Annotated in this window: 212 protein-coding genes, 4 tRNA genes and 1 riboswitch (1 of these 217 running past the window's edge); of the genes, 100 read left to right on the forward strand and 116 right to left on the reverse strand. The window is 72.4% G+C overall.

Translation table 11 applies throughout. From position 1 onward, the window contains the following. Positions 1-175: 175 nt before the first annotated feature. The 6 genes from pyrE to ACFYT9_RS03445 form a co-directional block, all read right to left on the reverse strand. Positions 176-715: an orotate phosphoribosyltransferase gene (gene pyrE, locus ACFYT9_RS03420; protein WP_389160667.1), complete on the reverse strand. Its 540-nt coding sequence runs from the start codon at positions 713-715 to the stop codon at positions 176-178. A 9-nt stretch (positions 716-724) separates the two neighbouring features. After that, positions 725-1,516 (reverse strand): aldose 1-epimerase, encoded by a 792-nt coding sequence (locus ACFYT9_RS03425; protein ID WP_389160668.1) that lies wholly within the window; start codon positions 1,514-1,516, stop codon positions 725-727. A gap of 93 nt (positions 1,517-1,609) precedes the next feature. Then, a complete protein-coding gene (locus tag ACFYT9_RS03430; RefSeq protein WP_389160670.1) occupies positions 1,610-2,398 on the reverse strand; it encodes an SRPBCC family protein in 789 nt (262 codons plus the stop codon). 71 nt (positions 2,399-2,469) lie between these two features. Further along, positions 2,470-4,155 (reverse strand): polyamine aminopropyltransferase, encoded by a 1,686-nt coding sequence (locus tag ACFYT9_RS03435; RefSeq protein WP_389160672.1) that lies wholly within the window; start codon positions 4,153-4,155, stop codon positions 2,470-2,472. A 74-nt stretch (positions 4,156-4,229) separates the two neighbouring features. Further along, positions 4,230-4,748: a DUF2617 family protein gene (locus tag ACFYT9_RS03440; RefSeq protein WP_376601179.1), complete on the reverse strand. Its 519-nt coding sequence runs from the start codon at positions 4,746-4,748 to the stop codon at positions 4,230-4,232. A gap of 358 nt (positions 4,749-5,106) precedes the next feature. After that, a complete protein-coding gene (locus ACFYT9_RS03445) occupies positions 5,107-5,286 on the reverse strand; it encodes a hypothetical protein (RefSeq protein WP_376601177.1) in 180 nt (59 codons plus the stop codon). Between the two features lie 107 nt (positions 5,287-5,393). On the opposite strand from ACFYT9_RS03445, the gene ACFYT9_RS03450 reads away from it, so the two are divergent. After that, positions 5,394-6,596 carry a pyridoxal phosphate-dependent aminotransferase gene (locus tag ACFYT9_RS03450; RefSeq protein WP_389160673.1) on the forward strand — a complete coding sequence of 401 codons (1,203 nt, stop codon included), beginning with the start codon at positions 5,394-5,396 and terminating at the stop codon, positions 6,594-6,596. Positions 6,597-6,660: 64 nt separating this feature from the next. Here the strand turns inward: ACFYT9_RS03450 and ACFYT9_RS03455 are convergent, their stop codons facing one another. Both ACFYT9_RS03455 and clpB read right to left on the reverse strand, forming a co-directional pair. Then, positions 6,661-7,194, reverse strand: coding sequence for a YbjN domain-containing protein (locus tag ACFYT9_RS03455; RefSeq protein WP_376601174.1), 534 nt, complete (start codon positions 7,192-7,194; stop codon positions 6,661-6,663). Between the two features lie 109 nt (positions 7,195-7,303). Continuing rightward, complete coding sequence (gene clpB / locus ACFYT9_RS03460; RefSeq protein ID WP_389160674.1) at positions 7,304-9,889, reverse strand: ATP-dependent chaperone ClpB; 2,586 nt, start codon at positions 9,887-9,889, stop codon at positions 7,304-7,306. A 128-nt stretch (positions 9,890-10,017) separates the two neighbouring features. Here clpB and ACFYT9_RS03465 point away from each other — a divergent pair, with 128 nt between their 5' ends. Further along, positions 10,018-10,422: a pyridoxamine 5'-phosphate oxidase family protein gene (locus ACFYT9_RS03465; protein WP_376601170.1), complete on the forward strand. Its 405-nt coding sequence runs from the start codon at positions 10,018-10,020 to the stop codon at positions 10,420-10,422. A gap of 106 nt (positions 10,423-10,528) precedes the next feature. Here ACFYT9_RS03465 and ACFYT9_RS03470 read toward each other — a convergent pair whose 3' ends face one another. Next, positions 10,529-10,849: a (2Fe-2S)-binding protein gene (locus ACFYT9_RS03470; protein WP_376601168.1), complete on the reverse strand. Its 321-nt coding sequence runs from the start codon at positions 10,847-10,849 to the stop codon at positions 10,529-10,531. Further along, positions 10,846-11,148, reverse strand: coding sequence for a hypothetical protein (locus ACFYT9_RS03475; RefSeq protein WP_376601167.1), 303 nt, complete (start codon positions 11,146-11,148; stop codon positions 10,846-10,848). Before ACFYT9_RS03475 ends, ACFYT9_RS03470 begins: the two co-directional genes overlap by 4 nt. Positions 11,149-11,294: 146 nt before the next feature. Here ACFYT9_RS03475 and ACFYT9_RS03480 point away from each other — a divergent pair, with 146 nt between their 5' ends. Further along, complete coding sequence (locus tag ACFYT9_RS03480) at positions 11,295-12,257, forward strand: helix-turn-helix transcriptional regulator (protein WP_389160676.1); 963 nt, start codon at positions 11,295-11,297, stop codon at positions 12,255-12,257. 5 nt (positions 12,258-12,262) lie between these two features. Next, positions 12,263-12,733 (forward strand): hypothetical protein, encoded by a 471-nt coding sequence (locus ACFYT9_RS03485; RefSeq protein ID WP_387275081.1) that lies wholly within the window; start codon positions 12,263-12,265, stop codon positions 12,731-12,733. A 52-nt stretch (positions 12,734-12,785) separates the two neighbouring features. Here the strand turns inward: ACFYT9_RS03485 and ACFYT9_RS03490 are convergent, their stop codons facing one another. The 4 genes from ACFYT9_RS03490 to dnaK are packed head-to-tail and all read right to left on the reverse strand — an operon-like array spanning position 12,786 to position 16,922. Continuing rightward, positions 12,786-13,235 carry a heat shock protein transcriptional repressor HspR gene (locus tag ACFYT9_RS03490; protein ID WP_376605791.1) on the reverse strand — a complete coding sequence of 150 codons (450 nt, stop codon included), beginning with the start codon at positions 13,233-13,235 and terminating at the stop codon, positions 12,786-12,788. Between the two features lie 4 nt (positions 13,236-13,239). Next, the gene (dnaJ, locus tag ACFYT9_RS03495; RefSeq protein ID WP_389160679.1) at positions 13,240-14,424 is read right to left on the reverse strand and encodes a molecular chaperone DnaJ; all 1,185 of its coding nucleotides are present in this window, start codon (positions 14,422-14,424) and stop codon (positions 13,240-13,242) included. A gap of 33 nt (positions 14,425-14,457) precedes the next feature. Then, entirely contained in the window at positions 14,458-15,090 is a 633-nt protein-coding gene (gene grpE, locus ACFYT9_RS03500) for a nucleotide exchange factor GrpE (RefSeq protein WP_387273552.1), read from the reverse strand. Next, a complete protein-coding gene (dnaK, locus tag ACFYT9_RS03505) occupies positions 15,087-16,922 on the reverse strand; it encodes a molecular chaperone DnaK (protein ID WP_376604322.1) in 1,836 nt (611 codons plus the stop codon). Before dnaK ends, grpE begins: the two co-directional genes overlap by 4 nt. 246 nt (positions 16,923-17,168) lie before the next feature. Between dnaK and ACFYT9_RS03510 the strand changes: the two genes are divergently transcribed. Continuing rightward, entirely contained in the window at positions 17,169-17,750 is a 582-nt protein-coding gene (locus ACFYT9_RS03510) for a sugar transferase (RefSeq protein WP_389160681.1), read from the forward strand. A gap of 162 nt (positions 17,751-17,912) precedes the next feature. Next, a complete protein-coding gene (locus tag ACFYT9_RS03515; RefSeq protein WP_387273556.1) occupies positions 17,913-20,174 on the forward strand; it encodes a (Fe-S)-binding protein in 2,262 nt (753 codons plus the stop codon). Positions 20,175-20,258: 84 nt separating this feature from the next. Here ACFYT9_RS03515 and ACFYT9_RS03520 read toward each other — a convergent pair whose 3' ends face one another. Further along, positions 20,259-21,023, reverse strand: a complete 765-nt coding sequence (locus tag ACFYT9_RS03520) for a hypothetical protein (protein ID WP_389160683.1) — start codon at positions 21,021-21,023, stop codon at positions 20,259-20,261. A gap of 174 nt (positions 21,024-21,197) precedes the next feature. Here ACFYT9_RS03520 and ACFYT9_RS03525 point away from each other — a divergent pair, with 174 nt between their 5' ends. After that, positions 21,198-22,031, forward strand: a complete 834-nt coding sequence (locus ACFYT9_RS03525; protein WP_376605994.1) for a Yip1 family protein — start codon at positions 21,198-21,200, stop codon at positions 22,029-22,031. Between the two features lie 90 nt (positions 22,032-22,121). Here ACFYT9_RS03525 and ACFYT9_RS03530 read toward each other — a convergent pair whose 3' ends face one another. Beyond that, positions 22,122-22,619: a phosphoribosyltransferase gene (locus ACFYT9_RS03530; protein ID WP_024755952.1), complete on the reverse strand. Its 498-nt coding sequence runs from the start codon at positions 22,617-22,619 to the stop codon at positions 22,122-22,124. A gap of 13 nt (positions 22,620-22,632) precedes the next feature. Then, entirely contained in the window at positions 22,633-23,208 is a 576-nt protein-coding gene (dcd, locus tag ACFYT9_RS03535) for a dCTP deaminase (RefSeq protein WP_362104232.1), read from the reverse strand. Between the two features lie 409 nt (positions 23,209-23,617). On the opposite strand from dcd, the gene ACFYT9_RS03540 reads away from it, so the two are divergent. Beyond that, positions 23,618-23,688, forward strand: a tRNA-Gly gene (locus ACFYT9_RS03540). Positions 23,689-23,785: 97 nt separating this feature from the next. Here the strand turns inward: ACFYT9_RS03540 and ACFYT9_RS03545 are convergent. Further along, the gene (locus ACFYT9_RS03545) at positions 23,786-24,457 is read right to left on the reverse strand and encodes an SAM-dependent methyltransferase (protein WP_389160685.1); all 672 of its coding nucleotides are present in this window, start codon (positions 24,455-24,457) and stop codon (positions 23,786-23,788) included. Between the two features lie 145 nt (positions 24,458-24,602). Beyond that, positions 24,603-26,438, reverse strand: coding sequence for a solute carrier family 23 protein (locus tag ACFYT9_RS03550; RefSeq protein WP_389160687.1), 1,836 nt, complete (start codon positions 26,436-26,438; stop codon positions 24,603-24,605). A gap of 436 nt (positions 26,439-26,874) precedes the next feature. Here ACFYT9_RS03550 and ACFYT9_RS03555 point away from each other — a divergent pair, with 436 nt between their 5' ends. Both ACFYT9_RS03555 and ACFYT9_RS03560 read left to right on the forward strand, forming a co-directional pair. Then, entirely contained in the window at positions 26,875-27,591 is a 717-nt protein-coding gene (locus ACFYT9_RS03555; RefSeq protein ID WP_389160689.1) for a helix-turn-helix domain-containing protein, read from the forward strand. A gap of 319 nt (positions 27,592-27,910) precedes the next feature. Then, positions 27,911-29,341: a nucleobase:cation symporter-2 family protein gene (locus tag ACFYT9_RS03560; protein ID WP_389160691.1), complete on the forward strand. Its 1,431-nt coding sequence runs from the start codon at positions 27,911-27,913 to the stop codon at positions 29,339-29,341. 186 nt (positions 29,342-29,527) lie between these two features. Here ACFYT9_RS03560 and ACFYT9_RS03565 read toward each other — a convergent pair whose 3' ends face one another. The 5 genes from ACFYT9_RS03565 to ACFYT9_RS03585 form a co-directional block, all read right to left on the reverse strand. Further along, the gene (locus ACFYT9_RS03565) at positions 29,528-31,087 is read right to left on the reverse strand and encodes a class I adenylate-forming enzyme family protein (protein ID WP_389160693.1); all 1,560 of its coding nucleotides are present in this window, start codon (positions 31,085-31,087) and stop codon (positions 29,528-29,530) included. A gap of 85 nt (positions 31,088-31,172) precedes the next feature. Then, positions 31,173-32,066: an alpha/beta fold hydrolase gene (locus ACFYT9_RS03570; RefSeq protein ID WP_389160695.1), complete on the reverse strand. Its 894-nt coding sequence runs from the start codon at positions 32,064-32,066 to the stop codon at positions 31,173-31,175. Positions 32,067-32,202: 136 nt separating this feature from the next. Beyond that, positions 32,203-33,594, reverse strand: a complete 1,392-nt coding sequence (locus tag ACFYT9_RS03575) for a DHA2 family efflux MFS transporter permease subunit (protein WP_389160697.1) — start codon at positions 33,592-33,594, stop codon at positions 32,203-32,205. A 317-nt stretch (positions 33,595-33,911) separates the two neighbouring features. Then, positions 33,912-34,127, reverse strand: coding sequence for a DUF6243 family protein (locus ACFYT9_RS03580; RefSeq protein ID WP_376595311.1), 216 nt, complete (start codon positions 34,125-34,127; stop codon positions 33,912-33,914). 76 nt (positions 34,128-34,203) lie between these two features. After that, complete coding sequence (locus ACFYT9_RS03585) at positions 34,204-35,268, reverse strand: alpha/beta hydrolase family protein (protein ID WP_389160699.1); 1,065 nt, start codon at positions 35,266-35,268, stop codon at positions 34,204-34,206. Positions 35,269-35,402: 134 nt separating this feature from the next. Here ACFYT9_RS03585 and ACFYT9_RS03590 point away from each other — a divergent pair, with 134 nt between their 5' ends. The 3 genes from ACFYT9_RS03590 to ACFYT9_RS03600 all read left to right on the forward strand — a co-directional run bounded on the left by ACFYT9_RS03590 (position 35,403) and on the right by ACFYT9_RS03600 (position 38,071). Beyond that, entirely contained in the window at positions 35,403-36,053 is a 651-nt protein-coding gene (locus tag ACFYT9_RS03590; protein WP_389160701.1) for a GNAT family N-acetyltransferase, read from the forward strand. Then, a complete protein-coding gene (locus ACFYT9_RS03595) occupies positions 36,050-37,084 on the forward strand; it encodes a PaaX family transcriptional regulator C-terminal domain-containing protein (protein ID WP_389160702.1) in 1,035 nt (344 codons plus the stop codon). Before ACFYT9_RS03590 ends, ACFYT9_RS03595 begins: the two co-directional genes overlap by 4 nt. Positions 37,085-37,174: 90 nt before the next feature. After that, the gene (locus ACFYT9_RS03600; protein ID WP_376595315.1) at positions 37,175-38,071 is read left to right on the forward strand and encodes an NAD-dependent epimerase/dehydratase family protein; all 897 of its coding nucleotides are present in this window, start codon (positions 37,175-37,177) and stop codon (positions 38,069-38,071) included. A gap of 33 nt (positions 38,072-38,104) precedes the next feature. Here the strand turns inward: ACFYT9_RS03600 and ACFYT9_RS03605 are convergent, their stop codons facing one another. The 4 genes from ACFYT9_RS03605 to ACFYT9_RS03620 form a co-directional block, all read right to left on the reverse strand. Further along, positions 38,105-38,497 (reverse strand): iron chaperone, encoded by a 393-nt coding sequence (locus tag ACFYT9_RS03605; protein WP_389161088.1) that lies wholly within the window; start codon positions 38,495-38,497, stop codon positions 38,105-38,107. A 296-nt stretch (positions 38,498-38,793) separates the two neighbouring features. Further along, positions 38,794-39,039 (reverse strand): hypothetical protein, encoded by a 246-nt coding sequence (locus ACFYT9_RS03610; RefSeq protein ID WP_389160703.1) that lies wholly within the window; start codon positions 39,037-39,039, stop codon positions 38,794-38,796. An 18-nt stretch (positions 39,040-39,057) separates the two neighbouring features. Then, a complete protein-coding gene (locus tag ACFYT9_RS03615) occupies positions 39,058-39,468 on the reverse strand; it encodes a VOC family protein (RefSeq protein WP_389160705.1) in 411 nt (136 codons plus the stop codon). Between the two features lie 193 nt (positions 39,469-39,661). Beyond that, positions 39,662-40,189 (reverse strand): hypothetical protein, encoded by a 528-nt coding sequence (locus tag ACFYT9_RS03620; RefSeq protein WP_389160707.1) that lies wholly within the window; start codon positions 40,187-40,189, stop codon positions 39,662-39,664. Between the two features lie 164 nt (positions 40,190-40,353). Here ACFYT9_RS03620 and ACFYT9_RS03625 point away from each other — a divergent pair, with 164 nt between their 5' ends. Beyond that, the gene (locus ACFYT9_RS03625; protein WP_389160709.1) at positions 40,354-41,031 is read left to right on the forward strand and encodes a TetR/AcrR family transcriptional regulator; all 678 of its coding nucleotides are present in this window, start codon (positions 40,354-40,356) and stop codon (positions 41,029-41,031) included. A gap of 44 nt (positions 41,032-41,075) precedes the next feature. Here the strand turns inward: ACFYT9_RS03625 and ACFYT9_RS03630 are convergent, their stop codons facing one another. Next, on the reverse strand, positions 41,076-42,419 hold the full coding sequence (locus ACFYT9_RS03630) for a hypothetical protein (RefSeq protein ID WP_389160711.1): 1,344 nt from the start codon (positions 42,417-42,419) through the stop codon (positions 41,076-41,078). Positions 42,420-42,590: 171 nt separating this feature from the next. On the opposite strand from ACFYT9_RS03630, the gene ACFYT9_RS03635 reads away from it, so the two are divergent. Next, entirely contained in the window at positions 42,591-43,595 is a 1,005-nt protein-coding gene (locus tag ACFYT9_RS03635) for a D-2-hydroxyacid dehydrogenase family protein (protein WP_389160713.1), read from the forward strand. Between the two features lie 131 nt (positions 43,596-43,726). Here the strand turns inward: ACFYT9_RS03635 and ACFYT9_RS03640 are convergent, their stop codons facing one another. Together ACFYT9_RS03640 and ACFYT9_RS03645 are read right to left on the reverse strand one after the other, a co-directional pair. Continuing rightward, entirely contained in the window at positions 43,727-44,083 is a 357-nt protein-coding gene (locus ACFYT9_RS03640; protein ID WP_376595322.1) for a GntR family transcriptional regulator, read from the reverse strand. Between the two features lie 2 nt (positions 44,084-44,085). After that, complete coding sequence (locus ACFYT9_RS03645) at positions 44,086-45,054, reverse strand: DUF1648 domain-containing protein (protein ID WP_389160715.1); 969 nt, start codon at positions 45,052-45,054, stop codon at positions 44,086-44,088. A gap of 277 nt (positions 45,055-45,331) precedes the next feature. Between ACFYT9_RS03645 and ACFYT9_RS03650 the strand changes: the two genes are divergently transcribed. Beyond that, positions 45,332-46,312 carry a S8 family peptidase gene (locus tag ACFYT9_RS03650; protein WP_389160717.1) on the forward strand — a complete coding sequence of 327 codons (981 nt, stop codon included), beginning with the start codon at positions 45,332-45,334 and terminating at the stop codon, positions 46,310-46,312. A gap of 102 nt (positions 46,313-46,414) precedes the next feature. Here the strand turns inward: ACFYT9_RS03650 and ACFYT9_RS03655 are convergent, their stop codons facing one another. After that, entirely contained in the window at positions 46,415-46,855 is a 441-nt protein-coding gene (locus tag ACFYT9_RS03655) for a MarR family winged helix-turn-helix transcriptional regulator (protein WP_387273609.1), read from the reverse strand. 92 nt (positions 46,856-46,947) lie between these two features. On the opposite strand from ACFYT9_RS03655, the gene ACFYT9_RS03660 reads away from it, so the two are divergent. Together ACFYT9_RS03660 and abc-f are read left to right on the forward strand one after the other, a co-directional pair. Then, a complete protein-coding gene (locus ACFYT9_RS03660) occupies positions 46,948-47,295 on the forward strand; it encodes a DoxX family protein (protein ID WP_389160718.1) in 348 nt (115 codons plus the stop codon). Positions 47,296-47,437: 142 nt separating this feature from the next. Further along, on the forward strand, positions 47,438-49,039 hold the full coding sequence (gene abc-f / locus ACFYT9_RS03665; protein WP_389160720.1) for a ribosomal protection-like ABC-F family protein: 1,602 nt from the start codon (positions 47,438-47,440) through the stop codon (positions 49,037-49,039). A gap of 48 nt (positions 49,040-49,087) precedes the next feature. Here abc-f and cobN read toward each other — a convergent pair whose 3' ends face one another. Then, positions 49,088-52,711, reverse strand: a complete 3,624-nt coding sequence (gene cobN, locus ACFYT9_RS03670; protein ID WP_389160722.1) for a cobaltochelatase subunit CobN — start codon at positions 52,709-52,711, stop codon at positions 49,088-49,090. Positions 52,712-52,752: 41 nt separating this feature from the next. After that, positions 52,753-52,888, reverse strand: a riboswitch (cobalamin riboswitch). A gap of 79 nt (positions 52,889-52,967) precedes the next feature. Here cobN and ACFYT9_RS03675 point away from each other — a divergent pair. Genes ACFYT9_RS03675 through ACFYT9_RS03685 form a run of 3 tightly spaced genes read left to right on the forward strand, consistent with a single transcriptional unit; the run spans position 52,968 to position 56,346 of the window. Beyond that, positions 52,968-54,218, forward strand: a complete 1,251-nt coding sequence (locus tag ACFYT9_RS03675; protein ID WP_389161090.1) for a cobalamin biosynthesis protein CobG — start codon at positions 52,968-52,970, stop codon at positions 54,216-54,218. 2 nt (positions 54,219-54,220) lie between these two features. Then, positions 54,221-54,856 (forward strand): precorrin-8X methylmutase, encoded by a 636-nt coding sequence (locus tag ACFYT9_RS03680; RefSeq protein WP_376595329.1) that lies wholly within the window; start codon positions 54,221-54,223, stop codon positions 54,854-54,856. Between the two features lie 5 nt (positions 54,857-54,861). Beyond that, positions 54,862-56,346: a precorrin-2 C(20)-methyltransferase gene (locus ACFYT9_RS03685; RefSeq protein WP_389161092.1), complete on the forward strand. Its 1,485-nt coding sequence runs from the start codon at positions 54,862-54,864 to the stop codon at positions 56,344-56,346. A gap of 127 nt (positions 56,347-56,473) precedes the next feature. Here the strand turns inward: ACFYT9_RS03685 and ACFYT9_RS03690 are convergent, their stop codons facing one another. Beyond that, positions 56,474-58,030, reverse strand: coding sequence for a serine hydrolase (locus ACFYT9_RS03690; protein ID WP_389160724.1), 1,557 nt, complete (start codon positions 58,028-58,030; stop codon positions 56,474-56,476). A gap of 82 nt (positions 58,031-58,112) precedes the next feature. Then, positions 58,113-58,844 carry a cobalt-precorrin-6A reductase gene (locus ACFYT9_RS03695; RefSeq protein WP_389160726.1) on the reverse strand — a complete coding sequence of 244 codons (732 nt, stop codon included), beginning with the start codon at positions 58,842-58,844 and terminating at the stop codon, positions 58,113-58,115. Between the two features lie 12 nt (positions 58,845-58,856). On the opposite strand from ACFYT9_RS03695, the gene ACFYT9_RS03700 reads away from it, so the two are divergent. Further along, positions 58,857-59,981, forward strand: coding sequence for a cobalt-precorrin-5B (C(1))-methyltransferase (locus ACFYT9_RS03700; RefSeq protein WP_389160728.1), 1,125 nt, complete (start codon positions 58,857-58,859; stop codon positions 59,979-59,981). Between the two features lie 40 nt (positions 59,982-60,021). Then, positions 60,022-60,576, forward strand: a complete 555-nt coding sequence (locus ACFYT9_RS03705) for a GNAT family N-acetyltransferase (RefSeq protein ID WP_389160729.1) — start codon at positions 60,022-60,024, stop codon at positions 60,574-60,576. Between the two features lie 105 nt (positions 60,577-60,681). Here the strand turns inward: ACFYT9_RS03705 and ACFYT9_RS03710 are convergent, their stop codons facing one another. The 3 genes from ACFYT9_RS03710 to ACFYT9_RS03720 form a co-directional block, all read right to left on the reverse strand. Next, on the reverse strand, positions 60,682-61,356 hold the full coding sequence (locus tag ACFYT9_RS03710) for a nucleotidyl transferase AbiEii/AbiGii toxin family protein (protein WP_376595334.1): 675 nt from the start codon (positions 61,354-61,356) through the stop codon (positions 60,682-60,684). Further along, positions 61,353-61,709: a hypothetical protein gene (locus ACFYT9_RS03715; RefSeq protein WP_043227430.1), complete on the reverse strand. Its 357-nt coding sequence runs from the start codon at positions 61,707-61,709 to the stop codon at positions 61,353-61,355. The genes ACFYT9_RS03710 and ACFYT9_RS03715 overlap by 4 nt, the downstream gene beginning before the upstream one ends. 71 nt (positions 61,710-61,780) lie before the next feature. After that, the gene (locus ACFYT9_RS03720) at positions 61,781-62,464 is read right to left on the reverse strand and encodes a hypothetical protein (protein WP_389160731.1); all 684 of its coding nucleotides are present in this window, start codon (positions 62,462-62,464) and stop codon (positions 61,781-61,783) included. Positions 62,465-62,555: 91 nt separating this feature from the next. On the opposite strand from ACFYT9_RS03720, the gene ACFYT9_RS03725 reads away from it, so the two are divergent. Next, on the forward strand, positions 62,556-62,630 hold the full coding sequence (locus ACFYT9_RS03725; protein WP_099895366.1) for a 50S ribosomal protein bL37: 75 nt from the start codon (positions 62,556-62,558) through the stop codon (positions 62,628-62,630). A 107-nt stretch (positions 62,631-62,737) separates the two neighbouring features. Here ACFYT9_RS03725 and cobM read toward each other — a convergent pair whose 3' ends face one another. From cobM to ACFYT9_RS03740, 3 genes are all read right to left on the reverse strand, one after another. After that, complete coding sequence (cobM, locus tag ACFYT9_RS03730) at positions 62,738-63,487, reverse strand: precorrin-4 C(11)-methyltransferase (RefSeq protein ID WP_389160733.1); 750 nt, start codon at positions 63,485-63,487, stop codon at positions 62,738-62,740. Beyond that, positions 63,484-64,749, reverse strand: coding sequence for a precorrin-6y C5,15-methyltransferase (decarboxylating) subunit CbiE (cbiE, locus tag ACFYT9_RS03735; protein WP_387273629.1), 1,266 nt, complete (start codon positions 64,747-64,749; stop codon positions 63,484-63,486). Before cbiE ends, cobM begins: the two co-directional genes overlap by 4 nt. A 115-nt stretch (positions 64,750-64,864) precedes the next feature. Beyond that, positions 64,865-65,005, reverse strand: a complete 141-nt coding sequence (locus ACFYT9_RS03740) for a DUF6126 family protein (protein WP_376595337.1) — start codon at positions 65,003-65,005, stop codon at positions 64,865-64,867. Between the two features lie 200 nt (positions 65,006-65,205). Here ACFYT9_RS03740 and ACFYT9_RS03745 point away from each other — a divergent pair, with 200 nt between their 5' ends. The 4 genes from ACFYT9_RS03745 to ACFYT9_RS03760 all read left to right on the forward strand — a co-directional run bounded on the left by ACFYT9_RS03745 (position 65,206) and on the right by ACFYT9_RS03760 (position 68,031). After that, complete coding sequence (locus ACFYT9_RS03745) at positions 65,206-66,285, forward strand: LLM class flavin-dependent oxidoreductase (RefSeq protein ID WP_387273655.1); 1,080 nt, start codon at positions 65,206-65,208, stop codon at positions 66,283-66,285. A gap of 5 nt (positions 66,286-66,290) precedes the next feature. Further along, the gene (locus ACFYT9_RS03750; RefSeq protein ID WP_389161094.1) at positions 66,291-66,920 is read left to right on the forward strand and encodes an FMN reductase; all 630 of its coding nucleotides are present in this window, start codon (positions 66,291-66,293) and stop codon (positions 66,918-66,920) included. A 52-nt stretch (positions 66,921-66,972) separates the two neighbouring features. Further along, complete coding sequence (locus ACFYT9_RS03755) at positions 66,973-67,410, forward strand: universal stress protein (protein WP_376595339.1); 438 nt, start codon at positions 66,973-66,975, stop codon at positions 67,408-67,410. Between the two features lie 249 nt (positions 67,411-67,659). Next, the gene (locus tag ACFYT9_RS03760) at positions 67,660-68,031 is read left to right on the forward strand and encodes a VOC family protein (RefSeq protein ID WP_387273657.1); all 372 of its coding nucleotides are present in this window, start codon (positions 67,660-67,662) and stop codon (positions 68,029-68,031) included. 41 nt (positions 68,032-68,072) lie between these two features. Here ACFYT9_RS03760 and ACFYT9_RS03765 read toward each other — a convergent pair whose 3' ends face one another. From ACFYT9_RS03765 to ACFYT9_RS03790, 6 genes are all read right to left on the reverse strand, one after another. Continuing rightward, positions 68,073-68,528 carry a hypothetical protein gene (locus ACFYT9_RS03765; protein WP_389160735.1) on the reverse strand — a complete coding sequence of 152 codons (456 nt, stop codon included), beginning with the start codon at positions 68,526-68,528 and terminating at the stop codon, positions 68,073-68,075. Between the two features lie 100 nt (positions 68,529-68,628). Continuing rightward, on the reverse strand, positions 68,629-69,525 hold the full coding sequence (locus tag ACFYT9_RS03770) for an ABC transporter permease (protein ID WP_389160737.1): 897 nt from the start codon (positions 69,523-69,525) through the stop codon (positions 68,629-68,631). Continuing rightward, complete coding sequence (locus tag ACFYT9_RS03775) at positions 69,522-70,493, reverse strand: ATP-binding cassette domain-containing protein (protein WP_376595342.1); 972 nt, start codon at positions 70,491-70,493, stop codon at positions 69,522-69,524. Before ACFYT9_RS03775 ends, ACFYT9_RS03770 begins: the two co-directional genes overlap by 4 nt. Positions 70,494-70,652: 159 nt before the next feature. Continuing rightward, positions 70,653-71,057, reverse strand: a complete 405-nt coding sequence (locus ACFYT9_RS03780; RefSeq protein ID WP_389160739.1) for a hypothetical protein — start codon at positions 71,055-71,057, stop codon at positions 70,653-70,655. 74 nt (positions 71,058-71,131) lie between these two features. After that, on the reverse strand, positions 71,132-71,539 hold the full coding sequence (locus tag ACFYT9_RS03785; RefSeq protein ID WP_389160741.1) for a RidA family protein: 408 nt from the start codon (positions 71,537-71,539) through the stop codon (positions 71,132-71,134). A 104-nt stretch (positions 71,540-71,643) separates the two neighbouring features. Beyond that, entirely contained in the window at positions 71,644-72,120 is a 477-nt protein-coding gene (locus ACFYT9_RS03790; protein WP_389160743.1) for an RrF2 family transcriptional regulator, read from the reverse strand. Positions 72,121-72,232: 112 nt separating this feature from the next. Between ACFYT9_RS03790 and ACFYT9_RS03795 the strand changes: the two genes are divergently transcribed. The 7 genes from ACFYT9_RS03795 (at position 72,233) to ACFYT9_RS03825 (ending at position 79,359) form a co-directional block, all read left to right on the forward strand. Then, positions 72,233-72,694 (forward strand): hypothetical protein, encoded by a 462-nt coding sequence (locus ACFYT9_RS03795; RefSeq protein ID WP_376595346.1) that lies wholly within the window; start codon positions 72,233-72,235, stop codon positions 72,692-72,694. Between the two features lie 6 nt (positions 72,695-72,700). After that, positions 72,701-73,192: a hypothetical protein gene (locus ACFYT9_RS03800; protein ID WP_389160745.1), complete on the forward strand. Its 492-nt coding sequence runs from the start codon at positions 72,701-72,703 to the stop codon at positions 73,190-73,192. Positions 73,193-73,196: 4 nt separating this feature from the next. After that, positions 73,197-74,255 (forward strand): endonuclease/exonuclease/phosphatase family protein, encoded by a 1,059-nt coding sequence (locus ACFYT9_RS03805; protein ID WP_389160747.1) that lies wholly within the window; start codon positions 73,197-73,199, stop codon positions 74,253-74,255. Positions 74,256-74,272: 17 nt separating this feature from the next. Then, positions 74,273-74,509, forward strand: coding sequence for a DUF2630 family protein (locus ACFYT9_RS03810; protein WP_376595349.1), 237 nt, complete (start codon positions 74,273-74,275; stop codon positions 74,507-74,509). Between the two features lie 29 nt (positions 74,510-74,538). Next, positions 74,539-76,488, forward strand: a complete 1,950-nt coding sequence (locus ACFYT9_RS03815; protein ID WP_387273645.1) for an FUSC family protein — start codon at positions 74,539-74,541, stop codon at positions 76,486-76,488. 354 nt (positions 76,489-76,842) lie between these two features. After that, on the forward strand, positions 76,843-78,312 hold the full coding sequence (locus tag ACFYT9_RS03820; RefSeq protein ID WP_389160750.1) for an APC family permease: 1,470 nt from the start codon (positions 76,843-76,845) through the stop codon (positions 78,310-78,312). A gap of 57 nt (positions 78,313-78,369) precedes the next feature. Further along, on the forward strand, positions 78,370-79,359 hold the full coding sequence (locus tag ACFYT9_RS03825) for a hypothetical protein (RefSeq protein ID WP_389160751.1): 990 nt from the start codon (positions 78,370-78,372) through the stop codon (positions 79,357-79,359). A gap of 79 nt (positions 79,360-79,438) precedes the next feature. Here the strand turns inward: ACFYT9_RS03825 and ACFYT9_RS03830 are convergent, their stop codons facing one another. Then, entirely contained in the window at positions 79,439-81,508 is a 2,070-nt protein-coding gene (locus tag ACFYT9_RS03830; RefSeq protein ID WP_389160752.1) for a PhoX family protein, read from the reverse strand. Positions 81,509-81,745: 237 nt separating this feature from the next. On the opposite strand from ACFYT9_RS03830, the gene ACFYT9_RS03835 reads away from it, so the two are divergent. Then, positions 81,746-83,806, forward strand: a complete 2,061-nt coding sequence (locus ACFYT9_RS03835) for a VWA domain-containing protein (protein WP_389160754.1) — start codon at positions 81,746-81,748, stop codon at positions 83,804-83,806. Between the two features lie 84 nt (positions 83,807-83,890). After that, entirely contained in the window at positions 83,891-85,498 is a 1,608-nt protein-coding gene (metG, locus tag ACFYT9_RS03840; RefSeq protein ID WP_389160756.1) for a methionine--tRNA ligase, read from the forward strand. Between the two features lie 102 nt (positions 85,499-85,600). On the opposite strand, the gene ACFYT9_RS03845 is transcribed toward metG, so the two are convergent. The 5 genes from ACFYT9_RS03845 to ACFYT9_RS03865 form a co-directional block, all read right to left on the reverse strand. Next, on the reverse strand, positions 85,601-87,274 hold the full coding sequence (locus ACFYT9_RS03845; RefSeq protein WP_389160757.1) for an FG-GAP-like repeat-containing protein: 1,674 nt from the start codon (positions 87,272-87,274) through the stop codon (positions 85,601-85,603). 40 nt (positions 87,275-87,314) lie between these two features. After that, on the reverse strand, positions 87,315-88,469 hold the full coding sequence (locus ACFYT9_RS03850; RefSeq protein WP_389160759.1) for a transglycosylase family protein: 1,155 nt from the start codon (positions 88,467-88,469) through the stop codon (positions 87,315-87,317). A 139-nt stretch (positions 88,470-88,608) separates the two neighbouring features. Beyond that, positions 88,609-89,952: an FG-GAP-like repeat-containing protein gene (locus ACFYT9_RS03855; RefSeq protein WP_389160761.1), complete on the reverse strand. Its 1,344-nt coding sequence runs from the start codon at positions 89,950-89,952 to the stop codon at positions 88,609-88,611. A 179-nt stretch (positions 89,953-90,131) separates the two neighbouring features. Next, positions 90,132-90,404, reverse strand: a complete 273-nt coding sequence (locus ACFYT9_RS03860; protein WP_387278964.1) for a hypothetical protein — start codon at positions 90,402-90,404, stop codon at positions 90,132-90,134. Positions 90,405-90,469: 65 nt separating this feature from the next. Next, entirely contained in the window at positions 90,470-90,673 is a 204-nt protein-coding gene (locus ACFYT9_RS03865; RefSeq protein ID WP_389160763.1) for a hypothetical protein, read from the reverse strand. Positions 90,674-91,004: 331 nt separating this feature from the next. Between ACFYT9_RS03865 and ACFYT9_RS03870 the strand changes: the two genes are divergently transcribed. Next, positions 91,005-92,024, forward strand: a complete 1,020-nt coding sequence (locus tag ACFYT9_RS03870; RefSeq protein ID WP_389160765.1) for a LuxR C-terminal-related transcriptional regulator — start codon at positions 91,005-91,007, stop codon at positions 92,022-92,024. 75 nt (positions 92,025-92,099) lie between these two features. Here ACFYT9_RS03870 and ACFYT9_RS03875 read toward each other — a convergent pair whose 3' ends face one another. Then, complete coding sequence (locus ACFYT9_RS03875; protein WP_389160767.1) at positions 92,100-92,441, reverse strand: DoxX family protein; 342 nt, start codon at positions 92,439-92,441, stop codon at positions 92,100-92,102. Positions 92,442-92,594: 153 nt separating this feature from the next. Between ACFYT9_RS03875 and ACFYT9_RS03880 the strand changes: the two genes are divergently transcribed. Continuing rightward, positions 92,595-93,098, forward strand: coding sequence for a hypothetical protein (locus ACFYT9_RS03880; RefSeq protein ID WP_389160769.1), 504 nt, complete (start codon positions 92,595-92,597; stop codon positions 93,096-93,098). Positions 93,099-93,116: 18 nt separating this feature from the next. Here the strand turns inward: ACFYT9_RS03880 and ACFYT9_RS03885 are convergent, their stop codons facing one another. Together ACFYT9_RS03885 and ACFYT9_RS03890 are read right to left on the reverse strand one after the other, a co-directional pair. Then, positions 93,117-93,329 carry a DUF397 domain-containing protein gene (locus ACFYT9_RS03885; protein ID WP_389160771.1) on the reverse strand — a complete coding sequence of 71 codons (213 nt, stop codon included), beginning with the start codon at positions 93,327-93,329 and terminating at the stop codon, positions 93,117-93,119. After that, positions 93,326-94,168 carry a helix-turn-helix domain-containing protein gene (locus tag ACFYT9_RS03890; protein WP_389160773.1) on the reverse strand — a complete coding sequence of 281 codons (843 nt, stop codon included), beginning with the start codon at positions 94,166-94,168 and terminating at the stop codon, positions 93,326-93,328. The genes ACFYT9_RS03885 and ACFYT9_RS03890 overlap by 4 nt, the downstream gene beginning before the upstream one ends. Before the next feature lie 154 nt (positions 94,169-94,322). Between ACFYT9_RS03890 and ACFYT9_RS03895 the strand changes: the two genes are divergently transcribed. From ACFYT9_RS03895 to ACFYT9_RS03940, 10 genes are all read left to right on the forward strand, one after another. Next, a complete protein-coding gene (locus ACFYT9_RS03895) occupies positions 94,323-94,742 on the forward strand; it encodes an ATP-binding protein (RefSeq protein ID WP_389160775.1) in 420 nt (139 codons plus the stop codon). 381 nt (positions 94,743-95,123) lie between these two features. Further along, positions 95,124-96,005, forward strand: coding sequence for a helix-turn-helix domain-containing protein (locus tag ACFYT9_RS03900; protein ID WP_389160777.1), 882 nt, complete (start codon positions 95,124-95,126; stop codon positions 96,003-96,005). Positions 96,006-96,034: 29 nt separating this feature from the next. Then, complete coding sequence (locus ACFYT9_RS03905) at positions 96,035-96,646, forward strand: SseB family protein (RefSeq protein ID WP_389160778.1); 612 nt, start codon at positions 96,035-96,037, stop codon at positions 96,644-96,646. Beyond that, positions 96,627-97,274, forward strand: coding sequence for a hypothetical protein (locus tag ACFYT9_RS03910; RefSeq protein WP_389160779.1), 648 nt, complete (start codon positions 96,627-96,629; stop codon positions 97,272-97,274). The genes ACFYT9_RS03905 and ACFYT9_RS03910 overlap by 20 nt, the downstream gene beginning before the upstream one ends. Further along, on the forward strand, positions 97,274-102,016 hold the full coding sequence (locus tag ACFYT9_RS03915; protein WP_389160781.1) for a putative T7SS-secreted protein: 4,743 nt from the start codon (positions 97,274-97,276) through the stop codon (positions 102,014-102,016). Before ACFYT9_RS03910 ends, ACFYT9_RS03915 begins: the two co-directional genes overlap by 1 nt. A 47-nt stretch (positions 102,017-102,063) precedes the next feature. Continuing rightward, entirely contained in the window at positions 102,064-102,597 is a 534-nt protein-coding gene (locus ACFYT9_RS03920) for an SMI1/KNR4 family protein (protein ID WP_389160783.1), read from the forward strand. 295 nt (positions 102,598-102,892) lie between these two features. Beyond that, positions 102,893-103,444, forward strand: a complete 552-nt coding sequence (locus ACFYT9_RS03925) for a GNAT family N-acetyltransferase (protein ID WP_389160785.1) — start codon at positions 102,893-102,895, stop codon at positions 103,442-103,444. 14 nt (positions 103,445-103,458) lie between these two features. After that, a complete protein-coding gene (locus ACFYT9_RS03930; protein WP_389160787.1) occupies positions 103,459-103,875 on the forward strand; it encodes an SMI1/KNR4 family protein in 417 nt (138 codons plus the stop codon). 177 nt (positions 103,876-104,052) lie between these two features. Next, positions 104,053-104,298 carry a ribbon-helix-helix protein, CopG family gene (locus ACFYT9_RS03935; protein WP_376602007.1) on the forward strand — a complete coding sequence of 82 codons (246 nt, stop codon included), beginning with the start codon at positions 104,053-104,055 and terminating at the stop codon, positions 104,296-104,298. Next, the gene (locus ACFYT9_RS03940; RefSeq protein ID WP_376602006.1) at positions 104,295-104,729 is read left to right on the forward strand and encodes a PIN domain-containing protein; all 435 of its coding nucleotides are present in this window, start codon (positions 104,295-104,297) and stop codon (positions 104,727-104,729) included. The genes ACFYT9_RS03935 and ACFYT9_RS03940 overlap by 4 nt, the downstream gene beginning before the upstream one ends. Before the next feature lie 126 nt (positions 104,730-104,855). Here the strand turns inward: ACFYT9_RS03940 and aspS are convergent, their stop codons facing one another. Beyond that, on the reverse strand, positions 104,856-106,679 hold the full coding sequence (gene aspS, locus ACFYT9_RS03945) for an aspartate--tRNA ligase (RefSeq protein ID WP_389160789.1): 1,824 nt from the start codon (positions 106,677-106,679) through the stop codon (positions 104,856-104,858). 171 nt (positions 106,680-106,850) lie between these two features. Between aspS and ACFYT9_RS03950 the strand changes: the two genes are divergently transcribed. Then, on the forward strand, positions 106,851-109,001 hold the full coding sequence (locus ACFYT9_RS03950) for a SpoIIE family protein phosphatase (RefSeq protein ID WP_389160791.1): 2,151 nt from the start codon (positions 106,851-106,853) through the stop codon (positions 108,999-109,001). 151 nt (positions 109,002-109,152) lie between these two features. Continuing rightward, entirely contained in the window at positions 109,153-109,965 is an 813-nt protein-coding gene (locus tag ACFYT9_RS03955) for an MBL fold metallo-hydrolase (RefSeq protein WP_389160793.1), read from the forward strand. Here the strand turns inward: ACFYT9_RS03955 and ACFYT9_RS03960 are convergent. Both ACFYT9_RS03960 and ACFYT9_RS03965 read right to left on the reverse strand, forming a co-directional pair. Beyond that, positions 109,962-111,029, reverse strand: coding sequence for an AI-2E family transporter (locus tag ACFYT9_RS03960; RefSeq protein WP_376603558.1), 1,068 nt, complete (start codon positions 111,027-111,029; stop codon positions 109,962-109,964). The genes ACFYT9_RS03955 and ACFYT9_RS03960 overlap by 4 nt on opposite strands. 130 nt (positions 111,030-111,159) lie before the next feature. Beyond that, positions 111,160-112,122, reverse strand: coding sequence for a pirin family protein (locus tag ACFYT9_RS03965; protein ID WP_376606078.1), 963 nt, complete (start codon positions 112,120-112,122; stop codon positions 111,160-111,162). Positions 112,123-112,366: 244 nt separating this feature from the next. Between ACFYT9_RS03965 and gcvH the strand changes: the two genes are divergently transcribed. Beyond that, positions 112,367-112,756, forward strand: a complete 390-nt coding sequence (gene gcvH, locus ACFYT9_RS03970) for a glycine cleavage system protein GcvH (RefSeq protein WP_387278933.1) — start codon at positions 112,367-112,369, stop codon at positions 112,754-112,756. Positions 112,757-112,939: 183 nt separating this feature from the next. On the opposite strand, the gene ACFYT9_RS03975 is transcribed toward gcvH, so the two are convergent. Next, entirely contained in the window at positions 112,940-113,440 is a 501-nt protein-coding gene (locus tag ACFYT9_RS03975; protein WP_376605389.1) for an SseB family protein, read from the reverse strand. A gap of 82 nt (positions 113,441-113,522) precedes the next feature. Between ACFYT9_RS03975 and ACFYT9_RS03980 the strand changes: the two genes are divergently transcribed. From ACFYT9_RS03980 to ACFYT9_RS03990, 3 genes are all read left to right on the forward strand, one after another. Next, entirely contained in the window at positions 113,523-114,182 is a 660-nt protein-coding gene (locus ACFYT9_RS03980) for a hypothetical protein (RefSeq protein WP_389160795.1), read from the forward strand. Between the two features lie 141 nt (positions 114,183-114,323). After that, positions 114,324-116,153, forward strand: coding sequence for an acyl-CoA dehydrogenase (locus tag ACFYT9_RS03985; RefSeq protein WP_387277472.1), 1,830 nt, complete (start codon positions 114,324-114,326; stop codon positions 116,151-116,153). A 288-nt stretch (positions 116,154-116,441) separates the two neighbouring features. Then, positions 116,442-117,749 (forward strand): M18 family aminopeptidase, encoded by a 1,308-nt coding sequence (locus tag ACFYT9_RS03990; RefSeq protein ID WP_389160797.1) that lies wholly within the window; start codon positions 116,442-116,444, stop codon positions 117,747-117,749. Positions 117,750-117,811: 62 nt separating this feature from the next. Here ACFYT9_RS03990 and ACFYT9_RS03995 read toward each other — a convergent pair whose 3' ends face one another. Continuing rightward, positions 117,812-119,623 (reverse strand): NHL domain-containing thioredoxin family protein, encoded by a 1,812-nt coding sequence (locus ACFYT9_RS03995; RefSeq protein ID WP_389160798.1) that lies wholly within the window; start codon positions 119,621-119,623, stop codon positions 117,812-117,814. A 180-nt stretch (positions 119,624-119,803) separates the two neighbouring features. Here ACFYT9_RS03995 and ACFYT9_RS04000 point away from each other — a divergent pair, with 180 nt between their 5' ends. The 3 genes from ACFYT9_RS04000 (at position 119,804) to ACFYT9_RS04010 (ending at position 122,712) form a co-directional block, all read left to right on the forward strand. Beyond that, the gene (locus ACFYT9_RS04000; protein WP_389160799.1) at positions 119,804-121,411 is read left to right on the forward strand and encodes a hypothetical protein; all 1,608 of its coding nucleotides are present in this window, start codon (positions 119,804-119,806) and stop codon (positions 121,409-121,411) included. A gap of 3 nt (positions 121,412-121,414) precedes the next feature. Beyond that, the gene (locus ACFYT9_RS04005; protein WP_387277480.1) at positions 121,415-122,164 is read left to right on the forward strand and encodes a hypothetical protein; all 750 of its coding nucleotides are present in this window, start codon (positions 121,415-121,417) and stop codon (positions 122,162-122,164) included. A 62-nt stretch (positions 122,165-122,226) separates the two neighbouring features. Further along, complete coding sequence (locus tag ACFYT9_RS04010) at positions 122,227-122,712, forward strand: LURP-one-related/scramblase family protein (RefSeq protein ID WP_389160800.1); 486 nt, start codon at positions 122,227-122,229, stop codon at positions 122,710-122,712. 7 nt (positions 122,713-122,719) lie between these two features. On the opposite strand, the gene ACFYT9_RS04015 is transcribed toward ACFYT9_RS04010, so the two are convergent. Continuing rightward, complete coding sequence (locus tag ACFYT9_RS04015; protein ID WP_389160802.1) at positions 122,720-123,931, reverse strand: trans-sulfuration enzyme family protein; 1,212 nt, start codon at positions 123,929-123,931, stop codon at positions 122,720-122,722. Between the two features lie 251 nt (positions 123,932-124,182). Between ACFYT9_RS04015 and ACFYT9_RS04020 the strand changes: the two genes are divergently transcribed. Next, positions 124,183-124,791: a hypothetical protein gene (locus tag ACFYT9_RS04020; RefSeq protein WP_389160804.1), complete on the forward strand. Its 609-nt coding sequence runs from the start codon at positions 124,183-124,185 to the stop codon at positions 124,789-124,791. A 226-nt stretch (positions 124,792-125,017) separates the two neighbouring features. Here the strand turns inward: ACFYT9_RS04020 and ACFYT9_RS04025 are convergent, their stop codons facing one another. Beyond that, entirely contained in the window at positions 125,018-125,821 is an 804-nt protein-coding gene (locus ACFYT9_RS04025; RefSeq protein ID WP_389160805.1) for a carbon-nitrogen family hydrolase, read from the reverse strand. Positions 125,822-125,984: 163 nt separating this feature from the next. On the opposite strand from ACFYT9_RS04025, the gene ACFYT9_RS04030 reads away from it, so the two are divergent. Beyond that, positions 125,985-126,812 carry a maleylpyruvate isomerase family mycothiol-dependent enzyme gene (locus ACFYT9_RS04030; protein WP_389160807.1) on the forward strand — a complete coding sequence of 276 codons (828 nt, stop codon included), beginning with the start codon at positions 125,985-125,987 and terminating at the stop codon, positions 126,810-126,812. A gap of 30 nt (positions 126,813-126,842) precedes the next feature. Here ACFYT9_RS04030 and ACFYT9_RS04035 read toward each other — a convergent pair whose 3' ends face one another. From ACFYT9_RS04035 to pdhA (ACFYT9_RS04060), 6 genes are all read right to left on the reverse strand, one after another. Beyond that, the gene (locus ACFYT9_RS04035) at positions 126,843-128,159 is read right to left on the reverse strand and encodes a nitrate/nitrite transporter (protein WP_376596676.1); all 1,317 of its coding nucleotides are present in this window, start codon (positions 128,157-128,159) and stop codon (positions 126,843-126,845) included. Continuing rightward, entirely contained in the window at positions 128,156-128,830 is a 675-nt protein-coding gene (locus ACFYT9_RS04040; RefSeq protein ID WP_376596678.1) for a GntR family transcriptional regulator, read from the reverse strand. Before ACFYT9_RS04040 ends, ACFYT9_RS04035 begins: the two co-directional genes overlap by 4 nt. A gap of 69 nt (positions 128,831-128,899) precedes the next feature. Beyond that, entirely contained in the window at positions 128,900-129,367 is a 468-nt protein-coding gene (locus ACFYT9_RS04045; protein WP_376596679.1) for a hypothetical protein, read from the reverse strand. A 75-nt stretch (positions 129,368-129,442) separates the two neighbouring features. Beyond that, complete coding sequence (locus tag ACFYT9_RS04050; RefSeq protein ID WP_389160809.1) at positions 129,443-130,849, reverse strand: dihydrolipoamide acetyltransferase family protein; 1,407 nt, start codon at positions 130,847-130,849, stop codon at positions 129,443-129,445. Between the two features lie 10 nt (positions 130,850-130,859). Then, entirely contained in the window at positions 130,860-131,840 is a 981-nt protein-coding gene (locus tag ACFYT9_RS04055) for an alpha-ketoacid dehydrogenase subunit beta (protein WP_376596683.1), read from the reverse strand. Positions 131,841-131,842: 2 nt separating this feature from the next. Beyond that, positions 131,843-133,024 carry a pyruvate dehydrogenase (acetyl-transferring) E1 component subunit alpha gene (gene pdhA, locus ACFYT9_RS04060; RefSeq protein WP_389160811.1) on the reverse strand — a complete coding sequence of 394 codons (1,182 nt, stop codon included), beginning with the start codon at positions 133,022-133,024 and terminating at the stop codon, positions 131,843-131,845. 342 nt (positions 133,025-133,366) lie between these two features. Here pdhA (ACFYT9_RS04060) and ACFYT9_RS04065 point away from each other — a divergent pair, with 342 nt between their 5' ends. The 3 genes from ACFYT9_RS04065 to ACFYT9_RS04075 all read left to right on the forward strand — a co-directional run bounded on the left by ACFYT9_RS04065 (position 133,367) and on the right by ACFYT9_RS04075 (position 135,644). Continuing rightward, positions 133,367-134,026 (forward strand): response regulator transcription factor, encoded by a 660-nt coding sequence (locus ACFYT9_RS04065; RefSeq protein WP_351844912.1) that lies wholly within the window; start codon positions 133,367-133,369, stop codon positions 134,024-134,026. A gap of 154 nt (positions 134,027-134,180) precedes the next feature. Then, positions 134,181-134,612 (forward strand): pyridoxamine 5'-phosphate oxidase family protein, encoded by a 432-nt coding sequence (locus ACFYT9_RS04070; RefSeq protein ID WP_387277499.1) that lies wholly within the window; start codon positions 134,181-134,183, stop codon positions 134,610-134,612. 15 nt (positions 134,613-134,627) lie between these two features. Beyond that, complete coding sequence (locus tag ACFYT9_RS04075) at positions 134,628-135,644, forward strand: phosphotransferase (protein WP_376596688.1); 1,017 nt, start codon at positions 134,628-134,630, stop codon at positions 135,642-135,644. 16 nt (positions 135,645-135,660) lie between these two features. Here the strand turns inward: ACFYT9_RS04075 and ACFYT9_RS04080 are convergent, their stop codons facing one another. Continuing rightward, positions 135,661-137,367, reverse strand: coding sequence for a protein kinase (locus ACFYT9_RS04080; protein ID WP_389160814.1), 1,707 nt, complete (start codon positions 137,365-137,367; stop codon positions 135,661-135,663). Between the two features lie 289 nt (positions 137,368-137,656). Between ACFYT9_RS04080 and ACFYT9_RS04085 the strand changes: the two genes are divergently transcribed. The 6 genes from ACFYT9_RS04085 to ACFYT9_RS04110 all read left to right on the forward strand — a co-directional run bounded on the left by ACFYT9_RS04085 (position 137,657) and on the right by ACFYT9_RS04110 (position 145,615). Beyond that, positions 137,657-139,294, forward strand: coding sequence for a protein kinase (locus ACFYT9_RS04085; protein WP_389160816.1), 1,638 nt, complete (start codon positions 137,657-137,659; stop codon positions 139,292-139,294). 79 nt (positions 139,295-139,373) lie between these two features. After that, positions 139,374-140,381 (forward strand): hypothetical protein, encoded by a 1,008-nt coding sequence (locus tag ACFYT9_RS04090; RefSeq protein ID WP_389160818.1) that lies wholly within the window; start codon positions 139,374-139,376, stop codon positions 140,379-140,381. A gap of 99 nt (positions 140,382-140,480) precedes the next feature. Next, positions 140,481-141,209: a PadR family transcriptional regulator gene (locus ACFYT9_RS04095; RefSeq protein WP_389160820.1), complete on the forward strand. Its 729-nt coding sequence runs from the start codon at positions 140,481-140,483 to the stop codon at positions 141,207-141,209. A 145-nt stretch (positions 141,210-141,354) separates the two neighbouring features. After that, the gene (locus ACFYT9_RS04100) at positions 141,355-142,098 is read left to right on the forward strand and encodes an ABC transporter ATP-binding protein (protein WP_376596697.1); all 744 of its coding nucleotides are present in this window, start codon (positions 141,355-141,357) and stop codon (positions 142,096-142,098) included. Next, entirely contained in the window at positions 142,095-144,962 is a 2,868-nt protein-coding gene (locus ACFYT9_RS04105) for an ABC transporter permease (protein WP_389160821.1), read from the forward strand. The genes ACFYT9_RS04100 and ACFYT9_RS04105 overlap by 4 nt, the downstream gene beginning before the upstream one ends. A 98-nt stretch (positions 144,963-145,060) precedes the next feature. Then, positions 145,061-145,615, forward strand: coding sequence for a bacterial proteasome activator family protein (locus ACFYT9_RS04110; protein WP_376596701.1), 555 nt, complete (start codon positions 145,061-145,063; stop codon positions 145,613-145,615). Between the two features lie 232 nt (positions 145,616-145,847). Here the strand turns inward: ACFYT9_RS04110 and ACFYT9_RS04115 are convergent, their stop codons facing one another. From ACFYT9_RS04115 to pdhA (ACFYT9_RS04145), 7 genes are all read right to left on the reverse strand, one after another. Beyond that, a complete protein-coding gene (locus tag ACFYT9_RS04115; RefSeq protein ID WP_389160823.1) occupies positions 145,848-146,828 on the reverse strand; it encodes an NAD(P)H-quinone oxidoreductase in 981 nt (326 codons plus the stop codon). Positions 146,829-146,901: 73 nt separating this feature from the next. Next, positions 146,902-147,993 (reverse strand): potassium channel family protein, encoded by a 1,092-nt coding sequence (locus ACFYT9_RS04120; protein WP_389160825.1) that lies wholly within the window; start codon positions 147,991-147,993, stop codon positions 146,902-146,904. After that, the gene (locus ACFYT9_RS04125) at positions 147,981-149,360 is read right to left on the reverse strand and encodes a molybdopterin molybdotransferase MoeA (protein ID WP_389160827.1); all 1,380 of its coding nucleotides are present in this window, start codon (positions 149,358-149,360) and stop codon (positions 147,981-147,983) included. Before ACFYT9_RS04125 ends, ACFYT9_RS04120 begins: the two co-directional genes overlap by 13 nt. Then, on the reverse strand, positions 149,330-150,406 hold the full coding sequence (locus ACFYT9_RS04130; protein ID WP_389160829.1) for a DUF6457 domain-containing protein: 1,077 nt from the start codon (positions 150,404-150,406) through the stop codon (positions 149,330-149,332). Before ACFYT9_RS04130 ends, ACFYT9_RS04125 begins: the two co-directional genes overlap by 31 nt. 93 nt (positions 150,407-150,499) lie before the next feature. Further along, complete coding sequence (locus tag ACFYT9_RS04135) at positions 150,500-151,900, reverse strand: dihydrolipoamide acetyltransferase family protein (protein WP_389160831.1); 1,401 nt, start codon at positions 151,898-151,900, stop codon at positions 150,500-150,502. Further along, positions 151,900-152,937: an alpha-ketoacid dehydrogenase subunit beta gene (locus ACFYT9_RS04140; RefSeq protein ID WP_376602987.1), complete on the reverse strand. Its 1,038-nt coding sequence runs from the start codon at positions 152,935-152,937 to the stop codon at positions 151,900-151,902. The genes ACFYT9_RS04135 and ACFYT9_RS04140 overlap by 1 nt, the downstream gene beginning before the upstream one ends. Further along, on the reverse strand, positions 152,934-154,085 hold the full coding sequence (gene pdhA, locus ACFYT9_RS04145) for a pyruvate dehydrogenase (acetyl-transferring) E1 component subunit alpha (RefSeq protein WP_389160833.1): 1,152 nt from the start codon (positions 154,083-154,085) through the stop codon (positions 152,934-152,936). The genes ACFYT9_RS04140 and pdhA (ACFYT9_RS04145) overlap by 4 nt, the downstream gene beginning before the upstream one ends. A 186-nt stretch (positions 154,086-154,271) precedes the next feature. Here pdhA (ACFYT9_RS04145) and ACFYT9_RS04150 point away from each other — a divergent pair, with 186 nt between their 5' ends. Beyond that, on the forward strand, positions 154,272-154,838 hold the full coding sequence (locus ACFYT9_RS04150) for an Lrp/AsnC family transcriptional regulator (RefSeq protein WP_389160835.1): 567 nt from the start codon (positions 154,272-154,274) through the stop codon (positions 154,836-154,838). A 258-nt stretch (positions 154,839-155,096) separates the two neighbouring features. On the opposite strand, the gene ACFYT9_RS04155 is transcribed toward ACFYT9_RS04150, so the two are convergent. Continuing rightward, positions 155,097-155,687 carry a TetR/AcrR family transcriptional regulator gene (locus ACFYT9_RS04155; RefSeq protein ID WP_389160836.1) on the reverse strand — a complete coding sequence of 197 codons (591 nt, stop codon included), beginning with the start codon at positions 155,685-155,687 and terminating at the stop codon, positions 155,097-155,099. Next, complete coding sequence (locus ACFYT9_RS04160; protein WP_389161097.1) at positions 155,684-157,216, reverse strand: 3-hydroxyacyl-CoA dehydrogenase; 1,533 nt, start codon at positions 157,214-157,216, stop codon at positions 155,684-155,686. The genes ACFYT9_RS04155 and ACFYT9_RS04160 overlap by 4 nt, the downstream gene beginning before the upstream one ends. A gap of 211 nt (positions 157,217-157,427) precedes the next feature. Between ACFYT9_RS04160 and paaN the strand changes: the two genes are divergently transcribed. Further along, positions 157,428-159,125 (forward strand): phenylacetic acid degradation protein PaaN, encoded by a 1,698-nt coding sequence (paaN, locus tag ACFYT9_RS04165; RefSeq protein WP_389160838.1) that lies wholly within the window; start codon positions 157,428-157,430, stop codon positions 159,123-159,125. 152 nt (positions 159,126-159,277) lie between these two features. Here paaN and ACFYT9_RS04170 read toward each other — a convergent pair whose 3' ends face one another. The 3 genes from ACFYT9_RS04170 to ACFYT9_RS04180 are packed head-to-tail and all read right to left on the reverse strand — an operon-like array spanning position 159,278 to position 161,939. After that, positions 159,278-159,955, reverse strand: a complete 678-nt coding sequence (locus ACFYT9_RS04170) for a TrmH family RNA methyltransferase (RefSeq protein WP_389160840.1) — start codon at positions 159,953-159,955, stop codon at positions 159,278-159,280. Next, a complete protein-coding gene (locus ACFYT9_RS04175) occupies positions 159,952-161,247 on the reverse strand; it encodes an HTTM domain-containing protein (RefSeq protein ID WP_387278236.1) in 1,296 nt (431 codons plus the stop codon). Before ACFYT9_RS04175 ends, ACFYT9_RS04170 begins: the two co-directional genes overlap by 4 nt. Beyond that, entirely contained in the window at positions 161,244-161,939 is a 696-nt protein-coding gene (locus ACFYT9_RS04180; protein ID WP_389160842.1) for a DUF5819 family protein, read from the reverse strand. The genes ACFYT9_RS04175 and ACFYT9_RS04180 overlap by 4 nt, the downstream gene beginning before the upstream one ends. 162 nt (positions 161,940-162,101) lie before the next feature. Here ACFYT9_RS04180 and paaA point away from each other — a divergent pair, with 162 nt between their 5' ends. The 6 genes from paaA to ACFYT9_RS04210 all read left to right on the forward strand — a co-directional run bounded on the left by paaA (position 162,102) and on the right by ACFYT9_RS04210 (position 166,992). Continuing rightward, positions 162,102-163,115: a 1,2-phenylacetyl-CoA epoxidase subunit PaaA gene (gene paaA, locus ACFYT9_RS04185; RefSeq protein WP_389160844.1), complete on the forward strand. Its 1,014-nt coding sequence runs from the start codon at positions 162,102-162,104 to the stop codon at positions 163,113-163,115. Then, positions 163,112-163,399: a 1,2-phenylacetyl-CoA epoxidase subunit PaaB gene (gene paaB / locus ACFYT9_RS04190; protein WP_030493720.1), complete on the forward strand. Its 288-nt coding sequence runs from the start codon at positions 163,112-163,114 to the stop codon at positions 163,397-163,399. Before paaA ends, paaB begins: the two co-directional genes overlap by 4 nt. Further along, a complete protein-coding gene (gene paaC, locus ACFYT9_RS04195; protein WP_389160846.1) occupies positions 163,396-164,193 on the forward strand; it encodes a 1,2-phenylacetyl-CoA epoxidase subunit PaaC in 798 nt (265 codons plus the stop codon). The genes paaB and paaC overlap by 4 nt, the downstream gene beginning before the upstream one ends. Then, positions 164,187-164,690, forward strand: a complete 504-nt coding sequence (gene paaD, locus ACFYT9_RS04200) for a 1,2-phenylacetyl-CoA epoxidase subunit PaaD (protein WP_376599866.1) — start codon at positions 164,187-164,189, stop codon at positions 164,688-164,690. The genes paaC and paaD overlap by 7 nt, the downstream gene beginning before the upstream one ends. Next, on the forward strand, positions 164,691-165,752 hold the full coding sequence (locus ACFYT9_RS04205) for a 2Fe-2S iron-sulfur cluster-binding protein (RefSeq protein WP_376599868.1): 1,062 nt from the start codon (positions 164,691-164,693) through the stop codon (positions 165,750-165,752). It begins immediately after the preceding gene. 106 nt (positions 165,753-165,858) lie between these two features. Continuing rightward, positions 165,859-166,992, forward strand: a complete 1,134-nt coding sequence (locus ACFYT9_RS04210; RefSeq protein WP_376599870.1) for an acyl-CoA dehydrogenase family protein — start codon at positions 165,859-165,861, stop codon at positions 166,990-166,992. Positions 166,993-167,052: 60 nt separating this feature from the next. On the opposite strand, the gene ACFYT9_RS04215 is transcribed toward ACFYT9_RS04210, so the two are convergent. The 4 genes from ACFYT9_RS04215 to ACFYT9_RS04230 form a co-directional block, all read right to left on the reverse strand. Continuing rightward, positions 167,053-167,394: a rhodanese-like domain-containing protein gene (locus ACFYT9_RS04215; protein WP_376599872.1), complete on the reverse strand. Its 342-nt coding sequence runs from the start codon at positions 167,392-167,394 to the stop codon at positions 167,053-167,055. 50 nt (positions 167,395-167,444) lie between these two features. Further along, positions 167,445-168,335, reverse strand: a complete 891-nt coding sequence (locus ACFYT9_RS04220) for a hypothetical protein (protein ID WP_389160848.1) — start codon at positions 168,333-168,335, stop codon at positions 167,445-167,447. A gap of 46 nt (positions 168,336-168,381) precedes the next feature. Continuing rightward, positions 168,382-169,827, reverse strand: coding sequence for a DUF2252 domain-containing protein (locus ACFYT9_RS04225; protein ID WP_389160850.1), 1,446 nt, complete (start codon positions 169,825-169,827; stop codon positions 168,382-168,384). 125 nt (positions 169,828-169,952) lie between these two features. Continuing rightward, positions 169,953-171,074 (reverse strand): hypothetical protein, encoded by a 1,122-nt coding sequence (locus ACFYT9_RS04230; RefSeq protein WP_389160852.1) that lies wholly within the window; start codon positions 171,072-171,074, stop codon positions 169,953-169,955. A gap of 109 nt (positions 171,075-171,183) precedes the next feature. Here ACFYT9_RS04230 and ACFYT9_RS04235 point away from each other — a divergent pair, with 109 nt between their 5' ends. Then, entirely contained in the window at positions 171,184-171,771 is a 588-nt protein-coding gene (locus ACFYT9_RS04235) for a MarR family winged helix-turn-helix transcriptional regulator (protein ID WP_389160853.1), read from the forward strand. Positions 171,772-171,801: 30 nt separating this feature from the next. On the opposite strand, the gene ACFYT9_RS04240 is transcribed toward ACFYT9_RS04235, so the two are convergent. The 3 genes from ACFYT9_RS04240 to ACFYT9_RS04250 all read right to left on the reverse strand — a co-directional run bounded on the left by ACFYT9_RS04240 (position 171,802) and on the right by ACFYT9_RS04250 (position 174,562). Further along, positions 171,802-172,479: a response regulator gene (locus ACFYT9_RS04240; protein ID WP_387278251.1), complete on the reverse strand. Its 678-nt coding sequence runs from the start codon at positions 172,477-172,479 to the stop codon at positions 171,802-171,804. 43 nt (positions 172,480-172,522) lie between these two features. Next, complete coding sequence (locus ACFYT9_RS04245; RefSeq protein WP_389160855.1) at positions 172,523-174,229, reverse strand: sensor histidine kinase; 1,707 nt, start codon at positions 174,227-174,229, stop codon at positions 172,523-172,525. A 246-nt stretch (positions 174,230-174,475) separates the two neighbouring features. Beyond that, positions 174,476-174,562 (reverse strand) — tRNA-Leu (locus tag ACFYT9_RS04250). Between the two features lie 625 nt (positions 174,563-175,187). Here ACFYT9_RS04250 and ACFYT9_RS04255 point away from each other — a divergent pair. The 6 genes from ACFYT9_RS04255 to pknB all read left to right on the forward strand — a co-directional run bounded on the left by ACFYT9_RS04255 (position 175,188) and on the right by pknB (position 183,339). Continuing rightward, positions 175,188-176,030 carry an FhaA domain-containing protein gene (locus ACFYT9_RS04255; protein ID WP_376602529.1) on the forward strand — a complete coding sequence of 281 codons (843 nt, stop codon included), beginning with the start codon at positions 175,188-175,190 and terminating at the stop codon, positions 176,028-176,030. A 10-nt stretch (positions 176,031-176,040) separates the two neighbouring features. Beyond that, entirely contained in the window at positions 176,041-176,565 is a 525-nt protein-coding gene (locus tag ACFYT9_RS04260; RefSeq protein ID WP_376602530.1) for an FHA domain-containing protein, read from the forward strand. A 96-nt stretch (positions 176,566-176,661) separates the two neighbouring features. After that, positions 176,662-178,164 (forward strand): Stp1/IreP family PP2C-type Ser/Thr phosphatase, encoded by a 1,503-nt coding sequence (locus tag ACFYT9_RS04265; protein WP_387278256.1) that lies wholly within the window; start codon positions 176,662-176,664, stop codon positions 178,162-178,164. A 26-nt stretch (positions 178,165-178,190) separates the two neighbouring features. Further along, the gene (locus tag ACFYT9_RS04270; protein ID WP_389160857.1) at positions 178,191-179,633 is read left to right on the forward strand and encodes an FtsW/RodA/SpoVE family cell cycle protein; all 1,443 of its coding nucleotides are present in this window, start codon (positions 178,191-178,193) and stop codon (positions 179,631-179,633) included. After that, positions 179,630-181,096 (forward strand): peptidoglycan D,D-transpeptidase FtsI family protein, encoded by a 1,467-nt coding sequence (locus ACFYT9_RS04275; RefSeq protein WP_389160858.1) that lies wholly within the window; start codon positions 179,630-179,632, stop codon positions 181,094-181,096. The genes ACFYT9_RS04270 and ACFYT9_RS04275 overlap by 4 nt, the downstream gene beginning before the upstream one ends. 158 nt (positions 181,097-181,254) lie before the next feature. Continuing rightward, complete coding sequence (gene pknB / locus ACFYT9_RS04280; protein ID WP_387278262.1) at positions 181,255-183,339, forward strand: Stk1 family PASTA domain-containing Ser/Thr kinase; 2,085 nt, start codon at positions 181,255-181,257, stop codon at positions 183,337-183,339. Between the two features lie 123 nt (positions 183,340-183,462). Here pknB and ACFYT9_RS04285 read toward each other — a convergent pair whose 3' ends face one another. The 5 genes from ACFYT9_RS04285 to ACFYT9_RS04305 form a co-directional block, all read right to left on the reverse strand. Further along, positions 183,463-184,140 (reverse strand): class E sortase, encoded by a 678-nt coding sequence (locus ACFYT9_RS04285; RefSeq protein ID WP_389160860.1) that lies wholly within the window; start codon positions 184,138-184,140, stop codon positions 183,463-183,465. Positions 184,141-184,176: 36 nt separating this feature from the next. Beyond that, on the reverse strand, positions 184,177-185,442 hold the full coding sequence (locus ACFYT9_RS04290; protein WP_389160861.1) for a class E sortase: 1,266 nt from the start codon (positions 185,440-185,442) through the stop codon (positions 184,177-184,179). After that, positions 185,439-186,077: an aminodeoxychorismate/anthranilate synthase component II gene (locus tag ACFYT9_RS04295; RefSeq protein WP_376601054.1), complete on the reverse strand. Its 639-nt coding sequence runs from the start codon at positions 186,075-186,077 to the stop codon at positions 185,439-185,441. The genes ACFYT9_RS04290 and ACFYT9_RS04295 overlap by 4 nt, the downstream gene beginning before the upstream one ends. After that, the gene (locus tag ACFYT9_RS04300; protein WP_043222767.1) at positions 186,074-186,235 is read right to left on the reverse strand and encodes a hypothetical protein; all 162 of its coding nucleotides are present in this window, start codon (positions 186,233-186,235) and stop codon (positions 186,074-186,076) included. The genes ACFYT9_RS04295 and ACFYT9_RS04300 overlap by 4 nt, the downstream gene beginning before the upstream one ends. 132 nt (positions 186,236-186,367) lie before the next feature. Continuing rightward, the gene (locus ACFYT9_RS04305; protein ID WP_387277623.1) at positions 186,368-187,147 is read right to left on the reverse strand and encodes a DUF881 domain-containing protein; all 780 of its coding nucleotides are present in this window, start codon (positions 187,145-187,147) and stop codon (positions 186,368-186,370) included. A gap of 140 nt (positions 187,148-187,287) precedes the next feature. Here ACFYT9_RS04305 and crgA point away from each other — a divergent pair, with 140 nt between their 5' ends. Further along, positions 187,288-187,542, forward strand: a complete 255-nt coding sequence (crgA, locus tag ACFYT9_RS04310; RefSeq protein WP_376601051.1) for a cell division protein CrgA — start codon at positions 187,288-187,290, stop codon at positions 187,540-187,542. A 305-nt stretch (positions 187,543-187,847) separates the two neighbouring features. On the opposite strand, the gene ACFYT9_RS04315 is transcribed toward crgA, so the two are convergent. Beyond that, a complete protein-coding gene (locus tag ACFYT9_RS04315; RefSeq protein ID WP_387277621.1) occupies positions 187,848-188,714 on the reverse strand; it encodes a rhomboid family intramembrane serine protease in 867 nt (288 codons plus the stop codon). Between the two features lie 23 nt (positions 188,715-188,737). Further along, positions 188,738-189,256: a peptidylprolyl isomerase gene (locus ACFYT9_RS04320; RefSeq protein WP_376601056.1), complete on the reverse strand. Its 519-nt coding sequence runs from the start codon at positions 189,254-189,256 to the stop codon at positions 188,738-188,740. Between the two features lie 296 nt (positions 189,257-189,552). Here ACFYT9_RS04320 and ACFYT9_RS04325 point away from each other — a divergent pair, with 296 nt between their 5' ends. Next, positions 189,553-190,302: a DUF5324 family protein gene (locus tag ACFYT9_RS04325; protein ID WP_389160864.1), complete on the forward strand. Its 750-nt coding sequence runs from the start codon at positions 189,553-189,555 to the stop codon at positions 190,300-190,302. A gap of 237 nt (positions 190,303-190,539) precedes the next feature. On the opposite strand, the gene ACFYT9_RS04330 is transcribed toward ACFYT9_RS04325, so the two are convergent. Further along, positions 190,540-190,902, reverse strand: coding sequence for a DUF6344 domain-containing protein (locus ACFYT9_RS04330; protein WP_389160865.1), 363 nt, complete (start codon positions 190,900-190,902; stop codon positions 190,540-190,542). A 268-nt stretch (positions 190,903-191,170) separates the two neighbouring features. Here ACFYT9_RS04330 and ACFYT9_RS04335 point away from each other — a divergent pair, with 268 nt between their 5' ends. The 3 genes from ACFYT9_RS04335 to ACFYT9_RS04345 are packed head-to-tail and all read left to right on the forward strand — an operon-like array spanning position 191,171 to position 193,932. Next, a complete protein-coding gene (locus ACFYT9_RS04335; protein WP_387277617.1) occupies positions 191,171-192,370 on the forward strand; it encodes an NAD(P)/FAD-dependent oxidoreductase in 1,200 nt (399 codons plus the stop codon). Positions 192,371-192,411: 41 nt separating this feature from the next. Beyond that, positions 192,412-193,452, forward strand: coding sequence for an RNA polymerase sigma-70 factor (locus ACFYT9_RS04340; protein WP_389160868.1), 1,041 nt, complete (start codon positions 192,412-192,414; stop codon positions 193,450-193,452). Positions 193,453-193,482: 30 nt separating this feature from the next. Continuing rightward, positions 193,483-193,932: a hypothetical protein gene (locus ACFYT9_RS04345; protein WP_389160870.1), complete on the forward strand. Its 450-nt coding sequence runs from the start codon at positions 193,483-193,485 to the stop codon at positions 193,930-193,932. A 63-nt stretch (positions 193,933-193,995) separates the two neighbouring features. Here ACFYT9_RS04345 and ACFYT9_RS04350 read toward each other — a convergent pair whose 3' ends face one another. Continuing rightward, positions 193,996-195,276, reverse strand: coding sequence for an MFS transporter (locus tag ACFYT9_RS04350; protein WP_389160872.1), 1,281 nt, complete (start codon positions 195,274-195,276; stop codon positions 193,996-193,998). Positions 195,277-195,467: 191 nt separating this feature from the next. Continuing rightward, positions 195,468-195,540, reverse strand: a tRNA-Ala gene (locus ACFYT9_RS04355). Between the two features lie 128 nt (positions 195,541-195,668). Between ACFYT9_RS04355 and ACFYT9_RS04360 the strand changes: the two genes are divergently transcribed. Both ACFYT9_RS04360 and ACFYT9_RS04365 read left to right on the forward strand, forming a co-directional pair. After that, positions 195,669-196,220: a helix-turn-helix domain-containing protein gene (locus ACFYT9_RS04360; protein ID WP_376601036.1), complete on the forward strand. Its 552-nt coding sequence runs from the start codon at positions 195,669-195,671 to the stop codon at positions 196,218-196,220. A 58-nt stretch (positions 196,221-196,278) separates the two neighbouring features. Then, entirely contained in the window at positions 196,279-197,595 is a 1,317-nt protein-coding gene (locus ACFYT9_RS04365; protein WP_389160874.1) for a serine/threonine-protein kinase, read from the forward strand. Positions 197,596-197,622: 27 nt separating this feature from the next. Here ACFYT9_RS04365 and ACFYT9_RS04370 read toward each other — a convergent pair whose 3' ends face one another. The 11 genes from ACFYT9_RS04370 to dnaA all read right to left on the reverse strand — a co-directional run bounded on the left by ACFYT9_RS04370 (position 197,623) and on the right by dnaA (position 212,168). Then, positions 197,623-198,951 carry a hypothetical protein gene (locus ACFYT9_RS04370; protein WP_389160876.1) on the reverse strand — a complete coding sequence of 443 codons (1,329 nt, stop codon included), beginning with the start codon at positions 198,949-198,951 and terminating at the stop codon, positions 197,623-197,625. Positions 198,952-199,210: 259 nt separating this feature from the next. Then, positions 199,211-199,345 (reverse strand): DLW-39 family protein, encoded by a 135-nt coding sequence (locus ACFYT9_RS04375; RefSeq protein ID WP_208809277.1) that lies wholly within the window; start codon positions 199,343-199,345, stop codon positions 199,211-199,213. 147 nt (positions 199,346-199,492) lie between these two features. Next, positions 199,493-199,566: transfer RNA gene (locus ACFYT9_RS04380), tRNA-Ile, on the reverse strand. Between the two features lie 123 nt (positions 199,567-199,689). Continuing rightward, positions 199,690-200,259, reverse strand: coding sequence for a DUF3566 domain-containing protein (locus tag ACFYT9_RS04385; RefSeq protein ID WP_376597710.1), 570 nt, complete (start codon positions 200,257-200,259; stop codon positions 199,690-199,692). 105 nt (positions 200,260-200,364) lie between these two features. Continuing rightward, on the reverse strand, positions 200,365-202,959 hold the full coding sequence (gene gyrA / locus ACFYT9_RS04390; RefSeq protein ID WP_389160878.1) for a DNA gyrase subunit A: 2,595 nt from the start codon (positions 202,957-202,959) through the stop codon (positions 200,365-200,367). Positions 202,960-203,000: 41 nt separating this feature from the next. Then, complete coding sequence (gene gyrB / locus ACFYT9_RS04395; protein WP_376597708.1) at positions 203,001-205,031, reverse strand: DNA topoisomerase (ATP-hydrolyzing) subunit B; 2,031 nt, start codon at positions 205,029-205,031, stop codon at positions 203,001-203,003. Between the two features lie 418 nt (positions 205,032-205,449). Further along, the gene (locus ACFYT9_RS04400) at positions 205,450-206,007 is read right to left on the reverse strand and encodes a DUF721 domain-containing protein (protein WP_389160881.1); all 558 of its coding nucleotides are present in this window, start codon (positions 206,005-206,007) and stop codon (positions 205,450-205,452) included. Continuing rightward, positions 206,004-207,125, reverse strand: coding sequence for a DNA replication/repair protein RecF (gene recF / locus ACFYT9_RS04405; RefSeq protein ID WP_376597704.1), 1,122 nt, complete (start codon positions 207,123-207,125; stop codon positions 206,004-206,006). The genes ACFYT9_RS04400 and recF overlap by 4 nt, the downstream gene beginning before the upstream one ends. A 59-nt stretch (positions 207,126-207,184) precedes the next feature. Further along, positions 207,185-208,060 carry a phosphogluconate dehydrogenase (NAD(+)-dependent, decarboxylating) gene (gene gnd / locus ACFYT9_RS04410; RefSeq protein ID WP_200424989.1) on the reverse strand — a complete coding sequence of 292 codons (876 nt, stop codon included), beginning with the start codon at positions 208,058-208,060 and terminating at the stop codon, positions 207,185-207,187. 181 nt (positions 208,061-208,241) lie between these two features. Next, the gene (dnaN, locus tag ACFYT9_RS04415; protein ID WP_031003097.1) at positions 208,242-209,372 is read right to left on the reverse strand and encodes a DNA polymerase III subunit beta; all 1,131 of its coding nucleotides are present in this window, start codon (positions 209,370-209,372) and stop codon (positions 208,242-208,244) included. A 960-nt stretch (positions 209,373-210,332) separates the two neighbouring features. Next, positions 210,333-212,168 (reverse strand): chromosomal replication initiator protein DnaA, encoded by a 1,836-nt coding sequence (dnaA, locus tag ACFYT9_RS04420; protein ID WP_389160882.1) that lies wholly within the window; start codon positions 212,166-212,168, stop codon positions 210,333-210,335. A gap of 365 nt (positions 212,169-212,533) precedes the next feature. On the opposite strand from dnaA, the gene rpmH reads away from it, so the two are divergent. The 9 genes from rpmH to ACFYT9_RS04465 all read left to right on the forward strand — a co-directional run bounded on the left by rpmH (position 212,534) and on the right by ACFYT9_RS04465 (position 219,257). After that, complete coding sequence (gene rpmH / locus ACFYT9_RS04425; protein ID WP_015659252.1) at positions 212,534-212,671, forward strand: 50S ribosomal protein L34; 138 nt, start codon at positions 212,534-212,536, stop codon at positions 212,669-212,671. A gap of 21 nt (positions 212,672-212,692) precedes the next feature. Then, positions 212,693-213,064 (forward strand): ribonuclease P protein component, encoded by a 372-nt coding sequence (gene rnpA, locus ACFYT9_RS04430; protein ID WP_376597701.1) that lies wholly within the window; start codon positions 212,693-212,695, stop codon positions 213,062-213,064. Further along, positions 213,061-213,387 carry a membrane protein insertion efficiency factor YidD gene (yidD, locus tag ACFYT9_RS04435; protein WP_389160883.1) on the forward strand — a complete coding sequence of 109 codons (327 nt, stop codon included), beginning with the start codon at positions 213,061-213,063 and terminating at the stop codon, positions 213,385-213,387. Before rnpA ends, yidD begins: the two co-directional genes overlap by 4 nt. Positions 213,388-213,390: 3 nt before the next feature. Further along, positions 213,391-214,683 carry a membrane protein insertase YidC gene (gene yidC / locus ACFYT9_RS04440; RefSeq protein ID WP_376597700.1) on the forward strand — a complete coding sequence of 431 codons (1,293 nt, stop codon included), beginning with the start codon at positions 213,391-213,393 and terminating at the stop codon, positions 214,681-214,683. A 31-nt stretch (positions 214,684-214,714) separates the two neighbouring features. Further along, on the forward strand, positions 214,715-215,224 hold the full coding sequence (locus ACFYT9_RS04445; RefSeq protein ID WP_282695015.1) for a R3H domain-containing nucleic acid-binding protein: 510 nt from the start codon (positions 214,715-214,717) through the stop codon (positions 215,222-215,224). 126 nt (positions 215,225-215,350) lie between these two features. Further along, complete coding sequence (gene rsmG, locus ACFYT9_RS04450; RefSeq protein WP_387277595.1) at positions 215,351-216,067, forward strand: 16S rRNA (guanine(527)-N(7))-methyltransferase RsmG; 717 nt, start codon at positions 215,351-215,353, stop codon at positions 216,065-216,067. Between the two features lie 238 nt (positions 216,068-216,305). Continuing rightward, entirely contained in the window at positions 216,306-217,385 is a 1,080-nt protein-coding gene (locus ACFYT9_RS04455) for a ParA family protein (protein WP_387277593.1), read from the forward strand. Beyond that, positions 217,382-218,446 carry a ParB/RepB/Spo0J family partition protein gene (locus ACFYT9_RS04460; protein WP_389160885.1) on the forward strand — a complete coding sequence of 355 codons (1,065 nt, stop codon included), beginning with the start codon at positions 217,382-217,384 and terminating at the stop codon, positions 218,444-218,446. The genes ACFYT9_RS04455 and ACFYT9_RS04460 overlap by 4 nt, the downstream gene beginning before the upstream one ends. 193 nt (positions 218,447-218,639) lie before the next feature. Continuing rightward, a complete protein-coding gene (locus ACFYT9_RS04465; protein WP_376597693.1) occupies positions 218,640-219,257 on the forward strand; it encodes a GNAT family N-acetyltransferase in 618 nt (205 codons plus the stop codon). A 65-nt stretch (positions 219,258-219,322) separates the two neighbouring features. Here the strand turns inward: ACFYT9_RS04465 and trxA are convergent, their stop codons facing one another. From trxA to murJ, 6 genes are all read right to left on the reverse strand, one after another. After that, a complete protein-coding gene (gene trxA / locus ACFYT9_RS04470; protein WP_387270155.1) occupies positions 219,323-219,655 on the reverse strand; it encodes a thioredoxin in 333 nt (110 codons plus the stop codon). A 46-nt stretch (positions 219,656-219,701) separates the two neighbouring features. After that, entirely contained in the window at positions 219,702-220,667 is a 966-nt protein-coding gene (gene trxB / locus ACFYT9_RS04475) for a thioredoxin-disulfide reductase (RefSeq protein ID WP_387270156.1), read from the reverse strand. 171 nt (positions 220,668-220,838) lie between these two features. Next, a complete protein-coding gene (locus tag ACFYT9_RS04480; RefSeq protein ID WP_389160888.1) occupies positions 220,839-221,810 on the reverse strand; it encodes a hypothetical protein in 972 nt (323 codons plus the stop codon). Then, entirely contained in the window at positions 221,807-222,508 is a 702-nt protein-coding gene (gene sigM, locus ACFYT9_RS04485; protein WP_389160889.1) for an RNA polymerase sigma factor SigM, read from the reverse strand. Before sigM ends, ACFYT9_RS04480 begins: the two co-directional genes overlap by 4 nt. A 25-nt stretch (positions 222,509-222,533) precedes the next feature. Next, positions 222,534-224,228 carry a discoidin domain-containing protein gene (locus ACFYT9_RS04490; protein ID WP_389160891.1) on the reverse strand — a complete coding sequence of 565 codons (1,695 nt, stop codon included), beginning with the start codon at positions 224,226-224,228 and terminating at the stop codon, positions 222,534-222,536. Positions 224,229-224,345: 117 nt separating this feature from the next. Then, positions 224,346-225,059, reverse strand: the 3' portion of a protein-coding gene (gene murJ, locus ACFYT9_RS04495) for a murein biosynthesis integral membrane protein MurJ (protein ID WP_389160893.1). The gene runs 1,716 nt beyond the window's last position; the window shows 714 of its 2,430 coding nt (coding positions 1,717-2,430); the start codon falls outside the window, past its right edge; the stop codon is at positions 224,346-224,348.

The following is a 225,059-nucleotide window of genomic DNA, read 5'->3' on the forward strand; positions in this document are numbered from 1 at the left end:
GAAGGGCGGGGTGTTTCACGTGAAACACCCCGCCCTTGGGTAAAAGCGCAGGTCAGAACCGCATACGCCGGGGTCCGGGACCTAAGTCACGACTTCGCGGCGGTTACGCCGGTCCTCGGGCCCGGTCATCAGGCCCCGGTCACCGGGCCCGGTCATCGGGCCCCGGCCTCGGTCCTCAGGCGAGTCCGAGGTCCGAGAGCTGGTAGCCGGTGAGGTACGAGAGCCCCGCGCCGGAGATCGCGCCGGCCGCGCCCCGGTCCACGATCGTGGCGACGGCGACGACCTCGCCGCCGGCCTCGCGGACGGCCTCAACGGCCGTCAGCGGGGAACCGCCGGTGGTTGAGGTGTCCTCGACCACCAGGCAGCGGCGGCCCTTCACGTCGGTGCCCTCGATCCGGCGCTGCATGCCGTGCGCCTTCTGCGCCTTGCGCACGACGAAGGCGTCGAGGCGCTGACCGCGCGCGGCGGAGGCGTGCAGCATCGAGGTGGCGACCGGGTCGGCGCCGAGGGTGAGGCCGCCGACGCAGTCGAAGTCCAGGTCACGGGTCAGGTCGAGCATGACCTGGCCGACCAGCGGCGCGGCCTCGCCGTCCAGCGTGATCCGGCGAAGGTCGATGTAGTAGTCGGCTTCCAGACCCGAGGAGAGGGTCACCTTGCCGTGCACCACGGCCTTGTCCTTGATCTGCTGGAGCAGTTCAGCGCGTACGTCAGTCATGCCCCGAGCTTAAAGCCGCCGCCACGCCCAGACGCTCTCGACCTCCAGGGGGTCGATGGGGGTGACCAGGCGCGGGTGGGTGTTGAGGCCGTTCGGGGGGCCGGACTGGGGCTCGACGCAGACGGCGTCCTCGGGCTCGTCGTAGATCACGACCCACTCGGCGCGGCTGGTGACCCTGAGCTCCAGCTCGCCCGGCCAGGTGAGGGCGACGTCGACGCCGTCGGGCATGCCGAAGCAGTCGTCCCAAGGGCCGGGGGTGGGGCCGATGCGGCGGCCGGTGGGCAGGTGGTCGTCGCCGCGCTCCTCCTGCCAGTCGGGCGTGAAGCCGACGCGGACGTCCTCGCCGCCCTGTCCGAGGTTCCGCAGGAACCAGGGGTGCCAGCCGGCCTGCGCGGGGAAGGAGTCGTCGTACGCCTCCACCCCGAACCTCAGGGTCAGCCGGTCGTCGGCCAGTTCGAGGACCTGGGTGACCCGGCCCTTGTACGGCCAGGGGTCGCCGAGCTCGCAGGTGAGGACGGCCTCGGTCGCGGTGACGCGGGCCACCGTCCAGGGCTGGTCGCGGACGGTGCCGTGGATGGCGTGCGGGGCCGCGTTGAGGGGCAGTCGGTGGGTGGTGGCCCCGTCGCGGAAGAGGCCGTCCCTGGTCCGGCCGCACCAGGGCACCATCGGGAAGCTGCCGTAGCGCTCGCCCTGCTTGAGGACCTCGGTGCCGGCGATGCGCAGGCTCTCGATCCGGCCGCCGTGCTCGGGGTTGATGGTCAGCTCGGCGTCGCCCGCCGTCAGTCGCGTCAGGTTGCTCACGCCCGAACCCTAATTCCTGGGGCCCGGATCATGGGACCGTTCCCACGCCCTCCTGGCGGCGGCGGGTATCCCCGGACAGGCCTCGGACAGGCCCTAGCGGCGGCGGCGCAGTGCGCGGCCGACGATGACGGCGGAGGCGAGGGCGAGCGCGGCGGCGGGGGCGACCCAGCGGAGGGTGGCGCCGGCGCCGCTCGGCTCGGGCGCGGGCATCGGGGCGTACCGGCCGCGCGGCGGCGCGTGGTCCACCTCCTCGGCGCTCCGGCCGATCATGGTCCTGCGGGCGTGGGCGGCCTCGGCCGCGGGTGCGGCGGGGATGTCCACCGGGGCGGCCGGGAGCGGTTCGCGGAGGTCCGCGGGGGCGAGGTCCTCGTCGAGGGCGGGGCCGCCGTCGAAGGCGCCGGTGCCGAAGGCGGTGTCCCCGTCGGGCGCCTCGTCGGCGGTCTCGGCCGCGAGCGCGGCGGCGGCCTCCACGAAGGCGTCCAGGAGCCGGGCGCGGGCGGCCTCCCGGGCCTCCTCGGGCTCCTCGGCGAGCCGGCCGGTGGCGGTGAGCGCGCCGGTGAAGCTGAGTCCGGTGCCTTCGGCCGCCGGGGTGAGGACGACGGTGAGGGAGACCTCGGCGACGCCCTTGCCGCGGGCCTCGGCGCCCTCGCCCTCGTAGGTGATGGCGCCGTCCCGTTCGACGATCCGCAGACCGCCGCGGTAGGTGATGGTGTGGCCGCCGACCCGGAGCCGGAGCCGGCCGACGAGGTCCTCGCCCGCTCCGGCGGCCTCCTCGGAGGCGTCGCTCTGGAAGCCGGGGACGCACCGCGCGACCCGGGCCGGGTCGGTGAGGACGGCCCGCAGGGCCTCGGCCGGGACCGGGACGAACACCTCATGCTCCATGGGATCCGAGCCTACTCAGCGGGGCGCCCGGCGTCGCCCGTTCGTCCCGGGAGCCGCGCCCGGGGTGCCGCTCAGTCGATGTAGCGGGGGTGGACGAGGGTGGACGGCGGGAGTCCGGTGATCCGGGTCCGCTCGGCGCGGCGGGCGGCGGCGGCCAGGTCGCGGGGGGCGAGGGAGCGGAGCGGGGGCGCGTCGGCGGCGAGCCCGAGGGCGGGCGGCCGGGTGCCGCGGACGGCGAGCAGGAAGCCCCAGTCGTCGGGCTCGTGGCGGGTGCCGCTGTCCCGGTCGGCGCGGTCGGGGCCGGCGGCGAAGCCGGGGGTGCCGCCCTCGGCGCTGTACGGCCGGGTGGCGTAACCGGCGGCGCGGAGGGTGGCGTCGGCGGTCCAGTAGGTGCGGGGCCGGTCGGTGGCGGGGCCGGCGTGCACGACGAGCCGGCCGCCGTCGGCGAGGACTCCGGCGGCGAGGCCGTAGAACTCCTGGGCGTACAGCTTGGTGCTGCGGGTGATCCCGGGGTCGGGCAGATCGGAGATCAGCACGTCGTACCGTTCCTGCACATGCCCGGCGGTGGCCCTGAGCCAGTTGAAGGCGTCGGCGTGGACCACCCGCACCCGCGGGTCGCGGAAGGCCCGTCCGTTGAGCGCGGCGAGCGCGGGGTCGGTGCGGGCGAGCCGGACGAGGCCGGGGTCGAGTTCGACCACGGTGACGGAGCGGACGCCGGGGTGGCGGAGCACCTCGCGGGCGGCGAGCCCGTCGCCGCCGCCGACGATGAGGACGCGTCCGTGCGGGCCGTTCATCGCGGGGTGGACCAGCGCCTCGTGGAAGCGGTGCTCGTCCGCGCCGGAGACCCGCAGCCGTCCGTCGAGGTAGAGGTCGGGCAGGTCCCCGGGGCCGCCGGTGACGACGACCTCCTGGAGGTCGGTGTGGACGGCGACGCGGACCCGCTCCCCGTACACGGCCCGGCGGGCGGCCTCCTCGAAGTCGTCGACGAGGACGGTCGCGGTGGCGAGCACGCCGAGGACGGCGAGGTTGACGCCGACGACGAGCGCGCGGGTGCGGGCCGTGAGGTCGCGGCGGAAGAACCAGAGCACCAGGACGGCGCCCGCGACCGCGTTGACCGCGCCGGTGACGAGCGCGCCGGTGAGCTGTCCCAGCCAGGGCAGCAGCAGGAACGGGAAGGCGAGGCCGCCGACGAGCGCGCCCACGTAGTCGGCGGCGAAGAGGTCGGCGACCGTGCCGGCCGCGTCGTCGGGGTCGCCGGGCGCCGCGGGCCGCCCGGCCCGGCCCGCCCGGCCGGTGGAGACGGGCCGCTGCGGCGCTCTCTGGATGAGCGACATCAGCAGCGGGATCTCGGCGCCGATGAGCACCCCGATGGCCAGGGAGAAGGCCACCAGGACCCAGCGCGACTCGCCGAGCCAGGCGAAACAGGCGTACAGCACCAGGGCCGAGGTGCCGCCGATGAGCGCGAGCGCGCCCTCCAGCAGGCCGAAGCCGACGGCGGCACGGCAGCGCAGCCGCTTGGCGAGGAGCGAGCCCAGGCCCATCGCGAAGACCATCACGGAGAGCACGACGGACGCCTGGGTGACCGAGTCGCCGATCAGGTACGAGGCGAGGGCGACGAGTTCGAGTTCGTAGACGAGACCGCAGGCGGCGCAGACGAAGACGACGACGAGGACCGGCCACCGCACCGGGGCGCGCGGCCGCGGCGGCGGTCGGCGTCGCACCCTCGTGGGTGGCAGGGTCACGGTCGGCTCGATCATGCTCGTAACGCTACGTCACGACCCCTCCACCCCTTGTCACCCACACGAGTGCATCTGGGGCCGCACGGGTGTATTCAGAGCGCGGCGGGCATACGGGCGCCGATCCGGGTGCGGGTGACCACGAGCTGGCCTTCCTGCGGGTAGGCGTGCCAGGTCCGCCAGCGCACCTGGCCCTCGTGACGCTGCGCCAGCATCGCGGTGAAGGCGTGCGGCGAACCGGGGAACGTCCCGGCCAGCCCGTGGGGATGGTCGGCGACCAGCGCCAGCAGCTCCTGCGCCCGGCCCGCGAAGGAGCCCTGCGTCAGCGTCTCGACGCGGGCCGCGAATTCGTACTCCCATTCGCCGATCCGCTTGGAGACGCCGAGCGGCAGCGGGGTGCTGCTGCCCGGCATGCAGGCGACGGTCTCGGAGCAGCTGCGGCCCTCCTCCTCCAGAAGGACCTGGTGGGAGGCGCCCAGCAATCTCAACTGGAGCTTGGCGCCGGAGAGTTCGAGGTCGAGCACGGCGAGCGCGGGCAGCGGCTCGCGGCCCAGCGCCCAGGCCAGGTCGGCCGCGCGCGTGTCGGTGTAGGAGGTCTTCAGGGTGGTGAGCATGGGTCGGCTCCGCAACCACGGTTCGACGGGTGGGCCGGGGACGCCCCGGAGAGGGCTTCCACGCGATGGGGGGATTCGCCGGCTCGGGTCCACACAGGGTCCGAGGGCTGTCTCTGACAGGAGCGAGAGAACCACGTGGGCCGGACGACTCGCAGCGTTTTTACCCAACTTGCCGTGGTTTCCATCCTCTTCGGGGACCCCACAGTGCAATTGTTCAAACGGGCCCGGTCGCCGGGCGGGCGCCAGAAGCGCGCGGCACACCCCTCCCGCCCCGTCCGGCGACCGTCGCCCCACGGGCCCCGCAAGTCACCACGGGCCCCTTCGATCACCGAAGCCCCCGTCAGTCACCACGGCCCCGTCAGTCGCCACCGCCCCCGCCGCAGCCGCCACCGCTCCCGCAGCTCGAACCGCCGCAGGAGCTGCCGCCGTCGGACCATCCGCCGCGCCGGTTCCTACGGCCGCCGCTCCCCCGCCCACCGCCCCGGAGGACCAGCACGAAGAACAGCACCACCACGAACATGATGAAGAGGAACTCCATCGTCGTCTCCCCCGTGTCCGGCGGCTCGCTGCCGCCTGTGCACCGGGGATTCCCGCCCCGCGCGCACCCCAAAGCGCACTTGAGCAAGTCCAGAGCTTCGGCCCAGGATGACCGGCATGACAAGGCCACTGCTGAACCGCCGGCTCGCGGAGTTCGGAACCACGATCTTCGCCGAGATGTCCGCACTCGCCGCCTCGACCGGGTCGATCAACCTCGGCCAGGGCTTCCCCGACACCGACGGCCCCGAGGAGGTGCGCGAGGCGGCCGTCCGGGCCCTGCGCGACGGCCACGGCAACCAGTACCCGCCCGGCCCCGGCGTCCCCGAGCTGCGCGCCGCGATCGCCGACCACCAGCGCGCCCGCTACGGCCTGGAGTACGACCCCGACCGGGAGGTCCTGGTCACCGCGGGCGCCACCGAGGCGATCGCGGCGGCGCTGCTGGCCCTGGTCGAGCCCGGCGACGAGGTCATCGCCCTGGAGCCGTACTACGACTCGTACGCGGCCTGCGTGGCGATGGCCGGCGGCACCCGCGTCCCGGTCACCCTCCGCCCCCAGGAGGGGCCCCGCGGCGGGGCCGCCGGCGGACGCTTCGTCCTCGACCTCGACGAGCTGCGGGCCGCCGTCACTCCCCGCACCCGCCTGATCCTCCTCAACACCCCGCACAACCCCACGGGCACCGTCCTCACCCCCGCCGAGCTCACCGCGATCGCCGAGCTCGCCGTCGAACGGGACCTCCTCGTCGTCACCGACGAGGTCTACGAGCACCTGGTCTTCGACGGCGCCGCCCACCTGCCGATCGCGACCCTCCCCGGGATGCGGGACCGCACCGTCACCATCGGCTCGGCCGGCAAGACGTACTCCTTCACCGGCTGGAAGGTCGGCTGGACCACCGCGAGCCCGGAGCTGACGGCGGCCGTCCGCTCGGCCAAGCAGTTCCTCACCTACGTCTCCTCCGGCCCCTTCCAGTACGCCGTCGCCGAGGCCCTGCGCCTCCCCGACGCCTACTACGACGGGCTGCGCGCCGACCTCCGGGCCAAGCGGGACCTGCTGAGCGACGGGCTCGCCGAGGCCGGGTTCGCGGTGTACCGCCCTCAGGGCACGTACTTCGTCACCACCGACATCCGTCCCCTCGGCTCCGACGACGGCTTCGCCTTCTGCCGCTCGCTGCCGGAGCGGGCCGGTGTCGTCGCCATCCCGAACGCCGTCTTCTACGACCACCGCGAGGCCGGCGCGCCCTTCGTCCGCTTCGCCTTCTGCAAGCGGACCGAGGTCCTCCAGGAGGCGGTGGACCGGCTCAAGCGGCTCGCCTGAGACGCCGGGAGCCGGACCCCCGTGCGGGGACCCGGCTCCTGTGCGGTCGGTGGCGGCGGGGCCGTCAGCCCTCTTCGCCGCCCTCGGCCTTCTCCTCCGGGGAGGCGAGGCCGAACTGCTCGACGATCCACTTGTCGAACTCGATGGAGGCGCGGACCCAGCTCACCGTGGAGGACACGAAGTGCTCCAGGGCGACGCCGGTGCCGATCAGCATCTGCGCCTCACCGATGAGGCGGAGGGTGGCGGAGCCGTCCTCCTCCTCGTGCAGGTGGGTGTAGACCTTGGGCCACAGGGTGCGGCGGTTCCAGTCGTCGATCGCGTCGAGGATCCTGGACCGGTCGTCGGCCGCGTGCGGGCGGTCGTAGAACGTGCGCACCGAGAACACCTGCTGCTCGTTCTCGCCGCGGAACATGAAGTACGTGCGGAAGTCCTCCCACGGCGCCGCGAGGTCACCCTCGTCGTCGACGACGTACTTCAGCTCCATCTGCTCCAGGAGCTGCTTCACCAGATCCTGGTCGGGGACGACGGGGCCCGCCGGTCCTGCCTGGGGCTGGGGCTGTCCCCCGAAATTCGGAATCGAGGACGGGTCGATGCTCACCGTGTATTTCCCTTCGTACGGTTGTTGCCATCCTCCCCCATCCCAGCCCGTCCGTGGCAAGCCCCGCCGGGGGAGATCCGCTGCGGGCTGACTCGATCCGTGCCCCGGCCTACCGCGCCGCGCCGACGATCAGGCCGTCCTCGAAGCGGTCCACGCGGACGGTGTCGCCGTCGCGGACCTCGCCGGCCAGGATCTCCCTGGCGAGCCGGTCGCCGATGGCCGTCTGGATGAGGCGGCGCAGCGGGCGGGCGCCGTACGCGGGGTCGTTCCCCTCCTCCGCCAGCCACTCCAGGGCCTCCGGGGTGACCTCCAGGGTGAGCCGGCGGTCGGCGAGCCGCCTGGCGAGCCGGTCGATCTGGAGGCGCGCGATGCGGCCCAGCTCGGCGCGGTCGAGCGCGGAGAAGACCACGAGGTCGTCGAGGCGGTTCAGGAACTCGGGCTTGAAGCTGGCCCGGACGACCTCCAGGACCCGGTCCCGCTTCTCCGCCTCGGAGGTGTGCGGATCGACCAGGTACGGGCTGCCCAGGTTCGAGGTCAGGATCAGGATCGTGTTGCGGAAGTCGACCGTGCGGCCCTGGCCGTCGGTGAGCCGGCCGTCGTCGAGGACCTGGAGCAGGACGTCGAAGACCTCCGGGTGCGCCTTCTCGACCTCGTCGAGGAGCACGACGCTGTACGGGCGGCGGCGGACGGCCTCGGTGAGCTGGCCGCCCTCCTCGTAGCCGACGTAGCCGGGGGGCGCGCCGACCAGACGGGCGACGGAGTGCTTCTCGCCGTACTCCGACATGTCGATGCGGACCATGGCCCGCTCGTCGTCGAAGAGGAAGTCGGCGAGCGCCTTCGCCAGCTCGGTCTTGCCGACGCCGGTGGGGCCGAGGAAGAGGAAGGAGCCGGTGGGGCGGTCGGGGTCGGCGATCCCGGCGCGGGTGCGGCGCACCGCGTCGGAGACGGCCCGGACGGCCTCGCTCTGGCCGATGAGGCGGCGGCCCAGCTCGTCCTCCATGCGGAGCAGCTTCTGCGTCTCGCCCTCCAGGAGGCGGCCGGCGGGGATGCCGGTCCAGGCGCCGACGACGTCGGCGATGTCGTCCGGTCCGACCTCCTCCTTGACCATGGTGTCCTTCTGGACCTCGCGCTCGGCCTCGGTGGCCTCGGCCAGCTCGCGCTCCAGGGTGGGGATCTCGCCGTAGAGCAGCTTGGAGGCGGTGTCGAAGTCGCCGTCGCGCTGGGCGCGCTCGGCGCGGCCGCGGGCCTCGTCGAGGCCTTCCTTCAGCTCGCCGACCCGGTTGAGGGACTGCTTCTCCTTCTCCCAGCGGGCGGTGAGGCCGCGCAGCTCCTCCTCGCGGTCGGCGAGGTCGCGGCGGAGCTTCTCCAGGCGCTGGACGCTGGCCGGGTCGGTCTCCTTGGCGAGGGCCAGCTCCTCCATGCGGAGCCGGTCGACGGAGCGCTGGAGCTCGTCGATCTCGACCGGGGAGGAGTCGATCTCCATGCGGAGCCGGGAGGCGGCCTCGTCGACGAGGTCGATGGCCTTGTCGGGGAGGAAGCGGGAGGTGATGTACCGGTCGGAGAGGGTCGCGGCGGCCACCAGCGCGGAGTCGTTGATCTGCACCTTGTGGTGGGCCTCGTAGCGTCCCTTGAGGCCGCGGAGGATGGCGACGGTGTCCTCGACGGACGGCTCCGCGACGAGGACCTGCTGGAAGCGGCGCTCCAGGGCGGGGTCCTTCTCGATGCGCTCGCGGTACTCGTCGAGGGTGGTGGCGCCGACCATGCGGAGCTCGCCGCGGGCCAGCATGGGCTTGAGCATGTTGCCGGCGTCCATGGCGGAGTCGCCGCCCGCGCCCGCGCCGACGACGGTGTGCAGCTCGTCGATGAAGGTGATGATCTGCCCGTCGCTCTCCTTGATCTCGGAGAGGACGGTCTTCAGCCGCTCCTCGAACTCGCCGCGGTACTTGGCGCCGGCGACCATCGCGCCGAGGTCGAGGGAGACCAGGCGCTTGTTCCGCAGGGACTCGGGGACGTCGCCCTTCACGATCCGCTGGGCGAGGCCCTCGACGACGGCGGTCTTACCGACGCCGGGCTCGCCGATGAGGACCGGGTTGTTCTTGGTGCGCCGGGAGAGCACCTGCACCACGCGGCGGATCTCGTGGTCGCGGCCGATCACCGGGTCGAGCTTGCCCTCGCGGGCGGCGGCGGTGAAGTCGGTGCCGAACTTCTCCAGGGCCTTGTACGAGCCCTCCGGGTCGGCGGTGGTCACGCGGCGGCCTCCCCGGGCCTTCTCGAAGGCGTCCTGGAGCCTGCGGGCGGTCGCGCCCTGCTGGTCCAGGACCTGGCCGGCCTGCCCGCCCTTGGCGGCGAGGCCGATGAGCAGGTGCTCCGTGGACAGGAACTCGTCGCCGAGCTTCTTGGCGCGGTCGGCGGCGTCGGCGATGACGGCGAGCAGCTCGCGGTTGGGCTGCGGGGGCGCGACGGTCGCGCCGGTCACGCTGGGCAGGGCGGCGAGCAGCCGCTCCGCGCCGGCGCGGACGACGGCCTGGTCGGCCTCGACGGCGGCGAGGAGGTCGACGATGTTCTCGTTGTCCTGACCTGTCAGCAGGGCCAGCAGAAGGTGCGACGGGGTCAGGTCGGCGTGCCCCTGGGACACGGCGCGGCTGCTGGCCGCGTTCAGCGCGTCCCGGCTCCTGTTGGTCAGTTCTGCGTCCACGTGCGGGTTCTCCTCCTGGGCGGTGGTCCTCTGGGTCCTCGTCTGTACTGACTCATACAGCGTACATAAAGTTGAGTCTATTCCGCTCAAGGTATCGGAGGCAGGTGCGACGGCGGTAGTTTCCGGGCATGGCGACTGACCCGAGGAACCCCACGGACTCGTATCTCAGCTTCTGGCGCGAGTACCACATGAGCACGCTGACCACCCCGCGCCCGGACGGCACCCCGCACGTGGTGGCCGTCGGCGTCACGTACGACCCCGAGAACGGGCTGGCCCGGGTCATCACCAACAAGCACAGCCGGAAGGTCGCGAACGTGCTCGCGGCCGGCCCGGAGGGGGCGCGGGTCGCGGTCTGCCAGGTCGACAAGGGGCGCTGGGCCACCCTGGAGGGCGTCGCCCGCATCCGTACGGAGGCGGACACGGTCGCCGACGCGGTGGCCCGCTACGCGGACCGCTACGGCCGTACGCCGGCGCCCAACCCGGACCGGGTCGTCATCGAGATCGCCCTCACCCGGGCGATGGGCCGCGCCTGAGAGCACCGCACCGGGACAGCACAACGGCGCCATCGCGTTTCAGGTCCGCGATGGCGCCGTTGTGTGGGGGAAGCACCTGAGCGATCTAGAACGACGGGGGCATCGCTCAGGCACTGCGGGGGGTGGCGGTGAGGGTCTCGGGCTCGATCAGCTGGTGGTCCCGCTGGTCGAGATTGACGAAGATCATGCCGTACCGGACGGCGCAGCGGATGGGCTGCGGCGCGCCCCTCGGGCGCCTGAGGCACCGGTAGGCCCTGACGTCCTCGTCCTGCTCCCGTGCGACGACCACAGGTTCTCCGAACAGGGTGACCTTCAGCGAGTCGCCACGGTGGGGGATGGCCGTGACGAGATCGACGAAGTGCCAGCCGGACCGGTAGGCCGAAGCCATCTCCCTGCGGAAGACCCGGTCGTCCGGAGGGACGGTCATGCGCCGAGGTCCAGCGGCGCCGAGTCCCATGTGGGCTCCCGCTCGCCGGCCGGGGCGACGTCCCACGTGGGCTCGCCGAGGGCGAAGTCCCACGTCGGCTCGGTCTCACCGACCGGGGCGGCGTCCCACGTGGGCTCCCGCCCACCGAGCGGAGCGAAGTCCCACGTCGGCTCGCCCGAAGCCGCGGCGATGTGCGCGGGCGGAGCGTCCCACGTCGGTTCGCCGTTGAGGGCGAAGACACCGACAGCAGCCGCGGCAGCGAAAGCTATGGCGCCAAGTGCACGAACCATCCTGGTCATGGCCGATCTCCACCTCTTTTAATCACTACCTCCCCCGCCTTTAAGACGATGACTCACACCGATCCCTTCTGCCACCACCGCCAGGCATCATGTTCCTGTAATTCAAGACCCTGAGGGGGGTTCACATGGTGTCAATGCGGGAGGAAATGGCCACCGACCATCCCCCGGGGGAGCCGTGCGATGCCGGAAAAGCCCGGTACGCCGCCGCTCTCCGCGCAGGCCGAATAGCCCGCGAGGACCTCGCCGGCGATCCGTGCCTGATCGAACTGGCCCTCGTCCGCACGGATCCCGACGATGTGCGCTGGCTCCGCCCGGTGCCCCCGTCGGTCGCGCTGAACAAGCTGGTCCACCCCATCGAGCAGGAGATCCAGCAACAGCGGCAGCGGGCACTGTCGTTGGCCGACGCGTTCGAGCCGTTCATGTCGATCAGCACTCCCGACCCCTCCGCCGTCCAGGCCATCACCGTCCTGGAGGGGCTCGACGCCATCAACGACACCCTCGACCGCGTCCTGGACGAGTGCAGCGAGGAACTCCTCACCATCCAGCCCGGCAGCGGCCGCAAGCCCGAGGTCGTCCAGGACGGACTGCGCCGGGTGGAACCCCTGCTGGAGCGCGGCATCCGGATGCGCACCCTCTACCAGCACACCGCGCGGCACCACTCCGCCACCATGGGGTACGTCGAGCGGATCGGCCCCTACGGCCTGGAGGTCCGCACGCTGGAAGAGATCATCGACCGGCTGATCGTCGTGGACCGCAAGGTCGCCTTCGTGCCCGCCAGGACCGACCGCCGGGTCGCCCTGGAGCTCCGCCACGAAGGGCTCGTCCGCTATCTCGTCGGCGTCTTCGACCAGTTCTGGCTCTACGGCGTCCCCTGGGAGGCCGAGGTCCCCTACACCCTCTCCGTGGAAGGAGTCACCGGCATCCAGCTCTCCATCGCCAAGCTCCTCGTCGAGGGCCACGTCGACGAGGCCATCGCCCGCCGCCTCGGGATGAACGTGCGGACCTGCCGGGCGCACATCGCCAAGCTCGCGGCCACGCTGGGGAGCGGGAGCCGGGCGCAGCTCGGCTACCTGATCGCCCGGTCCGGCATTCTCGAACGGGACAACTGACCACCGTGCACGCACACATCACACTCGACGGCCCCGCCGGCACCCTGACGGTCTCCGGCGACGGGCTGCCCGTCGTGGAGCTCGTCCGGGCGGCCGGGACACCGGCCGACGAGCACACGCCGATCGGCACCCGGAAGGCCGGCCTGCTGACGCTCACCGTCGACGGCGCCCCGGCGTCGATCCGCCCGGCCCGGGGCCGGCTGCTGCGGCGCTCGTACCGGGTGGACGTCCGCGCCGGTGGCCGGCGGTACCGGCTCGTGCCCTGCTCGTACGGGGAGAGCCGGCTCAGCCGGGACGGGAAGCCGCTCGGCCTGATGAGCTCCAGCGGTGACGGGCGGGTGATCGACGAGTGGGAGGAGGGCGTCGAGCCCACCCCGCTCGACCTCGCCGTCGGCACCGCGCTGGCCGCCGCGTTCGGCACCGGCGCCTCGCCCTGGTGGGAGACGCTCGGGGACATCATCGGCGAGCTGATCTGAACACGGAGCGAGGGCCCCTCCCCGTCCGGGGAGGGGCCCTCGCTCCTGTGCGCTATTCGCCGCGCTTCGGCGCCGGGCGCCAGACCACCAGCGCGCTCGCCTGCTGCACGTCGGTGTACGGGACCAGATCGCGCCGGTAGGAGGCGTGCACCTGGGCCTCGCGCTGCCGCATCGCGGCGGCCGCGCCCTCGACGGCGGTCGAGAGCTCGGCGATCCGGGCCTGGAGCGCCGCGACCTGGTTCTCCAGCTCGATGATGCGCTTGATCCCGGCCAGATTGATGCCCTCGTCCTGCGACAACTGCTGCACCTGGCGGAGCAGTTCGATGTCGCGGGCCGAGTAGCGGCGGCCGCGGCCGGCCGTACGGTCCGGTGAGACGAGACCCAGGCGGTCGTACTGGCGCAGGGTCTGCGGATGCAGCCCCGACAGCTGGGCCGCCACCGAGATGACGTACACCGGGGTCTCGTCGGTCAGTTCGTACGGATTGCGTCTGCGTCCGTCCACCGCGTCACGCTCCCTTCGCCGCCTGGAACAGCTCCGCCCTGGGGTCCGCGTCGGCGGTCGCCGTCCGGTACTGCTCCAGGGCCTCGCGGGCCTTGTCGTCCAGCTCCCTGGGCACCGCGACCTCCACCGTCACCAGCAGGTCGCCGCGGGTGCCGTCCTTGCGGACCGCGCCCTTGCCGCGGGCGCGCATGGTCCGGCCGTTCGGCGTGCCGGCGGGCAGCTTGAGGGTGACCGCGGGACCGCCGAGGGTCGGCACCTTGATGTCACCGCCGAGCGCCGCCTCCGGGTAGGAGACCGGCACGGTGATGGTGAGGTTGTCGTCCTTGCGGCCGAAGACCGGGTGGGCGTCGACGTGCACGACGACGAACAGGTCGCCGTGGGGCCCGCCGCGCTCGCCCGGGGCGCCCTTGCCGCGCAGCCGGATCTTCTGGCCGTCGGAGACGCCCGCCGGGATGCGGACCTGCATGGTCCGCGAGGACTTGGCCCGGCCGGAGCCCTTGCAGATCTCGCAGGGGTTCTCGGCGATCAGGCCGCGGCCCTTGCAGTCCACGCACGGGTCGGTCAGCGAGAAGCCGCCGCCGCTGCCGCGCGAGACCTGGCCGGTGCCGACGCAGGTCGGGCACACCCGGGGGGTGCCGTTCGTGTCGCCGGTGCCCGAACAGGCCGTGCACGGCTGCTGGCTGGACATGCGCAGCGGCACCGTGGCGCCCTCGATGGCCTCGGTGAAGCTGAGCGTCACCTCGGACTCGATGTCCTGTCCGCGGCGGGGCTGGGTGCGGGCACCCGTACCGCCGCCGCGGTTGAACAGACCGCCGAAGACGTCCCCGATTCCGCCCCCGCCGCCGCCGGCGAAGCCGCCGGCGCCGCCCTGTGCACCGCCGCCGAAGAGGTCCCCCAGGTCGAAGTTGAACGAGCCGCCGCCCCCGGGACCGCCGGCCCTGAGGCCGCCGTTCCCGAAGAGGGCGCGCGCCTCGTCGTACTCCTTGCGCTTCTTGGGGTCACCGAGGACGTCGTTCGCCTCGGAGATCTCCTTGAAGCGCTCCTCCGCCTTGGTGTCGCCCTTGTTGGCGTCCGGATGGTTCTCCCGGGCGAGCTTCCGGTAGGCCTTCTTGATCTCGGCCTCGGTGGCGTCCTTGGGGACGCCGAGGACCTTGTAGTAGTCCTTCTCGACGAAGTCCTTCGTGCTCATCGACGTCCCTCCTCCCGCGCGCGGGTACGGCTGTTACTCGCTGTCCTGCTCCGAGGAGTCGTCCGACTCCTCGGCCTTGCCCTGCGCCCCGGGCTGGGGCTCGGCGACGGCCACGCGGGCGGGCCGGATGGTCCGCTCCCCGATCCGGTACCCCGGCTGCAGGATCGCGACGCAGGTCGTCTCGGTGACGTCCGGCGCGTACGAGTGCATCAGGGCCTCGTGGATCGTCGGGTCGAAGGGCTCGCCCTCCTTGCCGAACTGCTGGAGCCCCATCTTGGCGACGACGGTCTCCAGCGATTCGGCGACCGACTTGAAGCCGCCGAGGAGCTCGCCGTGGTCCCGGGCCCGGCCGACGTCGTCGAGGACCGGGAGCAGGTCGGACAGGAGGCTCGCCACGGCGATCTCCTTGACCGTGACCCGGTCCCGCTCGACCCGTCGCCGGTAGTTCTGGTACTCGGCCTGGAGCCGCTGGAGGTCCGCGGTGCGCTCGGAGAGCGAGGCGCGGGCCTGGTCCAGGGCGGCGGTGAGGCCGGCGTCGGCCGCCGGCGTGCTGTTCGCGTCCCCGGCCGGGGCCGCCGTGTCCTCGGTGGACTCGGCGGCCTCGGCGGCGGCGTCGCCGGAGGGGACGTCGGGCTTCTCCTCGAAGCCCGGGGTCTCCTCGCTCACGCCTGACCGTCCTTCTTGGGCTCGTCGTCGACGATCTCGGCGTCGACCACGTCGTCGTCGGCCTTGGCCTCACCGGCGGGGGCGCCGGCCTGGGCGGCCTGGGCGTCCGCGTACATCGCCTGGCCGAGCTTCTGCGAGACGGCGGCGACCTTCTCGGTGGCGGTGCGGATCTCGGCGGCGTCCTCGCCCTTGAGCTTCTCCTTCAGCTCGACGAGAGCGGCCTCGACCTCGGACTTCACGTCGCCCGGGACCTTGTCCTCGTTGTCCTTGAGGAACTTCTCGGTCTGGTAGACGAGCTGCTCGCCCTGGTTGCGGGACTCGGCGGCCTCGCGGCGGCGGTGGTCCTCGTCCGCGTACTGCTCGGCCTCCTGGCGCATCCGGTCGACCTCGTCCTTCGGCAGCGAGGAGCCGCCGGTGACGGTCATCTTCTGCTCCTTGCCCGTGCCCAGGTCCTTCGCGGTCACGTGCATGATGCCGTTGGCGTCGATGTCGAAGGCGACCTCGATCTGCGGGACGCCGCGCGGGGCCGGCGGGAGGCCGGTCAGCTCGAACATGCCGAGCTTCTTGTTGTACGCCGCGATCTCGCGCTCGCCCTGGTAGACCTGGATCTGCACGGACGGCTGGTTGTCCTCGGCCGTCGTGAAGATCTCGGACCGCTTGGTCGGGATCGTGGTGTTGCGCTCGATGAGCTTGGTCATGATGCCGCCCTTGGTCTCGATGCCGAGGGACAGCGGGGTGACGTCGAGGAGCAGGACGTCCTTGACCTCGCCCTTGAGGACACCGGCCTGGAGCGCGGCGCCGATGGCGACGACCTCGTCCGGGTTCACGCCCTTGTTGGCCTCGTTGCCACCGGTCAGCTCCTTGACGAGCTCGGCGACGGCGGGCATGCGGGTCGAGCCGCCGACCAGGACCACGTGGTCGATCTCGGAGAGGGCGATGCCCGCGTCCTTGATGACGTTGTGGAACGGGACCTTGCAGCGCTCCAGCAGGTCCGAGGTGAGCTGCTGGAACTGGGCGCGCGTGAGCTTCTCGTCCAGGTGCAGCGGGCCCTCGGCGGAGGCCGTGATGTAGGGCAGGTTGATGGAGGTCTCGGTCGAGGAGGAGAGCTCGATCTTGGCCTTCTCGGCGGCCTCGCGGAGGCGCTGGAGGGCCATCTTGTCGAGCGCCAGGTCGACGCCGTGACCGTTCTTGAACTGGGTCACCAGGTAGTCGACGACGCGCTGGTCCCAGTCGTCGCCACCGAGGTGGTTGTCGCCGTTGGTGGCCTTCACCTCGACGACGCCGTCGCCGATCTCCAGGAGGGACACGTCGAAGGTGCCGCCACCGAGGTCGAAGACGAGGATCGTCTGGTCGTCCTTGTCGAGGCCGTAGGCCAGGGCGGCCGCGGTCGGCTCGTTGACGATGCGCAGGACGTTGAGGCCCGCGATCTCACCGGCCTCCTTGGTGGCCTGGCGCTCGGAGTCGTTGAAGTACGCCGGGACGGTGATGACCGCGTCGACGACCTTCTCGCCCAGGTACGCCTCGGCGTCGCGCTTCAGCTTCTGCAGGATGAAGGCGCTCATCTGCTGCGGGTTGAAGCTCTTGCCGTCGATCTCGATCTTCCAGTCGGTGCCCATGTGGCGCTTGACCGACCGGATGGTCCTGTCGACGTTGGTGACGGCCTGGCGCTTGGCCACCTCGCCGACGAGCACCTCGCCGTTCTTCGCGAAGGCGACGACGGACGGCGTGGTCCTGGCGCCCTCCGCGTTCGTGATGACGGTGGGCTCGCCGCCTTCCAGAACGCTGACGACGGAGTTAGTCGTGCCCAGGTCGATGCCGACCGCACGTGCCATTTCGATTCCTCCAGCTGACTGACTTGAGTGGAACTGACTCAAGGATGCACGACGGGATGGCCGACGTCAACAGACCTGAGTCGAGGTGACTCAACTCTTCGTCGGCCCGATCACTCAAAGAGACGCGAGAAGCGCGTCGCTCCCTGACGCGGGAGGCGGGAAATGGGAGAGTCCTGATGCCCCGTGTCGGGCAAAGCGGGCATATTCCACGAACATCCCATGATCTCAGCCGGAGGGGTCCGGGGCATGACGGCGAACCGTACGCAGCACACCCAGCACAGCCGCCCACACGTCACCCGCCCTCCGCGCCGCGGGACGGGCCTCAAGCGCGCCTTCGACCTGCTGGGGGGCGCGGCCCTGCTGCTGGCACTCTCGCCGCTGCTCGCCGCCGTCGCCCTCACGCTCACCCTGGCGGCCCCGCCCCCGGGCGGCGCCCCGCTGCTGCGCCGCCGCACGGTGGCGGGCCTGGACGGCCGCCCCTTCACCATGCTGACCTTCCGCACCCGCAGTCCGCTGGCCGCGCTGCCGCTGCTGCTGCACGTCGTCCGGGGCGAGATGTCGCTCGTCGGCCCCTGCCCGCTCTCCCCCACCCACCGGGAGTGCGCCGGCGAGACCCGCCGCCGGCTCTCCGTACGCCCGGGACTGACCGGACCCTGGCAGATCAGCGACCGCTCCGACCTGCCCTGGGAGGAGCGCGAGCTGCTCGACCTCCACTATGTGGACCACCACTGGCTCGGCATGGACCTGGCCGTTCTGGCGCGTACGCTTCCAGCAGTCCGCCGACGTCGCCTGCGGCGCGCCTCCGCCCGTCCGGCAAGGCTTGCCTGAGCGACACAGATCACCGCGAGGGCCGCTACAAGTGGGGCGCCCGGACCGGTAATCTCAGCACGGACTAATTAAGTTACCGCTTAGTAGGCTCAAGGCGAGAGTGAGGGTACGGCGAGCACCGGCCGCCCCCGCCGCGCCCCAGGCCCGCCCGAGGAGCCCGTCATGCAACTCGCCGCGATCATCGTGTCGCTGACGCTGACCGTGGTCGGCGTTGCCCTGCTCGCTCGCGCCATCGGCCAGTTCGTCGCGTACTTCAAGCTGGGCCAGCCGGTCCCGGCCGGTACCCGTACGGACAACCCCTACCAGCGCAGCGTCACCCTGGTCCGGGAGTTCCTGGGCCACACCCGGATGAACCGCTGGGGCATCGTCGGCTTCGCGCACTGGTTCGTCGCGGTCGGCTTCCTGACCCTCCCGCCGACCCTCGCGCAGGCCTTCGGCCAGCTCTTCCAGGCCGACTGGACCCTGCCGGTCATCGGCGGCTTCCTGCCGTTCGAGCTCTACATCGAGTTCATCGGCGTCATGACGATCCTCGGCATCGCCGCCCTGATCGTGATCCGCCTGCTGAGCCTCCCCGGCCGGGCCGGCCGCAAGTCCCGCTTCGCCGGCTCCAAGGCCGGCCAGGCGTACTTCGTCGAGTACGTGATCCTCACCATCGGCCTCGCGATCTACGTGCTCCGCGGCCTGGAGGGCGCGATCCACCACGTCGAGCACTACGAGGCCGCGTACTTCGCCTCGTACCCGCTCGTCCTGCTCTTCAAGGGCCTCTCCCTCTCCACCCTCCAGACGCTCATCTACTTCACCGCCATGGTGAAGATCAGCACCTCGTTCATCTGGATGATCGTGGTCTCGCTGAACACCAACATGGGCGTCGCCTGGCACCGCTTCCTCGGCTTCCCGAACATCTGGTTCAAGCGCAACGCCACCGGCGAGACCGCGCTCGGCGCGCTCCAGCCGATGACGACCGGCGGCAAGCCGATCGACTTCGAGGACCCGGGCGAGGACGACGTCTACGGCGTCTCCCAGGTCGAGCAGTTCTCCTGGAAGGGCCTCCTCGACTTCTCCACCTGCACCGAGTGCGGCCGCTGCCAGTCGCAGTGCCCCGCCTGGAACACCGGCAAGCCGCTCTCCCCCAAGCTCCTCATCATGTCGCTGCGCGACCACGCGCACGCCAAGGCGCCGTACCTGCTCGCGGGCGGCGGCAAGGACATGGAGGGCAACGAGAAGGCGTCGGCCGAGGCCCTGAAGGACGTGCCCGCCTCGGCCCTCGCCGAGGCCGAGCGCCCCCTCATCGGCACCGCCGAGGAGAACGGCGTCATCGACCCCGACGTCCTGTGGTCCTGCACCACCTGCGGCGCCTGCGTCGAGCAGTGCCCGGTCGACATCGAGCACATCGACCACATCGTCGACATGCGCCGCTACCAGGTGATGATCGAGTCCGCCTTCCCGTCGGAGGCCGGCACGATGCTGAAGAACCTGGAGAAGAAGGGCAACCCCTGGGGTCTCGCCAAGAAGGCGCGCGTCGAGTGGACCAAGGAGGTCGACTTCGAGGTCCCGATCGTCGGCAAGGACATCGAGGACCTCTCCGAGGTCGACTACCTCTACTGGGTCGGCTGCGCCGGCGCCCTGGAGGACCGCGCCAAGAAGACCACCAGGGCCTTCGCCGAGCTGCTGCACATCGCGGGCGTCAAGTTCGCGATCATGGGCGGCGACGAGAAGTGCACCGGTGACTCCCCGCGCCGCCTGGGCAACGAGCCGCTCTTCCAGCAGCTCGGCCAGGAGAACGTCGCGATGCTGAACATGGCGTTCGGCGAGGACGACGACGACCCGGAGACGAAGAAGCCGAAGTCGGCGAAGAAGATCGTCTCGACCTGCCCGCACTGCTTCAACACCATCGCCAACGAGTACCCGCAGCTCGGCGGCGAGTACGAGGTCATCCACCACACCCAGCTGCTCCAGCACCTCATCGACGAGGGCAGGCTGATCCCGGTGACCCCGGTCGACGGCCTGATCACCTACCACGACCCGTGCTACCTGGGCCGCCACAACAAGGTCTACACGCCCCCGCGCGAGATCATGTCGGCCGTCCCCGGCCTGCGTCAGCAGGAGATGCACCGCCACAAGGAGCGCGGCTTCTGCTGCGGCGCCGGCGGCGCGCGGATGTGGATGGAGGAGCGGATCGGCAAGCGCATCAACACCGAGCGCGTCGACGAGGCCCTGTCCCTCAACCCGGACATCGTCTCCACCGCCTGCCCGTTCTGCCTCGTCATGCTCACGGACTCCGTGAACGGCAAGAAGAACGACGGCAAGGCGAAGGAGAGCCTCCAGGTCGTGGACGTGGCCCAGCTGCTGCTCGAATCGGTGAAGACGCCGGTCGACCCGGAGCCGGAGCCCGCGGACGAGCCGGAGCCCGAGCCGGCCGCGTAAGGCGCGACGCGTGACGGAAGGGCCGCACCACCGGGAACGGTGGGGCGGCCCTTTCTCGCGTGCTCTCGCGTGCTCTCGCGTGCTCTACCGCTTCACGGGCTTCTGGGCGTGGTGAGTGGCGACGAGCCCGCCCTTCAGGTCGTAGACCCAGCTGTTGCCGCCCCGCTTCGGGGTGTCCACGACGACGAAGCGGTACTGGTGCTTGCCGGGCTGCACGGCGAGCTTGTAGGTCCAGCCGCGGTGCTGGACGGTGAGGTGCTTCGGGTCGACGGTGGCGACGCGCTTGCCGTCGGGGCGCGCGACCTGGACGCGGGGCCCGTTCGGGGCGTGCGCGATGAAGGTGGCGACGGTGCCGTCGGCGAGCCTGGCCTGCGCCTTCCGGTGCTGCGGGGCGGGCTTGGGAGCCGGCTTGGGCGCGGGCTTGGGGTGGGGGGCCGGCTTCGGCTTCGGCTCGGGCTTCGGCTTCGGCTTCGGGGTGGGGACGGGCGCGGGGACGTCCTCCCTCCAGCTGCTCACGGTCCCGTCGGGCTGGAGCACGATGTGGAGCCCGTTGTTCTCCGCGTACGCGGGCTGCCCTCCCGTACTGGTCAGGCTGCCGATCAGCACCCCGTCCCGGCCCACGATGTCGGCGCTGTACGAGCCCTCGCCGGTCTGCCGCACCAGGGCGGTGGACCCGTCGGCCAGCGGCCAGTCGGAGACGGAGCCGTACTCCTCCTGTCCCGCGACCGGCTGCGGCGCGTCCTCGGCGAAGGCGGCGGCGGCCGGGAGGAGGAGGGCGACCGAGGTGCCGGTGGCGACGGCGGCGGTGCGGAGGAGGTGGGTACGGCGGGTACGACGGTTGAGAAGCATGGAGAACTCCATCAGGGGTTTCGCTGCTGACCTCACCGAAGCTACGGACTACATATTGAGGTGATACGTCCGTTTTGTAACAACGGCCGCGCGATCGGACGGCGACCCCTAGGGGATGTCACAGCTCGGCACCGAAGGAGCGGGTCCGCCGCTCGAACGGGTACGTTCAATGACGTGGCTGGATTCAGGAACGGACGCGGCCGGGACAACCGCCCCCCGCAACAGCATCGACCGCAGCAGGCGCCGCACGGGTACAACGCGACGCCTCCGCAGGCGTACCCGCAGCAGCAGTGGCAGCAACAGCCGCCACAGCAGCAGCCGTACGGGGAGCCCGAGTACTTCGGCGACCCGCACGCGCAGCACCCCCACGCGGCGACGGCGAACAACCCGGGCCACACCCAGATGTTCAGCGTCGACGACCCCTACGGCCCGCAGGGCGGCTACCAGGCTCCCCCGGCCCCCGTCGGCCCGCGCCTCCGCTGGAAGCCCCTGCTGAGCGGCATCGTGCTGCGCCCGGCGGACACCTTCCTCCGCATGCGCGACCACGCGGTCTGGGGCCCGGCGCTGATCGTCACCTTCCTCTACGGCCTGCTGGCGATCTTCGGCTTCGACCGGGCCCGCGAGGAGGTGCTGAACGCGACGCTGTCCACCACGATCCCGTACGTCCTGATGACCGGCGTCGGCTTCGTCCTCGGCGGCCTGATCCTGGGCGCGGTCACCCACACCCTCGCCCGCCAGCTCGGCGGCGACGGCGCGTGGCAGCCGACGGTCGGCCTCTCCATGCTGATCATGTCCCTCACGGACGCCCCCCGTCTCCTCTTCGCCCTCTTCCTGGGCGGCGAGAACGGCCTGGTCCAGGTCATCGGCTGGGCCACCTGGCTCGCCGCCGGCGCCCTCTTCACCCTGATGGTCAGCCGCTCGCACGACCTCCCCTGGCCCAAGGCCCTCGGCGCCTCGGCGATCCAGCTGGCGGCCCTCCTGAGCCTGATCAAGCTGGGCACCCTGTAAGAACCCCGATAGCCCTGATACGCGAAGGAGCCCCCTCCCGGAGGGGGCTCCTTCGCGTATCAGGGGCTGTCGGGGTCGGCGCTCAGGCGCTCAGGCGTCGAGGACCTGACCCTCGCGCTTCACGACGGGCGGCTCGACCGACCAGGGGAAGTTGATCCACTCGTCCGTCTTCTTCCAGACGTACTCGCACTTCACGAGGGAGTGGGACTTCTCGTAGATGACGGCGGAGCGGACCTCGGCGACGTGGTCGACGCAGAAGTCGTGGACGAGCTTGAGCGTCTTGCCGGTGTCGGCGACGTCGTCCGTGATCAGGACCTTCTTGTCGGAGAAGTCGATCGCGTCCGGGACGGGCGCCAGCATGACCGGCATCTCCAGCGTGGTCCCCACACCCGTGTAGAACTCCACGTTCACGAGGTGGATGTTCTTGCAGTCGAGCGCGTAGGCCAGACCGCCGGCGACGAAGACGCCGCCGCGGGCGATGGAGAGGACGATGTCGGGCTCGTAGCCGTCGTCGGCGATGGTCTGCGCCAGCTCGCGGACGGCGGTCCCGAAGCCCTCGTACGTCAGGTTCTCGCGTACTTCACTCATGTCCGCTACCGCCTCACACCTGGGTCCGATGGAAGTTCATGTACGAGCGGGAGGCCGTCGGCCCGCGCTGCCCCTGGTACCGGGAGCCGTACCGCTCGCTGCCGTACGGGAACTCGGCGGGCGAGCTCAGCCGGAACATGCACAGCTGCCCGATCTTCATCCCCGGCCACAGCTTGATGGGGAGGGTCGCGAGGTTCGACAGCTCCAGCGTCACGTGCCCCGAGAAGCCCGGGTCGATGAACCCGGCCGTCGAGTGCGTGACGAGCCCGAGCCGCCCGAGGGAGCTCTTCCCCTCCAGGCGCGACGCGATGTCGTCCGGCAGGGTGATGACCTCGTAGGTCGAGGCGAGCACGAACTCGCCCGGGTGGAGGATGAACGCCTCGTCGCCCTCCGGCTCCACCTCGCGCGTCAGATCGAGCTGCTCGGTGGCGGGGTCGATGTGCGGGTAGCGGTGGTTCTCGAACACCCGGAAGAAGCGGTCGAGACGCACGTCGATGCTGGACGGCTGCACCATGGATTCGTCGTACGGGTCGATGCGAACCCGCCCGGCATCGATCTCGGCCCGGATGTCCTTGTCTGAGAGAAGCACGCCCCCACGATACGCAGAGGGCGCGGACCTCCCCAATCGGGACCGGCCCACGCCCCGCCCACCTGCCCAGGTCAGCGCTGCTGAGCCTCCACCGGCACCGCGTGCCTCAACCGCGCGCACCGGGGACACCGGACGAGCCGCCCGGGCCCGATCCGCCCGGCACCGAGCTGCTGAAGCGGGAACGAGGCGGTACTGAACACGTGCCCTTCGGCACAGCGGACGACGGTGCGCTCCACGGAACCCATCAAGTCCCTTCCCCTACACACATGCTGGACGAGACAGCCACATTAGGGGATCAACAGGACACCCTCCACGCGGCACTCCGACGCACGGAAGAGAGGCGAAGTACGCCACCAGTGGCGCATGGGGTACAGTGTGCAACGATGCGACCGGCTCATTCGGCCGCAATGCGGATGTAGTTTAATGGTAGAACATGAGCTTCCCAAGCTTATAGCGCGGGTTCGATTCCCGTCATCCGCTCTTCTTACGAAGCCCCAGGTCAGCGGCCTGGGGCTTCGTAGTTGTCCAAGCCTCTGTGTCCGCGTGAGCGTCGGCTGACCGAAGGGGCCGGGGAACGTCAGGGGGTGGCGCGGACTACCACCAGTGATCCCTCGTAGACGGGGCGGCCGCGGAGGTGGCCGAAGCGCTCGTCCCACTCGCCCGAGCGGAGTTCGCTGCGCAGGTTCGTGTCGAACTCCTCGCGGACGCGGTCGTCGACGAAGCTCCAGGCCGACCCCGCTTGGCGGGCCGCCGGGTCCAGGAGCTTCTCGGGTCGTCCGTAGTACGCCTCGTCGAAGGTGTCGGTGCAGTCGAGGGGGATGGGGACGCTCCGTGTCTCTGCGGATCCCCCGAGGGCTGTGGTCAGGTCGGCGATCGGCGGGTGGCGGCGGGCCTCGACGGCCAGGACCTCGGGGGCGTAGCGGTTCAGCCAGAAGCCGCGGACGCGTGCGGGGTCGGTGGCGAGGAGCACGACGGGGCCCCGGGTCACGCGGCGCAGTTCGCGGAGCCGGGAGAGGGTGTCGGAGACGCGGCGGGCGTTGCAGAGCATCATCGCCGCGTCGAACGTCCCGTCGCCGAAGGGGAGTCGGCTGGTACCGGGGCCGGGCAGCGAGTCCGAGTCGAGCACCGTCCGGGCGGGTCCGAGAGCCTCGGCCACGACCTGGGCGATTCTCTCGTCGGGGCCGGGGCGGGACGTGCCGCCGCCGGGGGAGCCGTGCAGGTGGTGGCGGGCGGCGGAAACGGTGGTCATCGGGTCTACCTCGTCTTGTCGCCGGGGAATCGGTGGGTGCGGGTTACCCGGTGGCGATTCCCGCGGTGTTCCGGTGGGCCGGCGTCGCCTCTCCGCCGGGCCCGTGCGATGTCAGGCCCTGCGGGGAGGCGGGGAGAGGTCGTCTCTAGTGACTGGCGCCGGGCGCGGAGGGGGGCTGCGGGTGCTGCCAGGGGTCGGCCTCCGCACCGCGCTGGTCCCGGGGGTGATCGGGGCCGGTGTGCCGTGGGTGGAGAGGGTGGAGCGGGCCGGGGAAGACCGCGTTCTCGGCGACGGCGGGCTGGGGCGAGCCTCCGTGAGCGGCCGGGGGGTGGGGCGGGGCCGGGACCTCGTGCTGCGGGAGGGGTGGGGCCGGGACCTCGTGCGGTCCGTGGGGCGGGGTCGGGACCTCTGCCGGCCGGTGCCGGCCGGGGTCGGTGGCGGACGGGGAGCCGGTCATGTAGGGCCAGGCCGGGGCGGGCTGTGCCGTGGCGCCGGGGCCGCGGCCGTGGTCTGGGGTGCCGGGCGGGCGGGTGGAGGGCTGGAAGGGCGTCCAGCCGGCGGAGGGTCTCGCCCCGAGGACGGTGTCCGCGGTGTCGAGGGCCGTGACCTGTTCCGCGGAGATCGCGTCGGGGTCGGCCTCGGTGCCGCGGCCCAGGTGGTTCAGGAGGTAGTTGAGGAGGACCGCGACCAGGCAGCCGGCGGTGATCCCCGAGCCGAGCACGGTCGCCACCGGGGCGGGGAGGCGGGCGTAGAAGTCGGGGTCGAGGACGGGGAAGAGACCGAAGGCGAGGGTGACGGAGACGATCAGGGCGTTGTGGCCGGTGCCGAGGGCCGCCTTGGTGAGGGTACGGATGCCCGTGACGGCGACGGAGCCGAAGAAGACCACGGCCGCGCCGCCGAGGACGGGCAGCGGGACGAGGGCGACCAGTGAGCCCAGGACGGGCACGAAGCCCATCAGGACGAGGATGGCGCCGCAGAGCGTGACGACGTAGCGGCTGCGGATCCTGCTGAGGGAGACCAGGCCGACGTTCTGCGCGTACGACGTGGTGGTGAACGAGCCGAGGACGCCGCCAAGGACCGTGGCGAGGCCGAGGGCGCGGAGGCTGCCGGCGATGGTCCGGTCCTGGACCGGCCGTTCGGCGACCGCGCCCAGCGCCAGCAGCGCGGCCGTGGACTCCATCATCGACACGATCATCACCACCGCGGCGGTGGCGATCACGGTCGGAACGAACTGCGGAGCGCCGAAGCCGAAGGGCGTGGGCAGGGCGAACAGGGGTGCGTGGGCGAGGGGTTCGAGGTCGACCTTGCCCAGCGGGACGGCGATCAGGGTGCCCGCGAGCATGCCGATGAGGATGGCGACCCGTCCGAGGAAGCGGCCCGAGAGCATGCGGTGCACAGTCAGGGTGATGACGAGGGTCACCGCCGCCAGTGCCAGGTTCGCGGGCGAGCCGAAGCCGGCGGCCTCGGCGTCTCCGCCCCGGGCCCAGGTGCCGGCGACCGGCAGCAGGGAGACGCCGACCAGGGTGATGACGCAGCCGCTGACGACCGGTGGGAAGAACCTGACCAGCCGGCAGAAGACGGGAGCGAGCAGGAGGCAGAGGACTCCGGCCACGAGGGTGGCCCCGAAGATCGCCGGCAGTGCGCTGTCACGCCCCTGGGTGGCGGCGGCGGCGAGCGCCGGTGACACGACGGCGAACGAGACGCCGTTGACCAGGGGCAGCCCGGCGCCGACGCCGTAGACACCGAGGGTCTGGGCGATCGTGCCGAGCCCGGCGATCAGCAGCGCCGCGGCCAGGAGGGCGGAGAGTTGGGCCGGGGTCAGCCCCAGGGCGCTGCCGATGATCAGCGGTGGTGCGGTCAGGCCGGCGTACATGCTCGCCACGTGTTGGAGGGCGGCGGGCAGCATGCGGCGGGCGGGAAGGATCTCGTCGACCGGATGGGGTGGGGTCGGCGACGTGTGGTCAGTGGCGCGGGGCAGCAAGGCAGGTCCTTGAGACACCGCCCGCGGGCAGCGGGCTGCCGAGGGCGTGTGGGCAGAGTGACCGGTGCCGGGGGACGGCCCGAACCGGGAGCATGACCGATGGGGCGAGTCGCAAGGGGTGGGCGACTGTCACCACAGGTTTCGCATGACGGAAGAAGTTTTCCGTTCTGGACGGACGGGACTTTATGGCCCGGCCCGAACCTCGTCAACTCCCCCAACAGAGGCCGCCAGTTCCCGTCGAATTCTGGAGGAACAGACAGTCGCCACAGCGCTCCTTCCCCTTCGCCGCCCCGACCTCTCCCATAAAAGGCCAGGTCAGCGATGGTCCACTCGCTCAGGAGATCCGACGAAGGAGCCGGACGGCGGCCACCGGGGCCGACATTCGGAGCGTTCCGGCCCTTGGCCGCGAACGGCATGGTCCCTACGGTGTCCCGCTATGCCACCCGCAGACGATCAGTACGCCCTGCCCCGCTTCGATCCCGCCCGCGCCTCCGCCGTCCGCGCCCAGCTCGGCCTGACGCTCGGCCAGGTCGCCTGGGCCGTCACGGCCTACTGCGGTTCACCCGTGCACCCCGACCTCGTCGAGGCCTGGGAAGCCGGCACCGCCACCCCCGAGAGCACCCAGGTGAAGGCCCTCGCGGCGGCGCTCTGGTGCTCCCCGGTCGACCTCGTCGCCGAGCCCGCCACCCTCGCCCAGTGCCGTACCGTCGCCGGACTCACCGTCAGCGAGACCGCGACGGAGCTCGGTCTCACCCGCGGACAGTGGGAGGACGCCGAACGCCGGAACCGCTGGCAGGGCACCCCCGCCCAGACGGACGCGCTCCTGAGGGTCCTCTGCCCGCCACCGGCCTGTTTCGTCGCCGCCTGCGGCAGGACCGGCCAGCTCCGCGTCCTGCTCAGGGAGGCAGCCACCACCTGGTGGCCCCCTTACGTGGGTGCCCTCACCCGCATCGTGCCGCTCGACCCCGCGGTGCTCGGCCACGCCCTCGAACGCCTCCACCTCGCCTACCAGCAGTGGGAGGGCGCGGCCGGCGGCTCGCCCCGTCAGGCCGCCCGCGCGGAGGCCCGTGCGGCGGACTTCCTCGAACACATCGACCTGCACCTCTGGCACCACGTCCGCGAGGCCATGAACCAGGCCCGGCCCGCCTCTTGACACCCACGCCGCACCGTGAGGAACTGTTCCGACTTCGCCGGACGGAGTGGCACCACCCGCATCACGGACAGATGCGCGGAAGCCGGCCGGGGAACCGCGGGACCACGGGACACGAATCCCTCCCGCCCGTTCTCCGGCGACCCACTCCCCGCTCTCCGGCCGCGTCACCCAGGCACGACGGCCTCTCGGCCGCACGCCCGGTGCCGCATCCTCCGCATCCCGTCATCACCCGCATCCGCAGAGCCGTGCGTCGCCGACGCCTGCTCTCCCGTAGGGCTGCCCGCGCTCCCACGAGACCGCCGCGGCCAGGAGACACGCCATGCCGGAATCCCACTCCGCCCCGGAACCGACGAAGACCGAGTCCGGGACCGATGCCCGCCCCGACACACCCGCGAGACCGGACGACACGCATCCGGTCGACCAGATGCTGCCCCCGCTGAAGCTGTTCAGCGCCGGACTGCAGCACGTCGCCGCCATGTACGCCGGCGTCGTCGCGCCTCCGCTGGTCGTCGGCATCGGCGTCGGCCTGTCGACCGCCGACATCGCGTTCCTCATGAGCGCGAGCCTGTTCACCTCCGGCATCGCCACGCTCCTGCAGACGCTCGGGTTCTGGAAGGTCGGGGCGCGGCTCCCGTTCGTCAACGGCGTCTCCTTCGCCGGTGTCGCGCCGATGCTCGCGATAGCGAAGGCCGAGGGCCCCGAGGACGCGCTGCCCGTCATCTACGGAGCCGTGATCGTCGCCGGCGTCTTCGGGTTCCTCCTCGCCCCCTTCTTCTGCAAGCTGATCCGCTTCTTCCCGCCCGTGGTCACGGGCACGGTCATCACCCTCATCGGTGTCTCCCTGCTGCCCGTCGCGTTCAACTGGGCGCAGGGCGGCAACGCGCAGGCACCGGACTACGGCAGCCTCAAGTACATCGGCCTCGCCACCGCCACCCTGCTGATCACCGTGGTCCTGCGGCGCGTCCTGACGGGGTTCCTCAAGCAGATCTCCATCCTGCTGGGCCTCGTCGCCGGCACGCTGATCTCCCTGCCGCTGGGTGTCGCCGACTTCAGCTCCGTGGGCGACGCCGACATCATCGGACTCCCCACCCCGTTCCACTTCGGCGCACCGCAGTTCGCGGCCGCGGCGATCATCTCCATGTGCATCGTGATGCTCGTGTCGATGACCGAGTCCACCGCGGACGTCCTCGCCCTCGGTGAGATCGTCGAGCGGCCCGCCGACGAGAAGACCCTCGCCGCCGCGCTCCGCGCCGACGGCCTCGGCACCGCCCTCAGCCCGCTGTTCAACGGCTTCGCGGCCAGCGCCTTCGCCCAGAACGTCGGTCTCGTGGCGATCACCAAGGTCCGCAGCCGCTTCGTCGTCGCCGCGGCCGGCGGCATCCTCCTCCTGCTCGGCCTCTGCCCCCTCCTCGCCTCCGTCGTCGCGCTCATCCCCCAGCCCGTCCTCGGCGGAGTCGGCATCGCCCTCTTCGGCACCGTCGCCGCCAGCGGCATCCAGACCCTCGCCGGGGCGGCCCTCGAACGCGGCGACAACGTCCTCATCGTCGCCATCTCCCTGGGCGCCGGCATCATCCCCATCGCGGCCCCGGACTTCTACCACTCCTTCCCCGAGGGCGCCCGCATCGTCCTCGACTCCGGCATCAGCACGGGCTGTGTCGTCGCCGTCCTCCTCAACCTCGCCTTCAACCACCTCGGCGGGAAGAGCGACCCCGCTCCGGAGGCGCTGCCCGCGCCCGCCGCACACCACTGACACCCGCCCGCCCCGAGCCCTCACGGGCGCCCGCCTCACCGACCCCCGGACCCGGTGAGGCGGGCGTCCGCGCTCTGTTGGCGTGTGATCCCGCCGGTGTGGTGATGTCGCCCGGGCGGGGCCGGTGCCGACCACGGCCTGATGACGCCCGCTCTCCCCCGTCTCGCATCTGCTTGTCTGTGCCGGTCAGGAGAGTGCGCGGCGGAGTGCGTGCTTGTCGGGCTTGCCGACGGTGCTGAGCGGGATGGCCTTCAGGACGTGGAACGCGTGGGGGACGGGGAGACCGCGGGCGGCGACGAGGCGGCGCAGCTCGTCGAGGTCGGTGCGGTGACCCGGGGCGGGCACGACGGCGGCGTGGACGTGCTCGGAGGTGTCGTCGTGACGCGTCCCGAAGACCGCGCACTGGACCACGGCGGGGTGGGCCGTCAGCACCTCCTCGATCTCGCCGGGACAGATCCGTGTGCCGTCGACGGTGATCATGTCGTGGCCCCGGTCGGCAAGGAAGAGATAGCCGTCGTCGTCGAGGTAGCCGATGTCGCCGGTGCGCACCCAGCCGTCGTGGAGTACGCGGGCGGTCAGTGCGGGCTGCTTCCAGTAGCCGCTCATCGCGCTGTGGGCGCGCGCGTGGATCTCGCCCTCGCCGCCGTTCGGGAGGGCGTCGCCGTGCCGGTCGACGACGCGGAGTTCGACGCCGGGCATGGCGCGGCCGACGGTGATCTGTCCGTGGCGGCCGACGCGGTCGTGTTCCTCGGGGCCCACCTCGGTGAGCCCGAGCGTCTCGTTCTGTCCGTACCAGCTGTGCAGCACCTTGCCGAAGACGCCTTCGGCCTGCCGCAGCCTGGACGTCGACGCGGGGCTGCCGCCGTAGGTGAGCTGCCGGACGCTGGAGGTGTCGGTCGCGGGCAGCGCGGGATGGTCGAGGAGCTGGTGCAGGAGTGGCGGCAGGAGGAACAGGCGGGTGACCCGGTCGCGCTCGATCGCCGCGAGGACCTCGCCCGGATCGAACGCGGGCTGCAGGACGACGGATCCGCCCTGGAGGAGCACGACGTCCGCCCAGAGCCCCGCGATGTGCGTGAGCGGCGTACAGGCCAGATAGCGGGGCGGAGCGCCGGCGGGGGAGGACAGGTGGTCCAGGGTGCGGCGGTACGGGCCGTGCTTCATCTGGAGGCTCTTCGGCAGCCCGGTCGTGGTGCCGCCGGTGTGGCGGATGCACCAGTCGTCGGTGGCGCCGACGGGCACGGTGACGGGCTCCGCCGGCTGCCCGGCCGCCGCCGCGCAGAGGTCGTCGGCGGACGGGTGCGGGCCCAGCGTCGCCGACACGGGTACGCGCAGGAGCGGCTTCAGCCGGTCCAGGTCCGCGTACCGGGTCGGGTCGGCCAGCAGCAGCTCGGTGTCGGCGACGTCCACCAAGTGCGCCAGGGCCTCGGCGTTCAGGCCGTCGTACAGGGGTGTCACGCGCGCGCCTGCCAGGTTGGCCGCGTAGCGCGCGACGAGCGCCTCAGGGGTGTTGCCCGTGAGCAGGGCGACGGTCTGCCCGGGCCGGACACCGCGCGCGATCAGCTCGCGGGCGAGCCGGTGGACGCTGTCGCGCAGCTCGCCCGCGGTGATCTGCCGGCGGTCGGGACAGATGATCACGGGCAGGGCGGGGTCGCGTGCCAGGGTGTGGAGGAGGGCGTCCGTGTAGGTGACGAAGCCGGGGTCGGCGGACTCGGGCGGCGGGGCCGCCCCGGGCCGGAGGTCGGACATCGGTGTCCCTTGGGAGATGGGCGGGAGGGCGGGAGGGCGGGAGGAGTGCGGTGGCGGGCTGGTGGTGGGGGGCGCCGGGTCGCCGTCACGGGACCAGGGCGGCCGGCCTGGCGTGGCGTTCGAGGGGCGTGAGGTACGGCAGGTCGTCGAGGGGCTGATCGGTGAAGAAGCGATCCAGCAGCTCGGACATCTCCGACGGCCGTTCGAGATGGCAGAGGTGGTCGGCGCCCCGGATCAGGGTGAAGACGCATCCGTCGATGGTCGAGGCGACCTCGCGCCCGAGGTCGGGGTGGGTGAGGCTGTCGTGTTCGCCGGTGAAGACCAGCGCCGGGACGTCCCGTACACCGCCGGGCCGCAGCCCCTGCCAGTCGATGACACGGTAGGTCGAGGCGAGGTGCCGGGGGATGTCGGCCTGCGGGACCGAACCCATGGTGCGGGCGAGGACGCGGGTGACGACCGCGCGCTTGTGGACGTCCCGCTCGGCGGGGGACAGCAGGGCCGCGATGCTCGTACGGGCGTAGGCGTCGGCGTCCCCCGACTCCAGGGCCTCGGCCATCCTCCGCAGCGCGGCGCGCCGGTCCGGCGGGTAGACGGGAGCGGCGCCCACCAGTGCCAGGCGGGCGACGCGCTCGGGATGCCGCTGGGCCAGGCCGTAGGCGATCGGCATGGCGTAGGAGGCTCCGAAGAGGTTCACCCGTGCCAGCCCCAGCCGGTCCAGCAGGTCCGTCAGCGCGCCGGTGAGGAAGTCGAAGCCGTACGAGGCGGGCAGCACATCGGCCGCGCCCGATCCCGGCAGGTCCACGCTGATGACGGTCGCGGACCGGGCCCAGCGCGCTTCGAGCCGCCGAAAGGCGTACATGTCCTGGAAGGCGCCTCCGAGCACGACGACGGGATCGGTGGCGGGCGCGGCGTTCTCGACGATCCGGCACCGGTAGCCGAAGTCGTCGAAGGTGAGGCGGCGGACCCTCTCGCTGTTCATGCCCGGTCAACAGGGACGGGCGGGCATAGGTCACGCGACGTGATCATCTGACAGGGGCGCGTCGTGAGCGGATGTCAGGCCGGCAGGAGCCGTCCGGCCGTCGGCCGGCCGGCGGATGTCCGCGGCCGGGATCGCGTCAGGGCCGTCCCCCGGCCGTTACCAGGGGCGCCGGGGCCGCGGCTCGGTGGCCGGGGAGCAGCGCCGCCGCGATGACGGCGCAGAGGGCGAGGGCGGTCGTCACGCCGAAGGCCTGGGCGAAGGCCACGGCGCTGTGATCACCGCGCTGGAGCAGGACGGCGAGGGCGGCGATGCCGAAGGAGCCGCCGAGCTGCTGGAGGATGCGCGTCGTGGTGCCGGCGTCCGCGACCTGGGAGTCGTCCAGCCCCTGATAGGCACCGACCGTGACGGCGAGGGTGACGGCGCTCGTGCCGAGACCGCGGAGGAAGAGAGCGGCGCCGAGGACCGATCCCTCCCCCACCGAGGCGGCGAGGGGCCAGGTCGCGGCGGCGCTCAGCAGCAGGCCGGCCACCACGACCGGCCGAGGCCCGATCCTGTCGGTGAGCGCGCCGGCCACCCGCGCCGCCAGCGCGCCGACGCCCTGCGGCACGAGCAGGAGACCGGTGGCGACGACGCCCTTGTCGAGTACGAGCTGGCAGTACAGGGGCAGCAGGAACATCCCGCCGTACGTGGTCGCACCGCCGACGAACATCAGCACCGACGTCGCGGCGAAGGAGCGCAGCCGGAACAGGCGCAGGTCGATGAGGGGCGCGCTGCTCCGCAGGCTCCGTCCGACGAACGCGGCGAGCAGGACGGCCCCCGCCGCCGACGGCAGGAGCACCCGCCCTCCTCCCGCGCCGTCCGGGCCGCCGCACTGCGAGAGCCCGTACACGAGCGCGGTCAGGCCCGGGCAGGCGAGCATCAGCCCCACGACATCGAGGCGGGAGGCCCGCTGCCGGGGGTCCGGGGGCACGCCTCGCCGGGCGAGGAGCAGCGCGAGCCCGCAGACGGGCAGGTTGACGTAGAAGATCCAGCGCCAGTCGAGGTGCGCGAGCAGCAGCCCGCCGCACAGCGGCCCCAGGACCGGGCCGAGGAGGGCCGGCAGCGAGACGACGGCGACGAGCCGTCCGACCTGTCGGCCGCGGGCGGCCCTGACGACGATGGTCTGGAGGGCGGGCATCATCAGCCCGCCTCCGGCCCCCTGCACGCCCCTGAACGCGACCAGCGACCCGATGCTCCAGGCGCAGGCGCACAGCAGCGAGCCGACGGAGAACAGGACCAGCGCGCCCAGCCAGACCCGCCGCGTCCCGAACCGGTCACCGGCCCAGCCGCTCACCGGGATGACCATCGCGAACGCCAGCAGGTAGGCGGTGCTGACCCATTGCACGGTCGTCGTCGGGACGCCGAGGTCGGCGGCGAGGGCGTCGACCGCGACGGAGAGGATCGTGCTGTCGAGCAGCGGCGCGAAGGCGCCCACGGCGAGAACGCCGCACAGCCGGAGCAGGGCGGGATCCAGGCGTTCCCTCGGCATGCGGTCCCCTCGGTCGACACGGATGCGCTCCGGTCCACGCAGGAAGGGGAGGGCGGGGCGCCCACCGCGGAATGCCGTGGGCGGCCCGCCCCCGCGGCGACCGCCGGGGCGCCCCGCCCCGCGGCGACCGCCCGCCGATGCCGTGGAAGGGAGGCGCCCCGACAACGATCAGGCGACCGATGCCGTCACGGCCGCCCACCCCGGTGCACACGCCGGATCCCGGTCCGAGGCCGGCTCATGGGAGTTCTTGGCGCGGGTTCGGTTCCCGTCGTCCGCTCTCGCACGAAGGCCCTGGTCGGTGACCAGGGCCTTCGGTGTCAGTTCTGGGTGGTGCCGGTGTCCGGACGCTCGGGGGCGGCGGTCGTGCCGGTCTTCTCGCGCATCTTGCGGACCAGCTCCGCCTTGCGGTCGGCGGCGCCCTGGCGGTCGAGGTTGCGGTGGGGGCCGTTGTTCTGGCGCTCGGCGCGGGACTGCTTCTTGCGCTGGCCGCCGCCCTGGCCCACGGGGTTGTTGATGTTCTTGCTGTCGGTCACGGGTGCTCCCGGTCGTGGAGGTGGGGATCCGCGGATGCGGCGTTCGAGGACGCCGGCGGGAGGCCGTCACGCGCTCTCATCCGTAAGTATCCACGTCGGCGAGGAAGCGCCGCTGGTCGGACAGGAAGCCGGCGGCGAAGAGGGAGCGCGGCGCCCACAGGGCGGTCAGGGTGAGGCGCAGCGGGTCGGTCTCGACCTCGTGCCTGAGCAGGGCGTGGGTGGCGTCGGGGTAGTGGGCGACGCGCAGGTGGGGCGCGGGGAGCAGGCGGCGGTAGGCGGACTCGGTCTCGGCGGTGTCCACGTTCACGTCGTGGCCGGCGAGCACCAGCAGGACGGGGAGGCCGCGCAGGGCCGGAAGGCCGGCGGTCGCGTCGGCGGTGTGGTTCCTGGAGACGAACCGCCAGCGGGCGGCCGTCATGCCCTGGGGGTCCCCGACCGCCCGCACGTACTCGGCGTGGCCGGCACCCCTTTCGAGCAGCTCCAGAACGGTCTCGCGGCGGCGCAGGGCAGCGGCGACCTCCGCGTCCGACGCGCCGTCACGGCGCAGTTCGGAGAGGAGGTGGTAGCGGCCCTGCCGGTGCCAGTTGACGGCGGGTGAGACGGCGACGGCGAAGCGGATCCGGCCGTCTCTCGCGGCGATCGCGGGCAGGACCCAGCCCGCCTGGCTGGCGCCCCACAGGCCGATCCGGTCGGCGTCGACGTCCGGCCGCTGCCGGGCCCAGGCGATCGCGTCGACGGCCTCGCGCGCGCGGTCCTCCATGGTCTGGTCGAGCCAGTCGCCCGGCGCGCCGGCCACGCCCGGTTTGCTCCAGGAGAGCGAGGCGTACCCGGCCCGGGCGAAGGACTCCCACATCGGCCGGTAGAAGCCGTCGTGCGTGGCGTCGACCGGGCCGTCCCCGTGGACGAACACCACCAGGGGGAAGGGCCCCTCCCCCTCCTCGGGCAGCGCCAGCACACCGTGCAGGGTCCGCCCGCCGTGCCGCACGGTCACCGTCTCCTCCCGCAGGTCGTAGCTGTTCTGCCAGACCACGACCCCGCCGAGGCCGGCCGCGACCAGCGCGAGCGCCGCCAGGGTCGTGAGCACGGTCCGCACGACCCGACGACGGCGGGTCGGGGTCCTGCGTCGCGGTCTCGTCGACATCTGCCCCTCCAGGGACGGGAACGGACGAACGAAAAACTAACGCATGTGAAACGCTCGTTTCTCTTTCGACCGTACCTAGTTCGTACGTAGAATGCGAGGGCGGGACGGAAGCACGCGAGCACCGAGGAGGAGTCATGGACGCGGCGATCGTCATCAGGCGCGGCGTACCGCCCGGCGCCGAGGAGCGGGTGGCCGGGCTGTACTGGGAGGCCTTCGGCCGCAAGCTCGGGGCCGCCCTGGGCCCGGCCGAGCGGGGCCGCGCCTTCCTCGCCCGCCACCTCCACCACGACCGCGCGGTCGTCGCGCTCGCCCCCGGCGGCGGGCACGTCGTGGGCGTGGCCGGCTACCGGCTCGGGAAACGGGGCCTCACCGGCGGCGGCGCGCGCGACGTGCTCGCCGGCTACGGGCCGCTCCGCGGTCTGCCGCGGCTCGCCCTGCTGGCACTGCTCGAACGCACCCCGGGGCCGGGGGAGCTCGTCATGGACGGCATCGCCGTCGACCCCGCCCGCCGCGGCACGGGCATCGGGAGCCTGCTGCTGACGGAGATCGCCGCCGTCGCCGCCGAGCACGGCTGCGCGCGGATCCGCCTGGACGTCATCGACGTCAACCCGCGCGCCCGCGCCCTGTACGAGCGCCACGGCTTCACCGCCGTACGCACCGAACGGACGCCGTACCTCCGGGACCTGATGGGCTTCGGCGCCGTCACGACGATGCGTCGCACCGTCCCGGACCGACCGGCCGGCCCGCCCGGCCCGCCCGACGAGACCTTGGAGCCACAGCGATGACCAGCGAGCCCGTGGACGCCCACGCGGCGGAGCCCGCCACCCCCGGGATCGACACCCGCGGGATCGAAACCCGCGAGATCGACACCCCCGGGATCGACACCCCCGAGATCGGTACCCGGACCCTGGTCCTCGCCCTCGTCCGCGAGGACGGCACCGTCGACGCCGGCGAGCTGTACTCCGTCGCCGAAGCCCTCGGCATGACCGACCAGCAGGTCCGGCTCTGCCTCAAACGACTCGTCGCCGAGGGCCGGTTCACCCAGGACGGGCGAGGGCGCAAGGCGGTGCTGCGCGCCACCGCCGACGCGACCGGCGCGATCGCACCGGACGTGGAGTACGTCCGCCACGCCTATCGGCAGGACCAGGGGCTGGCCCCCTGGGACGGGACCTGGCACCTGTTCGCCTTCGCCATCCCCGAGACCGCGCGGCAGGCCCGCGACACCCTGCGCGACACCCTCCTGCACCTCGGCGCGGCCCCCCTCCAGGGCGGGCTCTACGTCAGCGCCAACGCCATCGGCGAGATCGTGGAGGCCCATGCCCGCCGGCTGGGCGTCCTGGCCTCCCTCACCAGCTTCACCAGCCGCGACCTGCGGGTCGGGGACGAGACGGACCCGGCCCGGCTGGCCGCCCTGCTCTGGCCGCTCCAGCGGGTGGCGGAGCGTCACGAGGCCCTCGCCGCCCTCGCCTCGACCCGCCTGACCCGCCTGAACCGTCCGACCGGCCCGACCAGGCCGTCCGGCCCGACCAGGCCGTCCGGGGCGGACCGGCCCACGGACACCGAGCGTCTGACGTACGCGATCGAGCTGGCGGCCGCCTTCACCACCGCCATGGAACCCGACCCCCTGCTGCCCCCCGAACTGCTCCCCCAGCCCTGGCCCGGCAGCCGCGCCCGCGCCCTGGCCGCGGAGTGCTGGGACGCCCTCGGGGCCGGTGGGGATGAGGCCGGGGGTAGGGGCGAGGGCGGGCAGGATCCCGGGCGGCCGCGCCTGTTCCGGCTGTACGACGACGCCATCCCCACCCCCGGCGCCATGTGACGGGGATCACCGCGCTTCGCCGGGGGTGGGCTGTCACGGAACGGGCGGCTCGGCAACCTTCTCTGTAAAGCCAACTGGAGGTTGTCGACCATGAGGATCCTGCTCGCCGGTGCCACCGGCGCCATCGGCCGGCCGTTGACCCGGGCTCTGGTCCGGGACGGGCACGAGGTGCTGGCCCTGGCCCGTTCGGACGGTTCGGCGGAGGCGGTACGCGCGCTGGGCGCGTCGCCCGTGCGGGCGGACGCGCTCGACCGGGAGGGCCTGCTGCGGGCACTGGACGGGATGTCCGCCGACGCGGTGGTCCATCAGCTGACGGCGCTCAAGGCACCGAAGCTGAGGCTCACCGCGGACGACCCGAGCAACGTGCTGCGGGAGCGCGGCACGGCGCACCTGCTGGAGGCGGCGGGGGTGCTCGGCGCGGCCCGTTTCGTCACGCAGTCGCTCGTCCTGGGGTACGGCTACCGCGACCACGGGGAGCGGCCGGTGACCGAGGAGGACCCGTTCGGCGTCCGGAGCGGCACGGTCGCGGACCATGTGATCACGGGCCTGGTCGAGGCGGAGGGCCGGCTGTTCGCCGCGGACCACGTGGCGGGTACGGCGCTGCGGTACGGCGTCTTCTACGGTCCCGGCACCTGGTTCGACCCGACGCCCGGCAGCCGCCCCTTCCCCGTGCCGAGGAACGGCGGCGGGACGATGTCGTGGGTCCACGTCGAGGACGCGGCCGAGGCGACGGTCGCGGCGCTGGAGCGGGGCCGGGCGGGCGAGGCGTACAACATCGTCGACGACCGGCCGTCGACCTGGGGCGAGCTGGCCGCCGCCCGCGGCTCCCGCCTCCGCCTGCCGGGCGGGCTGCTCCGGCTCGCCGTGCCCTACCTCGGCGCCCTCATGCTCGACACCCATCTCCGCGTCTCGCACGCGAAGGCCACCCGCGAGCTCGCCTGGACCCCCCGGTACGCGGACCACCGCGCGGGGATGCGGGCGCGGTGAGCCGCACTCCCGGGCATCCCTTCGGTCCGGGCCTCAGGCGGTGGCCTTCTCGATGAGGGCCTCGATGCGGGACGCGACGGCGGGGGTGAGCGCGGTGAGGGCGAAGGAGGTGGGCCACATGTCGCCGTCGTCGAGGGCGGCGGCGTCGTTGAAGCCGAGGGTGGCGTAGCGGGCCTTGAACTTGCCTGCGCCCTGGAAGAAGAGGACGACCTTGCCGTCCTTGGCGTAGGCGGGCATGCCGTACCAGGTCTTGGCCGTGAGGTCCGGGGCGACCTTCTTGACCAGGGCGTGGATCCCCTCGGCCAGGACGCGGTCCTCGTCGGGCATCTCGGCGACCTTGGCGAGGAGGTCGGCCTCGCCGTCGGCCGCCTTGGCGCGGGAGGTGCGGGCCTTGCCGGCCTTCAGCTCCTTCGCCCGCTCCTTCATCGCCTCCCGCTCGTCCTCGGTGAAGCCGTCGTAGGACTTGGCGGACTTGGCGGTCGCCGCGGTCTTGGTGGTCCTGGCAGTCGTCGCGGTCTTGGCCGTCGCCGCGGTCTTGGTGGTCGTCGCGCTCTTGGTGGTCCTGGTCGCCATGGCGGTCGCTCTTCCCCTCGTCGTGGGCGTTCCCGGCGTGTCCGTACCGGTCTTCCCGGTGCTGTTCCCAGGCTAGGTTCCGGGGTTTCCGGGTGCTTCTCCGAAACTGACCGGACGGGTGGCCCGGGCGGGCCGGGCGTCGTCGCCCGTCACGCGTCCGTCCGCCCCCGGGTGGCGCGGAGCGTGGTGACGAAGGCGTACGGGGTGGTGCCGTACGCCCGGGTGAACGTGCGGTGCAGGGTCTCCGCGGTGAGGCCCGCCGTCCGGGCGAGGGCCGGTACGTCGAGCGGGCGGGTGTACTCGCGGTCGATGCGGTCGCGGATCCCGCGCAGGTCCTTCAGCGCCCGGAGGCGTACCGCCTCGGTGCGGGCCGCGGCCCAAGCGGGTCGGCACATGTCGGTCCCCCCGGGGATTCAGCCGAGTTCCTGGACGCGGATCAGGTTGCCGGCCGGGTCCCGGAAGGCGCAGTCGCGGACGCCGTAGGGCTGGCGGGTCGGTTCCTGGACGACTTCGGTGCCGCCCGCTGCGACCTTCTCGAAGACGGCGTCGAGGTCGGGAGCGGCGAGGAGGATCCAGCCGTACGTGCCCTTGGCCATCATCTCGGTGATGGTGCGGCGCTCGTCCTCCGTGATGCCCGGGTCGACGGCCGGCGGGGCGAGCAGGATCGAGGTGCCGGGCTGTCCGGCGGGGCCGACGGTGATCCAGCGCATCCTCCCCTGGCCGACGTCGCCGCGGACCTCGAAGCCGAGGACGTCACGGAAGAAGGCGAGGGAGGCGTCGGGGTCCTCGTGCGGGAGGACGGTGGTGTGGATGGTGAGTTCCATACGGATCACGGTAGTTGGCGGGGTCCGGGCCCGCTTCTCGAATCCTGACCGGGCCTGGGCGGGCCTGGGCGGGCCTGGGCGGGCCTGGGCGGGCCTGGGCGGGCCTGGGCGGGCCTGGGCGGGCCTGGGCGGGCCTGGCCTTACCGGGTCTGGCCGAGGCGCGTGGACACCGGTGGAGGGGCGGGCGGAGGGGTCAGACCAGGGTGATCGCCGTGACGGCGAGCGCGGAGCCGGCGAAGACGAACGCGTGCCGGACGTTCTGCAGGGTGCGGGTCCAGGCCGGGAAGGCGCCCTCGGCGGCCTTGAGGAAGGCGGGGACGTCGATCCGGACCAGCTCGGGGTCGCCCTTGCGGCGGAACGCGGCGGTGACGGACTTCGCGGCGCCGAGCTGGCTGTGCAGGATCGCGACGTTCGCGAGGAAGGCGATCGAGGAGAAGACCCAGGTCAGCGTGGTTCCCCAGGAGTTGCCCGCCAGGTTGAGCGCGGCGACGGCGAGGTTGACGGCGGCGAAGGAGCCCGGGGCCCACCACTCGTGGCCGCTCGCGTCGAAGCGGAGGCCGTTCTCGTCCAGGACCTCGGGGCGGACGCCCTGCCGCTTCAGTTCGGTGACGGCCGCGGCCTTGGCGGCGGGGCCGAAGCGGTGGCGCAGGAGGGGGATGCTCAGGAAGGCGAGGGCGACGGCGATCTGGGCGACGGCGGCGATGACGGCGGGCGTGTTCATGGGGGTGTCCTCGGTCTCTGCTCCAGGGCCACTTGCACTTAGTTCAAGTGGCGACATCGGAACCATAGAGGCGAACTTGAACTAAGTGCAAGCCTCTTCCCGAACCATGTGCCGATCGATTTGAACTAAGTGCAACGCGCGCTCGGGTGACCTATCGTGAACGCATGCCCCGCCCCGCCCTCACCCGCGACCAGATCGTCACCACCGCCGTCGAACTCCTCGACAAGGACGGTCTGGAAGGACTCAACATGCGCGCCCTCGGGCAGCGCCTGAACTCCGCCGCCACCGCCGTCTACTGGCACGTCAAGAACAAGGACGACCTGGTCGCCCTCGCCGGTGACCGCGTCTGGGCCGAGATCCGGCTGCCCGACCTCGCCGCCGTCGACTGGCGCACCGCCGCCACCGCCATGGCCGACGACCTGCACGCGGTGTTCACCCGCCACCCGTGGCTCGTGCAGGCCCTCAGCACGTACCTCTTCCACGGCGAGGCCAAGGCCCGGCACGACGACCACAGCCTCGCCGTCTACGAGGCGGCGGGCTTCGCCGGCGGCGCCGCCGACCGGGCCGCCGCCGCCGTGTTCACGTACGTCCTCGGCAACGCGTCCGGCGCCTCCGCCACGGCCGCCCTCACCCGCCGGATCCAGCGGGAGGGCCGCGACCCCGAGGAGGTCTTCGCGGCGACGATGAAGGAGGCCGCCGCGGCGGCCGCCGGACTCCCCCGCCTCATGAGCCGTATCGAGGCCATGGACACGGCCGCCGCCGCGTACGCCGAGGCGCCCGACGACACCTTCGCGTTCGGGCTCTCGGCGCTCCTCGACGGCCTGGCCGCGCGGCTGCCCTGAAGGGTTGCGCAGAAGGCTCAGTTCGGGGCGTTCTGCAACACCCGCTAGACCCCGCCCTCCGCGCCGGTTCCTCCGCCCCCGCCGGTGTCCCCGGCCGCGCCGGCCTTCTCGTCCTCGCCCTCCCCCAGGAAGTCCGTCACCGCCAGGGCGAAGAGGAGGGCCAGGGCCAGGCCGATCACGACCCAGCCGGTCGGGTGCGGCCAGAGGACGAAGGCGAGTGCGGCGCCCGCCACCAGGATCCACGCGATCCAGGTGCGGTAGCGGCGGACGAACCCGCCGACCGGACCCAGCCGCATCCCCGCGCGGTCCGCCGTCGAGCGGGTGGCGGCGATGCCCGAGTGCCACAGCCCGCGGACCAGGACGGCCGGGCGGCTCGGCCCGGAGAGCCAGGCGGCCAGTGCGACGAGGACGCCGAGCACGGCGCAGACCCGGACCGAGGTGCGCAGGAAGCGGACGAGGGTGTCGTAGACCGAACCCGCCGCCGCCGGGGAGACCGAGGCGGGCAGCGCGTTGAGGTAGACGGTACGGAAGACGGTCAGGGCGATCCCGAGGACGAGGGCCGCCAGCGCGAAGCCCAGGGCCGCGGCGACCAGCGCCCGGCGCCTGCGCACCGCCAGCAGGACTCCGCCGGCCACGCACAGCACCGCGATCACCGGCAGCCACAGACCCAGGGACTGGAGCAGCGCGAAGCCGGTCTTCGCCTTCCCGATGTCGTCGGAGCGCAGGACCGTGAAGTCGGTGTGGATCTCGGGGATGTTGGAGGCGACCGTGAGGCCGCCGTCGATGAGACGTTCCTTCACCCGCTCGATGACGGGCGCCAGGTCGATCGTCACGCTGTCCGTCTCGATCTTCACCGCCCCGTCCTCGTCGCCGGTCAGGGCCCGGTCGAGGGAGGTGTGGATGGCCCGGTTGGCATCGGTCCAGATCGTCTCGAAGGCCGGGGAGGCGACGACGTCCTGCGCCCGGTCGTGGACGAAGCTGGAGAGCGCGCTCTCCAGGGAACCGCCGAGCTTCCCGAGCGCCTTCTCGACCAGCGGCCGCTCGTCGGGGGCCACGCCTTCGAGGAGCGCGGGCAGGTCGACGTGCTCCATCACGGCGCCGGTCACCCGGTTCGCGACCGCGGCCTGCACGTCCGGGTCGGAGGCGAGCGGGGTCACGGTCTGCACGTACCGGTCGGTGTCGCCGAGGATGTCCGCGGTCCAGGCGGCGACCAGGCCCAGCGGCACGAGCACGCAGCCGAGGATCACGAGCAGCCCGGAGAAGAAGGAGCGGAGGCGGTGGTGCTCCCGCCGGGGCGCGGGTCCCGCGGACGTCGCCTCCAGCGCCGCCACCCGCGCCCGCAGGGCGGTCAGTTCGTCGTCGTCGGCCCCGCCGGCTGGTACTCCCATGGGGCCAATGTGGGGGCGGGTCGGGGGTCCCGCGCGCCGGGCGGGTCCGGACGGGTGATCCCCCCGGGTCGTCGCGCGAGGGCGGCGCGCTGTTCCCGGGGTCGTCGTGCGAGGGCGTCGCGCTGTTCCCGGGGGTCGTCGTACCCGATCGCGGTGGGCGATCATGCCCGTATGACGCCGCCCACGCCTCCCGCCTCGCCCGCTCCGGCCCCGCTGCCGCGCTGTGCCGTGCTCGACGACTACCAGGGCGCGGCCCTCTCCTCCGCCGACTGGAGTCCGCTCCACGGGCGGGTGGAGACCCGGGTGCTGCGCGAGCACCTGACGGACCGGGACGCGCTCGTCGCCGCCGTCGGCGACTGCGAGATCCTGGTGGTCATGCGGGAGCGGACGCCGCTCGACGCCGCCCTGCTCGACCGGCTCCCCCGGCTGCGACTGGTCGTCACCTCGGGGATGCGGAACGCCTCGATCGACCTGGCGGCCTGCCGGGAGCGCGGGATCACCGTCTGCGGCACGGCCAGCGGCTCCGAGCCGCCCGCCGAGCTCACATGGGCGCTGATCCTGGGGCTCGTCCGGCACGTCACGACCGAGGCGCGCGCGGTGCGCGAGGGCGGCCCCTGGCAGTCGACGGTCGGCGGCGACCTGGCCGGCCGCACCCTGGGCCTGCTGGGCCTGGGGAAGATCGGCGCCCGGGTCGCCGCCGTCGGCCGCGCCTTCGGCATGGACGTCCTCGCCTGGAGCCCGAACCTGACGGAGGAGCGGGTCGCCGCGCACGGCGGGGGCGTCCGGCTGGCGAAGGACAAGGCCGAGCTGTTCGCCGACAGCGACGTGGTCTCCCTGCACCTGGTGCTCTCCGACCGCACCCGCGCCATCGTCGGCGAGCCGGAGCTGCGGGCGATGCGTCCGGGCGCGTATCTGGTGAACACCTCGCGGGCCGGGCTCGTGAACGGTACGGCGCTGCTGCGGGCGCTGCGCGAGCGCTGGTTCGCCGGGGCGGGGCTCGACGTGTACGAGACCGAGCCGCTGCCGGCCGGCGACCCGCTGCGTACCCTCCCGAACGTGCTCGCCCTCCCCCACCTCGGCTACGTCTCCGAGGCGAACTACGCCCGCTACTTCGGGCAGGCGGTCGAGGACGTCGAGGCGTACCTGGCGGGTGCGCCGGTGCGCGTACTGGAGTAGCGGCGGGTACGGGGGCCGGTCCGCCCGCCGGAGGGGGCGGCGCGTACGAGGTCCCCTGCCGGAGGGGCGGCTCGCGCGAGGGCCCGGTCCCCTGCCGGGGGCCGGCGCGGGGGCCGCCGCGGGCGGGGCGGCTACCGGAGTCCCGCGCGGGCCAGGTCGAGGAACTCCTCGTCGGTCAGGCCCAGTTCGCGGGCCTCTGCGGCGGCCTCGCGGAGCCGGGTGAGGAGGCGGGCGCGGTCGGGGGCGGTGGCGCCGGGGACGATGAGGGCGCCGCGGCCGCGCCGGAGCTCGATGAGGCCCTCCTCGCGGAGCCGCTGGTAGCCGCGGAGGACGGTGTGGACGTTGACGCCGAGGGAGTCGGCGAGTTCCCGGGCGGCCGGGAGCCGCTCGCCGGGCGCGGCGGTGCCGTCGGCGAGGGCGCCCCGGACGCAGGCGGCGATCTGGTCGCCGAGCGGGACGGAGGAGGCGGGGTCGACACGGAAGAGCACGGTCAGAGCCTTCCACGGCGTTCGACGAGGGTGTTGAGGAGGGCGGCGGCGGTCCGGGCGTCGGGCACGGTGACGGCGAACTCGCGCCCGTTGCCCCGCCGGACCACGAGGGCCTCGCCGGAGCGGAGGATCACTCCGGTGCGGTGGGCGCGGACCCGGTAGCCCCAGCCGCCGAACTCGCGGAGCGCGGCGACCTCGCGGGCGTCGGCGCCGGCGATGTCGGCGAGCGGCAGGTGGACGCGGGGGCGGGGGGCGAGCGTCGAGCGGACGGTGAGGCCGTGCCGGTCGACGTTGACGCGGACGCGGGCCAGGGCCAGGCCGGGGAGGCCGACGAGGACGCCGAGCAGGAGCAGCGGCCAGGGTCCGAGGAGCGCGGCGACGGCGCCGCCGGCGACGAGGAGCAGGCCGAGCGCGGTGAGCGGGGCGGAGGCGGTGGCGCGGGACCAGCCGGCGACCTCGCCGGCGCCGAGGTCGAGGCGGGGCGCTTCGGGGTCGGGGCGGCCGGTGCCGTCGGACTCCTCCTCCGGGACGAGCCGGGAGAGGGCGTGTCCCGCGAGGGCGAGGGCGGCTCCCGCGCCGGCCGCGACGGCGAGGTGGGAGAGCGGCGAGACGACCCGGGCGGGGTCGGCCGCGTCGAGGTTGTCGCCGACGACGAGGCAGAGCAGCGTGCCGAGCAGACCGGCGGTCAGCCAGGCGCCCCACAGCGCGTTCCGCTGCGCGAAGACGGCCCAGCCGGCGCCGAGGGCGAGCAGCAGCGCGGTACCGACGAGGGCGAAGGCGGCCCGGCCGGTGTAGCCGTCGGCCTGGCCTCCGGTGGAGAAGTGGGTGGCGAGCGGGTCGGGCAGCCGGTCGGACCAGACGGCGAGGAGCAGCAGGTACGCGGCGACGGCGAGCAGGAACGGGAGCGCGGCGAGCGCGCGGAGCCTGGCCGGGGCGCGGAACGCGGCGGCGGCGGTCGGAGCAGTGGTCATGAAAACCTCCCTTGTTCGCACTCTACTAGAACAATGAGAGTTGAGGCAGGCCCCGACGGCCTCCGCTCCCGGACGAGGGCCGACCCTGACCGCCCTCGCTCCGGACGAGGGCCGACCCCGACCGCCTCGCTCCGGAGGAGGGCAGAACCGCCCACCGGTTCGCCTCCCGACCAGGTCGGGCCGCCGCCTCCACTCCGGATGCGAGGCCGAACGGGCGGTTGTTGAATGGGCGAATTAGCCGCACATGCTGACGTATGCCGTCGATTGGGGAGTCTTCATGCGCCGTCGGTCCGCCGCCGCCCTCACCGCTCTGACCGCCCTCACCGCCGCGCTCGCCACCGGCTGCGGCAGTGACGACGAGCCCGACCCCCTGCGGAGCCAGCAGTGGGCCATCGACGCGCTGAAGCTGCCCGACGCCTGGGGCACGGCGAAGGGGGAGGACACGGTCATCGCCGTCGTCGACTCCGGCGTGGACCCCGGCCATCCGGACCTCAAGGGGCGGCTGGTGGACGGCTACGACTTCGTGGACGGCGACGACGACCCGAAGGACCTCAACGGGCACGGCACGCATGTCGCCGGCATCGCCGCCGCCCACACCGACAACGGCGTGGGCATCGCGGGCGGCGCGCGCGGCGCCAGGATCATGCCGGTGCGCGTGCTGGGCGCCGACGGCAGCGGCAGCGACGCGAACATCACCAAGGGGATCGTCTGGGCCGCGCAGAACGGCGCCGACGTCATCAACCTCTCCCTCGGTGAGTCAGGGCTGATGGCCCGGCTGCTCAAGGGCGGCGTGCTCAACGAGGCGATCTCGGTGGCGAACGGCAAGGGCGCGGTCGTGGTCGCCGCGGCCGGCAACGACTCGACCCTGCTCCAGCCCTACGAGGTGGACACCCCGGTCCTCGTCGTCAACGCCGCCGACCGGAACGGACAGCCGGCCGACTTCACCAACTTCGGCGCGCAGGACGCGGTGGCGGCGCCCGGCGTGGACATCCTCTCCACCCTGCCGACCTACACGGCGAAGGAGACCCTGAAGAACACCACGGGGTACGGGAAGCTCTCCGGCACCTCGATGGCCTCGCCCTACGTCTCCGCGGTGGCCGCCCTCCTGCACCAGCAGGGGCTGAGCCCGGCCGAGATCATGCGGACGATCCGCGACACGGCGGTGAACCCGGCGAACAACCTGAAGCTGGGACTCGGCAACGTGGACGCGTCCGCCGCCGTGCGGGCGGCGGGGAAGACCGCGGCCGGGGACAAGTAGCCACGGCAGAAGGGCCGGTGAGGGCCGGCGGGCGTGACCTCCCGCCGGATACGGCGGCGTATGAGCGGTGCGGCGTCCTGCCGGATGGGGCGGGGGTGGCGTCTACTCGCCGCACTCGTGGGCGGACGGGTCGACGACGACGCGGTCCAGGAGGCCGCGGAGGAGGGTCTTCTCGGCCTCGGTGAGGTCGGCGAAGAGCTCGCGCTCGGCCTCGCCGACGGCCTGGTCGATGCGGTCGAGGGCGGCCGCGCCCGCCGGGGTGATCTCGACGATGTGGCGGCGCCGGTCGGCCGGGTCACGGCGGCGCTCGGCCAGCCCGTCGGACTCCAACTCGTTCAGGATCGCGACCAGTTGACTGGGGTCGACCTCCATCGCGGCGGCCAGCTCGCGCTGGCTCATCGGCGCGGGGGCGAGGCGCATGAGGGTCATCGCGTTGCGCGGGTGCAGCCCGGCGACACCGAGGGCGGAGCGGATGCGCGCGCTCGTCAGCTCCCCCCGGAAGGAGAGGAGGAAACCGAGCCGGTCGGTCGGGTGGGCTGCCATGCCGTCCACCGTAGCAACAACTCTATTGTGGAGCGAGATAAATCGTTGTTACTCTTCAATGGTTTTCGTCATCGGACCATTGGAGCACCACCATGTTCATCGGCTACGCCGTCCTCGCCGTCCTGCTGGCCCTCGCCCTGTCGGCCTCCGCCTTCATGACCTTCACCCGCAACCCGGCGGTCGCGGGGAACATGACGAAGCTGGGAGTGCCGGAGGGCTGGCTGCCCTGGCTGGGCACGGCGAAGGTCGCCGGCGCCCTCGGCCTGCTCGCCGGGCTCGCGGTCCCGGCGCTCGGCGCGGCCGCCGCCGTGGGCCTGGTCCTCTACTTCGCCGGCGCGGTCGTCACCCACCTGCGGGCGAAGGACTACGAGCTGGCGCCGGCGCTGGTCCTGACCGCCCTCCCCGCGATCGCGCTGGTGCTGCGCATAGCCGCCTCCTGAGCCCTTCACCCCCCTCCAAGACGAGACGAGACGATTCGTCTTGTCATATCGCTCGCCATGCCGTACGGTCGAACACATCGAGAACGCGAGACGGAACGTCTCGCGAATCGTTCCGAAGTCCCCTACGGTCAGGAGACCGCCCTTGTTCCGTGCACAACTCACCGAGGTCACCAAGCGCTACGACGACCGGTACGTCCACCACCGGACCGTCCTCGACCGCGTCTCCCTCACCGTCCGTCCCGGCGAGCGCCTCGGCGTCGTCGGTGACAACGGCTCCGGGAAGTCCACCCTGCTCCGGCTCCTCGCCGGCCTCGAAAGCGCCGACAACGGCACCGTGGCCGTCGACGCCCCCGGCGGCCTCGGTCATCTCGCCCAGACCCTCGACCTCCCCGCGACCGCGACCGTCGGCGACGCCGTCGACCACGCGCTGGCGGAGATACGGGAGCTGGAGCGGGAGATCCGCGAGGCGGAGGCCGTCCTCACCCCGGCCGGCCTCGACCGGTACGCCGCACTGCTCGCCGCCTACGAGGCGCGCGGCGGCGCCGGGGCCGAGCGCCGCGTGGCGACCGTGCTCCGCCGGCTCGGCGAGACCGCGCCGCTCGACCGGGACCGGACGCTGGGCACGCTCTCCGGCGGGCAGCGGGCCCGGCTCGCGCTGGCCGGCGTCCTCGCCGCCGACCCCGAGCTGCTGCTGCTCGACGAGCCGACCAACGACCTCGACGACGAGGCCGTGGCCTGGCTGGAGGAGCGGCTCCGCACCCACCGGGGCACCGTCGTGGCCGTCTCGCACGACCGCGCCTTCCTCGACCGGGTCGCCACCTCCGTCCTGGAGGTCGACGAGGACCGGCACACCCTGCGCCGCTACGGCGACGGCTACGCCGGCTACCTCGCCGGGCGCGCCGCCGAACGGGCCCGCCGGGTCCGGGAGCACGAGGAGTGGAAGGACGAGCTGGCCCGCCACCGGGCCCTCGCGGACAGCAACATCGACCGCTTCTCGGCGATCCCCCGCAAGGCCCCCGCCGCCTTCAGCGGTGCCGGCGCCTTCCGGGCCCGGTCACGGGCGCACGGGGCGATGAGCAGGATCCGCTCCGCCCGCGAGCGGCTGGCCCGGCTCACCGAGCACCCGGTGCCGCCGCCGCCCGAGCCGCTGCGCTTCCGCGCGGACCTGGCGGAGGCGGGCGAGGGCGCGGCCGTGGAGCTGACCGGGGCCGGGGTCGAGGGGCGGCTCTCGCCGGTCACCCTGCGCCTGGAGCCGGGCGAGCGGCTGCTCGTCACCGGGCCCAACGGCGCGGGGAAGACGACCCTCCTCAGGGTCCTGGCGGGTGAACTCGCCCCGGACGCGGGCACCGTGCGCGCGCCGCGCCGGACCGGGCTGCTCCGCCAGGACACGGCGTCGCCGACCGATCCCCGGACGGTCGGCGAAGCGTTCGGCGAGGGCCGCGAGGACGAGCTGCTCGCCCTCGGGCTGTTCGCCGCCCGGGACCTGAGCACCCCGGTGCGTCTGCTGTCGGTGGGCCAGCGCCGCAAGCTGGAGCTGGCCCGGCTCGTGACGGCGCCGGCCGACCTGCTCCTCCTCGACGAGCCGACCAACCACCTGGCCCCGGGCCTCGTGGAGGAGATCGAGGCCGCGCTCGCCGGCTACCGGGGCACGCTGGTGATCGTCAGCCACGACCGCCGGCTCCGGCAGGGCTTCCCGGGCCGGCGCCTCGAACTGGCCCCGGCCCGGGCCCTGATGACGATCTAGACGGAGCGGACGATCGGGGTGGTCGGGGCGACCGGGGCGAGGGGCGAACTACTCGTCGTCCCCGGCGCCTTCGAGGTCGCCCTCCGTCTCCAGGAACACCTGGCGCAGGGCGGCCAGGGTCTCCGGGTCCGGCTTCTCCCACATGCCGCGCGACTCGGCCTCCAGGAGGCGCTCCGCGATGCCGTGCAGGGCCCAGGGGTTGGCCTCCTTGAGGAAGGCCTGGTTCGTCTCGTCGAGGACGTACTCCTGGGTGAGCTTGTCGTACATCCAGTCGGCGACGACGCCGGTCGTGGCGTCGTAGCCGAAGAGGTAGTCGACGGTCGCGGCCAGCTCGAAGGCGCCCTTGTAGCCGTGGCGGCGCATCGCCTCGATCCAGCGCGGGTTGACCACCCGGGCGCGGAAGACCCGGGAGGTCTCCTCCACCAGGGTCCGGGTGCGGACGGTCTCCGGGCGGGTCGAGTCGCCGATGTACGCCTCGGGGGCGGTGCCGCGCAGCGCGCGGACGGTCGCCACCATGCCGCCGTGGTACTGGAAGTAGTCGTCCGAGTCGGCGATGTCGTGCTCGCGGGTGTCGGTGTTCTTCGCCGCCACCGCGATCCGCTTGTACGCGGTCTCCATCTCGTCGCGCGCCGGGCGGCCTTCGAGCCCGCGGCCGTACGCGTACCCGCCCCACACCGTGTACACCTCGGCGAGGTCGGCGTCGGTGCGCCAGTCCCGGGAGTCGATCAGCTGGAGGATGCCGGCGCCGTAGGTGCCGGGCCGGGAGCCGAAGATGCGGGTGGTGGCCCGGCGCTCGTCGCCGTGCTCGGCCAGGTCGGCCTGGGCGTGGGCGCGGACGTGGTTGGACTCGGCGGGCTCGTCGAGCCCCGCGACCAGCCGGACGGCGTCGTCGAGGAGGCCGATGACGTGCGGGAACGCGTCCCGGAAGAAGCCGGAGATGCGCAGGGTGACGTCGATGCGCGGGCGGCCCAGCTCCTCCAGGGGGATCGGCTCCAGGCCGTTGACGCGGCGGGACGCCTCGTCCCACAGCGGGCGGACGCCGAGCAGGGCCAGCGCCTCGGCGACGTCGTCGCCGGCGGTGCGCATGGCGCTGGTGCCCCACAGGGAGAGGCCGACCGAGGTGGGCCACTCGCCGTTGTCGGTGCGGTACCGCTCCAGGAGGGAGTCGGCGAGCGCCTGGCCGGTCTCCCAGGCGAGCCGGGACGGCACGGCCTTCGGGTCGACGGAGTAGAAGTTCCGGCCGGTCGGCAGCACGTTGACCAGGCCGCGCAGCGGGGAGCCGGACGGGCCGGCCGGGACGAAGCCGCCGTTCAGGGCGTGCACGGCGTGGCCCAGCTCGTCGGTGGTGGCGGCGAGGCGCGGCACGACCTGCTCGCAGGCGAAGCGGAGCACGGCCTGGACCTCAGGGCCGTGGTCGCCGGCGACCGCCGGGACCGCGTCCAGGGACCAGCCGGCGGCCTCCATCGCCTCGACCAGCTCGCGGGCCTTCGCCTCCGCCTCGTCGGCGGTGGTCCGGGTCGCGGCGGACTCGTCCAGGCCGAGGGCCTCGCGCAGGCCGGGCAGGGCCTGCGTGCCGCCCCAGATCTGGCGGGCGCGCAGGATGGAGAGGACCAGGTTGACCCGGGCCTCGCCCTCCGGGGCGCCGCCGAGGACGTGCAGGCCGTCGCGGATCTGGGCGTCCTTGACCTCGCACAGCCAGCCGTCGACGTGCAGCAGGAAGTCGTCGAAGCCGTCGTCGTCGGGCCGCTCCGCCATGCCGAGGTCGTGGTCGAGCTTGGCGGCCTGGATCAGGGTCCAGATCTGGGCGCGGATCGCGGGCAGCTTCGCCGGGTCCATGGAGGAGATCTGCGCGTACTCGTCGAGCAGCTGCTCCAGGCGCGCGATGTCCCCGTACGAGTCGGCGCGGGCCATCGGCGGCACGAGGTGGTCGACGAGGGTGGCGTGGACGCGCCGCTTGGCCTGGGTGCCCTCGCCCGGGTCGTTGACGAGGAACGGGTAGACGAGCGGCAGGTCGCCGAGGGCCGCGTCGGGGCCGCAGGCGGCGGAGAGGCCGGCGTTCTTGCCGGGCAGCCACTCCAGGTTGCCGTGCTTGCCGAGGTGGACCATGGCGTCGGCGCCGAAGCCGCCGTCCTCCGCGCGGGCCGCGATCCAGCGGTAGGCGGCGAGGTAGTGGTGGGACGGCGGGAGGTCCGGGTCGTGGTAGATCGCGATCGGGTTCTCGCCGAAGCCGCGCGGCGGCTGGATGAGGACGAGGAGGTTCCCGCGGCGGAGCGCGGCGAGGACGATGTCGCCCTCCGGGTTCCGGGACCGGTCGAGGAACATCTCGCCGGGGGCCGGTCCCCAGTGCTCCTCGACCTGCTCGCGCAGCTCGGCGGGGAGTTCGGCGTACCAGCGCTTGTAGTCGGCGGCCGGGATGCGGACCGGGTTCTTCGCCAGCTGCTCCTCGGTGAGCCACTCCTGGTCGTGGCCGCCGGCCTCGATCAGGGCGTAGATCAGCTCGTCGCCGTCGCCGGAGACGAGGCCGGGCAGCTCGGCCTCGGGGCCGAAGTCGTACCCCTCGGCGATCAGCCGGCGCAGCAGGGCGACGGCGGAGGCGGGGGTGTCGAGGCCGACGGCGTTGCCGATGCGGGAGTGCTTGGTCGGGTACGCGGAGAGGACGAGCGCGAGCTTCTTCTCGGCGTTCGGGATGTGCCGCAGGCGGGCGTGGCGGACGGCGATGCCGGCCACGCGGGCGGCCCGCTCGGCGTCGGCGACGTAGGCGGGCAGGCCGTCGGCGTCGATCTCCTTGAAGGAGAAGGGGACGGTGATGAGGCGGCCGTCGAACTCGGGGACGGCGACCTGGCTGGCCGCGTCGAGCGGCGACAGGCCCTCGTCGTTCTCCTCCCAGGCGGAGCGGGAGCCGGTGAGGCACAGCGCCTGGAGCACCGGCACGTCGAGCGAGGCGAGCGCGCCCGCGTCCCACGCCTCCTCGTCGCCGCCGGCCTGGGCGGCGGCCGGCTTGGTGCCGCCGGCGGCGAGGACGGTGGTGACGACGGCGTCGGCGCCGCGCAGGACGGCGAGCAGCTCCTCCTCGGGGGCGCGCAGGGAGGCCACGTACAGCGGGAGGGGGCGGGCCCCGGCGTCCTCGATCGCGTCGCAGAGGGCGCCGACGAAGGCGGTGTTCCCGCTCATGTGGTGGGCGCGGTAGTAGAGCACGGCGATCGTCGGGCCGGTCACGTCCTTCGCGGCGCGCTCCAGCGGGCCCCAGGTGGGGGCGGCGGCCGGGGCCTCGAAGCCGTGGCCGGTGAGGAGCACGGTGTCGGAGAGGAAGCGGGCCAGCTGCTCCAGGTTGGCGGGGCCGCCGTGGGCGAGGTAGGCGTGGGCCTCGGTGGCGACGCCGATCGGCACGGTGGAGGCGGCCATCAGCTGGGCGTCGGGGGCCTGTTCGCCGCTGAGGACGACGACCGGCTTTCCGGTGGCGAGGACCGCGTCGAGGCCCTCCTGCCAGGAGCGGACGCCGCCGAGGAGGCGGACGACGACCAGCTCGGCGCCGTCGAGGAGACCGGGGAGGTCGCCGAGCGGGAGCCGGGAGGGGTTGGCGAAGCGGTACGCGACCGGGCCCTCGGGCGCGGCGGCGTTCGCCGCCCGGGCGCTGAGCAGGTCGGTGTCGGAGTGCGACAGCAGCAGGAGCATGGCGAGGCTCAGGCCCTTCCTCGGGGTTGTCCGCGCCCCGGGTGGTCGTATGGACGGCGGGGGAGTTCCTGACTCACCCGGGCCGTCGCCGGCTCGGGCTCACAGTGGCGGGACCGCGCCGGATTCTCACCGGGCTTCCTCCCCGGGGTCCTGGGACCCCATGCCGCTCTGCATAGTAGATCGTGGTCTCCGGGAGCCGGAGGGGGCCGGGAAGTCGGCCGGATCACACTCGGTGGCGGCCCGTTCTCGCGTGGGTATGCTCGCCGCCATGCCGCCGACCCCACCCAGTCCGCCCGAAGCGGGCGAACTTCGCATACGGGACCGAGGCGACGCGTGCCCGGGGGCGCTCCGGCTGCACGCCGCCGCCGACGGTTTCCTCGCCCGACTCCGGCTCCCCGCCGGGCGGTTGACGAGGCATCAGCTCACGGTCCTGGCCGGCGCGGCCGAGGAGCTCGGTGACGGCGGCCTCTCCGTCACCTCCCGCGGCAACGCCGAGCTGCGCGGGCTGACCGAGGACTGCGGCGGCCGGCTCGCCGCGCTCCTCGACGAGGCGGGACTGCTGCCCTCCCCCACCCACGAGCGGGTCCGGAACATCGTCGCCTCCCCCGCCGCCGGACTCGACGGACTCGGCCACGCCGACGTGCAGTTGTGGGCCCGGGCCCTGGACGCGGCGCTCTGCGCGGAGCCCCGCGCGGCGGCCCTCTCCGGCCGCTTCCTCTTCGTCCTCGACGACGGACGCGGCGACGTCACCGGCCTCGGCGGCGATGTGACCTTGGTCGCAGCACCGGACGGCGCCGCGCTCCTCACGGCCGGCTCCCGGACCTTCCGGCTGCCCGCCGCCGACGCCGTGCCCGCCGCGCTCGCCTGCGCCCTCGCCTTCCTCGACGCCGCCGACGCGGCCGGCACCGGCGCGTGGCGCCCGCGCGAGCTCCCGCCCGGGCACCTCCCGGACTGGGCCGGCGCCCTGGCCCGCGCGGGGATCACCGCGGAGCCCGTACCCCCCTTCACTCCCCCGACGGCGCCGCCGCCCGCACCCGGCCCGCTCGGTGACCACGCCCTGCACGTCCTCGCCCCCCTCGGCCGGCTGACCGCCGCCCGGCTGCGGGCGCTCGGCGAGGGCGCGGCCGAGGTGCGGCTCACCCCGTGGCGCGGGGTGGTCGTGGTCCTGGCCGCCCCGCCGGCGGTATCCGGCCGGCTCGCCGCGCTCGGCGCCCTCGGCCTGATCACCGATCCCACCGACCCGGGCACCGGCGTCACCGCCTGCACCGGGACGCCCGGCTGCGCCAAGTCCCTCGCCGACGTGCGGGCGGAGGCGGCGCGCGCGCCCGGCGGGCCGCTGCCCGTGCACTACTCCGGCTGCGAGCGCCGCTGCGGACACCCGCACGGCCTGCGGATCGAGGTCACGGCCCGGGACTCCGACACCTATCTGCTGGACGGCACCCCCGTCCCCCGTACCGCCCTGGCCCAGGCCGTCGCGGCGGCCCGCACGAGATCGAATGAGAGCTGAGGATGTACGAGTACGAGAAAGACGGCGCCGAGATCTACCGCCGCTCCTTCGCCACGATCCGCGCCGAGGCGGACCTCGCCGCCCTGCCCGCCGACGTCGCCACCGTCGTCGTCCGCATGATCCACGCCTGCGGCATGACCGACCTCGTCCGGGACGTCGCCTACTCCCCCGGGGTCGTCTCCCGCGCCCGCGCCGCCCTCCAGGCCGGCGCCCCCATCCTCTGCGACGCCCAGATGGTCGCCTCCGGCGTCACCCGCAAGCGGCTGCCCGCCGACAACGAGGTGCTCTGCGCGCTGTCCGACCCGGCCGTCCCCGCGCTCGCCGCCGAGCTGGGCACCACCCGCTCCGCCGCCGCCCTCGAACTCTGGCGCGACCGCCTCGAAGGCTCCGTCGTCGCCATCGGCAACGCCCCCACCGCCCTCTTCCACCTCCTGGAGATGATCGCGAAGGGCGCGCCGAAGCCCGCCGCCGTCCTCGGCATCCCCGTCGGCTTCATCGGCGCCGCCGAGTCCAAGGACGCCCTCGCCGCCAACGACCTCGGCCTCGACCACCTCGTGGTCCGCGGCCGGCGCGGCGGCAGCGCCATCACCGCCGCCGCCCTCAACGCCCTCGCGCACGAACCGGAGATCCAGCAGTGAACGCAGTGAAGGGCAAGCTGTACGGGGTCGGCCTCGGCCCCGGCGACCCCGACCTCCTCACCCTCGCCGCCGTGAAGGCCATCGCCGCGGCCGACGTCGTCGCCTACCACTCGGCCCGGCACGGGCGCTCGATAGCGCGCTCCATCGCCGCGCCCCACCTGCGCGAGGACCACGTCGAGGAGCGGCTGATGTACCCGCTCACCGTCGAGACCACCGACCACCCCGGCGGCTACCGGGGCGCCCTCGACGACTTCTACGAGGAGGCCGCGGCCCGGCTCGCCGCCCACCTCGACGCGGGCCGCACGGTCGCCGTCCTCGCCGAGGGCGACCCGCTCTTCTACGGCTCCTACCAGCACATGCACAAGCGGCTCGCGCACCGCTACGACACCACCGTCATCCCCGGCGTCACCTCCGTCAGCGCCGCCGCCGCCCGCCTCGGCGAGCCGCTGTGCGAGGCCGAGGAGGTCCTGACGATCGTCCCCGGCACCCTCCCCGAGGACGAGCTGACGGCCCGCCTCGCCGGCACGGACTCGGCCGTCGTCATGAAGCTCGGCCGCACCTTCCCCGCCGTACGGCGCGCCCTGGAGCGGGCGGGCCGTCTCGACGACGCCCGGTACGTGGAGCGGGCTTTCATGGCGGGCGAGCGGACCGAGCGCCTCGCCGACGTCGACCCGGAGTCCGTCCCCTACTTCTCCGTCGCCGTCCTCCCCTCCCGCGTCGACCGCGAGAACCCGGTCCGCGAGCGGGGCGAGGTCACCGTCGTCGGCACCGGACCGGCCGGCGCGCCCTGGCTGACCCCCGAGTCGCGCGGCGCGCTCGTCAACGCCGACGTGCTCGTCGGCTACACCACCTACCTCGACCGGGTCCCGGTCCTCCGCCCCGGCCAGATCCGGCACGGCTCCGACAACAAGGTCGAGTCCGAGCGGGCCGAGTTCGCCCTCGACCTGGCCCGGCGCGGCCACAAGGTCGCGGTCGTCTCCGGCGGCGACCCCGGCGTCTTCGCCATGGCCACCGCCGTCCTGGAGGTCGCCTGCGAGCCGGAGTACGCGGACGTCCCCGTACGGGTCCTCCCCGGGGTGACCGCCGCCAACGCCGCCGCCGCGGCGGCCGGCGCGCCCCTCGGCCACGACTACGCGACGATCTCGCTCTCCGACCGGCTCAAGCCCTGGGAGGTGATCGCGGCCCGCCTCCGCGCCGCCGCCGAGGCCGACCTCGTCCTCGCCCTCTACAACCCCGGCTCCCGGTCCCGCACCCACCAGGTGGCCGCCGCCCGCGACCTCCTCCTGGAGCTCCGCTCCCCCGACACCCCGGTCGTCGTCGCCCGCGACGTCGGCGGCGCGGAGCAGTCGGTGCGCGTGGTCACCCTGAAGACCCTGGAGCCCTCCGAGGTCGACATGCGGACCCTGCTGCTCATCGGCTCCTCGCAGACGAGAGCGGTCGAACGCGGCGACGGCCGCACGATCGCGTGGACACCGCGCCGGTACGGCTGACGGGGCGGCGGTGCGGCTGACGAGGCGGCGGTACGGCTGACGGGCGCCGCCGCCGCGGGTGACGGCGCCGCCCACGGGTGAAGGCGCCGTCGCCGGCGGGTGAAGGCGCTAGCCGCGGGTGAAGGCGCTAGCCGCGGGTGAAGGTGCCGAGTCCTTCGCCGTCCAGGTACTCGACGGTGAGGGACTTCCCGTCCGCGGCGAAGGTGACGCCGGTGCGGCCGACGGCGTTCTCGCCGCGCGTCTCGAAGCTGAAGACGTCGCCGTCGTAGTGGGTGAGGCGGTACGACTGGGGCTCCGGCCCCAGGCGGAGGACCAGGCCGCCGTCCTCCTCCACCACCCGCGCGGCGCCGTAGTAGTCACTGCGGTACGTGCCCGTGTAGGCGTCCGCGTCCCGCGCGGGCGCGGCGCCGGACGGCGGGCGGGCGTAGTCGGTGTCCGAGCGGCCCTCGTCCTCCTGCTGCTGGTAGATCGCGTCGACCAGCGGAATCCAGTCCCGGGTGATGTCGCCGGTCTCCGCGATGTCGAAGAAGTCGAGCGCGACGGCGTCGGCGACGCCGACCGGCGCGGCGTTGGTGAGGACGACGATGCCGAGCCGCTCGCCGGGCAGCATCGTCACGTTGGTGTGCGCGCCCTCCGCGAAGGCGCCCGTGTGGGAGAGCCGGAGCCGGCCGGCGTCGTCGTAGTTCACGTTCCAGCCGAGGCCGTAGAAGCCGGTGCGGGCGGCCGGGGCGCTCGGCGGGTTCGAGACCGCCTCGGGCCAGTGGGTGCGCTCCAGGGCGTCGGCGGCGATGATCCGCTCGCCGTCGAGCTCGCCGTTCGCGAGCTGGAGCCGCAGCCAGACCGCCATGTCGCGGGCGGTGGAGCTGACCCCGCCGGCCGGGGACTGCGCGTCCGGGTCCCGGACGAACTCCGCCTTCCACGTGTCGCCGTCCTTCACATGGCCCCAGGCCCGGTCCTCCGCCTTCGCGAAGTCCTCGAAGCGGGAGCTGGTCGCGTCCATGCCGGCCGGCTCGTAGAGGACGTCCTCGGCGAGCTTCTCCCACGGCACGCCCTTCTCGTCGGCGACGGCCTGCGCGGCCGCCGTCAGGCCGAAGTTGGTGTACGCGTAGCTGGCGCGGAACGGCGCCAGGGGCTCGTACCGCAGGTGGGAGAGGATGTACTCGCGGTCGTAGCCGAGGTCTTCGAGCAGGTCGCCGGCGTGGTCCGGAAGCCCGCTGCGGTGCGAGAAGAGGTCCGCGACGGTCACGTGCCCGGTGACCCACGGGTCCTTGAGGCGGAAGCCCGGCACGTGCGGCGCGACCGGCTGCGACCAGCCCTCGACGCCGACGGCGCCGGCGACGACGGTGGAGGCGATCGGCTTGGAGACGGAGGCCAGCTGGAAGACGGTGTCGGCGTCGACGGCGGCGCTCTCGCCCTCCTTCCGCACCCCGTACCCCTTCAGGTGCAGCACCTTCCCGTCGTGGACGACGGCGACGGCCACGCCCGGCACCCCGGTGCGCTCCATGGCCGCCTCGACCACCCCGTCCAGCCGGTCGACGGCCCGCCGCACGTCGGCGGTGTCGAGCTCGGGCGGGGGCTGGTTCGGCGGAGGCGTGGGAGTCGGGCCCGGGGTCGGCGCGGTCGCTCCGAGGAGCGCCGCCAGCCCCGCCGCGACAAGCCAGCGAACGGTAGCCACGCCTTCCATTGAACGCCGGGCGAGGCGACCTGTCGCGGCGGAGGCTGTGCGGCCTGCCTCGCCGGTGGCTGTCCGGCCTGCCGCGGCGGAGCTATCGGCCGTGCCGCTCGGCCACCCAGGCCACCGCCTCCTCCGGGGTCGCCACCGTGGGTACGCCCTCCGGGACGGGCGGCCGGCGGACGACGACCACGGGGATGCCGGCCTCGCGGGCGGCGCTGAGCTTCGGGGCGGTCGCGGCGCCACCGGAGTCCTTCGTCACCAGGACGTCGATCCGGTGCCGGGCGATCAGCTCGCGCTCGCCGCCGAGGGTGAACGGCCCCCGATCCAGGAGGACTTCGGTCCGTGCGGGCATCGGCGCGTCCGGCGCGTCCACCGACCGCACCAGGAACCACTCGGGGCGCTCCGCGAAGACCGCGAGCCCCAGCCGGCCGGTGGTGAGGAACACCCGCCCGAAGCCGTCCAGAGCGCGGGCCGCCTCCTCCAGGGAGCCCACGTCACGCCAGTCGTCGCCCGGCCCCGGGACCCAGCCGGGACGGCGCAGCGCCAGCAGGGGAACATGGGCGGTGGCGGCCGCCCGGGCCGCGTTGAAGCTGATCCGCTCGGCGAAGGGATGGGTGGCGTCGATGACCGCGTCCACGGCGTGCTCGCGCAGCCACGCCGCGAGCCCGTCCGGCCCGCCGAACCCGCCGATCCGGACCTCGCCGGCCGGCAGCCGGGGCTCCGCCACCCGCCCCGCGAGCGAGCTGGTCACCCTCGTACCGGGATGGAGCAGCCCGGCCAGGGCGCGGGCCTCGGTCGTCCCTCCGAGAATGAGCACGTGCACAGGAGCCCCTTCGTGAGTACCGGCGGCGGGCGCGAGGCCCAACTCAAGCACACCGGTCTGCGGCCCGGCTGGACGACCGGTGCCTGTGCGACGGCCGCGACGACCGCCGCGTACACCGCCCTGCTCACCGGCGACTTCCCGGACCCGGTGACGATCACCCTGCCCAAGGGCCAGACGCCGGCCTTCGCCCTGACGGCGGAGTCGCTGGGCGGTGGCTCGGCGATGGCCGCCGTGGTGAAGGACGCGGGCGACGACCCGGACGTCACGCACGGCGCGGTGATCCGCTCGACGGTACGGCTCCTGCCGCCCGGTTCCGGCGTCGTGTTCCGCGCGGGCGAGGGCGTCGGCACGGTCACCCTCCCCGGTCTGCCGCTGGAGGTCGGCGAGCCGGCGATCAACCCGGTGCCGCGCCGGCTGATGCGCGAGCACGTGGCGGAGGTCGCGGCGGCGCACGGCGCCCCCGGGGACGTCGAGATCACGATCTCCGTCGACCACGGCGCCGAGATCGCCCGCTCCACCTGGAACCCCCGCATCGGCATCCTCGGCGGCCTGTCGATCCTCGGCACGACCGGCGTCGTCGTCCCGTACTCCTGCTCGGCCTGGATCGACTCCATCCGCCGGGGCGTGGACGTGGCCCGCGCCGGCGGCCTCACCCACGTCGCCGGCTGCACGGGCTCCACCTCCGAACGCACGGTCACCGGGCTCTACGACCTCCCGGAGATCGCCCTCCTCGACATGGGCGATTTCGCGGGCGCGGTCCTCAAGTACGTCCGCCGCCACCCGGTCGACCGCCTGACGGTCTGCGGCGGCTTCGCCAAGCTCTCCAAGCTCGCCGCCGGCCACCTGGACCTCCACTCGGCCCGCTCCCAGGTCGACAAGGGCTTCCTCGCCGAACTGGCCCGCGAGGCGGGCGCGGACCCGGCCCTCGTGGCGGAGATCGCCGCCGCCAACACGGGCCTGGCCGCCCTCCGGCTCTGCGAGGCGGCGGGCGTCCCCCTCGGCGACCGGGTCGCCGCCCGCGCCCGCGACGAGGCCCTCGCCGTCCTGCGCGGCGCCCCCGTGACGGTCGACGTCATCGCCATCGACCGCGCGGGCGCCGTGGTGGGCCGCTCCTCCCCGAAGGGGCCGGCGGCGTAAACCGGGCGACAGCCGGGACCGCCCCGCCGAGAATCCAGGGATGGCCGACTTCTCGAACAAGCCCACGCTGACCGGTGACCTCGTCACGCTCCGTCCCGTCACGGAGGACGACGTGCCCGCGCTGCTGCCGTTCTTCGAGGACGCGGAGGTCGCCCGGCTGACCGGCAGCCACCGCTCCTTCGACGAGCCCGCGCTGCGGGAGTGGTACGGCTCGCGGGGCGGGACCGACGACCGGCTGGACCTCGCCGTGGTGGAACGGGCGACGGGGCGGGTGGTCGGGGAGGCCGTGCTCAACGAGTGGGACCCCGACAACGAGAGCTGCGCCTTCCGGATCGCCTTCGTCCCGGCCGCCTTCGGCCGGGGGCTCGGGACGGAGGCGACGCGGCTGATCGTCGGGCACGCCTTCGAGGGGCTGGGGCTGTACCGGGTGTGGCTGGAGGTGTACGCCTTCAACCCGCGCGCCCGCCGCGCCTACGAGAAGGCCGGCTTCACGCCGGAGGGCGTGCTGCGCGGGGCCCTGCTGTGGGAGGGGGAGCGGGTGGACGCGACGGTGATGTCGGTGCTGGCGCCGGAGTGGGCGGCGGCGCGCGGCTGAGCGGGCGGCGTTCCGGCGCCGGACCGGGGGCGGGCCGAGCCGGGCGGCGTCACACGCCGGAGCGGGGGCCTAGCCGGGTGGCGTCGCGCGCCGGGGCGGGCACGGTCAGGGGTCGTCCTGTGGCGGGGTGCCTTCGAGGAGGCGTTCGCCGATGTCGTCGGCCCAGCGCTGGGCCCAGGCGCGCAGGTCCCGGATCCGGTGCTCGTCGAGGCCGTGCGCGGTGAACTCGTCGTCGTCGATCCACTCCGCGCCGGCGAGCTTCGTCTGGAGTTCCTCCAGGTCGAAGGCGTCCCGGGCGTGCTGCCTGCCCAGTTCCTCCAGTTCCTCGTGGCTCCAGCGGTCGGCCGCCGCTCGGACGTCGACGAGGTCCCGGGCCATGCCCCGGTCCGCGAGGGCGCGGACCTTCGTGCCGACCACGTCCCGCAGGGACAGCAGCAGTCCGAAGTCGCGCCGTTCGGGAGGGCCGCACAGCACTTCCTTGAGGACGTCGACCTCGCACTCCTCGCCGGTGGCCGGGTCGGTGACGATCAGCCGGGCGGTGAGCGGGTCGGTCTCCAGGGTCCGCACCAGCCAGCCGCCGGCCTCCAGCGCGGCCCGCAGGTGGGCGGCGATCTCCGGCATCGGCCGGGGGTTCTCGGTGGCGACGTCGAGGTCCCGGCTCAGCCGGTCGACCAGGCCGTGCGCCTGCACGGCGTAGCCGCCGGTCAGGACGAGCGGGTACTCGGTGCCCGCCGCGAGGACGTCGTCGAGGAGGCGGCGGTGCAGCTCGGTGAGGTTCACCCCGCGCGCCCGGCGACGGCCACCGGTGCCAGCTCGTGGAAGGCGTCCTCCCAGACGACGCGCAGGTCCTTGCTGACGAGGGTGCGCAGGACGGGCCACAGCTCGACGAGGAGGTCCCGGTTGAGGTGCCGGACGAGGTCGTCGTGGCCGCCCTCGGCGAGGACGGTGCGGTAGCAGCTCATCCGCAGCCGGGGCCGGTCGAGGTCGTACTCGGTCAGCCCGGACCAGGCCAGGTGCAGGGGAAGCCGGACCGACCCGTGCCCGGGTCCGCGCAGTGCGGACAGGTCGGTGGGGAGCCGTCGTGCGTACCGTTCGCGCCGTACCTCGGAGACGGTCGCCGTCTCGTGTGCCATGCCTCCGATTATCCCCGCGCGCGACCGTCCCGGGGGCAACACGCGGCACCTCCGTCACGGGCGGGTTCCCGTCAGGGGCGGGGCGGCGGGAAGCCGATCTCCGCGATGTCCTCGGCGAGGTCCGTGAGGGTCGCCGCCGGGTTGAGGGCCGTCACGACCTCCGGGGTCAGCGGGCGCAGGGCGAGGACGTGGCGGACGGCTTCGAGCGGGACGTCGGTCTCGTAGTACTCGGCGGCCCAGGTGGCGTACGCCTCGGGGGTGCGGTCCAGGAGGAGGTGGAGGAGGCGGCCGGAGCCGTCCGGGTCCGGGTGGTCGTCCAGATCGGGGAAGGCGACCTGGCCGGTGTGCCAGGCGGTGTCGGCGGGCTCGCGCCACAGGCAGGCGGTGGTGACGTGGACGTCGTCCTCGTCGAGGAAGGCGGGCTCGGTCAGGTACTCGGAGAAGGCGTCCGGGACGCCGTCGAGGACCCCGGGCCAGGTCGCGCCGTCCGCGAGCGGCCCGTACGGGCTCAGCGGCGACTCGTGGTCGAAGACGCGGGCGAAGGCCCCCGCCGGGGAGAGGACGATCGTGTACTCGCCGCCCTGGCCGTCCTTCATCGACGCCAGCTGCTCGGTGTCGGACCAGTGCGCGTCGAAGGAGTAGTACCGGCCCTCCCAGGCGGGGCTCAGCACGGCGTCCAGCATTGCGAGGCCCCGGGAGTGGTCGCGCAGTTCCTCGATGCCCGGCAGTGCCCGGGCCGTGTCGTAGACGGTCATGGGTTCCATTGAAGGGGGTCGCGCCGACATGCGGGGCACCGCCCCCGAACCTACGCTGGCCACGACGCAACCCCGCGAGAGAGGGAGTCCGATGGCGAAGCGCGGCAACAAGAAGCGGGCTCGCAAGAAGAAGAAGGCGAACCACGGCAAGCGGCCCAACGCCTGAGCCGTGACGACGACGGAGGCCGGGCCGGACGGGTCCGGCCTCCGGTGCGTCGGCGGGTGTGACGGTCGCGGGCCGGGTCGTAGAGGTGGCGGTCGCGGGCCCGCGCGTCAGCAGGTGTGGCGGTCGCGGGCCGGGTCGTAGAGGTGGCTGTCGCGGAACTCGGAGGCGGCGAGGGTGCGGCCGACGATGATCACGGCGGTCCTGGTGATGCCGGCCTCCTTCACCTGGCCGGCGATGTCCGCGAGGGTGCCGCGCAGGACGAGCTCGTCGGGGCGGCTGGCCATGGCAACGACGGCGGCGGGGCAGTCGGCGCCGTAGTGGGGGACGAGCTCGGAGACGATCCGGTCGGCGTAGCGGGCGCCGAGGTGGAGGACGAGCAGGGCGCCGCTGCGGCCGAGGGTGGCGAGGTCCTCGCCCTCCGGCATGGGGGTGGCCTGCTGGGCGATGCGGGTGAGGATGACGGTCTGGCCGACCGTGGGGACGGTGAGTTCCCGCTTGAGGGCGGCGGCCGCGGCGGCGAAGGCCGGGACGCCGGGCACGACCTCGTAGGGGATGCCGGCCGCGTCGAGCCGTCGCATCTGCTCGGCCATGGCGCTGAAGACGGACGGGTCGCCGGAGTGGAGGCGGGCGACGTCCTGGCCGGCCTCGTGGGCGGCGGCGATCTCCGCGACGATGCCGTCCAGGTCCATCCGCGCCGTGTCGACGAGCCTCGCGCCGGGCGGGCACTCGGCGAGCAGTTCACGCGGGACGAGGGAGCCGGCGTAGAGGCAGACCCCGCAGGCCGCGAGGGTGCGGGCGCCGCGCACGGTGATGAGGTCGGCGGCGCCGGGGCCCGCTCCGATGAAGTAGACGGTCATCCCTCTTCAGAACCTTTCGTTACGGACCACTGGGTCACGGGCATCGCCGTACGCCAGCCGGTGAAGCCGCCGACGGGCACGGCGGCGGAGACGGCGAGCCGGACCAGTTCGCCGCCGTGGCGGCGGTAGCGGTCGGCGAGCAGGGCCTCGGATTCGAGCGTCACGGTGTTGGCGACGAGCCGGCCGCCCGCGGGCAGCGCGTCCCAGCAGGCGTCGATCAGGCCGGGGGCGGTGAGCCCGCCGCCGATGAAGACGGCGTCGGGGACGGGCAGGCCGGCGAGGGCGGCGGGGGCCGGGCCGGTGACCACGCGCAGGGCCGGTACGCCGAGGGCGGCGGCGTTGCGGGTGATCCGCGCGGCCCGCTCGGGGGACTTCTCGACGGCGATCGCCCGGCAGTCGCGGTGGGCCCGCATCCACTCGACGCCGATGGAGCCGGAGCCGCCGCCGACGTCCCAGAGGAGTTCTCCGGGGGCGGGGGCGAGGGCGGCGAGCGTGGCGGCGCGGACGTACCGCTTGGTGAGCTGCCCGTCGTGCTCGTACGCCTCGTCGGGGAGGCCGGGCGTGGTGCCGAGCCGGAGGGTGCCGGGGTCGCGGACGCAGTCGAGGGCGAGGACGTGGAGGGCGTCGGTGCGCTCGTGCGGCCAGTCGGCGGCGGTGGCGTCGAGGAGTCGTTCGGCGGGGCCGCCGAGCTGTTCGAGGACCCGGATCCTGGTGCCGCCCCACCCGGCCTCGCGGAGCAGCGCCGCGACCCGGGCGGGGGTCTCGGGGCCCTCGCCGAGGAGGAGGAGCCGGCGCCCGGGGTGGAGGGCGGCGCGGAGCGCGTCGAGCGGCCGGGCGACGAGCGAGAGCGTGTCGACGGCCTCCAGCGGCCAGCCGAGGCGGGCGCAGGCGTACGAGACGGAGGAGGGGTGCGGGCGGACGTCGAGGCGGTCCGGGCCGGCGGTCTCGGCGAGGGTGCGGGCGATGCCGTAGAAGGACGGGTCGCCGCTGGCGAGCACGGCGATCGCGCGGCCCGCGTGGGCGGCGAGCAGACCGGGGACGGCGGGGCGGAGCGGGGACGGCCAGGCGATCCGCTCGCCCGGGCAGGCGTCCCCGGGGAGGAGGTCCAGCTGTCGGGGGCCGCCGAGCAGCACGTCGGCGGCGCGCAGGACCCGGCGGGAGCCCTCGGGGAGCCCGTCCCAGCCGTCCGCGCCGATGCCGACGACCGCCAGGGGGGTGTCCGGGGCGTGCGCGGCGTCGAGGGGGGCGTTCGCGGCGTTCACGTCCGGGACTCTACGTGAGGGCCGCAGGTCGGCGGCGTGTGGCGGCGCTCACGTCAGGGAGGCGCTCACGTCAGGACGGGGCCCACGTCAGGGCGGGGCCTCGGGGGCTGGGTCGTCACTTCTGGGCGTTCTGTCCGACGTAGAAGAGGATCCAGACGAAGCCGGCGAAGGCGTGGGTGGCGAAGACGTACACGAAGACGCGGAGCATCACGCCCCGCTCCTTCCAGCTCTCGCTGTCGTGCGCCTTCTCGGTCATGGGGCCCAGGGTACGACGGCGACGGGCACGGAACGCGGGGCGGGAGGGTCCGGAACGAGGGCCCGGGAGCGCGGGGCGGCAGGGTCCGGAACAGGGCCCGGCAGCGCGGCCCAGGAGCGCGGAATAGGGAGGTGGCTGGCATCGTTGGACGGGATAGTTTAAGCTTCAACCACTACCGAGGAACGCGAGAGGTGACCACGATGCAGTTCGGGATCTTCACCGTCGGCGACGTGACGACCGACCCCACCACCGGCCGCACCCCCTCCGAGCACGAGCGCATCAAGAACACGGTCGCCATCGCGCTCAAGGCGGAGGAGGTCGGGCTCGACGTCTTCGCGACCGGCGAGCACCACAACCCGCCGTTCGTCCCGTCCTCCCCGACCACCCTCCTCGGCCACATCGCGGCCCGCACGGAGAACCTGGTCCTCTCCACGTCCACGACGCTCATCACCACCAACGACCCGGTGAAGATCGCCGAGGACTACGCCACCCTCCAGCACCTCGCCGACGGGCGGGTGGACCTGATGATGGGCCGGGGCAACACCGGGCCGGTCTACCCGTGGTTCGGTCAGGACATCCGCCAGGGCATCCCGCTCGCCATCGAGAACTACGCGCTCCTCCACAAGCTGTGGAGGGAGGACGTGGTCGACTGGGAGGGCAAGTTCCGCACCGCGCTCCAGGGCTTCACGTCCACCCCGCGCCCGCTCGACGGCGTCCCGCCGTTCGTCTGGCACGGCTCCATCCGCTCGCCGGAGATCGCCGAGCAGGCCGCGTACTACGGCGACGGCTTCTTCGCCAACCACATCTTCTGGCCCAAGCAGCACACCGAGAAGATGGTCCGGCTCTACCGGCAGCGGTACGCGCACTACGGGCACGGCACGGAGGAGCAGGCGATCGTCGGCCTCGGCGGCCAGGTCTTCATACGGAAGAACTCGCAGGACGCGGTACGGGAGTTCCGCCCGTACTTCGACAACGCGCCGGTCTACGGCCACGGCCCCTCCCTGGAGGAGTTCAGCAGCCAGACCCCGCTGACCGTCGGCTCCCCGCAGGAGGTCATCGAGCGGACCCTCTCCTTCCGCGAGTACGTCGGCGACTACCAGCGCCAGCTCTTCCTCGTCGACCACGCCGGGCTGCCGCTCAAGACGGTCCTGGAACAGCTCGACATCCTCGGCGAGGAGGTCGTCCCCGTCCTCCGCAAGGAGTTCGCGAACCTCCGCCCCGCCGGCGTCCCCGCCACCGCCCCGCTCCACCCCGCCGTCTCGCAGAAGAAGGAGGCGTGACCGCCGTGCGTACGCTCAAGCTGGTCGCCGTCTCGGCCGGCCTCAGCAGCCCCTCCTCCACCCGGCTCCTCGCCGACCGGCTCGTCCAGGCCGCCCGCTACCGGCTCGCCGAGCAGGAGTACGCGGTCGACGTCGAGGTCGTCGAGGTGCGGGACCTCGCCGTGGACATCGCGAAGCACCTCGTCACCGGCTTCCCGTCGGAGGCGCTGGGCAAGGCGATCGACGCGGTGACCGGCGCGGACGGCGTCATCGCGGTGACGCCCGTCTTCACCGCCTCCTACAGCGGCCTGTTCAAGTCCTTCTTCGACCTGATCGACCCGGCCGCCCTCACCGGTACGCCGGTCCTCCTCGGCGCGACCGGCGGCACCGCCCGCCACTCCCTCGTCCTCGACCACGCCCTGCGCCCCCTCTTCGCCTACCTGCGGGCCCGGGTCGCCCCGACCGCCGTGTACGCCGCCTCCGAGGACTGGGGCAGCGGCGGCGACGAGTACACCGAGGGCCTGCCGCACCGGATCACCCGGGCGGGCGAGGAGTTCGCGGAGCTGGTCGCCGCGGCGGCCGACCGGAAGGACCGGGCGGAGGAGGACGTCTTCGTCCCCTTCGAGAAGCAACTGGCCGACCTTCGGCTCGATTGACCGGTTTGTTAGGTTGTGGGAGGTAGTTCCCGACGACGGACGGAGGTCGGCGATGGCCGGCGGCAGGATCGTGGTGGGCGTGGACGGCTCGGAACCGTCCCTGAAGGCGCTGAAGTGGGCGGCGGCCCAGGCCGCCCTCACCGGGGACACGCTCCACGCGGTGATCAGCTGGGAGTACCCGGCGTCCTGGGCGACGCTGATGCCGGGCGTGCCGCCCGAGTTCGACCCGGAACGGCTCGCCAAGCAGATCCTCGACCAGTCCCTGGAGCAGGCCCTCACGCCGGAGCAGGCGGCCGCGACCACCCGCACGGTCGTCGGCGGCAACGCGGCGCAGGCGCTGGTGGACCAGGCGGCGGGCGCGGAGCTGCTGGTGGTCGGGGACCGGGGCTACAGCGGCTTCAAGGCGGCCGTCCTGGGCTCGGTCTCCACCAACGTCACCCAGCACGCCCCCTGCCCGGTGGTGGTCGTCCGCGCCCACGAGGCCGCGTAGCGCCGGGGGGCGCTGGGTCCGGAGGGCCGCTGGCTCCGGGGGACCGCTGGCTCCGGAGGGGCCGCGCCCGGGCCGGCCGGCCCCGCTGCGCGCCCGTGCTCGGACCGAGCGCGGGCGCGTACGCGTGTACGCGCGCGCCGGCACCGCACCCGCGCACCCGGGGCGGGGGCGGGGCCCCGGCGGTCACTCCCGCGCCCGCTCCGCCGTGCGGCGGGCTCCGCCCCGACCGAGGATGCCCTCATGGGCACCATGGACATCAAACTCGAACTGATCGGCGTCCCCGTCACCGACGTCGACCGCGCCAAGACCTTCTACGAGCAGGTCGGCTTCCACGCCGACCACGACGTGACCGTCAGCGAGGACATCCGCTTCGTGCAGATGACCCCGCCCGGGTCGGCCTGCTCGATCGCCTTCGGGAAGGGGATCACGCAGATGCCCCCCGGTTCCCTCGACAACATGCAGGTCTGCGTGGACGACATCGAGCGGGCCCACGCCGAACTGACCGGCCGCGGCATCGACGTCGGCGAGATCGACGACCAGCCCTGGGGCTCGTTCGTGTACTTCACGGACCCGGACGGCAACCGCTGGGCGGTCCAGCAGAAGGCCCCCAGGAACCGGTGACGCGCGGGGGGACCGACAGCCAACGGATTCCCCCTCCCCCATCACGGCCCTCGGAGACCGTCGAGCGCGCCCACGGCCGCACGGATGTGGCCCGGCCCGCCCCCCGACGGGCTCCCGGCGCACCACCAGGAGAGCAGCCCCTCCACGTCGCGCGCGTGCATGCCCAGGTCGTGTTCGGCACACAGGGGCCACGCCCGCCACAGGCACTCGGCGACGGTCTCCTGGGCGGCGTCGGCGACGATCGCCAGGGCCTGGGCGGAGTCCTCGGGCGCTTCCGGGTACAGATGACCGCCGTGCCACTCGCCGTCGTCCAGGGCGACGTGGACGCGCTCCGGCTCGCCCGCCTCGCAGGGGGGCTCGGCCAGCAGTCGCAGCGGTCCCTGCTCGGGCAGGGTCGCGGCCAGGTCCTCATTGAGGACCGCGAGGGCCGCGTCCCACAAGGGGTACTCGCCTCGCGAGACCGGACGGGCTTCGGGTGGATCGGCAGGAGCACGCATGGGGCCATCCTCGGCCACGGCCACGGCCGAGGCCGTGGCCCCGATCGCGCGCGGCCCCGTCACCGCCTCGGCTTCTCCTCCCGGCCCGCCGGGCTCTCCCTCACTTGCGGTTGTAGAGCCGCATGGTCACCGCGCCGAACACGGCCACGAAGACCGCCGACCACCCCAGCGACCAGGCGATGTCCGCCGCGGGCCAGTTGCCGGCCATCAACTCCCGTACCGCCGTCGCCAGGTGGGTCACCGGGCTGTTGTTCACGAAGGCCTGGAGCCAGCCCGGCATGGTCTTCGGGTCGACGAAGACGTTGGAGAGGAAGGTCAGCGGGAAGATCACCATCATGCTGACGCCCATGACGGACTTCTCGCTGCGCAGCAGCAGCCCGAACATGGTCCAGATCCACGAGAACGCGAACGAGAAGACCAGCAGCAGTGCCACCCCGAGCAGCACGCCCACGATCCCGCCGTCCGGGCGGTAGCCGATGAGAAGGCCGACGCTCAGCATCACGGCGGAGGCGATCACATAGCGCACGACGTCGCCGAGGAGGTAGCCGACCATCGGGGCGGGCCGCCAGATCGGCAGGGTGCGGAAGCGGTCGAAGACGCCCTTCTCGATGTCGGTGTTGACCGAGATGCCCGTGTACATCGTGATCATGACGACGGACATCACGAGGATGCCGGGCAGCAGGAACTGGATGTACTCCGTGACCGACCCGGCCAGCGCGCCTCCGAAGAGGTACGTGTACATCAGCACCATCATGATCGGGAACGCGGTCACGTCGAACAGCTGCTCCGGCACGTGCTTGATCTTCAGCATGGCCCGCCAGCCGAAGGTGAGCGACGCGGAGAGCGCGCTGGGCCGCGGTGGCCGGCTCTTCCCGACGAGCAGGGCGGCGAGTTCGTCGACGCGCGGCGCGGCGAACTCGGTGCCGGTGGCCGCGATGTCGGTCGTTCCAGTGCCGGTCGTGTCGGTCGTGTCGGTCGAGGTGGTGCCGGTACTCATGCGGCCGGCCCCTTCCGGTCGGTGAGGGCGAGGAAGACCTCGTCCAGACTCGGCTGGCCGAGGGCGAAGTTGTCGACGGTGATCCCGGCGCGGGCCAGTTCGGCGAGGGCGCGGGCGGCCTGTTCGGCGGCACCGAGGTCGGTGCCGTGGCCGTTGACGGTCGCGGTGAGGGCGACCGGGTCGGGGTCGAGCTGGACGGATGCCTTGAGGGCGGTGGTGAGGACCCGTTCGGCTTCCGGCCGCTGCTCCGCGTCCCGGAGCCGTACGTGGACGGAGCCCGAGCCCACCGACGCCTTCAGCTCGCCCTTGGTGCCCTCCGCGATCACCTTGCCGTGGTCGATGACGGCGATCCGGGAGGCGAGCTGGTCGGCCTCGTCGAGGTACTGGGTGGTGAGGAGGACGGTCGTGCCCTGGGCGACGACGGCCCGCACGATGTCCCACACCTGATTGCGGCTGCGCGGGTCGAGGCCGGTGGTCGGCTCGTCGAGGAAGAGCAGGTCGGGGGTGTTGAGGATGGACGCGGCGATGTCGATACGGCGCCGCATGCCGCCCGAGTAGTTCTTGACCTGCCGGTCCGCCGCCTCCGCGAGCCCGAACGCGCCGAGCAGCTGCTCGGCCCGGTCGCGGGCCTCGGGCCGGCCGTGCCCGAGGAGCCGGGCGAGGAGGACCAGGTTCTCGCTGCCGGTCAGGTCCTCGTCGACGGAGGCGTATTGGCCGGTGAGGCTGACGCGGCCCCGGACGGTGTCGGCCTCCGCGACGACGTCGTGCCCGAAGACGCGGGCGCTGCCGGCATCGGGGCGGAGGAGGGTGGCGAGCATCTTCACGGCGGTGGTCTTTCCGGCGCCGTTGGGTCCGAGCAGGCCGTAGACGGTGCCGGCCGGGACGCGGAGGTCGACGCCGTCGACGGCCCTGTTCTTCCCGAACGTCTTGACGAGACCTTCGGTCTCGATGGCCGCGCCCTCGCTCATGCCGCCTCCCTCGAACCCTCCCCAGTCTCCCCCGCGCCCCGCCGCACCGCACCCGCGCGGCGGGAGCCGCCCGCGTCACGGGCAGGCGCCGCCGCAGGCACGGCACGTCCGTCACAGCACGTCCGTCACCGCACGGGCAGCGCGGAGGTGGAGGCGGTATCAGTACGGCGCCGGACGCCCGGCCGCGTCCTCGTGCGTGTAGTAGAGGTAGAACATCCCCGCCGTGACCGCCGCGCCCATGGCCAGCCCCAGCCCGCTCGACGACAGCACGCTCGCTCCCGACAGGCTGAAGAGGAACCCGGTCGCACCGCCGACGAGCGCGCCCCACGCCGGCGCGCGCAGCTCGCGCCGCAGCCTGTGGCCGTAGGTGCGGAGCGCGTACACGCCTCCGCCGAGGAGGACCGCGGAGACGATCCCGAGCCAGAGCTGGCCCCAGGTCAGCGCTCCGCCGTGCCGCGAGACGGTCGAGGTGTAGAGGCCGTAGGCGATGCCGATGACGGCGGGCAGGACGGCGCCGTGCAGGTTCACGTGGCGCCGGGCGGGTACCGCTGCGTGTGCGGCCATGGCGGAGGCTCCTTCGTGTCGTCCCCCCGCTGCACCCTCCAGGGCACACCCGCCACCCGCCCGCCGCAAGTGGATCAGGACGCGGGCCGCACCGCCACCGCGTCGATCTCGAACAGCATGCCCGGCAGCGCCAGCGAGGCGACCCCGCTGAGGGTCTGCGCCGGCAGCCGCTCCCCGAACGCCTCGTGCAGCGCCTTCCCCAGCACCTCCAGCTTGCCGAGGTCGTGGTCGACGACGTACGAGCCGAGCCGCACGACGTGCTCGAAGCCGAGCCCGACGCCTTCGAGGGCGTGCCGCAGGTTGGTGAGGGAGCGCGCGACCTGGTCGGCGAAGTCGCCGGGGACGGGCGCGCCGGTGACGTCGGAGGCGTACTGCCCGCCGACGAAGACGAGCTCCCCGGGGGCGGAGGCGGCGTGGCTGTAGCCGAAGGGGGTGGGGTCGTGGAGGGTGGGCGGGTTGGTGAGGGTGCGCTGATCAGCCATGACGGATCGTTCCTTCCACAGACGAGCGACAGAGGGGCACTTCTCGGTATTTCTCGACGTTCAATATCCAGAATGAGCGGGTGGAGCGCGACGCACAGGCCCCGTCACCCCACGTTCGCGAACCACCGCCGGATCCGCTCCGGAGCGTCCGGCGCCTGTTCCTCGGCGCGTGCGCGGACCCCGTCCAGGGTCTGGGCGGCGAGTTCGCGGCGCCAGGCCAGTTCGGCGCGGCCCATCGCGCCGGCGATGGCGCACTCTGCGGCGTACCCGCCCGCGGGACCCGCCCCGGGCCCCTGCCGGCGGATCTCCGTGCAGCGGAAGGCTTCTTCGGGGCCTTCCACGGCGGTGACGACATCCATGAGGGTGATCCGGTCGAGGCCGCGCGCGAGCCGGAAGCCGCCCTTGGGGCCGGAGACGGAGCTGAGGATGCCGGCCCGGACGAGGGCCTGGAGCTGCTTGTTGAGATAGGCGGCGGGCAGCTCGTGGTAGGCGGCGAGCCGCGCGGCGGTGACCGCCCGGCCGGGCCCGATCCAGGCCAGGTTGAGGCAGCTGTGGAGCGCCCATTCCACGCCTTCGTTCATCCTCATAATCCTGGACCTTACACATCCAGAATAAGAGAGGCAAGGGAAAGGCGATCACCCGTCCGGACCAACCAGAAGGTCGAAATCATCCGATTACTCCCACGATGGGGCCATGAGCCAGAACAGCACACCTCCGCGCCCGGACTCCGCCCCCCGTTCCCGCCCGTCGGGCACGTCGAGCACCTCCGGGGCGTGGGCCTCCGGCGGCACGCTCTTCGCGGGTGTCCTCATGCTGGTCACCGGCATCATGGACGTCTTCCAGGGCATCGCCGGGATCGCCGAGGACGACATCTACACCCGCGTCGGCGACTACGTCTTCAAGTTCAACCTCACCACCTGGGGCTGGATCCACCTGATCATCGGCATCGTCGTCGCGATCGCCGGCTACGGGATCCTCAAGGGCGCCGAGTGGGGCCGGGTCGCCGGTATCTGCCTGGCGTCCCTGAACCTCCTCTCGCAGTTCCTCTTCCTGCCCTACCAGCCGTGGTGGGCGCTCTTCTCCATGGCCATCTCGATCTTCGTGATCTGGGCCCTCGCCACGGACGACGCGTACGGCCCCGGCGAACGGTACTGACCGGCGATGACCCCACGACCACGGGAACGAGGGGCACGAGGAGCACCGGGCCGGCCACGGAGACGGCGACCGGCCGCCCTCGCTCTCACCCTCACCCTCGCCCTCGCCGTCACCGGCGCGACGACCGGCTGCGACGCCGCCAAGGAGACCGCCGGCGACATCGTCTCCTCGGCGACCGCCGCCGTCGCCTCGGCCGCGCAGCAGAAGATGGACGAGATCAAGGACGGCGTGAACGCCGCCGGCGACGTGAAGGCCGGACCCACCTCCGTCGACGGCGACCGCACGATCGCCACGATCACGGCCACCAACCCCAAGGACAAGACCGCCGACTACACGGTCATGGTGATCTTCCGGGACGGCGGCGGGAACCTCCTCGACACGGTCGTCCTCACCATCGACGGCGTCGGAGCCGGAACCTCCAAGTCCGGTACGACACGCAGCAATCGGACGCTCGGCGGGGCGACGACCGCGGAGATCGCCCAGGCCCTGCGACACTGAGGACGTGGACCGAGCAGCCCTGACCACGTCGCCCGGCACGACCCCGCCCGCGACACCGACCGCACCCACCACACCCGCCGCACCGCCCTCGCCACCCCTCCGGCCCAGGCACCGCGACCGCGCGCTCGCCTGGGCCGCGGGGCTGCTCCTTTCCGTCCCCGCGGCCGTCGCCGCCTGCCGGGCACTGGACGAGGACGGCATCACCCCCTTCCCCCAGCTGCTCTCCTTCCTCCCCTGGCTGACCGTCCCCGCCGGTCTGGGGCTGCTGCTCGCGGCGGCCGCCCGCCGCCGGACGCTGGCCTTCGTCGCGGTGCTCGTCCTCACCGGCACCGCCTGGGCGTCACTGCCGTACACCCCGACGCTCGTCACCCCGTACGGCCCCTCACTCGCCCGGATCCGCGTCATCGCCGCGAACGTCGAGTTCGGGCAGGCCACCGGCTCCCTCATCGCCCTCGCGCGCCGGGAGCGACCCCAGCTCCTGTACGTCTCCGAGTGCGACCCCGCCTGCGGGCGCGCCCTCACCACCGCCCTGACCGGCCTGCTCCCGCACCGGGTCTCCGTCGACGCGGAGGGCTCCGCCGGTTCCGTCCTGCTCAGCGCCTACCCGCTCCGGGACCGGTCCGTCGTCCCCTCCACCATGGGCATGCCCGGCGCCACCGCGACCGTCGCGGGGCGGTCCGTACGGCTCCAGCTCGCCCACCCGATGCCGCCCCTCCCCGGCCAGGTCGGCCTCTGGAAGACCGAGCTGGCCCGCCTCCGGGACGAGGTGGCGGCCCGTCCGTCCGACGAGTCCCTGATCGTCGCCGGCGACTTCAACGCCTCCCAGGACCACGCCGCCTTCCGCTCCGTCGCCGCCGCCGGCTTCCTGCGCGACGCCGCCCGCGCCACCGGCGCCTCCCGCACCCCCACCTGGCCCGCCGAGGGCCCCCTGCCGCCCTATGTCCAGATCGACCACGTCCTCACCACCACCGACCTCGTCGCCGGGGCCACCCGCTTCCCGTCCCTCCCCGGCAGCGACCACCGCGCCGTCGTCGCCGACCTCGACCTGCAGGAAGGACGCTGATCGGCGACGCTGGGAGCATGGACAACGAGCAGATCCTCGACGACATCGGAGCGCTCGTGGAGGAGGAACGCGCCCTCCGCAGCCGCACCGGCGGCCTCCCCCCGGAGGAACTCGAACGCCTCGCCGCCCTGGAGGTCCGCCTCGACCAGTGCTGGGACCTGCTCCGCCAGCGCCGCGCCAAGGCCGAGTTCGGCGAAGACCCCGACACCGCCGCCCTCCGCCCCGCCGCGGAGGTCGAGTCCTACCGCAACTGACTCCCGCGCCGCCCGCGTAAGTTGGACGCATGGCACGCCCCGCAGGATCCGTACGCCTCGCTCCTCCCGCGTGGCTGACCGCAGGTCTCCGGCCCGCACCGGCGCCCATCCCGTGGGCCGCCGTCGTGCGGGCCTCGCTCGCGCTGTCGCTGCCGCTGGCGGTGGGCCTGGCCGTGGGGGAGCCGGCGTACGGGGCGCTCGTGTCGATGGGGGCGCTGTCGGGGGTCATCGGCGACACCGCCGACGCGTACCGGATGCGGGTCTTCAACATCGCCGTCCCGCAGCTGTTCGGCGCGCTCGGGGTGACGCTCGGGACGCTCGTCTTCGGGCAGGGGTGGCTCGCGGTGGTGACGCTGACGCTGGTCGCGCTCGTCTCGGGGATGATCTCCTCGATCGGCGCGGTCGCTTCCGCCTCCGGACTGCTGCTGCTCCTGAACGCCGTGGTCGGCGCCGGTCTGCCGATGCCGGAGCCGTGGTGGAAGGCGCCGCTGCTGCTGACCGCGGGCGGACTCGTGGTGCTGGTCCTCACGCTGCTCGGCTGGCCGCTGCGGCGGGCCGCGCCGGAGCGGGCCGCGGTGGCCGCCACCTACCGGACGGTCGCCGAACTGTACGAGGCCGCGGGCTCGGAGGCGTACCAGGAGAAGCGGCACGCGGTCACCGCCTCGCTCAACCAGTCGTACGACCTGATCCTGGCCCGCCGCACCCGCCAGCACGGCCGCACCACCTCGCTGGCCCGGCTGCTCGCCCAGCTCAACGTGCTGGTGCCGCTGCTCGAGGCGGCGCCCGCCGCCGACCTGCGGGTCCGCCTGTACGGGCCGCTGCCGGCCGCCGTCGCCGCCACCGTCCGCGACCTCGCCGACGCGGTCGAGAGCGGCCGGACCGAGCGCCCCGAGCTGGTCCTCCCGCCGTCCACCCGCCCCGCGGAGAAGGCCGTCGAGCACGCCCTCCGGCACGCCGCCACCGTCGTCCACGAGGCCGAACCCGACCCCTACAACGTCGACGACCGCCTCGGCCGGCCCGCCTCGCTCACCGTCCGCGCCCGCCGCGCCGCCCGCACGATGCTGCTCTCCGAGCCGTCCTGGCGGTACGGGCTCCGCCTCGCGCTGTGCATCGGCCTCGCCCAGGCCCTGGTGTCGCTGGTCGCCGTGCCGCGCTCGTACTGGGTGGCGCTCACCGTCACCTTCGTGATGAAGCCGGACTTCGGCTCGGTGTTCTCGCGGGCCGTGCTGCGCGCCGTCGGCACCTGCCTGGGGCTCGTCTCCGCCGCGCTGGTCCTCGCCGAGGTGCCCCGCGGCTGGTGGGACGTGCCGGTGATGATGGTGCTCGCCGCGCTCATCCCGGCCTTCTCCGCGAAGGGTTACGCCTTCCAGACGGCGGCCATCACCCCCGTCATCCTGCTGCTCTCCGACGCCCTCAACCAGCAGGGCTTCGACCTCGTCCTGCCCCGCCTCTACGACTCCCTCATCGGCTGTGCCATCGCGCTGATCGCCGGGTACCTGCTGTGGCCGGAGTCCTGGCACAGCCGGATCGGCGACCGGCTCGCCGACGCCGTCGCCGACTCGGCCGCGTACGTGGACCGCGCGTTCGGAGCCGACGCCGACGCGGGACGGCTGCGGGCCCGCCGCAAGCTGTACCGGGACCTGTCGGCGGTCCGCTCCGAGTTCCAGCGCGCCCTGACCGAGCCGCCGCCGACCGGCACCCGCGCCGCCGCCTGGTGGCCGCTGGCCATCGCCGTCGAACGGATCGTGGACGCCACCACGGCCGCCCGGATCCGGGTGGCGCACGGCGCCGCCCCGCCGGACCCGAAGGAGGTGACGGAGGTGGCGCGGGAGCTGCGCGAACTCGCCGAGGGACTGCGGGCGACCGACACCCTCTTCGCCGTCCGCGCCGAGCTGCCGGACGACGAGGACGGCGTCCTCGCACCGCTCCGCCAGGAGGTGCGCGCGGCCCGCGCGATCGCCGGTCCCGAGCTGCGTTAGCCCCCTTCGAGGCGGTGGCAAACCCCTTCCGCGACCGTACGCGGGGCGCGGGGAAGGACTTACCGGCGGTCACGGAACGGAACCCTCCTGCCACCGTTACCGGAATCCACCGGGACGACTACGATGCGCTCGACCGCCCCGACGTGATCAGCGCCCACTCCCCTGCCCGCGCCCACCTCCGGCCGGCCGCCCGGCCCGCCGAACGGGCCACTTCGCCCCGCCCCGCCGCCATCCCCGCCGCCATCCCCGCCGTCACCCCCGCACCTTTCGCACCCTCCGCACCCTCCTCACCCTCCTCACCCTCCGTCGTCCGGAACCCCCCACACCCGCTCCCAGGACTCCGAGGACACCGCCATGCGCACGACCACGAGCAGAGGGCTCCAGCCCAATGTCCTCGGCACCTTCGACACGATCGTCATGGCCGTCGCGGGCAGCGCCCCCGCGTACTCGCTCGCCGCGACGACCGCCGTGCTCTTCGGGGCGGTCGGGCTCGCGGGGCCCGCCGCGCTGCTGTACTGCGCGATACCCATGTTCGGCATCGTCCTCGCCTACGCCCGCCTCGGCCGGATCGACGTCAACGCGGGCGCCGGCTACTCGTGGGTGGGCCGCACGCTCCACCCCTTCCTGGGCTTCCTCTCCGGCTGGGCGCTGGTCCTCGCGGCGACCGTGTTCATGGTGGCGGGCTCGCTGCCGGCCGGGGCGCTGACCCTCGCCCTCTTCGACGCGGACCTCGCCGCCTCCACTCCGCTGGCCGCCGCCGTCGGCGCCTGCTGGTTCCTGCTGATGCTCGGCGTCGTGCTGGGCGGCGCCCGGCTCACCGTACGGGCCCAACTCCTCATGTCCGGGATCGAGATGGCGATCCTGCTGACCTTCGTCCTCGCGGCCGTCGCCCACCGCGGCCGGGCGGTCGCCTTCGACTGGTCCTGGTTCGGCCTCGGGCACTTCCACGGGCCGGAGGGCTTCGCGGCGGGCGCGCTGATCGCCGCGTTCTACTACTGGGGCTGGGACGTCACCAGCAACCTCAGCGAGGAGACCCGGAACAGCCGTCGGACGGCCGGGCTGGCCGCGCTGGTCGGCGTCGGTTTCGTCTTCGTCCTCTTCGTGGCGTTCACCGTCGCGGTGAACGTGCTGCTGCCCGCCGACCGGATCCTCGCCGCGGGACCGAACGTCCTCGCCGTCCTCGGCCAGGAGATCTGGCCCGGCGTCGGCGGGAAGCTGCTCGTCGTCGCCGTGATCCTGTCCACGGTCGCGACCCTGGAGACGACCCTGCTCCAGGTGACCCGCTCGCTCTTCGCGATGGGCCGCGACCGGACCCTGCCCGCGGCCCTCGGCCGGGTCCACCGCCGCTGGAACACCCCGTGGGTCGCGGTCGTCGCCGTCGGCGCCGCCGCCCTCGTCCTCTTCGCCGCCGCGGCCTCCGCCGGCTCCGTGCAGCGGATCCTGCGGGACGCGGTCTCCGCGATCGGCCTCCAGATCGCCTTCTACTACGGCCTGGCGGGCATCGCCGCCGCCGTCGCGTACAAGTCGCTGCTGCTGCGCTCCGCGAAGAACCTGCTGCTGGGCGGGGTGTGGCCGCTGCTCGGCTCCGCGTTCATGCTGTGGGTGTTCGTCGAGTCGCTGGGCGAGCTGTCCACCACCGCCCTCACCATCGGCCTCGGCGGGCTCGCCGTCGGCGTCGTCCCGATGACGGTGTACTGGCGCAAGGGCAGCGACTACTACCGGCCCGCCCGCCTGGACGCCTCCCGCGCCCTCGCCGCCGCCGACGAGTCGGCCCCGGCCTCCCCGCACACCCGCAGGGACAAGAGCTACGCCACGGATTTCTGACGAACCGTTCTCCTCCACCCCTCCTCTCTTCAGAGGTACCGACCGAAGGAGGTCCTCATGGGCGTACGCCGACGCGCCCTCAGACGGTCCCGCGGAGAGCGGTTCACGCCTGATTTCGACCCGGACTACGGTGACCGCGCGCTGACGGAGGCCCGCCACGACATCGTGATCGGCCGCTGGCAGGGCGTGCGCGACCTGATCGCCGCGACCGGCGACGACTGGGCCCGCCGCACCCACCGGATCCGGCTGCTCTCGCACGCCGCCGCCGGCAGCTCCACCGTCGAGACGTGGCGGGCCGCCGAGCCCCACAGCGCCGACGCGGCGGTACTGCGGGCCGCGACCGAGGTGGTACGGGTCTTCGACGCGGCCATCGCGGCCGGCCGGGGCGCCGCCGTGGACCGGTCCCGGCTCGACGCCGCCGTGGACGCCTGCCGGAGCGCGGCGGACGCGGCCCCCGCCGACCCGATGCCCTGGGTGTCGCTGCTGTCGGTCGCCCGGCTGTACGAGGGCGGGGTGCAGCGCCGCGAACTGCGCTACTGGTTCGACGAGCTGCGCCGCCGCGACCCGTACAACACCGAGGGCCACGTGCAGGTCCTGCGCTACCTGTCGGCGCGCTGGCACGGCACCCACGGCTCGATGTACGACTTCGCGCGGGACGCGGCGGGGGTGGCGCCGCCCGGCTCCGCGCTGCCGGTCCTGGTGCAGGTGGCGCGGGTCGAGGAGTACCGCTACATCGCGGACGGGGCGCTGGGACGCGGCCCGGTGCGCGGCTTCGACCAGCACTGGAAGCACGAGCTGGCGGTCACCGAGCTGCGCCGCACCTACGACCGCTGGATCGGCGGCCGGGACCCCTCCCGGCCGGTCGCGCCGGAAGAGGTCGGAGACCTCAACTTCCTCGCCCACGCCGCCTGCTACGCGGGCCAGGTGGAGCCGGCCCGTGAGCTGCTCGGCCTGCTCGGGAACCGCGCGGCGTGGGTGCCGTGGGCGTACACGGGCGACCCGGAGGACCAGTTCGTCCGCTTCCGGGAGGGCCTGGGGGTCGGCTGACCGCCCCCAGGCCGCCCGGGCCTCGGCCTCCCGGGCCCCGGCTCCCCGGGCCTGACGGGCCTTGTGGTTCCGGCGCCGGTCAGACGCCGATGTCGCGGCCGTCGTTGCGCCAGACGGCGACGACGGACGGGCGGACGATCTTGCCGGGGCCGTCGGGCCAGGCGGAGGCGGGGTTCTCGACGGTGGCGCCGTCGAGCTCGCCCGGGTGCTGCACGGCGACCAGGACGCGGCGGTCCTGGATGATCGGGCCGCAGGTCTCGGCGCCCCGGGGGACGGTGAGGAACTGCTTCAGCTCGCCGCGGCGCTCGCCGTGGGTGGCGACGCCGAACAGGCCGTCGTGGGTGCCCAGGGCGTTGCCGTCGGTGGAGATCCACAGGTTGCCGTGCGGGTCGAAGGCCACGTTGTCCGGGCAGGAGATCGGGGAGACCTTCTCCTTCGGGTAGCCGGCGAAGTAGGTGGCCGGGTCGTTCGGGTCGCCGGCGACGAGGAAGAGGCGCCAGGCGAAGCCGTCCGAGGTCGGGTCGTCCCAGTGCTCGGCGAGCTCCAGGACCTGGCCGTGCTTGTTGAGGTTGCGCGGGTTGGCCTCGTCGACACCGGGGTTGGTGCCCTTGCCGCGGTTGGTGTTGTTCGTCAGGGCGACGTAGACGCGGCCGGTGCGCGGCGACGGCTCGACGTCCTCGGGGCGGTCCATCTTCGTGGCGCCGACCTTGTCCCCGGCGAGGCGGGTGAAGACGAAGACCTCTTCGGCGGTCATGCCGGGCACGTGCGAGACGGCGCCCTTCGGGCCGGCCGTGGCCAGCGGGATCCAGGTGCCGGAACCGTCGAACTCGCCGTCGTTGGGGAGCTTGCCGGTGCCGTCGATCTCGGCGGCCGGGGAGTCGCCGGTCAGCTTGGCGACGTAGAGCGTGCCCTCGTCGAGCAGGGTGAGGTTGTGGGCGTGGGCCCGGCGGGAGTCGCCCTTCATCATCCGCTTCGAGGAGACGAACTTGTAGAAGTAGTCGAACCGCTCGTCGTCGCCCATGTAGACGACCGGGCGGCCGTCGGCGGTCAGGCGCGGCTGGGCGGCCTCGTGCTTGAACCGGCCGAGCGCGGTGCGCTTGCGGGGCGTGGACTCCGGGTCGTACGGGTCGAGCTCGACGACCCAGCCGAAGCGGTGGATCTCGTTCGGCTCCTGCGCGAGGTCGAAGCGCTTGTCGAACCGCTCCCACTTGCGCTCGGAGGCACCGGTGCCGACGCCGTAGCGCTTGTCCGTGGCGGACGAGCCGTTGGCAAAGTACTGGTTGAAGTTCTCCTCGCCGGACAGGATGGTGCCCCACGGGGTGGTGCCGCCCGCGCAGTTGTTGAGCGTGCCGAGGACGGTACGGCCCCGGGGGTCGGCGGAGGTCCGGACGAGCGCGGAACCGGCGACCGGACCGGTCAGCTCGAACTCGCTGCCGGTGTGGAGCCGGCGGTTCAGGTAGTGGCGGGAGACCGGGGTGAGCTTGCCGGTACGGCGCTCCTCCTGCACCACGACGACGGAGAGGCCGTGCGCGGCCCAGGCTATCTCCACCTGCTCGCGGGTCGGGTTGGCGGCGTCGTACCCGCGGAACATCAGCTGCTCGTCGGTGTACTCGTGGTTGGCGACGAGCACCTGCCGGCCGTACTCCCGGTGCAGCGGCAGCAGGGAGAGGAAGTCGTTGTTGTAACCGAACTGGCCCGCCTGCGCCTTGGCGGTCTGCTTCTCGGCGTCGAAGGCGGGGGTGCCGCGGAGGATCGGCTCGCCCCACCGGATGACGACGTTCTGCCCGTACCCGGACGGGACGGTGACCTGGTCGGCGGTGTTCGGCGCGACCGGCGCGAAGCGGAGGCCGCGGGCGCCGTCGGTCTTGGGGGCGGGCCAGTGGGGCTTGTGCCCGCCGTGCGCCTGCGCCTCGGGCGCTCCGGCGACGACCAGCGAGCCGCCGGCGGCGGAGGCCACGGTCACGACGGCGGCGGCCCGCAGCGCGGAACGGCGGGACAGGACACCGGCGATGACGTCACCGACGTACTCGTTGTCGCTGGTGTTCGGCACTTCCTGGAAGCAGGCGTCACCGCAACGGAACCGGCAGGTGAGCGCGGAACGACCGCCCGCGTGGGAGTGGGAGCCGATCATCGGCAGCAGCTTGCGCACTTCGTCCTCCTCCGGCGCAGAAGTGCGCCGACATGGTGTCGGGAATCCATCCGGCCGCGACGGTATGTGCGCACATCTGCACGCGGGCGGCGGCGGAATGAACGCCGGATGAATGAGCGGCAACCGTGACCGACGGGGTCCCGAGAACCGGAGGACGTGGCCGCTAACCTTACGTGTCCGCCCTGGCCAGGGATGAAGGACGCATACCGCATCCAACTCATGCGAAAGGGTTCGCCCATGGGTATTCGGAGCTTGCTGCGCAAGGTGTTCGGCCGTGACCGCGAAGATCACGCGACCCCTTCCGTCCCGCCCCAGTCCCGCGAACCCGGTGACGCGCCCGCCCCCGCGCAGGACCGGGCCCCGGAGCCCGTCGAAGCGCCGGAGCCGGCCGCCACTCCGGCGCCCGCCGCGGAGGTCCCCGAGGACGCCGCGCGCAGGACCGCCGACGCGATGGTGGCCGCCGCCTTCGACAACCCCCAGATCCCCAAGGCCCGCACGGCCACGGCGGAAGCGGAACCGGAACCGGCCACGAAGCCCACGGAGCCGACGCCCGCGCCGAAGTCCGCCCCCGAGGCGACGGAGTCGACCCCGGAGCCGACCGCCGAAGCGGCGGAGGCGGCGGCCGACGCGGCCGAGAAGGCGCCGGAGGCCGTGGCCGACGCCGAGGAGTCGGCGCCGGAGGCCGTGGCCGACGCCGCCGAGACTGAGGCGGTCCCGGGCACGGACACCGTGAAGCCGGAGGCGGCGGAAGCGGCGGAGGTGGAGACCGAGGCGACCGCCGAGGCCGAGCCGGCACCGGTGACCACCGCCGCAGCCGAGACGGAGCCGTCCGAGCCCGCCCCGACGGCGGAGGCCACCGAGGTACCCGCCGACGCGGATGCGGAGCCGGGCACCGGCGCGGAGCCGGAAGCGGCCACGACCGCCGAGACGAAGCCGGAGGGCGACGCCGTCGAGGCCGCGCCGCAGGCGCAGGCCGAGGCGGCCACCGAGGCGGAGCCGCAGACGGAGGCCGCCGCCCAGGCGGAGCCGCAGGCCGCCGACGTAGAGGCCGCCCCGCATGCGGTGGGCGCTGCGAGCGAGACGGCCGCCGCGGACGGGGCCGCCGAGGCGGAGCCGACGGTCGTCGTCACGGACGAGACCTCCCCCGCCGCCCCGGCCGACGCGGCCGACACCGTCGAAGCCGCCCCGGCGGAGCCGACGGTCGTCGTCACGGACGAGACCGCCCCGGCCGCCGCCGCCCCGGCGGACGCGGAGCCGGAGGCCGGCACCGTCGAGGCCGCGCCGGAGGCGCCGGCCGAGGCGGCCACCGGCACGGTGGCGGAGGCGACCGCCGAAGCGGACGCCGTCGCCACGGGCGAGGACACCGCCGTGGAGGCGGAGTCCGAGGCCGGTACGGACGCGCCCGAGGCGACCGCGGAGGCGCAGCCGGAGGCTGTGGCCGACGCAGCGGCGTCGGAGCCCGCCGCCACCGCCGACGCGGAGTCCGCGCCGACGGCCGGAGCCGACGACGACGAGACCGCGCAGGTGGAGCCGGCAGCCGCCGCGGACGTCCCCGCCCAGGCGGAGCCGGTGGCGGCGCTCGCGGACGAGGCCGCGCCGGAGGCGGAGGGGGTCGCCCCCTCCGAGGCCGCGGGCCGCAAGTCCGCCCTCTCGCTCGCGCGCGTCAAGGGCGTCGCGCCGCAGCTCGCGGAGGCGTACAAGGCCGCGGGTGGTGTGCTGCGGAAGGAGGGGCTGGAGGGGGCCCGGGCCCAGGTGTACCTGGTGGTCGACCGGTCCGGGTCGATGCGCGGGTACTTCAAGGACGGCTCCGTGCAGCGCCTCGCCGAGCAGGCCGTCGCGCTCGCCGCGCACCTGGACGAGGAGGCGACGGTGACCACCGTCTTCTTCTCGACCGACATCGACGGGGTCGTCGACCTCACCCCCGCCGACCTCACCCCCACCCGCGTCGAGGAGATCAACGCCGGTCTCGGCCGTCTCGGCCGGACGAACTACCACCGTGCCGTCGAGGAGGTCCTGGCCCACCACGAGAAGGCGGACCCGGCCCGCCCGGCGCTGGTGATCTTCCAGACGGACGGCGCCCCCGAGTCCCGTACCGCCGCGACGCAGGCCCTCGCGGAGGCCGCCGGCCGGCCGGTGCACTGGCGGTTCACCGCCTGGGGCGAGGAGGACGGCAAGGCGTTCGACTACCTGCGGAAGCTCACCGCGGACCGTACCGCCACGCACTTCGCGGGCCCGGCGCCGGTCGAGACCCCGCACGCGGAGTTCTACCGGGGCGTCGTCACCGGCCTGTCCCTGTAGCCCCTCCGGAAGCCCCGGCTCCGCCCCCTGCTCCCGACTCGCTCGATGTGAGTGGATCTTCGTACGCCCGTTAGGATTTCGACCATGGCGGCCACTGGATCCGAGAAGCAGGGGGCGAAGGCGTTCTACGTCACGACCCCCATCTACTACGTCAACGACGCTCCTCACCTGGGCCACGCCTACACGACCGTCGCAGGCGACGTGCTCACGCGCTGGCACCGTCAGCGCGGCGAGAAGGTGTGGTACCTCACCGGCACGGACGAGCACGGTCAGAAGATCATGCGCACGGCCGAGGCGAACAACGTCACGCCCCAGGCCTGGTGCGACAAGCTCGTCGAGGAAGCCTGGAAGCCCCTCTGGGAGCACCTGGGCATCGCGAACGACGACTTCATCCGCACCACGCAGAAGCGTCACACGGACCGCGTCCAGGAGTTCGTGCAGGACCTGTACGACAAGGACGAGATCTACAAGGGCGGCTACGAGGGCCCGTACTGCGTCGGCTGTGAGGAGTTCAAGCTCCCGGGCGATCTCATCGAGGCGGAGGACGGCACGAAGCTGTGCCCCGTCCACAAGAAGCCGGTGGAGATCCTCAAGGAGGAGAACTACTTCTTCAAGCTGAGCGAGTACGGCCCGAAGCTCCTGGAGTTCTACGAGGCGAACCCGGGCTTCATCCAGCCGGAGTCGGCCCGCAACGAGGTCGTGAACTTCGTGAAGCAGGGCCTGGACGACCTCTCCATCTCGCGCTCGACCTTCGACTGGGGCATCCCGGTCCCGTGGGACAGCGAGCACGTGATCTACGTGTGGATCGACGCGCTGCTGAACTACGCGACGGCGGTCGGCTACAACGAGAACCCGGAGAAGTTCGACGAGACCTTCCCCGCGAACGTCCACCTGATCGGCAAGGACATCCTCCGCTTCCACGCGGTGATCTGGCCGGCGATGCTGATGGCGCAGGGCCTCCCGGTGCCGGGCAGGGTCGCGGCCAACGGCTGGCTGATGGTCGGCGGCGAGAAGATGTCGAAGTCGAACCTGACCGGCATCAAGCCGCAGGACCTGACCTCGCACTTCGGCGTGGACGCGTACCGCTGGTACTTCCTCCGCGCGATCGCGTTCGGCCAGGACGGCTCGTTCTCGTGGGAGGACTTCTCCGCCCGCTACACCTCCGAGCTGGCCAACGACTACGGCAACCTCGCCTCCCGCGTGGCGGCGATGGTCGGCAAGTACTTCGGCGGCGAGCTGCCGGCCTCGGCGGCCGACGGCGACGCCGAGAAGGCGGTCCAGGAGGGTCTGGCCAAGGCCGTCGCGACGGCCGACGCCAAGATCGGCGAGGAGCTGGACTTCCAGGGCGGCATCCTGGCGGTCTTCGACTTCGTGAAGCAGGTCAACGGCTACATCACGGAGCAGGAGCCGTGGAAGGTCGCGAAGGACGAGTCGGAGGAGGGCCGGGCCCGCCTGGCGACGATCCTCTACACGGCCGCCGAGTCCCTCCGCGCCGCCGCCGTCCTCCTCAACCCGATCATGCCGGAGTCGTCCCAGAAGCTGTGGGACTCCCTCGGTGCCGAGGCCGGGCTGGGCGCCCTGGCCGCGCAGCCGGTCCAGGACGCGGCCCGCTGGGGCCAGCTCCCGGCCGGTGCGACGGTGACGAAGGGCGCGGTTCTCTTCCCGCGCCTGGAGGAGCCGAAGAAGGACTGACGTCCTCACTGACGTCCTCACCGGCGTCCGCACCGACGTCCGTACGCACGCCGTGAAGGCCGCCGCCCCTACCCGGGCGGCGGCCTTCGCCGTCAACGGCGTTCAGAAGAGCAGTTCGCCGCCCGGGTAGCCGTAGCCGATCTGGACGCGCGGCGCGTAGTACGCCGCGCCGTTGCCCTTGTACAGCCACAGGTCGTTGTCGGCGTCGCGCCCGATCAGGTCGGCCTTGCCGTCGCCGTTGACGTCACCGGGGGCGACCAGCGCGGAGTAGATCTGCCAGCCGGAGCCGATCTGGGCGCGCGGCGCGTAGGAACCGGCACCGTTGCCCTTGTAGAACCAGAGGCCGCCGCCGGTGTCCCGGCCGATCAGGTCGGCCCTGCCGTCGCCGTCGAAGTCACCGGGGGCGACGAGCGCGTCGAACATGTGCCAGCCGGTGCCGATCTGCTTGCGGGCCCCGTAGCCGTTGGCGCCGTCGCCCGGGTACAGCCACAGCGCTCCGGCGGTGTCGCGGCCGATCAGGTCGCGCTTGCCGTCGCCGTCGAAGTCACCGGGGGCGAGGAGCACGTCGTTGGCCTGCCAGCCGGTCCCGGCCTGGACACGGGTGGACCCGGAATAACCACCGGTGGCCGGGTCGGCCGGGTAGCGCCAGAGGACGCCGCTGTCGTCGGCGGCGACGAGCGTGGTGCCGTCCTGGGCCACCTTGTCCATGATTCCCCAGCCGCTGCCGACCTTGCAGGGGGCGGCGAGCTTGCCGTCGGTCTGCCCGGCGTAGCGGTAGAGGGCGCCGCTCGCGTCGCGTCGGAAGAGGCCGTCGGTGGTGCCGGCGGGGCCGCAGTCGGCCCAGGTGGCGGCGCCGCGGACCATGTCGTGGTCGGAGGCGTCGGTGACCCGGGGCAGGACGTCGCCCTTGACGTTCTTGAAGTGGGCGGAGGAGAGGAAGATGTAGTCGATCTTCCGTCGGCTGCTGCCGAAGGTGGTCTCGCCGCTGCGGCACCGGGTCGCCGTGGCGCAGGCGCTGGTGAAGTAGTCCTTGTCGGTCTCGTCGACCTCGGTGAAGGTGCCGGTCCCCGACCCGGTGGCGGGGCCGTAGAAGGTCCCGGCCATGGTGGATCCGGGAGTGTCGTTGAAGTCGCCGCCGAGGACGACGGGAAGTCCCTGTTCCTGCCAGGCGGCGGCCTGGGAGGCGAGGAACCGGGCCTCCTGGTTGCGCAGGGTGGGGTCGGCGGCCCAGTAGAGGTGGACGGAGCAGGCCCAGTTGGCACGTCCCTGGGTGTAGCTCTTCACGCAGGGGGACTTGATGGGTTCGGTCTCGCCGCCGGCGGTGAGGTCGAGCACCTTCCGCTCGGTGACGGTTCCCTTGACGAGGACGGCCATGCCGTAGTCGCCCTTGGTGCCGTCGGGGCCCTTGGCGCAGAGCGTGGATCCGGTGCCGAGCTGCACGGTGGTGGTGTAGAGCCCTTGGAAACCCTTGGGGGCGAGCCGCCGGGCGAGCTCGTCGTACTGGTAGCGGCAGACCTCCTGGAGGAAGATCTGGTCGGCGTTCCAGACGGAGCCGTTCGTCTGGTCGACGATGGTCGTGTACTTCGCCTCGTCGGTGTAGCCGAGGGCGTCGGTGCAGGGGCTGCCGCTGCCGCACATGTTGTAGCTGACGAAGCGGAGGGCGGGAGCGGTGCCGGCGGTCACGGTGTCCGCCTGGGCGGTCGGGACGCCGAGGACGAGCGCGGCGGCGCTGCCGAGGAGGGCCCCGGCGGCGCCGAGGGCTTTGCGCAGTCTCATCGTTGACTCCTGGTCGGAAGGGTGGGGGCGGGGCGCCCGGTCACCAGCTGGCGCCGATCTGCGTGCGGGAGCCGCCGTTGTAGAGGGGGCCGGCGTAGCGGTAGAGGTTGCCGGTCGCGGTCTCGACGGCGAGGAGGTCCGGGACGCCGTCCCCGGTGACGTCGCCGACGCCGGTGATGTTCGACATGGCGTCCCAGTTGACGCCGATCTTCACGCGGGAGCCGCCGTTGTAGTTCGGGCCGGAGTAGCGGTACAGGTCGCCGGTCGCCTTCTCGACCGCGAGGACGTCGGTGACGCCGTCGCCGGTGAGGTCGCCCACCGGGGCGAGGACGGACATCGAGTTCCAGGCGACGCCGATCTTCACGCGGGCGGTGCCGCCGGTGAAGTTCGGGCCCGCGTAGCGGTACAGGTCGCCGGTGGCCTTCTCGACGGCGACGAGGTCGGGGACGCCGTCGCCGGTCTGGTCGCCGACGCCGTTGACGTTGGTCATCGCGTCCCAGTTGGAGCCGACCTTGACCCGGGACCCGCCCTTGTAGGTCGGGCCGGAGTAGCGGTACAGGTCGCCGGTCGCCTTCTCGACGGCGAGGATGTCGGCCTTGCCGTCGCCGGTCTGGTCGCCGACGGCGACGAGGTCGCTCATGCCGTTCCAGCCGTAGCCGAGCTTGGTCCGCCCGCCCATGCCGACGTAGCCGGGACCGTCGTACCGGTAGAGGTCGCCGGTCTTGACCTCGACGGCGACGATGTCGGGGACGCCGTCGCCACTCAGGTCCCCCACGGAGGTGAGGTGGGCCATCTTCGTCTGCGGGGCGGCCGGTTCGGCGGGGTACGGATCGGCCGGGTCGGAGCCGAGTCCGGCCCTGGGCCCGCAGGTGGGCCAGGCACCCTCGCCCTGGGTGGCGAGGACCTTCTCGCCGATCCGGATCTGCTGCTCCTTGGTCGCCTGGTGGGGGTACGCGGCGTACGCGCCGCCGCCGAAGGCGTCCCAGGTGGACTTCAGGAACTGCAGGCCGCCGTAGTAGCCGTTGCCGGTGTTGATGGACCAGTTGCCGCCGGACTCGCACCGGGCGACCTCGTCCCAGGTGGCGACGGAGGCCGCAGAGGCGGGCGGGGCGGCGAGCAGCCCGAGGGCGAGGGCGGCGAGCGGGAGCGCGGCCAGGGCCGTACGCGGGGACGGGCGGTGCTTGCGGGTGCTCATGGAGTTCCTCTGCGGGCGGTACGGGAAGGCCCGTACGGGAGGGGAGGCGGGCGGGAAGGGGTGCGACGGGCGGGGCCGGCGGCGCGGGGCCGCCGGCCGGGGCGCGGGGTGGGGTGGGGCGCGGGGTGGGGCTCGCGGTCTACCAGCCGGAGCCGATCTCGACGGCCGAGCCGCCGTTGAAGGACGGGCCCGAGTAGCGGTAGAGCTTCTGCGTGTCGGAGCGGACGGCGATGAGGTCCGGCACCCCGTCGCCCGTGATGTCGCCGACGCCGGTGATGTTGGTCATCGCGTCCCAGTTGGTGCCGATCTGGACCTTGGTGCCGCCGTTGTAGTTCGGGCCGGAGTAGCGGTAGAGGTTGCCGGTGGACTTCTCGACCGCGATGATCTCCGCGACGCCGTCACCGGTGAGGTCGCCGACGCCGACGAGGGTCGACATCGAGTTCCAGGCGTTGCCGATCTGGACGCGGCCGCCGCCGACGTAGTTGGGGCCGGAGTAGCGGTAGAGGTTGCCGTTCGACTTCTCGACCGCGATGATCTCCGGCACCCCGTCGCCGGTGAGGTCGCCGACGCCGGTGATGTTGGTCATCGCGTCCCAGTTGGAGCCGATCTTCACGCGGGCGCCGCCGTTGTAGTTCGGACCGGGGTAGCGGTAGAGGTCTCCGGTGGCCTTCTCGACGGCGATGACGTCGGCGACGCCGTCGCCCGTCACGTCCCCGGTGCCGACGATGGTGGACATGGTGTTCCAGCCGTTGCCGATCTTGGTGCGGGCGGCCATGCCGACGTAGCCGGGGCCGCTGTAGCGGTAGAGGTCCCCGGTCGCGGACTCGACGGCGATGATGTCGGTGACTCCGTCGCCGGTGAGGTCCCCCACGGCGGTCACGTTGGTCATGCCCTTGTCGACGGGTGCGTCCACGATCCGCTTGTACCGGAGCGCCTTGTAGTCGCCGTTCGGGTGGCTGTCCCAGGTGGCCGCGTTGATGGAGACGCCCGTGACGTGCTTCACCGGCGTCGAACCGAAGGAGTAGTAGGAGAACTTGGTCTTGGCGGCGTCCTCCCACTTGTCGAAGAGGAAGACGTGGTCGTAGTAGCTGTTGAGGATGTCTCCGGGCTTGAGGTCGCTGCGCGGTATCTCGTAGGTGTCCGCGCTGTCCTCGAGCGTCCGGGTACTGAGGCTGGTGGTCAGGTGCCAGGCCATCGAGACGTAACCGGAGCAGTCGGTGCGGTAGTTCTTGCCGTCTGAGTCCGGGTACGTGGCGCCCTGGTTGTACGGGATGGACTTGCCGAGCCAGTGCTTGGCGCGCTGGATGACCTCGTCGCGGGTGATCGAGCCGCCGACCGAGGAGTCGGCCGCGACCGCGGCGACCGCCGTCGTGGCGGCGAGGCCGGCCGGGGCTGCGGCCTGGGCGGGGGTGGTGACGCCGAGGACGACGGCGGCGAGGGCGGCCGCGGAGGTGAGGGAGAGGACGCGGGCACGGGTGTTCATCAGGGCTCCTGGGGCGCGAGGACGAGCATGCCTGAAGTGGGCATGACAGAAAACGGGGTGGCGTGCACCCCGACGGGAAAGGGAGTCGGAGAAGGAGGAGGCGTGAGGACGACCGGAAGGCCGCGGAGAACCCGGAGACCGCCCCGCGCCCTTACGGCACCGACGGGCCCCGGCGGGACCTAGCGGGCGATGCCGCCGGTGAGACCGTGCCGGGCGAACGGCTCCCGCACGCGTTCCAGCAGTACCTCGGCGGACCGGATGGCGGCCTCGTCAGAGGATGCGTTCAGGAAGAGGACGACGTCCAGGCCGTCGGGTAGTTGGCGGCTCCGGACGTGTTCCAGACCGTCGGCGGGGACGGCGTGTGCCCAGAGCAGGTCGTGGATCAGGCTGGGGAGCGCGGCGCGGCGGGGGCCACCCTCGGGTCCCTTCAGCAGGACACAGACCATGCGCATGGGAGGACTCTCGGAACGACGTCGAGGGGGGGGAGGAAGAACGGTCAGGGGACGGCCGGATCCGGTCAGTCCCAGCCGATGGTGTCCGAGGAGGCCGCGAGCGGCGTCCCGCCCGCCGGGGTCGAGTCCCAACCGATGGTGTCGGCGGGAGCCGCGACGCCCACGCCCGCCGGAACGGCGTCCCAGCCGATCGTCTCCCCGGTGGCGAAGCCGGCGAGGGCGAGGGCGAGGGCGGCAGTGGCGAGGGAGCGGCGGACGGACGTGAACACGGGGTTTCCTCTCGAGCGGAGCACCACGGACGGCGCGGAATCGAAGCGGACCGACTCCTCGGGGAGGCCGGTCCGGTCTGCTCCGGGCGCCTCCCTTTCGGTGACACCATCCTGTTCGCCCGCCCCCCTCGGGTGAAGGGATTCCCTGCGTCACCTAAGTGCCTGGCACCAAGGTGCCGCACCCCGGCTCCCGCCGGGTGGCCATGACATGGCATCAAGGTGACGCGCTCGGCCGCCCGGAGGTTCGCTTCATCCGGGGGATGGCCGGCCCGAACCGAACGCGTTCTAAAATGGGTCCCATCGGGGTGGTGCCACTGGGGGGTGGGCGATCATGCAGGACACTTACGGCCTTGAGCTGCTGGGACTCGGACCGGACCAGGAAGCGGTCTACCAGAGCCTGCTGAACTGCGGACTGGCCGGCGAAGCGGTCGGCGTCGTCCGGCTGGCCGAGCGGCTCGGCATCACGGAGTGCCGAGTTCGCGAATGCCTGGACGACCTGGTCGACCTGGAGCTGCTGCGACCCTCGCGGGACGCGCCCGGCATGCTCCGCGCGGTCAGCCCGGAGACCGGCTTCGACTCCATCCTGCGCCGCCAGGAGGCCGAACTCCTGCGGCGCCAGCAGGAACTGGCCCGCAGCAAGGAGGCGGTGGCCCGTACGGTCGCCGCCTACGCCGCCGACCGGCCCGACACCGGCCTCGACGGCGCCGAACGGCTCGTCGGCCTCGACGCCATCCAGTCCCGCCTGGAGAGCCTCGCCCGGGATCTCACCAAGGAGTGCTGCTCCATCGAACCCGGCGGCGCCCAGTCCCCGGCCAGCCTCGCCGCGGCCCGCCCTCTGGACGAGCGCGCCCTCGCCCGAGGGGTGGCCCTTCGGACGATCTACCAGGACAGCGCCCGCAACGACCCGGCGACCTTCGCCTACGCCCGCTGGCACACCGAGAACGGCGGGCAGATCCGCACCTGCCCGGAGACCCCTCCGCGGATGCTCGTCTTCGACCGCCGGGTCGCCGTCGTCCCCATCGACCCGGCCAACACCCGGCTCGGCGCGCTCTGCACCAGCGCCCCCGGCATCGTCACGCCCCTCCTCGCCCTCTTCGAGCAGACCTGGGAGATGGCCGTCCCGCTCGGCGCCGACCGACGCGCCGGCCACGACGCCACTGACGGCCTCTCCCCCGCCGAGAGCGCCCTGCTGAAACTGCTGGCCTCCGGCATGACGGACGAGGCCGCGGGCAAGCGCCTCGGCGTCTCCCTGCGGACCGTACGCCGCCAGATGGCCGCCCTGATGGAACGCCTCGACGCGACGAGCCGCTTCGAGGCGGGCCTCAAAGCGGCTCAGCGCGGCTGGCTCTGACCCCGTCACGCCCGCCGCGGACGACTCCGATCGCCGCGAAGGCCGCCGCCCCGCCCGGGCCGGCGGCCTTCGCCGTCAGCGGACCAGGACCAGCGCGGCCGCGGCGGGCGCCATGTAGATCAGCGGGAAGGGCACGTGCCCGTACGCCTTCGCCCGTACGACGGTGATCACCGCGCCCGCGAAGTACACCACCAGGCCGACCGCCGCCAGGGTCCCGACCACCGGCACCCAGAACCCCGCGACGAGCCCCGCGGCCCCCGCCAGCTTGAGCACCCCGAGCCCGTTCCACCACGCCCGCGGCACGCCGTAGGCAGCGAGCGGCTCCACGACGAACTTCGCCCGGAAGAGCACCGAGGCGCCCGAGAAAGCCGCCATGAACGCGGCGACGGCGGTGACGACGGTGGCGGTGGTGGACATCGGGACTCCTCCGGTCGTGGCCCCCGTGAGGAGCCGTACACCGGAGTGACGGAGCGGACGGCGAGGGTGTGACACCGAAGGCGAGGAAGTCGAACTCACGATTCATGTAAACAAGAGTTCCCAAGACTCCGGTCGGTAAACTACAGTTGTCACATGACGTTCTCGGAGCAGCTTCCAGCGGAAGAACTGACCAGCCTCGAATCGGCGCTCCACGAGGCCCTGAACCCCCTCGCCGCCGCCCTCCGCGCCCACACGACCGGGCAGCCCGAAGAGCACATGTGGCGGGGCGAGCCGGTGGACATCGCGCTCTCCGTCCTCGCCGCCTGGAAGGTGGTCGACCAGGAGGTCAAGCGCCTCACCGCCGTCGCCGCCGGCACGGCCGGTTCGTACGGCGCGAGCTACGAGCAGCTGGGCGCCGTCTGGGGCATCACCCGCCAGGGCGCCCGCAAGAAATGGCCGGACGCGGTGTCCCGCCCGACCCCCGGCACCACCACTCTCGCCCTCTTCGGCGGCCACGCGGAGCTCTCCCCCTCCGCCGACACCTGGACGTGGACGGCCACGGCGGCCGACGGCACCAGAAACGACAGGGCCGCCGCCTCAACGAAAGAGGAGGCGGCGGCCCTGGCGGGCGCGTTCCTGAAGGACCACGCCCGCTGAAACCCGACGGGTTCCGAGTCAGCCGTCACCGCGCGCGAACCCGACGAACCCGGCCCACGCCGCCGACGAGAGGACGAGCTGGGGCAGGCCGGTGTCCTTGGAGTCCCGGACGCGGACGGCGGCGGGGGTGGTGGCGACCTCGACGCACGACTCACCGTTGTTGCCGCCGCTGTAGCTGCTCTTGAACCAGGCCAGCTCCGAGGCGCCCCCAGCAGGGGTGTTGCGGATCATGTCTCTCCCAGCAGTTGCTCGATGAGGGCCAGCGACTCCCCTGGCGGAAGTGCCTGCGCTCGGATGGTCCCATACTGCAGCTCAAGGATGCGGATCTGCTTCGGGTCGGAAACCGTACGGCCGTTGAACGCACCCTCGGAGCGCCCCACCGCCGTCCCGTCCGCGAACTTCAGCAGCTCGATCCGGCCGTCCAGCCCGGAGTGGATCTCCCGCTGCGTCGGCATCACCTGGAGCGTCACCTGGCGCATGCGGCCCACCTCCACCAGACGTTCGAGCTGCCTTCGCCACACCGGGGTGCCTCCGAGGGGTCGCCGCAGAGGCCCCTCCTCCAGCACGAAACTCAGGGCAGGCGCGGGATCTCGCTCGAAGACGGATTGCCGAGACAAGCGGGCAGCGACCATACGATCCACGTCGCCCTGCGAATAGGGAGGCTGAGCCGCCTCGATCGCGGCTCGGGCGTGCTCCGGCGTCTGGAGCAACCCGGGGACGAGGTTGCACTCGTAGACGCCGATCTCCACCGCCTTGCCCTCCATCTGCGCCAAGGCACGCACCTTCTTCGGGTACCGGACCTTCGCGACGTCGTCCTTCATCGCCGACAGCAGCCCATCCGCCCGCAGCACCCCGTCCGCCTTGTCCAGGTACTCGGGGCGAGGGATCCGCTTCCCGCCCTCGATCTTGTAGACGAGGTCCTCGCCGTAGCCGAGCGCATCCCCGAACTCGGCGGCGCTCATGCCCACCGATTCACGCCGCAAGCGCAGTTGGCGACCCACCGTGGCGACGACGGCGACACCCCACTCGTCGTCCGGATCGACTTCCCAACCGCTGTCCTCAGCCGACATCCCGCACCCCTCCGCATGTCCTGTGTGGCCGCAACCCCCTACCCGCCACGGGGTCCCCGACAGACCGGACAGCAGTGGACAAGCCCCGGACAGTCACCCTACGTATCGGCGGAGTGACTGTTCACGCTAGCCGCACGCGGCCACGCTCGGTGATGTGAACCGAGAGAAAGCAGCCCTCCAACTGGCCGCCCCCGAAGTGCAGTTCGACATCCAGCTCTCCTCGACTCCGCGAGGCGCGCGGCTCGCCAGACTCCTGGCGGTCGAGTGGCTGCGCCCCCGCCAGGACATCCCTTACGACGTCACCGAGGCCGCCGCGCAGATCATCGCCGAGCTGACGGCGAACGCGGTGACGCACGGCAGGGTCGCCGGCCGGGACTTCCGTCTCGCGCTCGCCGCACTCCCCGGGGTGCTACGGATCGAGGTCAGCGACACACGAGGGAGCGACCTCCCCGAAGCCCATTCGGGACGCGGCCTGTTGCTGGTGGAGGAGCTGGCGGATCGCTGGGGCATCGCGCCGGGACCCGTACCCCGCAAGACGGTGTGGGCGGAACTCGATCACCCTTCTGACCTGTGATGTTCTCCCGCCCCACCGGAGCCCGACCGACCGGGCTCCGGTGAGCCGGACGCCGCCGGAGCGGGCGGCAAAAAGACAAAGAACCGGGGGAAAGAACTCCCACCCACCCACCCTCGCGCGGGCGTGGGAGCGCGGTCACCCACGAGAGTGAATATGCCAACTGATGGCGTTTCGGGGTGGGTTGGTTGGTCTAGTGTCAGCGCCATACCAACCGTTCGCAGAAATGCGTCGGCCCCCGCCGGGATTGCAGTCCCAGTGCGAGGGCCTACCAACAAGGAAGCTCAAACCTTCCCGATGGATACCCGACAGCCTAGTCGGCGGCCGCGCCCCGCGTCCCGCTCACAGCCCAAGAACCACTCTTCCCGGCGTACTTCCGGCGGTGTGTGCCACGAGCGGACCCGCCTCACCCGCAACTTCACGGTCCTCGACAACGCTCTGCTCCAGCACAAGGGGCTGGACGGCGTCGCGATCGGCGTCGGCGCCTACATCGCGTCGCTGCCCGAGGGCACCCCCGTGGACATCAAGACCCTCTCGACCGAGCTCGACCTCGGCAGGACGACCGTCGCGAAGGCCCTGAACGCCCTGGAAGCCCACGGCTACCTGCGCCGTACGGTCATCCGCACCCCCGACGGCCGCGTCGCGACGCACACGGTCTTCTGTCACCGCCCGGGCCAGAACCGGGCTCCAGGGGCAGAGAGGCCGGCCCGACGCAGCAGGCCCACCCCGCCGCCGGACCCGGACCCGGCCCCCTCGTCGCCAGGCTCGGAGCCCACCCCGCCCCCGACCTCGCGGCCCGCACCACCACCCCGCCGCCCCCTCCCTCCCGTCCCCCGCCCCGGCTTCCCGGCCCGCGAACTCCTCCGCTCCGCCCTCCACGTCCTCATCGGACTGCGCGAGACGGACCCCCGCCTGTACTGCTCGGAGGCCGACGCCGACTACCTCACCCCCGGCGTGGCCGCCTGGCTCGAACGCGGCGCCTCACCGGAGACCATCCGCCACGCCCTGACCAACGACCTCCCCACCCCCCTCCACCATCCCGCCGCCCTCCTGGCCCACCGCCTGGCCACTCACCTCCCCCCAGCGCCCCCACTCACCGCCCCACCCCCGACTCCCGGCCCCGCTCGCCCCCACCCCCTCCACTACTGCGAACCCTGCGACATCTGCTTCCGAGCCCCCGACTCCACCCCCTGCCCGACCTGCGGCAACCCCGACACCATCCCCGCCCTCTCCCCCCACCGCGGCCAACTCCCCTCTCGTTGCTGACGAAAAGACCGGCATGACAGCATGTCCAGGTGAGTGACAACGGGGAGAAGAACAGTGAGCCTCAGCCGCGATCCGGAATATCCGATCTGACGGACTCCGGACCACCCGCACCACCACCGCGAGCCCTCACGAACGACGTCACTGAAGGCGTCACGGCAGACGCCGCAGTCGACTCCGTCGCCGCGGCACGACGTGAGTTTGCCCGTTTGCTCGGTGAATTCCGGCGGACCGCGGTCCTCGTGCCCCTCGACGAGCACGGGAGCCTGTGGACGGCGGACTTCAACGGCGTCCGGTGGATCTGCGCCTTCTCGGACGAGGAAGCCCTCGCCCGGTTCGCCGAGGCGCGCGGAGAGGCCGGCCGCGAGTGGTCGTACCGGGCCGTCCTGGGCGCCCGACTGCTCGACGCGATGGTCCCGATGCTGCCCGGTCCGGGCGGCGTGGCGCTGGACGCCGGCAGCGCCGGCGGGATGGTCTTCCCGCCGGTCGCGGGGATCGTGCCGGACGACGTGGCGGTCGATCTCACGGCAGAGCCAACCGAACCAACAACGGCAGCAGAGGCAGCCGGGGCAGCAGCGGCAGCAGGGGAATCCCACGGCAGGGGAATCTCGGAACGGGGGAACGATGAGCGGGACCGAGCCTGATCTGGCAGCGCCGCCCGAGGCGCTGGCGGCGATAGCGAAGGGCATCGACCTGGCCCATGCGGAGCTGAAGGAGCTCGGCATGATCGGCTCGGCGACGATGGGCCGGGGATTCTCCGATCTCGCCCTGACCGGCGTGGAGCTGGGCCACGGGGGCCTCACCTCCGCCCTGGAGACGTTCTGCGAGCGGTGGGAGTGGGGCGTGCGCGGGCTGACCCTGCGGGGCAACGCGTTCGCGCAGGGGGTGGGCCTGTCCGCCGGCTCGTTCGCCGAGCAGGACCGTTACGTCAAGGACACCATCAAGATCGGCGTCAACTCGCTCAACGGCAACCCTCACCTGTCCGAGGACGAGGTCAAGCAGATGAAGTGGGAGACCATCCGCGACCAGCACGCCACCGACGGCGCCGACTGGAGCCCCGAGTCCTTCAGCGCGGCCCACGACGAGGTCAAGCAGACCTGGAAGAACACCGGTTACGACGTGCTCGACTCGCAGATGGACTCCATGGAGCGCTCCGGTCTCCTCGACAGCGAACTCCGCGACCGTCTCGACGAACGCGCCAGGGAGGACTTCGACCCCGACCAGGCCACGATCGACCAGGCCGAGGAGCCGCGCTGGGGGGAGAGCCGCTGATGGTGGACCTGCGTGGGCTGGGCGACGGACTCGTCGACGGCTGGGACCGTGTCGTCGACAAGGGAGGCGAACTCCTCGGCGAGGGCGTCGACTACGTCACCGACAAGGCCGGTCAGGCGCTGAACAAGGTCGGGGCCGAGGACTGGGCGGACGCGGTCGAGGACTGGGGCGACGAGACCGCCTCCTCGCTCGGCGCCCAGGTCGGTGAGGCACAGCTCGGGCAGACCGAGGAAGCGAACGAGCTGATCCACGGCAAGCCGGAGACCATCACCGCGACGGTGAAGAACCTGCGGGACTTCCAGCGGGCCTTCGACCTCGTCGGCGGCGGCATGAAGAAGCTGGACGCCGCCCAGTGGAAGGGCGAGGCGGCCGACACGTTCCGGTCGAAGTTCCAGACGCTGCCGACGGACTGGCTGCACGCGGCGGACGCGATGGAGAACGCGGCCAAGGCCCTGGAGACGTACGCGAAGGCGGTCGTCAGCGCGCAGTCCAAGGCCCGCGAGGCGATCGCCCTCCACAAGGAGGGCGACCAGGACTCCAAGAAGGCCGTCGACAGCTACAACCAGAAGGTCGACGCGTACAACGCGGCCCGGGAGGGCGACAGCCCGCTGCCCCGCCCCGATCCGTTCTCCGACCCGGGCAAGGCGAAACGCCAGCGGGCCAAGGAGCTCCTGAACAACGCCCGGACGGCGCGCAACGAAGCCGGTGAGACGGCGGCGACCGCCGTCCGCGCCGCGCTCGCCCACGCGCCGCAGGAACCGAAGGGCCTGGAGAAGGCCAAGCTGGAACTGCTGGACCTCGGAGCGGGCACCGGCGTCGAGCTGACCCACCTCGGCGGCGGCATCATCAAGGGCTCGGCGGGCCTGGTCAACTTCGTCCGCGCCCTCAACCCCGTCGACCCGTACAACCTGACCCACCCGGCGGAGTACTACAAGAACGTCAACATGACGCTCGCCGGCCTGGTCTCCACGGTGGCCAACCCGGACCGGGCACTGAAGAACGCCTGGGAGGGGTTCAAGGAGGACCCCTCGGAGGGGCTCGGCCGCCTCATACCGGAGCTGCTCGGCACCAAGGGCGCCGGGCTCGCCCGCGGCGGCCTGCGCGCCGGCCTCGACGCCAAGCGCCCGCCCGGCGGGAAGCCGGACGGCGGCCGCACCGACCTGGAGAAGAACCCCGAGAGCAACGGCAAGAAGTGCAGCGAGACCGTCTGCAAGCAGGACCCGATCGACATCGCGACCGGCCGGATGCTGCTGCCGCAGACGGACATCGCCCTGCCCGGCACGCTCCCTCTCGTCTTCCGGCGCACCTTCGACTCGTCCCGCCGATCCGGGCGGTGGTTCGGCCCGGCGTGGTCGAGCACCGTGGACCAGCGGCTGGAGATCGACTCGGAGGGCGTGGTCTTCAGCTGTGACGAGGGCAGCCTCCTCGCCTACCCCCATCCCGCCCCCGGGGTGCCGGTCCTGCCCGCCCACGGCCGGCCGTGGCCGCTGGACCGGGTCCAGGACGGCTACACGATCACCGACCCCGGCAGCGGCCGGGTCCTGCACTTCGCCGACCACGGCGACGAGCTCGCGCTGCTGGCCCAGATCGACGACCGCAACGGCAACTGGATCGCCTTCGAGCACGACGAGACGGGTGCGCCCGTCTCGGTCGTCCACCACGGCGGCTACCACCTGAAGCTGACGACCGCCGAGGGCAGGATCACCGCCCTGCACCTGGCCGGGGCCGCCGCGGACGGCTCCGACCAGGAGATCCTGCGGTACGGCTACACAGCGGGCCACCTCACCTCGGTCACGAACTCCTCCGGCCGTCCCCTGCGCTTCGACTGCGACGAGCACGGCCGGATCACCGCGTGGACGGACACCAACGGCAGCCGCTTCGACTACGTCTACGACGACCAGGACCGCTGCACCTACCAGTCGGGCGCCAACGGGCACCTGGAGACGACCTTCACGTGGGACGACGTGGACCCGGCGACGGGACTCCGCACGACCACGCTCACGACCGGCAGCGGCCGCACCGAGCGCCATCTGATCAACGACCGGTCCCAGGTCGTCGCCGAGATCGACCCCCTGGGCGGGGTCACCCGCTTCACCTACGACCGCCGCAACCGCCTGCTGTCGCGGACGGACCCGCTCGGCCACGTCAGCCGCGTGGAGTACGACGGCGAGGGCCGCCCGGTCCTGGCAGAGCGCCCGGACGGGCGGCGGGTCCGGATGGAGTACGACCCCGCCGGCATGCCGACGCGGATCACCGCGACCGACGGCACCGTCACCCAGCAGACCTTCGACGCGCGCGGCAACCGCACGTCCGTGACCACGCCCTCCGGGGCCCGCACGGAGTTCGCGTACGACGCGGCCGGCCGCCTGACGTCGGTGACGGACCCGCTGGGCGCCGTCGCCCGCCTGGTCCTGGACGCCCGCGGCCTCCCGGTCGAGGTCACCGACCCCCTGGGCGCCACGACCCGATACGCGCACGACGCCTTCGGCCGTACGGTCCGGATCACCGACCCCCTCGGGGCCGTGAGCCTCCTGGAGTGGACGGTCGAGGGCCGCCCGTCCCGCCGGGTGGCCCCCGACGGCACGGCGGAGTCGTGGACGTACGACGGCGAGGGCAACCGCCTCACCCACACCGACGTGCTCGGCGGCACGACCCGCTTCACGTACACCGACTTCGACCTGCTCACCTCCCGCACGGACCCGGACGGCGTCCGCCACGAGTTCAGCCACGACACCGACCTCCGCCTGACGCGCGTGACGAACCCACTGGGCCTGACCTGGGAGTACGCGTACGACGCGGCGGGCCGGCAGATCGCCGAGACGGACTTCGACGGCCGGACGCTGGGCTACGCGTACGACGCGGCCGGCCGGCTGGCCTCCCGGGTGAACGGCCTCGGCGAAACGATCCGCTTCGAGCGCAACGCGCTGGGGCAGATCGTCCGCAAGGAGGTCGAGGGCGTCGGGACGACGACGTTCGCGTACGACGTCTTCGACGAACTGGCGCAGGCGACGAGCCCGGACGCGCACCTGGAACGGCTCCGCGACCGTCACGGCCGCCTGAAGTCCGAGACGGTCAACGGCCGGACGCTCACGTACACGTACGACGAGCTGAGCCGGAGGGCGAGGCGTACGACGCCGTCGGGCGCGGTCAGCGAGTGGACGTACGACGCGGCGGGCCGCAGGACGAAACTGACCGCCTCGGGCCGCGAACTGATCTTCTCCTTCGATGAGCTGGGCCGGGAAACAGCACGAACGGTGGGCGGCTTCGCCACTCTGACGTCGTCGTACGACATCATGAACCGGCTGACGGGGCAGGAGGTCACGTCTCGGTCCGGCCGACTCCAGACGCGCTCGTACGCCTATGGGGCAGGGGGCGGCCTCATCGGCTTCGCCGATGCATTCTCCGGTCGTCGTGACTTCGATGTAGACCCCGCCGGTCGCATCACAGCTGTCTACGGGCAGGGGTGGACGGAACGATACGCCTACGACCAAGCAGGCAACCAGACGGAAGCGGACTGGCCGTCCGCTCACCCAGCTCAGTCAGCCGCGGGCGCCCGCACCTATCAGGGCACCCGCCTCTCTCTGGCGGGTGCGACCCGCTACAGACATGATTCTCAGGGACGGGTCGTACTCCGGCAGAGAACCCGGGTCTCCCAGAAACCGGACAGTTGGCGCTATACGTGGAACGCGGAGGACCAGCTTACGTCGGTGACGACACCCGACGGCACTGTCTGGCGGTACTCCTACGATCCGCTGGGTCGACGAATATCCAAACAGTCCTCTCGCGAGACCGTCTATTTCGCTTGGGATGGCACGACTCTCTGCGAACAAACCGCCTCGAACGTCATACTCACCTGGAATTACGACGGCCCACGCCCCTTGTCGCAGACGGAACGCCGCACAGACACGGACGAAGAACGCTTCTTCGCCATCGTCACCGATCTTATCGGCGCACCGACAGAAATGGTCGATGAATCGGGCGAGCTGGCCTGGCGCACCCGGACCACCATCTGGGGCACGACCACTTGGAACAAGTCCGCCACGACCTACACGCCTCTTCGCTTTCCCGGTCAGTACTTCGACCCGGAGTCGGGCCTCCACTACAACTATTTCCGCTATTACGAACCGGAGTCGGCCCGCTACTTCAGCCAGGACCCTCTGGGGCTCACTCCTTCACCGAACCCGACGACATATGTCCATAACCCTCTCCTGTGGGCCGATCCTCTCGGACTTGCCCCTTGCAGGACGAACGAACCCGACGACCCCCTGTGGGACGGCAGAGTTGTCTACCATCCGCTGGACGAACACAGACGTCCGACAGGAATGCACGCGACTCTGGGCGAGGACATGATGGGCAAGAACCCCACGGACCCCCATGGCGACCCTCCAGGCTGGGAGTCGGAAAAGGGATACAACAGGGCCCACCTCCTCGGCGCACAGCTCGGCGGGTCGAACTACATGCCGGAGAATTTCGTCACCATGCACGCTTATGCGAATTCCCCCGTCATGCGACACATCGAAAAAGAGATCAGGCAGGCGGTCGAGGCCGGCGAAACGATCCAGTACAGCGTCACCCCTCGCTACAATGGCAGTGATAAGATCCCCACGGGCGTATATGTCGAGGCTTACGGGTCGAACGGGTTCCAGTTCACCCAACACAGAACCACCGGGGTCACCGAGCTGGCGAATACCGCATTCATACCGAACCAGCCGAGGGACGACTGGATGCAGCAATCGAACTAAAACCCGACACGGATTGAATTCACAACACCCCAGAAAGGGACTCAGGCATGACAAGCGGAATTTCTCGCCTGCTCGACATCGCCCCGGCACCCGAGGAGCCTCGAACGAAGAACTGGGATGCGTTCGAGGCCGCGCTGGGGTCCGAACTCCCTTCCGACTACAAGGAATTCATCGCGGTCTACGGTGGGAGCAAATGGGACAACTACCTCTACGTCCTTGAGCCGGAGTGCCCCAACAAGCACTATGACCTCATCACATGGGCGAGGAACCAGGCAGAGGACCTCGAATATCTGTGGGAGGTCGAGAAGAAGCCCGCGGAACTCGAGACCGAGGGGGCCCGGGTTCTGCCCTGGGCCACCACGGACAACGGAGAGTGCCTCTACTGGCTCGCCCGTCCAGGCGTCGATCCGGACGGATGGACGGTGATGGTGAACGAGGCCCGGGGCGAACGCTGGGAGCATTTCCCCGTCACGTGCACCCAGTTCCTCGCTTCTTGCCTCGACGGAGAACTGAGGTCGGGTCTCCTCTCCACCCTGTTCCCCCTCTCGGCCCACGAATTCCGCCAGCTGAGGGCCGTTTAGGCGCTCCGGCCCAACGGCTCCCGCCTCCCCTTCCGCAGGCCGGAACGCCGAGCCTCGGGGAACGAATCCCGGAGGTGGGCGTGGTCTGGTGTCGAAGGTCTGCGCAGTTACGGGCAGGACGGGGACGTCTCGCCGGAGCGACGGTGGTGCTCCGGGTCCGCGTGGAATACGACCCGGAGGGGGAATCGGGGTGCATCGGAAGGTGCGCCCTACGGCCACCGTACGAGGAAGAAGGGGATGGCCACTGAATCGCCGTCCGGCAACTGTGACAGGTGGGACGAGGGGAGTCGAGAAGGTGCGAGGGGACGTCGTCGTCGAGGTGATCGAGGCCGGGCGGCTGGAGTTGGTGCCGCTGGAGGTCTCGCACGCCGAGGAGATGGCCGGGGTGCTCGGGGATCCGGCGCTGCACGCGTTCATCGGGGGCGAGCCGGAGAGCCTGGAGGAGCTGCGGGCCCGGTACGTGCGGTGGGAGGCCGGGGCGCCGGACCCTGACACCGCGTGGTGCAACTGGGTGGTGCGGGAGCGGGACGGCGGGCGGCTGGTCGGGACCGTGCAGGCGACCGTGGCCGGCGAGGGTGCCGAGGTCGCCTGGGTGGTCGGCAGCGCCTGGCAGGGGCGGGGCTACGCCTCCGAGGCCGCCCGCGCGCTCGTCGGGTGGCTGCGGCCCCGGGTCCGTACCGTCGTCGCCCACGTGCACCCCGACCACGCCGCCTCCGCCGCCGTCGCCCGCGCCGCCGGGCTCGTACCGACCGGGGAGATCCACGACGGGGAAGTGCGGTGGGAGTCTGCCGCCGAGCCTCGGCCCCGGTTGGACGGCAGTGACCGTGGCAGTGGCGGTCGCCTGTGACATGGCGCGAACTCGTGTCGGAGTTCTCGGACGCCGAGCTCCGGGACCCCGTCACCGAAGGCGAGCTGACTGCCGTCGAGCAGCAGCTCGGACAGCCCCTCCCCGCGTCGCTGCGCGAACTCCTCCTTCAAAGCAACGGAATCGAGGGAGAGTACGGAACGGAGACCGTCTGGACCGCCGACGGGATTCTCAGCGCGAACCTCGCGTTCCGTCACTCGGAGGAGTTCCGCGAGCTGTACCGGCCGTTCGACGCCCTGATGTTCTTCGGCGACAACGGAGGCGGCGATCAGTTCGCCTTCGTTCGCAGCCCCGAGCGCGACGACGTGTTCGTGTGGGACCACGAGACGGACGACCGCTTCTGGGTGGCCGGCTCTCTGGAGCACTACCTCCGCAGCGCGCTCGGGTGCGACGGCGAGGACTGGTACCGATGACTCCCCACCGGCCGGCCTGACGCGCCGGCCAGCAGACTGAGAAACGACGGGTCAAACCGCACCCCAGCCCGCACAGCGGACAAGACGGTCGGCGTGACCACCCCGAGCGCGCTGCCTCCGCCGCCGCCGCTTCGCGCACAGGGGGACGAAACGGGCATGGGTGGTACCATATAGGGCATGATAAAGACGACGGTGTATCTGCCGGAGGCACTGGAGCTGCGCCTCGACGCGGAGGCCGCGGCCACCGGCGTCAGCAAGGCGGAGCTCATCCGGCGGGCCATCGCTCTGCTCCTGGACTCCTCGCCCCGGGCTCAGAAGAGCAGTGGAGCGCTCCCCGTCTTCGACAGCGGACGTCCGCGGACCGCGGCCGGTATGGATGACGCCGTGTACGAGCACATCAAAGAGCGGAACGCCCGGCGTTGATCATCATCGCGGACACGTCCGCTCTCTATGCGGCCTTCGACGCCGCGCAGCCGGAACACGCCGCCGCCGCGGCGCTCCTCGACCGCGAGGTGTTCGCCCTCTCGCCCCTCGTGATCACGGAACTGGATCACCTGGTGCACCGGGATCTCGGATTCCCCGCCGCCATGCAGATCATGGAGGCGCTCAGCGCGAGGATCGAGGCCGGCCAGTACAAGCTCGCCGAGCTGCGCCTGGCCGACCTGCTGTCCGCGCACGCGGTCCGGGCGAAGTACGAGGGGCTCCGACTGGATCTGGCGGACGCCGTGGGCGTCGTGCTCGCGGATCGGTACAGGACCGACCGGATCTTCACTCTCGATCAGCGGGACTTCCGCGCGATCGAACCGCTCACCCGGGGCCTGCCGGCGTTCCGGATCCTGCCCGCCGACGGGTGAGACGCCTGCGCTCCGGGACACCGGAGCCGCGGGAGCTGCCGGAGCCGGCCGTGCCGCCGGATTCGTACCACGCGAGAGGGCCCGGAACCGTGCGTACGGTTCCGGGCCCTCTCGTGCGTGTCAGGGTCAGCGCGCCGCGTCCGGGTGGACCGACTCGGTCACCGGGCGGTCGTCCGTCTTCGCGGACGGCTTCTCGACCGGCTTGCGGAGCTGGATGTTCAGCTCGCGCAGGCGGGTCTCGTCGAGCTCCGTGGGGGCGCCCATCATGAGGTCCTGCGCGTTGCCGTTGAGCGGGAACGCGATGGTCTCGCGGATGTTGGGCTCGTCGGCGAGGAGCATGACGATGCGGTCGACGCCGGGGGCGATGCCGCCGTGCGGCGGGGCGCCGTACTGGAAGGCGCGGAGCATGCCGGCGAACTCGGTCTCGACGGTCGCGCGGTCGTAGCCGGCGATCTCGAAGGCCTTGAACATGATGTCGGGCTCGTGGTTCCGGATGGCGCCGGAGGAGAGCTCGATGCCGTTGCAGACGATGTCGTACTGCCAGCCGAGGATGTCCAGCGGGTCCTTCGTCTCCAGGGCCTCAAGGCCGCCCTGGGGCATGGAGAAGGGGTTGTGCGAGAAGTCGATCTTGCCGGTCTCCTCGTCCTTCTCGTACATCGGGAAGTCGACGATCCACGCGAAGCGGAAGACGTTCTCCTCGAACTGGCCGGCGCGCTTGGCGGCCTCGACCCGGACCGGGCCCATGATCTTGGAGACCTCGTCGAACTCGCCGGCGCCGAAGAAGATCGCGTGGCCGGGGACGAGGCCGAGGCGCTCGGTGAGGACCTTGACGTTCTCCTCGGTGAGGAACTTGGCGATCGGGCCGGTGAGGGCGTTGCCCTCGCCGACGCGGACCCAGGCCAGGCCCTTCGCGCCGAGGGAGACCGCGAAGTCGCCGAGGCCGTCGAAGAACTTGCGCGGCTGGTCGCCGGTGTCCGGGACGGCGAGCGCGCGGACGTGCTTGCCGGCGAAGGCCTTGAACTCGGAGTTCTCGAACACGTCGGAGATGTCGACGAGTTCGAGGGAGGTCCGCAGGTCCGGCTTGTCGTTGCCGTACTTGAGCATCGACTCGCGGAACGGGATCCGCGGGAACGGGGAGGTGACGTGGCGGCCGCCGCCGAACTCCTCGAAGAGCTCGGTCATGAGCTTCTCGATCGGCTGGAAGACGTCCTCCTGCTCGACGAAGCTCATCTCGACGTCGAGCTGGTAGAACTCGCCCGGCGAGCGGTCGGCGCGGGCGTCCTCGTCGCGGAAGCAGGGCGCGATCTGGAAGTAGCGGTCGAAGCCCGAGATCATGAACAGCTGCTTGAACTGCTGCGGGGCCTGCGGGAGCGCGTAGAACTTGCCCGGGTTGAGGCGGGACGGGACGACGAAGTCACGGGCGCCCTCGGGGGAGGTCGCGGTGAGGATCGGGGTCGCCATCTCGTTGAAGCCGAGGGCCACCATCTTGGAGCGGATGGCGGCGATGACGGCGGAGCGCAGCATGATGTTGCGGTGCATGCGCTCGCGGCGCAGGTCGAGGAAGCGGTACTCCAGGCGCCGCTCCTCGTTGACGCCGTCGTCGGCGTTGATGGTGAAGGGGATCTGCTTGGCGGCGCCGAGGACCTCGACCGCGCCGACCTCGACCTCGACCTCGCCGGTGGGGAGTTCGGGGTTGACGTTCTCCGCGCCGCGCGAGACGACCTTGCCGTCGACGCGGACGACGGACTCCTTCGTCAGCTTGTCGAGCGCCTCGTAGGCGTCGGTGCCGGGGCGGGCGACGAGCTGCGTGATGCCGTAGTGGTCGCGCAGATCGATGAAGAGGATGCCGCCCAGGTCGCGCCGATTGTGCAGCCAGCCGCTCAGCCGGACGTCGGTGCCGACGTCAGAGGCGCGGAGCTCGCCGCAGGTGTGGGACCTGTACCGATGCATCGTCGTTCATCCAGTCTTCGGGATCGTGGTGTGAATCCCGACCGCGCCGCAGGGCAGGGTCAGGGCGGTCCCAGCCTACCGGGACACCCAAGATCGCGATTCGGTTACTGTCGGTCGTGCCCGGTGGGGGCACGGTGGCGGCACGCTGTCCGATATTCATAAAGTGGGGCAATGCGCACCGAGGACGTCCTGGCCGCGATCGCCACGGGCCTGTGGCGCTGGGACAACGCTTCCGGGACCGTCTCGCTCGACGCCGAGGCCGCCCGGCTGCTCGGGCTGCCCGCGGAGCCGGTGCGGCTGAGCGAGGCGGCGGTGCGGTCCCGCTTCCACCCGGTGGACTGGAACGAGATCGACGGCGTGGTGAACCTGGCGGTGGCCGAGGGCACGCTCGCCGAGGCCCGGCTGCGGATCATGGACGGCGAGGGCCGGGTGGTCCGTACGGTACGGAGCCGGTCCAAGCCGCTGATCGAGGGAAGCGACTACCAGCTGGTCGGCACGCTCCAGGAGGTGGCCGATCCGCAGCCGGGGACGGCCGGGCCGCACACGCCGATCACGGGCGACTGGCGGCGCTCGCGGGAGGCGTTCCTGCTGGACGCGGGGCGGGCGCTGGCGGAGGCGCGGTCGACGGCGGAGGTGCTGCGGGTGGCGGCCTCGCTGTCGATGCCGGGCTTCTCGCCGGACGGGCTCGCGGTCTTCGGGATGTCGGGCGAGCGGCTGACGGTGATCGGGCACCACGGGCAGCGGGACGGCGACGAGGGCCCGTTCACGTCGATGTCGCTGGCGACGGACTACCCGGCGGCGGAGGTGGTGCGGACCGGGCGGGCGATCTATCTGCCGTCGCCGGAGGAGTACCGGCGCCGCTTCCCGATGACGTGGCCGCTGGCGGAACGTTTCGAGCGGCACTCGTGGGCGTTCGTGCCGCTGGTGGTGGCGGGGCGGACGATGGGCGCCTGGATGGCGGCCTTCAAGCACCCGGTGACCTTCACGCCGGACGAGCGGTCGGTGCTGACGACGGTGGCGCGGATGCTGGCGCAGGCGCTGGCCAGGGCCGGGGTGGCGGAGTCGGAGCGGGAGCTGTCGCTGGGGCTCCAGCGGACGATGATGCCGGTGCTCGGCCCCGGGATCCCGGGGATCCAGGTGGCGGCGCGGTACGTGCCGACCGGCGGCGGGCTCCAGGTGGGCGGCGACTGGTACGACATGATCCGGCTGCCCGGCCGCACGGGCGGCGGCGCGGGCCGGATCGCGCTGGTCATCGGCGACGTGCAGGGGCACGACGTGCGGGCTGCGGCGCTGATGGGGCAGCTGCGGATCGCGCTGCGGGCGTACGCCTCCGAGGGGCACCGGCCGGACGCGGTCCTGTCGCGGGCCTCGCGGTTCCTGTACGGGGTGAACGACGGCGACGACGGCGACGACGGCGGCGACGGGGCGGACGGGGAAGGCGGGGCGGGCCGGGGCGGCGGGCCGCGGTTCGCGACCTGTCTGTATCTGGAGGTGGACCTGGAGTCGGGGACGGTGGACATCGCGCGGGCGGGCCATCCGGACCCGGCGGTGCGGATGCCCGACGGGACGGTGCTGTTGAGGCCGACGGCCGGCGGGCTGCCGCTGGGCATCGACGCCGACACCGACTACCCCACCACCCGCCTCACCCTGGAGCCCGGCGAGACCCTCATGATCTGCACCGACGGGCTTCTGGAGACCGGCGGGCACGATCTCGACAGCGGCTGGGATCGGGTCAGGAAGCTGCTCGAACAGCACCGGGGCGACGACCTGGAGGAGCTGGCCGACACGCTCGTGGAGGCCGTCCACGGTCCCGGTTCGCACCACACCACCGGCCCGCTCGCGGACCGGCGCGAGGACGACATCGCCGTCCTCCTGCTCTCCCGGCGGCCCGCGACGACGGTACGGGAGGCCCCGCGCCGCATGCTGATGACGATCGCCCAGGCGGAGCCGGAGCGGATCGCGGAGGCGCGGGAGCAGGTGCGGCAGCTGCTGCACGACTGGACCGACCGGGACCAGCTCGACTCGGCGGTCCTGATGGTCTCCGAGATGGTCACCAACGTGCTGGTCCACACGGACGGCGACGCCCTGCTGACCGCCGGGGTCACCTGCGGCGAGAAGGGCCGCCGGCTGCGGGTGGAGGTCTCGGACGCCAGCGACGAGCTGCCGCACAAGCGCCACCCGGGCGAGATGGCGTCCAGCGGGCGCGGTCTGGTGCTGATGGAGATGCTGGCGGAGGCGTGGGGCGTGGAGCCGCGCGGCGAGGGCAAGACGATCTGGTTCGAGCTGACGGAGCCGACGGGGGCGGAGGGGTGCTGCCCGTAGGGGCGCCGTGCCGGGGTGCGGCACGCGGGGCGTCCCCGTACGTCCGGCGCGGTGGGCACCGTACGGCGGCGTGGCCCGTCCGGCGCGCGGCGGGCGACCGTACGGCGGAGACTGGTGTCGTACGGCCGCCGGGGGGACCACGGAGTGCGCCATGGACACCCACAAGGTCGGCAGCGACACCACCGTCATCGCCGACAGCCTGGAGGCTCCCGGGGTCGGGCACATCCCGGCCAACGCCTTCGTGCTGACGGCCGCCGAACCCGTCGTCGTCGACACCGGGCTGTCGGTCGAGGACCGGGACTTCGTCGCCGCGCTCGGCGGGGTGATGGACCCGGAGGACGTGCGCTGGATCTGGCTCACCCACCCCGACCGCGACCACACGGGCGGGATCTTCGCCCTCCTGGAGGCCGCCCCACGCGCGCGCGTGGTGACCACCTTCCTGGGCGTCGGCATCATGACGACCGAGCGGGCGCTGCCGATGGACCGGGTGTACCTCCTCAACCCGGGGCAGTCGCTGGACGTCGGCGACCGCACCCTGCACGCCTTCCGGCCGCCGCTCTTCGACAACCCGGCGACCGTCGGCTTCTACGACGACCGGACGCGGATCTGCTTCAGCTCGGACTGCTTCGGCGCCCCGATGCCCAGTGCCGAGCTGGCCGAGAGCGGGCACGCGAGCGACCTGAAGCCGGAGGACCTGCGGGCCGCGCAGTTGCTGTGGGCGACGCTCGACAGCCCGTGGGTGCATCTGGTGGACCCGGAGAAGTACCGGGCGAGTCTGGCGCCGCTGCGGGAGATGGCCCCGGAGATCGTGCTCTGCACCCATCTGCCGCCCGCCGTGCGGATGACGGACCGGATGCTGGGGACGCTGGCGCAGGCGCCGGACGCCGACCCGTTCGTGGGCCCGGACCAGGCGGCCCTGGAGGCCATGCTGAGGTCCTTCGAGCCGGGCGGGGCGCCGGTCTAGGCGGTCTCCTGGGGTTCCGCGCGGGCGCCGTAGCGGGCGCGGAGCTCGCCGAGGATGCCGGTGGCGGCGGCGGTGAGCGGGACGGCGAGGAGCATGCCGAGGATGCCGGCGACGGAGGCGCCGGCGGTGATGGCCAGCATCACGGCGGCGGGGTGCATCTGGACGGTGCGGCTCTGGACCATGGGCTGGAGGACGTTGCCCTCGATGACCTGGACGGCGAGGACGATGCCGAGGACCCAGAGGGCGATGACGAAGCCCCGGTCGGCGAGGGCGACGAGGACGGCGACGGCGCCGGAGAGGAAGGCGCCGAGGTACGGGATGTAGGCGGTGACGAAGACGAGCGCGGCGAGTCCGACCGCGCCGGGTACGTCGAGGACGAGCAGGCCGACGCCGATGAGGACGGCGTCGACGAAGGCGACGAGGGTGGTGCCGCGCATGAACCCCTCGACGGCCTCGAAGGCGCGGCGGGCCATGGCCTCGGCGGTGTCGGAGGTGCCGGACGGGACGAAGGCGCGCAGGGCGCCGACGGCCTTGTCGGAGTCCCGGAGGAAGAAGAAGATCAGGAGGAGGGCGAGGACGGCGGTGGCGAGCATCTGCCCGACGACGCTGAGTCCGGAGATGACTCCGGAGGCGGCCGTCCCGCCGAACTTCTCCAGGAGCTGCCGGGCGTTCTTGGCCAGGTCCTCCAGGGAGGTCCCGGCCGCCCCGAAGTGCTCGGCGATGTCGACGGCGGCCTGCCGGAGCGAGGCGAGGATCTGGTCGCCGGTCTCGATGAGGGCGGCGACCACGATGTAGCCGGCGCCGCCGACGACCACGAGGACGGCGGCGACGGTGACGGCGGCGGCGAGGGACTTGCTGACCTTCATCCGCAGCAGCCGCCGGTAGAGCGGCCCCAGCAGGGCGGTGCCGAGGATCGCGAGGAGCACGGGGGTCACGGCGGTCTTGAAGACCACGCAGAGCCAGATGAAGACGGCGGCGACGCCCGCCACGAGGAGCAGGACGGCGCACCAGGCGCCGAGCTTGCGGGCGGGCTCGGGCAGCAGGGGCGTTCGACTCGTCTCCACCCGTCCATAAGATCACACGCATACGTGCGGATCGCGGACATGACGGGCCGTCCGTGCGACGGCCCGTCACCTCCGTGCGGACCTCCCGCCCGTCCTCGTGAAGGTCGGGCGGGAGGGCGGGCGGGGCGGTCTACTCGCCCATGCCGTGGACGGCCGGGACGGTGCCGAGGCGGCCGGCCTGGAAGTCCTCGAAGGCCTGGCGGAGTTCGGCCTGGGTGTTCATGACGAAGGGGCCGTAGTGGGCCATGGGCTCGCGGATGGGCTGCCCGCCGAGGAGGACGACCTCCAGGTCGGGGGTGTGCGAGTCCTGCTTCTCGTCGGCGCGGACGGTCAGCGAGCCGCCCTGCCCGAACACCGCGGTCTGGCCGAGGTGGATCGGCCGGTGCTCGGCGCCGACGGTGCCGCGGCCGGCCATGACGTACGCGAGGCCGTTGAAGTCCTCGCGCCAGGGCAGGGTGATCTCGGCGCCCGGGCGGAGGGTGGCGTGGATCATCGTGATCGGGGTGTGGGTGATGCCGGGGCCCTGGTGCCCGTCGAGCTCGCCGGCGATCACGCGGAGCAGCGCGCCGCCGTCCGGGGAGGTGAGGAGCTGGACCTGGCCGCCGCGGATGTCCTGGTAGCGGGGGGCCATCATCTTGTCGGAGGCGGGCAGGTTGACCCAGAGCTGGAGGCCGTGGAAGAGGCCGCCGCTGACGACGAGGGACTCCGGCGGGGCCTCGATGTGGAGGAGGCCGGAGCCGGCGGTCATCCACTGGGTGTCGCCGTTGGTGATGGTGCCGCCGCCGCCGTTGGAGTCCTGGTGGTCGAAGGTGCCGTCGACGATGTAGGTGACGGTCTCGAAGCCGCGGTGGGGGTGCCAGGGGGTGCCCTTGGGCTCGCCCGGCGCGTACTCCACCTCACCCATCTGGTCCATCATGATGAACGGGTCGAGGTACTGGTAGTTGATGCCCGCGAACGCCCGGCGGACCGGGAAGCCCTCGCCCTCGAAGCCCTGGGGGGCCGTGGTGACGGCGAGCACGGGGCGCGGGGCGGCGTCGGCCGGGGCGACGACGCGCGGCAGGGTGAGCGGGTTCTCGACAGTCACGGCGGGCATGGCGGGACCTCCTTCGTACGGCCTGAGGGCTCGGTGGCCTTCTGGCCTGTCCTCGTACGACCACTTTAGTTGAATGCTGAACTTCTCGCTACCGGAACGGCTCTCCCAGTCGTTCCATTCCCTTGGCCGGAATCCGCTCCCCCATTCGAGGGGAGCGGCCGCGTCGCCCCCGCCGCCCGCCGGCGCTCGGGCAGGCTGTCCCCGCCGCCGACCACGCGGCCCGCCGACGACCCGAGGAGCTCCCATGGCGACGACCCCGGCCGAGCTGAAGTACACGAAGGACCACGAATGGGTGCGGGTGGACGGGGAGACCGTCCTCGTCGGCCTCACCCACTACGCCCAGAAGCAGCTCGGCGACATCGTGTTCGTGGAACTGCCCGAGACGGGCCGGAAGCTCGACGCCGGCGATCCCTTCGGCACGGTGGAGTCGGTCAAGTCCGTCAGCGAGGTCTACGCGCCGGTCGCCGGCGAGGTGACCGAGAGGAACACCGAACTGGACGAGTCCCCGGAGCTGATCAACGACGAGCCGTACGACGCCTGGCTGGTCAGGATCAGGATCTCCGGCGGGAAGCTCCCCGGCGGGCTGCTCAGCGCCGCCCAGTACGACGCCTACGTCGCGGACGACGAGTCCTAGGACCTGCCGTCGCCCTTCCGTCCGCCCCGCTCCCCGCAACACCACGACAAGGGCCCGGCCGCGCACCCGGCGAAGGTGCGCGGCCGGGCCCGTGCGTCCGCGGGATCAGCCGTGCGTCCGCGGAATCAGCCGTGTGTTCGGCCGCACAGCCGCAGGTCAGCCGTACAGCCGTATATCCGCAGGTCAGCCGTACATTCGTCGCATCGCGAAGTCCACCATCTGCTCCACGGCCTTCGCGTCGAAGACGATCCGGTGGTCGCCCTCCATGTCGAGGACGAAGCCGTAGCCGGTCGGGAGCAGGTCGATCACCTCGGCGCCGGTGATCACGAAGTACTTGGACTCCTTGCCCGCGTACCGCCGCAGCTCCTTCAGCGTGGTGAACATCGGGATCACGGGCTGCTGGGTGTTGTGCAGGGCGAGGAAGCCGGGGTTGTCGCCGCGCGGGCAGTAGACCTTCGAGGTCGCGAAGACCTGCTGGAAGTCCTCGGGCGCCAGGGTGCCGGTGGTGAAGGCCCGGACGGCGTCGGCGAGGGAGGGCGGCGACGGCTCGGGATAGAGCGGCGCCTGCTGCTGCCCGTACCCGCCGCCCGGCATGCCGGCCTGCGGGGGGTACTGCCCCTGCGGGGGCGGTGCGTACTGCTGCTGGGCGGCGCCGCCGTCCCCGTGCTGCCCGTATCCGTACATGCCCCCCAGCCTATCGACCGACCGCCCCGCTCAGGGGCCGACGTCCGTACCCTGGGCCTACGTTCGACGACGGGGGGTCGGCATGGACGAGGCACGGGCGGACGGTGCGGACGGGGCACCGGCGGACGGTACGCACGGGGCACGGGCGGACGGTACACACGGAGCACCGGCGGACGGGGTACGTACGACCGGCGCGAGCTGGGCGCGGACGGGCGGGGCCTCGCGGATCGGCGGAGCCTCGCGCGCAGGCGGGGCCTCGCGGACGGGCCGGGTCGCGCGGGCGGCCGGGTGGCTCGGCGCGGGGGTGCTCCTCGCGGGCGCCGGCGCGGGGGTGACCGCCGTCGGCACCGGCGCGCCCGGCCTGGAGACCGTCACCTTCACCCGGATCAGCTGCGCCGAGACGCGGACCGCCAAGGGCGGCGGCGCGTGGCACTGCTTCGGGATGAGCGCCGCGCAGATCGCGGCGGCGGAGGAGGACCGGCGGCGCGCCGCCCTGGACGCGCTGCGCGGGAGGCCCTCGGGGCCGCCGCCGGTCCGGACCACCCGGCTCTCCTTCGTGGCCCACGACGGGCGGGAGGACCCCGCCGAGGTCACCGCGACCCGGGTCGGCTCGCGGTGGATCGCCCACGCGCCGGGGGTCGTGGGCACCGGCGCGGCCCTGCTCCTCGGGGGCTTCGGGGCCCTCGCCGCGGGGGTGGCGCGGCTGCGCGCGGCGCGAGGCGTGTCACAGATCTCCCGGTAGGGGTTGCTCTTATTACCGGTGGGTAGCATCATCATGGAGAAGAGTGCGCTACTCGTGAGTAGATCCTGCGCGGAAGCCGGGCAGGAGCGTGAGTGGCCCTCGGTACGAGGAACCCTCCCCGATCATTACGGAGCCGTCGCCATGGGGCACTACAAGTCGAATCTCCGCGACATCGAGTTCAACCTCTTCGAGGTGCTCGGCCGCGACAAGGTGTACGGCACCGGTCCGTTCGAGGAGATGGACGTCGAGACCGCCAAGAGCATCCTCGACGAGATCCGCCGCCTCGCCGAGAACGAGCTGGCCGAGTCCTTCGCCGACGCGGACCGCAACCCGCCGGTCTTCGACCCGGAGACCAACACCGCCCCGGTCCCGGCCACCTTCAAGGACTCGTACAACGCCTTCATGGAGTCCGAGTACTGGCGCCTCGGCATCCCCGAGGAGATCGGCGGCACCGTCTCCCCGCGCTCCCTGATCTGGGCCTACGCGGAGCTGCTCCTCGGCTCGAACCCGGCGATCTGGATGTACTCCTCCGGCCCCGCCTTCGCCGGCATCCTCTACACCGAGGGCAACGAGCAGCAGAAGAAGGCCGCGCAGATCGCCGTCGAGCGCCGCTGGGGCTCCACGATGGTCCTCACCGAGCCCGACGCCGGCTCCGACGTCGGCGCCGGCCGCACCAAGGCCGTCCAGCAGGAGGACGGCTCCTGGCACATCGAGGGCGTCAAGCGCTTCATCACCAGCGGTGAGCACGACATGGAGGAGAACATCCTCCACTACGTCCTCGCCCGCCCCGAGGGCGCCGGTCCCGGCACCAAGGGCCTCTCCCTCTTCCTCGTCCCCAAGTACGAGTTCGACTGGGAGACCGGCGAGCTGGGCGAGCGCAACGGCGTCTACGCCACCAACGTCGAGCACAAGATGGGCCTCAAGGCGTCCAACACGTGCGAGATGACCTTCGGCGACCGCCACCCCGCCAAGGGCTGGCTCATCGGCGACAAGCACGACGGCATCCGCCAGATGTTCCTCATCATCGAGTTCGCCCGCATGATGGTCGGCACGAAGGCGATCTCCACCCTCTCCACGGGCTACCTCAACGCCCTGGAGTACGCCAAGGAGCGCGTCCAGGGCACCGACCTGGCCAACTTCATGGACAAGGCCGCGCCCAAGGTCACCATCACGCACCACCCCGACGTCCGCCGCTCGCTGATGACGCAGAAGGCGTACGCCGAGGGCATGCGCTCCCTCGTCCTCTACACGGCCTCCGTGCAGGACGCCATCCAGGTCGCCGAGGCGGCCGGCGAGGACGCCAAGGCGCTCCACGGCCTCAACGACCTGCTCCTGCCGATCGTGAAGGGCTACGGCTCCGAGAAGGGCTACGAGCAGCTCGCGCAGTCGCTCCAGACCTTCGGCGGCTCCGGCTTCCTCCAGGAGTACCCGATCGAGCAGTACATCCGGGACTCCAAGATCGACACCCTCTACGAGGGCACCACCGCGATCCAGGGCCAGGACTTCTTCTTCCGGAAGATCGTCCGCGACCAGGGCGCCGCGCTGAACACCCTCTCCGAGGAGATCAAGAAGTTCCTCGCGGTCGGCACCGGCGGCGAGGAGCTGGCCGGCGCCCGCGACGCGCTCGCCAAGGCGGCCGTCGACCTGGAGGCGATCGTCGGCAAGATGATCACCGACCTCACCGCCACCGGCGAGGACGTCAAGAACATCTACAAGGTCGGCCTCAACACCACCCGCCTGCTCATGGTCTCCGGCGACGTCGTCGTCGGCTACCTGCTCCTCAAGGGCGCGGCCGTCGCCGCCGAGAAGCTCGCGGCCGGCGCCACCGGCAAGGACGTCGCGTTCTACCAGGGCAAGATCGCGGCCGCGAAGTTCTTCGCCGCCAACGTCCTGCCCGGCGTCTCCACCGAGCGCGTCCTCGCCGACGGCGTGGACAACGGCCTCATGGACCTGGACGAGGCCGCGTTCTAGTACTCCGGTACCCGAACGCACCACGTCCTACTGGAACGGCCCGTCCCCGGGGAGGGGGGCGGGCCATTCCGCCCTTTCCGGGGGCGGACCGTTGCGCCCTTCCGGAATGCCCGGTCCGCCCTCCCCCGGAGGCGGATCGTTCCGCCTCCTCCGGGGGGCTCGGTCCGCCGGTCCGTGGCACGGAGGCGCCGGTAGAACACTTACCGGGGGTACGGGCTCCGCGGGCGAAGGCCCGGCGTCCGGAACCGGGCTCCGGGAGGCGCCCGGGGTCACCCGTAAGGTGGGCGCATGAGCAGCGCAGCTTCCCGACCGGCGTCGACACCGTTCGGCCCCGGCCACACCGATGACCTGATGTCCTTCCTCGCGGCCTCGCCGTCGCCGTACCACGCGGTGCGCAACGCCGCCGAGCGGCTGGAGAAGGCGGGCTTCCGCCGGGTCGAGGAGACCGAGGCGTGGGACGGGACGAGCGGCGGGAAGTTCGTGACCCGGGGCGGCGCGATCATCGCCTGGTACGTGCCCGAGGGCGCCGCCCCGCACACCCCGTACCGGATCGTCGGCGCCCACACCGACTCCCCCAACCTCCGCGTCAAGCCCCGGCCCGACATGGGCAACCAGGGATGGCGGCAGATCGCCGTCGAGATCTACGGCGGCACCCTCCTCAACACCTGGCTCGACCGCGACCTCGGCCTCGCGGGCCGCCTCACCCTCCGCGACGGCACCCACCGCCTCGTCGACGTCGACCGGCCGCTGCTGCGCGTCCCGCAGCTCGCCATCCACCTCGACCGCGGCGCCAACGACGGCCTCAAGCTCGACCGCCAGCGCCACATGCAGCCCGTGTGGGGCACCGGCGAGGTCCGCGAGGGCGACCTCGTGGAGTTCGTCGCGGGCGAGGCCGGCGTGGACGCCGAGGACGTGGCCGGCTGGGACCTCATGGTCCACCCTGTCGAAGCGCCCGCCTACCTCGGCCGCGACCGCGAACTCGTCGCGGGACCGCGGATGGACAACCTGCTGTCCGTGCACGCCGGCGTCGCCGCGCTCGCCGCCGTCGCCGGCCGCGACGAGCTCCCGTACATCCCCGTCCTCGCCGCCTTCGACCACGAGGAGAACGGCTCCGAGGCCGACACCGGCGCCCAGGGCCCGCTCCTCGGCACCGTCCTGGAGCGCTCGGTCTACGCCCGCGGCGGCGGCTACGAGGACCGCGCCCGCGCCTTCGCCGGCACGGTCTGCCTCTCCTCCGACACCGGCCACGCCGTCCACCCGAACTACGCGGAGCGGCACGACCCGACGCACCACCCGCGCGTCAACGGCGGCCCGATCCTCAAGGTCAACGTCAACCAGCGGTACGCCACCGACGGCACCGGCCGCGCGATCTTCGCCGCCGCGTGCGAGAAGGCGGGCGTGCCGTGGCAGTCGTTCGTCTCCAACAACGACATGCCCTGCGGGACCACCATCGGCCCCATCACGGCCGCCCGCCACGGCATCACCACCGTCGACATCGGCGTGGCGATCCTCTCCATGCACAGCGCCCGCGAGCTCTGCGGCGCCGAGGACCCCTACCTCCTCGCCAACGCCCTCGTGGCCTTCCTGGAGGGCTGAGCGCGGACGCCCGGGCGGGTCCCCGTACGCCCGGGCGTCCCTGCGCCCGGGCGTCTCTGCGCCTAGGCGTCCATCCCCGCGAGGATCAGCGGGAGGCGGCTCGCGCCGTCTCCCGTGAGCTTCACCGGGACGCCCCAGTCCTGCTGGTGGACGTGGCAGGCGGGGTACTCGTTGGCCGGGTCGTCGTCGCAGGACGCGGCCATCGCGGAGACGTGCAGGACGCCTTCGGTGAGGGCCGGGTTCAGCTCCAGGTCGCGGAAGAGGTCCGTGCCCGTGCCCTCGCCGGAGAGGAGCAGCTCCGGCGGGGTGGCGGAGACCAGGAGGCGGGTCGAGGGGCCGTAGCGCTCGTCCAGCTTCTGGCCCGTGGGGGCCTGGAAGACGACGTCGAGGCGGAAGGCGCCCGGGGCGACCTCGGTGGCCTCCCGCTTCGTCCGGTGGGCGACCGCCTCCACCCGCACGGCCTCCTCGGGGAGGCGCAGCCGCGTGAGACGGTGGCGCGCCGACTCGACGACCACGATGTCCTCGCCGACCAGGACGGCGTCACTGGGCTCGCGCAGATCGGTGGCGAGGGTGGTGACCTCGCCGGTCGCCGGGTCGTAGCGGCGCAGGGCGTGGTTGTACGTGTCGGAGACCGCGACCGAGCCGTCGGGCAGCGCCGTCACGCCGAGCGGGTGCTGGAGCAGGGCCTGGGCGGCGGCGCCGTCGCGGTGCCCGAAGTCGAAGAGGCCGGTGCCGACGGCGGTGTGGACGGCGCCGTCGGTGTCGATCCAGCGCAGCGAGCTGGTCTCGGAGTCGGCGATCCAGAGGCGGTCCTCGGAGGCGGCGAGCCCGGACGGCTGGGCGAACCACGCCTCGGCGCCCGGCCCGTCGACGAGCCCCTCGTTCGTCGTGCCCGCCGCGACCTCGACGGTCCCGCTCTCGGGGTCGTACGTCCAGATCTGGTGCACGCCGGCCATGGCGATCCACACCTTGCCGCGCCAGAAGGCGACGTCCCACGGCGAGGACAGGTCGACGTCGAGCGCGGGCCCGGAGGTCGGGGACCCCTGCCACCACTGCCTGCCGGTGCCCGCGATCCGCTCGACCGTCCCGGTCGCCGGGTCGAACCGCTGGAGCGCGTGGTGCACGGTGTCCGCGACGACGACCGTGCCGTCCGGCAGCGACGCCAGGCCCTGCGGCTCGCGGAAGACGCCCTCGCCGCCGATCCGGCGCACGACGGTCTCCCCGTCGGCGGCCAGCTCGACCAGCTGGTGCCGGGTCGTGTCGGAGACGAGCAGATTGCCGCCCGGCAGCTCGATCGCCTTCCCCGGGAACCGCAGGTCGGTGGCGACGGGCTCCGGCGGCACGTACGGCCCGTCCCCGCGCCGCAGCGTCCCCTTCGCCTCGTGCTCCGCCTCCAGCTCCTCGACGAGCGTCCGGATCGCGTTGGCGTGCCCCTCACCCGCGTGCTGGGCGACGACGTACCCCTCGGGATCGATCACGACCAGCGTGGGCCAGGCCCGCACCGCGTACTGCTTCCAGGTCGCCAGCTCGGGGTCGTCCAGCACCGGATGGTGCACCTCGTACCGCTCCACGGCGTCCACGACCGCTTGGTGCTCCGCCTCGTGCACGAACTTCGGCGAATGCACCCCCACGATCACCAGCGTGTCCCGGTGCTTCTCCTCCAGCTCCCGCAGCTCGTCGAGGACGTGCAGGCAGTTGATGCAGCAGAAGGTCCAGAAATCGAGGATCAACGTGCGACCTCGGAAGTCGGCGAGCTTCAGGTCCTTCCCGCCGGTATTGATCCAGCCGCCCTTGCCGATCAGCTCGGGGGCACGGACACGGGCACGTCGTCGGGGCTCGGGCGCGGGGGTGGGCGCCGGGGCGGCATCGTTCATGGTTCAAGCTTGCCACCCGTCCATGACAGGCACATGAAGGGGCCGTCGCGGGCGTACGGGTGGATCGGTGGGGCCGGGTGGGGGGTGCGGGCGTGTCCTGGGGTGGGTGGGGGGTGGGGAGGGCGGTGGCATGGGCGCATGACGTGTGCGGGCAGATCATCGGACTACTCCCGCTTCCGGGTGAGGCGGGCTGTTCGGGTCGGGGCCGGGATCCTCGTCGGGGTCCTCGCCCTGCCCGGCCTCGTGCTGGCCGCTGAGGGCGGCGCGTGGGCCGGCGGGACCGGCGACAAGGCGCTGCGGATGAGCGTCACCGTCAACGGGCGCGGGTACGGCGCGGACGGGCCGACGCCGGTGCGGGCCGGGCGCGACGTCGTGAAGCGGTACTGGCTGGTGAACGGCGGCGGGGCCGATCTGTACGGGGTGCGGGTGCGCGATCCCGGGATCCCGGCGGGTGCCGTCGTACGCTGCCCGCGCCGGACCCTCGTCGGGCTCACCTCCATGGAGTGCGTCGCCCGCTTCCGCGCCCTCCCCGGAACCCGTACCGCCACCGTCCGCGCCGACGGGGAGATCCCCTCGCTCGGACTCGCCGTCGCCGCGACCGCCCGCTCCGGGTACGCCGGCGTCACCGGGGCCCTCGTCCTCACCGAGCGGGTGAGCCTCGCCGCGCCGCGAGCCGGGACGGGCGCCGGGCGGACCGGACGGACGGCTCCCGGGCGCGCCGTCACGGCCGAGGCCACCCTCGCGTACACCGTCACCAACAGGGGGAACCGGACCCTGCGCGACGTGCGCGTCAGCGACCCCGCGCTCCGGCTCTCCGGCGACCTGGTCGACTGCGGCGGGCGTCCCGGCCTGGTCCCGGTGCTCGCGCCGGGCGCGTCCGCGCGCTGCACCGCGGCCGTGCGACGCCCGTCCGGGACCCACCGCAGCACCGGGCTCGCCACCGGGACCGACCGCGTCGGGACCTATGCCACGGACGGGCGGCTCGTCCGCGCTCCCCTGCTCACGGCACGCGCGAGGGCCTCGTTCACCGTGCCGGCGCCGGCGCCGGCGGTGGAGGTGGAGGTGGAGGTGGAGGTGGAGCCGGAGGCGGCTCAGGGCGGTGCGGGAGGGAGCGGGGGTGCGCTCCCTGGGGTTCCTCGGCCGGCTCCTGGTGCGCCGGGAGCAGGCGGGGGGACGGGAGCAGGCGGGGGAACGGGGCCCGTGGGCGCGCCTGGAGCTGCCGGAGTGCCTGCCGCCGCCGCGGCACCCGGGGCCCCCGCGGCTCCCGGGGGCACCGCTGGTGTGGCGGCGGCCGTTCCTCCTGCCGCGGGTGTGCTGCCCGTCGGGCCTCCCGCTCCGGATCCCCTGCCGGCTCCCGGGGCCGCGGGCCCCGGTGCGGGAGCGGCAGCGGGAGCCGGCGCGGGAGCCGGGGGCGGTGCCGGTGCGGGTGGGGCCGAGGCGGCCGGCGCGGGCGGGGCCATGGCGGGTGCGGGCGCGGGAGCCGGGGCGGGTGCCGGGGCGGTCGGTGGGGTGGCCGGTGAGGGGCGGGTGGAACCGCCGCCCGCCGTGCGGGAGGCCGCGGGGGCGCGGGAGGCGGCGCGGGCGAGGGGGACGGGGGAGGCGCCGGTGGGTGGGCGTACGTCGTCCGAGGAGGCGCTCCGGGCGGCCTCGGTCGACGACGAGGGCTTCCTCGGGCGGTTGCGGCGCCGGGGGCGGGAGGCGGACGAGATGGGGGTCGTCGTGATGCTGCTGCTGATCCTGGTGCCCGCGGCCCTCGCCGCCGCGCTCCTCGGGAACCGGAGGAACTGACCCGTGGCCCTGCTCGAAACGCTCGTCGTCGTGCTCGGGGTCGCGCTGCTCGGCGCGCTCGCCGTCGTGGTCAAGACGCGGCTCTTCCCCATCCCCGAGAGCGAGGAGCCGCGCGAGGACGTCGCCGAGTACATCGCGATGATGGTCTCGGTGCTCTACGCGATCGTCCTCGGCCTCTGCCTGGTCTCGGTCTGGGACACCCGCTCCGAGGCCTCCGACCACGTGCAGGCGGAGGCGAGCGCCCTGCACCAGACGTATCTGCTCGCGGACGCCCTACCCGACGACCGGGGCGAACCGCTGCGGGTGGCGGCCCGGACGTACGCCGACCACGTCGTGGAGGTGGAGTGGCCGATGATGGCGGCCCGGCAGCCGCTCGAACCCGAGGGCTGGCAGCTGCTCGAACGACTCCGGGAGGCGGGCGAGGTCGGGGACTCCGCGACCGTCTCGCAGCAGATCGCCGCGCAGGAGGTGCTCGCCCAGCTCGGGTACGTGGACGACGCCCGGCGCAGCCGGGAGGCGGCCGCGCAGGAGCGGCTGTCGCCGGTGCTGTGGGCGGGGTTGATCATCGGCGGCGTCCTCACGCTCGCCTTCATGTTCATCTTCGGGATCCACCACACCCGCACCCATGTGGTGATGGTGATGGGTCTCGCCGGTTTCATCGCCTTCACCGCGCTGCTGGTCCATCAGCTCGACGAGCCCTTCGGGGAGGTGCTGGGCACCACCCCGGACGCCTTCGTCCGCTACTTCGGATGAAGGCCCTCGTCTCACACCGGCGCGCTGTTTCACGTGAAACATCAAAGGGGGAGACATTCCCCATGAAATACCTCGTACGGGACAAGATCTTCGCGATCGGCGACGACTACTGGATCGAGGACGAGAACGGCCGGCACGCCTTTCTCGTCGACGGCAAGGCGCTGCGGCTGCGCGACACGCTGGAGCTGAAGGACCGCGACGGGCGCGTGCTCGTCACGCTGCGGGAGAAGTTCTTCAGCCTGCGGGACGCGATGACGATCGAGCGGGACGAGCAGCCGCTGGCGACCGTGCGCCGCAAGCGCCTGTCGCTGTTGCGCAACCACTACCGGGTGACGCTCGTCGACGGCACCGAACTGGACGTCAGCGGACGGATCCTGGACCGGGAGTTCGCCGTCGAGTACGACGGCGAACTCCTCGCCCACATCTCCCGCCGCTGGCTGCGCGTCCGCGACACCTACGGCGTGGACGTGGTCCGCGAGGACGCGGACGCGGCGCTGCTGATCGCGGTCGCGGTGTGCGTGATCCGGATGGCCGAGCGGGGGGACTGACCCCGGCTCACAGCGCCTTCGACAGGGCCTGGTCCAGGTCGGTCCACAGGTCCTCGACGTGTTCGATGCCGACCGAGAGGCGGACCGTGCCGGGGCCGATGCCGGCCGCTTCCAGGGCGGCGGCGTCGAGCTGGCGGTGCGAGGTGGAGGCCGGGTGCATGACCAGGGTCTTCACGTCGCCGAGGGAGACCGAGAGGGAGGCCAGCCGGACCGCCTCGACGAAGGCGCGGCCGGCTTCCCGGCCGCCGGCGAGGTCCAGCGAGACCACCCCGCCGGCGCCGTTCGGCAGCAGCCGCTCGGCGATGGCCCGGTCCGGGTGGCCGGCCAGGCCCGGGTAGCGCACGGCGGCGACCGCCGGATGCTCCGCGAGCCGGGCGGCGAGTTCGGCGGCGGAGGCGCACTGCCGCTCCATCCGCAGCGACAGCGTCTGCATGCCGCGCAGCGTCAGCCAGGCGGCGAACGGGTCGGTGGAGGCGCCGAGCTCGACGGCGAAGTGACGCAACCGGCGGAGGAGTTCGGGGTCGGCGACGGCGAGGATGCCGCCGAGGACGTCCGCGTGCCCGGCGATGTACTTGGTGGCCGAGTGGACGACGAGGTCGGCGCCGAGCGAGAGCGGGCGGCAGAGCAGCGGGGAGGCGAAGGTGTTGTCGACGGCGACCGGGACGCCGGCCTCGCGGGCGACGGCGGCGAGGGCCGGGATGTCGGAGACGCGGGTGGTGGGGTTGGCGATGGTCTCCAGGTAGAGGAGGCGGGTGGTGGGCCGCAGGGCCGCGGCGACCTCCTCCGGGTTGGTGCCGGAGACGTAGCTGACCTCGACGCCCCAGCGGTCCGCGAGGTCGGTGAGCATCGCGTACGTACCGCCGTACAGGCACCGCTGGGCGATGACGTGTCCGCCGCTGGAGAGCAGCCCGAGCAGGAGCGTGTTGATGGCGCCCATCCCGGAGGCGAAGGAGAGCGCGCCGGCGGCGCCCTCCAGACGGGCCACCGCGTCCTCCAGCGTACGGACGGTGGGGTTGCCCATGCGGCTGTAGAGGAAGGAGTCGCCGGAGTGCATGGACTCGGCGAGGGCGTCGGCCGACTCGAAGGTGAAGACGTGGCCCTGGTGGAGGGGGACGCCGAGCGGCACGCTGCCGGTGACCTCGACCCGGGGCGGGTGGACGGCCAGGGTCTCGGCGCGGAGGTCGTCGGGTGTGGCGGAATGATCGCGGTCGCTGCTCATGGGGCCAGTCTCCGGACGGTGTTGCTCCTCTCCCAGGGCCAATCCCGGGTAAGTGGTTCGAAGTTCGCCGGGCCCTCGCCCGAAGGGTCGCGGAGCCGTCGGGCGAGGGATCGCAGGGCCGTCGGGCGGAGGTCTCAGGGTTTCTGGCCGGGTGCCCGAAGGGTCGCGGAGCCGTCGGGCGGGGCCCCGGCGACCGCCCGTGCGAGGGTCGTGCGAGGGTCGGGGAGAAGCGAATTCGCGGGAGGAGCCCGATGCACACCACCGTCACCCCCTTCACGCTGCACCCGTGGCGGGAAGGGAAGGGGTACGAGCGGCGGGCCGGCTGGCGCGGCGCGTCGGCCGAGTTCGGCGAGGTCACGGTGGAGGCGCCGCTGCGCCAGACCGTGCCGGAGGTGATCGTCTCGGAGCTGCGGGGCGGGCTGCTGCCGGGAGCCTCGTACGAGACGCGGGGCATCCACACGGACGTGATCCGGCTGCCGACGCTGAACCGGGCGACGCTCCGGCTCGGTGACGCGCTGGTCCGTGTGGAGCGCAACCGGCTGGGCTTCACGGCCCGGCAGCGCGGGCTCCGGCTTCGGTACGGCGGCGACGACTACCGCCTGTGGGCGGAGAACCGGCGCTCCTGGACGCTGGCCCGGGCGGCCGACGCCGAGGACCCGGGCGTCCGCGTGCGGGTGCGCGGCGCGGGGCTGCCCGGCGGGCGCCGGCTGGAGGTCACGGTCACGGGCCGGGCGATCGCGGCCGACCTGTCGCTGGCGCTGATCTTCGCGGGCGTGGACCGCGCGGCGCTCACCCGCGGCGGGGCGGTCCGGGCGGCCCTGTCCCGGGGCACGGGGTTCTGGGCGGAGACGCAGCACTGAGGCGAGGCCGGGAAGCCGGTCGCTGCGCCCCGCCCGATGAGGCCGGGGCGCCCGTCGCGACGCCCGCGCTCGACGAGGAGTCCACGGGGGCCCCGCGCGGGTACAGCAAGCGGGTGCGGCGCGCGAGGACGTCCTTACTCGTCGCCTCGGCGGTGATCGAGCGCCTCGGGCGGCGGCCCGAAGGGCCCGCGGAGGGCGGCGGGGCCGCCCCGGGCGGGCGCTCCGGTCAGGCTCGTGTCCGGCGCGGCGCGGCGACGCCGAGGACACGGTCCTTGAGGGCCGGGAACTCCTCGCGGATCGCGGCGGGCTTCGCGGGGTCCAGGACGGCGCGGATGACCTCCTCGCCGGGGCCCGCCTCCGCGAGGATCTCGCCCCACGGGTCGACGATCAGCGAGTGGCCGGCCTGTTCGACACCGGCGTGGGTGCCCGCCGTACCGCAGGCGAGGACGTACGCCTGGTTCTCCACGGCCCGCGCCCGGGCGAGGAGACGCCAGTGGGCGCGACGGCGGGCGGGCCAGCCCGCGGGGACGACGAACGCCTCGGCGCCGGCGTCGACGAGGCCGCGGAAGAGCTCGGGGAAGCGGAGGTCGTAGCAGGTGCCGACGCCTACGGTGAGGTGCGGCAGGTCGAAGGTGACCAGGTCCTCGCCCGCGGCCATGAGGACGGCCTCGCCCTTGTCGAAGCCGAAGCGGTGGATCTTGCGGTAGGAGGCGGTGAGCTCGCCGTCGGGGGAGAAGACGAGCGAGGTGTTGTAGAGGGCTCCGCCGGCGGCCTCGACGAAGGAGCCGGCGTGCAGCCAGACCTCGGCGTCCCTGGCGGCGTCGGCCATCGCCCGGTAGGTGGGGCCGTGGAGGGGCTCGGACTCGGGGCCGAAGAGGTCGGCGGCGAAGGCGCCCACGGGCCACAGTTCGGGGAGGACGACGAGGTCCGCGGCCCCGCTCTCCTCCCGTACGAGGCGGGCCGCGCGGGCCCGCCGGTCGGCGACCGGTTCGTCCGGGTCTACCGCGATCTGGATCAGCGAGGCGCGCACACTACCACCGTCCTGGCGTTGAAGCCGTCAACACCGGCCTACGATCGTCACACGAAAGCACTGCCGGGGTGCTCCCGGGGAGCGTAACTTAGCGTCCGAGCCTCCCATTCCACTGTCGCCCAGTCGTGTTTTCAGCCCGCACCGAAGAACGTCGAGGGGTCCCGTGACCGTCCATCCCAGCCTCCAGAACTACGCAGACGCCTGGACCCATTCCATCGAAGCGATAGCCGAGCTGGTGCAGCCGCTCGTGGAGGGCGAGTGGAACCGGGCGACCCCGTGCCCCGGCTGGTCGGTGCGCGACATCGTGTCCCATGTGATCGGCATGGAGACGGAGATGCTCGGCGATCCGCGGCCGATCCACTCGCTCCCCCGCGACCTGTACCACGTGCGCAGTGACTTCGCCCGCTACATGGAGGTGCAGGTCGACGTCCGGCGGCACCACACGGCGCCGGAGATGACCTCGGAGCTGGAGTACATCCTGATCCGCCGGGCCCGGCAGCTCCGCAACGAGAACCGCTCGCCCGAGCACGTCATCAGGGCGCCGCTGGGCGCGGAGCAGACCCTGGAGCGGGGCTACCGGCTGCGGGCCTTCGACACGTGGGTGCACGAGCAGGACCTGCGGGCCGCGCTCGGGGTGCCGGGCAACCTGGACTCGCCGGGCGCGATCGTGGCGCGGGACCTGCTTCTGGAGGCGCTGCCGAAGGTGATCGCGAAGGACGCGGGCGCGCCGGCGAGCTCGGCGGTCGTGGTGGACGTGACGGGGCCGGTGGAGTTCCTGCGGACGGTGCGGGTGGACGCGGAGGGGCGGGGCAGCATCGACGGGGCACCGTCGCTGGGTCCGGCGGTGACGCTGGCGACGGACTGGGAGACGTACGTCCGGCTGGCCTGCGGCCGGGTCCGGCCGGCCGAGGTGGCCGACCGGATCAAGACCGAGGGCGACGCGGATCTGGCCGCCGCGATCCTCGACCACTTCGCGGTCACGCCGAACTAGCGGCGCGAGCCGCCCGGCCCCGCGGGGTTCCTAGACCGGCACGTGGACGGCCTCCACGCGGCTGGCGACGAGCCGTTCGCGCTCGCGCCGGTGGGTGCGGGACTTCAGGCGGAGGATCTGGGCGACGCCGAGGGCTTCGAGGACGAAGACCGAGGAGAAGGCGATCCGGTAGTTGTCGCCGGTCGCGTCGAGCAGCACGCCGATGGCGAGCAGCGTCGTCATGGAGGCGACGAAACCACCCATGTTGACGATGCCGGAGGCGGTGCCCTGACGCTCCGGCGGGTTGGCCGGGCGGGCGAAGTCGAAGCCGATCATGGAGGCCGGTCCGCAGGCGCCGAGGACCACGCAGAGGGTGACGAGCAGCCACATCGGCGCGTGGTCGCCGGGGTACGCGATCGTCGCGGCCCACAGCAGGGCGGTGGCGGCGACCGTGCCGAGGGCGAGCGGGGCGCGGGCGCCGCCGTGCCGGGCGATGATCTGCCCGTAGGCGAGGCCGACGGCCATGTTGGAGAGCACGACGAGGGTCAGGAGTTCGCCCGCGGTGCCGCGGGACAGGCCCTGCGCCTCGACGAGGAACGGCAGTCCCCACAGCAGCAGGAAGACCATGGCGGGGAACTGGGTGGTGAAGTGCACCCAGAGGCCGAGGCGGGTGCCGGGCTCGCGCCAGGAGGCGGCGATCTGCCGGCGGACGTAGGCGGCGCCGGCGTGCCGGACCGGGGTGGGCTCGAACCCCTCGGGGTGGTCCTTGAGGAAGAGCAGCAGCAGGACCAGGACGAGGACGCCGGCGAGGGAGCTGCCGACGAAGGTGGTGGTCCAGCCGAGGCCGTGCAGGGCGCGGGAGAGGACGACGGTCGAGATCAGGTTGCCGGCCATGCCGATGAGGCCGGCGAGCTGGGCGATGAGCGGGCCGCGGCGGGCCGGGAACCAGCGGCCGCCGAGCCGGAGGACGCTGATGAAGGTCATGGCGTCGCCGCAGCCGAGCAGGGCGCGCGAGGCCAGCGCCATGGGGTACGTGGGGGAGAGCGCGAAGCCCAGCTGGCCCAGGGTGAAGAGGACGACGCCGAGGGCGAGGACCTTCTTGGTGCCGAGCCGGTCGACCATGAGGCCGACGGGTATCTGCATGCCGGCGTAGACCAGCAGCTGGAGTATGGAGAAGGTGGAGAGCGCGGAGGCGCCCACGTGGAAGCGGTCGGCGGCGTCGAGTCCGGCGACGCCGAGCGAGGTGCGGAAGATGACGGCGACGAAGTAGACGGCGACGCCGACGCCCCAGACGAGGGCGGCGCGGCGGCCTCCGGGCGGGTCGCCGGGGAGGGTGACGGCGGAGCCGTAGCCGTTGCGGCCGCTCACCTGCCCTCACCCCGGACCAGGACGCCGACGCGGCCGAGGTGGCGGCGGACGGCGGCGGCGGCGCTCTCCGCGTCCCCGGCCCTGAGGTGGTCGAGGATCTCGGCGTGCTCGGTGATGTTCTGGGCGACCCGGTCGGGGTGGGCCTGCATCACGGCGACGCCCATGCGGAGCTGGCGGTCGCGGAGCTGGTCGTAGAGGCGGGCGAGGATCTGGTTCCCGGCGTGCTTGACGATCTCGGCGTGGAAGCAGCGGTCGGTGACGGCGACGTCCGCGAGGTCGCCGGCGCCGGCCTGCCGCTGCTGCTCCGCCAGGAGTTCTTCGAGGCGGGTGAGGAGCGCGGGCGGGGCGGGGACGGCCTTGCGGACGGCGAACTCCTCGACGAGGAGGCGGGTCTCGACGACGTCGGCGATCTCCTGGGCGGAGACGGCGAGGACGAGGGCGCCCTTCTTGGGGTAGAGCTTCAGCAGCCCTTCCATCTCCAGCTTGAGCAGCGCCTCGCGGACGGGGGTGCGGGAGACGCCGACGGCCTGGGCCAGCTCCCCCTCGGTGAGCAGGGTGCCGCCTTCGTAACGGCGGTCGAGGACCGCGCGCTTGACGTGGCTGTAGACGCGTTCGGCGGCGGGTGGCTGCTTGGCGGGCTGCTCGGTGGAGGGGGGAGCGGCTGATGGCATGCGCACAGCATAGATACAACTGGGATGCGTCTGACAGCCGCGTCCAGATCTTGGACTCCTTACCGGGGCCTACCGGCGAAAGTCGTAGTAGTCGGTGCCGCCGACGAGGACGGAGGTGAAGTGGACGGGCAGGCCGTCCGGCCGGCGCGGGACCTCCTGCGAGGTGCGGCGGGTGAAGCCGAGGGAGAGGCCGGGGACGAAGGGGTCCTCGGTGTCGCCGTCGTGGACGGGGAGCCCGTCGAGGAGTTCGTCGGCGGGGGTGGTGAAGACGTCCCGCCCGTCGAGGAGGACCCGGGTGGTGCTCGTCCGTCCCTCCCCCGGCCACCAGAACTCGACGGCGGTGACCCGGTCGTCCTCCTCCAGGTGGACGTCGACGGCGATGCCGGCGCAGGAGGCGGAGAGGGTGTCGGGTCGGCGCCCCGGCCTGTGGCGGGTCCGGGGATCGCCCCACGGCGCGACGGCGGCCAGCGCTTCTTCGAAGGTCATGCCGAGGCGTACGGGCCCGGCGGCGGTGGGTGGTTCGAGATGCAGGTCCATGGGGGAAAGCAGAACATCCGGCGGTGGCGCGGGGCCACCACCGGATGTTTCACGTGAAACACGCCAACCGGACGACTACGACCAGGTGATGAGCCGCTTCGGCTGCTCCAAGACCACGGCCACGTCGGCCAGGAACTTGGAGCCCAGCTCGCCGTCGACCAGGCGGTGGTCGAAGGAGAGGGCCAGCGTCGTGACCTGGCGCGGCTTCACCTTGCCCTTGTGGACCCAGGGCTGGAGCTTGATCGCGCCGACCGCGAGGATCGCGGACTCGCCCGGGTTGAGGATGGGCGTACCGGTGTCGACGCCGAAGACGCCGACGTTGGTGATGGTGAAGGTGCCGCCCTGCATCGCCGCCGGGGTCGTCTTCCCCTCGCGGGCGGTGGCGACCAGCTCGCTCAGGGAGCGGGAGAGCTCCGGCAGGGTCTGGGCGTGCGCGTCCTTGATGTTCGGCACGATCAGACCACGCGGGGTGGCCGCGGCGATGCCCAGGTTCACGTAGTGCTTGAGGACGATCTCCTGTGCCGCCTCGTCCCAGGCCGCGTTGATCTCCGGGTTGCGCTTGACCGCGACCAGGACCGCCTTGGCGATGAGCAGGAGCGGGTTGACCCGCAGGCCCGCCATGTCCTTGTCGGACTTGAGCTCCTCGACCAGCTTCATCGTGCGCGTGATGTCGAAGGTCACGAACTCGGTGACGTGCGGGGCGGTGAAGGCCGAGCCGACCATCGCCGCCGCCGTGGCCTTGCGGACGCCCTTGATCGGTACGCGGGTCTCCCGCGCGTCGCCGGCGCCCACGGCGGCCGGCGCCTGGACCGGGACGGCCGGGGCGGCGACGGCCGGGGCGGGGGCCGCCTCGACCGCGGGCGTCGGAGCCGGCGCCGGGGCGACGGCCGGGGCCGCGGCGCGGTGGACGTCCTCGCGGGTGATGATCCCGTCCGGGCCGGTCGCGACGACCGCGGCCAGGTCCACGCCGAGGTCCTTGGCGAGCTTGCGCACCGGCGGCTTGGCCAGCGGCCTGGGCGCGCCGGTCACGGTGCCGTGGCCGTTCAGCTGCTCGGGAACCACGGCGGCGGGGGCGGGCGCGGTCCTGCGGGCCCGCCGCTTGGTGGAGCTCGCGGCCACGCCGTAGCCGACGAGGACCGGCTGGCGGCCCTGCGGCTCCTCGGCCTCCGCCTCCGCCTCCGGCGCGGGGGCCGGGGCCGCGGCGGGAGCGGCCGGGGCGGGAGCCTCGGCGGGGGCGTCGCCGCCGACGTTCACCGAGATGATGACCTGGCCGACGTCGACCGTGGTGCCCTCGGGGAAGACCAGCTCGTGGACGGTGCCGTCGAAGGGGATCGGCAGCTCCACGGCGGCCTTGGCCGTCTCCACCTCGCAGACGACCTGCCCGTCGGTGACGGTGTCACCGGGCTGGACGTACCACTTGAGGATCTCGGCCTCGGTCAGGCCCTCGCCCACGTCGGGCATCTTGAATTCGCGGATCGTCATCGTGCTCTCCTCAGTACGCCAGCGAGCGGTCGACGGCGTCGAGCACGCGGTCCAGACCCGGCAGGTACTCCTCCTCCAGGCGCGCCGGCGGGTACGGCGCGTGGTAGCCGCCGACCCGCAGGACGGGGGCCTCCAGGTGGTAGAAGCAGCGCTCGGTGATCCGGGCGGCGATCTCCGCGCCGGAGCCGAAGAACACCGGTGCCTCGTGGACGACGACCAGCCGGCGGGTCTTCTCGACCGAGGTCTGGATGGTGTCGAAGTCGAGCGGGGAGATCGAGCGCAGGTCCACGACCTCGATCGACCGGCCCTCCTCGGCGGCGGCCGCGGCCGCCTCCAGGCAGGTCTTCACCATGGGGCCGTACGCGACGAGCGTGAGGTCGGATCCCTCGCGGGCGACCCGGGCCCTGTGGAGCTCGCCCGGGATGGCCTCGGTGTCGAGCTCGCCCTTGTCCCAGTAGCGGCGCTTGGGCTCGAAGAAGATGACCGGGTCGTCGCTCTGGATGGCCTGCTGGAGCATCCAGTAGGCGTCGGAGGAGTTCGCCGGGGTGACGACCTTGAGGCCCGCGACGTGCGCGAAGAGCGACTCGGGGGACTCGGAGTGGTGCTCGACGGCGCCGATGCCGCCGCCGTACGGGATGCGGATGACGACCGGCATCTTCACGGTGCCGAGCGAGCGGGCCCGCATCTTCGCCAGCTGGGTGACGATCTGGTCGTAGGCCGGGAAGACGAAGCCGTCGAACTGGATCTCCACGACGGGGCGGTAGCCGCGCAGCGCGAGGCCGATCGCGGTGCCGACGATGCCGGACTCGGCGAGCGGGGTGTCGACCACCCGGTCCTCGCCGAAGTCCTTCTGGAGACCGTCGGTGATGCGGAAGACGCCGCCGAGCTTGCCGACGTCCAGGCCCATGACGACGACCTTGGGGTCGGTCTCCAGGGCCTTGCGGAGCGACTCGTTGAGCGCCTTCGCGAGGGGAAGCTTCTGAACAGCCATGATTACTCGGCCTCTCCGTTCGCGAAGGACGCCTGGTAGGCGGCGAACTGCGCGCGCTCCTCGTCGACGAGCGTGTGCCCGTCCGCGTACGTGTGGTCGAACATCGCCATGTGGTCCGGGACCGGCATGGCGCGGACGACCTCGCGGACGCTCTTGCCGAGGGTCTCGCTCTCGGCCTCCAGCTGCTCGAAGAAGGCCGCGTCGGCGTGGCCCTCGTTCTCCAGGTACGCCCTCAGGCGGAGGATCGGGTCCTTGGCCTCCCACGCCTCGCGCTCCGCGTCGCGGCGGTAGCGGGTCGGGTCGTCGGAGGTGGTGTGGGCGGCCATCCGGTAGGTGAACGCCTCGATCAGGGTCGGGCCCTCGCCGCGGCGGGCGCGCTCCAGTGCCGAGCGCGTGACGGCCAGGCACGCGAGGACGTCGTTGCCGTCGACGCGGACGCCGGGGAAGCCGAAGCCGCGGGCGCGCTGGTAGAGCGGGACGCGGGTCTGCTTCTCGATGGGCTCGGAGATGGCCCACTGGTTGTTCTGGCAGAAGAAGACGACCGGGGCGTTGTAGACCGCGGAGAAGACGAACGACTCGTTGACGTCGCCCTGGCTGGAGGCGCCGTCGCCGAAGTAGGCGAGCACGGCGGAGTCCGCGCCGTCCTTGGCGATGCCCATGGCGTAGCCGGTGGCGTGCAGGGTCTGCGAGCCGAGGACGATCGTGTAGAGGTGGAAGTTGTTGCTGCTGGGGTCCCAGCCGCCGTTGTTCACACCGCGGAACATGCCGAGCAGGTTGGTGGGGTCGACGCCGCGGCACCAGGCCACGCCGTGCTCCCGGTAGGTCGGGAAGACGTAGTCGTCGTCGCGCAGGGCCCGGCCGGAGCCGATCTGGGCGGCCTCCTGGCCGAGGAGCGAGGCCCACAGGCCCAGCTCGCCCTGGCGCTGGAGGGCGGTCGCCTCGGCGTCGAAACGACGCGTCAGAACCATGTCGCGGTAGAGCCCGCGCAGTTCCTCGGCGCTCAGTTCGATGTCGTAGTCGGGGTGGTGGACGCGCTCGCCCTCGGGCGTCAGCAGCTGAACGAGCTCGGGCTCCCCGGCCTGGGGCTGGTCGGCCTTCTTGGCGCCGGCGCTGGCGCCGGTGGCGCGCTTGGCGCCGCTGCTGCGTCGCGTCGTCTTGCGCGCGGCAGTGCTCTCCACGGTCACGTGCGTGCTCCTCCGTCGGTCCGGCCCCCGGGTTCGCCGGTGGGCCAGTGCGGCTCTCCGCCTTATCCGTACCCTGCGCACGGGGTGGGTGCGACGCGGCCGGGGTCGGGCGTGACAGTTGTCCCGGCGAGCGCCGTCATGAGGCACGTTACCCATAGCGCGGCATTCCTGCGAAACCCCACTTGACCTGCAATTTTGCTTGGATTTCCAAGTAAATCGAGAAAAGCGGAAAGTCGCCCAGGTCAGCGCACCGAGCAGCGGCCCGACATCCTCGTCGGAACATCCGGCACCGTAACCCGCACACCCCGGGCACCGGAAGAGCCAATATGTGAGACTGGCTGCGTGCGCGAAGAAGGAAAAATCCGGGTATTTCTGCTGGATGACCATGAAGTCGTCCGGCGCGGCGTCCACGAGCTGCTCTCCGTGGAGGACGACATCGAGGTGGTCGGCGAGGCCGGAACCGCGGCAGACGCCCTGGTCAGGATCCCCGCGACCCGCCCCGACGTGGCGGTGCTCGACGTCCGGCTGCCCGACGGCAGCGGGGTCGAGGTCTGTCGCGAGGTCCGCTCCCAGGACGAGTCGATCAAGTGCCTGATGCTCACCTCGTACGCGGACGACGAGGCGCTTTTCGACGCGATCATGGCTGGGGCCTCGGGATACGTCCTCAAGGCCATCCGGGGCAATGAGCTGCTGAACGCGGTCCGGGACGTGGCGGCCGGCAAGTCGCTGCTCGACCCGGTGGCGACGGCACGCGTCCTGGAGCGGCTGCGGGACGGCAACAATCCGAAGGGCGACGACAAGCTCGCCCACCTCACCGAGCAGGAGCGCAAGATCCTCGATCTCATCGGCGAGGGTCTGACCAACCGGGCCATCGGCGAGCGCCTCCACCTCGCGGAGAAGACCATCAAGAACTACGTCTCCAGCCTGCTGTCGAAGCTGGGCATGGAGCGCCGCTCGCAGGCCGCCGCGTACGTGGCGCGGATGCAGGCCGAGCGTCACTGAGCCACCGCCCGCCCCACCGGGCCCGCGCTCTCCCCGACGGTCTCACCCGGAGGGAGCAGTCCGGGCCCGCCGCCGGGATTCGGGACCTACGTCCCCGCCGAGGCGGGGCCCCGGCCCCTTTCCCGACCGGGTGCCGGTGGCGGAGAGTGGAGGCATGTCCACCGAGGAGATCCGCGCCATCGAACTGCTCGGCCGTGCGTCGTACGGCCGGGTCGCCACGAGCATGCGGGCGATGCCGTTCGTCGCGCCCGCCCGGCACATCGTCTCCGACGACAGCGTCCTGATCCGCATGCACGAGGGTCTCGGCTACCACCAGGCGTGCAGCGGCAGCGTCGTCGCCTACGGGGCGGACGACCTCGATCCCGCCTCCGGCGTCCTGTGGTCGGTGCAGTTCACCGGGACGGCCGAGATCGTCGAGCCGACCGCGCGGGAGCTGGCCGCCTTCGGCCCCGAACCGCTGAGCGTGGACGGCGAGCCGTTCGTCCCCGTCTACATGCGGATCGAACCCCAGTTCGTGACGGTGCACAGCATCGAGTACGGCCCCGCGGCCGGTTCCGTACCGCGCCATCTCCACCACGCAGCGTGATCTAACATCTGCGGAGTGCCGCGCTCATCTGAACACTCCGCTCCTCCGGTCGGCGCCCTGCTGCGCCGCCACCCGCACGCCGGCGAGCCCCTGTCCTGCGTCCCCGTCACCGAGGGCCTGCTCAACCGCGGCTACCGGCTCGCCACCACCCGCGGCCACTACTTCCTCAAGCAGCACCTCGACGCCCCCACCGCCGACCGGGCCACCATCACCCGCCAGCACCGCGCCACCCAGCGCCTGCACGCCCTGGGCCTGCCGGTGGCCCCGCCGCTTCCCGACAGCCGCGGCCGCACGGTCGCGGTCATCGGCGGCCGCTGCTACGCCCTGCACCCCTGGGTCGAGGGCCGGCACCGCGACGGCGCCCAGCTCACGGCCGGCGGCTCCCGCCGCCTCGGTGCCCTCCTGGGCCGCGTCCACACCACCCTGGACCGGGTCATGGAGCCCCCGCCGCCCGGCGACCGGCACGACAGCGCCCGCCCCGAGGACACCTTCAGCGACATCGCCGAGCTGATCCGCCTCGCCCGCGCCCACCGCCCGCACGGCAGCTTCGACGCGCTCGCCGAGCACCGGCTGCGGGAACGCCGCCGGCTGCTCGCCCAGCACGCCCACCGGCGCCCTCCGGCGCCCGCCACGGCCGGCTGGGTGCACGGCGACTTCCACCCGCTGAACGTCCTCTACCGGGGCGCCGAACCGGCCGCGATCATCGACTGGGACCGGCTCGGCGTCCGCCCGCGCGCCGAGGAGGCCGTCCGGGCCGCGGCGATCTTCTTCGTACGGCCGGGGGGCGAGCTGGACCTGGAGAAGGTACGGGCCTACGCGCGCGCGTACCGGCGGGCCACCGGCGCGGACGGCGCCGAGCTCGCCGCCGCGGTGCACCGGGTGTGGTGGGAGCGGCTGAACGACTTCTGGACGCTGCGGTGGCGCTACCAGCTGAACGACCGAAGGGCCGACCCGCAGTTTCCCGCGGTGTCGGCCCTGGCCGTGTGGTGGACCCGGGAGTACGACGCCGTCCGCGACGCCTTCTCCGACTGAGGCCCCCGGAGGAGTCCTACGGCGTGGTGGCGCCGGTCAGGCCGGTGTCGCCGGGAGGCGGCGTGTTCGGGTCGCCGTTGCCACCGCCGGTCGGGTCGGTCTGGCCGCCGCTGTCGGCGCCGCCGTCGTCGGAGCCACCGTTGTCGGCGCCACCGTCCGTCGGCGGCTCCTCGGTGGGAGTCGGCTGCGTGGTCTGCTCCTCGGTGGGAGTCGGCTCGGTGGTCTGCTCCTCCGTCGGAGTCGGCTCCGTCGTCGGCTGCTGGGTGTGCGTCGGCGGGTTCGTCGTCGCGTTCGTCGGCGGGTTCCACGGCTCCTGCGTGGTGCCGCCGTCACCGCCGTCGCCACCGCCGCCGTTCGTGTCGCTCGGCTGCTCGGTGCTCGGCTGCTCGCTCGGCTCCTCGGAGGGGGTGGGCTCCTCGGAGGTCGTGGACGGCGAGTCCGACACCGTCGTCGACGTCGTGACCGGGTCCTTCTTCTTCTCGCCGCCGCCGGCCATCTGGACCGCGAAGACCACGCCGGCGACGATCGCGACGACCGCGAGGGCCGCGAACAGCACCATCCTGTTGCGCTTGCCCCGGCCGCCGTCGTCGTGGCCGCCGTAGCCGCCGGTGCCGCCGCCCGTGCCGTCGTCGTAACCGCCGTAGCCGCCGTAGCCGCCGTCGTCGGGGTTGGGCAGCGGGACGATCCGGCCCTGCTGGGCCGTCTCGCCGAGCTGCGGGTGGCCCATGGCCGTCGTCGCCGCCATGCCGTGGCCGGGCGTCTGCCCGCCCTCGTGCACGGCCACGGGGCCGGTGCTCCAGGTGCCGGTGTGACCGCCCTGCTGGTGAAGCATCTCCAGGCTGTACTGGATCAGCCCGCGCATCTCCTCGGCGCTCTGGAACCGGTCGTCCGGCTCCTTCGCGAGCGAGCGCATCACCAGACCGTCCAGCTCCGGCGGCGTCGAGCCGCGGACCTCGGACGGCGGGACCGGGATGTCCTGCACGTGCTGGTAGACCACCGACAGCGGCGTCTCACCGGTGAAGGGGGGACGCAGCGCGAGGAGTTCGTAGAGCAGGCAGCCCGTCGCGTACAGGTCGGAGCGGTGGTCGACGGCCTTGCCCAGCGCCTGCTCCGGGGAGAGGTACTGCGGCGTGCCCATGACCATGCCGGTCTGCGTCATCGTGGCCTGCGCGCCGTGCAGCGCGCGGGCGATGCCGAAGTCCATGACCTTGACGGCGCCGGCGTGCGTGATGATCACGTTGGCCGGCTTGATGTCACGGTGCACGATGCCGTGCTGGTGCGAGTAGGCCAGTGCCTCCAGGACGCCGGAGACGATCACCAGCGCCTGCTCGGGGCCGGGCGCCTCCGCGCTGACCAGCAGGTCACGGATGGTGCGGCCCTCGACGATCTCCATCACGATGTACGGCACCGGGCGGCCGTCGACGACGTCCTCGCCCGAGTCGTACACCGCCACGATCGCGTGGTGGTTCAGGCCGGCGACCGACTGCGCCTCACGCGTGAAGCGGGCCTTCGAGACCGGGTCCTCGGCGAGGTCGGAGCGCAGCAGCTTCACCGCGACCGTGCGGCCGAGCCGCACGTCCTCGGCGGCGAAGACCTCCGCCATGCCGCCGCGTCCCAGACGATGCGTCAGGCGGTAGCGGCCGTCGCCGACGACGCGGCCGACGCCCCATGACTCGGCGCCAGCGCCCGGCATACCGCCACCTGCGTCGGATCCGGGTTCCATGAGTCCTCGCCGTCGTCTGTCCGTGCCGTGTCCAGTCGTCACGCTACAGGCTCCGTACGACATCACGGTCCGCGATGACCGGCCATCCAACCCTTCTCGTGTACGCCTGTGCAAATTCCGTGAGTTTCGCCCGGTCCCCGCGCCACACCGCCTGTGCGGAGGGTCACGGAACGGGTACCCGGCTTGACGTGTCAGGGCCCTCGGGCAGACTTGGCGCAGAATCGGCGGGATATCGAGATCCGGCCGGAGACGACGGAACGACGCCGCGGGGCGCAGGGGGACAGCACACATGAGCCACGACGGCGCTCAGGGCGGCCGCTACGCGGGCGGTTCGGTCGCGAACGGCCGCTACCAGCTGCGCGACCTCCTCGGCGAGGGCGGCATGGCCTCGGTCTACCTCGCGTACGACAGCGCGCTGGACCGCCAGGTCGCGATCAAGACGCTCCACACCGAGCTGGGCCGCGAGGCGTCCTTCCGCGAGCGGTTCCGCCGCGAGGCACAGGCCGTGGCGAAGCTCTCGCACACCAACATCGTCTCGGTGTTCGACACCGGCGAGGACACCCTCGACGGCGGCCTCATGCCCTACATCGTCATGGAGTACGTGGAGGGACAGCCGCTCGGCTCGGCGCTCGCCGCCGACGTGCGCCAGTACGGGGCGATGCCCGCCGACAAGGCGCTGAAGGTGACGGCGGACGTGCTCGCCGCCCTGGAGGTCAGCCACGAGATGGGGCTGGTCCACCGCGACATCAAGCCCGGCAACGTGATGATGACCAAGCGCGGTGTCGTGAAGGTCATGGACTTCGGCATCGCCCGCGCCATGCAGTCCGGCGTGACGTCCATGACCCAGACCGGCATGGTCGTCGGCACCCCTCAGTACCTCTCCCCCGAGCAGGCCCTCGGCCGGCCGGTGGACGCCCGCTCCGACCTTTATTCGGTCGGCATCATGCTGTTCCAGCTGCTGACGGGCCGCCTGCCCTTCGACGCGGACTCGCCGCTCGCCATCGCCTACGCGCACGTGCAGGAGGAGCCGGTCGCCGCGTCTTCGGTGAACCGCTCGGTGACGCCCGCGATGGACGCGCTGATCGCCCGCGCGCTGCGGAAGAACCCGAACGAGCGGTTCCCCAGCGCCGCCGCCATGCGCGACGAGTGCCTTCGGGTGCTCTCGGCCGGCCAGTCCGCGGCCCCGGTGATCGTCCCCGGCGCCCCGGTCGGCAGCGGCTCGGGCGTCGGCTCGGCCGTCTTCCCGCCGGTCGGCCAGACCCCGCCGCCGCACCCTGGCGCGCACGTGCAGCAGCCGTACCCCGCGCACACCCCGCAGCCCGGTCCGTACGGGCCGCCGACCCCGGCCCCCGTACCGGCGCCCGGCCCCGGGTACGGCTACCCGCAGCAGGTCGCGACCCCGGCCCCCGGCTACCAGACCCCGCCGCCGGTCTCCTACGCGCCCGCGCACTCGCCGGCCCCCGCGGCCGCCCCGCGCCGCATCATGCCGGTGCTCGCGGGCGCCCTCGCGGTCGCCGTGATCGCCGTCGGCGGCGTGGTCGCCTACAACATGATGGACAAGGACGACACCGGCGGGACGACCGGCGCCACCGGCACCGGCGGCACGGAGCAGACCCAGACCGACAGCCCCGGCCACAGGGGCCCGGATCTGTCGAAGACCATCGAGACCAAGGAGTGCACCGAGCCGAGGGAGTCGAGCGACGACCCCGAGAAGTTCGAGGTGCCCGACTTCACCTACAAGAACCTGACCTCGGTGAAGGACTGCCTGAACGCCGCCGGGTGGAAGACGAAGAAGCAGACCCCGGTGGACGAGAACACCTACGGCGAGGACACCGTCCTGGAGCAGTACCCGCCGGCCGGTACGGACATCCGGCCCGACGAGGCCGAGTTCACCCTGGAGATCTCCACCGGCAACCCCCAGAAGTAGCCGCCCCGGATGCCGGAGTTGCCCCGGTATGTGACGCTGAGTCGGACACCTCGGCGGCACGGCAGGGGAGGGTTTCCCGGTGACTCCCACACGCGGCGGGACCGGCGGACGCGGCAGCGGCGGACTCCGCCGCGCGAGGGCACGGACGCGGGCGCGGGCCTCCGGGTCCGGCCCCGTCCTCGCCGGCCTCGGGAGAGCCGCCCTCGCACCCGCACTGGCCTGCGCCTTCACCTTGTACGGGATCTCCGGCGCGGCCCTCGCCGAAGCCGCCGCGATCCCCGCGGGACCCCCCTCCGGGACCACCGCGGGAACCACCGGCCCGCACACCCAGCCGCACACCCGCCCGCACACCGGCCCGCACACCGGACGCACCGCCGCGCACGGCCCCACCGCGGCCCCCGCGCACGGCCCCACCGCCGGAGCCACCGCCCCCGGCGCCGTCACCCGGCCGCCCACCACCCGACCCGCCGCCACCGCGACCGGCCGCCCCGACACCACCGCAGGACCGGGTACGACCCCGGCGCCGGGCCCCACCGCCGGTACCGGCCTCCCGCCCGCCCCGACCGGCACGCGCACGGCCACCGGCCCCGCCCCCGGCACCACCGCGCCCGTCCCCCCCACCGGCACCCCCACCGCTTCGCGGACCGGCTCCGCGGCGCCCCGCCCCGGCAAGCCCGCGGCCGCGACCAGCGACGCCCCCGCACCCACCGGCTCCCCCTCCCTGGCCGGCCGGCCCGCCGGCGAGGGCCGCACCCGGCCCGGCCGCCCCGAACCGGCCGCCCCCGAGGAACCGGACCCCTCCGCCACCCCCTCCCGTGACAGAACCGCTACAGAATCCGCCGCCGCCGACCGCTTCCCCGAGGAGGACCCGGGCCTCCCCGAGGAGGACGCCGGAGTACTGGGGACGGAGACCGCCGGCCGCCCCGAAGCGGCTCCCGCCAGCCGCCCCGGCGTCGCCCCGCAGCTCTCCCTGCGGACCGACGCCACCACCTCCGACCAGCCCGTTCCCCTGCTCACCCTCGGCGTGGGACTCACCCTGATGGGGCTCGGGCTCGGCTTCCTCGGGCTCCGGCTCCGCCGCCGCTGAACCGGCCGGCCGGCCCCTTCCCGTCCCCCTTGAGTCGGACCCCACGGGTCCCTCTCCCGACGGTTGTCGCCCTCGGCATACCCGGTATACATACTCGGTATGTCGATCCGCCACGGGCTCCTCGCCCTCCTCGAACACGGCCCCCGCTACGGCTCCCAGCTGCGCACCGAGTTCGAGTCCCGCACCGGCTCCACCTGGCCGCTCAACGTCGGCCAGGTGTACACGACCCTGGGCCGGCTCGAACGGGACGGCCTGGTCACCCAGAACGGCGAGGACGGCGCCGGCCACGCGCTCCACGCGATCACCGACGCGGGCCGCACCGAACTGCGCACCTGGTTCGAACGGCCCGTGGACCGCACCAGCCCCGCCCGTGACGAGCTCGCCATCAAACTCGCCATGGCCGTCGGGGCACCCGGCGTCGACATCCGCGAGGTCATCCAGTCCCAGCGCCGGCACACCGTGAAGGCCATGCAGGACTACACCCGCCTCAAGGCCCAGGCCATCACCGCGCTCGAAGGCGGCGACGCGCACGAACGCGACGACGTGGCCTGGCTCCTCGTCCTGGAGCAGCTGATCTTCCAGACCGAGGCCGAGGCCCGCTGGCTCGACCACTGCGAGTCCCGGCTCATCCGCCTCTCCACCGCCGTCACCGTCACCACCACCCCCGGCCCTCCCGCCACGACCTCCGGCTCCGCCGCCGCCTCCGCCCCGGAGCCGGGGCGCGGGGCGGGGGTCCGGCGCGGGCCCGGGGCGGGGACGGGCGGGGTGGGGGCGGGGGGCGGGTCGGGGGGCGCGCTCCGGGGCGGGGCCGCGGGCCGGACCCGCTGACCCGGGGCCCGGCCCCCCGTACCACCGCGGGGCCCAGGCCCCCGTACCACCGCGGGGCCCAGGCCCCGCACCATCACGTTCTTCTCACCACACCGCTCACCACCGTGCCCGGCAGCCGCCGCGCACGTCCTAGGGGGACCCCTCCATGTCCACACCGCTCGCCGCGCAGCCCGTGCTGCGCCTGCAGAACCTGACCCGGGTCCACGGGTCCGGCGCCACCGAGGTGCACGCCCTGCGCGGCATCGACCTCGACGTGCACCCCGGCGAACTCGTCGCCGTCATGGGTCCGTCCGGCTCCGGCAAGTCCACGCTGCTCACCATCGCGGGCGGCCTCGACACCCCCACCTCCGGCCACGTGATCGTCGAGGGCACCGACATCACCACCGCCGGGCTCAAGGAGCTCGCCGCCCTGCGCCGCCGCAGCATCGGCTACGTCTTCCAGGACTACAACCTCATACCGGCGCTGACCGCCGCCGAGAACGTCTCCCTGCCCCGGGAGCTCGACGGCACCTCGGCCCGCAAGGCCCGTGTCGAGGCCCTCGCCGCCCTGGAGGAGATGGGGCTCGGCCACCTCGCCGACCGCTTCCCCGACGAGATGTCCGGCGGACAGCAGCAGCGTGTCGCCATCGCCCGCGCCCTCGTCGGCGACCGGCGTCTCGTCCTCGCCGACGAGCCCACCGGCGCCCTCGACTCCGAGACCGGCGAGTCCGTCCTCGCCCTGCTCCGCTCCCGCTGCGACGCGGGCGCCGCCGGCGTCCTCGTCACCCACGAGCCGCGGTTCGCCGCGTGGGCCGACCGCGTGGTCTTCCTCCGCGACGGCGCCATCGTCGACCAGACCGTGCGCAGCGAGGCCGACTCCCTCCTCACGGGCCGGGTGGCGGACGCGTGAAGACCTGGTTCCACTCCTGGCGGGCGGCCGTCCGCATCGCCCGCCGCGACGCCTGGCGCGCCAAGGGCCGCAGCTCGCTCGTCCTCGCGATGATCGCCCTGCCCATCCTCGGGGTCAGCGCCGCCGACCTCACCATCCGCAGCTCCGAGCTCTCCGTCACCGAACAGCTGGAGCGGTCCATCGGCGCCGCCGACGCCTCCTTCGGCGACCCCGGCCTCGCCGGTGAGCCGGTCTTCCAGACCCCGAACGGCGACAACGTCTACCCGGCGAACTGGAAGGAGGCGGACAACGCCCCCTGGCCCAGCGGTGCGTCCGACCCCCGCAAGGCCATCCCGGCCGGCGCCCGCTGGATCAGCGACACCCAGGGCGCGGCCAAGCTGACCACCGTGCACGGCCTGCTCCAGACCGACGTCCGGGAGCTCAAGGCCGACGACCCGATCGCCAAGGGCATCACCACCCTCCTCGACGGGCGGTACCCGAAGAAGGCCGACGAGGTGATCGCCACCTCCGCGTTCCTGGAGAAGAGCGGGCTCTCGATCGGCTCGACCGTTTCCGCTCGCAATTTCGACCGGCCGTACCGCATCGTCGGCTCCTACGAGCTGCCCGACACCCTGACGACCACCCAGATCATCGCGCTGCCGGGGGCCTTCCTCTCCCCGTACGCGAAGGCCGCGGAGAAGGCCGGAGCGCTCGCCTCCGGCGGCACCACCACGTATCTGGTGCAGCACGCCGGTGGTTTCACGTGGAACAACGTGAAGGAGATCAACGCCAAGGGCGTCACGGTCGTCTCCCGCACCGTACAGCTCGACCCGCCGGCCGACTCCGAGGTCCCGCTCTACCAGATGGAGGGCTGGGGCAACTACGAGTCCAGCGGCGCCGCCGACGCCATGCTCCTCGCCTCCGTCGCCACCGTCGTCGGCCTGGCGATGCTGGAGATCTGCCTGCTCGCCGGTCCCGCCTTCGCGGTCGGTGCCCGCCGCTCCCGCCGCCAGCTCGGCCTGGTCGGCGCCAACGGCGGCTCCCGCAGCCACATCCGCGCCATCGTGCTGAGCGGCGGCCTCGTCATCGGTGTCGCCGCCGCCGTCGTCGGCACGGTGCTCGCGCTGATCCTCACGCTCGTCCTCCAGCCGTTCCTGGAGGACTTGATGGGGCAGCGCTTCGGTGCCTTCGACGTCCGGCCGCTCGAACTCCTCGGCATCGCGCTGCTCGCCGTCCTCACCGGTCTGCTCGCCGCGATCGTCCCGGCGGTCACCGCCTCCCGGCAGACCGTGCTCGCCTCGCTCACCGGCCGTCGCGGGGTCCGCTCCACCAGCAAGGTGCTGCCCGTCCTCGGTCTGGTGGCGCTGCTCGTCGGCGCGGCGATCGCCCTGTACGGCTCCGTCGTCACCGACCAGTTCATCATCGTCGCCGGCGGCTCCGCCCTCGCCGAGCTGGGCGTGGTCGCCATGACCCCGGCCATCGTCGGGCTCTTCGGCCGGACCGGCCGCTGGCTGCCGCTCTCCCCGCGGCTCGCGCTCCGCGACGCCGTCCGCAACCGGGGCCGTACGGCTCCCGCGGTCGCCGCCGTGCTCGCCGCCGTCGCCGGCACCGTCGCCGTCGCCACGTACACGTCGAGCAGCGACGCCCAGTACCGGGCCGAGTACTCCGCCAGCCTGCCGCACGGCGCCGTCTCCTTCTTCCAGATGGAGGAGGGCGGCCGGGACGTCCCGGCCGTCGCCGACGCCGTCCAGCGCTACTTCTCCGTCGAGACCCGCGCCGACGTCTCCCGCGTCGCCGTCGGCAAGCCCGGCTGCCCCGCCTGGGGCGGTGGCGCCGGCTGCGGCCAGTACGAGGTGATGCTGCCGCCCGCCAACGAGTGCCCGATGTGGGCCTCGACCACCGACGGCAGCGACCCGTCCGAGAAGTTCACCCCCGAGCAGCGGCGCACGATGGTCAAGGAGGACTGGCGCTGCAAGCAGTCCCGGGGCGGCGGTGTCTACGTCGACGGCGGCATCCTCGTCGGCGACGCCCGCCTCCTGAAGGTCCTCGGCATCGACGACCCGGGCGCCGTCAAGGCGCTCGCGGACGGCAAGGCCGTCGTGTTCTCCAAGCCGCTCGTCGACCGGGACGGCACGATCGGCATCAAGCAGATCACCGACATCAAGGCCGCCGAGAAGGCGTCCATGGAGAACAAGCCCGCCCCGGGCAAGGTCTCCAAGATCTCCACCCACCTGGTCGCCGGCGACCCGAAGTCCTACGGCCTCCAGGTGCTGTTGCCGCCCGCGACCGCCAAGGCCGCCGGTCTCACCACGGTCCCCGTCGGCGCCTACTTCAGCACCGATGCCATGCCCAGCAGCGAGCAGCGCCAGAAGCTCGACGCCGAGCTGGCCACCCTCGGCGCCGGGATCGACCTCACCGTCGAGGAGGGGTACGTCTCCGACGACAGCATCTTCCTGATCGCGCTGACCGTCTTCGCCGGCCTGGTCACCATCGGCGCCGCCGGCATCGCCACCGGCCTCGCCCAGGCCGACGCCGAGGCCGACCTGAAGACGCTCGCCGCCGTCGGCGCCCCGCCGCGCGTCCGCCGCACCCTCAGCGGCTTCCAGTGCGGGGTGGTCGCCGCGATGGGTGTCGTCCTCGGCTCGGTCTCCGGGCTCCTCCCGGCCATGGGCCTGCGGCTCACCGAGGAGCGGCAGCAGCTCCGCTTCCACGAGCAGATGCTGGCCGAGGGCTGGGGCGGCGACACGAGCCCGCCCTACGTGCCGATCGTGGTGCCCTGGGAGACGCTGGCGGCCCTGCTCGTCGCCGTCCCGCTCGGCGCGGCGCTGCTCGCGGCACTGGTGACCCGCTCGAAGGGGGCCGTGGCCCGCCGCGCGGCGACCTGACACCTTTCCGTGGCCCGACCGTGCCCGGGGAGGAGGGTGGATCACCCTCCTCCCCGGGCACACCTCGTGGTGAAGCGTGTGTGCGAGAGAATGGCGGCATGGAGATGCCGAGGAATGACAGGTCGCCGGAGAGCCCCCAGGTCCTCATCGTGGGACAGGACGGGATGGCTCTCGGCGGCGCCCAGGGCGACGACGAACCCCGCGAGGTCCCGGTGACGGAAATGGTCGAGCAGCCTGCGAAGGTCATGCGGATCGGCAGCATGATCAAGCAGCTTCTGGAGGAAGTTCGGGCGGCACCTCTCGACGAGGCCAGCCGGGTCCGGCTCAAGGAGATCCACGCCAGCTCGGTGAAGGAGCTGGAGGACGGTCTCGCGCCGGAGCTGGTGGAGGAACTGGAGCGGCTGTCCCTGCCGTTCACGGACGAGGCGATCCCCTCCGAGGCGGAACTGAGGATCGCGCAGGCCCAGTTGGTGGGCTGGCTGGAGGGCCTCTTCCACGGCATCCAGACGGCGCTGTTCGCCCAGCAGATGGCGGCCCGCGCCCAACTGGAGCAGATGCGGCGGGCCCTGCCCCCCGGCGCCTCGCACGACGATGACGACGACGAGGGCGGTCGCGGCCACGGGCGCGCGGTCGGGTCGGGGCCGTACCTGTAGGGCCTTCCCCCGTACATGACGGGCCCGGCACGCGACGAGCGCGCCGGGCCCGTTCCCTATTGCGTACGGGACGTGCCCGGCTTGCTGTACGGGACGTGCCCGGCTTTTCGTACGTGGCGTGCCCGGCTTTTCGTACGTGGCGTGCCCGGCGTGCGAGCAGGCGTCCGGCCCGGCTCCGGGAGTGCCGGGGGCCTGGCGCGCCGTGAGCGCGCCGGGCCCCGTCCCGTATCGCTCAGGGGGCCAGCAGGAGGACCTTGCCGACGTGCGCGCCGGACTCCAGCACGCGGTGCGCCTCGGCGGCCTCCGGCATCGGCAGCGTCCGGTCGACGACCGGGCGGACCGTGCCGGCCTCGACCAGCGGCCAGACGTGCTCGCGGACGGCCGCGACGATCGCGGCCTTCTCCTGGAGCGGGCGGGCGCGCAGGGTCGTCGCCATCACGGCGGCCCGCTTGGCGAGCAGCGCCCCGAGGTTCAGCTCGCCCTTGACGCCGCCCTGGAGGCCGATGACGACGAGGCGGCCGCTGACCGCGAGGGCCTGGACGTTCCGGTCGAGGTACTTGGCGCCCATGATGTCCAGGATCACGTCCGCGCCCGCCCCGCCGGTGGCCTTGTGGAGCTCCTCGACGAAGTCCTGGGTGCGGTAGTCGATCAGCACGTCCGCGCCGAGCTCGGCGCAGCGGGCCAGCTTCTCCGGGCTGCCCGCGGTGACCACGACCTTCGCGCCGACCGCCTTGCCCAGCTGGATCGCCATCGTGCCGATGCCGCTGGCCCCGCCGTGCACGAGGAGCGTCTCGCCCGGGCGCAGGTGGGCGATCATGAAGACGTTGGACCAGACCGTGCAGGCGACCTCGGGGAGCGCGGCGGCCGTGGCCAGGTCGACGCCCTTCGGGACCGGCAGCAGCTGGCCGGCCGGGACGGCCACGCGCTGGGCGTAGCCGCCGCCGACAAGCAGGGCGCAGACCTCGTCGCCGACGGACCAGCCGGAGACGCCGGGGCCGATCGCGGTGATCCGCCCGGCGCACTCCAGGCCGGGGTAGGGCGAGGTGCCGGGCGGCGGGTTGTAGAAGCCCTGCCGCTGGAGGACGTCGGCGCGGTTGACGGCGCTCGCCACCACCTCGACGAGGACCTCGCCCTCGCCGGGCACGGGATCGGGCACCTCGGCCCAGACGAGGGCCTCGGGACCACCGGGTTCCGGAATCGTGATCGCATGCATGGCGGCGAGGCTACTCCCGCGACCCGCCGCCGGCGCCGTCGGTGCCGCCGGTGCCGCGGCGGGCTCGGTGCCTTCAGTCCTGCGGCGGGGTGGTGAGCGGGGTGACGGGCGCGGCGCGGACGATGGTGATGACCCGGTCCGTGAGCTGGAGCGGGCTGGCCGACGGGTCGTCGTAGCCGAGCAGCCGGTGGCCGCGCAGCACGCTCACCACGAGGTCGTCGGTCTCGCGGACGCTCCGGCCGGCCTCCGCCTTGGTCACCGGGCGCTCGACGAGGTCGAGGCCGGAGCCCTGCTGGATCAGGTCCTCCATGACGGTGCCGGCGCTGGGGCTGAGCACGGAGAGGCCGAGCAGCCGGCCGGCGGCGGAGGCGCTGGTGATGACGGCGTCGGCACCGGACTGGCGGAGCAGCGGCGCGTTCTCCTCCTCGCGGACGGCCGCGACGATCTTCGCGCCCCGGTTGAGCTGGCGGGCCGTCAGGGTGACCAGGACGGCGGTGTCGTCGCGCTGGGTGGCGATGACGATCTGGCGGGCCCGCTGCACCTCGGCCCGGAGGAGGACATCGCTGCGGGTGCCGTCGCCGACGACGCCGACGAAGCCGTCGAGGTTGGCCGCCTCGATGACCTTGCCGGAGGGGTCGACGATGACGATCTGGTCCTTGCGGAGGCCGGTGGCGCAGAGGGTCTGGATCGCGGACCGCCCCTTGGTGCCGAAGCCGACGATCACGGTGTGGTCGCGCAAGGTGGACCTCCAGTGCTTCAGGCGGAACTCCTCCCGGGTCCGCTCCGTGAGGACCTCGAGGGTGGTGCCGACCAGGATGATCAGGAAGAGCACGCGCAGGGGCGTGATCACCAGGATGTTGACGAGCCGTGCGGCGTCGCTGTAGGGGACGATGTCGCCGTATCCGGTGGTGGAGAGGGTGACGGTCGCGTAGTAGGCGCAGTCGAGGAAGTCGACGGTCTCGTTGGCGTTGTCGTGGTATCCGTCGCGGTCGACGTAGACGATGAGGACGGTCAGGAACAGGACGCCGAGGGCCATGAGGAGGCGCCGGCCGACCTGGCGCAGCGGGTCCACCTTCGCCCTCGGCAGGTGGATCCGCGCACCGGTGACCTTCTCGTCTGCGTGTCGGGCCATGACGTCACGGCTGGGAAGTTTCACGTGAAACATGCTCCTTGGGCGAGCTGCGTCGCGGTCGGCCAGGGGAGGGCGAGGAGCTCCGGCCGTCGGCCGGGCTCGGATCCGCCGGGCGGAACGACGGCCATGGCGTCGGCGGCGGCGATGCCCCGCAGCATGGCCGGCCCGTTGTAGCGCAGCGGTACGACGAGCCCGTCCCGGTGCACGACGGGGACGAGGCGGGTGTCGTGCGGGTGGCCCTGGACGGCGTCACGGAGGGCCGGCGCGGGCGCCTCGGCGGCGGCAGGGGCTCCGGTGGGCGCGGCGGCCCGGGTGGCGGGCTCTCCGGCGAGCGCGGCCAGCAGGGGCGCGGCGAGCGTGAGGAGGCCGGAGACGGCGGCGAGCGGGTTGCCCGGCAGACCGACGAGGTGGCGTGCGGCGTCGAGCCGGGCGAGCAGCATGGGGTGGCCGGGGCGGACCTTCACGCCGTCGACCAGGAGGGTGGCGGCGGCCTTGTCGAGCACCCGGTGGACGTGGTCCACGGGCCCGGCGGCGGTGCCGCCGGTGGTGACGACGAGGTCGGCGGCGGAGGCGGTGACGGCCTCGTAGAGGGCCTCGGCGTCGTCGCCGATCCGACGGGTCGCGAGCACCTCGGCGCCGAGCGCCGTCAGCCACGGCCCGAGCATCGGGCCGAGCGCGTCCCGGATCAGGCCGTCGTGGGGGAGTCCGGCGGTCAGCAGCTCGTCGCCGAGGACGAGGATCTCGACGCGGGGCCGGGGCAGCACCGCGGGCTCGTCGTAGCCGGCCGCGGCGGCGAGGCCGAGCACCGCCGGGCTGACGACGGTCCCGGCGGGCAGCAGCTCGTCGCCGGTGCGGCACTCCTGGCCCCGGGGGCGGATGTCCTGCCCGGTGACGACCTCGCGGAGGGGGTGGAGCAGCAGAACCGTTCCGGCCGCTGCCCGGCCGACCGTCGCGGGGGCTTCCTCGGTCCGGGAGTGCTCGGCGCGGACGACGGCGGTCGCGCCGGCGGGGACGCGGGCGCCGGTGGCGATCCGTACCGCCTCTCCGGGGGCGAGGGCGGCGGCCCCGGCGTGTCCGGCGAGGACGGACTCCTCGCGGACGGTCCAGGGGGCGGGGCCCGCGACCGCCCAGCCGTCCATGGCGGAGCTGTCGAAGGACGGCAGGTCGGTCAGGGCCCGCAGCGGTTCGGCGAGGGTGCGGCCGAGGGCCCGCCCGAGCGGTACGCGGACGGGCGGGCGGTCCTTCGCCGCGCGGGCCTCGGCTCCGGCGCGGGCGGCGATAGCCCGCGCCTCGGGCCAGGGGGTGGCGCGGTGGTGCCCGTGCCCCCGCCCGGACGCGGGGACGGGGGCGGGCGCGGGTTGTCCGGGGGTCATCCGGCCTCGTCCTGTTCGGCCGCCCATCGCTGGGCGAGGGCGGCGGCCTTGCGGGCGGCCTCGGCGACCGCCTCCGCGGGAGCCGTGCCGTCCTCGGCGGCCTTCGCCGCCGCGTAGCCGACCAGGAAGGTCGTCAGGGGCGCGGCGGGGCGGGCGACGCCGTGGGCGGCGTCACGGGCCAGGTCGAGCAGGACGCCGGTGTCGACGTCCAGGTCGAGGCCCAGTTCGGTCTTGACTGCGGTGATCCATTCGTCCAGCACGGCTCCATGGTCCCTGATGCGGGCCCGGGCCGTGGCGATGTCCTCCCAGGTGTCGCAGTCGAAGGAGGCCGACGCCTCGTCGGGGCCGGCCGGGACGCGGACGGCGCGAAGACCGAGGGCGAGGGACCGGAGGGGGAGGTGGTCGAGACCGCGGTGGGCGTGCCGCAGTTCGTCGAGCGCGCGGCGCAGCGGGGCGGCGCGGTAGACGGCGACGAGCGGCTGGTCGCGTCCCTCGGCGTCGGTGAGGAAGGCGGCCTCGGCGTCCGGCTCGGCGTCGAGCGCGGCGAGCAGCCGGTGGACGGTCGCCTCGCCGAGGAACGGCAGGTCGGCGGAGAGGACGAGCACGGCCTCGGGCGCGCGGGGCTCGGCAGCGGCGGTGGCCGTATCCCGCTCGGCTCCGGGTGCGTCGGCCTCGCCACCGGTTCCGGCGCCGGCGGCTTCGGCGGCTTCGGCGGCTTCGGCGGCGGCGACGAGGGCTCCGGCATCGGCGGCTTCGGCGACGGGGGCTCCGGGAACGGCCTCACCGGGGGCGTGGAGGTCCGCGGCTCCGGCGCCGGCCGTGCCCAGGGCCGCTGCTCCGGCGGCCAGCGCGGCCACCGGACCGGTGCCGGCCGGCCGCTCGCGGGTCCAGCGGACGGGGCGGACGGTCGGGCGCGGGTCGCCGACGACCACGGTCAGACGGGCGCCGGCGCAGGCGGCGAGCACCCTGTCCAGCAGGGCGCGGCCGCCGACCCGTAGCCCAGGTTTGTCCACGCCACCGAGGCGCCGCGCGGCGCCTCCGGCGAGCACGACGGCGTCGTATGCGGTGGTCACCCCAGCAGTATGGTCCGCCACCGCCCGCCGGTGCCCGGCCGGTCTCCTGATGAGACGGGCCGGGTCCGGTCACACGCACCGTTCCGGGCGGGTTCAGACCGTGCGAAGCAGCACCGCCGGTTGCTCGACGCAGTCCGCGACGTACCGGAGGAAGCCGCCGGCCGTGCCGCCGTCGCAGACCCGGTGGTCGAAGGTGAGCGAGAGCTGCACCACCTGACGGACGGCCAGTTCGCCCTGGTGGACCCACGGCTTGGGGATGATCCGGCCGACGCCGAGCATCGCCGCCTCGGGGTGGTTGACGATCGGTGTGGAGCCGTCCACCCCGAACACCCCGTAGTTGTTGAGGGTGAAGGTGCCGCCGGTGAGGTCGGCCGGGGTGAGCGTGCCCTGCCGGGCCGTCTCGGTGAGCCGGGCGAACTCCTCGGTCAGCGACTCGGCGGTCCGGGTCCCGGCGTCCCTGACCACGGGGACGACGAGTCCGCGCGGGGTCTGGGCGGCGAAGCCGAGATGCACCTGGGGCAGCCGGACGATCTCGCGGGCGGCCGTGTCCACGGTGGAGTTCAGCTCTGGGAAGCGGGCCAGCGCGTGGGCGCAGATCCGGGCGAGCAGTGCGAGGAGCGAGATCTTCGGTCCTCCCGCCGCGTTCATCGCCGCCCGCGCGGCCATGAGTTCGGTGGCGTCGGCGTCCACCCAGCAGGTCGCGTCCGGGATCTCGGTGCGGCTGCGGGAGAGCTTGTCGGCGACCGCTCCGCGCAGGCCGCGCAGCGGGATCCGCTCGCCGGCCGAGGCGGTGTCCACTGCGGGCGCGCCCGCCGCAACCGCCGCGGCGGGCGTCTCGCGCGCGGTGAGGGCCCGCTCGACGTCGGCGCGCAGGATCAGGCCCTCGGGGCCGGATCCGCGCACCTCGCGCAGGTCGAGGCCCCGGTCACGGGCCAGCTTCCGCACGAGCGGCGAGATGACCGGGAGCGGTCCCCCGGGCGCCGCCGTGCCGGTGACCGCCGCGGCCACGAGGGCGGACGCGGCCGGCACCGGAGCGGGTGCGGCGGGGGTCGGGGCGGGACCGGCCGTCGCGTTCGGCGTGGGGTGCGCGACGGCCGGGGACTGGGGGTGGATCCGGCGCCTGCGGGCCGCCGGGCCCGCGGTGCCGTAGCCGACGAGGACGTTGCCCGAGTGCTCCGACGACACCGCGGCATCGGCGGGCTCCGCCCCGGGGGCGAGCGCGGGCGTCCCGGCGCCTCCGTCGGCGGAGGCGCCGACGGCGACCGTCAGGAGCGGCGCGCCTACGGGGAGTTCGGTGCCCTCCTCGCCGAAGCGGGCGGTGACCACGCCGCCGTACGGGCAGGGCACCTCGACCATCGCCTTGGCGGTCTCGACCTCCACGACCGGCTGGTCGATCGCGACGACGTCGCCGACGTCCACCAGCCAGCGGACGATCTCGGCCTCGGTGAGTCCCTCACCGAGGTCGGGGAGCTTGAACTCCAGAACCTGTGCCATCAGTTCCCCGCCTCCCACTGGAGCCGCGCGACCGCGTCCAGAACCCGGTCGACGCCCGGCAGGTGGTGCCGCTCCAGCATCGGCGGCGGGTAGGGCAGGTCGAATCCCGCGACCCGCAGCACCGGGGCCTCCAGGTGGTGGAAGCAGCGCTCGGTGACCCGGGCGGCGATCTCCGCACCGGGGCCGGCGAAGCCGCCGGACTCGTGGACCACGACCGCGCGTCCGGTGCGCCGCACCGAGGCGGCGACGGTCTCGTCGTCGAAGGGCACGAGCGAGCGGAGGTCCACGACCTCCAGGTCCCAGCCCTCGGCGGTGGCGGCCTCGGCGGCCTCCAGGCAGACCGGCAGGGAGGGGCCGTAGGTGATCAGGGTGGCGCTGGTGCCGGCGCGGCGGACGACGGCCTTGCCGATGGGCTCCACGCGCGCGGGTGCCTCGGGCGACCAGTCGGACTTCGACCAGTAGAGCCGCTTGGGCTCCAGGAAGACGACCGGGTCGTCGGACGCGATGGCCGCGCGCAGCAGCCCGTAGGCGTCCTCGACGGTCGCCGGGGTGACGACGTGCAGGCCGGGGGTGGCCATGTAGTAGATCTCGGAGGAGTCGCTGTGGTGCTCGACACCGCCGATCCCGCCGCCGTACGGCACGCGGATGACCATCGGCATCGGCATCGCGCCGCGCGTACGGTTCCGCATCTTCGCCACGTGCGAGACGAGCTGTTCGAACGCCGGGTAGGCGAACGCGTCGAACTGCATCTCCACCACGGGCCGCAGGCCGTACATGGCCATGCCGACGGCGGTGCCGAGGATGCCCGCCTCGGCCAGCGGCGTGTCCGTGCAGCGGTCCTCGCCGAACTCCTTGGCGAGCCCGTCGGTGACCCGGAAGACCCCGCCGAGGGTGCCGACGTCCTCGCCCATGACGTGGACGGTCGGGTCCTCGGCCATCGCGTCGCGCATGGCGCGCTGGAGCGCCTGCGCCATGGTGGCCGGCTTGGGCCGGCCCGCCGCCTTGGCGGCCGCCGCGCCGGTCGTCGCCGTCGTCATCGGCTCTCGCCCTCCGCTTCGAGTTCGGCCCGCAGCTGCGCCGCCTGCTCGCGCAGCTGCGCGGTCTGCTCGGCGTAGACGTGGGTGAAGAGGTCCATCGGGTCGAGCACCGGGTCGGCGTTCATCCGCTCGCGCAGCTCCGCCGCCATGGTCTCCGCGGCCTCGGCCGCGGCCCGGCGGCCCTCCTCGTCGAGCAGGCCGCGCGCGGTCAGCTCCCGTTCGAGCAGGAGCACCGGGTCGTGGGCCCGCCAGGTCTCGACCTCTCCGTCCGCGCGGTAGCGGGTGGCGTCGTCGGCGTTGGTGTGGGCGTCGATCCGGTAGGTGATCGCCTCCACCAGGGTCGGGCCGCCGCCGCGCCGCGCGCGGGCCACGGCCTCGGTGAGGACCTGGTGCACCGCGACCGCGTCGTTGCCGTCCACCAGGCGGCCCGGCATGCCGTAGCCGACGGCCTTGTGGGCGAGCGAGGGGGCGGCTGTCTGCTTGGCGAGCGGCACGGAGATCGCGAAGCCGTTGTTCTGCACGAAGAAGACGACCGGCGCCTGCCAGACGGCGGCGAAGTTCAGCGCCTCGTGGAAGTCGCCCTCGCTGGTGCCGCCGTCGCCGACCATGGCGAGCGCGACCACGTCGTCGCCCTTGAGGCGCGCCGCGTGGGCGAGGCCCACGGCGTGCGGCAGCTGGGTGGCGAGCGGGGTGCACAGCGGCGCGATGCGGTGCTCGCGCGGGTCGTAGCCCGTGTGCCAGTCGCCGCGCAGCAGGGTCAGCGCCTGTACGGGGTCGAGGCCGCGGGCGACGGCCGCGAGGGTGTCGCGGTACGACGGGAAGAGCCAGTCCCGCTCCTCCAGGGCGAGGGCGGCGGCGATCTCGCACGCCTCCTGGCCGGTGGTGGAGGGGTAGACGGCGAGTCGGCCCTGCTTGGTCAGGGCGGTCGCCTGGGCGTTGTACCGGCGGCCGCGGACCAGCTCCGCGTAGAGCCGGCGCAGCAGCGCGGGGTCGGCGTCGGCCACCGCGTCCGTGCCGAGCACGCGCAGCGGCTCGGCGTCGGGCAGCAGCGGGGCGGGGTCGGTCCGCGGCTGCCAGGCCGGCGGCGGCGTGGGCCGGTAAGCCGAGTCGGCGAGCGGCTCCTGGACTGTCGAACTGCGCTGTTGCAACGAGTCCACCTCCTCGTGGGAGCGGGCATAACACCCGAAGGCGGGTGGCGCGGGTGTGGCGCGCCTCACCTACCGATTGTTCGGTCGTGGAGGCATTTTGGCTACAGGCACCTTCAGCCTGTGGACAAACGGTTCTCCACAGCCTGGGATAGAGACAGGTCGTCCACCGGAGAGAGGCGGGGGGACATGGCGGATGAACAAATGGCCGTCGCTCGGGGCGGAGCCCCGGACGAGGCGGCGGCGGAGGCCGTGGGCGAGGTGCTGAGCGCGCCCCCGGACACTCCGGCGCACGCCGTCCCGGCACGCCCGCTGGACGCGATAGACCGGGACATCCTGCGACTGCTCCAGACGGACGGCCGCGCCTCGGTGCGGTCAGTGGCCGAGCGGGTGCACGTCTCCCGGGCCAACGCGTACGCCCGGATCAACCGGCTCATCGACGACGGAGTGATCCGCGGCTTCAGCGCCCGCGTCAACCACGAGCGGGCGGGCCACGGCGCGTCCGCCTACATCACGCTCAAGATCGTCCAGAACTCCTGGCGCACGGTCCGCGAACAGCTCGAGGCGCTCCCCGGGGCCGCGCACATCGCGCTGGTCAGCGGCGACTTCGACGTCCTGCTGCTGGTCCACACCCCGGACAACCGGACCCTGCGGGAACTGGTCCTCACCCGGCTCCAGTCGATCCCGGAGGTGCTCTCCACCCGCACCCTGCTCGTCTTCGACGAGATGGACCTGAACGCCGACCCGAGGCCATAAGGCGCCCGGACGTGCGAAGAGGGCCCCGGACGGTCTCCGGGGCCCTCTTCCGTGCCTCGGGGGCCCCTCCCGCGCTTCAGGGGTCTCTCCTGCGCTTCAGGGGTCTCTCCTGCCCTTCAGGAGCCTCTCCGCACTCCTCAAGGGGCCATGGGCGGCACTCGCCGACCCTTCAGCGCCCTAGAGGCCTTCCAGGGCGCTGAAGGGCCCTGAAGGGCCCTGGAAGGGCCCCCTCGTCCCCGTTCCGCCCTCCGGGCTCTCTCAGCGGGCCTTCCGCAGCCCGTCGAAGGCCAGGTGGGCGACCGTCTCGGCGAGCTGGTCGCGCTCCGCCTGGTCCGGATGCGGCCGGTACCACTCCACCAGCGAGTTGATCATGCCGAAGAGGAGCCGGGTCGCGAGCCGGATGTCCACGTCGGACCGCAGATCCCCTTCCGCCGCGGCCGCCCCGAGCAGCTCGGCCACCCGGTGGTCGAACTCCCTGCGCCGCTCCATCGCCCACCGCTCGGTCGCGGTGTTGCCCCGCACCCGCAGCAGCAGCGTCACGTACGGCAGCTCGGCTATCAGCACCTCGACCGTCCGCCGGGTCACGTACTCGACCCGCTCCACCGCCCGGCCGCGCACCGCGCCCGGCTCGTCGAGGATCGCGAAGAGTCCGCCCAGCGCCCGGCTGACCGCCCGCCGGAGCAGCTCCTCCTTGCCCGCCACGTGGTGGTAGATCGAGGACTTGGAGATCCCGGCCGCCTTGGACAGGTGCTCCATGGACGTGCCGTCGTAACCGCGCTCGTTGAAGACCGTCACCGCGACCGAGAGCAGCGTCTCGGGGGTGTACGTGTCGCGTCTGGCCGTCGTCATCGGTCTTCCTCCGCTTCCTCCACCCAGCTGCGGCGCACCATGCCGGCAGCAGGCGCGTACCTGCCCGTCGGGTACCGCTCGTGGAGCTGCCCCAGCAGGGCGCACACGCGCCGGTACCCCAGTTTCTCCGCCCACTCCAGCGGGCCGGCGGGGTAGTTGACGCCGAGCCGCATGGCCGTGTCGATGTCCTCCGCGGTGGCGACGCCCCGGTCGACGGCGTCGGCGGCGAGGTCCACCAGCATGGCGACCGTCCGGCCGACGATCATGCCGGGCACGTCTCCGATCACGGAGACCCGCTTGCCGATCGCCTGGAAGAGGCCCACGGCCTCGGCGACGGCGTCGGGGGCGGTGCTCTCCCAGACCGACAGGACGATCCGGGTCGCCGCCGCGTAGTCCAGGGCGAGGTCGAAGTAGGCGATCTCGTCGCCGTGGTACTCGAAGGAGGACTCTCCGTCCACGAGGCAGAGCTTCAGGCCTCCCGGCAGCTCGATGAAGCCGTGGCCGCGCTTGCGGCGGACGGCGATCCCCGCCCCTTCGAAGAGCCCCACCAGCTCCGCGGCCGGCCCCAGATCGCCGCGCACGGTGATGCGTTCCGGCGCCTTCGCGGGCGGCGCGGTGTGCGGCTCGGGCCGCTCGGCGCCCTCCGCGTACGGGAACCATCCGTGCCCCGACTTGCGGCCCAGCCGCCCCGACTCCACCAGCCGCCGCTGCGCCAGCGACGGCGTGAACTTCGGGTCCATGAAGAAGGACTCCCACACGGACCGGGTGACGGCCTCGTTGACGTCCTGGCCGATCAGGTCGGTCAGCTCGAACGGGCCCATCCGGAAGCCGCCGCACTCCCGCAGCGCCGCGTCGATGGTGGCCGGGTCGGCGCCGCGCTCCTCGTAGACCCGGAAGGCCTCCGCGTAGAAGGGGCGGGCGATCCGGTTGACGATGAAGCCGGGGGTGTCGGCGCAGCGCACCGGCGTCTTGCCCCAGCCCAGCACCGTCTCGTACGCGCGCGTGGCGGCGGTCTCGTCGGTGGCGAACCCACGGACGACCTCGACGAGGGGGAGCAGCGGCGCGGGGTTGAAGAAGTGCAGGCCGACGAAGCGGCCGGGCAGCCGCAGCCCTCCGGCGATGGCGGTGACGGAGAGGGACGAGGTGTTGGTGGCGAGGAGGGCGTCGTCCGCGACGGTCTTCTCCAGATCGGCGAAGAGCCGCCGCTTGACCTCCAGGTCCTCGACGATCGCCTCGATGACGAGCGCCGCGTCGGCCAGCTCGGCGAGGTCCCCGGCGGCGTGGAGCCGCCCGGCGGCGTCCTCGCGGTCGGCGGCGGCCAGCCGGCCCTTCTCGACGAGCCGGTCCAGCCGGGCGCCGATCGCGGCGACGGCCTCGGCGGCGCGGCCGGGGGCGCTGTCGTAGAGCCGTACGGGATGGCCGGCGACCAGCGCCACCTGCGCGATCCCCTGGCCCATGGTGCCGGTGCCGACGACGGCGACCGTCCGGCCCCGTTCGATCCCCTCGCCCGCGGCGCTTGCGTCGTCCATGGTGGCGCTCCCCCTGACGGTCCCGTCGGCCTGCACGGCGGCGCTCGTGTCGGCGCTCATAGGTGTGATCCTCCCCGATGGGTTTTCCACAGGGTCGACGGACCCCGGGTTCTCCACAGGATCGAGAGACCCCCTTGTCCCGACCGATCGTTCGGTTACTCTAACTCCGTACGCGTCTCCCTGCCCAGCTCGACGAGGAGTTGGTCCATCCATGGCCACCGCCCAGCCGACCACCGACGTTCTGGCCGCGAAGCACCGGCCCACGCTCGATCAGGCCCTCGCCACCATCCGCAGTCGCGCCTACTGGTCGCCTCACCCGGAGCACCCGAAGGCGTACGGGGCGGACGGCTCGCTCGACGCCGCCGCGGGTCTCGCCGCCCACCAGGCGGTGCTGAACGGCCGCTTCGACCTCGACCAGCCGGGCACCGACGGCTGGACCGGCGGCGAGATCTCGCCGTACGGCCCCGAGCTGGGCGTCGAGTACCCGCACGCGGACATCGACGTGCTGCTGCCGGCGATGCGCGCCGGCCTGCCCGGCTGGCGCGACGCGGGGCCCGAGACGCGCGCCCTGGTCTGCCTGGAGATCCTGGCCCGGATCTCGGCCCGCACCCACGAGTTCGCCCACGCGGTCATGCACACCAGCGGCCAGGCGTTCATGATGGCGTTCCAGGCCGGCGGCCCGCACGCCCAGGACCGCGGTCTGGAGGCGGTGGCGTACGCGTACGAGGAGCAGACCCGGACCCCGGCCGGCCGGGCCGCCTGGTCGAAGCCGCAGGGCAAGCGTGACCCGCTGGAGCTGAGCAAGGAGTTCACCCCGGTCGGCCGCGGCGTCGCCCTGGTCATCGGCTGCAACACCTTCCCGACGTGGAACGGCTACCCGGGCCTCTTCGCCTCCCTCGCCACGGGCAACGCGGTCCTGGTGAAGCCCCACCCGCGCGCGGTCCTCCCGCTGGCGCTGACCGTGAAGGTCGCCCGCGAGGTCCTCGCCGAGTCCGGCTTCGACCCGAACCTGGTGGCGCTGGCCACCGAGCGTCCGGGCGAGGGCATCGCCAAGACCCTGGCGGTCCGCCCGGAGATCCGGATCATCGACTACACCGGCTCGACCGCCTTCGGCGACTGGCTGGAGGCCAACGCCCGGCAGGCGCAGGTCTACACGGAGAAGGCCGGCGTCAACACGGTCCTGATCGACTCCACCGACGACTACAAGGGGATGCTGTCCAACCTGGCGTTCTCGCTGTCCCTCTACAGCGGCCAGATGTGCACCACCCCGCAGAACCTGCTGATCCCCCGCGACGGCATCACCACCGACCAGGGCCCCCGGTCCTACGACGAGGTGGTGGCCGACCTGGCCGGCGCGGTCGGCGGCCTCCTCGGCGACGACGCCCGGGCGAACGCGCTGCTCGGCGCCCTGGTCAACCCGGACGTGAAGGACCGCCTGGAGGCGGCCGCGGGACTCGGCGAGGTGGCGTTGGCCTCCCGCGAGGTGGCCAACCCGGAGTTCCCGGAGGCGGTCGTCCGCACCCCTGTCATGGTGAAGCTGGACGGCTCCAAGCCGGACGCGGAGGCCGCGTACCTCTCCGAGTGCTTCGGTCCGGTCTCCTTCGCCGTCTCGGTCGACTCCACCGCCGACGGCCTGGAGCTGCTGCGGCGCACCATCCGCGACAAGGGCGCGATGACGGTCGGCGCGTACACGACGTCCGCCGACACCGAGCGGGCCGTGGAGGAGATCTGCCTGGAGGAGTCCGCGCAGCTCTCGCTCAACCTGACGGGCGGGGTGTACGTGAACCAGACGGCCGCGTTCTCCGACTTCCACGGCTCGGGCGGCAACCCGGCGGCGAACGCCGCGCTGTGCGACGGCGCCTTCGTCTCCAACCGCTTCCGCGTGGTCGAGGTGCGCCGCCAGGCGTGACCCCCGGCCGTCCCGGTGCCGGCGGAATCCGGCACCGGGCGGCTCCCGGGATCAGGACTCCCGGACAGGAGCTCTCGGACAAGGGCTCCCCGGATCCGAGTTCCGGAGTCAGGGCTCTCGAAATCCCGCGTCAAGGCTCTCGGGATCCCGGGTCAGGGCTCCGGGATCTCCGCGTACCGCTGCACCCACGCGTGCATGGCGATCGCGGCGGCCGCCCCGGCGTTGATCGACCGGGTGGAGCCGAACTGCGCGATCGAGCAGACCGTCCGCACATGGCGGCGGGCCTCCTCGGTCAGGCCGGGCCCCTCCTGCCCGAAGAGCAGCACGCAGCGGCGCGGCAGCACGGTCCGCTCCAGCGGCACGGAGCCCGGCAGGTTGTCGATGCCGATGATCGGCAGGTCCTCGGCCGCCGCCCAGGCGGTGAGCGCCTCGGTGTCGGGGTGGTGCCGCACGTGCTGGTAGCGGTCGGTGACCATGGCGCCGCGCCGGTTCCAGCGGCGCCGCCCCACGATGTGCACCTCCTTGGCCAGGAAGGCGTTGGCGGTCCGCACCACCGACCCGATGTTGAAGTCGTGGCCCCAGTTCTCCACGGCCACGTGGAAGTCGTGCCGGCGGGTGTCCAGGTCGGCGACGATCGCCTCCCGGGTCCAGTACCGGTACTCGTCCACGACATTGCGCCGGTCGCCCTCGGCCAGCAGCTCGCGGTCGTAGCGCGGGTCCTCGGGCCACGGCCCGGGGTGCGGGCCGACGCCGACCTCGGGGGCGTAACCCTCGTCGTACTGGAGCGGCTCGGCCCCGGCCGGCGGGAGGTGTTCTTCGGTGGTGCTCACCCGACGAGGGTACGGGGAGAGGCCCCTCCGCCCGTCTCCCCGCCCTGGGCCCCCGCGCCCGGCTCCCCGCCCGGCTCCCCGGCGGGCCGCTGCGGGGGCAGCTCCGGGGCCGCGGGCTTCCGCCGCAGCAGCCGGTCCCGGCCCCGGGCCACCCTCGCGCCGAGCCACACCAGGAAGACGGTGGGCAGGAAGACGGCGTCGGCGGCGATCATCGCCAGCGAGAAGGCCGGCAGGCCGAGCAGGACCGCGATGCCCGCGTGCTCCAGCATCATCACGACGAGCAGGACGTTCTTCACCTTGCGCTTGAAGAGCGTGAAAGGGAAGGCGACCTGCACGATCACGGTGCCGTAGCTGAGCACCATGACCATGATCCCGCTGGAGGCGAGCAGCTCGGACAGCCCCGGCCAGGGCGTGAAGTAGTTCAGGTGGAGCGGGTAGAAGAGCGCGGTGCCGTCCTGCCAGCGCGAGCCCTGGATCTTGTACCAGCCGGCGGTGGCGTAGATCAGGCAGACCTCGGCCATGAGGACGACGAGCGTGGCGTTGTGGGCGAGGTTCGCGAGGACGTCCAGGAGGACGCGGGGCTCGCCCGGCACGTACTGCTCCACCAGCCACCACAGGCCGTGGCCGAGCCAGAGCACCCACAGCAGCACGTACATCCACCACTCGCCGGTGACCGGGCTGAACCAGGTCGCGGCGACCAGGAACCCGCCGAGGACGATCCAGAGGACCGGCCCCGCGAGCTCCACCCGCCCGGCGGCCTTCCCGCCCGAGGCGGCCTTGCGGGCGGCCCGCCGGGCGTCCAGGGACCACACCTGGCCGCAGCGGATCAGCGTGAGGTAGATCGCGACGAGGTGCACCACGTTGTCGCCGCCGTCGCCGAGGAAGACGGACCGGTTCTGCAGCGACAGCGCGCCGACCATGAAGACGACCGAGACGGCGCGGGTGTGCCAGCCGACGAGCAGCAGCAGGGCGGCCACCACGGCGAGCCCGTAGACCACCTCGAACCAGAGCCGCCCGTCGGACCACATCAGGACCGTGAAGGCCCGGTTGTCGGCGATCAGCCGGCGCGCCAGGTCGAACGACCAGGGGCCGTCGGGGCCGTACATCTCGTGCCGGTGCGGGAACTCCCGCAGCAGGAAGAAGAGCCAGGTCAGCGAGAAGCCGATCCGGACGATCGCGGTCTGGTACGGGCCCAGCGCGCGCGAGGTGACGGTCTGCGCCGCCCGGGCCAGCCTGCGGTCGAGGGGCACGCGCGCCGGAGCCGCGGCCGGTGCGGGGCGGGGGGCGGTCATCGGCTCGTCTCCGTACGGCTGCGGTCGGCGTCGGTGATCTCCCACCACGGCATGACGGTGGTGGAGGGGTCGGTGGAGCGCTTCTCGGTGCTCCAGTGCGGGGCCGCCACCGGCCGGACGACCCGGCGGAGCTGGATCCGCTCCACGGTCCCGCCGACGTCCGCGCGGGCCTCCGGGCCCTCGATGCGGGGCAGCACGATACGGCGCATGTACGCCTCCGAGAGCCGGCCGCGCATCCCCTTGGGGCGGCCGGCGTCGTCGTGGGCGTTGCCGTACCAGTCGATCGCCCGGCGCAGCAGGTTCTGGTCGGTGTGGCTGGGGAAGACGTTGCCCCGGATGGACTCGACGTCCATCGCGGTGAGGTCGATCCAACCGGTGGTCCGCCGGGCGCCGGAGGCGTCGGAGACCTCGGCACGGACCTCGACGGAGACGTTCTGCTGGAGCGGATTGGGCGCGAAGAGCTTCCAGTTCTGCTCGAACTCGGGATAGATCCAGTCGTCGACGGCCTGTCCGTGCTGCTTGGTGATCGTGTTCGACGGTGCCACGTGCAGGAAGACCATGGACAGGTGCAGGCCGGCGAGGACGGCCATGGCGGCGAGCGCCACCGCGGCCACCACCTGGTACGGCATGGACAGCGCCAGGATTCCTCCGGCCGGCCGCCGCTCCCCGCTGCCGTCGATGTGCGCGCTCATCCCACCCCGATCCCGGGCTTCCCCACCCGTTCCCGTCCCACCGGTGACCCGCTCGTCTGCGCCCCGGACGGAGCAGGCGGTTATCCACAGGGTTGACACCATACGGGCCGCCGACCCACCATTGAAGTCATTCAACCGAACGATCGGTCGGTAGGGGGTCCGATGACCACAGGGACGGCAGGGACGGCAGTGACCGTGGAAGCGCCCGGCACGGATGCCGCGGACGCGGCGGAGCAGTCCGCCCGCGAGGCGGTGTTCGACGCCGCTGTCGCCGCCGACGAGCGCATCGAGCCGCGCGACTGGATGCCGGAGGCGTACCGCGCCTCCCTCGTCCGTCAGATCGCGCAGCACGCCCACTCGGAAATCATCGGCATGCAGCCCGAGGCCAACTGGATCACCCGGGCGCCCTCGCTGCGCCGCAAGGCCATCCTCATGGCCAAGGTCCAGGACGAGGCGGGCCACGGCCTGTACCTCTACAGCGCCGCCGAGACCCTCGGCGTCAGCCGCGACGAGCTTCTCGACAAGCTCCACACCGGCCGCCAGAAGTACTCCTCGATCTTCAACTACCCCACCCTCACCTGGGCCGACGTGGGCGCCATCGGCTGGCTCGTCGACGGCGCCGCCATCACCAACCAGGTCCCCATCTGCCGCTGCTCCTACGGCCCGTACGCCCGGGCCATGGTCCGCGTGTGCAAGGAGGAGTCCTTCCACCAGCGACAGGGGTACGAAGCCCTGCTCGCCCTCTCCCGCGGCACCGAGGCCCAGCACGCCATGGCCCAGGACGCGGTGGACCGCTGGTGGTGGCCTTCCCTGATGATGTTCGGCCCGCCGGACGGCGAATCGACCCACACCGCGCAGGCGATGGCGTGGAAGATCAAGCGCCACACCAACGACGAGCTGCGCCAGCGCTTCGTCGACATCGCCGCCCCGCAGGCGGAGTCCCTCGGCCTCACCCTCCCCGACCCCGACCTGAAGTGGAACGAGGAGCGCGGGCACTACGACTTCGGCCCCATCGACTGGGCCGAGTTCTGGGACGTGCTGAAGGGCAACGGCCCCTGCAACGACCAGCGGATCACCAGGCGCCGCCAGGCCCACGAGGACGGCGCCTGGGTCAGAGAGGCCGCCGCGGCCTACGCGCGCAAGCACACCGGACAGCACGGGGAGGCACAGGCATGAGCAGCGACACTTGGCCCCTGTGGGAGGTGTTCGTGCGCTCCCGCCGAGGGCTCTCCCACACCCACGCCGGCAGCCTCCACGCCCCCGACGCGGAGATGGCCCTGCGCAACGCCCGGGACCTCTACACCCGCCGGATGGAGGGCGTCTCCCTCTGGGTCGTGCCCTCCGCCGCCATCACCGCCTCCTCCCCGGACGAGAAGGACCCCTTCTTCGAGCCGGCCGCCGACAAGCCCTACCGGCACCCGACCTTCTACGAGATCCCGGAGGGGGTGAAGCACCTGTGACCACCACCGACACCGCGAACACCACCGGCACTCCGGGCACCGCCGGCACCCCGGGCACGCCCACCGAACCGGCCGTCACCGACCCGGCCGTCACCGCCGCGGCCCTCGCCCTCGGCGACGACGCCCTCGTCCTGGCCCAGCGCCTGGGGGAGTGGGCCGGCAGCGCCCCCGTCCTGGAGGAGGAGGTCGCCCTCGCCAACATCGCGCTCGACCTCCTCGGCCAGGCCCGCGTCCTGCTCTCCCTCGCCGGCGACGAGGACGAACTCGCCTTCCTCCGCGAGGAGCGCGCTTTCCGCAACGTCCAGCTGGTCGAGCAGCCCAACGGCGACTTCGCCCACACCATCGCCCGCCAGCTGTACTTCTCCACCTACCAGCGGCTCCTCTACGCGGCCCTGGCCACCGGCTCCACCCCGCTGGCCGGTCTCGCCGCCAAGGCCGTCAAGGAAGTCGCCTACCACCAGGACCACGCCGAGCACTGGACGCTCCGCCTCGGCGACGGCACCGAGGAGAGCCACCGCCGGATGCAGACCGCCTGCGACGCGCTCTGGCGCTACACCGGCGAGCTCTTCCAGCCCCTCGACGGCCTCGGCCTGGACGCCGCCGCCCTCGAAGCCGTCTGGATGGACTCCGTCACCGCCGTCCTCACCCGCGCGGGACTGACCGTCCCCGCCGGACCCCGCACGGGTGCCTGGCGCGCCGGCGCCGGCCGCGAGGGCCTCCACACCGAGCACTTCGGCCGGATGCTCGCCGAGATGCAGCACCTCCACCGCAGCCACCCGGGGGCGACATGGTGACCACCGCCACCACCCCGCTCGAAGCGGAACTGGCCCGGATCGCCGGCGCCGTCCCGGACCCCGAGCTGCCCGTCCTCACCCTCGCCGAACTCGGCGTGCTGCGCGGCGTCCACGTCACGGGCCCCGGCCGCGTCGAGGTCGCCCTCACGCCCACGTACACCGGCTGCCCCGCCGTCGAGACGATGTCCACCGACATCGAGCACGCCCTCCACGAGCACGGCATCCCCGAGGTCACCGTCGTCACCGTCCTCGCCCCCGCCTGGAGCACCGACGACATCACCGAGGAAGGCCGCCGCAAGCTCAGCGAGTTCGGCATCGCCCCGCCCCGCCCCCAGGGCCCCGCCGGCGGACCCGTCGCCCTCACCCTGGCCATCCGCTGCCCGCACTGCGGCTCCACCGACACCGAGCTGCTCAGCCGGTTCTCCTCCACCGCCTGCAAGGCCCTGCGCCGCTGCACCGCCTGCCGCGAACCCTTCGACCACTTCAAGGAGCTGTAGATGTTCCATCCGCTCCCGGTGAGCCGGGTCGAGCGGCTCACCGACGACTCCGTGGCCGTCACCTTCGCGGTCCCCGACGACCTCCACGAGACCTTCCGGCACCGCCCGGGCCAGCACCTCGCCCTGCGCCGCACCGACGAGTCCGGCCAGGAGATCCGCCGCACCTACTCGATCTGCTCCCCCGCCGCCCCGGCCGGAGAGCGCCCCGAACTCCGCGTCGGCATCCGCCTCGTCGACGGCGGCGCCTTCTCCACCTGGGCCCTCAAGGAACTGACCCCCGGCCACACCGTCGATGTGATGGCCCCCACCGGCCGGTTCGTCCTCGACCCGCGCCCCGGCCACTTCGCCGCCGTCGCCGGCGGCAGCGGCATCACCCCGGTGCTCTCCATGGCGGCCACCCTCCTCGACCGCGAACCCGAGGCCCGGTTCTGTCTGATCCGCAGCGACCGCACCGCCGCCTCCACGATGTTCCTCGACGAGGTGGCCGACCTGAAGGACCGTCACCCCGACCGGTTCCAGCTCGTCACCGTCCTCTCCCGCGAGGAGCAGCAGGCCGGGCTCCCCTCCGGCCGCCTCGACCAGGACCGGCTCACCGCCCTCCTGCCCGCCCTCCTCCCGGTCGGCACCATCGACGGCTGGTTCCTGTGCGGCCCCTTCGGTCTCGTCCAGGGCGCCGAGCGGGCCCTGCGCGAGCTCGGTGTCGACCGTGCCCGCGTCCACCAGGAGATCTTCCACGTCGACGACGGCTCGGGCCCGGCGCCCGTGCCCACCGCCGACACCCCCGCTCACGCCACCCTCACGGCCACCCTGCACGGGCGCTCCGGCACCTGGCCGGTCGAGCGCGGCGAAAGCCTCCTCGACACCGTCCTCCGCGCCCGCGCCGACGCCCCCTACGCCTGCAAGGGCGGGGTCTGCGGCACCTGCCGGGCCTTCGTCGTCGGCGGCGAGGTCCGCATGGACCGCAACTTCGCCCTCGAACCGGAGGAGACCGACGCCGGCTACGTCCTGGCCTGCCAGTCCCACCCGGCCACCCCCGACGTGGAGCTGGACTTCGACCGCTGAGCCCATTCCCTTCCGCTAGAACCTGTTCTATCTTGACGGCCCGTCAGAAAACTGCCTCCTGGCGGGCCGCAGGACCGGCAGCGGACAGCAACGGAAGGACAGGGCCATGGACTTCACGTTCACCGAGGAGCAGCAGGCGGCCGCGGAGACGGCCCGTGCCGTCTTCGCCGACGTCGCCCCCGACGCCGTACCCAGCCCCGCCCTCACCTCGACCGCCGTCGCCGACGACCTCGACCGCCCCCTGTGGCAGCGCCTCGCCGCCACCGATCTCCTCGGTCTCCTCGTCGCCCCCGAGCACGGCGGCACCGGCCTCGACCCGGTCGCCCTCTGCCTCGTGCTGCGCGAGTCCGGCCGCGTCCTGGCCCGCGTGCCCCTCCTGGAGACCGCCGCCGTCGCCCACGTGCTCCAGCAGCACGCCCCCGCCGCCACCGCCGCCGCACTCCTGCCCGACGTCTCCGCGGGCCGGCTGATCCTCACCGCCGCCGCCCACGGCGCCACCGGCCACGAACCCGCCGAGCGTGCCGTCACCGCCCGCCGGGACTCCACCCACTGGATCCTCGACGGCACCACCGACCACGTCCCCTGGGCACACGACGCCGACCTGACCGCGGTCCCCGCGCACACCGGCGACGGCCGCACGGTGCTCGCCCTGCTCCCGCGCGACCACCCGGGACTCACGCTCGACGCCCAGTACGGCACCCACGGCGAGCGTCTCGCCCGGCTACGGCTCGACGCCGTCCGCCTCGACGCCGACCGCGTCCTCGACTCCGCCGACGCCTGGCCCGCGCTCCGCGCCCTGCTCACCACCGGAACCTGCGCGCTCGCCCTCGGCCTCGGCGAACAGGTCCTCACCATGACGAGCCAGTACACCGGGAAGCGCGAACAGTTCGGCCACCCGGTGGCCACCTTCCAGGCCGTCGCGGTCCAGACCGCCGACCGCTACATCGACCTCCGCGCGATGGAGGTCACCCTCTGGCAGGCCGCCTGGCGCGTTTCCACCGCCGCCGACACGGCCCTGCCCACCGAGGCGGACCTCGCCGTCGCCAAGATCTGGGCCGCGGAAGGAGTACGCCGGGTCGTGCAGACCGCGCAGCACCTGCACGGCGGCTTCGGCGCCGACACCGACTACCCGCTGCACCGCTACCACGCCTGGGCGAAGTACCTCGAACTCTCCCTCGGCCCTGCCGCCGCCCACGAAGAGGCCCTGGGCGACCTCATCGCCGCCCACCCCCTGAGCTGACCTGACCCACACCGATGCGGGGAGACGGGCCGCCGGAGGCGGAGACGCCGGAGAAACGGCTCAGGCGACGAAGCCGGGCCCGTTGTCCGCCACCACGGGACGCCCGGCGCTCTCCCAGGCCACCATCCCGCCGTCCACGTTCACCGCGTCGTACCCCTGCTGCACCAGATACTGCGTGACCTGCGCCGACCGGCCGCCCACCCGGCACATCACATAGGCACGCCCGTGCTCGGCGAGCTGCTCACCGACCTCGGCGAACCGGGACACGAAGTCGCTCATCGGCACGTGCAGCGCGCCCTCGACCCGCCCGGCCGCCCACTCGTCGTCCTCCCGCACGTCCAGCACCAGGGCATCGGCGGGCACGGACGCGGCGGGCACCGACGGCAGCGGGGCGAAACTCATGGCACTGACCTTCTCTCCTGTACGGCGGAACCGCCTCGACCTGGGAAAACCTACTGCACCAGCGTGGCCAGCTCGGCCTCACGCTCGGACACCTGGCCGCGCAGCTGCTCGGCGATCTCCTCGAGGAGCCGGTCCGGGTCCTCCGGCGCCAGCCGCAGCATCGACCCGATCGCGCTCTCCTCCAGCTCCCGGGCCAGGGCGGACAGCAGGTCCTTGCGCCGCGCCAGCCACTCCAGCCGCGCGTACAGCTCCTCGCTCTCGCTCAGCCGCTCCTCGGCCGGCGCCGGTCCCGCCTCCCACTCGGCGGCGAGCTCCCGCAGGAGCCCTTCGTCACCGCGGGCGTAGGCCGCGTTCACGCGGGTGATGAACTCCTCCCGCCGCTTCAGCTCGCCCTCCTCGCGCGCCAGGTCGGGATGGGCCTTGCGGGCCAGCTCGCGGTAGAGCCGGCGCACCTCCTCGCTGGGCCGCACCCGACGCGGCGGCCGCACCGGCCGCTCGGTCAGCATCGCGGCCGCCTCGGGGGAGAGCCCGTCGGAGTCGAGCCAGTCGTCGAAGAGCACGTCGACCCCGGGCAGCGGCTGCACCACGGCCCGCGCCTCCCGCGCCCGTCGCAGATCCTCCGGATCACCGGACCGCGCGGCCCGCGCCTCCGCGATCGACGCGTCCAGCTCGTCGAGCCGCGCGTACATCGGCCCCAGCGTCTGGTGGTGCAGCCGGGAGAAGTTGTCCACCTCGACGCGGAAGGTCTCCACGGCGATCTCGAACTCGATCAACGCCTGCTCGGCCGCCCGGACGGCCCGCTCCAACCGAGCCTCCGGCCGCTCCGCACCGTCACCGGGCTCCGCGGCCGACCCCGCCGCCTCTACCGCTTCCGCCTCTGCCGCTTCCGGCTGCACCGCGTCCGGCTCCGGCTCCCGGCCCTGGTCCTCGCTCACGTTCACGCCCGCCCACGTCCTCGTTCCGGCCCGACACCTCAAGCCTAGGTCCTCACACGCCCAGCTCCGCCGCCATGCGGCCGCTGCGGACGGCCGTGAGCAGGTCTGCGTGGTCGGCGGTGGTGCGGTCGGCGTAGGTGACCGCGAAGGCGGCGACGGCCTCGTCGAGCTCCTCGTTCTTCCCGCAGTAGCCCGCTATCAGGCGCGGGTCGGCGCTGTGGGCGTGGGCGCGGGCGAGGAGCGCGCCGGTCATGCGGCCGTAGTCGTCGACCTGATCGGCGGTGAGCGCGGCGGGGTCGACGCTGCCCTTGCGGTTGCGGAACTGGCGCACCTGGAAGGGGCGCCCGTCGACGGTGGTCCAGCCGAGCAGCATGTCGCTGACGACCTGCATGCGCTTCTGGCCGAGGACCACGCGACGGCCCTCGTGACCGGGGTCGGAGACGGTGAACCCGGCGGCGGGCAGGTGGGGCAGGAGCACGGACGGCCGGGCTTCCTTCACCTGGAGGACGAGCGGTTCGCCGCGGTGGTCGAGGAGCAGGACGACGTAGGAGCGGGTGCCGACGCTGCCGGTGCCGACGACCCGGAAGGCGACGTCGTGGACGGTGTACCGGGCGAGGAGCGGACGCCGGTCCTCGGAGACGGTCTCCAGGTAGTCGCCGAGGGCCGCGGTGACGGCGGCGGCTTCGGCGTCGGGCACGCGGCGCAGGACCGGGGGTGCGTCGACGAAGCGGCGTCCGCCGCCCTCGGTCTCGTCGACGGTCTCGGTGGAGCGGGCGGCGAACCGGGCGCTGGTGTTGTTGCGGGCCTTGGCGGAGACGCGCTCCAGGGTGCCCAGGAGATCGCGGGCGTCGGTGTGGGAGACGAGCTCCTCGTCGGGTATCGCGTTCCAGGCGTCGAGGGCGGGCAGCCGGGCGAGGAGCCGCATCGTGCGCCGGTAGGCGCCGACGGTGTCGAAGGCGGCGGCCCGGCAGGTGTCCTCGTCCGCGCCGACCACGCGGCCGGCGAGGACGAGGGAAGTGGCGAGCCGCTTGAGGTCCCATTCCCAGGGGCCGACGGCGGTCTCGTCGAAGTCGTTGAGGTCCATCACGAGCCGGCCGCGGGCGTCGCCGTAGAGGCCGAAGTTGGCGGCGTGGGCGTCGCCGCAGAGCTGGGCGGCGACGCCGGTGACGGGGGTGCCCACGAGGTCGTGGGCCATGAGTCCGGCGGATCCCCGCAGGAACGCGAACGGGTTGGCGGCCATCCGGCCGACGCGGATCGGGGTGAGGCCGGGGACCCGTCCCCGGCTCGACTCCTCGACGGCGCGGACGGCGTCGGGCCGCCCGGCGGGGAGGGTGAGCTCCGCGTGGGAGGAGCGGGGGACGGTGGTGCGCAGCTGCTTGCCGCGCGCCTTGGGGGAGTCCTCCGCGGTGCCGCGCCGGGCGAATCCGGGCACGTGCGGGATGCGCTCCCCGTACGTTCCTCCACGCTGTCCGGGCACGACGGCCTGGGTCTCGTCCATGGGACGACCTCCCCCGATGACTGCTTCGACTGCTTCGACTGCTTCCGGGCCTGACGGTACAGCGGGTCTTGATCAGCCGTCTCCCCCTGTGGACAAGGACCTGTGGACAACCACGGACCGCCTGTTCAGACGGCCACGCTCTCCTCCATCTCTTCCTCGGCCTCCGCCCGTTCCCCCTTCTCCGTCTGCTCCGTCGGCTCCGTCTGCTCCGCCTTCTGCGCCGTGACGGTCCCCGTTCCGCCCGCCGCCGGGGCGGCTCCGGCGGGGGCCGTCGCGTTCCGCCTGGCCTCGGTGCGGGCCGCCGCGGTGACCAGGACGGTGCCGGCGAGGAACCAGAGGGCGAGGACGAGGACGTTGCCGCCGAGGCCGTGTCCGTCGAAGTAGACGTGGCCGCGGATGCCTTCGACGAGGCCGGCGCCGTTCCAGAAGGCGTGCAGGGAGCCGAAGAAGCCGGGCTGGAGCTCGGGCCGGTAGATGCCACCGGAACTCGTGAAGTTGAGCATGACGAAGAGGACCATCACGCCGAGCGTGGTCCAGCGGCGCAGATAGCTGTGGAGGCCGACGCCGATGAGGAGGATGCCCGCGGCGTACAGCCAGGAGAGGGCCCAGACCCCGGCGAGGCCGTGGTCGACGAGGTGGAAGACGGGGCCGGCGAAGAGGGCGCCGATGAGGCTGACGACGAGGGAGGTGCCGGCGGCGAGGAGGGCGCGGATCCGCATGGGGAGGGCCGCTCCGGCGGCACCGATGACGGCGACGGAGGCGTACGCGCCGATGCTGACGGCGACGAGGAGGAAGAAGACGCCCTGGCCGGTGGGATCGCCGGAGGCGGTGGGGGCGAGGTCGGTGACCTTGAGGGGGGCGTCCTGGTCGGCGGCGACCTGGGTGAAGACCTTCTCGACGGCCATGGCGCTGGTGTCGGAGGAGGCGGAGGCGACGAGGAGTTCGGGGTGCTCGCCGGGGATGTAGGCGCCGAAGCTGTCCTGCCGGTGGAGGGAGGTGGCCGCGGTGGCCCGGTCGGCAACGGTACGGACGTCGAGGGCTCCGTCTCCCTTGTCCTGGAGGGTCTGGGCGAGCACCTGGACGGCGGGTCCGGAGCCCACGATGTCGACGCGGAGGTCGTGGGGCTGGGGGGCGTGGAAGGCGCCGAGGTAGGCGAGGCCCATGCCGAGGCACATGAGGAGGGGCGTGAGGAGGTGCCCGAGGACGTGCCGCAGGGCGCCGGCGGTGGGGTTCGGTCCTGTGGACACCGTGACCTCCGAAGTCGGGGAGAGCCATTGGTTGGCTTTTACAACCAAAGAACCGTTGTACTATACAACTGGAACCCCGTACGGGGCTAACTCACCCAGGGAGCCCCCGATGTCCGCCATCGAGAACACCGCCTCCGACGCCACCCACGCCGACGCCACCCACGCCGTCGAAACCACCATCGGCGGCGAACCGCCCCGCGAGACGTCCGTCGACGTCATCCAGCGGGAGCTGACGGCGTTCGCGCGCCGTGCGCGTGCCTCCGCGGCCCGGGTCCACCCGGAGATCCCGCTCGTCTCGTACACGCTCCTCGCGCACATCGAGGACAGGCGCGGCTGCCGCGCCACGGATCTCGCGGCCCACTACCTGCTGGACAAGTCGACGGTCAGCCGCCAGCTGGCGGGGCTGGAGAAGCTGGGCCTGGTGGAGCGCAGGCCCGCGCCGGACGACCACCGGGTGCATGTCCTGCACCCGACGGAGGCCGGTCTCGCGGTGCTCGCCACCGCCCAGGCCAACCGTCTCGCCGCCTACCAGGAGCGCCTGAGGGACTGGTCGAACGACGACCTGGCGCGCTTCGCCGACTACCTCCTCCGGTACAACGCCGCAGGCCCCCTGGACCCCACCAGCCTCACCGACCCCACGAGCCCCACCAGCACCACCGGCCCCGCCGGCCCCGCCGAGGTCCCCACCCCCCACTGACCCCGGCCTGCGCCCCAGCCCCTCCCCCGCCTACAACCCCGCGTCGCGGGCGAGGAGCGCCGCCTGGACGCGGTTCTCGCACTGCAGTTTGGCGAGGATCCTGCTGACGTACGTCTTCACGGTGGCCTCGCTCATGTGCAGGCGGCGGCCCGCGTCGGCGTTGGAGAGGCCCTCGCCGAGGAGGGCGAGGACCTCGCGCTCCTTCTCGCCGAGCGCGGCGACCCGTCCGCGGGCCTTCTCGGCGCGGGCGGTCTCGCGGCCGGAGGCGAGCCGTTCGACGACGTGCCGGGTCGCGGCGGGCGACAGGTAGGCGTCGCCGGCGGCGGTGGCCCGGACGGCGCCGATCAGTTCGGCGGGGGCGGTGTCCTTCAGCAGGAAGCCGGCGCTGCCGTGCTCCAGCGCCCGCAGGACGTTCTCCCGCTCGCCGAAGGTGGTCAGGACGATCACCCGGGCGCCGGGGGCGGCCCTGCGCAGCTCGGGGAGGGCGGAGAGGCCGTCGAGAACCGGCATCTGGATGTCGAGCAGCACGACGTCGGCGGCGTGCGCGCGGGCCGCTTCGACGGCCTCCCGCCCGTTCGCGGCCTCGGCCACCACGTGGATGTCCGGATCGGAGTTGAGGATCATCCGGATCCCCGCCCTGATCAGCGGCTCGTCGTCGGCCACCACGACCTTGACGGCCCGTCCGGGCCGTGCCGTCTGCCCTGACATCACTGTGCCTCCCCCACGCCTTCGGTACGGGTCGGCCGTGACGCTACTGCCTGACCTCGTACGCCTTCTTCTCGATCAGCTTGCCGTCCTTGAAGCAGAACCGGAAAACGGGGTCGATGTCGATGTCGTCGCTCATCTCCGTGGAGAGGAGGGCGAGGCAGGAGGCGCCCTTCGGCTCGGGCGGAGCGCCCTTGCCGGAGGTGGCCAGGTTCGCGAAGGAGTCGCCGTCGGGCAGCATGGCCCGGACGTCCTTCTCCGCCATACCGACCTCGATCGACTCGTACTTCGTGGGCTCGACCATCGCGTCCGTGACCGATCCGACGAAGTAGAAGATGCCGAAGCCGGCGGCGACGAGGAGGACGACGAGCGCCGCGAAGGCGATGCCGCAGCCGAGCGCGACCGATCCTCCGGTGCCGCGGGTCTTTCCCCCGTGCAGTGCCATCGCCAACTCCCGTTCCGTGAAGGTCCAGTCGGGCTCTCCGACCGGTACGGAACGACCTTCTCGTCCGAAGGGCTTCGTCGACTGCTGCCGGAAGTCGTCGGCCGCATCGACCAAAGACGCGGATTCTCCGGTCGGCGCGGAGCCGTACGGCAGCATGCCGGCGACCCGGAAGCCCCCGCCGTCGGCCGGTCCCGCATGGCACATGCCGCCGACGAGCCGGGCCCGCTCCTCCAGTCCGGCCAGGCCCTGGCCGCCGCTGACGACACCCTTCGCGGGGCCGGCGCTCGGCTCCTCGTTGAAGATCTCGACGACGAAGGTGTCGGGCTCGTAGCGCAGTTCGACGCTGATGGCGGCCCCGGGGGCGTACTTGTAGGCGTTGGTGAGCGCTTCCTGCGCCATGCGGTACGCGGCGTGCCCTGCGGCCGGCTCCAGGGACCGCTCGTCGCCGATCCTGCGCAGTTCGACGTGGGTTCCGGCGGCGCGCGCGGAGGCGACGAGCCCTTCGATGCCGGCGATCCCGCGGGCCGCCCGCCCGCTCTCGTCGCCGGCGCCGACCGGTCCGGTGTCGGGGTCCGCGGCCTCGGTGCCGTCCCTGAGTATCCCGACGACCTCCCGAAGCTCGTGCATGGCGGTCACGGACGCGTTCCTGAGCACGCCGACGACCTCGCGCTGCCGGTCGTTGAGCTCGCGGTCGACCTCCAGGGCTCCGGTGTGCACGGCGATCAGGGCGAGTTGGTGGCCGAGGCTGTCGTGCATGTCCTGGGCGATGCGCTGGCGCTCTCGCAGCCGGGCGTTCCGCCCGATCATCGCCCGCTCGCGCACCAGCCGTACGTTGCGCTCCTGGAGGGCGTGCAGGAGGGTGCGGCGCTGGGCCCAGTACCGGTGGGCGAGTCCGGGCGCGAGGGTGGTGCCCAGGTAGTACAGGGTCGCCATGAAGGCGAGGGTGAGCATCCGGCTCTGGTCCCAGGCGACGATCAGGGTGGCGGCGACGTTGAGGACGTAGGCGGCGATGAACGCGTGCAGGGCCCGGCCCACGCCGAGGATGTGACCGCCGGCGGACCAGCCGAGGACGAGCAGCAGCGGGCCGAGACCGGGGACGACGGGGCTCAGCGCGGCGGTGACGACGAGTACGGAGGCGGGGAACCTCCGGCGCAGCAGCGACAGCAGGGCCGAGCCCGCGGCGACCGCGGCGAGCTGCCACCCCTCGCCGCCGAGCAGTTCCTCGGTGCCCGCGGCGAGCAGGGCGACGACGACGGTGAGCGCCACCTCGCCGACCGTCCTCCGCCGCGACCATTCCCCGGCGGGCACGAGCCACCTCCACGCGGCAGCCGCCTTGGCTCCCGCCCCGCGCCCGGCCCCCGCCCACGGCGTCGTTCCCACACTCGTCGCTTCCACGCTCGCACCCTAGGCAGCGTCACGACCTCCGGGCGTCCCTCTTTCGTCGCGACCCGCAACGACGAAAGGCGAAGGGCCGGGTGGCGACGACAGGCCGGATAAATCCTCGGCCGGACAACGCGGAAGCCCCGTAGGTCTGGGACCTACGGGGCTTCCGTCTGGTGCGCGAGGGGGGAGTTGAACCCCCACGCCCTTTCGGGCACTGGAACCTGAATCCAGCGCGTCTGCCTATTCCGCCACCCGCGCATTGGGTGGTCTCCCGGTCTCTCACCTTTTCGGTGGGAGCGCCTGGCGACATCTGAAGATTAGCACGTCGCGGACGGTGGATTCACATCCGTTGTTTCGGCCCCCCGCGGGCAGAACAGAGGAGAGGGAGGGGGAAGGACGACAGGCGGCGGGAGGAGACGAGAGCGCGGCACGGAAGATCGCGGAGCGACGTACGGATCGCCCCGTCGTCCCCGCGGGGCCCCGGGCGGCAGACGGATCCCCGTAGCTCCCCACCGCTCCGCCCTCCCTGATCCACAACGGAATCCACAACGGAGAACCGCGAGGGAGAAGGCGGCGGAGAAGTAGGAGAAGAAGGAGAGAAGGGACACAGGGGAGAGAGGGGAGAGATGGGAGAGACAGGGGAGAAGCGGGAGGTTGCGGCGCCGGCCGCGCCGCCCGACGCGCGCACTCCGGCACTCCGCCCCTCCTGTCGGACAGCCGCGTGCGGGACACTGTCCACAGGCCCCCTCTACGATCCCTGGGGGGAGGGCCTGTGAGAGGTGACACTCGTCCACAGGGCAGAGAAGGGGAACCAGCCGATTTCCCGACGCGTGGATACGATCAGTAAGCAGTACCAGGACGGCAACGACGGAGGAGGTGCCCCATGGGAGTCCTGAAGCGTTTCGAGCAGCGTCTCGAAGGTCTGGTCAACGGCACCTTCGCCAAGGTGTTCAAGTCCGAGGTCCAGCCGGTCGAGATCGCCGGCGCGCTCCAGCGCGAGTGCGACAACAACGCGCAGATCTGGAACCGCGAGCGGACCGTCGTCCCCAACGACTTCATCGTGGAGCTCAGCGCGCCCGACTACGAGCGTCTGAGCCCCTACTCGGGCCAGCTGGGCGACGAGCTCGCCGGCCTGGTCCGGGACTACGCCAAGCAGCAGCGGTACACCTTCATGGGACCGATCAAGGTCCACCTGGAGAAGGCCGACGACCTCGACACCGGTCTCTACCGGGTGCGCAGCCGTACGCTCGCGTCGAGCACGTCGCAGCCGCAGCCGCACTCGGGTCACCAGCAGCCCCAGCCCCATCAGCAGCAGGGCCAGGGCGGCGGCTACGGATACCCGCAGGGGCCCCCGGCCGGGGCTCCGCCGATGCCGTCCGCCCCGCCGCCCGGCGGCGGGCAGCGGCCGGCCGCGGGCGGCCGTCCTCCGGCTCCCGGCGGTACCCAGGTGCGCCGCTGGATCGAGATCAACGGCAACCGCCACCAGATCTCCCGCCCGACCCTGGTTCTCGGCCGCAGCACCGACGCGGACGTGAGGATCGACGATCCCGGCGTGTCCCGCCGGCACTGCGAGATCCGGACCGGAACGCCCTCGACGATCCAGGATCTCGGATCCACCAACGGCATCGTGGTGGACGGGCAGCACACCACCCGCGCTACGCTCCGCGACGGCTCGCGGATCGTCGTGGGCAGCACCACCATCGTTTACCGGCAAGCCGAAGGGTGAAGCGGGGGCAATGTCAGAGCTGACCCTGACGGTCATGCGGTTGGGTTTCCTGGCCGTTCTGTGGCTGTTCGTCATCGTGGCCGTCCAGGTCATCCGCAGCGACCTGTTCGGTACGCGGGTGACCCAGCGCGGTTCCCGCCGCCAGGAGGCGCGCCCCCAGCAGGGCGGCCGCCAGGCGGCTCCTCCGCAGCAGCGCGCCCAGCAGCCGCAGCAGACCGGTGGTGGCCGGTCGCGCCGCGGTGCGCCGACCAAGCTGGTCGTCTCCGAAGGCACCCTCACCGGCACGACCGTCGCCCTCCAGGGCCAGACAATCACCCTGGGGCGGGCGCACGACTCGACGATCGTGCTGGACGACGACTACGCGTCCAGCCGGCACGCCCGGATCTACCCCGACCGGGACGGCCAGTGGATCGTCGAGGACCTCGGGTCCACGAACGGCACGTACCTCGACCGGACCCGCCTCACCACCGCAACGCCGATTCCGCTGGGGGCGCCGATCCGCATCGGCAAGACCGTCATCGAGCTGCGGAAGTAGTACGACAATGAGCGAGCTGACCGGAGCGACCGGAGGGTGGGCAGTGTGGGTCGAGACCGGCTGTACCCCGATGCAGCGGCGACAGGGCAGGTGGGCATGAGTCTCTCCCTGCGATTCGCCGCGGGCTCGCACAAGGGCATGATCCGCGAGGGGAACGAGGACTCCGGCTACGCCGGTCCCCGTCTCCTCGCGATCGCCGACGGCATGGGCGGCCAGGCCGCCGGCGAGGTCGCCTCCTCCGAGGTGATCTCGACACTCGTCACGCTCGACGACGACATCCCGGGCTCCGACATCCTCACCTCGCTGGGTACGGCGGTGCAGCGCGCCAACGACCAGCTCCGGATGATGGTCGAGGAGGACCCGCAGCTGGAGGGCATGGGCACCACGCTCACCGCCCTGCTGTGGACCGGGCAGCGGCTCGGCCTCGTGCACGTCGGCGACTCGCGCGCGTACCTGCTGCGCGATGGCGTCCTCACCCAGATCACCCAGGACCACACCTGGGTCCAGCGGCTCGTCGACGAGGGCCGGATCACCGAGGAAGAGGCCACCACGCACCCGCAGCGCTCGCTCCTCATGCGCGCGCTCGGCAGCGGCGACCACGTCGAACCCGACCTCTCCATCCGTGAGGTCCGCGCCGGCGACCGGTACCTGATCTGCTCCGACGGCCTCTCCGGCGTGGTGTCCCACCAGACCATGGAGGACACCCTCGCCAGCTACCAGGGCCCGCAGGAGACCGTGCAGGAGCTGATCCAGCTCGCGCTGCGCGGCGGCGGCCCCGACAACATCACGGTGATCGTCGCCGACGTCCTGGACGTCGACGGCGGCGACACCCTCGCCGGCCACCTCAGCGACACCCCCGTGGTCGTCGGCGCGGTCGCCGAGAACCAGACGCAGCTGAACGACGGCGGCGCGATGCAGACTCCGGCCGGCCGCGCCTCCGGGCTCGGCCGCCCCGCGCACCACCAGCCCCCGGCCGGCGGCTTCGGCCCGCCCGGCAGCGGCGACGACCACGGCTACGGCGGCATGCCGCCGCACGGCGCCTTCGACTCGTACACCGACGACGACTTCGTGAAGCCGCGCAAGCGGCGCCGGTGGATCGGGCGCACGGTGATCCTCGTCCTCGCCCTCGGCGTCCTCGCCGGCGGCGCGTACGGCGGCTGGCGCTGGACCCAGACCCAGTACTTCGTGGGCTCCAACGCCGAGCACGTGGCGCTGTACCGCGGCATCAGCCAGGACCTCGCCTGGGTGAAGCTCTCGGAGGTCGAGAAGGACCACCCCGAGATCGAACTCAAGTACCTCCCCGCCTACCAGCGGAAGCAGGTCGAGGACACCATCGCGGGCGGCAGCCTCGCCAAGGCCCAGACGAAGATCTCCGAGCTCGCGGTGCAGGCATCGTCCTGCAAGAAGACCGAGGAGCGCCGCGTGGCCAAGGAGAAGGCCGACAAGGAGAAGGCCGCCGCCGAGGCGGCCGAGAAGCCGGCCGACGGCGAGAAGCCCGACGCCAAGCCCGAATCCAAGCCCACCGCAGCCGCTCCGACCCCGGGTCCCACCCTCACTCCGGAGGAACAGAAGCTGGCCTCGAACTGCGGCAAGCAGTAAGCACCCGTAGGGGGCCTTTCACCACCATGAGCGTTGTCACCAACACGACCACCATCGGCGCGATCGAGGCGCCGAGCCGCCGCAACACCGAGCTTGCGCTGCTCGCGTTCGCCGTCGTCATCCCGGTGTTCGCGTACCTCAACGTCGGGCTCGCGCTGGACGGCGAGGTCCCCTCCGGCATGCTCGGGTACGGTCTGGGCCTGGCTCTCCTCGCGACCGTCGCCCACCTCGTCGTACGCAAGTGGGCGCCGTACGCGGACCCGCTGCTGCTCCCGCTGGCGACCCTGCTCAACGGCATGGGCCTGGTGCTGATCTGGCGCTTGGACCAGTCGCCGAGGCTGATCGACCTGGCGAAGCGCCAGTACGGGGCGTTCAGCGCCGCCGCGCCGAACCAGATGATGTACTCGGCGATCGGCATCGCCATGTTCGTGGGCGTGCTGCTGATCCTCAAGGACCACCGGGTCCTCCAGCGCTACACGTACATCTCCATGGTCGCCGCGCTCGTACTGCTGCTGCTTCCGCTCGTCCCCGGTCTCGGCGCCGACGTCTTCGGCGCCAAGATCTGGATCCGCGTGGGCGGCTTCTCGATCCAGCCCGGTGAGTTCGCCAAGCTCGTCCTCGCCGTGTTCTTCTCCGGCTACCTGATGGTGAAGCGGGACGCTCTGGCCCTGGCCAGCCGCCGCTTCATGGGGCTCTACCTGCCCCGCGGCCGTGACCTCGGCCCGATCCTCACGATCTGGGCGGTCAGCCTCCTGATCCTGGTCTTCGAGAACGACCTCGGTACCTCGCTGCTGTTCTTCGGCATGTTCGTGATCATGCTCTACGTGGCGACCGAGCGGACCAGCTGGATCGTCATGGGTCTCCTGATGGCCGTCGCGGGCGCGGTGGCCGTCAGCTCCACGGCCAGCCACGTGCAGTCCCGCGTGGCGGCCTGGCTCGACCCCTTCGAGTGCCTCAAGACGGCGCCCGAGGGGTCCAACATGGCGTACGCGTGTGACCAGATGACCCAGGTGCTGATGTCCTTCGGCTCCGGAGGCATCCTCGGCACCGGCCTGGGGCAGGGCAACTCCGACCTGATCGCGTTCGCCGCCAACTCCGACTTCATCTTCGCCACGGTCGGCGAGGAACTCGGGCTGGCCGGCGTCATGGTCTTCCTGCTGATCTACGGTCTGATCATCGAGCGCGGCATCCGCACCGCCCTCGCCGCCCGCGACCCGTTCGGCAAGCTGCTCGCGATGGGCCTGTCCGGCGCCTTCGCGCTCCAGGTCTTCGTCGTGGCAGGCGGCGTGATGGGCCTCATCCCGCTCACCGGTATGACGATGCCGTTCCTCGCGTACGGCGGTTCGTCCGTGATCGCCAACTGGGCCCTGATCGGCATCCTGATCCGGATCAGCGACACCGCGCGCCGTCCGGCGCCCGCCCCCGCTCCGAACCCCGACGCCGAGATGACCCAGGTGGTCCGTCCGTGAACAAGCCGCTGCGGCGGGTCGCGATCTTCTGCGGCCTGCTCGTCCTCGCCCTGCTCCTGCGCGACAACTGGCTCCAGTTCGTCCGCGCCGACGAGCTGAACGCGCACCCGAAGAACCGCCGCGTCCAGATCGAGCGCTACTCCAACGAGCGCGGGAACATCATCGTCGACGGCAAGCCGATCACCGGCTCCGTCGACTCCGGCGACGAGTACTTCAAGTTCAAGCGCACGTACGTGGACGGCCCCATGTGGGCGCCCGTCACCGGCTTCGCCTCGCAGGCGTACGACGCCAACCAGATCGAGAAGATCGAGGACGGCATCCTCACCGGCAACGACGACCGGCTCTTCTTCGACCGCACCCTGTCCATGTTCACCGGGGAGCAGAAGAAGGGCGGTGACGTCGTCACCACCCTCAACGGCGCCGCCCAGAAGGCCGCCTTCGAGGGCCTCGGCGACAACACCGGCGCTGTCGTCGCGATCGAGCCGTCGACCGGCAAGATCCTGGCGCTCGCGTCCACCCCCTCGTACGACCCCTCCTCCTTCGCCGGCTACTCGAAGAAGGACGAGAAGGCGTGGGTCGCACTGGAGGAGAACAAGAACAAGCCCAAGCAGAACCGCGCGATCCGCGAGATCTACCCCCCCGGATCCGTCTTCAAGGTCGTGACCGCCGCCGCCGCGCTGGAGGCCGGCAAGGTCACCGACATCGACGCGGCGACGGACACCCCCGAGGGCTGGAAGATCCCGCTCTCCACGCTCCCGATGAAGAACCACTCGGGCGGCTGCGCCAACGCCAGCCTCAACGAGGCGCTGCGGGTCTCCTGCAACTCCGTCTTCGCCAAGCTCGGTGACGATGTCGGCGTCGAGAAGATGAACGAGATGGCGGAGAAGTTCGGCTTCAACGCCGAGCAGTTCACCCCGGTCCGTTCCGCCGCCTCCGTCTACGACAAGAACGCCGACCGCGGCGGCAACGCGCTCTCCTCCATCGGCCAGTTCAACACCGCGACCACCCCGCTCCAGATGGCGATGGTCACGGCGGCGATCGCCAACGACGGCAAGCTGATGAAGCCGTACATGATCGACCAGCTGCGGGCGCCGAACCTCGACGTCATCAAGCAGAACGAGCCCGAGGAGATGAGCCAGCCCGTCTCCGCGGAGAACGCGCAGAAGCTCCAGGCGATGATGGAGAACGTCGTCGCCAAGGGCACCGGCGGCAGGGCCGACCTGAACATGGACGGCGTGAAGGTCGGCGGCAAGACGGGTACCGCGCAGCACGGCGAGAAGAACGCCAAGCGCCCCTACGCCTGGTTCATCTCGTACGCCAAGACCGACCAGGGTTCCCCGGTCGCCGTCGCCGTGATCGTCGAGGACGCCGAGGGCGTCGGCCGTGAGGACATCAGTGGTGGCGGCCTCGCCGCACCGATCGCGAAGGCGGTCATGAAGGCGGTTCTGAAGAGTCGCGGCTGATCTTGCAAAGGGCCGGTGCCAGCCAGGTACCGGTCAGGTATCAGCTGCCCCGCGCGGGCGGTACCGCCTCTCGGGGCCGGTAGCGTATGCGCGAACAGCACACACCGCCGGACCACCCATGGGTGCGGTCGGGACAGACGGAGAGGGCTGGATTAGCTATGGAAGAGCCGCGTCGCCTCGGCGGCCGGTACGAGCTGGGCTCGGTGCTCGGCCGCGGTGGCATGGCCGAGGTGTACCTCGCCCAGGACACCCGGCTCGGCCGCACCGTCGCCGTGAAGACGCTGCGGGCCGACCTGGCCCGTGACCCGTCCTTCCAGGCCCGGTTCCGCCGTGAGGCACAGTCCGCCGCCTCCCTGAACCATCCCGCGATCGTCGCCGTCTACGACACCGGCGAGGACTACGTCGACGGCGTCTCCATCCCGTACATCGTGATGGAGTACGTGGACGGCTCGACCCTCCGTGAGCTGCTGCACTCCGGCCGCAAGCTGCTGCCCGAGCGCACCCTGGAGATGACCGTCGGCATCCTCCAGGCGCTGGAGTACTCGCACCGCGCCGGCATCGTGCACCGCGACATCAAGCCCGCGAACGTGATGCTGACCCGCACCGGCCAGGTCAAGGTCATGGACTTCGGCATCGCGCGCGCCATGGGCGACGCGGGCATGACCATGACGCAGACCGCGGCGGTCATCGGCACCGCCCAGTACCTCTCCCCGGAGCAGGCCAAGGGCGAGCAGGTCGACGCCCGTTCCGACCTGTACTCCACGGGCTGCCTGCTCTACGAACTGCTCACCGTCCGGCCCCCGTTCATCGGCGACTCCCCCGTGGCCGTCGCCTACCAGCACGTCCGGGAAGAGCCGCAGGCGCCGAGCAACTTCGACGCCGAGATCACGCCGGAGATGGACGCCATCGTCCTCAAGGCGCTGGTCAAGGACCCCGACTACCGCTACCAGTCCGCCGACGAGATGCGCGCGGACATCGAGGCGTGCCTCGACGGACAGCCGGTCGCGGCCGCCGCCGCGATGGGCATGGCGGGCGCCCAGGCGTACAACGGCTACGGCTACCCGCCGGACGACCAGCCGACCACCGCGCTGCGCCAGAGCGACCCGATCGGCCAGACCTCGATGATGCCGCCGGTCCCGCCGGACGGCGGAGGCTACGGCGGGTACGACGGTTACGACGACCGTCCGGACCGTCGCCGCGGCGCCCCGAAGAAGTCGAACGCCTCGACGATCCTGCTGGCGCTCTGCGGCGTCCTGGTGCTGGTCGGCGCGATCTTCATCGCCCGGTACCTCATGGACACCAGCGACACCCCGCAGCAGACGGTGGTGCCGCAGCTCGTCGGCCAGAAGATGGACGAGGCGCGGAAGTCCGTCACCAACGCCCAGGTGCAGGTGCAGGAGGCGGGCACCGAGCGCTGCGAGCAGCCCACCGGCGCCATCTGCCGCCAGAACCCCGTCGCCGACAACATCGCCAAGATGGAGGTCGGCGCCACCATCCAGGTGTGGATCTCCGAGGGCGCGCCGCTCGTGGAGGTTCCGGACGTCCAGGAGCAGTCGCTCCAGCGGGCCAAGGAGACCCTGGAGGGCAAGGGCTTCAAGGTCAAGGTCGACGAGGAGGAGTCCGACGAGGACCCCGGCACCGTCCTGCGGCAGAACCCGCAGAACGGCACCAAGGCCGAGAAGAACTCCGAGGTGACGCTGACCGTCGCCAAGCAGAAGCTGACGCAGCTTCCGTCGGTGACGGGCCGTGACATCAACCTGGCGCTCCAGCAGCTGAGCGGCCTCCAGTTCACCAACGTGAAGCAGGAGGAGGTCGACAGCGACCAGCCCAAGGGCACGGTCCTGGAGCAGAGCCCGGGTGGCCCGAGCAACCAGCCGCTGGACGTCGAGATCACCCTGAAGGTCTCCAAGGGCCCCGCGACGCCGCAGATCACCGTCCCCGCGGACGCTGTCGGCAAGACGCTCAAGGAAGTCCGGGACTACCTCCAGAGCCAGGGCGTGACCGTGGTCGTGGCCGGTTTCGACAAGGACAACGCCCGCATCGCCCAGTCGGTGCCGGCCGCGGGTTCGCCGGTGAAGGCCGGCGACACGGTCACCCTGCTCACCCCCGTGGACCCTGACGCCGCTACCGGTGGCGACAACGCCGGCAACGGCGGCCAGCAGCCGGGCGGCGGGGACAACAACGGCGGCGACAACAACGGGAACAACGGCGACGCCAACAACATCGGCGGCTGGTTCGACTAGCCCTCGGTTGTTTCGACCAGCCCTCGGTGCGATCGCCCGGCGGTCGCCCGGATCGTGCAAGGGGAGAGCCCCGGAGCCTGTGAAGGCTCCGGGGCTCTCCCCTTGTGCTGTTCCTCCGGACGGTCAGCGGAGCTCGGCCGGCGGGGTGCGGTCGGCGTCGACCTTCTCGGTGCGGGCCAGTTCGCCCCAGACGATGTAGCGGTAGTCGGAGGTGTACATCGGCGTGCAGGTCGTGAGGGTGATGTACCGGCCGGGCTCGCTCTTGCCGGACTCCTCGGGGACCTGCTGGAGGACGTCGACGTTGAACTTCGTGGTCTCCGGGAGGGTCTTGTAGACCTTGTAGACGTACCAGGTGTCCTTGGACTCAAAGACGATCGGGTCGCCGTCCTTCAACTTGTGGATGTTGTGGAACTTGGCGCCGTGCCCGTCCCGGTGGGCGGCGAGCGTGAAGTTGCCCTCCTTGTCCTGCGGGAGGGCCGACTTCACGGGGTCGGTGTAGTAGCCGGCGACGCCGTTGTTGAGGATGGAGCTCTCGGTGCCCCGCTTCACGAGGATCTCGTCACCGCCGAAGGCGGGCACGTGAAGGAAGCCGAGCCCGCCCTTGGTGTCGAGGGCGCCGGGGCCCGTGTCGGCCCACTCGCCGCGGACCTGCGCGCCTTCCTTGTCGGCGGCGCGGTCGGCGAGGACGTTCGTCCACCACAGGGAGTAGGCGACGAAGAGTCCGAGCACGAGGCCGGCTGTGATGAGGAGTTCGCCGAAAACGCTGATGAGCCCGGCGATCCGGTTGCGCGCACGTGACACTGGGTCGGCCCTCGTCCCTTCTGGAGGTGTTGGCCCTCAGCCTACGAGTGCCTCCGGCTTTCCCTTGCTGCGCGGGCGCTCCTCGACGAGCTTTCCCCAGACGATCATGCGGTAGGTGCTGGTGAACTCGGGCGTGCAGGTGGTCAGGGTGATGTAGCGGCCGGGCGCGGTGAAGCCGGAGCCCTTGGGGATCGGGTCGATGACGGCGATGTTCGACGGCGGGGTCTGGGGCAGGATGCTCGCCATCTCGTAGGTGTAGTAGGCGTCCTGGGTCTCGACCACGATGGGGTCGCCGGGCTTGAGGCGGTTGATGTAGCGGAACGGCTCGCCGTGGGTGTTGCGGTGGCCGGCGACGGCGAAGTTGCCCTGCTTGTCGGAGGGCATGGCCGACTTGAGCTTGCCGGAGCCGTAGTGGCCCGCCATGCCCTTGTCGAGGACCTTGGCCTTGTCGATGCCCTCGGCGACGGGCACGACGACGTCCAGCTTGGGGATGTACATGATGGCGAAGCCCTCGCCGGGGGCGAAGACGTCGGGCTTGGTCTCGCCCTTGGCCCAGGTGTCCGTGATCCGTTCCTTGGCCTGGTCGACCTCCTGGCCGGCCAGCACGTTGGTCCACCACAGCTGGTAGGCCACGAACAGGAGCATCACGACGCCGAGGGTGATGAACAGCTCGCCGACGACGACACCGAGGCTGTCCTTGGCCGCCTTCGCCTCACGCGCGGCACGCCGGGCCTCGACCCGCGACAACGGACGCCCGGCGGCGGGCGCGGCGGTGGCGGCGGTGCCTTCCGGTGCCGGATCGGCGCCTCTGCGGCTCTTCCCACGGCCCTGCTTGGCGGCGGCCCGGCGCCGTTCGGCCCGTCCGGGCCCGGGAAGGGGCTCCACGGGCCGCGGAGCCGCCTCGGCGACCTCGGGCAGCTGCTGGGTCTCCCCGGCCCCGTAGGGCTCACCTATGGGCTCGTACGCGGCCTCGTACGACGACGGCGGCGGCGAGGGCCGCTCGGACCGACGCTGCGCCCGCGGCTGCGGCTGGTGGTGCTGCGGCTGCTGGGGCTGGGGTTGCGGCTGGTGCTGCGGCTGCGGCTGCGGCTGCTGGTACGGATACGGGTACGGCCCCTGCTGCTCGTAGCCGTACGTCTGCGGCTGCTGCGGCTGCTCGTACCCGGTCTCGTATCCGGGCTCGTACGGGGCCCGCTGCTCGTACGGGGCCGGCTGCTCGTACGGACCGGTGCCGTGGCCCTCGGGTATCGGCTCTGCGCCGGGCTCCCCCGAGTCCCGGAACCACGGCGAGCCCGTGGTCACGCGACGGCCTTGCCCACCACCGGCGCGAGTCCCGTCGACCGGTCCACCGCGCCCTCGTCCCCGCACTGCACCAGCCAGTTGGCGAGCATCAGGTGGCCGTGCTCGGTGAGCACCGACTCGGGGTGGAACTGGACGCCCTCGACGGGCAGGTCGCGGTGGCGGAGGCCCATGATGATGCCGTCCTCGGTCCGCGCGGTCACTTCGAGCTCGGCCGGCAGGACGGCGGGCTCGGCGGCGAGCGAGTGGTAGCGCGTCGCCGTGAACGGCGAGGGGAGGCCGGCGAAGACGCCCTTGCCCTCGTGGACGACGGGCGAGGTCTTGCCGTGCAGCAGCTCGGGCGCGCGGTCGACGACGCCGCCGTAGGCCACGGCCATCGACTGCATGCCGAGGCAGACGCCGAAGACGGGCACCCCGGTGGCGGCGCAGTGCCGCACCATGTCGATGCAGACGCCGGCCTGCTCGGGGGCTCCGGGACCCGGCGACAGCAGCACGCCGTCGAAACCGTCCTGGGCGTGGCTCAGCTCCACCTCGTCGTTGCGGAGCACCTCGCACTCGGCGCCGAGCTGGTAGAGGTACTGCACGAGGTTGAAGACGAAGCTGTCGTAGTTGTCGACGACGAGAATTCGCGCGCTCACTGGCCGTCCACCGTCACATCGTTGAACGGAAGCAGAGGCTCCGCCCAGGGGAACACGTACTGGAAGAGGACGTAGACGGTCCCGAGGACCAGTGCGAGGGAGATCAGCGCCCGCACGAACGCGTTCCCCGGCAGATGCCGCCAGATCCAGCCGTACATGACTTCGCCGCCCCTTCCGTTCGTTACGGCCACCAGAGTACGGGGCGCGGGCGCCGCCGTGGGGAAGCTGTCCGAAGCCTGTGGACGACCGCCCGCCGACGGCCGCCTGTGGACGACCGGCCCCGGACGGGCCTACGCGGCGGGCTTCGCGTGGTGGAGGTCGACCGCGCCGGTGTACCCGGGCAGGGTCACGCCCTTGTGGTCGTCGACCTTCCAGCCGAGCCCGTACGCCTTCACGTACAGCTGGTAGTTCTGGAGCGCCGGGGAGTCGGCGAGCGCCTTGTCGAGCCTGCCCCGGTCGCCGACCGCGGTGATCTTGTACGGGGGTGAGTAGACGCGGCCCTGGAGGATGAGGGTGTTGCCGACGCAGCGGACCGCGCTGGTGGAGATGAGCCGCTGGTCCATGACCCGGATGCCTTCGGCGCCGCCCTCCCAGAGGGCGTTGACGACGGCCTGGAGGTCCTGCTGGTGGATGACCAGGTCGTTGGCCTGCGGTTCGGGGTAGCCGGGGGCGGCCTGGGCGCCGGGCGGGGCGTCGTTGAGGGTGACGGTGAGGCCCTGGCCGGAGATCTCGGTGGTGCCGGCGGCGGTCTCCAGCTCCTTCAGGCGGCGGTCCTCGGCGGCCGTCGAGCCGTCGTCGCGGGCGGCGAGGGAGTCGACCTCGCCGCGCAGGGCGGCGGTGGACTCGTCGAGGCCGGCGTTCTTGTGGCTGCGTTCCTCGATGAGGTCGGAGAGCCTCAGGAGGGAGGCGTCCGTGCGGATGTTGGTGCCCTTGGCGGTGTTGAAGCTGGTCACGAAGAGCAGTCCGGCGAGGGCGAAGACGGCAAGGGTGAGCAGCCGGACGGGGCGCCACCCACTGGTGCGGCCCGGTCCGGCGAGGGGGTCGCGCGGAGTGCCGGCGGAATTGCTCAACGTACCCTGATCCCCTTCTGCGCCGCGGAACCACTACGCTAACGGACGCCCGGGGGACGCAGTCGACCTGCTACGTCACATCCCGGCGACAGCCACAGTTCCCTGCGCGGTCACGCAGCGCATCGACAGGAGAGTCCCTCGTGCCGAAGTCACGGATCCGCAAGAAGGCCGATTTCACGCCGCCGCCGGCGAAGCAGGCCACCAACATCAAGCTGACGAACCGCAGCTGGGTCGCCCCGGTGATGCTGGCCCTGTTCGCCATCGGTCTGGTGTGGATCGTGGTCTTCTACGTCACCGACGGTTCGCTTCCGATCGAGTCCATCCGGAACTGGAACATCGTGGTCGGCTTCGGCTTCATCGCCGCCGGGTTCGGTGTCTCCACGCAGTGGAAGTGAGCTGATCAGCGGTGCGCTTAGCGGGTCCGCCCAGCCACCGTCAAGCTCACCCCAGAGTTTATCCACAGCGTTGTGCACAGCACTGGATAACTTACGAAGATCTGTGGATAACTCGCACCGGGTTGACGCCGGTATGACCGCGAGAAGCGCCCCGGAACAGATCGAAGCCCCCTACCTCTCTGGAGAAATCCCAGGTCAGAGGTAGGGGGCTCCGTCACACCCACGGGCATGGGGAGAACTCGCCACACACTGTGGATAACTCTGGGGAAAGCTCGATTCCCCAGCTCGTCCACAGCCTGCCGCGCTCAGGTGAGCGCGAGCGTCCGTGCGGTCGCGATGCCCACGTCGATCAGCAGCAGTACTCCACAGGCGCCGTACTGGATGAGGTCCCGGCGGGCCCGGGGCGCCCGCACGAGCACGAACGTCACGAGGGCGCCGGCCACGAGTCCACCCACGTGCGCCTCCCAGGAGATCCCCGGACGGGTGAACGTCATCAACAACGAGAAGGCCACGAAGAGGGCCACCGGCCGCATGTCGTGACGGCGCCGGCGGGCCAGCACCACCCACGCGCCGATGAGGCCGTAGACGACCCCCGAGGCACCCAGCGAGGGCTGGTTCGGGGCGGCGACCACATAGGCCAGGACGGAGCCGGACAGCCCCGACAGCAGGCACAGCAGTACGTACCGGGCCCGGCCCAGCTCGGGCTCGACGATCCCGCCGATCACCCAGAGGCCGAGCAGGTTGAAGAGGATGTGCCACGGCTCCTGGTGCAGGACCGTGGAGGTGATCAGCCGGTACCACTCGCCGTCGGCGACCCCGACGACCTCGCCGAGCAGCGGGTTGTACGCGTACCCGATCAGCACGAACTCGTCGACGAACCGGTCGCCGAGGGCCAGTACCAGGACGTAGACCAGCACGTTGATCCCGATGAGGACCTTGGTGACCAGCCGGTCGTCCTTCCTGACGCGGCCGCCGGCGAGCGTCCGCGGCTGGTTGGCGTCGGCCGCGTGGCCGGTGCCGGAGCCGCTGCGGACGCAGTCCGGGCACTGGAAGCCGACCGACGCGGAGATCATGCACGCCGGGCAGATGGGCTTCTCGCAGCGGGCACAGCTGATGCCCGTCTCGGTGTCCGGATGGCGGTAGCAGGGCCGCAGTCCGGGCTGGGTGTCCATGGGTGGGGTCCCGTCCTTCCCGGTCAGCGCTGCTCGATCACCACGGACTCGACCACGACGTCCGTCAGCGGCCGCTGGGTCTGCGCGTCGGTGGCGACCGCCGCGACGGCGTCCACGACGGCCCGGCTCTTCGCGTCCACGACCTCGCCGAAGATCGTGTGCTTGCGGTTCAGCCAGGTCGCGGGGCCGACCGTGATGAAGAACTGGGAGCCGTTGGTGCCCGGCCCGGCGTTGGCCATGGCCAGCAGGTACGGCCGGTCGAACCACAGCTCCGGGTGGAACTCGTCCGCGAACTCGTAACCGGGGCCGCCGGTGCCCGTGCCCAGCGGGTCGCCGCCCTGGATCATGAAGTTCCCGATGACCCGGTGGAAGACCGTGCCGTCGTAGAGGGGGTCCTTGGAGACCTGACCGGTGGCCGGATGGGTCCACTCGCGCTCGCCCGAGGCGAGCTCGACGAAGTTCCGCACCGTCTTGGGCGCGTGGAACGGCAGCAGGCGCACCTCGATGTCGCCCGCGCTGGTCTTGAGGATCGCGTACGGCATGGCCACGGTCCGCCATCCCTCCCTGGTCGTGCGTCACGCCGCGGAGCGGATCGCCTCACGTTCCCGCGGCTCTGGCCAGTCGATCCTCGCATGCCCGCGACGGCCCGCCCGCATGCTCGCGCGGCTCGTCCGCGCGGTCGGCACGCCCTGTCCGTCCCGCCCTCGTGCGCCGTCCGTCCCGCCCTCGTGCCCCGGATGCCCGCCCCGCATGCCGGACCTCGCTCCGGCAGGCATGATGCCGAAAAGGATGGAAAGGTGAAAAACCGATACCGCTCGCCACCGAGGAGGAGGAACCCGTGACTCGCATGGACAGCGTGCGCGCCGCTACGGATTCGGCGAAGGAGAGCGTCCTGCACGCCGCGGACGTGGTGGCGCCGTACGCCGGCACGGCCAAGGACCAGGCCGCGCACTATGCGCACGAGGCGCGGGTGCGGATCGCACCCAAGGTGTCGAGCGCCGCTCGACAGGCACGCGCGCAGGCCCGTGAGCAGTACGCCGCGTATGTGGCGCCGCACGTGCCGCCGCGGGTCGACGACGCCGCGCATCGCGCTGCGGCTCGGACCCGCTCGGTCGCCCACCAGGTGGCCGACTACACCGTTCCGCGCGTCGAGAGCGCGGTCGCCGCGACCGGTCCCGTGGTGGAGGAGGCCGGGTCGCGTTCTGTTGCCGCCTGGGCCGCGCTGCGCGGTCAGGTGACGCCGGACGACGTCCGGAAGATCGTGAGGAAGCAGGAGCGCCGGGCCAGGGCCGGGCGTCTCGTCAAGGGTCTCGCCGTCGTGGGCTTGCTGGTCGGCGGCGCGATCGCCGCGTGGAAGTGGTGGGACAGGCAGGCCAACCCCGACTGGCTGGTCGAACCGCCGGCTCCCACGGATGTGGACGAGGGTTCGGGCATGCCGTCCGCGTCGGAGGTCTACACGGGCGCGGAGGCCGAGGCCGGTACGAGCGTGGTCACGGAATCCGGCGACGTGGAGATCGGGACCGGGACCGTGGCCGGGATCGAGGCGGAGACGGAGACCGAGTCCACGGAGCCCGACGAGCGCCGCTGAACTGGGGCTGTTCCGTTCGATCCGATGGTTCGGAACTGTTTCGCGTGATCCATGGGATCTGGATCTGACTGAGGCGTCGGGTCCGTCTGGTCCGTCTGGTCCATCTGGTCCGTCTGGTCCATCGGGGCCGTCTGGTCCGTCTGGTCCGGGTCCATCGGGTCCGTCCGTTCCGTTCGTCGGCCGCTGCGGGCCGGGCGGGCCGGGGTGCCGGGAGGAAGGTGTCGTGCTCCCCGCACCCTAGGCCGCCGTCGCGAGCGCCAGGTCCGTCAGCGCGGCCGGGTCGCTCGCGAGCGGCGTGGCGGCCCGCAGCTGGCGGACGGCGGGCGAGGAGCCGTGCGCCTCGGCGCCGATCCGCTGCTTGATGGTGGGCGGCAGCGAGCCCTGCCGGACCGGTGCCCACGGTTCCGCCTGCCTCGTCGCCGCGGCCGTCGTGGTGCGCGGTGCGGCGGCCGGGGCGGCGGGGGCGGCCGGCTCCTCGGGCTGGGTCACCGGGGCCTGTCCCTGCGCGGCGGCGGGGGCCGCCAGGCCGACGGAGGCGAGCAGGGCGAAGAGGACGGAGATGAAGGCGGTCCAGAACTGCTTGACCTTGGCGGTGGCCATGGCCCCTCACTTTCGCGTGTAGGCGTTCTCGGATGGTTCATTTCAGGTTGCGCGCTTTACATACCTTCCTCATGATCTGTACGGGCGGCCGTTTCCGGCGGAGCGACGCCGCCGCCGCGCAGTTCTTCGGATGAACACCACCCGTCCGGACCAGTCCCGCCTCTTCGGGCCCCTCCGCAGTGATCCCCGTCACATCCATGTCACAGGCGACGACCCCTCGGTGTCTTGATGCCGAACAGGTCGAACCCCTGCAGACGGAGGAGAAATCATGGGCGGGAACACCGAAGTGGTCGTGATCGGCGGCGGGTACGCCGGTGTCATGGCGGCCAACCGACTCACCCGGCGCGACGACGTGACCGTGACGGTGATCAACCCCCGTCCGTCCTTCGTCCCCCGGCTCCGCCTCCACCAGCTGGTCGGCGGCAGCCACCCCGCGCTCGTCCGGTACGAGGAGGTCCTGGCGGAGCGCGTCCGGCTGACCGTCGACTCCGTGGCCCGGATCGACTCCCACGCGCGCGTGGTGACCCTGGAGTCGGGCGCCACGGTCGGCTACGACCACCTGATCTACGCGGTCGGCAGCACCGCCGCCCGGCCCGCCGTCCCCGGCGTCGCCGAGCACGCCCACCACGTCGCCGAACTGGAGTCGGCCGAGCGCCTGCGGAGCGCCGTCACGGCACTGCCCGCCGGCGTCCCGGTCACCGTCGTCGGCGCGGGCCCGACCGGCATCGAGACCGCCGCCGAACTCGCCGAGGGTGGCCGCCCGGTGACCCTCGTCTGCGGCGGGGTCCTCGGCCCGTACCTGCACCCCAGGGCGCGCCGCGCGGCCGCCCGCCGGTTCGCCGCCCTCGGGGTCACCGTGCTCGACGGGCCCGGTACGAAGGTCACCGAGGTCACGGCGGAGTCGGTCCGGCTCGCCGACGGGCGGACGGTGACCGGCGGGCTCGCCGTCTGGACGGCCGGCTTCGGCGTCCCCGACCTCGCCGCGCGCAGCGGGCTGACCACCGACGCGGCCGGGCGCCTCCTCGCCGACGAGACCCTCACCAGCGTCGACGACGAGCGGATCGTCGCGGCCGGCGACTGCGCGTCCCCCTCGGACCTGCCGTTCCGGATGAGCGCCTACGTCGCCGGCTGCCTCGGTGCGCACGCCGCTGACACCGTGCTCGCCCGGATCGAGGGCCGCCGCCCCGAGCCCGTGGACCTGACGTTCAACGCGATGTGCCTCAGCTTCGGGCGCCGCACGGCGATCTTCCAGATCGCACACAAGGACGACCGCGCGATGGGAATCTACGTCGGGGGGCGGGCGGGGGCGAAGCTCAAGGAACTCGCCTGCACGCTCAGCGTCAAGCACCTGACCGCAGAGGCCCGCAAGCCCGGTGCGCACTCCTGGCCCAAGGACGGCGAGCACCGGCCGCGGCGGCTGCGGGAGCGTGCGGGCCGCCCGGCGGACGCCCCCGCGCACACGGCCTGACCGACGGCCCGGCACACCGACCAGGGGGAGAAGACCTCAGCATGACCAGCGCGCACGACACGGACCGGCCCGCGGATCCGATACCGCGGCAGCCCTCGGACCCGACACCGCAGCGGACCACCGCCCCGGCCTCGACCACGACAACAACCACAGCCACAGCCACAGCCACGACCACAGCCGAAACCACCACAGCCCCGCCCCCGGACCCCGCCACCGACACCTTCGTCGCCCACCGCGACCTGCTCTTCACCGTCGCCTACGAGATGCTCGGCTCGGCGGCCGACGCCGAGGACGTGCTCCAGGAGACCTGGCTCCGCTGGACCGGCGTCGACCTGGCGCAAGTCCGCGACCAGCGCGCGTACCTCGTGCGGATCACCACCCGGCAGGCGCTCAACCGGCTCCGCACCGTACGCCGCCGCCGGGAGGCGTACGTCGGCCAGTGGCTGCCCGAACCGCTGCTCACCACGCCGGACGTGGCCGAGGACGTGGAGCTCACCGAGTCCGTGTCGATGGCGATGATGCTGGTCCTGGAGACGCTCACCCCGACCGAGCGGGCCGTCTTCGTCCTCCGCGAGGTCTTCGAGGTGGAGTACGACGAGATCGCGGCGGCCGTCGACAAGACGCCGGCCGCCGTCCGTCAGATCGCGCACCGGGCCCGGAAGCACGTCGACGCCCGCCGCCCTCGCAAGACGGTCTCCGCGCGCGAGGCACGGGCCGCCGTGGACTCCTTCCGGCGGGCCCTGGAGACCCGCGACCCCCAGGACTTCCTCGACCTGCTCGCCCCCGACATCGTCCTCGTCAGCGACGGCGGCGGGATCAAGCGGGCCGCGCTCCGCCCGGTCGTCGGCGCCGACAAGGTCACCCGCTTCTACCTCGGCGGCACCCTCAGGGCCGACGTCACCGTCACCACCGAGCCCACCGTCGTCAACGGCGCCCCGGCGCTCGCGATCCACCTCGACGGCGAGCTGGACGGAGTCATGGCGGTGCGCGTCGAGAACGGCCTGATCAGCGGCCTGTACTACGTCCGCAACCCCGAGAAGCTCAGCCACGCCATGGCCGCGACCTCCCTCACCCTCCGCTGACAGCCACCCCGCACCGGAAAGGACCCGGAGATGCCCGGACGGACCACGAAGGCCGTACGACCCGGCACCCCGCACGACCGGACCGTCAGGACCGCGGTCGCCCTCCAGACCCTCGCCCTGTTCTTCCAGGCGGGCACCTCCGGCGCCCTGCTCGTCTCCCCGCTGGGCGCGCAGCTCCACGACGTGGGCTCGCGGGTGATGTACGGCGCCTCGATGCTGTACGTGGTGGCCGCGATCGTCGCCTGGCGGGCGGGCGGCGGCAGCCCGAGACCGGTCCTGTACGCCTCCGGACTCCTCGTCCTCGCGTCCGTCCAGGTGGCCCTCGGCATCGCCCACCTGCCCGCGTACCACGTGCCGTTGGGCATCGTGATGGTCGTGCTCAGCACGCTGGACCTGGCCCGCGCGCTGACATCGCCCTCCGCGGCCGAGAACGGCGGCGGGCGCGGAGGAACCGGCCGGGGCGGACCCGTCCGGGCCTGATCACGCGGGACCCGGACGGCGGGCTCAGGCACCGGCGTCGGACACCGCCGTCAGGCACCGGCGTCAGGGGCCGGCGTCAGGGGCCGGTGCGGCGGACCGGATCAGCCGGTCCGCCCCGACGAGGGGAAGAGCCGTCAGGACGGCGCCGACCACACCGATCCACAGGCAGGGCACGATGCCGACGCGCGACCCGAGCCAACCGGCCAGGACCGCCGCCACGGGCATGCTTCCCCACACCACGAAACGGATCGTGGCGGTCATCCGGGCCAGCATGTCCCTGGGGCAGACCCGCTGCCGCACGCTCACCTGCGCGATGTTGAAGGTCACCGCGCCCCAGGTCATGCCGAACTGGCCGAGGACGAGCAGGGCGACCGGGAGCACGAAACCGGACTCGTCCAGGGATCCGGCCAGGGATCCGGCCAGGGATCCGGCCAGGGGGAAGGCCGCCATGGAGGCACCCGCCAGGACGAGGCCGACCGCCATGACCTTCCCCGCCTCGTACCGGGCACGGACCTTGGGGAGGGTGAGCGAGGCCAGGAGGCCGCCGAGGGTGCCGACGCCGAGGACGACCCCCATGACCGTGGAGCCCAGCCCCAGCGTCCTCAGGATGAGCAGGGGTGTCAGCGTCATGGTGAGGGTGGCGAAGAAGTTCGACACCCCCATCGCGACGCACAGCCGCCGCAGGAGCGGGTTGCCCACGACGAACCGGATCCCGGCCAGGATCTCGCGCGCCAGCCGGGACTCCCCTCCCGCCTTCCTCTCGCGGGGCGGTTCGGAGTCCTCGACCGTCGCCAGGAGACCGGCGCACACCACGTAGGCCAGCGCGTCGACGGCGATCACCACGGGCGCGCTCACCGCCCTGAGGAGGAGTCCCGCCGCGGCAGGACCGCCGGCCGCGGAGATCTGCGCCGACGACTCCAGCCTCGCGTTCGCCCGCTCGATGTCCCTGTCGGGGACGATGAACGGCACGTACGACTGGTACGCGACGTCGAAGAAGACGGACGCGACACCGACGACCACCGCGACCGCGTACAGCCACCCGAGCGACAGCCGGTCGAAGGCCCACAGCACAGGGATCCCGGCCAGCACGACGGCCCGCACGACGGCCGCCCGGATCATCGTGGCCCGCTTCGGCCGGCGGTCGACCCACGCCCCGGCCGGCAGACCCACCAGCAGGTAGCACGCGGTGAGCGCGGCCGTCAGGTAGCCGACCTGCGCCGCCCCGGCGTCGAGGGTCTCGATCGCGACCACGGGCAGGGCCACCATCCCGAAGCGCTGGCCGAGCTGCGACGCGGTCTGCGCGGTCCAGAACCTCAGGAACCGACCGCCGCTCGCCTCCGGCACCTGCGGCGCCGGACCCTGAGCCCTCTGGCTCGGAGCCCCCTGCCCCGGAGCCTCCTCGGGGCCCCGCGTCCGCCCCGGACCGCGGCCTTCCTCACGCTTCGGCAAGACGTCCCCTCCCCGCCGACCCGCCACCAACCAGCCAAAACGCCCCCCTGAACCGCGTTTCCGCGGTTCAGGGGGGCGTCTATGAGTGGAGCCTAGGGGAGTCGAACCCCTGACATCTGCCATGCAAAGACAGCGCTCTACCAACTGAGCTAAGGCCCCGGAACAGAGGACAGCGTACCGGTTCTCCCCCCGTGCCGGGCAAAAGGTGGGACTCCCGGTGAACGACCACGCTCCGTAAGATGCTGACCGAGGTTCGCAGTGGCGAACCGCAGGGATGGGGAGAAGTGATGGACGCAGCGCAGCAGGAAGCCACGGCAAGAGCCAGAGAGCTTCAGCGCAGTTGGTACGGGGAGCCGCTGGGGGCGCTCTTCCGTCGGCTGATCGACGATCTCGGGCTCAACCAGGCCAGGCTGGCCGCGGTGCTCGGGCTCTCCGCGCCCATGCTCTCCCAACTCATGAGCGGCCAGCGCGCCAAGATCGGCAACCCGGCCGTGGTCCAGCGGGTCCAGGCCCTCCAGGAGCTGGCCGTCCAGGTCGCCGACGGCAGCGTCAGCGCCGCCGAGGCCACCGACCGCATGGACGAGATCAAGAAGTCGCAGGGCGGGTCGGTCCTGACCGCGGCCGGCGGCCCGACCACCAACGGATCCGGCGCCCCGACCGTGCGCCGCGTGGTCCGCGAGATCCAGTCGCTGCTGCGCTCCGTGTCCGCCGCGGGCGACATCATCGACGCCGCCGACTCCCTCGCCCCGCACCACCCGGAGCTGGCAGAGTTCCTCCGGGTGTACGGCGCCGGGCGCACCGCCGACGCGGTCGCCCACTACGAGTCGCACCAGAACTGACACGGCACGCAGGACCGAAGACGGACGACCGACGACGGACGGGGAGCGGCGCAGCGCGATGGGTGAGGTCTTCGCCGGCAGATACGAGCTGGTCGATCCGATCGGGCGGGGTGGGGCCGGCGCGGTCTGGCGCGCCTGGGACCACCGCCGGCGCCGCTATGTGGCGGCCAAGGTGCTCCAGCAGAGCGACGCCCACACGTTGCTCCGATTCGTCCGGGAACAGGCGCTGCGGATCGACCACCCGCACGTCCTCGCCCCGGCCAGCTGGGCCGCCGACGACGACCAGGTCCTCTTCACGATGGACCTGGTCGCCGGAGGGTCGCTCGCCCACGTCATCGGCGACTACGGGCCGCTGCCGCCCCGCTATGTCTGCACCCTCCTCGACCAGCTGCTCGCGGGTCTGGCGACGGTGCACGCCGAAGGGGTCGTCCACCGGGACATCAAGCCGGCCAACATCCTGATGGAGGCCACCGGTACGGGCCGTCCGCACCTGCGGCTCTCGGACTTCGGCATCTCGATGCGCAAGGGCGAGCCGCGGCTCACCGAGACCAACTACGTGGTGGGGACGCCCGGTTACTTCGCGCCCGAGCAACTCCTCGGCGCGGAGCCCGACTTCACGGCGGACCTGTACGCCGTCGGGCTGGTCGCGCTCTATCTGCTGCACGGCACCCGGCCGGACTCTCAGGCCCTCGTGGAGCACTTCGTCGCCCACGGCACCCCGCCGGCGCCCGCGACCGTCCCCGAGCCGCTGTGGCAGGTCCTGGCGGGGCTGCTCCAGCCCGATCCGCAGGCCCGCTTCCGTACGGCCACGGGCGTGCGGAAGGCGCTGAACGCCGCCGTGGAGATGCTGCCCGAGCCGGAGGACGGCGAGGCGCCGGTCGAGATCTTCGACCAGCTCGGTCCCCTGCCCGCCGGTTTCGGCCCCGAGGGCCCGGCCGCCCGCCCGGTCCAGGACGCCCCTCCGCGGGTGCAGGACTCCCCGCGCGCGGTCCAGGACACCCAGCAGCCGGTGCCGGCCGCCCCGACGTACCAGCCGGTGCCGGGGCCCTCGGAGACGGGCAGTTTCCATCTGCCCCCGCCGGTGGCTCATCCCGCACCCCCCTTCGACCCGGTCCCTCCGCCGACGCATCCACCGGCGGCGGCACCTCCACAGCCGCCGCATCCGCAGACGGCGCACCCCGCGGCGGCGCATCCGTACGCCCCCACTCATCCATACACCGCCCAGCCCGTTCAGGTTCCCGCTCCGCACGGCTCCACGGCGCCGGTGGCGCTCCCCGGACGCCGTCCGGGACCGCCCCCGAAGGTGGCGGTCCCGGTACTGCTGCTCGCGCTGGTGTCGCTCGCGGTCGGGTTCTGGGCGCTGACGCGGATCTGACCCCGCCCCGATCCGGAGGGGACGGGCTCAGGCCCGGCGGCGGGCCAGCAGGGTCCAGGCGCCGAGTCCGACGAGCAGGACGGTGCCGAGGCCGAGGCCGCCGGCGGCCAGGGCGACCATCGTGCCGTCGGCGCTCGCCGCGTCGGCCCCCGTGGCGCCGTTCGCCGCGGCCTCCCGGTCGTCGCCGGTCACCTGGAAGAGACCCGGGTCGCCCGCGTACCCCGGGCCCGCCTTCTTCTCCCCCGTGACGTTGACCCGCAGGATCAGCGGCAGCGGCCCGTCGCCGTACTCCTGGGCGATCTCCGGGCTGAGCGTGGCGGTCAGGTAGTACCAGCCGGCGAAGCGCATGCCGTTGGTGGCGGTCTCGTACGAGGAGCGGTTCTCGTGGGCCACCGGCCGCTGCGGGGCGAGGGCGGCGGTCGCCGGATCGCCTCGGTAGGAGGCCGTCTGGAGGTCGACGAAGCCGCGCGCGGGGTTGTCGAGGCCGAGCGCGAGCGCGTTGCCGACCAGTTCGTCGCCCGCGTCGCTGCTGCCCAGCTCCGCGGTGGCGAAGATCTGCTGGCCCCAGTCGACCGGCACCCGCCAGAAGAGGGTCTCGCCGGGCCGGACGTCCGCCCGCCACTCGCCTTCCTGGAGTGAGACGGCGGTGTGGAAGCCGGCCCCGCCCTGCCGCTCCTTCGGCCCGCCGGCGGGCGGTGCCGGCGTCCCCGAGGGCCACGACTCGGGCAGCTTGTCCGGCCCGATCTTGCTGAGCAGCGGCTCGTTGACGTGCTGGAGCTCCAGCTCCCAGTCGTCCGGGGCGGAGGCGGCGTCCGACTCCCGCTCGACGAGGACGTAGTACGTGCCGGCGTCCTGGCAGGAGATGTCGTCCGGGTGGATGATCCGGCGCGCGTAGCCGGTCAGCGGCCGGACGTGGTCACCGGTCGCGAAGTTGACCTCCTGGTACCCGCACTCGCGGCCCGAGCCGTCCTGGATCGAGATCCTGAAGCCGTCGCCGTACGCGGCCTTCCCGCCCGGCCGGGGGACGGCGACGGCGGAGACGTAGGAGTTCTTCGCGGTGTCCAGGTTGAGCCGGTAGTAGACCTTGCCGTCCTTCTTGAGGGTGTCCCGGTAGGTCCTGCCGGGCTCCAGCGGGTCCGCGTCGGCGCTGGAGGCGGCACCCTGGATCCGCTGCGCCGCGGGATCGAAGGCGTACGGGGGGATCGCGGCGCCGTCGGCGGCCGACGCGGGCAGCGCGGTGAGCGTGCCCACCGCGGCGGCGGCCGTGAGCAGCGCCGCGGCCTTCCGTGTTGCGGCCGCGGTCCGCTCCCGGCGTCCGGTCCCGTGCCCGGCCGTCTCCCCCGCCTGCGTGCTCACGCGCTTCTCCTCGTCGTGTCCGTCACCGCGTCCCGTCCCGGGGCCGTCGTGCCGGACCATCCTGCCCCGCGCCCGCCCCCGGTGTCCGCATCGGGCGGGACGGCATCGGATTTTGCTGGAGCAAGCCTCCGGCTCGCCGCGGCGGGCTCAGGGACTCCGCGTCACGGCCGCGGGGCGGCCCGTGCCGTACAGGGGGCGGAACGCCGAGATCCCGGCCGCGCGGGGCGCGGCCGGGATCTCGGTTTCAGATGGATGCGTCTCAGACACCGGAACCGGACGGCACGGAGTCGGTCGCCTCCGTCCACAGGTCCTGCTCGGCGCGATCCGCCTGGATCTGGCGGTACACGAGGAGCCCGCCGATGGCGGCCAGTGCGACCAGGAGCAGCTTCTTCACCGCGCGACCTCGTCTTTCGTTGACGTAGGAGACTTCTGACGCCCACTCTACACATCGACCGATACCGATCAGTGACCTGTGCGAGCGCCAAACCTCACACAACGAAATCGACCCGGACGGAGGAACCGTCCGGGTCGATCACTTCTGTGGGGCTAACAGGATTTGAACCTGTGGCCTCATCCTTATCAGGGATGCGCTCTAACCAACTGAGCTATAGCCCCGCCGCGCTTTGCGGTGTGTGTCCCGCGCGCTGACTCCTGAACATTAGCGCACGTGGGGGCCAGTCCCAAAATCGCCCGAGCCGGAGGCCCCGAGCGATTCGCGGGGCCGGCCCCACGCGCGGACTACTCGTCCTCGGCCAGCGTCAGCTCGACGCCGCCGACGAAGCCGGCGGACAGGTTGTAGATGAACGCGCCGAGGGTCGCGAGGGCGGTCATCAGGACCACGTCGATCACCGCGATGACCGAGGTGAACATCAGCACCCGCGGCAGCGACAGGAAGGACTGCAGGTCGAAGCCGTTGGACTCGTTCGAGCCCGTCGCCTCGCTGATCGTCCCGCCGACCGTCGAGAAGACGCCCATGGCGTCCATGACCATCCACAGCACGGCCGCCGCGACGACCGTGCAGATGCCCAGCGCGATGGAGAGCAGGAAGCTCACCTTCATGACCGACCACGGGTCGGCCTTCGCCACCCGCAGTCGCGCCTTGCGCGTGCGCGGGGTCGTCCGCGCGCCCGTCCGGGGCCGCCGCACCGCGGAGGCCGACTGGCCGCCCTGGGTGCCGCCGCCGCCCTGCGGGCCGTCGTAGGCCCTCGGCGGGTGGTAGGCGCCCGCCGGCTGCGCCGCGGGCCGTTCGCCCGGCAGAGCGCCGTTGTAGCCCTGATAGGGGGGCTGCTGCCCCCGAGTGTCCGTCACCGCAACCCCCTGGGAGTCCGTGGCCGAGCCACGGGCGCCGTGCGCTCCAGCACCTGCAGAAGCTCCGGCAGCCGCCGATCCGGCGCCCGTGGCTCCACTCACGCTCTACTCCTCGTGATCCCCGGTCGCAGGCTCCGTGCCCTCGACCGATGCCTCGGCCTCGGATGCCTCGATGGCACCCTCGGCGTCGTCGACCTCTTCGTCCTCGCTGCCGGCCTCGGCGTTCCGTGCGATGCCGACGACGGCATCGCGCTTGCCCAGGTTGATCAGCTGGACGCCCATGGTGTCACGGCCGGTCTCCCTGACTTCGTTGACTCGCGTGCGAATCACACCGCCGGACAGCGTGATGGCGAGGATCTCGTCGGTCCCCTCGACCACCAGCGCGCCCACGAGCGAGCCGCGGTCCTCCACGATCTTGGCGGCCTTGATGCCGAGGCCGCCGCGGCCCTGGACGCGGTACTCGTCGACGGGGGTGCGCTTGGCGTACCCGCCGTCCGTCGCGGTGAAGACGAACGTACCGGGCCGGACGACATTCATCGAGAGCAGTTCGTCGTCCTCGCGGAAACTCATGCCTTTGACACCCGAAGTGGCGCGTCCCATCGGGCGCAGCGCGTCGTCCGTGGCGGTGAAGCGGATCGACTGCGCCTTCTTGGAGATCAGCAGCAGGTCGTCCTCGGCGGAGGCCAGCTCGGCGCCGATCAGCTCGTCGTCGCTACCGTCCTCCCGCTCGCGCAGGTTGATGGCGATGACGCCGCCCGAGCGCGGGGAGTCGTAGTCCTTGAGCGCGGTCTTCTTGACCAGGCCGGAGCGGGTGGCGAGGACCAGGTACGGCGCGGCCTCGTAGTCGCGGATCGCCAGGATCTGGGCGATCTGCTCGTCCGGCTGGAAGGCCAGCAGGTTGGCCACGTGCTGGCCGCGCGCGTCCCGGCCGGCGTCCGGCAGCTCGTACGCCTTGGCCCGGTAGACCCGGCCCTTGTTGGTGAAGAAGAGCAGCCAGTGGTGGGTGGTGGAGACGAAGAAGTGGTCGACGATGTCGTCCTGCTTCAGCTTGGTCCCGCGCACGCCCTTGCCGCCGCGCTTCTGCGAGCGGTAGTCCTCGGTCTTGGTCCGCTTCACATAGCCGCCACGCGTGATGGTGACGACGATGTCCTCCTCGGCGATGAGGTCCTCGATGGACATGTCACCGTCGAAGGGCACCAGCTTGGAGCGGCGGTCGTCGCCGAACTTGTCGACGAGCGCGGCCAGTTCCTCGCTGACGATGGTCCGCTGCTTCTCCGGCGAGGCGAGGATCGCGTTGTACTCGTTGATCTTCGCCTGGAGCTCGTCGTGCTCGGCGAGGATCTTCTGGCGCTCCAGGGCGGCGAGCCGGCGGAGCTGCATCTCCAGGATCGCGTTGGCCTGGATCTCGTCGATCTGGAGGAGCCCCATGAGGCCCTCGCGGGCCACCTCGACCGTGTCGCTGCGGCGGATGAGGGCGATGACCTCGTCGATGGCGTCGAGGGCCTTGAGGAGGCCGCGCAGGATGTGGGCGCGCTCCTCGGCCTTGCGCAGCCGGAACTTCGTCCGGCGGACGATGACCTCGATCTGGTGCGTCACCCAGTGCCGGATGAACGCGTCCAGGGAGAGGGTGCGCGGCACGCCGTCGACGAGCGCCAGCATGTTGGCGCCGAAGTTCGTCTGAAGGTCGGTGTGCTTGTACAGGTTGTTCAGGACGACCTTGGCGACGGCGTCCCGCTTGAGCACGATGACCAGGCGCTGTCCGGTCCGGGACGAGGTCTCGTCGCGGACGTCGGCGATGCCGCCGATCTTGCCGTCCTTCACCAGGTCGGCGATCTTCTGCGCGAGGTTGTCCGGGTTGGTCTGGTACGGGAGCTCCGTGACCACCAGGCACTGGCGGTTCTGGATCTCCTCGACCTCGACGACCGCGCGCATCGTGATGGAGCCGCGGCCGGTGCGGTACGCCTCCTCGATGCCCTTGCGGCCGACGACGAGCGCGCCGGTCGGGAAGTCGGGGCCCTTGATGCGCTCGATGAGCGCGTCGAGCAGCTCCTCGTGGCCGGCCTCGGGGTGGGCCAGGTACCACTGGGCGCCCTCGGCGACCTCGCGGAGGTTGTGCGGCGGGATGTTGGTCGCCATGCCGACCGCGATGCCGGCGGAACCGTTGACCAGGAGGTTCGGGAAACGGGCCGGGAGGACCGTCGGCTCCTGGTTGCGGCCGTCGTAGTTGTCCGTGAAGTCGACGGTCTCCTCGTCGATGTCGCGGACCATCTCCATCGACAGCGGCGCCAACTTGCACTCGGTGTAGCGCATGGCGGCGGCGGGGTCGTTGCCCGGGGAGCCGAAGTTGCCGTTGGAGTCGACGAGCGGCATCCGCATCGACCACGGCTGGGCCAGGCGGACCAGCGCGTCGTAGATGGAGGAGTCGCCGTGCGGGTGGTACGTACCCATGACGTCGCCGACGACGCGGGCGCACTTGTAGAAGCCCTTCTCGGGCCGGTAGCCGCCGTCGTACATCGCGTACAGCACGCGCCGGTGGACGGGCTTGAGGCCGTCGCGCACGTCGGGCAGCGCGCGGGACACGATGACGGACATCGCGTAGTCGAGGTACGAGCGCTGCATCTCGGTCTCGAGCCCGACGGGCTCGATGCGCAGCACCGGCTCTTCTTCTTCGGTGGTCACGGGGGGGTTCTCGTCGGCCATTGCTGGTCGTCAGTCCTTTCGTACGGTCAGCTGAGACCGACTCAGATGTCGAGGAAGCGAACGTCCTTGGCGTTGCGCTGGATGAAGGAGCGCCGTGCCTCGACGTCCTCGCCCATCAGCACCGAGAACAGGTCGTCGGCCTGGGCGGCGTCGTCCAGGGTGACCTGGCCGAGCACGCGGTGCTCGACGTCCATGGTGGTGACGCGCAGCTCCTCGGCGTTCATCTCGCCGAGACCCTTGAAGCGCTGGATCGAGTCTTCCTTGATCCGCTTGCCGTTCTGCTTGCCCAGCTCGACCAGCGCGTCGCGCTCGCGGTCCGAGTAGGCGTACTCGAAGTCGTCCCGACCCCACTTGATCTTGTAGAGCGGCGGGCGGGAGAGGTACACGTGCCCGTGCTCGATCAGCGGCCGCATGAAGCGGAAGAGGAAGGTCAGCAGCAGGGTGTTGATGTGCTGGCCGTCGACGTCGGCGTCCGCCATCAGGATGATCTTGTGATAGCGGAGCTTCTCGATGTCGAAGTCCTCGTGGACCCCGGTGCCGAAGGCCGAGATCAGCGCCTGGACCTCGGTGTTCTGGAGGATCTTGTCGATCCGGGCCTTCTCGACGTTCAGGATCTTGCCGCGGATCGGCAGGATGGCCTGGTACATCGGGTTCCGGCCGGACTTGGCGGAGCCGCCGGCGGAGTCACCCTCGACGATGAAGATCTCGCACTTGGTGGGGTCGTTCGACTGGCAGTCGGAGAGCTTGCCCGGGAGGGAGGCCGACTCCAGGAGGCCCTTGCGGCGGGTGAGGTCGCGGGCCTTGCGGGCGGCCACGCGCGCGGTGGCGGCCTGGATGCCCTTGCGGATGATGTCCGCGGCCTCGTTCGGGTTCCGGTCGAACCAGTCCGTCAGGTGCTCGTGGACGACCTTCTGGACGAAGGTCTTCGCCTCGGTGTTGCCCAGCTTGGTCTTGGTCTGGCCCTCGAACTGCGGCTCGCCGATCTTGACCGAGATGATCGCGGTCAGACCCTCGCGGATGTCGTCGCCGGTGAGGTTGTCGTCCTTCTCGCGGAGCAGCTTCTTCTCGCGCGCGTACTTGTTGACGAGCGTCGTCAGCGCGGCGCGGAAGCCCTCCTCGTGGGTACCGCCCTCGTGGGTGTGGATCGTGTTGGCGAAGGAGTACACACCCTCGCTGTACGACGAGTTCCACTGCATCGCGATCTCGGCGGAGAGCAGGCGCTCCTTGTCCTCGGCCTCGATGTCGATGACGGTCGGGTTGACCAGCTCGCCCTTGCGCGAGTTGAGGTACTTCACGAAGTCGACGATGCCGCCCTCGTAGTGGTACTTCACCGTGCGGGCGACCTGCTCGTCGGAGGCCTCGGCGTCAGGGTCGTCGGCGCCGACCGTGGCCTTGGCGGACTCGCGCTCGTCGGTGAGCGTGATCGTCAGGCCCTTGTTGAGGAAGGCCATCTCCTGGAAGCGGCGGGAGAGCGTCTCGAAGGAGTACTCGACCGTCTCGAAGATGTCGGGGTCGGACCAGAACGTGACCGTGGTGCCGGTCTCGTCGGTCGCCTCGTGCTGCGCCAGGGGCGCGGTCGGGGCGCCCATCTTGTAGTCCTGGGTCCAGCGGTGGCCGTCGGTCTTGATCTCCACCGAGACCTTGGTGGAGAGGGCGTTGACGACGGAGACGCCGACGCCGTGCAGACCGCCGGAGACCGCGTAGCCGCCGCCGCCGAACTTGCCGCCCGCGTGGAGGACCGTCAGCACGACCTCGACGGCCGGCTTGCCCTCGGACTCGACGATGCCGACGGGGATGCCGCGGCCGTTGTCGACGACGCGGACTCCGCCGTCGGCCAGGATCGTCACGTCGATGGTGTCCGCGTGGCCGGCCAGGGCCTCGTCGACAGAGTTGTCGACGACCTCCTGCACCATGTGGTGCAGGCCGCGCTCACCGGTCGAGCCGATGTACATACCGGGGCGCTTGCGCACCGCATCCAGGCCCTCGAGGACCTGGATGTTGCTGGCGGTGTACTGGTTGTTCTCGTTGGGGTTGCCGGAATCGGCCACGAAGCGCCCTTTCTGGCACAGCACAGGCCGTGCTCCGGGCATAGGGGAGCCGGCTGCGTCGTTCGACAGTTCCGCAGTGTGGCGGGATTGTCTTCCAGTCTACCGGTACCGCCGACAGTCATGGGGGTTTGCGGGTACCTGAATGCGCATGTGCCGCCCTCGGCGCCCCCGAGACGACTCCCCATATCCGGACAGGGTCTCCAGGGGCCTCTGACGGCCACCTAGCGCTTCGGGCGGTGACGGGTAGTGCCGCCCGGCCGCGGGCGGGTGTCCACCCGGGCCGAACTCGGGGCCACAACCCCCGCGTGACAGCGCCCACCTGCTCGTACCTGCGACGGCACCCGCCCGCTCGGACCCGCGCGACGGCGTCCGCCTGCTCGTACCCGCGTGACAGCGCTCGACCGCTCGGACCCGCGCTCCCGGCGGCCGTGCCCGTACCGGCTCAGCCGTACGTGTCCCCGGGTCCGACGGACCCCGGCGCGCGCAGCGGCCCGTACCGCCGCGCCCCCGCCCCGGGCCCGAGGACCTTGATCAGCCGTACCGTCCCGTGCCCCAGGTCCTCGTTGAGCCGCGCGACCAGCGTCGGCGCCAGCAGCCGCAGCTGCGTCGCCCACGCCGTCGAGTCGCACTGCACGGTCAGCACGCGCGCGTCCGGCTCCTCCTCGTACTTCACCGGTACGCAGTGCTTGGCCAGGTCCTCGCCGACGATCTGCGGCCAGCGGCCCATCACCCCGCCGACGGCCGCCGGCGTCTCCCAGCCGCGCTCGGCAAGCAGCCGGTTGATCGCGGAGCCGAGCGCCATCGGGTCGCGCCCGTCGGCGCGCGCGCCGGAGCGCAGGCCGCCGCGCCGGGCCTGCTTCTGCTGCTGCGCGGCCGCGCCACGCGCGCGTGCCTGCTCCTTGGCGGCGCGCAGCGCGACCCGGGCGAGGTCCACGCCCGAGGGCTCGGGGGCCGCGGGCTTGTCCACAGGCTGTGGGGAAGTTTCGCCGTCGCCGCTCATACGCGCTCCACCGTCCCTCCGGTCACGCTGTACCGCGTCCCGGCCAGGACGCCCGGGACGTCGTCGTCCACCGCCGCGGTCACCAGGACCTGCTCGCCGTGGGCCACCAGCTCCGCCAGCCGCTCGCGCCGGCGCGCGTCCAGCTCGGCGAAGACGTCGTCGAGGACGAGGACCGGCTCGTTGCCCTCGGAACGCAGCAGGTCGTACGAGGCGAGGCGGAGCGCCAGCGCGTACGACCAGGACTCGCCGTGGCTCGCGTACCCCTTGGCCGGCAGGTCGCCGAGGCGCAGCAGCAGCTCGTCGCGGTGCGGGCCGACGAGGGTGACCCCGCGCTCGATCTCCTGCTTGCGGACCTCGGCGAGGGCGGCGATCAGCTGCTCGTACAGCTCCTCGCGGCTCTGTCCGGTGCCGGGGGCGGAGGACCGGTACTCCAGCAGAATCGGTCCGCCTCCGGGCGCGAGCTGTTCGTACGCCTTGTCCGCGAGCGGCTGGAGGGTGTGGACGAGGTCGAGCCGCTGGGCGAGCAGCTCGGCGCCGGCCCGGGCCAGGTGCTGGTCCCAGACGTCGAGCGTGGACAGGTCCATGCCCCGGCCGCCGTGGCGGCGGGCCATGGCGGCGGACTTCAGCAGGGTGTTCCGCTGCTTCAGCACCCGCTCGTAGTCGGAGCGCACGCCGGCCATGCGCGGCGCGCGCGCCGTGATCAGTTCGTCGAGGAAGCGCCGGCGCTCGCCGGGGTCGCCCTTGATCAGCGACAGGTCCTCGGGCGCGAACAGCACGGTCCGCACGATGCCGAGCACGTCACGGGGTCTGACCTGCGAGGACCTGTTGATGCGGGCGCGGTTGGCGCGGCCCGGGTTGAGCTCCAGCTCGACCAGCTGGGAGCGCTCGCCCTGGGTGACGGCCGCCCGGATGACGGCGCGCTCGGCCCCCATCCGGACCAGCGGCGCGTCGGACGCGACGCGGTGGCTGCCGAGGGTCGCGAGGTAGCCGACGGCCTCGACGAGATTGGTCTTGCCCTGGCCGTTGGCCCCCACGAACGCGGTGACGCCCGGGTCGAGGGGTACCTCGGCCCGGGCGTACGAGCGGAAGTCGGCCAGCGAGAGATGCGTGACGTGCATGGTGGGCGCCGGCCTTCCCCCGGTCGCTGTGCACCGGGTGGTGCACAGCCTGTGGATTGCTACTTCTTCTCGACCGCGTGGCCGCCGAACTGGTTGCGCAGCGCGGCGATCATCTTCATCTGCGGCGAGTCGTCCTGACGGGACGCGAACCGCGCGAACAGCGACGCGGTGATCGCCGGGAGCGGTACGGCGTTGTCGATGGCGGCCTCGACGGTCCACCGGCCCTCGCCGGAGTCCGACGCGTAGCCGCGCAGCTGGTCCAGGTGCTCGTCCTCGTCGAGGGCGTTGACCGCGAGGTCGAGCAGCCAGGAACGGATGACCGTGCCCTCCTGCCAGGAGCGGAAGATCTCGCGGACGTTCTCCACGGAGTCGACCTTCTCCAGCAGCTCCCAGCCCTCGGCGTAGGCCTGCATCATGGCGTACTCGATGCCGTTGTGGACCATCTTCGCGAAGTGGCCCGCGCCGACCTTGCCGGCGTGGACGGCACCGTAGGGGCCCTCGGGCTTGAGCGCGTCGAAGATCGGCTGGACCTTCGCGACGTCCTCGGCGGAGCCGCCGTACATCAGCGCGTAGCCGTTCTCCAGGCCCCAGACGCCGCCGGAGACGCCGCAGTCGACGAAGCCGATGCCCTTGGCGGCGAGCTCCTCGGCGTGCTTCTCGTCGTCGGTCCAGCGGGAGTTCCCGCCGTCCACCACGATGTCGCCGGGGGAGAGCAGCTCCGCCAGCTCGTCGACGGTGGACTGGGTCGCCGCACCGGCGGGGACCATGACCCACACGACGCGCGGACCCTTGAGCTTGCCCACAAGCTCTTCGAGGCTGTGGACATCGGCGAGGTCCGGGTTGCGGTCGTATCCGATGACGGTGTGGCCTGCGCGGCGGATGCGCTCGCGCATGTTGCCGCCCATCTTGCCGAGACCGACGAGACCGAGCTCCATCAGAGTGTTCCTTAAGCGTCGTGTGCGGTTCCTACCCGGGTCCGAGCCTACGCCCGGACCCGGCCGCACACCTGTGGGGTCAGCCGCTCAGTCGACGCCCACGCGCGCAGGTCAGCCGCTCGGCCGCAACCGCGTACCGCGCCGCTCGGGGAGCGGTCCTCGGCTCCCCGAGCGGAGGGCGTCAGCCGCTCAGCCGCACCGGCATGATCAGGTACTTGTAGGCGTCGTCCGCCTCCGCGTCCACGGCCGGGCGGCCGCTCAGCAGGGCCGGCTTGGTGGAGGTCGTGAAGGAGAGCTGTGCGACCGGGGAGTCGATCGCGCTCAGGCCGTCCAGCAGGAAGGTCGGGTTGAAGGCGATCGAGATGTCGTCGCCGTCCAGCTGGGCGTCGACCCGCTCCACAGCCTGTGCGTCGTCGCTGGAACCGGCCTCCAGGATGAGCACGCCCTGCTCGAAGCTGAGGCGGACCGGCGTGTTGCGCTCGGCGACCAGGGCCACGCGCTTGACGGCCTCCACGAAGGGGGCGGTCTCGATCACCGCGACCGAGTTGAACTCGGTGGGGAAGAGCGTGCGGTACTTCGGCAGGTCGCCCTCGAGCAGGCGGGTGGTGGTGCGGCGGCCCGCGCCCTCGAAGCCGATGAGGCCCTCGCCCTTGCCGGAGCCGGAGAGCGCGAGGGTGACCGTGTCGCCGCTGGTGAGCGCCTTGGCGGTGTCCAGGAGGGTCTTCGCGGGCACCAGGGCGACCGCGGAGGCGTCCGGGGACTCCGGCTTCCACAGGAACTCGCGGACGGCGAAGCGGTAGCGGTCGGTGGAGGCCAGGGTGACCGTGTCGCCCTCGATCTCGATGCGCACACCGGTGAGGACGGGCAGGGTGTCGTCGCGGCCGGCGGCGATGGCCACCTGGGCCGCCGCGGCGGCGAAGACCTCGCCGGGGACGGTGCCGGTCGCGGTGGGCATCTCCGGCAGCGCCGGGTACTCCTCCACAGGAAGGGTGTGGAGGGTGAAGCGCGACGAGCCGCAGACGACGGTGGCCCGTACACCGTCTGTGGAGATCTCCACCGGACGGTTGGGGAGGGCGCGGCAGATGTCGGCGAGGAGGCGGCCGGAGACGAGGACGGTGCCGTCCTCCTCGACCTCCGCCTCGACGGAGACGCGGGCGGAGACCTCGTAGTCGAAGCTGGAGAAGCTGAGCGCGCCGTCCTCGGCCTTCAGCAGCAGGCCCGCGAGCACGGGCGCCGGCGGACGGGCCGGGAGGCTGCGGGCCACCCAGGCCACCGCCTCGGCAAGTACGTCGCGCTCCACCCGGATCTTCACCGGAACCGCCTCCTGCTTGTTGCTGGCTCTACGTCGACTGCGGGATCCAGTCTGACGTACGCCGCCGACACTCGGTGCGGCTCGGGGTCAAGTCGCGACGAGAGCGGGTCGGGGCTCCGGCGCCGAGTTGTGCACAGGCCCCGCTTCAAAGCGGATTCCGAGCTAACTATGAGTGGCAGTAGTAGTAGGGCCTGTGGAAACCGTGGATAACGCCGTCCACGCAGGTCAGACCCGGTTTTTTGTCCACTGCCCCTGTGGGTGGAACCCGTGGAAAACCACGGTTCTCTGTGGACACCCGAAAGTTCTGCACACCCGATACACAGGCGAGGCGTAGTTCTCCCCAGTGCTGTCCCCAGCTTTCCCCAGGTTCCCCACAGCCCAAACGTCTCCCTTGGTGTGACGCCTTTCACTCCAGCCGGTGAGTGGGGGTGTTGTGTTGCCGAACAGTGGACAGCGGTGTGGAGAAGCTGTGGGCAACCGGCCCACCCCTGTGGGCAGCCGGTGGACAACCTTCCGGGCCCCCTGTGGATGAAGGATTCATCCACAGCCTGTGGAGATCGTTTGCCAACAAATCCACACCCCTCTGAACTGGGGTGATGGCCTGTCACCAGCCCAGCCTGTGGACACAATCCGGATAACTCGACAGTCCCCACCCTGTGGACGGGAGATCATCCCCCAATCTGTGGAGAACCCGCCACCGGAACGGAGTAATCGAACACGGCCGTCCGGGTCATGGCGCCCGCACGCCGCCCGATGGCGGCCCGGCACCGCCCCAGAGGCGGTCCCGAGGTGGTTCTGAGGCGGTCCCGAGGGCGTCCCAAGACGGTCCCGAGGACCCGTCCGTCAGCCCCTCCGCCGGCCCCGACCGGCTCCAGGAACGCCGAAGGGCGCCCCGGGAAGGTGTCCCGAAGCGCCCTGGAAGGCCGTACGGAGGCCGTAGGAAGGCCGTACGGAGGCGGGTCAGCCGTTCTTGATGCGGTTGGTCAGCTCGGTGACCTGGTTGTAGATGGAGCGCCGCTCCGCCATCAGGGCCCGGATCTTCCGGTCCGCGTGCATCACCGTCGTGTGGTCCCGGCCGCCGAACTGCGCGCCGATCTTCGGCAGCGACAGGTCCGTGAGCTCGCGGCACAGGTACATGGCGATCTGGCGTGCCGTCACCAGCACCCGGCTGCGCGAGGAACCGCAGAGATCCTCCACCGTCAGCCCGAAGTAGTCGGCCGTGGCCGCCATGATGGCCGGCGCCGTGATCTCGGGGGACGAGTCCTCGCCGCCCGGGATCAAGTCCTTGAGGACGATCTCGGTCAGTCCCAGGTCCACCGGCTGCCGGTTGAGGCTCGCGAAGGCCGTCACCCGGATCAGCGCGCCCTCCAGCTCACGGATGTTCCGCGAGATCCGGGAGGCGATGAACTCCAGCACCTCCGGCGGGGCGTTCAGCTGCTCCTGCACCGCCTTCTTGCGGAGGATCGCGATGCGCGTCTCCAGCTCGGGCGGCTGCACGTCGGTGGTGAGTCCCCACTCGAAGCGGTTCCGCAGCCGGTCCTCCAGGGTCACCAGCTGCCGGGGCGGCCGGTCGGAGGAGAGCACGATCTGCTTGTTCGCGTTGTGGAGCGTGTTGAAGGTGTGGAAGAACTCCTCCTGCGTCGACTCCTTGCTCGCGAGGAACTGGATGTCGTCGACGAGCAGGATGTCCACGTCGCGGTAGCGCTTGCGGAAGGCGTCGCCCTTGCCGTCGCGGATCGAGTTGATGAACTCGTTGGTGAACTCCTCCGAGCTCACGTACCGCACGCGCGTGCCGGGGTAGAGGCTCCGCGCGTAGTGCCCGATGGCGTGCAGCAGGTGCGTCTTGCCGAGCCCCGACTCCCCGTAGATGAAGAGGGGGTTGTATGCCTTCGCGGGCGCCTCGGCCACCGCGACCGCGGCGGCGTGCGCGAAGCGGTTCGAGGAACCGATCACGAAGGTGTCGAAGAGGTACCGCGGGTTCAGCCGCGCGTGCTGCTCGCCGGATCCGGCACCGGAGCCGCCGCCCGCGCCGGTACCGCCGAGGGAGCCCTGGCCGATGCCGGGCCCCACGCCCTGACCGCCCACGCCCTGACCGTGTCCGGGACCACCGTGTCCCGGACCGCCGTGTCCGTGCCCGGGACCGGGCCGCGGACCGGCCCCCGAGGGCTCGGGCAGGTCGGCGCGCTCGGGCCGCTGCGGCTGCTCGTAGCCGCGCGAGGGCTCGTCGTACCGCGGGCGCCCGGACTGGTCCGGGGCGGCCGGGCCGGTGTAGGGGGCGCGCTCGGGGAAACCGCCGAGGCGCGGCTGCTGCCAGGAGAGGTCCTCCTGGGACCGCGGCCAGGCGCCCGGCTCGGGGCGCGGCGGCTGCTGGTAGTCCGGGTAGGCCGGGCGCGCGGTGGGCAGCCCGTCGTCGGGAAGCGGGCGGTGGCCGTACCCCTCGTACTTCTCGTACGGCTCCGGCTGCGGGCGCTCGTCGTAGCGCGGCTGCGGCGGCCGGCCGGGGGAGGGCACCGGGGGCTCGCCCACGGAGTCGTCGACGGTGATCGCGATCCGGATCGGGCGGCCGCACTCGCGGCTGAGGGTCTCGCTGATCAGCGGGGCCAGCCGGCCCTCCAGGACCCGCTTGCCCCATTCGTTGGGGACGGCGAGCAGTGCCGTGTCCGCGACGAGGGCGAGCGGCTGGCACCGCTCGATCCACTGCTTGTCCTTGGGCTCGATGCCCTGCTGTCCTTCTCCGAGCAGCTGGTCGAGCACGCGTGGCCACACTGCGGCAAGATCAGCAGGTACGTCAGCCACAGGGCACGCTTTCTCGCAGGTCCCACCAATGTGTGGTTCTCGGGACGACAAGGACAGTAAGAACAGAACGGAAGAGATAGTCGAGTCCAGCCACGGTAGTCGTGGCGGCTGACGTGGTTCAAGTTGTTGTCCACAGCCTGTGCACAATGGGGGCCAGCGACGGGTCGGTTTGACCGGATGGCGTAACCGCGCGTACCGTAACCAGGTCGAGTTGTCGATGGCTGCTGCCGCCTGCCTCCGATGGGCAAAGATCACTTTCCGTGATCGCGTAGCGGTGCACTCGAGCGTATGCGAGCTACTCGTGGGCGCACGGTGACAGCCAGGCGATGTCCCGCCACCACCCGAATCATTTCTGGAGCCCCCGAGTGAGCAAGCGCACCTTCCAGCCGAACAACCGTCGTCGCGCGAAGACCCACGGCTTCCGCCTGCGCATGCGTACCCGTGCCGGCCGCGCCATCCTGGCGAACCGCCGCGCCAAGGGTCGCGCGAGCCTGTCCGCCTGATCCACCTAAACAGGTCATGACGTGCTGCCTACCGAGAATCGGCTGAGGCGGCGCGAGGACTTCGCAACCGCGGTACGTCGAGGACGCCGGGCCGGTCGCCCACTCCTCGTCGTCCACCTACGTAGCGGTGCAACGGACCCGCACGCGCCTGGGGAGAGCGCTCCCCCGACGCGTGCGGGTTTCGTCGTGAGCAAGGCCGTAGGCGGTGCGGTCGTCCGCAACCAGGTGAAGCGTCGTCTGCGCCACCTCGTCCGCGACCGGCTGTCCGCGCTGCCCCCCGGTAGCCTGGTGGTCGTACGGGCGTTGCCCGGAGCCGGTGACGCCGACCACGCCCACCTGGCCCGAGACCTGGACGCCGCGCTGGAGCGGCTGCTGGGAGGGGGCAAGCGATGAAGTACCCGCTCCTCGCCCTCATCAAGCTGTACCAGTGGACGATCAGCCCGCTTCTGGGCGACGTCTGCCGGTACTACCCGTCGTGTTCCCACTACGGATTCACGGCCATAGACCGGCATGGCGCGATCAAGGGCACTGCCCTGACCGCCTGGCGCATCCTGCGGTGCAATCCGTGGTCGCCCGGCGGAGTGGACCATGTCCCCCCGCGGAAGCGTCCGCGCTGGCACGAGATGCTCAGGAACGCGCTGCGCGGCGACAAGGGCGGGATCTCCGCCGATACGAGCCCGGCCGCAGAGACCTCGCCCAATGCTCAAGGAGCCTGATTAGTGGACACGATTGCCAGTCTGTTCGCCTTCATCACCACACCCGTCTCATGGATCATCGTCCAGTTCCACAAGGTCTTCGGGGCGATCTTCGGCCCTGACACGGGCTGGGCCTGGGGTCTGTCGATCGTGTCCCTGGTGGTGCTGATCCGCATCTGCCTGATCCCGCTCTTCGTGAAGCAGATCAAGGCCACGCGGAACATGCAGGCGCTCCAGCCGAAGATGAAGGCCATCCAGGAGCGCTACAAGAGCGACAAGCAGCGTCAGTCCGAAGAGATGATGAAGCTGTACAAGGAGACGGGCACCAACCCGCTCTCCTCGTGCCTTCCCATCCTCGCCCAGTCGCCGTTCTTCTTCGCCCTGTACCACGTGCTGTCCAACATCGCGTCGGGCAAGCCGATCGGCGCGATGAACCAGACGCTGGTCGACAGCGCCCGTGAAGCGAAGATCTTCGGTGCGCCGATCGCCGCGAAGTTCATGGACAGCCCGGAGAAGGTCGAGGCCCTCGGCGCCACGCTGCTCGACGTCCGCGTCGTCACCGCGGTGATGATCGTCCTGATGTCGGCCTCGCAGTTCTTCACTCAGCGCCAGCTGATGATGAAGAACGTCGACCTCTCGGTGAAGACCCCGTACATGCAGCAGCAGAAGATGCTCATGTACATCTTCCCGGTGATCTTCGCCGTCATGGGCATCAACTTCCCCGTCGGTGTCCTCGTCTACTGGCTGACCACCAACGTGTGGACCATGGGCCAGCAGATGTACGTGATCAACCAGAACCCGACCCCGGGCAGCAAGGCGCAGGACTCCTACCTCCAGCGCCTGCTGAAGAGCGCCACGGCCCACGGTGAGATCCGCAGCCGCCGCCACAAGGCCGTCGTCAAGGCGATCGTCGCCAAGGGCTCCGACCGCAACGAGAACGAGCGCCGCTTCATCGGTGCCCTCGCCAAGGCCGGCCTCGCCGCCCAGGCCGACGGCACCGTGGTGAAGAGCGACGCCGCCATCGCCGAGGCCGAGGGCACCGCCGCCCCCAAGCGGCAGCAGCCCAAGCGCCAGACCAAGGCCCAGCGCCAGGCCGGCGCCCAGCAGGCCAAGGGCGACGAGACCGTCGAGGAGACGGCGGAGGAGTCCGCGGGCGAGGACGCCCAGGACACCCAGCCGAAGACCTCGCTGGAGAAGAAGCCCGAGACGCCCGCCAAGGGCGGGTCGCAGGGTGGCGGCCGCAGCCGCGCCAACTCCGGCGGCTCCCGCCAGCGCAAGGGCCAGCAGCGGCCCAAGCACCCGTCCTCCAAGAAGTAGAAGCGTCCACGTAGCTAGAAGGAGTCCATCCGTGACGGAAGGCACCACCTCCGCCGCCGAGGGTGGCGACACCCTGACCCGCCTGGAGCAGGAGGGTGAGATCGCGGCCGACTACCTTGAGGGCCTGCTCGACATCGCCGACCTCGACGGCGACATCGACATGGACGTCGAGGCGGACCGGGCCGCGGTCTCGATCATCAGCGACTCCGGCAGCCGCGACCTGCAGAAGCTCGTGGGCCGCGACGGCGAGGTGCTGGAGGCGCTCCAGGAGCTGACCCGCCTCGCCGTGCACCGGGAGACCGGTGACCGCAGCCGACTGATGCTCGACATCGCCGGGTTCCGTGCGCAGAAGCGCACCGAGCTGGCCCAGCTCGGCGCCAAGGCCGCGGACGAGGTCAAGTCCACCGGCCAGCCGGTCAAGCTGGACCCGATGACCCCGTTCGAGCGCAAGGTCGTGCACGACGCGGTCGCCGCCGCCGGTCTGCGCAGCGAGTCCGAGGGCGAGGAGCCGCAGCGCTTCGTCGTCGTCCTCCCTGCCTGACCCCCCTCATCGCGTCGGCCCCGTCTGTTCGCAGGCGGGGCCGATCTTTGTCAGCCTGATAGTTCAGCCACTCAGCCACCACAGCGCGCTCGCACGGTACGCGTGCGGTACGGAAGGACGGTCCCCGTGACGGAGGCAGCGGAGCTCCCCGAGGCGCCCGAGCAGGCACGGAAGGTCTTCGGCGAGTACTTCCCCGAGGCCGTGCGGTACGCCGAGCTGCTCGCGGACGCCGGTGTGAAGCGTGGGCTCATCGGCCCCCGTGAGGTCCCGCGACTGTGGGAGCGCCACCTGCTGAACTGCGCCGTGCTCTCCGAGGTCGTCCCCGAGGGCGTGACGGTCTGCGACGTCGGCTCCGGCGCGGGCCTGCCCGGCATTCCGCTGGCCCTGGTGCGGCCCGATCTGAAGATCACGCTCCTGGAGCCGCTGCTGCGCCGGATCAACTTCCTCCAGGAGGTCGTGGAGCTGCTCGGCCTCGACCACGTGACCGTCGTACGGGGCCGCGCCGAGGAGATGCTCGGCAAGGTCCCGCCGGTCCACGTCGTGACGGCACGTGCGGTGGCGCCTCTCGACCGGCTGGCCGGCTGGGGCGTGCCCCTGCTCCGTCCCTACGGCGAGATGCTGCTGCTGAAGGGCGACACCGCGGAGGAGGAACTCGACGGGGCACGTGCCGCGCTCTCGAAGCTGGGCGTCGTGGAGACCTCGGTGCACCACGTCGGTGAGGGAATCGTCGATCCGATGTCCACCGTGGTGCGGGTCGAGGTGGGGGAGAGCCCCGGCGGAGTGCGCTTCGCGGCCAAGCGAGCCAAGGCCGCCCGGACGAGCAAGACCCGTCGACGCCGCTGAGCGTCGTATTCGTCCGTATTTACGGAGTGTCGGACGGTCCCGGCAAGGCCGCAGGGGCATCGTGTTTCACGTGAAACGTCGCTCACTGCTCCAGGGGATCATCAGCCGCGGGCGCGCGGCTGCCACCCCCCGGGACCGCAGACCCCGTGTGAAGCCACCCGCGAGGGTTACGGAGTTTTCCACAGAGGTGGATTCACCCACAGATCCACCGACCTCGCTGGTTCAGGACCCCGCAGGCATGGCAGGCTCTTCCCATCGCGAGCTTGATGCCGAGGAGAGTGAATCCTTGCGGTCCGACGCCAACATCGCGGGACCGATGACCGATCCGGTCCCCGGTCCCCGAACCGAATCGGCGGGGGAGGATGTTTCACGTGAAACACCGCCCCCGATGGACGACACCCCGATCGGCCGTGCCGCCCAGCTGGCCGTAGAGGCCCTGGGTCGTGCCGGGGAGGGCCTGCCCCGTCCCGAGCAGACCCGCATCATGGTGGTGGCCAACCAGAAGGGCGGCGTGGGGAAGACGACCACGACCGTCAACCTGGCCGCCTCCCTGGCGCTGCACGGCGCCCGTGTCCTCGTCGTCGACCTGGATCCGCAGGGCAACGCCTCCACGGCGCTGGGCATCGACCACCACGCCGACGTCCCCTCGATCTACGACGTCCTCGTCGACAGCAGGCCCCTCTCCGAGGTGGTCCAGCCGGTCCTGGACGTCGAGGGTCTCTTCTGTGCCCCGGCCACGATCGACCTCGCCGGAGCGGAGATCGAGCTGGTGTCGATGGTGGCGCGGGAGAGCCGGCTCCAGCGGGCGATCCAGGCGTACGAGCAGCCTCTGGACTACGTCCTGATCGACTGCCCGCCGTCCCTGGGCCTGCTCTCGGTGAACGCCCTGGTGGCGGGCGCCGAGGTGCTGATCCCGATCCAGTGCGAGTACTACGCGCTGGAGGGACTGGGACAGCTCCTGAAGAACGTCGACCTGGTCCGCGGACACCTCAACCCGACGCTTCACGTGTCGACGATTCTGCTGACCATGTACGACGGCCGGACCCGGCTCGCCTCGCAGGTCGCCGAGGAGGTCCGCAGCCACTTCGGGAAGGAGGTGCTCCGGACCAGCATCCCGCGGTCCGTCCGCATCTCCGAGGCGCCCAGCTACGGCCAGACCGTGATCACGTACGACCCCGGCTCCAGCGGAGCCCTGTCGTACATCGAAGCGGCGCGCGAGATCGCCTTCCGGGGCGCCGCCGTCCACTACGAGCCCCACCAGCACGGCCGCGTGGGGCACCAGAACAACCAGCACAGCATGGCGGAGGAACTTCAGTGAGCGACCGACGTAGGGGACTGGGGCCGCGGGGGCTCGGCGCGCTGTTCGCCGGTGCCCCCCAGGACCAGCAGGCGCCGGAGACCGGCGCCGTCTCCACGCTCCCCGGGAGCGGCGCGGCACGCCTGTTCCCCCAGGGAGCCCCGCAGTCCGAGACCGCGACCGCCCCGGCGGCGCCGGCGGACTCCCCGCCGGCCCTGGTCGCCGGCGCGTACTTCACCGAGATCCCGATCGGTGACATCACGCCCAACCAGCAGCAGCCGCGGAAGGTCTTCGACGAGGACGCCCTCGCCGAACTGGTCACTTCGATCCAGGAGGTCGGCCTCCTCCAGCCCGTGGTCGTCCGCGAGACCGCCGACGGGCGCTACGAGCTCATCATGGGCGAGCGGCGCTGGCGGGCTTCCGACGAAGCCGGTCTGCAGACCATCCCCGCGATCGTCCGCGCCACCGACGACGAGAAGATGCTCCTGGACGCGCTCCTGGAGAACCTTCACCGGGCCCAACTGAACCCGCTGGAGGAGGCCGCGGCCTACGAGCAGCTGCTCTCCGACTTCAGCTGCACCCACGACCAGCTCGCGGACCGGATCGGGCGCTCCCGCTCGCAGGTCTCCAACACTCTCCGCCTCCTGCGGCTCTCCCCCGCGGTCCAGCGCCGGGTGGCCGCCGGAGTGCTCTCCGCCGGCCACGCCCGCGCCCTGCTCGGTGTGGAGGACCCGGAGGCCCAGGACCAGCTGGCGCAGCGGATCGTCTCCGAGGGTCTGTCGGTCCGCACGGTCGAGGAGATCGTGCGGCTCATGGGCTTCGACGAGCCGGCCGCCGTCAAGTCGAAGAAGCCCCGGGCCGGAGCCCGGGTCTCGCCGGTCTTCTCCGACCTTGCCTCCCGCCTCTCGGACCGTTTCGAGACCCGGGTGAAGGTCGACCTGGGACAGCAGAAGGGCAAGATCGTCGTCGAGTTCGCCTCGGTGGAGGACCTCGACCGGATCCTTACGACGCTCGCGCCCGGCGAGGACAAGGTCCAGCGGATGCTGAAGGCCGAGAAGGAGTGGGAGGAGGACGGGGAGTAGTCCCCTCCTCTCACCGAAGATCTGCGGAGACGACCCGCGGACGACACAGGGCGGGGAGTGTTCCGGACATCGCCGGGACGCTCCCCGCCCTTCGTCTGTGCGCGGTGTCGCCCTCACACCCCGATGGATACGATTCCGAGAGGCGTATCCGTGCTCGGTGGCCGTCCGAGGGCCAGGGAAGCGAGGGGCAGCCGTGGGGCGTCGGCTCGTACCGCTCACGCTGGACAATCTTCCGCACCTGCCGAAGCGCTGCCGCTCCTGCGTGTTCTGGGAGCTCGATCCGGTGAGCGGGGACGCGGCCGTGAAGGCCGGCCGCGCGGAGACGGAGAAGGAGGCGTGGATCTCCGCCGTCCTGCTGGAGTGGGGCTCCTGCGGCCGGGTCGTCTACGTGGACGAGGTGCCGGTCGGCTACGTGCTCTACGCTCCCCCGGCCTATGTGCCGCGGTCGACGGCCTTCCCCACGAGCCCCGTGGCGGCGGACGCCGTGCAGCTGATGACGGCCTGGATCATGCCGGAGTACCAGGGTCAGGGGCTCGGCCGCGTGATGGTGCAGACGGTGGCCAAGGACGTGCTGCGGCGAGGCTTCAAGGCGATCGAGGCGTTCGGCGACGCGCGCTGGAAGGAACCGGCTTGTGTGCTGCCGGCCGATCACCTGCTCGCGGTCGGCTTCAAGACCGTTCGGCCGCACCACGCCTTCCCCCGTCTCCGCCTGGAACTGCGGACGACGCTCTCCTGGAAGGAGGACGTCGAGATGGCCCTGGACCGGCTCCTCGGCGCGGTGCAGAAGGAACCGGCTCTGCGTCCCCTGTGACTCCGACGGAAACGGCCCGTCCCCGCAGCGCGGGGACGGGCCGTTTCACGTGAAACAACGCGGGGTCACTTCGCCGCGACGAAGGGCTCCAGGTCGCGGAGGATGGCCGCCTTCGGCTTGGCGCCGACGATGGTCTTCACGACCTCGCCGCCCTGGTACACGTTGAGCGTCGGGATGGACATGACGCCGTACTTGGCGGCAGTGGCCGGGTTCTCGTCGATGTTGAGCTTCACGATCTCGATCTCGCCGTGCTCGGCGGCGATGGCCTCCAGCGACGGGGCGATCTGACGGCACGGGCCGCACCAGGCAGCCCAGAAGTCCACCAGGACGGGCTTGTCGTTCTTGAGGACGTCCTCTTCGAAGGAAGCGTCGGTCACGTTCTTCAGGGCGCCGGCCACGGCGGCCTCCTTAACTTCGCGGGATGTGAGGTGGGGTGAGTTCGGGTCAGACCGCGGGGGTCTCGGCCAGCTTCTCGCTGTCGGCGAGGGCGGCCAGGAAGCGCTCGGCGTCGAGCGCGGCGGAGCAGCCGGTGCCGGCGGCCGTGATGGCCTGGCGGTAGGTGTGGTCGACGACGTCGCCGGCGCCGAAGACACCGGTGAGGTTGGTGCGCGTCGACGGAGCGGCGACCTTGAGGTAGCCCTCCTCGTCGAGGTCCAGCTGGCCCTTGAAGAGCTCGGTCCGCGGGTCGTGGCCCACGGCGATGAAGAGACCGGTCACCGGAAGCGCGCTGGTCTCGCCCGTCTTGGTGTTGCGCAGGGTGAGACCGGAGAGCTTCTGCTCGCCGTGGATCTCGGTCACCTCGTTGTCCCAGGCGAACTTGATCTTCGGGTCGGCGAAGGCGCGCTCCTGCATGGCCTTGGAGGCGCGCAGGGTGTCACGGCGGTGGACGATCGTCACCGACTTGGCGAAGCGCGAGAGGAAGGTCGCCTCCTCGATCGCGGTGTCGCCGCCGCCGACGACGGCGATGTCCTGGTCCTTGAAGAAGAAGCCGTCGCACGTGGCGCACCAGGAGACACCGCGGCCGGAGAGAGTGTCCTCGTTCGGCAGACCCAGCTTGCGGTGCTGCGAGCCCGTGGTGACGATGACGGCCTTGGCGCGGTGCACGGTGCCGGCGGTGTCGGTCACGGTCTTGATGTCACCGGTGAGGTCCACGGCGACGACGTCGTCCGGCACGAGCTCGGCGCCGAAGCGCTCGGCCTGCGCCCGCATGTTGTCCATCAGGTCCGGGCCCATGATGCCGTCACGGAAACCGGGGAAGTTCTCGACCTCGGTGGTGTTCATCAGGGCGCCACCGGCGGTCACCGCACCCTCGAAGACCAGCGGGTTCAGCGACGCTCGGGCCGTGTAGAGCGCAGCGGTGTAACCCGCGGGCCCGGAGCCGATGATGATCACGTTACGGACGTCGCTCACGGGTTTCTTCCTCGTCTCTGCAGACTGCCTACTGCCTACGGGGCGGTGTCTCGGTCACTCTCACCCCACCCAACGGATCCTAAGGGGCGAGCATTCCCGAGAGCGCCGCGCGGCGCGTGCGTGAGACGGAGTATGAGACGGGCGGCGAGGCGTCCGGTGGCGGGGGAGCGCTCAGGGCTTCGGGTAGGAGGCGGTCTGGAGCAGCTGCGCCGGGGTGGAGCCGGTGCAGGTGGAAGAGACGACGTACGCCTGCACGCGGTCGCCGTCGGCCTGGTCCGGGAGGACGAGGAGGTACGCGGGTGCGCCCTCGTACTCGCCACGATCGGAGGCGAGTACCGCGTCCTGACGGCCGGTCCCCGCGACGACGCAGTCGGGAAGGGCGGCGTCACTGTTCCGCTGGGCCGTGCCGAGGCTCCCCGTCTCCGACTCCTCGGCCGAGAGCGACTCGGGCTGACCGCCCTTGGGGGTCCGGTCGGTGCCGCCGTCCGCGAGCAGACTCTGGACCCGCTCCTCCACCGGCTCTCCGGAGAAGGGGCTCAGCGGCGCGCTCGCGGCGGGGTCGGCCTTGGCCGCGTGCGGCTCCGGGGAGCCGTTCTGCGTGAGCGCGTAGAGGCTGTACGCGCAGACCGCGGCAACCAGGGTGCCGGCGAGGCCGCCGAGAGCGGCGATGCGCCCGCGGTGGCGGGTACGGCCCCGCCCGGGTCCGGTGGTCGCCCGAGGGTGCCCGTGGGGGCGAGCAGAGGCGGGGGTACGGCCGTCGCCGGGCCGGGTGGTGGCGGCCGACGGCGATGTTTCACGTGAAACATCGCTTGCCGATGAGGCACCGTTCTCCGAGACTGCCGTGGTTTCACGTGAAACAGGCCGGGCCGGGTCCGGGGCGGTGGCGTCGAGCAGCGCCTCCGCCGCGAGGGCGGCGTCGATCCGCCCGGCGATCTCGGCCGGCATGCGCGGCGGGCCGGGGAGTGTCCCCAGGAGTCCGCGGATCTCCTCCAGGGAACTCCGGACGTCGGCACAGAGGACGCAGCCGTCGAGGTGCTTGCGGATCGTCGCGGAGCGGCTCGGAGGGAGCAGCCCTTCCGTGAGGTCGGAGATCTCCGAGACGTCCGGGTGCTGTGCTGCGTCGGCCTTGTCGGTCGTGGTCACGCGCGCCCACCTCCGCCCTTCACAGCAGCTGGATCAGTCGGTCCGGTTTCCCTCGGCTCCGACACCGGTGGGACGGACGCCCCCGGCGTCCGGTTCCTTCCCCCTTCAGGACCCTCGTTACCCACGGTGTCGGCGCGCAGATGAGTGAGCATCGGCAGCAGCCGCGCCCGGCCGCGAGCGCAACGACTCTTCACGGTGCCGGTGGGCACACCGAGGATGTCGGCCGCCTCGGCGACCGGGTATCCCTGCATGTCGACGAGGACGAGCGCGGCGCGCTGGTCGGGGGCGAGGGTGGCGAGCGCGGCGAGCAGCTGTTGGTGGAGGTCCTCGCGCTCCGCGGGCGCCTCCGCGGACTCGTGCGGTTCGAGGAGCTGCTCGAAGCGCTCGGTGTCGTCCACGGGGGAGGTTCGGCGGCTGGCGCTCTTCCGGACGCGGTCCAGGCAGGCGTTCACGGTGATGCGGTGGAGCCAGGTCGTGACGGCCGACTGTCCCCGGAAGGTGTGGGCGGCCCGGAAGGCCGAGAGGAGGGCGTCCTGGACGGCGTCCGCGGCCTCCTCGCGGTCCCCCAGGGTGCGGAGCGCCACCGCCCACAGTCGGTCGCGGTGGCGCCGTACGAGCTCACCGAAGGCGTCCGGGTCCCCGGCGACATGACGGGCCAGGAGTTCCCGGTCGTCTGCGGCGTCTATTGGACGGTCCAACGGTGAGCCCCCTCCCCTGTCGTCGTCAGCCCATGACCTTGACTTCGCTCAGCTGGCCCCGGTACTGGCCCTCGACGAGGGGGAGCTCCGTCAGCCAGACCAGAACGTAGCGGGTCGTGACCGGTTTGGGCAGCTCGACCTTCACGTCGGTGCCGGACTTGGAGGCCTGGGTGGTGAAGCCCTCCGCCGTGGACGGCGCGGCGGACGCGCCGGTGGGCGCCGTGCGGATCTCCACCGAGGTGTGCCCCACGAAGGAGAGATCGACCGAGCTGACGTTCTGCTCCGACCCCAGGTCCAGGACGATTCCGACGCCGGACTTGAGATTGGCGAAGCCCGCGCCGAAGTAGTTCTTGGTGTGCCAGAACGTGCTCGGGTCGCCGTCGTAGGCGTTCCCCACGGCCTCGGGGTACTCCTCGCCGTTTCCTCCTGGGGGCGGGTCGAAGTCGTCCGCCGACGCGATGGTGAGCGGCTTCGGCGGTTCGGGCTTCTCCTCGGCCTGCGGCGCCGGTGCCGGGTTGTTGGTGGTCGGGTTGTCGCGCGGCAGGAGCCGGTCCGCGATCTGCCAGCTGCCGAGGCCCAGGGCGGCGATCAGCAGGGCGCCCACGGCCCACTTCAGCGCCTTGCCGGTGCGGCTCTCCAGCGGCGCCGGCGGGACCGGGATCGGCTGGGTGGGCATCGGGCGCGGCTGAGGGCGTCCGTACGTCCCCTGCTGGTACGTGGTGCGCTGGTACTCGGCGGGGGCCTGGAACTCCGGCTCCGGCGGCTTGACGCGCGGCATCGCCGCGACGGCCTTGGCGAGCTCGTCCGGCGTGGTGCACGGCGGCTCCTGCCGGGAGGCGGTGGCCCCGTCGTTGGCGAGGGCGCGCATGGCGATCTCGGAGAGGCCCCGGTGGACGCCGGCGCGCACCTGGTCCGGCGGGATCAGGCCGACGCCCTTGGGCAGCCCGGAGAGGCCGTAGGCGTCGTTCTCGTACGGCCAGCGCTGGGTGAGTGCCGCGTACAGGAGGGCGCCGACCGCTTCGGTGTCGGCGCGCTGCGGGCGCTCGGCGGTGATGCCGCGCAGGGCGGCGTTCACGGCGAGGCCGCGGATGCGGTACTGGCCCGTGGAACTGCGCAGGATGGCGCTCGGGGTGAGCCGCAGGTGCGCCAGGCCCTCGCGGTGCGCGGCGGCCATGGCCTGGGAGACCTGGGTGACGAGCTGGTAGGCGTCGTGGGCCTGGAGCGGGCCGTCCGCCAGGAGCGCGGTCAGCTCCGTGGTGTCGGGGAGCCACTCGTGGACGACGTACACCAGGTCGTTCTCCTCGACGGCGTCGAGGACCTGGACGAACCGGGGGTCACCGAGGAGGGCCGCCGAACGGGCGGCGGCCAGGACCGAGCGGGCACGCGGATGGTCGGCCGGCAGCAGGTGCACGCCGACGGCCCGCCGCAGCTTCTCGTCGACGGCACGCCAGCTGCTGAAGCCGTCCAGACGGGTGACGCACTCCTCCAGCCGGTAGCGCCGGGCCAGTTTGTGGCCGCTGTGCAGCTCGGGCGCTGTGATGGAGGGCTGTTCGCCGTTCTTCCGTTCGTCCGCCTTCTGCTCGGGGGCCCCGGTGGGGCCCTCCGCCGTCTTGCGCTCTTCCGCCACCCCGTCGGTCGCGGCCGTGTCCGCCTGCGCGGTCAGCGGGTCGTCACCGCTGTTGTCGGCCACGTCGACGGCAGCCGTGCTACGTTCCGCCACCGTCGTTCCTGCCTCCCCATCCGTTGCGCCACATCCAACAGCCAAGCCAATTGTGCCCACAGTCGGACGCTATGCACGACACACGGTGCCCCCCGATGGTTGTCCTGGAGGACGGGATCAGCGTCCCAGACGGCCCCGCACCATACCGACGAGGGTGTTCAGCTCGGTGATCCGCATGCGTCGAGCGGCGACGAAGAAGACCCCGAGGAGCACCGCGCCGCCGACGACGAGCGCGACCAGCGAACCGAGGGCGCCCTCGCCGAGCAGCTTCAGCAGGCCGAAGCCGACGGCGCCGGCCACCACTGCGGCGGGCAACGAGGCCATGCAGAGCCGGGCGTAGGTGCGCAGGACGTGGGAGCCGTCCAGGTCGCCGCCGAGGCGCTTGCTGAGCCGGCGCCAGGCGATGCCGACGCCGACCGCGTACGCGAGGCCGTAGGAGGCGGCCATGCCGACCACGGCCCACTGGGCGGGCAGCACGACGTAGCAGAGCGCGGAGGCCGCCGCGTTGACGGCGGCGACGATGACCGTGTTGTAGAAGGGCGTCCGGGTGTCCTCGTAGGCGTAGAAACCGCGGAGGACGACGTACTGCACGGAGTACGGGATCAGGCCGAGGCCGAACGCCATCAGGATGAAGCCCATGCCCTGGGCCGCCTCGACGCCGCTGGAGGCGTACAGCAGGGTGCACATCGGCACGCCGAGGGCCAGGAAGGCGAAGGAGACCGGGACGATGGCGACGGCGGAATTGCGCAGGCCCTGGGAGATGTCGTCGCGGACGGCGCCCGGGTCGTCGTCGCTGGCGGCGCGGGAGATCCGGGGCAGCAGGGCGGCCAT

Source organism: Streptomyces sp. NPDC004435, from assembly GCF_042873895.1.
GTDB lineage: Bacteria > Actinomycetota > Actinomycetes > Streptomycetales > Streptomycetaceae > Streptomyces.

Excerpts from the sequence above, each read along its gene's own strand:
- pyrE (WP_389160667.1), bottom strand. The coding sequence starts at position 715 with ATGACTGACGTACGCGCTGAACTGCTCCAGCAGATCAAGGACAAGGCC.
- ACFYT9_RS03430 (WP_389160670.1), bottom strand. The coding sequence starts at position 2,398 with ATGGAGCATGAGGTGTTCGTCCCGGTCCCGGCCGAGGCCCTGCGGGCC.
- ACFYT9_RS03435 (WP_389160672.1), bottom strand. The coding sequence starts at position 4,155 with ATGATCGAGCCGACCGTGACCCTGCCACCCACGAGGGTGCGACGCCGA.
- ACFYT9_RS03440 (WP_376601179.1), bottom strand. The coding sequence starts at position 4,748 with ATGCTCACCACCCTGAAGACCTCCTACACCGACACGCGCGCGGCCGAC.
- ACFYT9_RS03445 (WP_376601177.1), bottom strand. The coding sequence starts at position 5,286 with ATGGAGTTCCTCTTCATCATGTTCGTGGTGGTGCTGTTCTTCGTGCTG.
- ACFYT9_RS03450 (WP_389160673.1), top strand. The coding sequence starts at position 5,394 with ATGACCGGCATGACAAGGCCACTGCTGAACCGCCGGCTCGCGGAGTTC.
- ACFYT9_RS03465 (WP_376601170.1), top strand. The coding sequence starts at position 10,018 with ATGGCGACTGACCCGAGGAACCCCACGGACTCGTATCTCAGCTTCTGG.
- ACFYT9_RS03470 (WP_376601168.1), bottom strand. The coding sequence starts at position 10,849 with ATGACCGTCCCTCCGGACGACCGGGTCTTCCGCAGGGAGATGGCTTCG.
- ACFYT9_RS03475 (WP_376601167.1), bottom strand. The coding sequence starts at position 11,148 with ATGACCAGGATGGTTCGTGCACTTGGCGCCATAGCTTTCGCTGCCGCG.
- ACFYT9_RS03480 (WP_389160676.1), top strand. The coding sequence starts at position 11,295 with ATGGCCACCGACCATCCCCCGGGGGAGCCGTGCGATGCCGGAAAAGCC.
- dnaJ (WP_389160679.1), bottom strand. The coding sequence starts at position 14,424 with ATGAGCACGAAGGACTTCGTCGAGAAGGACTACTACAAGGTCCTCGGC.
- dnaK (WP_376604322.1), bottom strand. The coding sequence starts at position 16,922 with ATGGCACGTGCGGTCGGCATCGACCTGGGCACGACTAACTCCGTCGTC.
- ACFYT9_RS03510 (WP_389160681.1), top strand. The coding sequence starts at position 17,169 with ATGACGGCGAACCGTACGCAGCACACCCAGCACAGCCGCCCACACGTC.
- ACFYT9_RS03515 (WP_387273556.1), top strand. The coding sequence starts at position 17,913 with ATGCAACTCGCCGCGATCATCGTGTCGCTGACGCTGACCGTGGTCGGC.
- ACFYT9_RS03520 (WP_389160683.1), bottom strand. The coding sequence starts at position 21,023 with ATGCTTCTCAACCGTCGTACCCGCCGTACCCACCTCCTCCGCACCGCC.
- ACFYT9_RS03530 (WP_024755952.1), bottom strand. The coding sequence starts at position 22,619 with ATGAGTGAAGTACGCGAGAACCTGACGTACGAGGGCTTCGGGACCGCC.
- ACFYT9_RS03545 (WP_389160685.1), bottom strand. The coding sequence starts at position 24,457 with ATGACCACCGTTTCCGCCGCCCGCCACCACCTGCACGGCTCCCCCGGC.
- ACFYT9_RS03555 (WP_389160689.1), top strand. The coding sequence starts at position 26,875 with ATGCCACCCGCAGACGATCAGTACGCCCTGCCCCGCTTCGATCCCGCC.
- ACFYT9_RS03560 (WP_389160691.1), top strand. The coding sequence starts at position 27,911 with ATGCCGGAATCCCACTCCGCCCCGGAACCGACGAAGACCGAGTCCGGG.
- ACFYT9_RS03565 (WP_389160693.1), bottom strand. The coding sequence starts at position 31,087 with ATGTCCGACCTCCGGCCCGGGGCGGCCCCGCCGCCCGAGTCCGCCGAC.
- ACFYT9_RS03570 (WP_389160695.1), bottom strand. The coding sequence starts at position 32,066 with ATGAACAGCGAGAGGGTCCGCCGCCTCACCTTCGACGACTTCGGCTAC.
- ACFYT9_RS03575 (WP_389160697.1), bottom strand. The coding sequence starts at position 33,594 with ATGCCGAGGGAACGCCTGGATCCCGCCCTGCTCCGGCTGTGCGGCGTT.
- ACFYT9_RS03585 (WP_389160699.1), bottom strand. The coding sequence starts at position 35,268 with ATGTCGACGAGACCGCGACGCAGGACCCCGACCCGCCGTCGTCGGGTC.
- ACFYT9_RS03590 (WP_389160701.1), top strand. The coding sequence starts at position 35,403 with ATGGACGCGGCGATCGTCATCAGGCGCGGCGTACCGCCCGGCGCCGAG.
- ACFYT9_RS03595 (WP_389160702.1), top strand. The coding sequence starts at position 36,050 with ATGACCAGCGAGCCCGTGGACGCCCACGCGGCGGAGCCCGCCACCCCC.
- ACFYT9_RS03600 (WP_376595315.1), top strand. The coding sequence starts at position 37,175 with ATGAGGATCCTGCTCGCCGGTGCCACCGGCGCCATCGGCCGGCCGTTG.
- ACFYT9_RS03605 (WP_389161088.1), bottom strand. The coding sequence starts at position 38,497 with ATGAAGGAGCGGGCGAAGGAGCTGAAGGCCGGCAAGGCCCGCACCTCC.
- ACFYT9_RS03610 (WP_389160703.1), bottom strand. The coding sequence starts at position 39,039 with ATGTGCCGACCCGCTTGGGCCGCGGCCCGCACCGAGGCGGTACGCCTC.
- ACFYT9_RS03615 (WP_389160705.1), bottom strand. The coding sequence starts at position 39,468 with ATGGAACTCACCATCCACACCACCGTCCTCCCGCACGAGGACCCCGAC.
- ACFYT9_RS03620 (WP_389160707.1), bottom strand. The coding sequence starts at position 40,189 with ATGAACACGCCCGCCGTCATCGCCGCCGTCGCCCAGATCGCCGTCGCC.
- ACFYT9_RS03625 (WP_389160709.1), top strand. The coding sequence starts at position 40,354 with ATGCCCCGCCCCGCCCTCACCCGCGACCAGATCGTCACCACCGCCGTC.
- ACFYT9_RS03630 (WP_389160711.1), bottom strand. The coding sequence starts at position 42,419 with ATGGGAGTACCAGCCGGCGGGGCCGACGACGACGAACTGACCGCCCTG.
- ACFYT9_RS03635 (WP_389160713.1), top strand. The coding sequence starts at position 42,591 with ATGACGCCGCCCACGCCTCCCGCCTCGCCCGCTCCGGCCCCGCTGCCG.
- ACFYT9_RS03645 (WP_389160715.1), bottom strand. The coding sequence starts at position 45,054 with ATGACCACTGCTCCGACCGCCGCCGCCGCGTTCCGCGCCCCGGCCAGG.
- ACFYT9_RS03650 (WP_389160717.1), top strand. The coding sequence starts at position 45,332 with ATGCGCCGTCGGTCCGCCGCCGCCCTCACCGCTCTGACCGCCCTCACC.
- ACFYT9_RS03655 (WP_387273609.1), bottom strand. The coding sequence starts at position 46,855 with ATGGCAGCCCACCCGACCGACCGGCTCGGTTTCCTCCTCTCCTTCCGG.
- ACFYT9_RS03660 (WP_389160718.1), top strand. The coding sequence starts at position 46,948 with ATGTTCATCGGCTACGCCGTCCTCGCCGTCCTGCTGGCCCTCGCCCTG.
- cobN (WP_389160722.1), bottom strand. The coding sequence starts at position 52,711 with ATGCTCCTGCTGCTGTCGCACTCCGACACCGACCTGCTCAGCGCCCGG.
- ACFYT9_RS03675 (WP_389161090.1), top strand. The coding sequence starts at position 52,968 with ATGCTCGCCGCCATGCCGCCGACCCCACCCAGTCCGCCCGAAGCGGGC.
- ACFYT9_RS03680 (WP_376595329.1), top strand. The coding sequence starts at position 54,221 with ATGTACGAGTACGAGAAAGACGGCGCCGAGATCTACCGCCGCTCCTTC.
- ACFYT9_RS03690 (WP_389160724.1), bottom strand. The coding sequence starts at position 58,030 with ATGGAAGGCGTGGCTACCGTTCGCTGGCTTGTCGCGGCGGGGCTGGCG.
- ACFYT9_RS03705 (WP_389160729.1), top strand. The coding sequence starts at position 60,022 with ATGGCCGACTTCTCGAACAAGCCCACGCTGACCGGTGACCTCGTCACG.
- ACFYT9_RS03715 (WP_043227430.1), bottom strand. The coding sequence starts at position 61,709 with ATGGCACACGAGACGGCGACCGTCTCCGAGGTACGGCGCGAACGGTAC.
- ACFYT9_RS03720 (WP_389160731.1), bottom strand. The coding sequence starts at position 62,464 with ATGACCGTCTACGACACGGCCCGGGCACTGCCGGGCATCGAGGAACTG.
- cobM (WP_389160733.1), bottom strand. The coding sequence starts at position 63,487 with ATGACCGTCTACTTCATCGGAGCGGGCCCCGGCGCCGCCGACCTCATC.
- ACFYT9_RS03740 (WP_376595337.1), bottom strand. The coding sequence starts at position 65,005 with ATGACCGAGAAGGCGCACGACAGCGAGAGCTGGAAGGAGCGGGGCGTG.
- ACFYT9_RS03745 (WP_387273655.1), top strand. The coding sequence starts at position 65,206 with ATGCAGTTCGGGATCTTCACCGTCGGCGACGTGACGACCGACCCCACC.
- ACFYT9_RS03755 (WP_376595339.1), top strand. The coding sequence starts at position 66,973 with ATGGCCGGCGGCAGGATCGTGGTGGGCGTGGACGGCTCGGAACCGTCC.
- ACFYT9_RS03760 (WP_387273657.1), top strand. The coding sequence starts at position 67,660 with ATGGACATCAAACTCGAACTGATCGGCGTCCCCGTCACCGACGTCGAC.
- ACFYT9_RS03765 (WP_389160735.1), bottom strand. The coding sequence starts at position 68,528 with ATGCGTGCTCCTGCCGATCCACCCGAAGCCCGTCCGGTCTCGCGAGGC.
- ACFYT9_RS03770 (WP_389160737.1), bottom strand. The coding sequence starts at position 69,525 with ATGAGTACCGGCACCACCTCGACCGACACGACCGACACGACCGGCACT.
- ACFYT9_RS03775 (WP_376595342.1), bottom strand. The coding sequence starts at position 70,493 with ATGAGCGAGGGCGCGGCCATCGAGACCGAAGGTCTCGTCAAGACGTTC.
- ACFYT9_RS03780 (WP_389160739.1), bottom strand. The coding sequence starts at position 71,057 with ATGGCCGCACACGCAGCGGTACCCGCCCGGCGCCACGTGAACCTGCAC.
- ACFYT9_RS03785 (WP_389160741.1), bottom strand. The coding sequence starts at position 71,539 with ATGGCTGATCAGCGCACCCTCACCAACCCGCCCACCCTCCACGACCCC.
- ACFYT9_RS03790 (WP_389160743.1), bottom strand. The coding sequence starts at position 72,120 with ATGAACGAAGGCGTGGAATGGGCGCTCCACAGCTGCCTCAACCTGGCC.
- ACFYT9_RS03795 (WP_376595346.1), top strand. The coding sequence starts at position 72,233 with ATGAGCCAGAACAGCACACCTCCGCGCCCGGACTCCGCCCCCCGTTCC.
- ACFYT9_RS03800 (WP_389160745.1), top strand. The coding sequence starts at position 72,701 with ATGACCCCACGACCACGGGAACGAGGGGCACGAGGAGCACCGGGCCGG.
- ACFYT9_RS03810 (WP_376595349.1), top strand. The coding sequence starts at position 74,273 with ATGGACAACGAGCAGATCCTCGACGACATCGGAGCGCTCGTGGAGGAG.
- ACFYT9_RS03815 (WP_387273645.1), top strand. The coding sequence starts at position 74,539 with ATGGCACGCCCCGCAGGATCCGTACGCCTCGCTCCTCCCGCGTGGCTG.
- ACFYT9_RS03820 (WP_389160750.1), top strand. The coding sequence starts at position 76,843 with ATGCGCACGACCACGAGCAGAGGGCTCCAGCCCAATGTCCTCGGCACC.
- ACFYT9_RS03825 (WP_389160751.1), top strand. The coding sequence starts at position 78,370 with ATGGGCGTACGCCGACGCGCCCTCAGACGGTCCCGCGGAGAGCGGTTC.
- ACFYT9_RS03835 (WP_389160754.1), top strand. The coding sequence starts at position 81,746 with ATGGGTATTCGGAGCTTGCTGCGCAAGGTGTTCGGCCGTGACCGCGAA.
- metG (WP_389160756.1), top strand. The coding sequence starts at position 83,891 with ATGGCGGCCACTGGATCCGAGAAGCAGGGGGCGAAGGCGTTCTACGTC.
- ACFYT9_RS03845 (WP_389160757.1), bottom strand. The coding sequence starts at position 87,274 with ATGAGACTGCGCAAAGCCCTCGGCGCCGCCGGGGCCCTCCTCGGCAGC.
- ACFYT9_RS03850 (WP_389160759.1), bottom strand. The coding sequence starts at position 88,469 with ATGAGCACCCGCAAGCACCGCCCGTCCCCGCGTACGGCCCTGGCCGCG.
- ACFYT9_RS03855 (WP_389160761.1), bottom strand. The coding sequence starts at position 89,952 with ATGAACACCCGTGCCCGCGTCCTCTCCCTCACCTCCGCGGCCGCCCTC.
- ACFYT9_RS03860 (WP_387278964.1), bottom strand. The coding sequence starts at position 90,404 with ATGCGCATGGTCTGTGTCCTGCTGAAGGGACCCGAGGGTGGCCCCCGC.
- ACFYT9_RS03870 (WP_389160765.1), top strand. The coding sequence starts at position 91,005 with ATGCAGGACACTTACGGCCTTGAGCTGCTGGGACTCGGACCGGACCAG.
- ACFYT9_RS03875 (WP_389160767.1), bottom strand. The coding sequence starts at position 92,441 with ATGTCCACCACCGCCACCGTCGTCACCGCCGTCGCCGCGTTCATGGCG.
- ACFYT9_RS03880 (WP_389160769.1), top strand. The coding sequence starts at position 92,595 with ATGACGTTCTCGGAGCAGCTTCCAGCGGAAGAACTGACCAGCCTCGAA.
- ACFYT9_RS03885 (WP_389160771.1), bottom strand. The coding sequence starts at position 93,329 with ATGATCCGCAACACCCCTGCTGGGGGCGCCTCGGAGCTGGCCTGGTTC.
- ACFYT9_RS03890 (WP_389160773.1), bottom strand. The coding sequence starts at position 94,168 with ATGTCGGCTGAGGACAGCGGTTGGGAAGTCGATCCGGACGACGAGTGG.
- ACFYT9_RS03910 (WP_389160779.1), top strand. The coding sequence starts at position 96,627 with ATGAGCGGGACCGAGCCTGATCTGGCAGCGCCGCCCGAGGCGCTGGCG.
- ACFYT9_RS03915 (WP_389160781.1), top strand. The coding sequence starts at position 97,274 with ATGGTGGACCTGCGTGGGCTGGGCGACGGACTCGTCGACGGCTGGGAC.
- ACFYT9_RS03920 (WP_389160783.1), top strand. The coding sequence starts at position 102,064 with ATGACAAGCGGAATTTCTCGCCTGCTCGACATCGCCCCGGCACCCGAG.
- ACFYT9_RS03935 (WP_376602007.1), top strand. The coding sequence starts at position 104,053 with ATGATAAAGACGACGGTGTATCTGCCGGAGGCACTGGAGCTGCGCCTC.
- aspS (WP_389160789.1), bottom strand. The coding sequence starts at position 106,679 with ATGCATCGGTACAGGTCCCACACCTGCGGCGAGCTCCGCGCCTCTGAC.
- ACFYT9_RS03950 (WP_389160791.1), top strand. The coding sequence starts at position 106,851 with ATGCGCACCGAGGACGTCCTGGCCGCGATCGCCACGGGCCTGTGGCGC.
- ACFYT9_RS03955 (WP_389160793.1), top strand. The coding sequence starts at position 109,153 with ATGGACACCCACAAGGTCGGCAGCGACACCACCGTCATCGCCGACAGC.
- ACFYT9_RS03965 (WP_376606078.1), bottom strand. The coding sequence starts at position 112,122 with ATGCCCGCCGTGACTGTCGAGAACCCGCTCACCCTGCCGCGCGTCGTC.
- gcvH (WP_387278933.1), top strand. The coding sequence starts at position 112,367 with ATGGCGACGACCCCGGCCGAGCTGAAGTACACGAAGGACCACGAATGG.
- ACFYT9_RS03975 (WP_376605389.1), bottom strand. The coding sequence starts at position 113,440 with ATGTACGGATACGGGCAGCACGGGGACGGCGGCGCCGCCCAGCAGCAG.
- ACFYT9_RS03980 (WP_389160795.1), top strand. The coding sequence starts at position 113,523 with ATGGACGAGGCACGGGCGGACGGTGCGGACGGGGCACCGGCGGACGGT.
- ACFYT9_RS03985 (WP_387277472.1), top strand. The coding sequence starts at position 114,324 with ATGGGGCACTACAAGTCGAATCTCCGCGACATCGAGTTCAACCTCTTC.
- ACFYT9_RS03990 (WP_389160797.1), top strand. The coding sequence starts at position 116,442 with ATGAGCAGCGCAGCTTCCCGACCGGCGTCGACACCGTTCGGCCCCGGC.
- ACFYT9_RS03995 (WP_389160798.1), bottom strand. The coding sequence starts at position 119,623 with ATGAACGATGCCGCCCCGGCGCCCACCCCCGCGCCCGAGCCCCGACGA.
- ACFYT9_RS04010 (WP_389160800.1), top strand. The coding sequence starts at position 122,227 with ATGAAATACCTCGTACGGGACAAGATCTTCGCGATCGGCGACGACTAC.
- ACFYT9_RS04015 (WP_389160802.1), bottom strand. The coding sequence starts at position 123,931 with ATGAGCAGCGACCGCGATCATTCCGCCACACCCGACGACCTCCGCGCC.
- ACFYT9_RS04020 (WP_389160804.1), top strand. The coding sequence starts at position 124,183 with ATGCACACCACCGTCACCCCCTTCACGCTGCACCCGTGGCGGGAAGGG.
- ACFYT9_RS04040 (WP_376596678.1), bottom strand. The coding sequence starts at position 128,830 with ATGCCATCAGCCGCTCCCCCCTCCACCGAGCAGCCCGCCAAGCAGCCA.
- ACFYT9_RS04045 (WP_376596679.1), bottom strand. The coding sequence starts at position 129,367 with ATGGACCTGCATCTCGAACCACCCACCGCCGCCGGGCCCGTACGCCTC.
- ACFYT9_RS04050 (WP_389160809.1), bottom strand. The coding sequence starts at position 130,849 with ATGACGATCCGCGAATTCAAGATGCCCGACGTGGGCGAGGGCCTGACC.
- ACFYT9_RS04055 (WP_376596683.1), bottom strand. The coding sequence starts at position 131,840 with ATGGCTGTTCAGAAGCTTCCCCTCGCGAAGGCGCTCAACGAGTCGCTC.
- ACFYT9_RS04070 (WP_387277499.1), top strand. The coding sequence starts at position 134,181 with ATGTCCACCGAGGAGATCCGCGCCATCGAACTGCTCGGCCGTGCGTCG.
- ACFYT9_RS04080 (WP_389160814.1), bottom strand. The coding sequence starts at position 137,367 with ATGGAACCCGGATCCGACGCAGGTGGCGGTATGCCGGGCGCTGGCGCC.
- ACFYT9_RS04085 (WP_389160816.1), top strand. The coding sequence starts at position 137,657 with ATGAGCCACGACGGCGCTCAGGGCGGCCGCTACGCGGGCGGTTCGGTC.
- ACFYT9_RS04095 (WP_389160820.1), top strand. The coding sequence starts at position 140,481 with ATGTCGATCCGCCACGGGCTCCTCGCCCTCCTCGAACACGGCCCCCGC.
- ACFYT9_RS04100 (WP_376596697.1), top strand. The coding sequence starts at position 141,355 with ATGTCCACACCGCTCGCCGCGCAGCCCGTGCTGCGCCTGCAGAACCTG.
- ACFYT9_RS04110 (WP_376596701.1), top strand. The coding sequence starts at position 145,061 with ATGGAGATGCCGAGGAATGACAGGTCGCCGGAGAGCCCCCAGGTCCTC.
- ACFYT9_RS04115 (WP_389160823.1), bottom strand. The coding sequence starts at position 146,828 with ATGCATGCGATCACGATTCCGGAACCCGGTGGTCCCGAGGCCCTCGTC.
- ACFYT9_RS04120 (WP_389160825.1), bottom strand. The coding sequence starts at position 147,993 with ATGTTTCACGTGAAACTTCCCAGCCGTGACGTCATGGCCCGACACGCA.
- ACFYT9_RS04125 (WP_389160827.1), bottom strand. The coding sequence starts at position 149,360 with ATGGGCGGCCGAACAGGACGAGGCCGGATGACCCCCGGACAACCCGCG.
- ACFYT9_RS04135 (WP_389160831.1), bottom strand. The coding sequence starts at position 151,900 with ATGGCACAGGTTCTGGAGTTCAAGCTCCCCGACCTCGGTGAGGGACTC.
- ACFYT9_RS04140 (WP_376602987.1), bottom strand. The coding sequence starts at position 152,937 with ATGACGACGGCGACGACCGGCGCGGCGGCCGCCAAGGCGGCGGGCCGG.
- ACFYT9_RS04150 (WP_389160835.1), top strand. The coding sequence starts at position 154,272 with ATGGCGGATGAACAAATGGCCGTCGCTCGGGGCGGAGCCCCGGACGAG.
- ACFYT9_RS04155 (WP_389160836.1), bottom strand. The coding sequence starts at position 155,687 with ATGACGACGGCCAGACGCGACACGTACACCCCCGAGACGCTGCTCTCG.
- ACFYT9_RS04160 (WP_389161097.1), bottom strand. The coding sequence starts at position 157,216 with ATGGACGACGCAAGCGCCGCGGGCGAGGGGATCGAACGGGGCCGGACG.
- paaN (WP_389160838.1), top strand. The coding sequence starts at position 157,428 with ATGGCCACCGCCCAGCCGACCACCGACGTTCTGGCCGCGAAGCACCGG.
- ACFYT9_RS04175 (WP_387278236.1), bottom strand. The coding sequence starts at position 161,247 with ATGACCGCCCCCCGCCCCGCACCGGCCGCGGCTCCGGCGCGCGTGCCC.
- ACFYT9_RS04180 (WP_389160842.1), bottom strand. The coding sequence starts at position 161,939 with ATGAGCGCGCACATCGACGGCAGCGGGGAGCGGCGGCCGGCCGGAGGA.
- paaA (WP_389160844.1), top strand. The coding sequence starts at position 162,102 with ATGACCACAGGGACGGCAGGGACGGCAGTGACCGTGGAAGCGCCCGGC.
- paaB (WP_030493720.1), top strand. The coding sequence starts at position 163,112 with ATGAGCAGCGACACTTGGCCCCTGTGGGAGGTGTTCGTGCGCTCCCGC.
- paaD (WP_376599866.1), top strand. The coding sequence starts at position 164,187 with ATGGTGACCACCGCCACCACCCCGCTCGAAGCGGAACTGGCCCGGATC.
- ACFYT9_RS04205 (WP_376599868.1), top strand. The coding sequence starts at position 164,691 with ATGTTCCATCCGCTCCCGGTGAGCCGGGTCGAGCGGCTCACCGACGAC.
- ACFYT9_RS04210 (WP_376599870.1), top strand. The coding sequence starts at position 165,859 with ATGGACTTCACGTTCACCGAGGAGCAGCAGGCGGCCGCGGAGACGGCC.
- ACFYT9_RS04215 (WP_376599872.1), bottom strand. The coding sequence starts at position 167,394 with ATGAGTTTCGCCCCGCTGCCGTCGGTGCCCGCCGCGTCCGTGCCCGCC.
- ACFYT9_RS04225 (WP_389160850.1), bottom strand. The coding sequence starts at position 169,827 with ATGGACGAGACCCAGGCCGTCGTGCCCGGACAGCGTGGAGGAACGTAC.
- ACFYT9_RS04235 (WP_389160853.1), top strand. The coding sequence starts at position 171,184 with ATGTCCGCCATCGAGAACACCGCCTCCGACGCCACCCACGCCGACGCC.
- ACFYT9_RS04240 (WP_387278251.1), bottom strand. The coding sequence starts at position 172,479 with ATGTCAGGGCAGACGGCACGGCCCGGACGGGCCGTCAAGGTCGTGGTG.
- ACFYT9_RS04255 (WP_376602529.1), top strand. The coding sequence starts at position 175,188 with ATGGGAGTCCTGAAGCGTTTCGAGCAGCGTCTCGAAGGTCTGGTCAAC.
- ACFYT9_RS04260 (WP_376602530.1), top strand. The coding sequence starts at position 176,041 with ATGTCAGAGCTGACCCTGACGGTCATGCGGTTGGGTTTCCTGGCCGTT.
- ACFYT9_RS04265 (WP_387278256.1), top strand. The coding sequence starts at position 176,662 with ATGAGTCTCTCCCTGCGATTCGCCGCGGGCTCGCACAAGGGCATGATC.
- ACFYT9_RS04270 (WP_389160857.1), top strand. The coding sequence starts at position 178,191 with ATGAGCGTTGTCACCAACACGACCACCATCGGCGCGATCGAGGCGCCG.
- pknB (WP_387278262.1), top strand. The coding sequence starts at position 181,255 with ATGGAAGAGCCGCGTCGCCTCGGCGGCCGGTACGAGCTGGGCTCGGTG.
- ACFYT9_RS04300 (WP_043222767.1), bottom strand. The coding sequence starts at position 186,235 with ATGTACGGCTGGATCTGGCGGCATCTGCCGGGGAACGCGTTCGTGCGG.
- ACFYT9_RS04315 (WP_387277621.1), bottom strand. The coding sequence starts at position 188,714 with ATGGACACCCAGCCCGGACTGCGGCCCTGCTACCGCCATCCGGACACC.
- ACFYT9_RS04320 (WP_376601056.1), bottom strand. The coding sequence starts at position 189,256 with ATGCCGTACGCGATCCTCAAGACCAGCGCGGGCGACATCGAGGTGCGC.
- ACFYT9_RS04330 (WP_389160865.1), bottom strand. The coding sequence starts at position 190,902 with ATGGCCACCGCCAAGGTCAAGCAGTTCTGGACCGCCTTCATCTCCGTC.
- ACFYT9_RS04335 (WP_387277617.1), top strand. The coding sequence starts at position 191,171 with ATGGGCGGGAACACCGAAGTGGTCGTGATCGGCGGCGGGTACGCCGGT.
- ACFYT9_RS04340 (WP_389160868.1), top strand. The coding sequence starts at position 192,412 with ATGACCAGCGCGCACGACACGGACCGGCCCGCGGATCCGATACCGCGG.
- ACFYT9_RS04345 (WP_389160870.1), top strand. The coding sequence starts at position 193,483 with ATGCCCGGACGGACCACGAAGGCCGTACGACCCGGCACCCCGCACGAC.
- ACFYT9_RS04360 (WP_376601036.1), top strand. The coding sequence starts at position 195,669 with ATGGACGCAGCGCAGCAGGAAGCCACGGCAAGAGCCAGAGAGCTTCAG.
- ACFYT9_RS04365 (WP_389160874.1), top strand. The coding sequence starts at position 196,279 with ATGGGTGAGGTCTTCGCCGGCAGATACGAGCTGGTCGATCCGATCGGG.
- gyrA (WP_389160878.1), bottom strand. The coding sequence starts at position 202,959 with ATGGCCGACGAGAACCCCCCCGTGACCACCGAAGAAGAAGAGCCGGTG.
- ACFYT9_RS04400 (WP_389160881.1), bottom strand. The coding sequence starts at position 206,007 with ATGAGCGGCGACGGCGAAACTTCCCCACAGCCTGTGGACAAGCCCGCG.
- recF (WP_376597704.1), bottom strand. The coding sequence starts at position 207,125 with ATGCACGTCACGCATCTCTCGCTGGCCGACTTCCGCTCGTACGCCCGG.
- gnd (WP_200424989.1), bottom strand. The coding sequence starts at position 208,060 with ATGGAGCTCGGTCTCGTCGGTCTCGGCAAGATGGGCGGCAACATGCGC.
- yidD (WP_389160883.1), top strand. The coding sequence starts at position 213,061 with ATGAAGTACCCGCTCCTCGCCCTCATCAAGCTGTACCAGTGGACGATC.
- ACFYT9_RS04455 (WP_387277593.1), top strand. The coding sequence starts at position 216,306 with ATGGCAGGCTCTTCCCATCGCGAGCTTGATGCCGAGGAGAGTGAATCC.